This is a genomic window from Streptomyces sp. NPDC085927 (assembly GCF_044540975.1).
Classification (GTDB): domain Bacteria; phylum Actinomycetota; class Actinomycetes; order Streptomycetales; family Streptomycetaceae; genus Streptomyces; species Streptomyces hirsutus.
On sequence record NZ_JBITSN010000001.1, the window covers coordinates 508,733 to 695,188 of the forward strand.

The following is a 186,456-nucleotide window of genomic DNA, read 5'->3' on the forward strand; positions in this document are numbered from 1 at the left end:
GATCCGGGAGCTGTGCGGCGGACTGCCGCTGGCGCTGCGGATCGCCGGTTCCTCGCTGGGTACGCGCTCGCCGCGCGCGCTGGCCTCGGACCTGAGCGCCTACGGCCCGGTCGACCCGGTCGAGCGCGCCCTGTGGCTGCGCTACACCGACCAGCCTCAGACGCTGCGGCGGCTGCTGCGGCGGCTGGCGCTGGCGGGCCGGGTCTCGCTGGGCGCGGCCGCGGCGGCCGCGGTGCTCGGCACCGACGAGGCCGAGGCGCGGCGGCATCTGGAGGCGCTGTCCCGGGCCGGTCTGATCACCCCGGTGCGGCAGGGCCGCTACCGGCTGCACGACCTCGTCCGCGCCTTCGCGCTGGCCCGTCTCCTCGACGAGGAGGACCCGGCCGAGCGGGCGGCGGCGCAGGAACGGCTGATCGTGAACTACGCCGAGCTGGCCGACTCGGTGCTGCGGCTGGTCGACGGGAACATGTCGACCCGTTCGGACCGCTTCGGCCCGTACGGCTTCACGTCGCTGGACGAGGCACTGCGCTGGCTGGACGACGAGTCGAGCTTCATCACGGCGGCACTGCGGCACGCGGAGGGCGTCGACCGGAGGGCGGTGCTGAACCTCCTCGGCGCCCTGTGCGACTACTGCCTGCTGCGCGGCGACCTGTACCGGCTCGGGGAGATCAGCGAGCTGGCGCAGGCCGTGGACGAAGGGCTGCTGGTGCGTTCGGTGCAGTGGCGCACCGGTATCGCGGCCCGTCAGCTGGGCGAGCTGGACAAGGCCCGGACGACCCTGACCTCGGTGGTCGACCTGTACCGGGAGGCGCATCACGACGCGGGGGCCGCGCGGGCCCTGACCTCGCTGGGCATCACGCTGCACCACCAGGGCAATCTGACGGAGGCCTCGGCGCGGCTGCGGGAGGCGATGGACCTGCAGTCCGCACCCCAGCTGGCCACCGACCGGGCGTGGACGATGCACGCGCTGGCCGCGGTGGAACGCGACCGGGCCCGGCTGTCCGAGGCCCTGGACCTGCTCACCGAGTCGCTGGTGCTGCACCGCGCGGGCGAGTCCGTGCACGGCCAGGCGTGGGCGCACTTCCAGCTCGGACAGCTGAACCTGCGGATGGGCGACGTCCCCCGCGCGGAGACGGAGCTGCGCACCGCGCTCGAGCTGTACGGCCGTACCCGCGACGCCCGCGGCGAGGCGTGGGCGCTGACCCAGCTGGCCCGCGCCCGGCTGCTCGAGGGGGACGCCTCACCGGCCGTGGAGGACCTGCGGCGGGCCGCCGCCCGGCACCGGGACAACGAGGACGCGCGCGGGGAGGCGTGGACGCTGTACTACCTGGGCCAGGCACTGGAGGAGACCGGCGACCTGGACCGGGCGGTGCGCGAACTGGAGCGGTCCCGCACCATGTTCTCCCGGATGCGGGACGTGTACGGGCTGGCCTGCGCCCGGCACCACTCGGCCCGCGTCACCCGCGACCAGCGGGCCGCGCAGACCGGTTCGCTGCGCAACTCCGGCTTCGCCCGTCAGCTGCTGGTCGACGCCCGCGCGGACTTCCAGCGCATCGGGGTGGCCCACGGCGAGGCGTGGACCTGCCTGGAGCTGGCGGTCGTCGACGCGGGCAACGCCCGCACCCAGCAGGCGCTGGCCCTGTGCGACGAGGCGGCGGCACTGTTCGCGTCCTACGGGGACCGGCGCGGCGAGGACTGGGCCCGGTTCCTGCGCTGCACCCTGCTCCCGTACGCGGCCCCCGGCGGTACGGAGGTCGGTACGGCGGTGGCCCAGGAGGAGCTGGCCCAGCTCGGCCGGACCGCACACGCCGCCCGCGACGAGAAGCTGGGCGACTACGTGGACGCCTACCAGCTGCTGCTGGAACGGGGGGCGAGCCTGGAGGCGGGCTGGCAGGCCTGGCGCCTGGGCATGGTCCCCAGCCGCCACGCACGCGAGGTGATGGGGGTGCCCATGGGGTCGCAGACGCGGGGCGGCCCGGTGGGGTGACGCCGGCGTGCCCCAGGACCTCGTGGCCGGCACGCGCGACCGGACGGGCGCCGCTGTGACACGGGCCACCCTGTGACATGGGCCATCCTGCGGTGCACCACCCCGCAGTTGCTGCCGCGTGGTGTACCGCCCCGCAGTTGCTGCCGCGTGGTGTACCGCCCCGCCGTGTGCTGCCGCGTGGTGTACCGCCCCGCAGTTGCTGCCGCGTGGTGTACCGCCCCGCCGTGTGCTGCCGCGTGGTGTACCGCCCCGCCGTGTGCTGCCGCGTGGTGTGCTGCCGCGCAGCCTTCCGGGGCCGTCGAAAGGCTGCGCGGGTCAGCCCTGCTTCTTCTTCCCTGCCGCCTCCGCGGCCGGCTGCCCGGCGTTCTCGGATTCCGCCGCCCGGGCCCCGGGCTCGGCGAAGTCCACCCGGTTCATGTGCCGGTTCATCGACTTCATCAGGCCCCAGACCGCCAGGGCCATCACCGCGAACACGATGAAGCCGAGGACACCGGGGGTGACCTTGTCCTCGTCGAGCTCGGCGAGGGTGACCAGGTGGCTCATTGCCAGGTTTGCGCTTGCGCTCATATCAGGCATTGTCGCGGATGCCCGCGAAGAGGTCGTCCTCGGGGAGGGAGGTATCCACGAGGGACTTCGCCAGCTCGTACTCCTCGGTGGGCCAGACCTCCCTCTGGATCTCCATCGGGATCCGGAACCAGCCCCCGTCGGGGTCGATCTGCGTGGCGTGCGCGATCAGGGCCTTGTCACGGATCTCGAAGAAGTCCGCGCACGGAATGTGCGTGGTGAGCGTGCGCTCCTTGTGCCCGGACTCCGACCAGCGCTTGAGCCAGTCCCCGTACGGCGACTCCAGGCCCCGGTCCAGCAGCGCCTGGTGCAGCGTCTCGGTGCGGGGGCGGTTGAAACCCTGGTTGTAATAGAGCTTCAGCGGCTGGAAGGCCGGGCCGAACTCGTCCTCCGGGTACTTCCCGGCGTCCGTCGCGCCCTCGAACGCCACCATCGTGATCTTGTGGGTCATGATGTGGTCGGGGTGCGGGTAGCCGCCGTTCTCGTCGTAGGTGGTGATCACCTGGGGACGGAACGCGCGGATCTTCCGCACCAGTTCCCCGGCCGCCTTGTCCACGTCCTCCAGGGCGAAGCAGCCCTCGGGCAGCGGGGGCAGCGGGTCGCCCTCGGGCAGACCGGAGTCGACGAAGCCGAGCCATTCCTGCTTCACCCCGAGGATCTCCCGGGCCTCGTCCATCTCCTTCCTGCGCACCTCGTGGATGTTCTCCTCGACGTACGGATCACCCTGCAGTCTGGGGTTGAGGATGGAGCCGCGCTCCCCGCCCGTGCAGGTCACGACCAGCACGTCCACCCCCTCGGACACGTACTTCGCCATGGTGGCCGCGCCCTTGCTCGACTCGTCGTCGGGGTGGGCGTGCACGGCCATCAGTCGCAGCTGGTCAGTCAAGACTCATTCCTCAAGTCGGTAGGCGCCCCGCGCACCCGGCACGCGCTCCCGCCGGCGGCCGTCCCGTGGGACGTCGCGGTGGGGTGGCGGGCGGGCGGTGGACGGAAGGCTTCTATAGTGACCGAAGCCGGGGATGAATAATTCCGGGAGCCCCGTTCCGGGCCTCCCCGGGGGCACCCGTCCCGTTCCTGCCGAGGAGACGATCATGAGCACGGCGAGCACGCGACCGCCCGAGGGCCGTTACGGCCGCTCTTCGGACGAACGCGCGGACCGCACCCTCAAGATCGTCGGCGCGGTCCTGGCCGTGGTCATGCTCGCCCTGTTCGGCTGGTTCGGCTACCACTACGTCGTCAAGAACGAGATCAGCGGCGAGCTGATCGGTTTCGACACCTCGAAGACCGCGGTGAAGGTGCGCCTGGAGGTCCACAAGGACGCCGGGGTCGAGGGCTACTGCACGGTGCGGTCCCAGGCCGCGGACGGCGCCGAGGTGGGCCGCGCCGACTTCCGCTTCGGCGGCGAGGACACCCGCATCGACAAGGTCGTCACGCTCCGCACGACCTCTCCGGGCACCTCGGCCGAACTCCTCGGGTGCCACGCCGACTGAGTCCGACCCGACCGGTCCTGCGGGAATTGCATCCCCGACGACCTGCGGAAACATGATTCTGGTGGCTTATGTCCTCCCCCTTCCGTCGCTGAATTGTTAGGCTCGTGGTTTCGCCCATCCGTGGAGGAACATCCTTCAGGGAGGGCGATGCTTTGTATTCCCACGTACCTACGAGGAGCACCAGTGACCCAGACCAGCGAGAACGTCACCTGGCTGACCCAGGAGGCGTACAACAAGCTCAAGGACGAGCTTGAGTACCTTACTGGTCCCGCGCGTACGGAGATCTCCGCGAAGATCGCCGCCGCGCGCGAGGAGGGCGACCTGCGGGAGAACGGCGGGTACCACGCGGCCAAGGAGGAGCAGGGCAAGCAGGAGCTCCGCGTGCGGCAGCTCACCCAGCTCCTCGAGAACGCCAAGGTCGGTGAGGCGCTGGCGGCCGACGGTTCGGTGGCGCCCGGCATGGTCGTCACGATCGCCTTCGACGGCGACGAGGACGACACACTGACCTTCCTCCTCGCCTCGCGTGAATACGCGAGTTCGGACATCGAAACGTACTCACCGCAGTCCCCGCTGGGTGCCGGAGTGAACGGCCACCAGGTCGGCGAAGAAGCGGAATACGAGCTGCCGAACGGCAAGAAGGCCTCGGTGAAGATCCTCAAGGCCGAGCCGTACAAGGACTGACTCCGGCCGGCTCCTCCTGCGATTTCGCACCCGCGAATCCACCACGACCGGGCCCCCGGCGGCCCTCCCTCGGGGAGGCTGCCAGGGGCTTCGTCATGCCGTCGCCGAACGGTACTTGCGTACGGCGAGCGTCCTGAAGACGAGGATGATCAGGACCGACCAGATCAGCGAGGCCCACACCGGGTGCTGCATGGGCCAGGCGTCCGAGGTGGAGACTCCGGGGTTGCCGAAGAGCTCCCTGCAGGCCTGGACGGTGGCACTGAACGGGTTCCACTCCGCGATGTGCCGCAGCCAGGGGGTCATCTGGCCGGTGTCCACGAACGCGTTCGACACGAAGGTGACCGGGAAGAGCCACACCAGGCCGCCGGAGGTGGCCGCCTCCGGGGTGCGGACCGACAGGCCGATGACCGCGCCGATCCAGGTGAACGCGTATCCGGTGAGCAGCAGCAGCCCGAAGGCGGCGAGCACCTCGCCGGCGCTGGTGTGGGTGCGCCAGCCGACCAGCAGGGCGACCACGGCGAGCACCAGCAGGGTGAGCGCCGTCTGCACCAGGTCGGCGAGGGTGCGGCCGGTGAGCACCGCGCCGCGGGCCATGGGCAGGGAGCGGAAGCGGTCGATGAGCCCCTTGTGCATGTCCTCGGCGATGCCCGCACCGGCTCCGGCGGTGGCGAAGGTGACGGTCTGGGCGAAGATGCCGGCCATCAGGAACTCGCGGTAGACCTGCGGGCTCGTGGTGCCCCCGATGTTCATGGACCCGCCGAACACGTAGGAGAACAGCACCACGAACATGATCGGCTGGACGATCCCGAAGATGACCACTTCGGGGATCCGGGCCATCCGGATCAGGTTGCGCTTGGCGACGATCAGGGAGTCCCTGATCGACTGGCCGATGGGGTTGCCGGGTGCCGCGATCCGCACGGCGTCGGTGACGGCGCTCACTTGACGGTCTCCTTCCCGTGAGGGTCTTCCTGTCCGGTGCCACCCCGTCCGGCGCCGGGTCGTTCGCCGTCCTCCCCCTCGGCCTCCGCGACGTGGCCGGTGAGGGAGAGGAAGACGTCGTCGAGGGTCGGGCGGCGCAGACCGATGTCGTCGATCTCGATGCCGCGGACGTCGAGTTCACGGATGATCTCGGCCAGGAGCTTCGCGCCGCCGGAGACCGGCGTGGTGATCTTGCGCATGTGTTCCTCGACCTTGGTGCCGCCCTGGTCCGGGCCGCGCAGGCTGAACCTGTCCAGGAGGGCGGAGGCGGCCTGGATGTGCTCCCGCTCGTGCACCACGACCTCGACGCGCTCTCCGCCGGTGCGGGCCTTGAGCTGGTCGGAGGTGCCCTGGGCGATGACCCGGCCCTGGTCGACCACCGCGATGTCGTGCGCGAGGTGGTCGGCCTCCTCCAGGTACTGGGTGGTCAGCAGCAGCGTCGTACCGCCGGAGACGAGTTGTTTGATCACGTCCCACAACTGCTGGCGGTTGCGCGGGTCGAGGCCGGTGGTCGGCTCGTCCATGAACATCACGGGCGGTGAGACGACGAGGGCCGCCGCGAGGTCGAGCCGTCGGCGCATACCGCCGGAGTAGGTCTTCGCGGTGCGGTCGGCGGCGTCCGCGAGGTGGAACTGCTCCAGCAGTTCGTCCGCGCGCGCCTTCGCCGCCTTGGCCCTCATCTGGTAGAGCTGCCCGACCATCTGCAGGTTCTCGCGGCCGGTCAGATACTCGTCGACCGCCGCGAACTGGCCGGACAGGCCGATGGAGCGGCGCACGGCGTCAGGGTGCTTGAGCACGTCGATACCGGCGACCACCGCCTTTCCGCGGTCGGGCCGCAGCAGGGTGGTCAGGCAGCGGACGGAGGTGGTCTTGCCCGCGCCGTTCGGCCCGAGCAGGCCCAGGACGGTGCCCTCGGGAACATCGAGGTCGACGCCGTCCAGTGCCTTTACGTCGCCGAAGGTCTTCACCAGACCTTCGGCATGGATGGCGCCTGGCATATGAGTCTCCACGTCATCGGGGATTCTTCTGAGAAGCCTGGGAATGCGCGCTGTGCCTTGCCTTGTCGCGCCCGAGCACCCCGCCGCACCGGGGCGGGGTCCGCGACACACACCATAACGCGATGTATCGCGTCTCTCAACGCATTGACACGAACGAGTGACGAAGGGTGACCGTGGGGTCAGTCGATGATCGTGTAGCCCGCGTCGTGCAGGATCTGGTTGACCTCGGCGCGGTGCTCCGGGCCCTTCGTCTCGAGGTGCACTTCGACCTCCACCTCCGTGAGCCCGAGCCGGGGGTCGGTCCGTACGTGGCTCACGTCGAGGACATTAGCGTCGGCCACTGACAATGCCCCGAGAAGCGTCGCGAGGGCGCCCGGCCGGTCCGTCAGACGCAGCCGTACGGCCAGGTAGCGGCCCTGCGCCGCCATCCCGTGCCGCAGCACCCGCTCCATCAGCACCGGGTCGACGTTGCCGCCGGACAGCACCGCGACGACCGGCCCCTCGAAGGAGTCGGGACGGCTCAGCAGCGCCGCGACCGGGCTCGCCCCGGCCGGCTCCACGACCAGCTTGGCCCGCTCCAGGCACAGCAGCAGCGCGGCCGACAGCTCGCCCTCGGTGACGGTGCGGACCTCGTCCACCAGCTCGCCGACGATCCCGAACGGCACGTCGCCGGGCCGTCCCACCTTGATGCCGTCGGCCATCGTCGCCGGGTTGCGCACCGACACCGGATACCCGGCCGCCAGCGAGAGCGGATACGCGGCCGCCCCCTCCGCCTGCACCCCGATGATCCGTACGTCCGGCCGCAGCGCCTTCACCGCGACCGCGATCCCGGCGGCCAGCCCGCCGCCGCCGACACCGACGACGATCGTGCGCACCTCCGGGCACTGCTCCAGGATCTCCAGGCCCACGGTGCCCTGCCCCGCGATGATGTCGGGGTGGTCGAAGGGATGGATGAGCACGGCGCCCGTCCCGGCCGCGTACTCCTCCGCCGCGGCCAGTGCCTCGTCGACCACCTGGCCGTGCAGGCGCACCTCGGCGCCGTACTCCCGGGTGGCACTGATCTTCGGCAGCGGGGCGCCCTTCGGCATGAACACCGTCGAGCCCACCCCGAGGAGCGAGGACGCGAGCGCCACGCCCTGCGCGTGGTTCCCGGCGCTCGCGGCGACGACACCGGCGGCGCGCTGCTCCGGCAGCAGACCGGCGATCCGGACGTACGCGCCGCGCAGCTTGAACGAACCCGTGCGCTGGAGGTTCTCGCACTTCAGGCGCACCGGGGTGCCCACCGTGCGGGACAGGTGTCTGCTGCTCTCCATCGCGGTCACCCGCGCGACACCCTGGAGCATCTTCCGGGCACCGCGCACATCGTCGAGGGTGACGGTGCGCAAGGAGTCAGCCGTGCCGTGGCTCATGACTCCAGCATCGCAGTTCACGGCAGCGGGCGTGCGCCGTGACCAGCGGGCGGACCCGGCTTTGCGCAGCGCCGGTACGGCCCGCCCTCCAGCCGCGTACCCTGTCCCCCAATTAGCAGCCCTTCACGAAGTGAGCCTCCGGCCATGCCCACAACACCTGACATGTCGATGGACACGACGACCGTCGGTGACACCGGCCTCCTCGACACGCTGCAGCACGAGGTCGCACTGTTCGCCCGCCGCGCCGAACAGACCCGGCTCGGCGGCGTCGGCCAGGTGCGCAACTTCATGGACCGCGCCGCCTATCTGCTGCTCAACCGCCTCGACAACGAAGGCCCGATGGGGGTCAAGGCGCTCGCCGCGAGCATGGGCATCGACTCGTCGACAGTCACCCGTCAGGTGGCCCCGCTGGTCGACACCGGTCTGGTGAAACGCACCTCGCACCCCGAGGACGGCCGGGCGGTGGTGCTCCAGCTGTCTCCGCGCGGGCACTCACGCCTGGAGGAAGTCCGTTCCTCACGGCGCCAGTTGATGGCCGAGCTGACACAGGACTGGGAGCAGGAGGAGCGTGAGGCGTTCTGCGCGCTCCTCACGCGCTTCAACGGCGCCCTGTCCGCGCGGATGTCGGCACCGGACGCACCGGGGCAGGAGGAGCAGTCCGCCTCCTGAGCCAGGCCGGGTACGCCTGTACGCCACTTTCCCCCGCGCCCGGCCGGGTACGGCCCTCCGAGCCGTACCCGGCCGGGCGCGGGCGCGCGCCTTCGGGGCGGAGCCGCCGTCGGGCGCGGCTCCGCCCCGTGCGTACGGGTTCCGACGGCCCCGGGGGCCCGTCCTAACGGGCGAGCGCCTGCTGGAGGTCCTCGAGCAGGTCGTCGATGTTCTCGATGCCGACGGAGAGGCGGACCAGGTCGGCGGGGACCTCGAGGGCGGAGCCCACGACGGACGCGTGCGTCATGCGTCCGGGGTGCTCGATCAGCGACTCGACACCGCCCAGGGACTCGCCGAGCGTGAAGACCTTGGCCCGGTTGCAGACCTCGACGGCCGCTTCCTCGCCGCCCTCCACGCGGAAGGAGATCATGCCGCCGAAGGACCGCATCTGCTTGGCGGCGACCTCGTGGCCGGGGTGCTCGGGCAGCCCCGGGTAGAGGACGCTCGTCACGCGCGCGTGCCGGCTGAGCATGTCGGCGACCCTGGTGGCGTTCTCACTGTGCCGGTCCATGCGCACGGAGAGCGTCTTGGTACCGCGCAGCACCAGCCAGGAGTCGAACGGCCCGGCGACCGCGCCCATCGCGTTCTGGTGGTAGGCCAGCTCCTCGCCGAGCTCCGCGTCGTCGGTGACCAGGGCGCCGCCGACGACGTCCGAGTGGCCGCCCATGTACTTGGTCAGGGAGTGCACGACGACGTCCGCGCCGAGCGCGAGCGGCTGCTGGAGGTACGGGGTGGCGAAGGTGTTGTCGACGACGAGGCGGGCGCCGGCGTCCCGGGCGACCTGGGCGACGGCGGCGATGTCGGTGATGCCGAGCAGCGGGTTGGAGGGGGTCTCCACCCACACCGCCTTGGTCTTCGGGGTGATCGCGGCCCGGACGGCGGCCGGGTCGCTGGTGTCGGCCACCGACCACTCCACGCCCCAGCGGGCGACGACCTTGGCGAACAGGCGGAACGTGCCGCCGTACGCGTCGTTCGGGATCACCACGTGGTCGCCGGGGCTGAGCAGCGTACGCAGCAGGCAGTCCTCGGCCGCCAGCCCGGACGCGAACGCGAGGCCGCGGCGGCCGCCCTCCAGGGCGGCGAGGTTCTCCTCCAGCGCGGTCCTGGTCGGGTTGGCGCTGCGGCTGTACTCGTAGCCGCCGCGCAGACCGCCGACGCCGTCCTGCTTGTACGTGGACACCTGGTAGATCGGCGGCACGACCGCGCCGGTGAGGGGGTCGGCCGTGTTGCCCGCGTGAATCGCGAGCGTCTCGAAGTGCTGACTGATGTGCCTGTCGCTCATGTGCACCGAGGGTAGTCCGCCCACGCCCCCGATGACGGCAGCCGAGTCGCCCACCGGCCCGGCACCACGTTGGCCAAGTGCCGACGCGATCTGGTTCGCTTGAGACATGGAGATTCTCTTGGTCCTGCTCGCGGTGGTCATGATCGGCTTTGTGGTGCTGCCGTTCCTGAGGCGCGGGCGCGGCGGGATCACGCAGGTACCGGCCGGCCACCCCGACGCGGCGGACCCGGCCGGCTACGGCTTCGCCCTCGAGGAGGAGCTGGACGTCCGTATGCCCGGCCCCGACCAGGACCTGCTGGACGTCCTGGACCTGGTGCAGCGCACCCAGGACTACCGCGGGGCCCAGCAGCTGCTGGCCGGCACCGACGCGACGAGCGAGCTGCGCTGGCAGCGCGTACAGGCCTTCGCGGGCGCCGCCTCGCTGGAGCTCGCCACGCGGCCCGGCGCGGCCGGTGAGACGCCGGGCGGGCAGTGGCTGCGGGTGTGGCGGGCGGAGGTGCCCAAGGACGCGGGGGGCGCGGCGGTGCACGCCGAGTTCCTGGTGCAGCAGGCATGGCGTACGGCGACGCCCGGGACGGACGAGTTCCGGATCATCATGGAGGAGGCGAAGGCGGCGTGCGGCGAGGCGGCGCTGCTGGCTCCCGGTGACCCCGTCCCGTACATCGTGGAGCTCTCGGTGGCCCGCGGGCTGGCCTACGAGCGGAAGGACTTCGAGCAGGTCTGGCTGAAGATCCTGGACCGTGCGCCGGCCCACATGGGCGCGCACCTGGCCGCCCTGCACTACTGGTGCGAGAAGTGGCACGGCTCACGGGAGCTGGCGTACTCGTTCGCGGAAGCCGCGGCCGCGCGGGCCCCGCAGGGTTCGCTGCTGGCCGCGATGCCGCTGTTCGCGGTGTTCGAGCACCTGCCGGAGGTGAACCTGGTCAGCGGTTTCTACCGGAGCGAGGTGGTGACGAAGGCGGTCCACGGCGCGCTGCACGCGGTGCACGCGGCCCGTCCCGACGACCCGATGGCCGCGCACGTCCGGCATCTGCTGGTCTTCTTCCTGGTCCGCGGTGAGCGCTGGGCGGAGGCCATGACCCAGCTGACGCACATCGACGGCCATGTCGGCGCGCTCCCCTGGACCCTGTCCCCCGACCCCGCCGCGGAGTTCGCGGTCTACCGGGCCCTGGCGGTCGCGGGCTACGAGGCCAACGGCGGCAGTCCGGCGACCCTGCCCCACTGAGGGACGAGACGGGCGAGGGCCCGCCGGGAGCATGGCTCCCGGCGGGCCCTCGTGCGTACTCAGCAAGGGGCCGGCGGCCGGCTCACTTGCCGTAGTAGGCGTTGTGGATCGAGATCGTCGACGTGTTGCCCTTCTTGTCGGTGATCTTGGCGCGGAAGGAGATCGCCTTCTTCTTCGCGGGGTTCTTGACGGTGATCTTGCCCTTCGTGACCGTGGTCTTCTTCCAGGTCTTCCCGGCGTCGTAGGAGACCCACACCGTCAGCGACTTGAGGTTCTTGCCCTTGGCCGCGCCCTCGACGGTGACCGGGAAGGTGACCTTCTTGCCCGCCGTGACCTTGCTGTCCAGCCCGGTGACCGCCTGGAAGCGGGCCGTGGAGGCGGGCAGCTGCTTCACGCCGGAGACCTTCTTGGAGTTGAAGGTCCAGCTCGCGTCGATGCGGGTGGACGCGGCGGCGACCTTGGAACTGCGCTTGACCGAGGTCGTCAGCCGGTAGGCGGCGTCGGCGGAGGGCACCTTGAACGCCTCCTCACCGAACAGCGGGTCGTCGTGGGAGCCGACCTTGGTGCCGTTGCGGTACAGGCTGGTGGTGACCGAGGTGAACTTCGAGGAGCCGGGGTTGCCCTTGCCGTCGGCGAACAGCGGGAGGAACCCGTAGATGTCGTTGCCGTCGCGGAAGAGGCCGTAGTCCGAGGTGACACGCGGCCCGAAGACGGCCGTGTTCACGGTCTTGGAGTACGTCTTGCCGGCCTTGAAGGTGAAGGCGTCACCGAGGGTGTAGCCGGCCTCGCCGATCGGCCAGCCCTCGGCGTCGACGCCGCCCTGCTGCTCGAAGTCGAGACCCCACTCCACCCCGTCCTTGGTGGACAGGTACAGGGTGCGGGTGCCGGGCAGGGGCTGCGGGATGCCGACCGCGGAGGCGGAGTAGCTGTCCGGCAGCAGGCCCATGGCGCTGACCGCGCCCTTCTTGCCGCTCGCCGCGGCGCCCATGGCGACCTTCACCGTGGCCAGTTCGGCCGCCTTGTAGGCGCGGGTGTGGCCGGTGGCGAGCTGCTTGACCTTGCCGCCGGCGACGGTGCTGTACTGCGCCTTGCTGCCCTTGCGCCAGTGGGTGTCCCACTGCTGGATCAGCGAGCCGTCGGTGATCTGCGGGCCGAGGTGGGCGGTACGGAAGTTCTTGAACGACTCCAGCCACCAGCCGAAGCCGTAGGAGCTGTTCTTCGTCTCCACGGTGTAGTCGGCCGAGACGAGCTCCGGCTTGGCCGCCGTGTCCGGCACGGTGATCTTCACCGGCTTGGCCTTGCGGGCGTCCAGCGTGACCGTCGTCTTCTTGGTGACGCTCAGCTTCGGCTGGGAGAGCCAGTCGGCGCCGACGAACTTCTCGGGGTCGGTGCCGGCGTACACCGAGGAGTCCAGGACGTAGTTGCCCTTGGGGACCCGGATGGTGACGGTGCCGTCGGCGTCGTAGGGCTGGTACCACTCGTCGGCGGCCGCGCCGGAGGTGCCGGTCAGGTCCGCGAGGTAGTTGGCCGTGGCCTTGCCGTCGCGGCCGAGGACCTTGAGCGTCACGTCGTAGGACTCGGCCTCCCGCTCCACGCCCGCGGCCGTGCGGACGGTCTGGCCGCCCCCGGTCGCGACCACGTAGGCCGAGTAGGCGCCGTCGGTGGTGCCGCCGAGCCTGGTGTCGACGGTGAGGTCGACGGAGGCCGTGCCGCCCGCGGGGACCGTCACCGTGGTGGCGCCCAGGGTGAAGAAGCCGGCCGGGGCCGCCTTGCCCTTGGGGTCGGTGGCGGTGGACGTCAGCTTCAGGGTGACGTCCGTGGTGCCGAGGTTGCGGTAGGTCAGCGACTCGGTGACCGGCTTGTCGTCGGTGTGCGGCCACTGCTGGACGCCGAAGCTCACCGAGGCGGGCTCGGCGATCACCGTCTGCTTCACGGCCTTGTCGATCTGGATCCGCCCGGTGCCCTGCTCGAACGGCGTGTACGCGCCGCCCTTGGTGGAGCCGGTGAGGGCGCCCTTCAGCTCCGCGAAGGTCCAGTCGGGGTGCTGCTGCTTCAGGAGCGCGGCCGCGCCCGCGACGTGCGGGGTCGCCATCGACGTGCCCGAGATGGACATGTAACCGGCCGGCTTCTCGCCGACCTCCTTGGCGATGTCGTTCCCCTTCGCCGAGGCGGCCGTGATGTCGACGCCGGGCGCGGTGACGTCCGGCTTGACGGCGCCGTCGCCGAGGCGGGGTCCGGTGGAGGAGAAGTCGGCGAGCTTGTCCTTGTCGTCGACGGCGCCCACGGTGAGGGCGGCGTCGGCGCTGCCGGGCGAACCGATCGACCGGGGGCCCTCGTTTCCGGCCGCGATGGCGAACAGGACGCCCTTCTCGGCGGAGAGCTTGTTGACCGCCGCCTCCAGCGGGTCGATCTCGGCCGTGTCCCGGCCGCCCAGGCTCATGTTGACGACGTCGGCGCCCTGCGCGACGGCCCACTCCATGCCGGCCAGGATGCCGGAGTCGTCACCGAAGCCGAAGTCGTCGAGGACCTTGCCGTTGAGGATCCTGGCGCCCGGCGCGACACCCTTGTACGTGCTGCCGCCCTTGGCGCCGGTGCCGGCCGCGATCGAGGCGACGTGGGTGCCGTGGCCGACCTTGTCGCCGGTGTTGGGCGAACCGGTGAAGTTCTTGGACGCGGTCACCTGGCCCTTCAGGTCCGCGTGGGCCGTGTCGACACCGGTGTCCAGGACGGCGATCTTCACGCCCTTGCCGTCGTAGCCGGCGGCCCACGCCTTGGGGGTGCCGATCTGCGGAACGGACTTGTCGAGGGACGCCTCGCGGACGCCGTCGAGCCAGACGTGGGCGATGCCGGACGCGGTCCGGTCGCCGTCGGTGACCGCCTTCCACAGGCCGGGCGCGTCCTCGTGCGGAGTCTGCACGGCGTCGGCGTTCAGGGCGCCGAGGCTCCGGCGGAGCGTGGCCGCGTCGCGGACGTCGGACTTCGCGGCGGCGGCCGCGCGGCCCTGGTACCCGACGATGACCTTCGGACCGCGCTGCTGGGAGCGCCGCGTGGAGTCCTTGCCGAGTTCGGTGATGTCGAAGAGCCGCCGGTCGAGCCGGCCCCCGGCGATCAGCCGGGCGGCGTCCGCCGGCAGGACGTAGGTGTGGCCGCCGGACTTGCGGATCTGGACGGGTATGTGTTCCCGGCCCTTGGCCCGCTCCAGGCCGACGACGCGGCCCTTGGCGTCCACGGCGACCCGGTCGCCGGTGATGAGGGTGATGCGGTGCTTGGCCTTCGGCGAGGCCGACGGCTGCGCGGCGGTACCGGCCGCGGTTTCCGCGGCCGTGCGTTCCCCGTTCGCCGCCGCCGGGCCGGTCATGCCCGCCACGAGCGCCACGGCGGCTGCCGTGGCGACCGTTGCCGCGCCCGTCGCGCGCGCTCTCTTGACTTGTCTGCGCAAGGTTCCCCCTAGCGGATGTGCCGGGTTGATTCCCCATCACCCGGCCGGGGGTGGTCTCGTACGCATGTGCGTAGCCCCCTGGTTGCGCAGTATGCCGAAGGGTGATCAAGCGCCTCAAGGGGCTACGGGGGAGATCACGGAGTCGACGGGTAGTCGACGGGTATCTGTGACGCCACCGCCGCAACTCCGTTACCGGATCGACGGATAGGCGGAGCGCCGACGGGCGCGCGGGCGAGTGCGCGGACGAGTGCGCGAGGCCCGCGTCCGGGCCGTCACGCCCGGGGTTCCACCTCGTGCAACCTCGTTGTCAGTGGTCGGGGATAGCTTCGATCGTGTTGCGCCGCAGTGGCGTGGACGTCCCCTTTCACATGCCTGGGAGATGGTGCGTTGTCCGTCTGGGAGAAGTCGAGCACGGCACGGGTGGTGCCGCCCGCACGACCGCGGAAGCTGTCCAAGGTGCCGTTCGTCGAGCTGGCGGACGGCCGGCTGCAGGGGGTGGTCTCCAGCGGGTCGGACATCGGGCGCGTGTACGTGTCGTCCGTCGCCGCCGGGACCTGTGCGTTCGCGTGCAGCACCAACAACAACCGCCCCTGCGGCGGCGCGCGCGGCATGTTCTGCAACCACATCCGGGCACTGGTCGACGAGGCGGTGCTGCAGTACGGCGCCGAGCGCGTGGCCCGGTACCTGAAGGTCGAAGTGGCGGACGGCGAGCTCGACGCGGACTCCGTCACCACCGCCATGACGCGCACGCGGCCCGCGCAGGGGGACACCTCGGCCGCGGCGCCCGTGTTCAGCCGGTTCCTGCGGCACCTGGCGTACCTGGAACTCGCTCCGAGCACCGCGCCGCTGCCCGAGATGCAGTGGTTCCCGACGACGCGGGCGGTGGCCTGATGCGTGCCGACCTGCTGTTCGACCCCGTCGACGGTCTCGACGAGGCCCTCGCGGCCGTGGACGCCTTCGACGCGGCGCTCGTCGCCGGTCTGCTCCGGCCTCAGCCCGGCCAGGCCGCCGGTGTGGTGGAGCTGGCCGACGCCGTCGCCGGGACCCCGCTCGCCGCGCGCGTCGCCGAGGCGGCCGACAAGACGGTGGCCGGGGCCGCGGGCGAGGACCACTTCGTCGCGCTCGCCGCCGCCCGGGCCGCCCTGCTCGGCTCGGTGCACGACGCGCTGACCGCCCGTGTGACGGAGGCCGTCGGCCGGCCCGTCACCGAGGAGGCCGCCCCGGGCGGGGCCGGTGGCGCGGACCACGCCGCGAACCTCCTCGCCGCCGCCCGCAGTTGGCTGAGCGACCTCGCGCGCGCCGGCTGGCGGGGCATCGACCACGAGCTGGTCGGCGGCGCCGCGCCCGTCGTCTCCGCGATGCTGCCCGACCCGGCGCTGCGCCGGCAGGCCACGCTGCTGGACGGATTCGCCGCCGAACTCGCCGCGTCCTGCCCGGGGGCCACCCTGGAGCGGATTCCGGTGCGCCGGTGGGCCGATCTCTGGTGCCGGGCCCTGCTCCTGACGCTGCCGGGGGCGACCGGCGCCCCCGCGCCGGACACGGCCACCGGTCGTCTGCTGCCGCTCGGGATCGACGTGCAGGAACACGCGACCGCCGTACAGGCCCAGGTCCACGCGGTGTTCGAGCCCGCCGACGGCGGCGCGCCCCGGCTGGTGCGGGCCGCCGCGTCCGCCCCGAAGCCCGACACCGTCGTCGGGGCGGGCCTGTGGCAGCTGCTGCGCCCGCACCTGTCCCTGCTGACCGCGGTGAGCGAGGGCCGCGCGATGGACCTCGACGCAATGCCCGTCACCGCCGAGGACGACCTGGTCTGGGACGACGCGCACGCCCGCATGGGCGAGTCGGCCGACTCCCTCACCACCGCGCGCGTGGCCCTGCCCACCGCCACCGCGGCGGCGACCGCGCCGCTGGACCGGCATCCGGCCCGGATCGCCGTCCCCGTCCTGCTGGAGGGGTACGAGGCGGAGCAGGACGACGACGGGGTCGCGTTCCGGATCGCCGGGCACCGCCTGCCCGTCGACACCGACCGGATACCGGCCGCCGGACCGCTCACCGCCGAGGCCGTCGCCGCGTCCGGCGCGTGCGTCGCGCTGCTCCGGTGGGACGCCGGGGAGTTCCACGTCCAGCCGCTGGCCGTGGAGCGGACCGTGCGGAAGAAGGCCGTCGCCGTGCACGCCGGGGCGTGGGCCGGGGGCACCACCGACAAGGCCGGCGTCCGCGCGGAGAAGGCCGCCACCGGCGCCGTCGACGCGCTCCGCGAACGAGCCGGAAGGCTGTTGCGGAAATGACCGACCCCACCGCACCGGCCGTCGCACCGGCCACCGTGCCCGGCCCGGCCCGGCCCTCCGCACCCGCGGATTCCGCCGCGCCCGACCCGAACGACAACCGGCGCCAGGTGCTCTACTGGCGGCTGCTGGCCCGGCTGTTCGACCCCGAGGAGCAGGCCTCGCTGGAGTCGGCGAGCCTGGCCGTGGTCGAGGACATCGGGCTGCCGTCCGCGCTGCTCGACCCGGGCGCCTCCGTCGACTCCGTGGTGCAGCGGCACCCGGAGCTGGCCGCCGAGTTCGACGGGCTGATGACCCCCGGGCCGGAGGAGGACGACGCCCGCGACCGGGCCGCCGAGGTGCGGCGCGCGGCCCTCGTCTCCAAGGTCCTGCTGAACGTCTTCTCCACCGGCTCCGGCGCCGTCACCGCCGAGCAGCTGGTCCGCTGGCAGTCCGACGCGGGCTGGCTGGAGCGGGCGCTCGGCTGCCGGCCCGGCGACCTGCGGGGCGGACGCGCCGGCGCGGGCGGCGTCGGGGCGGTGGGGACCGGCGCGGGCGGCCAGGGTGTCAGCCCCACCGGTACCGGCGGTGGCGGGCGCACACCCGACCTCAGCCGGCTGATCCCCGCCATCGGCCCGGAACTCGGCTCCATCGAGGCCGGTCTGGTCAAGCGGATGCGGCTGCGCGAGGTGCTGGCCGACCCGCAGCTGGCCGCGCGGCTGACCCCGAGCATGTCCCTGATCGAGCAGTTGCTGCGGGACAAGGACAACCTCTCCGGCGTGGCCCTGGCGAACGCCAAGTCGCTGATCCGCCGTTACGTGGACGAGGTCTCCGCGGTCCTGCGCACCCAGGTGGAGAAAGCCACGGTCGGCGACATCGACCGGTCCGTCCCACCGAAGCGGGTCTTCCGCAACCTCGACATCGACCGCACCATCTGGAAGAACCTCACCAACTGGAGTCCGGAGGAGGAGCGGCTCTACGTCGACCGCCTCTACTACCGGCACACCAGCCGCAAGACGGCGCCGCAGCGGCTGATCGTCGTCGTGGACCAGTCGGGCTCCATGGTCGACTCGATGGTCAACTGCACCATCCTGGCCTCCATTTTCGCCGGGCTGCCGAAGGTGGACGTCCACCTGATCGCCTATGACACCCAGGCGCTGGACCTCACCCCCTGGGCGCACGACCCGTTCGAGACCCTGCTGCGCACCAAGCTCGGCGGCGGCACGGACGGCACCGTGGCCATGGCGCTCGCCCAGCCGAAGATCACCGAGCCGCGCAACACCGTCGTGGTGTGGATCTCCGACTTCTACGAATGGCGTACCGACGAGCTGTTCGAGAGCATGTCCGCCATCCACCGCTCGGGCGCGAAGTTCATCCCGGTCGGTTCGGTGACCAGCGCCGGGCGCGGCAGCGTCAACCCGTGGTTCCGGGAGCGCTTCAAGGACCTCGGCACGCCGGTGATCTCCGGTCACATCAAGAAGCTCGTGCACGAGCTCAAGACGTTTCTCACCTGATCCGTCCGTTCCCTCCCCTTCGGACTTCTCTCAACTCCTCCCTGTTTCTTCTTGTTTCTCCCGACTTCTCTTTTTCGAGCCCTGAACGGAAAGGCCCTCCCCTGATGTCCGACCTGCTGCGCGCACCCGCCGAGATCAAGTACGCCGAGGAGCTGGACTGGCTGGAGTCGGTCGACGACGGTCCCAAGCCGTTCTCCTGGCGGCTGTCGCCGAAGATGGTGCGACTGTTCATTCTCGGTTCCGAGCGCTCCGACGGCCTGGACCGGGAGATATCCCAGAAGTGGTTCGGCGACCGGAGCTTCGTCGAGCGTTCCATCGTCACCCTCGCCTCCGACCGCGGCCTGCTCCTGATCGGCGACCCCGGCACCGGCAAGAGCTGGCTGGCCGAGCTGCTGTCCGCCGCGATCAGCCGCAACTCCACCCTCGTGGTGCAGGGCACGGCCGGCACCAGCGAGGACCACATCAAGTACTCCTGGAACGTGTCCATGGTCATCGCCAAGGGCCAGTCCAGGGAGTCGATGATCCCCTCACCGATCATGACCGCGATGGAGGCCGGGTCGATCGGCCGTTTCGAGGAGCTGACGCGTTCCACCAGCGATGTCCAGGACGCCCTGATCTCCATCCTCTCCGAGAAGTACATCTCGGTGCCGGAGCTGGAGAGCGGCGGCAGCGACAACATCGTCTTCGCCAAGCCCGGCTTCTCGATCATCGCCACCGCCAACAGCCGCGACCGCGGGGTCAACGACCTCTCGTCCGCGCTGAAGCGCCGCTTCAACTTCGTCCGCATCCCGGTCATGACGAACAGGAAGAGCGAGGCCGAGATCGTCCGCTTCCGCACCGAGGAGCTGCTGCGCCGCCACTCGATAGAACTGGAGGTGCCGCCGACCCTGCTCGACGTGCTGCTCCAGAGCTTCGCCGACCTGCGCGCCTCCGCCGCCGCGGCCGGCAGCGACGACGAGAAGCTGGAGTCCGCGCTGTCGACGGCCGAGCAGATCGGTGTGCTGGAGGACGCGGTCCTGCACAGCAACTTCTTCGGTGAGCGCGCCCTGACCGCCCGGTCCCTCGCCTCCTCGCTCGTCGGCTCCCTCGCCCGCCGTGAGCCGGAGGACCTGGCCATCCTCAACAAGTACCTGCACGGCGTCGTCGAGCCGCGCAGCAAGGAGCAGGGCGGCTCGTGGCCCGAGTTCCTGGAGGGCGGCCGGGACGCGATCGCGACGCTGTCATGAGCGCCGCACCCGAGAGCGCGCCCGTCGCGCGGGAGAGCACGTTCGCGGGGCTCCGCGGACAGCTCCACGAGGCCGCGGCCACGTTCGCCGGCGGGCCGGACGCCCTGGAGGGCATCCTCCTCGGCATGGTCGACGACGTGGACCGCGCGGTGCGCGAGCCGCTGGAGATCTTCCCCGTCTGCCACCACTCGCCCGCCTCCGCCCTCGCGATGGCCCGCAGGCTGCGCGAGAAGCAGCCCAAGGTGGTGTACCTGGAGCTGTGCGAGGACATGGCGCCGCTCCTCACCGAGCTGCGCAACTGCCGTCTCCCGGTGGCCGTCCAGGCATTCGCGAGCGAGGTGGACGGCTTCCCGCCCGAGTGGGCGCCGCTGTCGGTGGTCGCACCGATCACCGAGGCGTCCGCCGAGTACCAGGCGATCGCGTACGCGCTGGACACGCCGGACGTGGAGCTGGTCCTCGTCGACCGGTCCTCCGACCACGTCTTCCAGTGGGACAGCCGGGGCCGGAACACTCCGGAGGCGGCCGGGGAGGGGCCGGACGGGGACGGGACGGCCGCGGACGAGGACGCGACGGAGAGCGCGCTGCACGGCGAGGCCGTCGGCGTGGAGATCGGCGACCTGCGGCCGCGCTTCGCCGAACTGGAGGAGCACCTGCTGCGGCACGGCAAGGTGCGGCACTGGTCGGAGTGGTGGCACCAGTACGTCGAGCTGCCGCTCGGCGACGGCGACCACGACACCTACCGCCAGGTCATGTTCCTCATCGGCAGCCTGTTCCGGCGGCTCGCCCCCGGCGACCCGTCGCGGGTGCGGGTCGACGAGGACCGCGAGCGGTACATGTGGACCCGGATGCGGGAGCACCTGGCCGCGACCGGCACCGATCCCGAGGACTGCCTGTACGTCTGCGGCGCGTTCCACGCGGCCAGCAGGGTGGAGGAGTTCGGCGTGGCCGGCTCCGGCGCGTACGAGATCTCGCCGCGCTCCGCCACCACCTGGCAGCACGGGCTCATCCCGTCCAGTCACGCGGCGATCGAGGCGCAGTTCGGTCTCGCCGCCGGCTCGGTGTCCATCGCGGCGACCGAGTGGGCGAAGAGCCTCGGGCGCACCCGGGTCCGGCCGTACCGGCTGACGGGCCAGGCCGGTACGAAGAAGTCCCGGGCGAAACAGACCGCCGTACCGGCCGTGGCGGCGGGGCCCGCCGCCACGGACAAGCTGTCCGGCTTCCTTCGCCGGCCGCCGGTCCTGGACTCCCTGGACGAGGCCGAACTGCTCGGCTGGTCCGTGGACGTCGTGAGCGCGGCCCGGCGCAACGGGTACCTCGCCTCCACCGCCGACGCGATCGCCGTCTTCGAGACGTCGATCCTGCTCGCCGGGATGCGGGACCGGGCCAAGCCCACGCCGTACGACTTCCAGGACGCGGCGGTCACCTGCATCGAGAAGGACGCGGTGCCGGGGCGGCGGGACGTGCGGCGGCTCGTCGAGATCATGATGGGCGGCGACCGGGTCGGCCAGGTCGGCTACGACTCGCTGCCGCCCCTCGCGCGCGACGTGCACGACCGGCTGGAGCCGCTGGGGCTGAAACTCCAGCAGCGGGGCGTACGGCGGGCCCTGCTGGACATGGCGTCCCGGCCGGAGCTGCGGGACTGCTCCGACGTGCTGTGGATGCTGCGCCGGCTGCTGCCGCAGGGCGCGGCCCGGACCGTCATGGGCGAGCGCGCGCTGGGCGAGCGGTCGATCCAGGAGTCGTGGGACCTGGCGCTCGGCACCCACCAGCGGGCCCTCATCGAGCTCGGCTACGAGGGCGTCAGCATCGAGCAGGTCCTGGAACAGCGCCTGCGCCGCGCCGCCTACGCGCCGCAGGCGACGGCGGCGACGGTCCTGGAGGCCGTCGAGGACGCGGCGCTGTACCTGGGCGGCGGCCGTCGTCTCGCCGACGAGCTGGGCACGCGCGCGCTGGCGGTCCTGACGTCCGAGCGCAGTGTCGACGGCGCGCCGGAGGTGCTGCGCCGGGTGCGCCGGCTCCTCGCGTACTACCGGACGAGCGAGCCGGTGCTGCCGCCGTGGATCGAGTCCTTCGTCAAGGCCGGTTACGCGCACTACTGCACCCTGCTGCCGACCGCGTTCACGGACGAGGACGCGACGGCGGGTCAGGTCGCGGCGATGCTGGGCTTCCTGTTCAGCATGGAGGGCCTGGCCCTGTCGCTGGGCTGCGACAGGGCGCAGCTGGAGCTGGCGGTCGCGCAGTCCCACCCCGAGGACCCGTCGAAGACGGCGCTGCTGTGGGCGGCTCAGGTGCAGCTCGGCACGCTCTCCCGCGAGCGGTTGCGGGCGCGGTGCGACGAGCTGCTGGCCAACCCGCTGGTGGTGCCCGCGTATCCGCGCTACCTGAGCGGCTTCGTGCACGCGCTGGAGCCGGTGCCGGGCCTGGCGGACGTGGTCGTGGAGGCGGTGTCGAACGCGTTCGGGCGGCTGCCCGACGCGGTGCTGCTGCCGTGGCTCCCGACGCTGATCGGCACGCTGCGGGCGGGCGCGGCGGACCTCGCCCCGCTGCTGATCCGCGAGGCCGGGCGGATCTTCCCGAGCCGGCTCGCGGCGCTGGACGCGTGGGTGCCGCCGTGGCGCGCACCGGCCCCGGTCCCCGTACGCCGCGCGGCGCGGGCGGCGGGGCAGGCGGCCGGCGTCCGCCGGGGCGTCGCGCTGGCACCGGCGCATCCCGCCGCGTTCGACGCGCTGGCGGACCTGCTGGGCTGCACGGAAGGGTGGGCGCCGGCCGCCGCCCCGGCGGGCGCGGCGGGCACGGCGCTGCTGACCGCGTACCCGGCGACCTGCGACGCGCTGGCGGACCTGCTGGGCTGCACGGAGGGCTGGGCCGCGGCCGGCTCTCCGACGGCTCCGGCGGGCGCGGTCCTGACCACCCGTCATCCGGACTCGGCGACCGCGCTGGAGTCCCTCCTCACCGGCGGCTGACCGACGACGACGAGGGCCGCCTTTCTGCGGCGGCGCAGTTCGCGCCTCAGGTAGGTGAAGAACATGGGGGCAAGCTGGGGACGCCCCCTGATGAAGTGTTGAGTCCGGGATAAGAGCCGCATGAGAAGAGAGCCGGGCCGGAACGAACCGATGCCGCCGCCCGCCCGGGAAGGGCGGACGGCGGCATCGGTCGGGTGGGTCGAGCAGTGGTGCCGGGCGGCCGGTGTCAGACCGCCGAGCCCGCCTTCCACTCGGCCCAGTCCATGTTCCAGCCGTTGAGGCCGTTGTCCGGGGCGATGGTCTTGTCACCGGTGTTCTTCACGACGACGACGTCACCGACGATCGAGTTGTCGTAGAACCAGGCGCCCGGCGTGTTCGGGTCGTTGGCGCCCTGGGTGTCGGCCAGGCCCACGCAGCCGTGGCTGGTGTTGGCGCTGCCGAAGATGGACTTGGCACCCCAGTAGTTGCCGTGGAGGAAGGTGCCGGAGGTGCTCAGGCGCATGGCGTGCGGCACGTCCTTGATGTCGTACTCGCCCTCGCCGTCGTCGTCGGTGAAGCCGACGGTCGCGCCGTTCATCCGGGTCTCCTTGAACTTCTCGGAGATCACCATCTCGCCTTCGTACGTCTTGTTCTCGGGCGACCCGGCGGAGATCGGGATCGTCCGGACGGTCTTGCCGTCCTGCGTGACCTTCATCTGCTTGGTCTCGGCGTCGACGACCGAGACCTGGTTGCGACCGATCTTGAAGTTGACCGTCTTCTGCTGGACGCCGTAGACGCCCTCGGCGCCCTCGACCCCGTCGAGCGCCAGCTTCAGGGTGACGGTGGAGTTCTCCTGCCAGTAGTCCTCGGGACGGCAGTCCATGCGGTTGGCGTTGAACCAGTGGCAGACGACCTCCTGGCCGCTGCTGCTGGAGACGCTGATGCCCTTCTGGACCTCGGCCTTGTTGGCGATCGCCTTGTCGAAGTTGATCGACACCGGCATGCCGACGCCGACGGTGGAGCCGTCGTCCGGGGTGAAGTTGCCTATGAAGCTGTTGGCCTGGGAGACCGTGGTGAACGACGCGTTCTCGTGGGCGGCGCGCCCCTCGGAGTCCTCGGCGGTGGCCGTCAGCTTGTAGGTGGTGGCGCGCTCCAGCTGGACACTGGGCTTCCAGCTCTTCTTGTCCGCGGCGATCTCGCCCTCGACGGCGGTGCCGTCGGTGGTCGTCATCGTGACCTCGGTGAGCGTGCCCTTGGTCACGGCGACCGCGGCGGAGTTGTTGATGGAGGCGTTGTTCGAGCCGTCCTTCGGCGTGATCCTGATCTGGGCCTCGGAGGTCTTCTTGGCCGCCGCCTCGTCGACCTGGGCCTGCGACGCGCCCTTGCCGCCGCCCCCATCGGAGCCGGCTTCCTCGCCGCCGCCGGAACACGCCGAGAGCACCATCACTCCACCGAGCAGAGCGGACGCAGCCATCAGACCCCTGCGCCGCTTACCGTCCGTCATCACACGCTTCTCCATCGTCGCCGCTTCCCCGAACCCCGCGGGCCCCCGCGCCCGAAGCTGAGAGTCCCGTCAAACACTTCAACGCTACGACCGGTAGGTCCCGTTCCATACGGGCCGCGAATGTGGGGCTCACCACGTCCGTCGCGGCCGGGCGGGGGGTCGTTCGGCCCGTGCGTCACCTGAGACGTCAGAGCCCGGGCGACGGTTGCCGCCCGGGGTCACGATTTCCCCAAACCGTGCCGGCCAGTCACATCCGCCCGGCGCAACCCGCCCTCCCCGCACCCCACTTGCAGGAGTTGCCCCATATTTCACACTTCGTCACTATTGAGTGATAAGCAAACAATGCCCGTATAATCCTATTTGCTGGTTTCACCCGAAACGTCGTCAGACTCGTCGTCCGACACGTCGTCGAATCCGTCGCCGTAGAGCTCGTCGCCCTCCTCGTCGAGGTCCCACTCGGGCGAGTCCGGGTCGTAGTCGATCCGCTCGCTGCTCCACGAGGCCTGCTGGAGTTCCACGCCCGGCACGTCGCCGACCAGACCGAACGGGTCGACGAGGTAAGCGAGCGCCTCGGCCGTGTCACCGGCCACCGCCTCCTGAGCGGGCGTCCGCTCCTCGGCGGACAGGTCGCCGTCGTCCGCGATCCTGGCCAGCGCGGCGCCGGTCACGGCGTCCACGTCGTCGACCTCGAGAACGAGGTCCACCCGAAGCCGTACAAATCGCGATGTCTCTGGAGTGCTCATGCCCGGAGCGTACGGCTCCGGCTCCCGTGACTTTCCCGTGACCCGCGATTTTCACTAACATCAGTCCACACGGCCAATTCGCCAGCGCCACAAGGGGATCGATATTCCGTGTCATCCGCTCTCCGCCCGTTGCTGACCGCCACCGCCGCAGGAACCCTCCTGTGCGCCCTGTGGTTCGTCCCGTCCGCCAACGCGACCTCGGACGCCCCGGCTCGAGGAACCACCCCCGCGAGCCCGTCTCCGCAGGTCACAGAGCAAGCGAGGGTCGTCTCCAGCACCTCGGCCAACGTCTCGACCGCGTCGTACGACGGCACCGCCGGCGAGGTCCGGCTCGCCGACACCGGCAGCTTCAACAGCACGCCGTACGTCGTCGGCGGCACCGCCTGCCTCACCCTCGGTGCGGGCTTCGTCGTCTACTCGGTACGCCGGGAACGCCTCGACTTTTAACTCGCTTGACGTTCCCTTGAGATGAACTTGACCGTGCTCCCCGGGCAGCCGCGGCACGTCACCGCAGGGGGCCTGTGACTTTCTCCACCGCCGCCAGCAGCCGTCCCTCCCGTACGAACGCCTCCGCCGCGGCGAGGTCGGGCGCGAGGTGACGGTCCGGGCCGGGACCCCCCACGCCGGCCTGCCGCGCGGCCTCGACGACGGCCCGGGTCGCGGGCGCCGGGGTGAGCCCCTCGCGCAGTTCCACCGCACGCGCGGCGGTGTACAGCTCGACGGCGATGACCCTGGTGAGGTTGTCGACCGAGGTACGCAGCTTGCGCGCGGCCGACCAGCCCATCGAGACGTGGTCCTCCTGCATCGCGGAGGACGGGATCGAGTCCGCCGACGCCGGTACGGCCAGCCGCTTCAGCTCGCTCACCAGCGCGGCCTGCGTGTACTGAGCGATCATCAGACCGGAGTCGACACCGGGGTCGTCGGCGAGGAACGGCGGCAGTCCGTGGCTGCGGTTCTTGTCCAGCAGCCGGTCGGTGCGGCGCTCGGCGATGGAGCCGAGATCGGCGACGGCGATGGCGAGGAAGTCCAGCACATAGGCCACCGGGGCGCCGTGGAAGTTGCCGTTGGACTCCACCCGCCCGCCCCCGGAGCCGAACGCCCCCGGACCGGTGCCGCCCGTACCCGTGTCGCCGGAGTCCGTCCCGTCGGGCAGCACCACCGGATTGTCGATGGCGGCGGCGAGTTCGCGCTCGGCGACCAGCCGGGCGTGCGCGATCGTGTCCCGTCCGGCGCCCGCCACCTGCGGGGCGCAGCGCACCGAGTAGGCGTCCTGGACGCGGGGGGCGTCGTCCTGGTGATGCCCCGTCATCCCCGAACCGGCGAGCACGGCCAGCATGTTGGCGGCGCTGGCGGCCTGGCCCGGATGGGGGCGGATGGCGTGCAGTTCGGGGGCGAGCACCTTGTCGGTGCCGAGCAGTGCCTCCAGGCTCATCGCGGCCGTGACGTCGGCGGACCGGTACAGGGTGTCGAGGTCGGCGAGGGCCATGATCAGCATGCCGAGCATGCCGTCGGTGCCGTTGAGGAGGGCGAGCCCTTCCTTCTCGCGCAGTTCGACGGGCCGGATCCCGTGCTCGGCGAGCAGGTCGCCGGCGGGCCGCAGGGTCCCGTCGGGCCCCTCGGCCTCTCCTTCACCCATCAGGGCGAGCGCACAGTGGGACAGCGGGGCCAGGTCGCCGGAACAGCCGAGGGAACCGTACTCGTGCACCACGGGGGTGATGCCGGCGTTCAGTACGTCGGCGATCGCCTGCGCGACCTTCGGGCGTACGCCGGTGTGCCCGGAGCAGAGGGTCTTCAGCCGCAGGAACATCAGGGCGCGGACGACCTCGCGCTCGACGCGCGGCCCCATGCCCGCGGCGTGCGAGCGGACGATGTTGCGCTGGAGCCGAGCACGCAGCTCGGGTCCGATGTGCCGGGTGGCCAGGGCGCCGAAGCCGGTGCTCACCCCGTACACGGGGTCCGGCTCGGCGGCCAGGGCGTCCACGATCTTGCGGGACGCGGCGAGGGCGGTCAGCGCCTCGCGGGAGAGCTCGATGCGGGCACCGCCGCGCGCCACGGCGAGCACGTCGGACGCGGTCACGCCGGACGCCCGCCCGTCGCCCACCACCACCCTTCCAAGGCCGCGCTTCGCGCCTTCCCCGTTCACCACAGTGTGCATATCCATATTCAGGAGCGTACGCAGTGAATTCGATGATGTCATCACCGGGACCCATGGTCACCCCTTACCGATATGCCCGTCCCCTCGCCACGCCACGGAGTCCGCCGGACCGGTACGTCCCGGGCGCCCGGCCCCCTCTCCCCAGCCCCCTACGGCGAGTGCCGCCCCCGGAACCGGCGCCGCTCCCCGTCCGGCTCCCGTACCGGCTCGTCCGCCAGACGCACGATCGGGTCACCCGGGCCCGCACGCCCGGCGACGACGGGACGGGACGCCCGCTCGGCCTTCGCGCGGTACTGCGCCGCGTCGGCCAGCCGGAAGAGCCGCCGGGCGGAGCGCACCGGCCCGATGTCGTCCCCGGTGGACGCCACCCCGCAGGCCACACCGTCCCCGACCTCCAACTCCACGGCGCGGCGGCACACTTCACCGGCGGCCTTGACGGCCTCGTCGGCGGACGGCCCCACCGCCAGCAGACAGAACTCGTCCCCGCCGAGCCGTGCCGCCAGGGCGCCGGGCAGCATGGCCCCGCACAGGGACAGCACGGTCCCGAACCGTTCGAGGAGCCGGTCGCCGACGGCGTGCCCCAGCGTGTCGTTGACCCGCTTGAGCCCGTTCAGATCGCACACGACGAGGCTGACGACGGCCCCGTCCCGGCGGTGCCGCTCGATCGCCTCGTCGAGCCGCACGTCCACGGCCCGGCGGTTGGCCAGCCCGGTGAGCGCGTCCGTGTACGCGAGCCGCCGCGCCTCCTCCAGCCGCTCGGTCTGCGCGATCCCGGCGGCGACGACGGCGGCCAGCACCGTCGCGAAGTCGGCGTCGCCCCGCACGAAGACGGGGGCACCGACCGGCCGGGCCACGTACAACTCGCCCCACGCCCGCCCGTGCAGCACGATCGGGGCGACCACGCAGCAGCCGCGCCCCCGCCTGCGCAGGGCCGCCACCCTCTGGTGGGTGTAGCCGGGCCGCCCCTCCGTCGGCCCCCGGGCGGTCTCCACCCAGGCGTCCGGCTCGCCGCCACCGGCCGCCCACCGCTCGTGCAGGAACTCGGTGATCTCGGCGAACTGGTGCACGGGGTAGGCCTCGGCGTCCGGGAACTCCTCCTCGCCCTCGGCCAGCTCGCCGACGTTGACCAGGACCCGCAGCCGTCCCAGCTCGCGCTCCCACACCGACAGTGCGGCGAAGCTCCCGCCGAGTGCCCGGCGGGCCCCATGGGCCGCGGCCCGCCAGACCTCCTGCGAACTGTGTGCGGCGGCCATGCCCTGCGCCAGCGTCACCACCGCCGCCAGCCGGCTGTCCTCACCCATCCCTCCAGGCTAAGGACGTTCGACGCGAACGGGTATATTTAAGGAGCAAACGGGATGCGTCACCATGCCCCGGACCCCCGCCGCTCCACCCCTCCGGCCCGGCGTCGCCCTATTCCCCCGGCCAGTTCGGCTTGCGCTTCTCGTTGAAGGCGGCGACGCCCTCCGCACGGTCGCCCGAGAACGCCACGGACCGCCAGGCGGCGTCCTCCACCTCGAGGCCGGCGGGCAGATCCAGTCCCTGCCCCAGCCTCAGCGCCCGCTTGGCCGCCCGCAGCCCCACCGGCGAGTTGGCGGCGATCCGGGCGGCCAGGGCCAGCGCCTCCTCCCGGTCCCGCCCCGTCTCCACCAGTTCGTCGACGAGCCCCAGCTCCCGGGCCTCGGCGGCCTCCACCCGGCGCGCCGTGAAGATCAGCTCGGCGGCCCGCGCCGCGCCCACCCGTCTGGGCAGCAGCTGGGTACCGCCGCCGCCCGGAATCACCCCGACGGAAACTTCGGGCAGCCCCACCACGGCCGTGCGGTCGGCGACGATCACATCGCAGGACAGGGCCAGTTCGAATCCGCCGCCCAGCGCGAACCCGTGCACCGCCGCCACCGTCGGCACCGGCAGCTCCAGCACGCCGGTGTAGGCCCCGCGCGCCACCGGCCGCTGGCGCACCAGGTCGGCGTCGCTGAAGGAATTGCGCTCCTTCAGATCGGCCCCGACGCAGAAGGCCCGCTCGTGCGACGAGGTCAGCACCACCGCCCGTACGGCCGGGTCCTTCCCCAGTGCCGCGCAGGCCCCGGCGAGGGAGCGGGCCATCTCGGTCGAGACGGCGTTCATGGCCTTGGGCCGGTCGAGGACGAGCTCCGCGACATGCCCCTGCTCATGCCGCCGCACCAGCACGAACTCCCCGAACCGTTCCTCACTCACGACAGCCTCCGGTTAACGCGGGCTAACATCCGTCGTCCCGATCATCGCAGTCGTCCACCGTCCGGCAAAGGGCGCGCGTCCAGTTCCCTCATCACCCCCCGTCCACCCGTTCGAGTGATATCCCGGCCGCTCCGGTCCGACCTTGCAAGGGAACGCCTAGCGTGCGAGGCACCGCGGCGCGTGGGGGGCGCGTCCGCAGGGGGAGGGATCATCATGCCGACGAACACGCCGACCAGACCGACCGAACCGCGGCCCACCGGGCCGGAGACGGCCGAGGACACACCGGCGCACACCGGATTCACCCTCTTCAGCGCGCGCATCCGGGGCCGTCACCGCAAACCCCGCCCCCGGAAACTCCTGCTGGCCGGCGGCGGGCTGGCGCTGACCGCGGGCGCCCTGAGCCTCATGCGTCTGGCCTCCGACCCGGGTCCCGCGGACCTCGGTACCGGGGCCGGCCCCCGCCCGGTCGTCCCGGACCCCTCGACCGCCACGAGCCCCGACCCGGCCGGCACGGGCGGCACGGGCGGTACCGCTGCTCCGGCCGCCCCGGCCCCGGGGGCCGGTCCCTCCTCGCCCACCGCCCTGGGCGGTCAGAGCACGCCGCTGCTCACACCGGCCGCCCCGGGCAGCACCGCCGTACCGACCACCGTGGCCTCGCCCGTCACCTCTCCGGACCCCTCGAGCGCCCCAGGCACCCCGGACACACCAGGGCTCCCGAAGCCGCCGGTCCCCACCGGCGCCCCACCAAAGGGCCCCACTCCCCCGTCGGCGCCTCCGGACCGCACACCGCCGCGGCCCCGGCCCCCGGACCGGCAGGCACCGCCCCCGCCCCCGGACCGGCCGGGCGAACCGGACGACGGCCCCGTCCTCTGTGTACCGGTCATCGGCCTGTGCGTGGGCGGCGGCCCCGGCCTCAAGGGCTGAACCGGTGGAGGCCGCCGGAGAGCTCCGCAAACCTCTAGGGGTTGTCCCGGCGGGTGAGCAGCCATGGCTCCACCACGCCCAGGCCGCGCACGGGCCGCTGCCACATCGGCTGCAGCCCGAAGCGGTACGTCGGCGGCTCCTCGCCCTCCTTCTCCGCCGCGGCCGCCGCCTCGGCGGCGGCGGCTTCGGAGGCGGGCGCGTCACCGGTGCGGATCAGTTCCTCGGCGAAGGCGGTGTCGATGAGTACGGCGTCCCGAGGAGCTATCGAGGTGAGCCGGGAGGCCAGGTTCACCGTCGTCCCGAAGACATCGCCCATGCGGGTGGTGACGGTGCCGAACGCCATGCCGACCCGGAGCTCCGGCATCGTCTCGTCGTTCGCCATGGTCTCGATCAGCCGCAGGGCGATCTCCGCGGCCGTCCCCGCGTCGTCGGCGGCGTAGAGCACCTCGTCACCGAGGGTCTTGATGAGCCGCCCGCCGCGCGCGGCCACTAGGTCGGCGGCGGTCGTCTCGAAGGCCTCGACGAGTTCGCCGAGCTCCTCCTCCTCCATCCGCCGGGTGAGCCGCGTGAACCCGACGAGGTCGGCGAACGCGACGGCGAGCCGCCGGTCCACCATCTCCTCGTCGTCGGCGGCCTGGAGCACCCGCCCGGCCGAGGCGGCGAGCTGCCGCCGCCAGACGTAGACGAGGAACTCCTCCAGCTCGGGCAGGAGCAGCTCGATGATGGGATACGTGACCTCGGTGCGGGTCATGCCCAGCTCGGGCGGCTCGGTCAGCCCTTCCAGGAAGGAGTCGATCTGCCACTCGGCCAGTCGCGCGGTGGTCTGCCCCGTGGACCGCGCCACCTGCACGGCCATGGCCTCGCTCAGCAGCCCCGCCTCCACCAGGCCTGACAGCCGGCGCAGCGCCAGGACGTCGGCCTCGGTCAACGCCTTGGCCTGTCCGACGTCGGCGAACCCCATGGCCCGCCAGAAGCGCGTGGCCGTTTCCACGGTGACGCTGGCACTGCGGGCCGCCTGAAAGGGGGTGTAACGGCGCTCGGCACCCAGAATGAGCTGTTCGAGACGCAGAGCGAGCGGGTCCTCGCCGTTGCCGGCGGGACGGGAGTCGTCCCCTCGCTCGCGCGAGGCCGAGGGTGGCGGAGGCTCCGCGCGGCCCTGCGCTTCCGTTCCGGAGTCCGAGTCGTCGACGGTCACGCGTTGCTGCCCTTCCGATCTGCCACGGCCATGTCTCGACCGGCCTCAACTCTACGGCAGGTGTGCGCCAGCTCACTCCGTCCGGTTGTGTCGACGGGTGGCACGACCGGCGCACCCGGCATCGGGGTACCCACCGTACGCATCCGCACCCGTGCCCGCGTGCGCCCCTCACCCGCCCCCGGGGCGGCGGCGGGGCACGGGACGACGGCGACCGGGCCTACGGGACGACGGGGCGCACGTGCACGATGTCGCCCGCTCCCACCGGTTCCTGCACCCCCTCCTCCGTCGCCAGCACCAGGCGCCCGTCCCCGTCGACGGCGACCGCCTCGCCCACCAGCACCCGGTCGCCCGGCAGCTCGGCCCGCACCGTCCGCCCGAGGGTCGCGCACCCCGCCGCGTACGTCTCCTGCAGGCCGCTCGCGGCCGGGTCGCCGCCCGCCGCCCGCCAGCGCCCGTACCAGTCCTCCAGCGACCGCAGCACGCCCCGCAGCAGCGGGTCCCGGTCCGTGGTCACCGCGCCCGCCAGCGCCAGGGACCCGGCGGTGGGCACCGGCAGCTCGTCGGCGCGCAGGCTGACGTTGATGCCGACGCCGATCACCACCCCGTCGTCCCCGGCCCGCTCCGCGAGGATTCCGGCGGCCTTGCGCTCCTCGCCGCCGACGGTGACGAGGAGGTCGTTGGGCCACTTCAGGGCCGTGTCGATGCCTGCCGTCCGGGACAGTCCGGTGGCCACCGCGACGCCGGTGAGCAGGGGCAGCCAGCCCCAGCGGGCCACCGGCACCTCGGCGGGCCTGAGCAGGACGGAGAAGAAGAGGCCGGAGCGGGCCGGGGCCGTCCACTGCCGGTCCAGGCGGCCCCGCGCGGCGGTCTGCTCCTCCGCGACGAGCACGGACCCCTCGCCGACCGTTCCCGCGTCGGCGCGGGCCACCAGGTCGGAGTTGGTGGAGCCGGTGCGCTGCACCACGTCGACCTGCCGCCACAGCCCGCCGTCGCGCACCAGGCCCCTGCGCAGGCCGGCGGCGTTCAGCGGCGGGCGGTCGAGGTCGGTCCAGCGTCCCGGCGTCGGCGGGAGGGCCGGCCCGGTCGTGCCATCGTCATCCGGTGACTTCGTCATGCGGCCAGCCTAGGTACGACGTCCTCCGCGGCGCAGCGGGGACGGGTCCGGAGACCGGATCACGAGACCGGGTCACCGGGGCGGTTCTCAGCCCGTTGCCCGGTCTGTGAAGGGGAAAACAGTGTGGGAAAGACCGCACTGCCGATCCCAGGGGCCGCCACTACGCTACGGATGAGTAACCGTCCCCCCTTTTGAGCAGGCAGGGAGCCGTATCCCGATGTCCGAGCCGGAAGTGCAGCAGCCCGACATTCGTACGACCGCGGGCAAGCTCGCGGACCTCCAGCGGCGCATTCACGAGGCGACGCACGCCGGTTCGGAACGGGCCGTGGAGAAGCAGCATGCCAAGGGCAAACTGACGGCCCGTGAGCGGATCGATCTGCTGCTCGACGAAGGGTCTTTCGTCGAGCTGGACGAGTTCGCCCGGCACCGTTCCACCAACTTCGGGCTGGCCGGCAACCGCCCGTACGGCGACGGCGTCGTCACCGGGTACGGCACGGTCGACGGCCGCCCGGTCGCCGTGTTCTCGCAGGACTTCACGGTCTTCGGCGGGGCGCTGGGCGAGGTGTACGGGCAGAAGATCGTCAAGGTCATGGACTTCGCCCTGAAGACCGGCTGCCCGGTCGTCGGGATCAACGACTCCGGCGGCGCCCGGATCCAGGAGGGCGTGGCCTCGCTGGGCGCCTACGGCGAGATCTTCCGCCGCAACACCCACGCCTCCGGCGTGATCCCGCAGATCAGCCTGGTCGTCGGCCCGTGCGCGGGCGGCGCGGTCTACTCCCCCGCGATCACCGACTTCACGGTCATGGTGGACCAGACCTCGCACATGTTCATCACCGGCCCGGACGTCATCAAGACGGTCACCGGCGAGGACGTCGGCTTCGAGGAGCTGGGCGGCGCCCGCACCCACAACTCCACCTCGGGCGTGGCCCACCACATGGCCGGGGACGAGAAGGACGCCATCGAGTACGTCAAGCAGCTGCTGTCGTACCTGCCGTCCAACAACCTCTCCGATCCCCCGGCGTACCCGGAGGAGGCGGACCTCACCGTCACCGACGAGGACCGCGAGCTGGACACGATCGTCCCGGACAGCGCGAACCAGCCGTACGACATGCACACGGTGATCGAGCACGTCCTGGACGACGGCGAGTTCTTCGAGACGCAGCCGCTGTTCGCGCCGAACATCGTCACCGGGTACGGCCGGGTGGAGGGCCGCCCGGTCGGCATCGTCGCCAACCAGCCGATGCAGTTCGCCGGGTGCCTGGACATCACCGCCTCCGAGAAGGCGGCCCGCTTCGTGCGCACCTGCGACGCCTTCAACGTGCCGGTGCTGACCTTCGTCGACGTGCCCGGCTTCCTGCCCGGTGTCGACCAGGAGCACGACGGCATCATCCGGCGCGGCGCCAAGCTGATCTTCGCGTACGCGGAGGCGACCGTCCCGCTGATCACCGTCATCACCCGCAAGGCGTTCGGCGGCGCGTACGACGTCATGGGATCCAAGCACCTGGGCGCCGACCTCAACCTGGCGTGGCCCACCGCGCAGATCGCGGTGATGGGCGCGCAGGGCGCCGTCAACATCCTGCACCGCCGCACCATCGCCGAATCGGGCGACGCCGAGGCCGCCCGCGCCCGGCTGATCCAGGAGTACGAGGACGCGCTGCTCAACCCCTACGTGGCGGCCGAGCGCGGCTACGTCGACGCGGTGATCATGCCGTCGGACACCCGCCGGCACATCGTCCGCGGGCTGCGTCAGCTGCGGACCAAGCGGGAATCCCTGCCTCCGAAGAAGCACGGCAACATCCCGCTCTGATCCCTGTGACCCCTGCCCGCCGGGCCCTGCGCACCGGGGCCCGGCCGAGCGATTGGAAGACACCATGACGATCAAGGTCGTACGGGGCAACCCCACCCCGGAGGAGCTGGCCGCCGCACTGGCGGTGGTCCGCGTGCGCGCCGCGGCGGCGTCCGCCGTGCCGTCCGGCGCGCCCGCTCCCCGCGACTCCTGGTCCGACCCGTCCCGCGTCGCCGGCCGGCTCCTGCCCCAGCCGGGGCCGACGGCCTGGTCGCGGACGTACTGGCCGGGGGCCTGAGCCCGTCGTCCGGCTCGTGCCGGGAAGTTGAGTACGCGTACTCAGGCGGTGCCGGGGCGGGCGGCCGGACGATGGAGAGCATGCTGTGGTCCGACCCCGAGAACGAGCCGCCGAAGGAACTGCGGGACACGCAGGAGATGCTGCGGCGGCTGGGCGTTCTCGTGGCGCTGGCCATGGTGCTGTCGATGATCGTGATCGGCGTGCGGTGAGATGCCCGGCCGTCGGGCCGTCCGGGCCCGGGCTTCCGTCGGGCCGGGCGGGCGGAGGCGTCCGGCCGCCACGCCGATGGGCGGATCCGCCGATACGCTGATCGCATGACAGATCAGCCCCGCCGTCGGCTCGTGCTCGCCTCCCAGTCCCCCGCCCGGCTCGGGCTGCTCCGCCAGGCCGGACTCACCCCCGAGGTGATCGTCAGCGGCGTCGACGAGGACGCCGTCACCGCGCCCACCCCGGCCGAACTGGCCCTCGCCCTCGCCGAGGCGAAGGCCTCCGTGGTGGCGGCGAAGCCGGAGGTGCGGGGCGCCCTGGTGATCGGCTGCGACTCGGTGCTCGAGCTGGACGGCCAGGCCCTCGGCAAGCCCGCGGACGCCGAGGAGGCCACCGCGCGCTGGAAGTCGATGCGGGGCCGCGCGGGCATCCTCCAGACCGGCCACTGCGTCTACGACACCACCGCGCACGGCAGCCGGTACGCCTCCGCCACCGCGTCCACCGTCGTCCGCTTCGGCGAGCCCTCCGACGAGGAGATCGCCGCCTACGTCGCGTCCGGCGAACCGCTCCACGTCGCGGGCGCGTTCACCCTGGACGGCCGCTCGGCCCCGTTCATCGAGGGCATCGACGGCGACCACGGGAACGTCATCGGCATCAGCCTGCCACTGGTGCGCCGTCTGCTGGCCCGGCTGGGCGTGGGCATCACGGAGCTGTGGGCGCCGCCGGAGAGGTGAACCCGTCGGCGCCGTTCCTGCCGTCCCCGCCCGCGGGCTCGGCGGGTCCGGTGGCGTCGGCGGGCGCTCCAGGGCGGCCGTCGGGGTCGTACGTCATCAGGAGCAGCACGATGAGGGCGAGCACCACCACCATGGAGAGGAACGCGGACGCGCCGACCAGTCCCCACGCGAGGGCACCCAGCAGCGCGTGCACCACGGCGGCACTGATCAGCAGGACCCGGCCCGCCCCGGAGGGCGCGCGGTCGCGCAGGGCGACCAGCAGCGCGACGAGGCCGCACAGGGCGAAACAGAGCCCGAAGACGATGCCGGCGGCCTTCGAGGACACCGATGTCATGTGCGGGTCGAGGCCGGCCAGTGACATGTGCTGCCGGTCGACGACGACCCCGAGCAACCAGTTCAGGGCGGCGACGCCGAGCCCCTCGGCGAAGAGCACGAGTGCCACGATCCACGCCACCGGTCTGCGGACCACCGGCCCCCACCCACTTTCGAGCACGACTGTGGTTACCCCGAGTACGCTCAAGGCAGCGCGAACGTTACTGACAAGTAAAGCCAGGGACAAGGGTCCTACGAACGGCAAAGAATCATTGGGCCATTCGTAGGGACTCGACAAAAAAACGGAGTGGGCCGCAGCACGCTCTCACAGAGACCTTGACCACACGGGACGGCTAGGGTTTCCCGGAGGAGTCTTGCGTACCAAGGTGCGACATGGGATTTCGCGGGTCGAGCGAGCCTCGAATCACGCTCCGTGTGGGCAAGCTCACCATTGGGGACGGGTCGTAGTGCCGTGTCGGCAGTCCCTAAACTCGGCTTGTTTCAAGGAGGGAGCCTCAATCGTGCGCAAGGTGCTCATCGCCAACCGTGGCGAAATCGCTGTCCGCGTGGCCCGGGCCTGTCGGGATGCCGGTATCTCGAGCGTGGCCGTCTACGCGGACCCGGACCGGGACGCTCTGCATGTCCGCGCCGCGGACGAGGCGTTCGCCCTGGGCGGTGACACTCCCGCGACCAGCTACCTCGACATCGGCAAGGTGCTGAAGGCAGCCCGCGAATCGGGGGCCGACGCCATCCACCCGGGCTACGGCTTCCTCTCCGAGAACGCCGACTTCGCCCAGGCCGTCCTCGACGCCGGACTGGTCTGGATCGGTCCGCCGCCGCAGGCCATCCGCGACCTCGGCGACAAGGTCGCCGCCCGCCACATCGCCCAGCGCGCCGGCGCGCCCCTGGTCGCGGGCACGCCCGACCCGGTGTCCGGCGCCGACGAGGTCGTCGCCTTCGCGAAGGAGCACGGCCTGCCCATCGCGATCAAGGCCGCGTTCGGTGGTGGCGGCCGCGGTCTGAAGGTCGCCCGCACCCTCGAAGAGGTCCCGGAACTGTACGACTCCGCGGTCCGCGAGGCGGTGGCCGCCTTCGGCCGCGGCGAGTGCTTCGTCGAGCGGTACCTGGACAAGCCGCGGCACGTGGAGACCCAGTGCCTGGCCGACACCCACGGCAACGTGGTCGTCGTCTCCACCCGCGACTGCTCGCTGCAGCGCCGGCACCAGAAGCTGGTCGAGGAGGCCCCGGCGCCGTTCCTGTCCGACGCGCAGGTCGCCGAGCTGTACTCGGCGTCGAAGGCCATCCTGAAGGAGGCCGGCTACGTCGGCGCCGGCACGGTGGAGTTCCTGGTCGGCACCGACGGCACGATCTCCTTCCTGGAGGTCAACACCCGCCTCCAGGTGGAGCACCCGGTCACCGAGGAGGTCGCCGGCGTCGACCTGGTGCGCGAGATGTTCCGCATCGCCGACGGCGAGGCGCTCGGTTACGACGACCCGCCGCTGCGCGGTCACTCCTTCGAGTTCCGCATCAACGGCGAGGACCCGGGGCGTGGCTTCCTCCCCGCCCCCGGCACGGTCACCGCGTTCGCCCCGCCGTCCGGCCCGGGCGTGCGCCTGGACGCGGGCGTCGAGTCGGGCTCGGTCATCGGCCCGGCCTGGGACTCGCTGCTGGCCAAGCTGATCGTCACCGGCCGCACCCGCCGGGAAGCGCTCCAGCGGGCGGCCCGCGCCCTGGACGAGTTCCAGGTCGAGGGGATGGCCACCGCCATCCCGTTCCACCGCGCCGTGGTCAGGGACCCCGCGTTCGCCCCCGAGCTCACCGGCTCCGCCGAGCCCTTCACGGTCCACACCCGTTGGATCGAGACCGAGTTCGTCAACGAGATCAAGCCCTTCACCGCCGGCACGGACGCCGAGGCGGACGAGGAGGCCGACCGGGAGACGGTCGTCGTCGAGGTCGGCGGCAAGCGCCTGGAGGTCTCCCTGCCCGCCTCGCTCGGCATGTCGCTGGCCCGCACGGGTCTCGCGGCCGGGGCCAGGCCCAAGCGCCGTGCGGCGAAGAAGTCCGGTCCCATGGCCTCGGGCGACACCCTCGCCTCCCCGATGCAGGGCACCATCGTCAAGATCGCGGTGGAGGAGGGCCAGGAGGTCAAGGAGGGCGATCTCGTCGTCGTCCTGGAGGCCATGAAGATGGAGCAGCCCCTCAACGCCCACCGCTCCGGCACCGTCAAGGGCCTCAGCGCGGAGGTCGGCGCGTCCGTCACGTCCGGGGCGGTCATCTGCGAGATCAAGGACTGACCCGTACGACGCCTCAAGGCGCCCGGCGGACCCACCTGGTCCGGCCGGGCGCCTTGTGTGTACGGGCCCCACCGCATGTCCGCGGGCCACCGCGTGTCCACGGGCCACCGCGCGTCCACGGGCCACCGCGCGTCCGCGGGCCACTGCGCGCTCACCGGCTCACCGCCTGCGCAGGTCCGCGACCCGTGCCCGCTCCGTGTTCTGGGCCTGTTCGGCCGCCCCCAGGCCCACCGCCGACCGCAGTCCCGGACCCTGTCGACGGGGCCCCGGCAGCGGCATGTCCCGGCGCTGCTGCTGACGTGCCGGGGCCCCCTCACCCCCCGGGCCCGCGGTACCTCCCGGCGCTCCGGCCACGGCGATCTGGACGCCCTGGTCGGCGAGTGCCTGCAACTCGGTGCCCGCGCGGTCGTCGTGGGCGGGCGGCTCGTCCGTCACCAGGCGGGTGATGAGGTCCGTGGGCACGGTCTGGAACATGGTGTCCATGCCGAGCTTGCCGTGGTCGGCGAGGACCACCACCTCCGCGGCGGCCTGCACCAGCGCCCGGTCGACGGAGGCCGACAGCATGTTGGACGTGGACAGCCCGCGCTCGGCGGTCAGCCCGCTGCCGGAGAGGAAGGCCCTGGACACCCGCAGTCCCTGGAGGGACTGTTCGGCGCCGCTGCCGACGAGGGCGTAGTTCGAACCGCGCAGCGTACCGCCGGTCATCACGACCTCGACCCGGTTGGCGTGCGCCAACGCCTGGGCCACGAGCAGGGAGTTGGTGACGACGGTCAGCCCGGGCACCCGGGCCAGCCGGCGCGCCAGCTCCTGCGTGGTGGTACCCGCACCGACCACGATGGCCTCGCCCTCCTCCACGAAACTCGCGGCGAGGTCGGCGATGGCGGTCTTCTCGGCGGTCGCGAGATGGGACTTCTGCGGGAAGCCGGACTCTCGCGTGAAACCACCCGGCAGTACCGCACCGCCGTGCCGGCGGTCGAGGAGTCCTTCTGCCTCCAGCGCGCGCACGTCCCGCCGTACGGTCACTTCGGAGGTCTGGACGACGCGGGCGAGTTCACGGAGCGACACGGCCCCGTTCGCTCGCACCATTTCGAGGATCAATTGGCGACGTTCTGCAGCGAACACGAAACTGACAGTAACTCCAGCGACCGTCTGCTTTCAGCACTTTGCGCTGAATAGCAGAAGTTGTTCGCACACCCGACCGTCAAGTGGTATAAGCGCCAAGTGATGGCCTGGTCGCGCCGCTCATGCCGCGCACCTGTCCCGCAACTCCCTGTGACGGGAAGGGAGTTGACGGTCGGTCTGGGAGCGCCGGTGAGGAGCCGTCGGGGAGCCGGGGCCGGTCCGCCCGGTCAGGCTTCCCCGCCCATCTTCCGCGTGTGCAACTGCCGTGCCACCTCGGCGATCGAACCCGACAGCGAGGGGTACACGGTGAACGCGTTCGCGATCTGCTCGACCGTCAGGTTGTTGTCGACCGCGAGCGAGATGGGGTGGATCAGCTCGGAGGCGCGCGGTGCGACCACGACGCCGCCCACCACGATCTCGGTGCCCGGCCGGCAGAAGATCTTGACGAACCCGTCGCGGATGCCCTGCATCTTCGCGCGGGGGTTGCGCAGCAGCGGCAGCTTCACGACGCGCGCGTCGATCTTGCCCGCGTCGACGTCGGCCTGGGTGTAGCCGACGGTGGCGATCTCGGGGTCGGTGAACACGTTCGACGAGACGGTCTTCAGGTTCAGCGGGGCGACCGCGTCGCCCAGGAAGTGGTACATGGCGATGCGCCCCTGCATCGCCGCCACCGACGCCAGCGCGAAGACCCCGGTGACGTCACCGGCCGCGTACACGCCGGGGGCGCTGGTGCGGGAGACCCGGTCGGTCCAGATGTGCCCCGAGTCGCGCAGCCTGACCCCGGCCTCCTCGAGCCCCATGCCCGCGGAGTTCGGGACGGCGCCCACCGCCATCAGGCAGTGCGACCCGGTGATGACCCGCCCGTCGGCGAGGGTCACCTCCACCCGGTCCCCGACCCGCTTGGCGGACTGGGCGCGCGAGCGCGCCATGACGTTCATGCCGCGCCGGCGGAAGACGTCCTCCAGCACCACGGCGGCGTCCGGGTCCTCGCCCGGCAGCACCCGGTCGCGCGACGAGACGAGCGTGACCTTCGAGCCCAGCGCCTGGTACGCGCCGGCGAACTCGGCACCGGTCACACCGGAACCGACCACGATGAGCTCCTCGGGGAGCTCATTCAGGTCGTACACCTGGGTCCAGTTCAGGATGCGCTCGCCGTCCGGCAGCGCGTCGGCCAGCTCGCGCGGCTTGCCGCCGGTGGCGATGAGCACCGCGTCGGCGGTCAGCGTCTCCTCGGTCCCGTCGGCGGCCCGGACGACGACCTTGCGCGACCCGTCGAGGGCCTGCATGCCCTCGAGCCGTCCGCGGCCGCGCAGCACCCGGGCGCCGGCCCGCGTCACGGACGCCGTGATGTCGTGCGACTGGGCCAGGGCCAGCCGCTTCACACGGCGGTTCACCTTTCCCAGGTCCACGCCCACGACCCGGGCGGCCTGGTCCACGTGCGGGGTGTCGTCGGCGACGATGATGCCCAGCTCCTCGTAGGAGGAGTCGAAGGTGGTCATCACCTCGGCCGTGGCGATCAGGGTCTTCGACGGCACGCAGTCGGTGAGGACCGACGCCCCGCCCAGGCCGTCGCTGTCGACGACGGTCACCTCCGCGCCGAGCTGCGCGGCGACCAGCGCCGCTTCATATCCGCCGGGTCCGCCACCGATGATCACGATCCGAGTCACGTACTCCATTGTCCCGTACCGTCCACCGTGCGACCGCCCCGGGGGCCCGGCCGTGGCCCCCCTGTTACCGGAGTGGCCCGCGGTGCGGCTGCCGTACGCTCTGCATCATGTCGCTCTACGCCGCGTACGCCGGCAACCTCGACGCGCGGCTGATGACCCGCCGCGCCCCGCATTCGCCGCTGCGCGCCACCGGCTGGCTGAACGGGTGGCGGCTGACCTTCGGGGGCGACAACTGGGGTCTGCCCTGGCCGGGCGGGCCGGACGGCGGCCCGCCGGCCGAAGGCAAAGCCGGCGCAGGAGCCGGGGACGGGACCGGGAGCGGGACCGGAAGCCCGAAGGAGAGCAGGACCGGGGCGCTCGCGACGATCGTCGAGGACCATTTCGCGCAGGTCTTCGTCGCGCTGTACGACATCGCCCCCATGGACGAGGAGTCCCTGGACCGCTGGGAGGGCACGGGCCTGGACATATACCGGCGCACCCGCGTCCGCGTGCACACCCTGGACGGCGAGGAATCCGCCTGGGCCTACGTCCTGAACGCCTACGAGGGCGGTCTGCCCTCGGCCCGCTACCTGGGCCAGGTCGCCGACGCGGCGGAATCCGCGGGCGCGCCCCACGACTACGTGATGGAACTGCGCAAGCGTCCCTGCTGAGCGCGGGCGCTCACGCGGAGCGGCTTCGCGCACCGGCCCGCAGGAACCCGCCCGGACGACGCCGCCCCTGCGGCGCCGCCCGTACGGCGGCGGGAGCCGGTCCGTTCCCCGCCTCCTCGTCGGAAACGACAGGACAACGATCGCGAGCCCGTGAGCTACGACATCTACGCGCGTAGGCGAACACCGGCTACTCTCATCCGCGTGAACGCTTCTCTTCTTCCGGACGACATCCAGGGCGACCCCCACGCCGCAGCCGACGCCGCAGCCGCGCGCCTGCGTGAGCTCACGGGCGCCGAGACCCACGACGTGGCCCTCGTGATGGGCTCCGGCTGGGCACCGGCCGTGGACGCCCTCGGCACCCCCGACGCCGAGTTCCCGGTCACCGAGCTGCCCGGTTTCCCGCCGCCCGCGGTCGAGGGTCACGGAGGCACCATCCGGTCCTACCGGATCGGCACCAAGCGCGCCCTGGTCTTCCTGGGCCGCACCCACTACTACGAGGGCCGCGGCGTGGCCTCCGTCGCGCACGGCGTCCGCACCGCCGTCGCCGCCGGCGCCAAGACGGTCGTCCTGACCAACGGCTGCGGCGGTCTGCGCGAGGGCATGCGCCCCGGCCAGCCGGTCCTGATCAGCGACCACATCAACCTCACGGCCACCTCCCCCATCGTCGGTGCCAACTTCGTCGACCTCACCGACCTGTACTCCCCGCGTCTGCGGGCCCTGTGCAAGGAGATCGACGCGAGCCTGGAGGAGGGCGTCTACGCCCAGTTCCCCGGCCCGCACTACGAGACCCCGGCGGAGATCCGCATGGCGCGGGTGATCGGGGCGGACCTGGTGGGCATGTCGACGGTGCTCGAGGCCATCGCGGCGCGGGAGGCGGGTGCGGAGGTGCTCGGCATCTCCCTGGTCACCAACCTCGCCGCCGGCATGACCGGTGAGCCCCTCAACCACGAGGAGGTCCTCCAGGCGGGCCGCGACTCGGCCACCCGGATGGGCACCCTCCTGACCCAGGTCCTGGGCCGCCTGTAGGGGAACCCCTCACGGGACCCCCTCCGGCAGGACCTCTTCCCGGGGCCCTCCGCGGGACCCGTGCCGGGCCCTCCGCCCGGGCCCCCTCCGCGGGGCGGGACGACGCAACGAACCATTCGAGAGGCTGACCGACACGTGCACGACGACCTGACCACTCGCGCCCGCACCTGGCTCGCCGAGGACCCCGACCCCGAGACCCGCGCGGAACTCGCGGCGCTCCTCGACGCCGACGACGTCACCGAACTCACCGCCCGTTTCAGCGGCACCCTCCAGTTCGGCACCGCGGGCCTCCGCGGCGAACTGGGTGCCGGCCCCCTGCGGATGAACCGCGCCGTCGTCATCCGCGCCGCCGCCGGCCTCGCCGCGTACCTCGAGCGGCACGGGCACACCGGCGGCCTCGTGGTGATCGGCTACGACGCCCGCCACAAGTCGGCGGACTTCGCCCGCGACACGGCCGCCGTCATGACGGGCGCCGGGCTCCGGGCCGCCGTCCTGCCCCGGCCCCTGCCCACGCCGGTGCTCGCCTTCGCCGTACGGCACCTCGGCGCGGTCGCCGGGGTCGAGGTTACCGCCAGTCACAACCCGCCCCGCGACAACGGCTACAAGGTGTACCTCGGCGACGGCTCCCAGATCGTCCCCCCGGCCGACGCGGAGATCGCCGCCGAGATCGCGGCCGTCGGGTCCCTGAACGACGTACCCCGTCCCGACGCCGGCTGGGAGACGCTCGACGACTCCGTCCTGGACGCCTACCTCGCCCGCACGGACGCGGTCCTGGCCAAGGACTCCCCCCGTACCGCCCGCACGGTCTACACGGCGATGCACGGCGTCGGCAAGGACGTCCTGCTCGCTGCCTTCGCGCGGGCCGGTTTCCCCGAGCCGGTCCTGGTCGCCGAGCAGGCCGAACCCGACCCGGACTTCCCCACCGTCGCGTTCCCCAACCCGGAGGAGCCCGGGGCGATGGACCTGGCCTTCGCGACGGCGCGCGAGGCGGAGCCGGACCTGGTCATCGCCAACGACCCGGACGCCGACCGCTGCGCCGCGGCCGTCAAGGACATCGACGGGGACTGGCGCATGCTGCGCGGCGACGAGGTGGGGGCACTGCTCGCCGCCCATCTGGTCCGCCGCGGGGTGACCGGCACGTTCGCCGAGTCGATCGTCTCGTCGGCCCTCCTCGCCCGCATCGCCGAGCAGGCGGGTCTGCCGCACGAGGAGACGCTGACCGGCTTCAAGTGGATCGCCAGGGTCGAGGGCCTGCGCTACGGCTACGAGGAGGCGCTGGGCTACTGCGTCGACCCGGACGGCGTACGCGACAAGGACGGCATCACGGCCGCCCTGCTCCTCGCCGAGCTGGCCTCCGGGCTGAAGGAGGAGGGCCGCACCCTCCTGGACCTCCTCGACGACCTCGCCGTGGCCCACGGCCTGCACGCCACCGACCAGCTGTCCGTGCGCGTCGAGGACCTGTCCCTCATCGCGGACGCGATGCGCCGGCTGCGCGAGAACCCCCCGGCCGAACTGGCCGGCCTGCCGGTCACCGAGGCCGAGGACCTGACCCGGGGCACGGCCGCCCTGCCGCCCACCGACGGCCTGCGCTACACCCTCCGGGGCGCCCGCGTCATCGTCCGCCCGAGCGGTACGGAGCCCAAGCTGAAGTGCTACCTGGAGGTCGTCGTCCCGGTCGCCGCGCGGGACGACCTGCCCTCGGCCCGCACCGAGGCGGCGGCCCTGCTGACCGCGGTCAAGCGGGACCTGAAGGCGGCGGCCGGCATCTGAGCGACCGGCGTGGGGACCCCACGCCGGAGCACCCGCGGGAAAGCACACGGGAAAGCATCGGGAGGGGCTGCCGGATCCGGCAGCCCCTCCCGTCGTACCGCCCTCAGTGGGCCGGGGTCCCTCAGCCGAGCCCCAGCAGGACCGCCAGCAGCACGGCGCCGGCCAGCGAGGGGGCGATGATCCCGTAGGACCACCGCACGCTCACCTCGCCCTGCGCGCTCGCCTCGGCCCCACGGCTCTCGTGCAGCTCACGCAGTTCGTCCATCGAGCGGTCGGTCCGCGCCCGCTCGACCGCGGCCGACCGGTCCGCGGCGGCCGAGTCGGAGCCCCCGCGCCGGGCCGCGCCCCCGCCCAGGGAGGCCTCGGCGCCCAGCGCCCGGTCGCCCACGGCCCGCAGGTCCCGCCGCGACGCACGCTTGCGGGCCCGCAGCGACACGGGCAGGGCCCACAGCTGGTACTTGCCGCCGTCGTCCGAGACGACCTCGTTGGTGTAGGCGGAGCGCAGCGAGACCACCCGGCCCCAGGGCAGCGTGATCGTACGGAAGGGGTTGCGGACGCGCAGCCGGTCCTCGTTGGCGTACACCGCGGGGACCAGGGTGTAGGCGGCCACCAGGGGGACGAGGAAGAGCAGCGCGGCGAGCGCCAGCCACGGGGCGTTGCCCTCGCCGACGACCACGGCGTCGACACCGAGCCAGCAGGCGAGGGCGAGGATCAGCGCGCCGCCGACGAACCCCGAGGTCGACCGGTAGACCCGGTCGGCGTACTCGGGTTCCGAGGCCGCCCGGCTCTCCGAGCCCGCCGGTCCCTCCGGTCCTTCCGACGCCCCTGAAGCCGCTGAAGCCGCCGCCGGAGGGTCCGCGGGCTCCGAAGCCGCCGGGGACTCCGACGCCGCCGAAGGCTCCGACGGTTCGGAGGAGGGGGCGGAGCCGGCGTGCTCGGCGGGCTCGGTGGACTGGGCAGGCTCGGCGGGCTCCCGGTCGGACGGCTGAGGCTCGGGGGTCGTCATGCCCCCGATTCTGCCCGACGCCCACACCCGCACGGTCAGGCGGTGGGCAGGGGCCGGGCAGAGACCGGGCGGAGACAGGGCGGGAGCCGAGCAGAGGCCGGGCGGGAACAGGAGGGAGACGAACGGGAACAGGGCGGAGACGAGGCGGGCCCCGCCTCCGTTCCTGAACGGGTGGGAGGGCTGTACAGCCGCTACGCGCGTAGATATGCTCGGCTGGTGACCATGTCCTCCACTGCACCCACCTCCCCCCAGCCCTCGCCGGCGCCCGAGCGAGGCGGTGCTCCCGCCGCGCTGAGTGACGTCACCGCGTCCGACAGCACGCTGCGCCGCTTCCTGCACGGACTGCCCGGCGTCGACGCGGTCGGTCTGGAGGCGCGTGCCGCCTCGCTCGGCACCCGCTCGATCAAGACGACCGCGAAGGCGTACGCCATCGACCTCGCCATCTCGATGGTCGACCTGACGACGCTGGAAGGCGCGGACACCCCGGGCAAGGTCCGGGCGCTCGGCGCGAAGGCGGTCCGCCCCGACCCGTCCGACCGTACGGCGCCCGCCACGGCCGCGGTCTGCGTCTACCCCGACATGGTGGCCACGGCCAAGGAGGCCGTCGCCGGCTCCACGGTCAAGGTCGCCTCCGTCGCGACCGCCTTCCCGGCCGGCCGGGCCCCGCTCACCGTCAAGCTGGCCGACGTCCGGGAGGCCGTCGCCGCCGGTGCCGACGAGATCGACATGGTCATCGACCGCGGCGCGTTCCTCGCGGGGAACTACCGGAAGGTGTTCGACGAGATCACCGCCGTGAAGGAGGCCTGCGGGGCGAGCGCCCGGCTGAAGGTCATCTTCGAGACGGGCGAGCTGTCGACGTACGACAACATCCGCCGGGCGAGCTGGCTCGGCATGCTGGCCGGCGCGGACTTCATCAAGACCTCGACCGGCAAGGTGGCGGTGAACGCCACGCCCGCGAACACGCTCCTGATGCTGGAGGCGGTCCGCGACTTCCGTGCGCAGACCGGGGTCCAGGTCGGTGTGAAGCCGGCCGGCGGCATCCGCACCACCAAGGACGCGATCAAGTTCCTCGTCCTGGTCAACGAGACCGTCGGCGAGGACTGGCTGGACAACCACTGGTTCCGCTTCGGCGCCTCCTCGCTTCTGAACGACCTGCTGATGCAGCGCCAGAAGCTGGCCACCGGCCGCTACTCCGGCCCCGACTACGTGACGGTGGACTGATCACCATGAGCAAGAAGAACAAGAAGACCAGGCAGGCAACGGTCGCGTCGGCCGCCGGGGCCGGCGGGACCGTCGCCGCCACCGCGGCCACCGCCGCCACCGCGCACGCCGCGCCGAAGAAGTCGTCCGCGTTCGCATACGCCCCGGCGCCCGAGTCCCGCGCGGTCGTCGACATCGCCCCGTCCTACGGCCTGTTCATCGACGGCGAGTTCACCGAGGCGGCCGACGGCCGGGTCTTCAAGACCGTCAGCCCCGCCACCGAGGAGGTCCTCTCCGAGGTCGCGCAGGCCGGTGAGGCGGACGTGGACCGCGCGGTGAAGGCGGCAGGGAAGGCCTTCGCCACCTGGTCGGCGCTGCCGGGCGCCGAGCGGGCCAAGTACCTGTTCCGCATCGCCCGGATCATCCAGGAGCGCAGCCGCGAGCTGGCCGTCCTGGAGACGCTGGACAACGGCAAGCCGATCAAGGAGACGCGCGACGCCGACCTGCCCCTGGTCGCCGCGCACTTCTTCTACTACGCGGGCTGGGCCGACAAGCTCGAGCACGCCGGCTACGGGGCGGCCCCGAAGCCGCTGGGCGTGGCCGGCCAGGTCATCCCCTGGAACTTCCCCCTGCTCATGCTCGCGTGGAAGATCGCCCCGGCGCTCGCGACCGGCAACACGGTCGTCCTCAAGCCGGCCGAGACCACTCCCCTCTCCGCCCTCTTCTTCGCGGACGTCTGCCGCCAGGCGGGCCTGCCCCGGGGCGTCGTCAACATCCTTCCCGGATACGGCGACGCGGGCGCCGCGCTGGTCGCCCACCCGGACGTGAACAAGGTCGCCTTCACCGGTTCCACCGCGGTCGGCAAGCAGATCGCGCGGACCGTCGCCGGGACCCGCAAGAAGGTCACGCTCGAACTCGGCGGCAAGGGCGCCAACATCGTCTTCGACGACGCCCCGATCGACCAGGCCGTCGAGGGCATCGTGAACGGCATCTTCTTCAACCAGGGCCAGGTCTGCTGCGCGGGCTCCCGCCTGCTGGTCCAGGAGTCGATCCACGACGAGCTGCTCGCCTCCCTCAAGCGCAGGCTCTCCACCCTGCGCCTGGGCGACCCGCTGGACAAGAACACCGACATCGGCGCGATCAACTCCGAGGAGCAGCTCGCGCGGATCACCTCGCTCGTCGAGCAGGGCGAGGCGGAGGGCGCCGAGCGCTGGTCGGCGCCCTGCGAACTCCCGGAGAGCGGCTACTGGTTCGCGCCGACGCTGTTCACCGGCGTCACCCAGGCCCACACCGTCGCCCGCGACGAGATCTTCGGCCCGGTGCTGTCGGTGCTCACCTTCCGGACGCCGGACGAGGCCGTCGCCAAGGCCAACAACACGCCGTACGGCCTGTCGGCGGGCATCTGGACCGAGAAGGGCTCCCGCATCCTGGCCGTGGCGAACAAGCTCCGCGCGGGTGTCGTCTGGTCCAACACGTTCAACAAGTTCGACCCCACCTCGCCGTTCGGCGGCTACAAGGAGTCGGGATTCGGCCGCGAGGGCGGTCGCCACGGCCTGGAGGCGTACCTCGATGTCTGAGAAGACCGGCAAGAACGTGAAGACCGGCACCGCGGGCCCGGCCGACGGCACCGAGCAGCGGCGGCTGAGCGTCTTCAAGACCTACAAGCTGTACGTCGGCGGGAAGTTCCCGCGTTCCGAGAGCGGCCGGGTGTACGAGGTGACCGATTCAGGGCGGAACTGGCTGGCGAACGCCCCGCTGTCGTCCCGCAAGGACGCCCGTGACACGGTGGTCGCCGCCCGCAAGGCGTTCGGCGGCTGGGCCGGGGCGACGGCGTACAACCGCGGTCAGGTCCTCTACCGCGTCGCGGAGATGCTGGAGGGCCGCCGGGAGCAGTTCGCCGCGGAGGTCGCCGACGCGGAGGGCCTGTCGCGGGCGCAGGCCGCGGCGCAGGTGGACGCGGCGGTCGACCGCTGGGTCTGGTACGCGGGCTGGACGGACAAGATCGCCCAGATCGTCGGCGGCGGGAACCCGGTCGCGGGCCCGTTCTTCAACCTGTCCTCCCCCGAGCCGACCGGCGTGGTCGCCGTCCTGGCGCCCCAGGAGTCGTCCTTCCTGGGCCTGGTCTCGGTTCTCGCCCCGGTGATCGCGACCGGCAACACCGCGGTCGTCATCGCCTCGGAGAAGGCCCCGCTCCCCGCGCTGTCGCTCGGCGAGGTACTGGCCACCTCCGACGTGCCCGGCGGTGTGGTCAACATCCTGTCCGGCCGTACGGCGGAGATCGCCGCACCGCTGGCCGCGCACCAGGACGTCAACGCGATCGACCTCGCGGGCGCCGGCGAGGCGCTCGCGAAGGAGCTGGAGATCGCCGCGGCCGACAACCTCAAGCGCGTCCTGCGTCCACAGCCTGTGGACGACTGGGCGGCGACGCCGGGCACCGACCGCATGACGGCCTTCCTGGAGACCAAGACGGTCTGGCACCCGACCGGCTCCCTGGGCGCCTCGGGTTCCGCCTACTGACGGAGGAACCGTCACAGCCCGGAGAGCCGCGCCCCGTCCGGGAGGGGCGCGGCTCTCCGTGTGTCCGGCGGATGCATCGAGGTCCCGCTGATCCGCGGGGCGTCCTGCGGATGCCCCGCGGATCAGCCGCCCAGCATCCCCGCCGCCTGCCCGGCCACCGGAATGCCGTCGACCGACTCCGCCTGGGCCACCGGGCGGGTCACCGCGCGGGAGTCCACCGGCTTGAAGTCGGCGACCTGGGTGCCGACGCCGTTGTCGAGCGGGTCGACGCCCGTACCGGCCAGCGGGTTGGGCTTCAGGCCGGAGACCGGGCCCGCGACATGGCCGACCGTGCCCGTCAAGGGCTGGACACCGGCCTGCGGGTCGACGGCGCCGAGCGACGCGGGACGCGTGGTGCGCGGGCCCCGGGGTGCCTCCGAGTCCGCCGCTGCCGCCGTCGTCGCGCTCGCCCCCAGCGCCACTCCCGCGGTCGCCAGGGCGACCAGGGCGCGCCGGGCGGCCGGCTTCCGGGGTGCTGCGTGTCGGGCCATCGCTGCTTCCACCTCTCGCCTTCACCGACTCACTCCCCGCGAGTAATCGGGTCGGTGCGCAGCGTAGTTGAGATGTGGTACGCGCCTCAAAACGGACCCGTACGGTCGTACACCACCCGTTCGATACCTCAGACTGGTGTCCCGTGAGTTCCCAGTCGCCCTTCTCCGCGCGTGTCGTGCTGCTCTGCGGCCCCTCCGGCTCCGGCAAGTCCCTTCTCTCGGCCCGCTCCGGCCTGCCCGTGCTGCGTCTCGACGATTTCTACAAGGAGGGCGACGACCCGTCCCTGCCCCTCGTGGCGGGCAGTTCCGACATCGACTGGGACCACCCCGGCTCCTGGGACGCGGACGCCGCCGTCGCCGCGATCGACCGACTGTGCCGTACGGGCCGCACGGATGTGCCCGTCTACGACATCGGCCTGAGTGCCCGTACGGGCGCGTCGCACGTGGACTTCGGCGCCGCCCCGCTGTTCATCGCGGAGGGCATCTTCGCCGCGGAGATCGTCACCCGCTGCGGCGAACTGGGCCTCCTGGCCGACGCGCTGTGTCTGAGCCGGGGCCCGGCGAAGACCTTCCGCCGCCGCTTCCTGCGGGACCTCAGGGAGGGCCGCAAGTCCGTGGCGTTCCTGCTGCGCCGCGGCTGGCGGCTGATGCGGCTGGAGCGGTCGATCGTCGCCCGCCAGACCGCGCTCGGCGCGCACGCCTGCGACCGCGACGAGGCACTGACCCGCCTGGCGGCCGCGCGGGGCGGCAGCGGCCCGGCCGGCGCCGGGACGTTCACGGCGCGTACGCCCGCCCAGTCGTAGCCGGCACCGCGCCGGCGCGCCCCACCGCACACGGAAACGGGACTGGAAGGACCCCCCGGTCCTCCAGTCCCGCTCCCTTGTGGCTCCCCCGCTCCACGGCGACGTCCCCCGACATCCCCGCGTCCCCCGTTACTTGTTCCCCCCTGGTCCCCCCCCTGAGATCCCCCGATCCCCTCGGTCCCCCGGTTCCCCCGTGCTCCCCCCCGTACCTTCAGGCGACCAGTTCGCCGAAGGCGTCCTCCTCGTCACGGCCGAAGCTGAGGACCTCGTCGTCGCGCAGCCGGCGGAGCGACCGCCAGATGCTCGACTTCACCGTGCCGACACTGATGCCGAGGATGTCCGCGATCTCCGGGTCCGTACGGCCCTCGTAGTAGCGCAGGACCAGCATGGTGCGCTGGAGCTCGGGCAGCCGGGCCAGCGCCTGCCACAGGACCGCGCGCAGCTCGGTGCCCCGCATCGCGTCCGTGTCACCCACCGTCTCCGGCAGTTCCTCGGTCGGGTATTCGTTCAGCTTGCGGCGGCGCCACGCGCTGATGTGCAGGTTGGTCATGGTGCGGCGGAGGTATCCGCCGACCGCGGCCTTGTCACTGATCCGGTCCCACGCCCGGTAGGTCGAGAACAGGGCGCTCTGCAGCAGGTCCTCGGCCTCGAAGCGGTCACCGGTCAGGTGATAGGCGGTCGCGTACAGGGAGGCGCGTCGCTCCTGGACGTAGGCGGTGAACTCCACCTCCGACAGCGAACGGCGCTCCCCCTGCTCCTCCCCGTACGCGCTTCCCCCGTGCGTTTCCCCCGTGTTCCCCGTGCCCCCCGTGGGCGCGTCGATCACCGTCATGAAGCCGGTGTGACGCCCGGTGCCGCGACCGCACCCCCGTTTGGTCGCGGCACCGGCCTTCTCGCCACCCCGGTGCACGTCGTGCAGACGCGTGACAACTGCGCTGTTGCTGGTGCCGTGCAGCGTGTTCATCTCGCGCCCCCCGTCGTGGACTTCCGGTGTGTTCGCCTTGCGGTACCGCTTGCCGTCCTGCTGATGACGAAAATCCTGCCGGGTCGACTTCATCGCCGTGTCCGCCGACTGTCACAGGCCTGTCACAGGAGCCGTCCGGGACGCGGAGCCGCCGTCGCACACACCTTCTCCACAGGCGTCGGTGCACGTAGCCGTTCTTATCCGGTCCCAACGGGCATCTGCCCCCACGGGTCGAACAGGGAGCCCTTCATGGGCCAGAATGAGGCTGTGCCTTCCCTGTTGCTGATCGAGGACGACGACGCCATCCGCACGGCCCTGGAGCTCTCACTGACGCGCCAGGGTCACCGCGTGGCGACCGCTGCCAGCGGTGAGGACGGTCTGAAGCTGCTGCGCGAGCAGCGGCCGGATCTGATCGTGCTGGACGTGATGCTGCCCGGCATCGACGGATTCGAGGTGTGCCGGCGCATCCGGCGCACCGACCAGTTGCCGATCATTCTGCTGACCGCGCGCAACGACGACATCGACGTCGTCGTCGGCCTGGAGTCCGGTGCCGACGACTACGTGGTCAAACCCGTGCAGGGCAGGGTGCTGGACGCCCGGATCCGGGCGGTGCTGCGCCGCGGGGAGCGGGAGTCCAGCGACTCGGCGAGCTTCGGCAGCCTGGTCATCGACCGGTCGGCGATGACCGTGACGAAGAACGGTGAGGACCTGCAGCTGACGCCGACCGAGCTGCGCCTGCTGCTCGAACTGAGCCGGCGTCCGGGCCAGGCGCTGTCCCGGCAGCAGTTGCTGCGGCTGGTGTGGGAGCACGACTACCTGGGCGACTCGCGGCTCGTGGACGCCTGCGTCCAGCGGCTGCGCGCGAAGGTCGAGGACGTGCCGTCGTCCCCGACGCTGATCCGTACGGTCCGGGGTGTGGGCTACCGGCTGGATCCGCCTCAGTGACACAGAAGCAACAAGAGCACCAGGAACACCACGGCGGGTCCCATGGCTGGTCCGCGGCGCGCAAGGGCATCTGGTCCCGGCTGCGCTTCACCAGCCTGCGGCTGCGGCTCGTCGTCGTCTTCGGGCTGGTCGCGCTCACCGCCGCGGTGTCCGCGTCGGGCATCGCGTACTGGCTCAACCGCGAGGCGGTGCTCACCCGCACCCAGGACGCGGTTCTGGGCGACTTCGAGCAGGAGATGCAGAACCGGGCGGGTGCGCTGCCCGAGCGGCCGGCGCAGGAGGAACTGCAGTACACCGCGGGCCAGATGGCCAACAGCAGCCAGCGGTTCTCGGTGCTGCTGATCGCCGAGGACCCCCACGGCCGTACCGTGTACGGCAGTTCGGGCGGGCTGAGCGGCTTCTCGCTGCAGGACGTGCCGGTCTCGCTGCGCGAGGCGGTGAACGAACGGCAGAAGATCACCTCGACCAACAAGTACGCGTACCACCTGTACTGGCAGCGGATCGTCGTCGGCGACACCCCCCATCTGGTGGCGGGCACCCGGACGATCGGCGGCGGGCCCACCGGTTTCATGCTCAAGTCGCTGGAGCCGGAGGCCAAGGACCTCAACTCGCTCGCCTGGTCGCTGGGGATCGCCACCGGGCTCGCCCTGATCGGCTCCGCGCTGCTGGCGCAGGCCCTGGCGACGACCGTGCTGAAGCCGGTGCAGCGGCTCGGGACGGCCGCCCGGCGGCTCGGCGAGGGCAAGCTGGACACCCGGCTGCGGGTATCGGGAACGGACGAACTGGCCGACCTGTCGCGGACGTTCAACAAGGCGGCCGAGGCGTTGGAGAAACGGGTGGCCGACATGGCCGCCCGGGACGAGGCGTCCCGCCGGTTCGTCGCGGACATGAGCCACGAGCTGCGCACTCCGCTGACCGCGATCACGGCCGTGACGGAAGTCCTCGAGGAGGAGCTGGAGTTCGAGGGCGGCGGCATCGCCCCGATGGTCGAGCCCGCCGTACGGCTCGTGGTCAGTGAGACGCGGCGGCTCAACGACCTGGTCGAGAACCTGATGGAGGTCACCCGTTTCGACGCGGGCACCGCCCGCCTCGTCCTGGACGACGTCGACATCGCCGACCAGATCACCGCCTGCATCGACGCCCGTGCCTGGCTGGACGCGGTCGAACTGGACGCGGAGCGCGGCATCCACGCCCGGATCGACCCGCGCCGGCTGGACGTGATCCTCGCCAACCTCATCGGCAACGCGCTCAAGCACGGCGGCTCGCCGGTGCGGGTCTCGGTGCGGGAGGAGAGCGGCGCCGAGGACGGGGACGGGAGCGGAGGCGACCGGTCGGGCGGCGCGGACGGCACGGAGGCAGGGGCAGGCGAAGTCGCGGGCGACGGGGCGGATGCCGGGACCGGCACCGAGGGCGGAGGCACGGTGATCATCGAGGTGCGGGACCAGGGGCCGGGCATCCCCGAGGACGTCCTGCCGCATGTCTTCGACCGCTTCTACAAGGCCAGTGCCTCCCGGCCGCGTTCCGAGGGCAGCGGGCTCGGCCTGTCCATCGCGATGGAGAACGCCCATGCCCACGGCGGCGAGATCACCGCGGCCAACGCCCCCGGGGGCGGCGCGGTGTTCACACTGCGGCTGCCGCGCGACGTCTCCGCGCTGATGGAGGACGCCGAGGAGGCGCGGGAGCGCGCGGGCGGCACCTCCGGTAAGGCCGGCGGCGGCAAGGGCGGCACCCGGAGTGAGAACGCCGGGGGGGACGCCCGATGAACGGACGACCGGTGCGCGCAGGCCGCTTCCCCGGGCTGCTCGGCGTCGCCGCGCTCGGTGTGCTGCTCGCGGGGTGCGGGATCCGGGCCACCGAGGTGCCGACCGACTTCGGTCCGGCGCCCTCCCGGGTGCGCTGCTCGCAGACCGAGGCGGACGGGGCCTCACCGCCCGCGCAGGGCCTGCCGGCCCAGGTGTTCCTGCGCTGCGGCTCGTCCCTGGTGGCCGTCGACCGGACGGTACGGATGCCGGAGGGGACGGCGGACTCCGGGCAGCGGCGCGCCCAGGTGGCGCAAGGACTGCTGGACCAGCTCTCGGAGTCGCCGACGTCCGCCGAGAAGGAGGCCGGGTACACCACGAACGTCCGGGGCGGGATGACCGTGAGCGGTCCGCGGCCCGGCGACCCCCAGGACGCGCTGCGTCTGAGCGTTTCGCCGGGAAGCCTGACGTCCTACGCGTTCGCGCAGATCGTCTGCACGTTCTCCGACTCGGCGGCGGCCGAGGGCGACGGCTCGGTGGTCCTGGGCGGTCAGGACGACGAGCGGGCACGCCGCTACCGGTGCACGGACGAGGTCCGGGCCCGTCCGGGCAGCACGGAACCCCCGTCCACGGCGGTCACCGGCGGGTGAGGCCCCCGGAGTGCCTCGGGCTCGCTCCGGGCGCGTACGCGGCCTGTACCCGGCCCGGGTGCGGCACTGTGGCGCATGCCTCACCCGACCCGCGGGGTCGCACGCGGAACCGATCCTGCCGGGGGCCGCGTCTAGGGGTTCGTGCAGCGTCAAGGCCCCGTCGGCGGCACCGCCGCGTTCCGTATCCGTGTGACAGGAGGTCTCCTCCTGGCCGCGTATCTCGTGTTCGTCGCCTGGTGCACGCTGCGCCCCCTGAACGTCCCCTGGGTGGTGCCCTCCAACCTGCGCCCCTTTCACGGCATCCGGGCGGACTTCGCGCTGGGCTGGGCGACGGGGGCCCGCCGGGTCGCCGAGGGACTGGCGCTGTTCGCGCCGCTCGGTGTGCTGCTGCCGATGACGGGGGGCAGGCTGACCGTCTCACCGGTGGGTTCGCTGATCCGCACCATGACCGCGGCGGCGCTGCTGTCGCTGGGCATCGAGATGCTGCAGACCGGGGTGCCGGGCCGGGTCGTGGACGTCGACGCGCTGATGCTGAACACCCTGGGCGCGGCCCTCGCTCATGCCGCCCTGGTGCCGGCGGGCCGTGCGTGGCTGCGTCGGCGGGCCCTGCACCGTGCGGGGGCGGAGATCCACCGGGAGGAGCCGGCTCAGGGTCGGACCCCGACGATTGCCGGGGTCGGGATCGCCCCCTGGAGTGATGCTTTGCCCCCTTCGTCTCCGTAACGTGGAGTCCACAGGAACAGCCGCACGGAAGCCCGCCGGAACAGATCTGGACCAGGGCCCGGACCAGGGTCCGGCGTCGGTCCCGGTGTCGTTCCCGGACCCCCGGGTACCCGTGGGCCGCTCGGCAGCACGACCACGAAGGAGTTCACGATGTCCCGCCTCGCCCGCCCCACCGACAACCGCGTGATCGGCGGCGTGTGCGCCGCGCTGGCCCGCCGCTTCGGCACCTCCCCGACCACGATGCGGGTCGTCTTCCTGGCCTCGTGCCTGCTGCCCGGTCCGCAGTTCCTGCTCTACATAGCGCTGTGGATCCTGCTCCCGTCGGAGCACAAGGTCCGGGCGAGCGCCTGGTGAGGCCCGCGCCCTCCCCGTGAACACGCCTGTGGGGCGCCCCCGGTCCGGGGGCGCCCCACAGGTCGCGGGCCCGCCGGGGACAGACCCGGGCGGGACACTCCTGTGGACGTCAGCCGATGGGGAAGCCGTTGACGGAGCCCTGCAGCGGCATACCGCCGAGCATGCCGGTAACCGGCTGCGTGGCCCCCACCGCCCGCTCCGTGTCCGGCAGCGCGCCGGAGAGCTTCTCCGCCGGAAGGTTCTGGGTGGCGGCGTCCAGCGCCGGAAGGGCGTCCGGGACGGCCGGGGCGGCGGTGGCGGCGCCCGCACCGGCGGCGGCGAAGGCGGCACCGAGCGCGGCGACACCGAGGGTCTTGGCAGCAGACTGCTTCATGAAGATGTTTCCTCGACATGGGATACGGGGATGTGAGCGGTCCGGCGACCGTAATCAGATGGAACCTCCGGCCGCAAACACCGGAATGCGGAGGAATGGTGAACGCCACCCGCATTCCCGAATGCCCGACGTTCTCCCGCTCACCCCTCCGAGGCGACAGAACCGCTGGTGGAAGCGGTCTGCCGGAACAGCCATTCGGATTTCAGCTCGGCATAACCGGGCTTGACGACGTCATTGATCATGGCGAGCCGTTCATCGAAAGGAATGAACGCCGATTTCATCGCATTGACGGAGAACCACTGCAGGTCGTCGAGCGTGTAGCCGAATGCCTCGACCAGGTGCTCGAATTCCTGGCTCATGCTCGTGTGCGACATGAGCCGGTTGTCGGTGTTCACCGTGGCCCGGAAGTGCAGCCGGCGCAGCAGGCCGATGGGGTGCTCGGCGTACGAGGCCGCCGCCCCGGTCTGGAGGTTGGAGCTGGGGCACAGCTCCAGCGGGATGCGCTTGTCCCGGACGTAGGAGGCGAGCCGGCCGAGCTCGACGGTGCCGTCGTCGCGCACCTGGATGTCGTCGATGATGCGCACCCCGTGCCCGAGCCGGTCGGCCCCGCACCACTGGAGGGCCTGCCAGATGGACGGCAGCCCGAAGGCCTCACCGGCGTGGATCGTGAAGTGGTTGTTCTCGCGCTTGAGGTACTCGAAAGCGTCGAGGTGCCGGGTGGGAGGGTAACCGGCCTCGGCGCCCGCGATGTCGAAGCCGACGACGCCCAGGTCACGGTAGCCGTTGGCGAGTTCGGCGATCTCCAGGGCGCGGGCCGCGTGCCGCATGGCGGTGAGCAGCGCGCCGACGCGGATGCGGTGGCCGTCCTCCCTGGCCCGCCGCTCCCCTTGGCGGAAGCCCTCGTTGACCGCCTCGACGACCTCTTCGAGGGTCAGCCCGCCCTCGAGGTGCTGCTCGGGCGCATAGCGCACCTCGGCGTAGACGACACCGTCCGCGGCCAGGTCCTCGGCGCACTCGGCGGCGACCCGCACCAGGGCGTCCCGGGTCTGCATGACACCGACGGTGTGCGAGAACGTCTCCAGATAGCGTTCCAGGGAACCGGAGTCGGCGGCCTCCCGGAACCAGAGGCCGAGCTTGTCCGGGTCGGTCTCGGGGAGTGCGGAGTATCCGGCCTCGCGGGCCAGGTCGACGACGGTGCCGGGACGCAGGCCGCCGTCGAGATGGTCGTGCAGCAGAACCTTGGGCGCCCGGCGGATCTGGTCCGTGGTCGGGGTGTTCGCGGTGCTCTGGCTCGTCATCTCCGCACTCTAACTCCTACGCGCGTAGATCACCCGGCGCGCACCGACGCCGATATCCAACGGTGACCGCACGGCAGGGTGGCGTACGCCGTTGCTTCTGACACTGTTCTGCCATGGCACAGCAAGCGACGCCGGTTCACGGGGCACGGCTGGGGAGGGCGCTCGGCCCGGAGTCGGGGGCGGTGGGCGGCGCGGTGCTGCTGCTGCCCGGCGGTGATCCGGTCTCCAGCCGCAGGCCGTCCCCCCTGATGGCGACCGCCTCCGTACGCGCGCTGGGACGCCGTCTCGGCCGCGCGGGCCGGGCCGAGGGAATCGCCGTCCATGTCGTCCACTACCGCTACCGGGGCTGGAACGGCGGCGAGGCGCATCTCGCGCGGGACGCCGCCTGGGCCGTCGACGAGACCGTGCGGCGCTACGGGGACGTCCCCGTGTGCCTGGCCGGCCTCGGCATGGGCGGCAGGGCGGCCCTGCGCACGGGCGGCCACGAGGCCGTCACCTCCGTGCTGGCGCTGTCCCCCTGGCTGCCCGGGGAGGACGGGCCCGTGCCACCCGAACCGGTGAAGCAGCTGACCGGACGGCAGGTGCTGATCGTGCACGGCACGCACGACACACGGACCGACCCCGAACTGTCCTTCCGGCTGGCGGCGCGGGCGAAGAAGGCGAACCGGGACGTCTGCCGCTTCGAAGTGCACGCCGACGGGCACGGGCTGCGCCAGTACCGGGACGAAGTCCTCGCCCTGTGCGAGGACTTCGTGATGGGAGCGCTCTTCGGGCGGGCGCTCTCACGTCCGCTGCGGGACGCCCTGGCGGCCCCTCCGCCCCTGGGACTGCGGATGCCGCTGGCCTCGGGGTTCGGTTCGTCGTTACGGCGATAGGCGGCCGGCGTACGCCGGCCGTCGCATGACGGCCGGCAACCGGTGTACGGCGTCGCGGCGGCGGGCGGCCGGGTGCCCCGGGGTGCCGGTCAGTCCGGGAGCAGGCGGCCGCGGCGCGACAGCAGGAACTTCTTGAAGGCCGTCACCGGCGGGGTGTCCGGCCGCTCGGCCAGCCAGGCGACACCGATCTCGCGGGCCGCCCGCGGGGAGGTGACGGTCAGTTCGACCACTTCGGGGCGGGGCACGGCCGGCGGCGGCAGCAGGGCGACGCCGAGCCCGGCCGCGACCAGGCCCCGCAGGGTCTCCGCCTCCTCGCCCTCGAAGGCGACCCGGGGCCGGAACCCGGCCTGGGCGCAGAGGGCGTCGGTGATGCGGCGCAGGCCGTAACCGGGTTCCAGGGTCACGAAGGTCTCGTCGGCGGCCTCGGCGAGACGGATCCGTCGGCGGCCGGCGAGCCGGTGGTCGGCGGGGACGACCAGGCGCAGCTTCTGCTCGTCCAGGCGACGGGCGACGAGGTCGGGGGCGTCCGGGACAGGGGAGGTCAGGCACAGGTCGAGCTCGCCCGCGCGCAGGCCTTCCAGCATGGCGTCACCGTGGTTCTGGACGAGGCTGAAGCGGATGCGCGGATGGTCGGCGCGGAAGGTGTGCAGCAGGCCGGGCACGGTCTCCGCGCCCATGGTGTGCAGGAACCCGAAGGCGACCTTGCCGGTGGCCGGGTCGGCGTCGGCACGCACCTCGTCGGCGGCCCGCTCGATCTCGGCGAGGGCCCGCTCGACGGAGACGAGGAAGGCGCGGCCGGCGGGGGTGAGGGAGAGCGTACGGCCGTGACGGGCAAACAGGTCGACGCCCAGGTCCTGTTCGAGGCGCACGACGGACCGGGAGAGCGTGGACTGCGGGACCTGCATCTCCTGGGCGGCACGGGTGACATGTTCCGTGCGGGCGACGCCGGCGAAGTGGACGAGACGCGGCGCGAGCAGCGCGGCGATGTCTTCTGTGTCACTGGACGGTGACAGCCGGCCCTGCGACCTCTGCTGATGCTGCATGGGAACGATTATGACGATTCCATGCATTGGACGGATGAGCGGAGCCGTCCGTAACGTCGCATGCATGTCTCCCGCCAGTACCAAGGCGTCCACCACCGTGGACGCCCGCACATCCGTCACGTCCCCGGTCTCCCCCTCCTCCCCTCCCCCGAGTGCGTCCAGCGCTCCGGACGCCCCGAGCGCCCCGGGCGCGCCGGGCGGCGCCGACTCCCGCATGTCCCCGGGCGGCCCCGGTTTCCGCCGGATGAGCTTCGCCCTGTTCCTGGCGGGTGTGGCGACCTTCGCGCTGCTGTATTCCACGCAGGCCCTGCTGCCGCTGATCTCCGGCGACCTCGGGGTGAGCGCGGGCGACGCGAGCTGGACGGTGGCGGCGGCCACCGGCGGTCTGGCGGTGTTCGTGCTGCCGATGAGCGCACTGTCGGAGCGGTACGGACGCCGTACGGTCATGACGGCCTCCCTGGCCGTCGCGGTGACCGTCGGACTGCTGGTCCCCTTCGCTCCGTCGCTGGGCGCACTGGTGGCACTGCGGGCGCTCCAGGGGGCGGCCCTGGCCGGGGTGCCCGCGTCGGCGACCGCGTATCTGGCGGAGGAGGTCCGGCCGAAGGCCCTGGTGACCGCGATCGGACTGTTCGTCGCGGGCAACAGCGTCGGCGGGATGAGCGGCCGGGTCATCACCGGCTGGGTGGCGCAGGAGTGGGGCTGGCGGGTCGCCGTCGGCGTGATCGGGGTGCTCGCGGTGGCGTGCGCGGTGGCGTTCCGGCTGCTGCTGCCGGCCCCGCAGCACTTCCGTCCGGGCTCGCTGCGTCCGCGGGTGCTGCTCGACGCGGTCCGCGGCCATCTCGCGAACCCGCTGCTGCGGCGCCTGTACGCCATCGGCGCCCTGTTCATGACGGTGTTCGGCGGGGTCTACACCGTGATCGGCTACCGGCTGGCCGAGGCGCCCTTCTCCCTCCCCCAGGGCATCGTCGGCTCGATCTTCCTGGTGTACCTGGTCGGCACGGTGGCGGCGTCGGCGGCGGGCCGGCTGGTGGGCCGGCTCGGCCGCCGGGGCGCGCTGTACGCGGCGGGCGGCACCACCGCGGCGGGTCTGCTGCTGTCCCTGGCCGGCTCCCTGCCCCTGATCCTGCTGGGCCTGGTGCTGATCACCGGCGGCTTCTTCGCGGGCCACGCGGTCGCGTCCTCGGCGGTCGGACGGACGGCCACCCAGGGCCGCGCCCAGGCGTCGGCGCTGTACCAGTCCGCCTACTACGTCGGCTCCAGCGTGGGCAGCACGGTCGGTGCGCTCGCCTTCCACTCGGGCGGCTGGGCCGGGACGGTGGGGGTCGGTCTGGTGGCGGTGGCCGGCGTCGTGTCCATCACGGTGCTGGGCACCCGGGCGGCCCGGGTGGAGCGGCGCGGGCTCGCCCCGGCGTGAGGCGGCCCGGCGGGTCCGGCGGCCGGGAAGCGGGCGGAAGCTTTCGTTCCGTCCGCTGAACGGGCTTTCCCGACCTGCGCGTTCGTCGACTCGGGGGGCCGTTGTCAGTGGGCTGCGGTAGCTTCCGAAGTGCTGGGTGCGAAGGCGCGCCGCAGACAAGCCACAGGGGTGGGTGGACGATGACGAACGGCACGGCGACGGCGACCGGTCTCGACGCCAGGCTCGAGGCGCACCGCGTCGAGCTGACCGGGTACTGCTACCGCATGCTCGGTTCCTCCTTCGAGGCGGAGGACGCGGTGCAGGACACGATGATCCGTGCCTGGCGCAGCTTCGACAAGTTCGAGGGCCGTTCCAGTCTGCGCTCCTGGCTGTACCGCATCGCGACCAACGTCTGCCTGGACATGCTGACGGCCGGCAACAAGCGGGCCCGCCCGATGGACCTGACGGAGTCGACCCCGCTGGCCCGCGCGGCCCTCTCGCCCCGGCCGGACCACACCTGGCTGGAGCCGATGCCGGATTCCCGGGTGCTGCCCGCGACCGCCGATCCCGCGGAGGCGGCGGTCGCCAAGGAGTCCGTGCGGCTCGCCTTCATGGCCGCGCTCCAGCAGCTGCCGCCCAAGCAGCGGGCGGTGCTGCTGCTGCGCGAGGTGCTGGCCTGGAGGGCGAGCGAGGTGGCCGAGCTGCTCGGCACCTCGGTCGCGTCGGTCAACAGCGCGTTGCAGCGGGCGCGGGCGACGCTCGCGGAGCGGCGGCAGCCGGGCGCCGAGGCGTCCGTCTCGGACCCGCTGGACGAGGAGCAGCAGAAGCTCCTGGAGCGCTATGTGGCGGCGTTCGAGGGGTACGACATGTCGGCGCTGACGGCGTTGCTGCACGAGGACGCCATCATGACGATGCCGCCGTTCGACCTGTGGCTGACCGGCACCGGCGACATCACGGGCTTCATGACGACGCTGGGCGCCGCCTGTGCGGGCTCGCGGCTCCTGCCGGTCCAGGTGAACGGCCTGCCCGGGTTCGCCCAGTACAAGCCGGACCCGGAGGCCGGCGGCTTCACGCCGTGGGCGGTCCAGGTGCTGGAGATCTCAGACGGCCGGATCACCGGGTTCCACTGCTTCCTCGACACTCGGCGCTGGTTCCCGCTGTGCCGGCTGCCCCTCCACCTCGAAGCCGAGACCGACGAGGTCGAGCAGGGAGCATAGGGCGGGGTCGGGGTCGCGCAGCCGTATCCGGCCCCCGGTCCGGCGGGCCAGGAGCTGGAGGCGTGCCAGCAGGTTCACGGCGGCGAGCCCCGGTGGCCCCAGCCCGCCCACGTCGCAGACGACCACCCCGCCGGCCCCGCCGCCGTCGAGGAGTGCCCGCAGCGCGTCGCTCGGCCCGCTCACCCCGTCCGGGGTGACGGGGCCGCGCAGTACGAGTACAGGGGGTGTCATGGCATCCACGACCGGTAGACCGGGCGCGGGCGCGTAACTCATCGCGGGCCCCCGCCGGCCCTCGCCGCCCCTCACGGACACGTGTCGCGGCGCGGGCGGGCGCCGCGGAGATCACATTGACCCGGACACGGCCCTCCCCCGAGGGTTGGCTGTATGCACCACAGATCATCTCCGCCCGCGTCCCCCGGTGCTCGCCACCCCGGCGAGGAGCCGTCATGCAGGGGGTGCTGAGCGGGTTCGCGGTGATCGCGGTCGTCATCGGCGTCGGCTATGTGATCGGCCGCCGGGGGTATCTCGGCGGGCAGGCCCGAGACGTGCTGACGAAGCTGGCGTTCCACATCGCCTCGCCGGCCCTGCTGTTCACCGTCCTCGCCGAGGCCGACCTGTCCCTGGTCTTCTCCGGCCGGCTGCTGGTCACGGCACTGAGCACGGCCGCGGTGGCCGGCGTCTTCGTGGCGGTGGGTGTGGCGCGCCGCTGGGGCGTGGGCCGCACCACCATCGGCGCCCTGTGCTCCAGCTACGTGAACTCCGGAAACCTCGGCATCCCGATCGCCGTGTACGTCCTCGGCGACGCCTCGCTGGTGGCGCCGGTGCTGCTGTTCCAGCTGGTCGGGGTCACCCCGGTCGCGCTGACGATCCTGGACCTGGCGACCGCCGGGGAGAAGCAGCCCTTGTGGCGCCGGCTGCTCACACCGCTGCGGAATCCGGTCGCGCTGGGCTCACTGGCGGGAGTGGCGGCGTCGGCGAGCGGCGTCGACATCCCCGGTCCGGTCATGGACCCGGTGACGCTCATCGGCAACATGGCTGTCCCCGCCGTCCTGCTCGCCTTCGGCATCTCGCTGCGCGGCAGCTCCCTGCCCCTGCGGGGCGGTGAGCGCGGGGCGGTGCTGCTGGCCGTGGCGCTGAAGTCGGTGGGCCAGCCGGCGGTCGCCTGGGGGCTGGCGGCGGGGGTGTTCGGGCTGCGCGGCGCCCAGTTGCTCGACGTGGTGGTGACCTCGGCCCTGCCGGCCGCGCAGAACCTCTTCACGTACGCGAGCAGCTACCGCGTCGGCGAGACCCTGGCGCGGGAGGCGATCCTGGTGTCGACCCTGCTGTCGGTACCGGTGCTCGTGGTGGTGGCGGCGGTGCTGGGGTGACTCAGGTGCCGGGGAGCTCAGGTGCCGGGAGTTCAGCGGTGTCGATGCCGGTGCGCCACCGCTCCCGGCATGCCGAACGGGGCCGGTGGTGGTCCACCGGCCCCGTTCATCCGGATGAGGCACGCCCCGCGTGCGCAGCTCAGGCGATGCGTTCCCGCACCACCGGCGCCGCCGTGAAGGGCGTGCCGGGGGCCGCGATGTCGTAGGAGCCGGCCACCGCGTCGAGGGCGTACGCGAAGCGGTCCGGGGTGTCCGTGTGCAGGGTCAGGAGGGGCTGGCCCTCGGTGACGGTGTCGCCGGGCTTGGCGTGCAGTTCGACGCCCGCGCCCGCCTGCACCGGGTCCTCCTTGCGGGCGCGGCCCGCGCCGAGGCGCCAGGCGGCGACGCCGATGTCGTAGGCGTCCAGGCGGGTCAGGACGCCGGAGGCGGACGCCGTCACCACGTGCTGTTCCCGCGCCGTGGGCAGGGGGGCGTCCGGGTCGCCGCCCTGGGCCGCGATCATGCGGCGCCAGACGTCCATCGCGGAGCCGTCGGCCAGGGCCTTCGCCGGGTCGGCGTCCTTCAGACCGGCGGCGTCGAGCATCTCGCGGGCCAGGGCGAGGGTGAGCTCGACGACGTCCGCCGGGCCGCCGCCCGCCAGGACCTCCACCGACTCGCGGACCTCGAGCGCGTTGCCGGCGGTGAGGCCGAGCGGTGTCGACATGTCGGTGAGCAGGGCGACGGTCCGCACGCCGTGGTCGGTGCCGAGGCCGACCATCGTGGAGGCCAGCTCGCGGGCGTCGGCCAGGGTCTTCATGAAAGCGCCGCTGCCGACCTTCACGTCCAGGACGAGCGAGCCGGTGCCCTCGGCGATCTTCTTCGACATGATCGAGGAGGCGATCAGCGGGATCGCCTCGACGGTGCCGGTCACGTCGCGCAGGGCGTAGAGCTTCTTGTCCGCGGGGGCGAGGCCGTCGCCGGCCGCGCAGACGACGGCGCCGACGCCGTCCAGGACGGACAGCATCTCCTCGTTGGACAGCAGCGCGCGCCAGCCGGGGATCGCCTCCAGCTTGTCGAGGGTGCCGCCGGTGTGGCCGAGGCCCCTGCCGGACAGCTGCGGGACGGCCGCGCCGCAGGCCGCGACCAGCGGGGCGAGCGGCAGGGTGATCTTGTCGCCGACGCCCCCGGTGGAGTGCTTGTCGGCGGTGGGGCGCGACAGCGAGGAGAAGTCCATGCGCTCGCCGGAGGCGATCATGGCGGCGGTCCAGCGGGCGATCTCGCTCCGGTTCATGCCGTTGAGGAGGATCGCCATCGCGAGGGCCGACATCTGCTCGTCGGCGACCTCCCCGCGGGTGTACGCGTCGATGACCCAGTCGATCTGCTCGTCGCTGAGTTCGCCGCGGTCCCGCTTGGTGCGGATGACGGAGATGACGTCCATGGCCATGGGTGGCATTCCTTCCGGAGTGCGAAGGGCGCGGCCCCTCGGGACGCGGCCCCTCCGGTCGGGAGTGAGCCGCGCGGAGGGGCCGCGGTGGAGCTACGACGGGTTGCGGGGTGCTGCGGGGTGCGAGGTGTGACGGGGTTACCCGGCGAGGTGCTCCGGGCCGAAGGCCTGGGGCAGCATCGCCGACAGCGGCAGGACGCCCGACGGGGTTTCGAGGAGCAGTCCGGGACCGCCGAACTCGTACAGCAGCTGCCGGCAGCGGCCGCACGGGACGAGGATCGCACCCGTGCCGTCCACGCAGGTGAAGTGCGTGAGCCGGCCGCCTCCGGTGCGCTGCAGCTCCGAGACCAGTCCGCACTCGGCGCACAGGCCGAGGCCGTAGCTGGCGTTCTCGACGTTGCAGCCGGAGACCGTGCGCCCGTCGTCGACCAGGGCGGCGACACCGACCGGGTATCCCGAGTAGGGGGCGTACGCGTGGGACATGGCCTCCCGCGCCACCGAGCGCAGCGCCTCCCAGTCGGTGTCCGCCGCGGCGGCCGGGGCAGGCGTCATCCGCCCTGTCCCTTCCGGTACGGGAGTCCGTCCGCCTTCGGCATGCGCAGCCGCTGCGCGGACAGGGCCAGGACCACCAGGGTGATGACGTACGGCGTGGCGGCGACGACCTGGTTGGGGACCTCGTTGGTGCCGGCGTACCAGGCGAAGACGAGCGCGCCGACGACCAGGGTGATGACCGCCTGCACGTACTTCTTGCGGATCGCCAGCCAGATCGCGCCGACGAGCAGCAGCAGCGCGCCGAGCAGCAGCAGGGCGTGCACGTTGGTGGAGCCGCCGCGCAGGTTGAGGCTGTCGGTGTAGCCGAAGAGTCCGGCGCCGATGGCGAGGCCGCCCGGCATCCAGTTGCCGAAGATCATCGCGGCGAGGCCGATGTAGCCGCGCCCGCTGACCTGGCCCTCCAGGTAGAAGGGGTTGGCGACGATGGAGAGGAAGGCGCCGCCGAGGCCGGCCAGACCGCCGGAGATGATCACGGCGAGGTACTTGTACTTGTAGACGTTGACGCCGAGGGACTCGGCGGCGACGGGGTTCTCGCCGCAGGAGCGCAGGCGCAGGCCGAAGGCGGTGCGCCAGAGGATCCACCAGGTCGCGGGGATGAGGGCGACGGCGATGAGGGTCAGCCAGGAGACGTTGGTGACCAGGCCGCCGAGCAGGCCCGCGATGTCGGAGACGAAGAACCAGCCCTTGGCGTTGAGGTCCCGCAGCGCGTCGGACAGCCCCGGCACGGTGAAGTGGCCGAGCGGTTCGACCGCCGGGGACTGCTTGGCGGAGCCGCCCTGGTGGCCTTCGAAGGCCAGCGGGGCGAGGTAGCGGGTGGCGCCGAGGGCGAGGATGTTGATGGCCACACCGGAGACGATGTGGTTGACGCGGAAGGTGACGGTGACGACGGCGTGCAGCAGGCCGCCGAGGCAGCCGCCGATGATGCCGACCAGGACGCCGGTCCACGGGCCCCACTGGAATCCGGCCCAGGCGCCGAACCAGGTGCCGAGGATCAGCATGCCCTCGAGGCCGATGTTGACGACGCCCGCGCGCTCGGCCCACAGGCCGCCGAGTCCGGCGAGGCCGATGGGGACGGCGAGCTGGAGGGCGGTGGACATCTGGCTGACGTTGGTGATGCCGTCCGCGCCGGTGATGAGGCGGACGATCGAGACCAGGGCCAGGGCGCCGGCGATGACCAGCAGCAGCACGGGCCACGACATGCGGCGGCCGGTGGGCGCCGCAGGCTGCAGCGAGGGCTGGTTGACGTCGGTCGCTGTGGTCGGGGCGGTCATCGGCCAGCCACCTCCTTCGTGGTGTTGTTGTCGGCGCCGAGGACGTGACCCGCGGCGAGTTCCGCGCCGACCCGGCGCTGCTGACGGCGCAGGCCCCACTCGCGGACGGCCTCGTAGGAGACGACGACCGAGAGGACGATCAGGCCCTGCATGATGACCGCGATCTCCTTGTCGTAGCCGTGGAAGTCCAGCTCGGGAGAGGCCTTGTCGAGCCAGGCCCACAGCAGGGCGGCGAAGGCGATGCCGACGGGGCTGTTGCGGCCGAGCAGGGCGATGCCGATGCCGAGGAAGCCGATACCGGTGGGGAAGTTCAGGTTGTACGTGTGGGAGTCACCGAGCAGGATCGGCAGGCCCGCGAGACCGGCGAGACCGCCGGAGATCAGCATGGCGGTGAGCACCATGCGCTTGGGGTTGACCCCGCTGGCCGCGGCGGCGGTCGTGGAGGCGCCGGAGGCGCGCAGGTCGAAGCCGAAGCGGGTGCGGTTCAGGACGACCCAGTAGCCGATGCCGAGCAGCACGGCGAGGACGAGCAGACCGTAGATCTCACCGGCCTCGCCCATGTCGATGCCGGGGACCCAGCCGGACTCGTACATCTCGCCGGTGGTGCTGTTGTTGCCGATCTTGACGCCGAAGACGTCCGGCTTCCACATGTAGACGATGAGGGACGTGGCGATCGCGTTGAGCATGATCGTCGCGACGACCTCGCTGACCCCGCGGGTGACCTTGAGGACTCCGGCGATGCCGGCCCAGAAGGCGCCGGTGAACACGGCGGTGAGGAGCAGCAGCGGGATCTGCAGCACGGCCGGCAGGTTCATGTGGGCGCCGACGACGGCGGCCATGATGGCGCCGAGCTGGTACTGGCCGTCGACCCCGATGTTGAAGAGGTTCATCCGGAAGCCGATGGCCACCGCGAGAGCCGCGATGTAGTACATCGAGGCCTGGTTGACGATCAGGACCTGGACGTCGGAGAACGTCGCCTGCTCGAACATCAGGGCGAACGGCTCGACGGGGTTCTTGCCCGAGGCGAGCAGCACGATCGCGCTCAGGGCGAAGGCCACGGCGAGCGCGATGACCGGTCCGGCCACTGCGAGGAGCACGCGCTCCTTGTCGAACTTCTTCATCAGCGGGCCTCGTCTTCCGGAGACTCGGGGGCGTCGGCCGTGGTGCCGGGGGCATCGGCCCCGGTCTTCCGGGGGCCGGCCGGGGTCTCGGGGGTCTCTTCGTGTTCGAGGTGGCCGGTGGCGGCACCGGTCATGGCGGTACCGAGCTCCTCCGGGGTGACGGTGGCGGGGTCGGCGTCCGCGACGAGCCTGCCGTCGTAGATCACCCGGAGGGTGTCGGACAGGCCGATCAGCTCGTCCAGGTCGGCGGAGATCAGCAGGACGGCGAGGCCCTCGCGGCGCGCCTGGCGGATGTGGTCCCAGATCGCGGCCTGCGCGCCGACGTCCACACCGCGGGTGGGGTGGGAGGCGATCAGGAAGCGGGGCCGGTGGCTCATCTCCCGGCCGACGATCAGCTTCTGCTGGTTGCCGCCGGACAGGGAAGCGGCGGTGACGTCGATGCCGGGGGTGCGCACGTCGTACTTCTGGACGATGCGCCGGGTGTCCTCCTGGGCCGCCTTCGGGTCCAGCCAGAAGCCCTTGGCGTTGGGCTTCTCGGTGACGTGGCCGAGGATGCGGTTCTCCCAGAGGGGTGCTTCCAGGAGCAGGCCGTGGCGGTGGCGGTCCTCGGGGATGTACCCGATGCCCTCCTCACGGCGCTTGCGGGTGGCCCAGCCGGTGATCTCCTCGTCGGCCAGCCGGACGGTGCCGGAGTCGGCGGCCCGCAGACCGATGAGCGCGTCGACCAGTTCGGTCTGGCCGTTGCCCTCGACGCCGGCGATGCCCAGGACCTCGCCCGCGTGGATGGTGAAGCTGATGTCGTCGAGCAGGGCCTTGCCGCCGGGGGCCGCCAAGCGCAGCTTGTCGACGGTGAGGACCGCGCGGTCGGTGACCGTGGACTCGGCGGTCTCCGGGGTGGGCAGTTCGCTGCCGACCATCATCTCGGCGAGCCGGCGCGGGGTGGTCTCGGCGGGAACGGCGGTGCCCACGGTGGTGCCCCGGCGGATGACGGTGATGTCGTCGGCGACCGAGAGGACCTCGCCCAGCTTGTGGGAGATGAAGATGACCGACAGGCCCTCCGCCTTGAGCTCGCGCAGGTTGTCGAAGAGCGCGTCGACCTCCTGCGGGACGAGGACGGCGGTGGGCTCGTCGAGGATCAGCGTGGTGGCGCCGCGGTAGAGGACCTTGAGGATCTCCACGCGCTGGCGGGCGGCGACACCGAGTTCCTCGACCAGCAGGTCGGGGCGTACGCCGAGGCCGTAGCGGTCGGAGAGTTCCTTGATCTTGCGGCGGGCCTTGGCGCCGATGCCGTACAGCTTCTCGCTGCCGAGCACCACGTTCTCGAGGACCGTGAGGTTGTCGGCGAGCATGAAGTGCTGGTGGACCATGCCGATGCCGCGGACGATGGCGTCGGCCGGCGAGGAGAAGGAGACCGTCTCGCCGTGGATCGCGATGGTGCCCTCGTCCGGCTTCTGCATGCCGTAGAGGATCTTCATCAGCGTCGACTTGCCGGCGCCGTTCTCACCGACGAGGGCGTGCACGGTGCCCTTGCGGACCGTGAGGTGGATGTCGTGGTTGGCCACGACGCCGGGGAAACGCTTCGTGATCCCGGCGAGCTCGACGGCGGTCACCGATTCGTTGACCGCCGCTCCGGCCGGAGGGCTGCTGGACGCGTTGATGGCGCACTCCTGGGGACGGGGGTCGTCTACGCGCGTAGCGCCCCTACGGCATCGAACGGGGTCGCACACCCGGCTCGACGGGGTGCGGGGGAGCCTACTCCCCCGCACCCCGTCGAGCGGCCGCAACCCCACGGGTTACACGCTGTTCAGGAGCAGGACCTTCCCCACGGATCGTGCCGGGCCCGCGGGCCCGCCCGATTCGAACGAAAGGTCCTGCCGGGCTCAGCTCGACTGGACCTTGATGTCGCCGCTGATGATCTTCTTCTTGGCCGTCTCGATGACGTCCTGGAGCTTCGCGTTGTCCGCGAACACGGGGTTGGAGTTCGAGAGGCCGACCTCGCCCGACGCCAGGTCGCCCCTGAGGACACCGGTGCGGGGGGACTTGTCCTCGACCGACTGTGCCAGCTTGTACACCGACTTGGCGACGTCCTTCGTCGCGGAGGTGAGGATCGAGGCCTTGTACTTCGCCAGGGCTTCCTGCGCGTACTGGTCGGAGTCCACACCGATCGCCCAGACCTTGTTGGCGGACGCGGCCTCGATGGCACCCTGACCGGACAGACCGGCCGCCGTGTAGATGACGTCGGCCTTCTTCTCGATCTGGCCCTCGGCGGCGGCCTTGCCCTTGTCGGGGCTGGAGAAGCCGCCCTCCTCCGCCGTCTGCGTCAGGAACTGCGAGACGACCTTGACGTCCGGGTCGGTGTCCTCGACGCCCTGCTCGAAGCCGGCCCGGAACTTGTGGATCAGCGGGATGTCCACACCGCCGATGAAGCCCACGACGTCGGTCTTGGTGGTCTCGGCGGCGGCGACGCCGGCCAGGTAGGAGGCCTCCTCCTCGGAGAAGACCAGGTCGGCCACGTTGTCCATCTCGACCGTGGAGTCGTCGACGATGCCGAAGGTGGTGTCCGGGTACTTCTCGGCGGCGCCCTTCACGGCGGCGGCGTAGGCGTAGCCGACACCGATGACCGGGTCGTAACCCTGCTTCGCCAGCGAGGCCAGGCGCTGCTCCTTGTCCGCGTCGGTCTCGCCGTCGGTGGGCTCGACGTCGGCGGTCTTGTAGCCGAACTCCTTCTCCGCCTGCTTCAGGCCCGCGTACGCGGCGTCGTTGAAGGACTGGTCGCCCCTGCCGCCGACGTCGTACGCGATGGCCAGACCCTTGTCCTCGGCGGACTCGGACGAGCTGGAGGAGGTCGAGGTGCCACCGCAGGCGGCGAGCGCGAGGGCCAGGGAGGCGGTCGCTGCGCCTGCGACCGTGATCCGGGAAATCCGGCGCATGTGTGGTGCTCCTTAGGACAAGCGCCGGAAGATCGGGGGACGGCGCTGGCTTCGCCGCAGATTAACGCGCGTAGACCACCCTGGAAACCCTTTCTGTCCACCTTGTTATGCGGCCGTGCCCTACCCGCTCCCTACCGCAGGTACACCGTTGCCTGTCGCAAACGGATCGTGGCACACGGTGACATTCGGGCGATGTGCGGCGTGAGGTGACAAGCACCGTGACATCCGGCACGGTGCTCGCCGGCCGACGCGCGCCGGGCATCGGCCCGGGTCGCCGGGTCCGCCGCAGCCAAAGGGGGCTCAGCGCAGCCGGCGCGCGCGCAGCACCAGGTCGTCGGTGTGGTGCGCGCCTGCGCCGCCGTCGGGTGCCACGCGGGGCCGCTGCTCGTCCACCTCCACCTCCCAGTCCTCGTCGAGCAGAGCGGCGACCATCGAGGGCCAGACGTAGTCGGCCGGGTCGAAGCCGCTCTCGTTCTCCTGCCGGGTGTGCATCCCCGCGTGGTGTACGAGCAGCAGCACTCCGCCGGGCACGACGGCCGCGAGCAGCGCTCGCTCGGCTGCGGCGTCGGGGGTGCGCAACAGGGCGGGGTACTGCGCGGAGACCAGGTCGAAGGAGGCCGGCGGGAGGGCCGCCTCCGTCAGTGAGGCGTGCACCCAGCGAACGGCGAGGCCGGCGTCCCGTGCGTGCCCGGCCGCCCGTTCCAGCGCCACGCCCGAGACCTCGAGCGCGGTCACGTCCCAGCCGCGGCGTGCGAGCCAGAGGGCGTCCGCGCCCTCGCCGCAACCGACGTCGAGCACCCGCCCGGGGGTGAGCCCGGCGGCCTCGGCCACCAGCGCGCCGTTGGGCCGGCCGCTCCACAGCTGCTGTCGGTCGGCATACCGGTTGTCCCACTCCGCCCTCACCGCGGGGTCTCCGGCGTATCCGCCGGCAGGGAAGGAGGTGTCGGACGCGGGCGGTCCTGCTGCGATGTCGTCGTTCATCGGCCCACCGTCGCCCGACGTGTCCCGGACACGCCACTCCTGTTGCCGGTCCGGCAAAACGGCGGCCCCGGGGCACACAAGCCGGGCGGGCACCCACTGAGGTGCCCGCCCGGCTTCGTCACTGCGGTACCGCGGTACCGCGGTACCGCGGTGCTTCTCTGTCGCGCTGTCGCGCTACTCCGTCTTGACGGTGATGGAGCCGTCGATGATGCCTTCCTTGGCCTTGGCCACGGCGTCCGTCAGGCCCTCGATCTCGGCCATCTTCGGGTTGCTGTCGGAGAGGCCGACGCCGTCCACCTTCAGGTCGAAGACCTGGGTGCCGGTCAGCGGCTTGTCGTCCTTGACGGACTTGGCCAGCGCGTACACCGAGCCGCCGACGTCCTTGAGGGCGGAGGTGAGGATGAAGTCCTTGTAGCCGGCGAGGGCTTCCTGCTGGTACTGGTCGGAGTCGACGCCGATCGCCCAGACCTTCGCCTTGGCGGCGGCCTCGATCACGCCCTGGCCCGAGAGACCGGCCGCCTGGTAGACGACGTCGGCCTTCTTCTCGATCTGGCCCTCGGCGGCGGCCTTGCCCTTGTCGGGGCTGGAGAAGCCGCCCTCCTCCGCCGTCTGCGTCAGGTACTGCGGGATGACCTTGACCTTCGGGTCGGTCGCCTTCACGCCCTGCTCGAAGCCGGCCTCGAACTTGTGGATCAGCGGGATGTCGACACCGCCGATGAAGCCGACCGTGTTCGTCTTGGTGGCCTTGGCGGCGGCGACGCCGGCGAGGTAGGACGCCTGCTCCTCGGCGAAGACGAGGGAGGCGACGTTCTTGCCCTCGACCACGGAGTCGACGATGCCGAAGGTGGTGTCCGGGTACTTCTCGGCCACGGCCGTCATCGCCGGGCCGTAGGCGAAGCCGACACCGATGACGGGGTTGTAGCCCTGCCTGGCGAGCGTCGAGAGGCGCTGCTCCTTGTCCGCGTCGGTCTCGCCCTCGGTGGGCTCGACGTCGGCGGTCTTGTAGCCGAACTCCTTCTCGGCCTTCTGGAGCCCCGCGTACGCGGCGTCGTTGAAGGACTGGTCGCCCTTGCCGCCGATGTCGTAGGCGATGGCGAGACCGAGGTCGCCCTTCGCGGAGCTCTTTCCGCCGCTCCCGCCCTCGCTGCTGGTACCGCCGCAGGCCGTGGCGGCGAGTGCGAGCGACGCGACCCCCACCGCGACGCGAGTCAGTCTGGATATCCGACGCATCTGACGCTCCCCATTCTCCAAAGCCCCGCAGCGGGCGCTCGGTTCGGCGACATTAACGCGCGTAGACACTCCTGGGAACGGGGTACAGCGGGGCCGTTATCCATTCGTGCCGATGGCCGGTTACACCCTGGTAAAGCAGAGGATCGAAGGGGTGGAAAGGGGCGACCGGAACGGTGTGCGGCTGGGCTCCACGCGCCCCACGCTCCCCCTCCCCCGCCCGGGACGCAAGTGGAGGGACGGGGCGGGGCAGAGGGGGTGGAGGGGCGGCGGGGCAAAGGGGTCCGGTGGTCGACGAGGCGACCGGCCGGCCCCGCCCGCTCAGCGCAGGGCGTCCAGGAGGGCGGCGGCGGTGAACAGTTCGACGCCCACGGTGATGGCGTGCTCGTCGACGTCGAAGTCGCCCTGGTGCAGGTCGCGGATGGTGCGCTCGCCCGGAGGGCGGACCCCGAGTCGGGCCATGGCGCCGGGGACGTGCTCCAGGTACCAGGAGAAGTCCTCGCCGCCGAGGCTCTGTTCGGTGTTCTCCACGGACTCCGCGCCGCGCCGGGCGATCATGGCGTCCCGCAGGAGTTCGGTGACGCCGGCCTCGTTGACGACCGGCGGGACCCCGCGCACGTAGTTGATCTCCGACTTGGCGCGGTGCAGGTTGGCCACCTCGTCGATGGCGGCGACCACGATGTCCGGGGCCAGCCGCCAGGTCTCCAGGTCCAGGCAGCGCACGGTGCCGGAGAGCTCGGCGTGCTGCGGGATGACGTTGGGCGCGTGACCGGACTCGACCCTGCCCCAGGTGACGGCGAGCCCGCTGCGGCTGTCGACCCGCCGGCCCACCAGAGCGGGCACGTCGGTGACGACCCGGGCGGCGGCGGTGACCAGGTCGGTGGTCAGATGCGGGCGGGCGGTGTGGCCGCCGGGCCCGTCGAGGGCGATCTCGAGACGGTCGCAGGCGGAGGTGATGGGGCCCTCGCCCAGTCCGATCCTCCCGGCGTCGACCCGGGGGTCGCAGTGCACGGCGACGATCCGCCCGACCCCGTCGAGCGCGCCGTCCAGGATGGCGTCGGCGGCGCCGCCGGGCAGCACCTCCTCGGCGGGCTGGAAGATCAGCCGCACCGGCCGGGGCAGCAGGCCCTGGCGGTGAAGTTCGGCGAGGACGAGCCCGGTGCCCAGCACGACGGTGGTGTGCACGTCGTGGCCGCAGGCGTGCGCGCGGTCGGGCACGGTGGAGCGGTACGGGCACTCGCTCTTCATGTCGGGGATGGGCAGCCCGTCGATGTCGGCCCGCAGGGCGAGCACGCCGGTGCCGGGGGCCGCTCCGGTGCCGGTGTCCGGGCCGGTGCCGGCCGGCGTGCCGTCCATCACCCCGATGTCACAGATGACGCCGGTCCCGCCGGAGAGTACGCGCGGGGCGAGGCCGGCCCGCTCCAGCCGCTCTTTGATCGCGGCGGTCGTACGGAACTCCTGGTTGCCCAGCTCGGGGTGCATGTGCAGGTCGCGTCGGAAGGCGACGAGCTCGGCGCGCAGGACCTCGGGGAGCGTACCCGGAAGCACCGCCCCTCCGACCAGATCGACCTCGGACTCCTTGGACTCCAGTGACATCAGTTGCTTCACCCTTTGAAGAGTAGGACGCCGGGGCCCCCGACCGACCCCTGATCAAGAAAAATCAGCCTGTCAGCGGAAGAAAACCCGGCAGTCCCACGCTTAGCCGTGCTCTGTGATGGGTAAACTCGCCGCCCTCGTATGCGGACGAGCCCACACAGACTGCCGGAAGGCGCACCGCTCGCAGCGGCCGCCTCCGGCACCGCACTCCACCTCTTCTCGGTGTACCACGCATCGCTCGAGCCACGCGGACCGGTTCGCCTGTCGGACACGGCGGCCCGCTCTGTCCACGGGTGCGCGGTCGCCGTCCACGCGCACGGGTGAAAGCACCTCCGGCACTCCGGGTTGCGCCGATGGGGTGCGGGGCCGTGTGCGCCGGCCCGCCGGAGCGGTGCGTGCCGGACCGGCGGCATGACCACTGGAGCAGTGCGCCCGACCGCACGCCGCGTGCGGTCGGGTGTCCCGGCTCCTCACACCGCCGGCGCCACCGACACCGCCGCCAGGCGGTGTGCGTCCCGTGCCGTGCCGGTCACGTCGGACAGGAAGCCCTGGGCGCGCGGGGAGGCGTTCTCGGTGAGCCAGGCCGGATCGATGTCGCAGACCGCGACGCGGACCTCCGTGCCGGACAGGGCCAGGGGGAGGGTGTGGACGACGGTCGACGGGAAGCTGAGGACCGTGCGGCCGATGGGGCCCCGGCGGGCGATCAGTTCCAGGGGGAGTTCGGGGCGGACGATCTCCAGGCCCGTCTCGACCGCGAGCCGGTGGAGTTTCTCGGTGCTCTCGCGGCGGTGGGCGAAGTAGCGGGTCGCGCCGTGGGCCTTGGTGAGGGAGCGGACGGCCTCGACGTAGGCGTCGGCGTCCACCACTCCGGTCTCCACCAGGGACGTGCCCACCATGTCGGCGGTCCTGGTGATGCGGGGCGGACCGAACCGCTGCCGGGTCCAGGCGAAGGAGTGGGCGTTGACGGTGACTCCGGCCGGGATGTCGCCGACCGGCATCGAGGAGAAGACCTCCACCCGGCGCCGGCCGCCCGGGGTGAGCCTGCGCCGGGCGACGCCGGAGACCGGGGCGAGGAGCAGGTCGCGGGGGCCGCGGCGGCCGCCCTTGCGGTGCCAGCGGACCAGGCGTTCGCCGCGCGCGAGCTGGCCGACGAACTCCATGGTCGCCGTGCCGTCGTCGACGACGACGAGGTCTCGGGCGCGGGTGATCGCCAGCATGAGCTGCACGTACCGCGAGAAGGGGTCGCCGAGGACGACCCGGGAGGCGCGGCGCAGCGGGCCGGCCAGGCCGGCGACGGTCTGGAAGGGTGCGCCGGCTCCGCCGCGCGCCTCCTCCCAGCGGACCTCGTGGCCCTCTTCGCGGGCGAGTTCGGACATGCGGCGCAACTGACCGCGTGTCATGGGGTCGACGGGGGACAGCACCACGAGGGTGAGCCCCACGCCGGGCGCATGCGCGTGCGCCCACTCCAGCACGTTCAGCAGTTGTACCGGGCTCTCGACGAAGGCGAGAGTGTGGGAGCCGGCGGTCCCGGCGCGGGGGCTCATCGACGTACGACCGTTCCCGTCGTCAGGGGAGGGTGGGCTGGAGGAGGGTCAGACGGTCAGCGGCTCGCCGGCGGCCGCGGCGATCTCCGCCTCGGCGACGGCACCGGGGACCCGGCGCAGCTTCTTCATCGGGCCCAGCTCGGACTCGTAGACCTTCTTGACGCCGTCACCGAGGGACTCCTCGATGGTGCGGATGTCGCGGACCAGGCGGGTGAGGCCCTGCGGCTCGACGGACGCGGCCTGGTCGGAGCCCCACATGGCGCGGTCGAGGGTGATGTGGCGCTCGACGAAGGCGGCGCCGAGGGCGACGGCGGCGAGCGTGGTCTGCAGGCCGGTCTCGTGGCCGGAGTAGCCGATCGGGACGTTCGGGTACTCCTGCTGGAGGGTGTTGATCACGCGGAGGTTCAGCTCCCCGGCCTTGGCCGGGTAGGTGGACGTCGCGTGGCAGAGCAGGATGTTGTCGCTGCCGAGCACCTCGACCGCGTGGCGGATCTGCTTCGGGGTGGACATGCCGGTGGAGAGGATGATCGTGCGGCCGGTGGCGCGCAGGGAGCGCAGCAGCTCGTCGTCCGTGAGGGAGGCGGAGGCCACCTTGTGGGCGGGGACGTCGAACTTCTCCAGGAAGGCGACGGCCTCGGTGTCCCACGGGGAGGCGAACCAGTCGATGCCCCTCTTCGTGCAGTAGGCGTCGATCTGGCGGTACTCCTCCTCGCCGAACTCCACGCGGTGGCGGTAGTCGATGTACGTCATCCGGCCCCAGGGGGTGTCGCGCTCGATGTCCCACTGGTCGCGCGGGGTGCAGATCTCGGGGGTGCGCTTCTGGAACTTGACGGCGTCGCAGCCGGCTTCGGCGGCGGCGTCGATCAGCTTGAACGCGTTCTCGATGTCGCCGTTGTGGTTGATGCCGATCTCGCCGGTGACGTACACCGGGCGGCCGGGGCCGGCTTCGCGGGAACCGAGAGTGCGGATGCGGGAGTTGGTGCTCATGACCGGTGCTTCCTTACTTGGGGAGGGAATCGAGAGAGGGGCCGAGGATCCAGCTGGCGATCTCCCGGATCGCGCCGTCGCCACCGGGGACGGTGGTGACCGCGCGTGCGGCGCCGCGTACGACGTCGTGGGCGCTCGCGACCGCCACGGGCCAGCCCACGAGGGCGAAGCACGGGAGGTCATTGACGTCGTTGCCGACGTAGAGCACGCGCTCGGGCGCGATGCCCTGTTCCTCGCACCACTGCTTCAGGGCGAGGTCCTTGCGGTCGATGCCGTGCAGCACGGGGATCTTGAGCTTGCGTGCGCGGGCGGCGACGACCGTGTTCTGTTCCGTGGACAGGACGAGCATCTTCAGTCCGCTCCTGCGCAGGGCGGCGATGCCGAGTCCGTCTCCGCGGTGCACGGAGACGAATTCCTGTCCGGCGGCGTCGATCAGCACCCTGTCGTCGGTCTGGGTGCCGTCGAAGTCGAGGACGACCGCGTCGATGTCGTCGGCGGTCGGGAGGGCGCCGGGCCTGGCCGCGTCGAAGAGCGGGGCGAGGGCGCGGGCGCGGGCGAGGTCGTGCGGGTCGTCGATCTCCAGCACGCGGGCGGGGTCGGTGCGCACGAGTTCGGTGCGGCCGAAGAAGCGGTGCCGGTGCTCGCGGAAGCCGGTCGCGTCCATGGCGTAGGCGGCGCCGGTCTCCAGGAGGTCCTGGGGGCGGTCCTGGCGGCGGGGGCGGAAGGACTTGTCGTGGTTGACGCCGAAGCCGCCGCTGCCGCCGTCTCCCTGAGGGACGGCCGGCTCCTCGCCGGTCGCGTCCCGCCAGACGAAGCCGTGGAACGGGGCGACGGTCACGGCCGTGTCGGCGCCCTGCTCGGCGACCGCGCCGGCCACGCCGTCGATGTCCTCGCGGATCAGGAAGGGGCTGGTGCACTGGACCAGCAGGACGACGTCCACCCGGTCGCCGTGCAGCGCCTCGTGGGCGTCCATGGCGTGCAGGACGGCCGCCTCCGAGGTGGCGAGGTCGCCCGCGATGGCGGCGGGGCGCATCACGATCTCCGCGCCGGCCTGCCGGGCGGCGGCCGCGATGGCCTGGTCGTCGGTGGAGACCACGACGTCCGTGACCTGGCGTGCGGCGCGGCACTCGCGGACGGCGCGGGTCACCAGGGGTGCGCCGCCGACCGGGGCGAGGTTCTTCGCGGGCACGCCCTTGGAGCCGCCGCGCGCGGGGATCACGGCGAGCACCCGGCGCACCGAGGTGCCCCGGCCCGCTTGCGGTGAGGACATGGGATCAGCTCCTTGAGCTGGACAGGAGGGGAGGCGGCCTCGGCCGGCCGGAAGAGGGGCGCTCACAGCTCGCCCATCCGGCGGATCACCGGGGCCACCCGCTGGACGCCGTGGCGGTAGGCGCCGCGCGCCGCGCGGCGCACGATCTGCCGGACCGGTCCGGGCTCCTTGCCGGCGGCGGGGGTGCCGGGCAGCGGGGTGCCGTCCGGGCCGAGGTGGTGGCGGGCGAGCAGGCCGGGCAGGTAGCCGGGCGCGGTGACGGGCGTGTAGTACGGGGCCGGCAGGGGCAGGCCGCCGGGGCGGTCGAGCAGCTTGGCGATGCGTTCCCGGGCGGCGTCGAAGGCCCTGTCGTACGACTCGCCCCCGGCGGCCACGCCCTGCCGGGACACCCATTCCTCGTCCGGCACGGGCCGGTGGCCGGCGTCGAGCTGGTCCCAGGAGGCGAGGCAGCCGGAGCCGACGAAGTGGTGGTTGCCGAGCGCCTCGCGTACGCCGAGGTCGGTGAGGACCGCGGTCGGGATGCGGCGGTGCAGGGACTCCAGGGCGGCCGTGGAACTCACCGTGACCAGCAGGTCGGTGCGGTCCAGGACCTCGCCCATGTGCCCGTACACCAGGCGGAAGTTGGCCGGCGGGTCGAGGCGCTGGACCAGTTTCTGGTACGGCAGTTCCTCGATGTGCGTGGTGTGCTCGCCCGGCTTGGAGCGCAGCTTGAGCAGTACCTCGCGCTCGGGGTGCCGGCGGGCGTGCTCGACCAGCCGGTTCAGCAGGTAGGTACGGTCCCGGCGGTTCTCCGGCACGGAGGGCTGGGCGGCGAAGACGACCGTGCGGGGGTCGTGCTCTCCGGTGTAGGCGGCTCCGCCGAGGAACGGCAGCGCGACCTCCGTCACCGAGCCGGCGTCGGCGCCCACGCCTTCGTACACGGCGCGGAAACGGTCCGCGTCCTGACGGGAGTTGGCGAGGACGAGGTCGGCCCCGTGGCGCAGCAGCAGGCCGTCGGCGAGCTTCTCGTAGACGACTCCGACGTATCCGGTGACGACGACGGGCCGCTTCGCCCGGCCGGCCGCGGCGTCCGCCCAGACGCGCCCGAGCCCGTGCAGCATCGCCTGCACCCCGCCGCCGACCAGGGCGAGGACCAGGATGTCGTACGACTCCTCGCGCATGGCGTGCAGGAACTGGACCGCGGTCACCTCGTGGAGGGCGTCCGCCTGGACGCCGACCTCGTCGAGCTGACGGGCGGTGGGAGTCGCACGGCCCCGCAGGAGATAACCGTCCAGACGGATGTCCGAATTCTCCGGGGCGATACGGTTCGCGGTGAGCGCGCCCCATTTCCACCGGGTGTCGGAATCCGCGAGAACGGCGACTCGCAGGGACTTCGTTGCACTTGCTGGCACAACGAAGACGTTAGGAAGCAATTTCCAGGAGCGGCCCAACCCGAATCCAACAAATGGTTAACAACAGATCGCCGAATGGGGAATCGGCCTGCCCGCCCTCCGGAAAAATATTCGCTTCACTGCTTCGCCACGCGTCGTTCACCCCGTATCAAGGTTCAGGTAAAGACGAATGACGGGCCGCCACCTAACGTCGAAGACGTGCTCAAGCTCTCCGTCATCGTGCCGTTCTACAACGTGCGCCCATACGTCCCCGATGCCCTGCGAAGTCTGCGCGCCAACGCGCGGGACGACTTCGAATTCATTCTCGTCGACGACTGCTCGACCGACGGGACCGCGGATCTCCTCGCGCGCGCCGAGCGCGAACTGCCGGGGGCGGTGCTGGTCGGCCACGAGAAGAACGGCGGCCTGGCGACCGCCCGCAACACCGGCATCGACCGGGCCCGCGGCGAGTACCTGACCTTCCTCGACGGTGACGACTGGCTGGCGCCCGGCTACTACGCCCGGCTGGTCTCCGCGATCGAGAAGCTGGACTGCGACTTCGTCCGCACCGACCACGTGCAGTGCACCGCGCGGGCCCGTGCCGTCCACCGCGTCCCGCACGGCCGGCGCAATGTCGCACTGAACCCGCGCGACGCGATCCTCCCCTCCCACCGGACCACCTCCGTCGACTACGCCTACGCCTGGGCGGGCATCTACCACCGCAGGCTCGTCGAGCGCGGCGTGCTGCACTTCACCGACGGGCTGCGCACCGCCGAGGACCGGCCCTGGATCTGGAAGCTGCACCGGGAGGCGGAGTCCTTCGCGGTGACCGGCCTCCTCGGCGTCTTCTACCGGCGCGGGGTCTCCTCCTCGCTCACCCAGATCGGGGACGTCCGGCAGCTCGACTTCATCCGCGCGTTCGACCAGGTGATCGAGGAGACCGCGCGGGACGCCGATGCGGCGGCCCTGCTGCCGAAGGCCGTGCGCACGTACTGCGCCATCATTTCCCACCACCTGGGAACCATCGAAAGGTTCGAACCCCCCGTGGCGCGACAGCTGAAGGCGATGAGCACCGCCGCACTGCGGCGCATGCCGCAGGACGTGCTCGACGACGCACTCGGCTCGATGGACGCCGAGCGCGCCGGCCGGCTGCGGAGGCTCCGCCGCCGCCCCGTGCCTGCCGCGGAGGTCGCCGCGTGACCACGCAGATCTTCATGGCGTCGACCCTGTACGGCACGGCCACACTCGCCGCCGCCCTGGACTCCGGCTGCTTCGCGCCCGCCGGCCGGCGGATCCTGCTGGTCTCCAACAACGCGACGACGCCCGAGACGACGCCCGCCGTCGACGGGATGCCCGGGTTCGAGCGGCTGCGGTCCCGGTTCGACGACGTGCTGTCGTGGAACGAGGCCGTCTTCCCGTTCCACCCCGGCGGCTGGGCGCCGCGCGTGGAGGACGTGCCCCTGTGGGAGCGCTATCTGCGGCTGCTCTGGAACCTGGGCGACGACGACGTGGCACTCGCCGTGGAGTCCCTCCAGGTCCACCCGGCCCTCGGGGTGACGCAGATCTTCACCGACGCGCCCGTCACCGTCTACGCGGACGGCCTGATGAGCTACGGCCCCACCCGCAACAAGCTCGACCCGCTGGTCGGCACCCGGGTGGAGCGGCTCCTCCACCTCGACCTGGTGCCGGGGCTCGAGCCGCTGCTGCTCACCGAGTTCGGGGTGGCGCCGGAGGTGGTGGCGACCCCGGCGTTCACCAAGGTGCTGGCCGAACTGGTCGACACCGGCGGCGAACTGCCGGACGTGACGGAGCCCGCGCTGCTGCTGGGCCAGTACCTGTCCGCGCTGAACATCCTCTCCGCCGAGGAGGAGGAGAACCTTCATGTGCGGATGCTGAAGGGCGCGGTGAAGCTGGGGCACAGCCGTGTGGTGTTCAAGCCGCACCCCACGGCCCCGGCGCGCTTCACCCGCACCCTGGAGGAGGAGGCCGAGCGGCTCGGCGTCGGTCTCACCGTGGTGGACACCCCGGTGCTGGCCGAGGTGCTGTACCAGCGGATGCGTCCGGCCCTGGTCGTCGGCTGCTTCTCTACCGCCCTGCTGACCGCGTCCGCCCTGTACGGGCTGCCGGTCGCCCGGGTCGGCACCGAGACCCTGCTGGACCGGCTGACGCCGTTCGAGAACAGCAACCGCGTCCCGGTCACCATCGTCGACGCGCTGCTGCCGGAGCCGACGGACGAGGCGGCGGTCGCCGAGGGGCGCGGGCGCATGGACACCGACGCGCTCGGCGACCTCGTACGGGCCGTCGGGTTCACGATGCAGCCGAAGATCCTGCCGGCCCTGCGGCCCGAGGCCGAGCGCTACCTGTCGACGCGGCTGGACGACGGCACCCGGCGCTACTTCAAGAAGAAGCGGCTGACGTCCCTCGGGCTGCCCGGCGGGGTGCCGTCCCAGCTGGGGTTCCTGCCGCGCAACGCCACGGTCCGGAAGGTCGCGCGCCGGGCGCGCAGGCTGCGCCGGGCGATGGCCCGCGGCTGAGCACGCGCCCGCACCCTGCCCGCCCGGCCGACGGACAGGGCGGGCGGCCGGGCGGCAGGCGGCAGGCGGGCACCGGACTTCCCGAGTGAACGGTGAGCGAAGGCCATGGAAAGCTCGAGCGACAACCAGTTGCCTCCATGGATTCCATGGTGAACCGGCGATCACACTCATAGGATCGCCACGCTTGCCGCCCTTCTCCGGCGCCACCCGACCCGTGAGGCATCCATGACGAACCTCGGCCGGCTCTACCCGCTCCTCGACGATGTCCGCCTGCCGGACACCATCCCCTACTCCCAGGTCAGCACCTGGGAACTGCGGTTCCTCTACCTGCTGGGACGCCATCACCTCACGGGCGAGGACCGGCTGGTCGAACTGGGATCCGGCGGCGGCGGTTCCACCTATGCCCTCGCGCTCGGACTGCGCGAGAGCCCCGTCTTCGACGAGCGCCGGGGGCGGCTGCACGCGTACGACTTCTTCCGCGTCGGCAAGGGCACCTTCGCGACGGAGAAGTTCTTCGCCTCCGGCAAACCGGCCGACGACGATTCCTTCCTGGACGACTTCCGCGGACGCCTCGAACCGTTCCTGCCGTTCCTGGAGATCCACGCGGGGGACCTCTGGAAGACCTCGGACCCCGAGGACACCAGCCCCATCGAGTTCCTGCACATCGACATCGCCAAGACCCCCCGGGTGTTCCGCTGCGTGACCGAGCGGTTCCTGACCCGGCTGCGGCCCGGCTCGGTGGTCCTGCACCAGGACTTCGCCGGCCCCCGGCTGCCGTGGCTGCACCACAGCACGGGCGCGCTGCTGCCGTACATCGAGATCGCCGGGCCGCCGATCCGCTTCACGCTCGCCTTCGAGGTGGTCCGGCCGATCCCCGGGGACGTGCTGAAGTCCATCGCGGAGGACACCCGCTCCGTCGACGAGAAGCTGACGCTCATCTCCGCCGTCCAGGAACGGATCGACCGCGACCACACCGGCGGCATCCCGTTCAAGTCGGTCCTGGAGTTCTCCAAGGCCTACGTCGCCCACTACGCCGGCGACCACCGGCGGGCCTGGTCGCTGGCCGAGCCGCTGGTCTTTGACGAGTACCTCGGCCGTACCCGTGCCGACCACTTCGAGCAGCTGCGCAAGGCGTACGACGAGGACCGGGCGAAGAACGGCGGCGGCGGTTCGCGGCTGTCCCGGCTGGTGAGGAAGACCCTGGGCCGCTGAGTCCGCGGGCACGGCGTGAAGCACCCGGCACGCGGCGTGCGTGAGCCCCCGCGGCCGGTCCCGAAGCCTCCTGGGCGTTCCGGGACCGGCCGCGGGGGCTCGCCCCGTTTCACTCCCCGAGGATCGCCCGCAGGTCGGCGGCGTTCGCCTCGGTGACCTTCCACAGCGACTGCTGACGCTCGTGGACGTCGGCGACGATCGCCGCGTGGCGGTCCAGGATGCCGGTCGCCCGCTCGGTGAGCACGGCGCCCAGGTTCCGTTCGTGCACGGAGACGCCCCACTCGGGGCGCTCGATGTCGGCCAGGAAGTACGCCATCTTCGGGTGCGAGATCAGGCTGATGATCGGCGTGCCCACACCGAAGGGAATCATCCCGGCGTGCCCGCGCATGCCGATGACGAGGCGGGTCCTCGCGTACAGGTCCCGGATCCCGTCGTTGTCGAAGTCGTACATCGGGATCACCGGCAGCGAGATGCCGTGCTCGCGGCGCAGGTCGAAGGCGATCCGCTCGTCGTCCAGCGAGTGCGCCACGCAGCGGACCTCGGTGTGCGCGCCGATGCCGCGCACGGCCTTGGCGATCTCCGCGAGGAAGTGCCCGTAGTCGTGTCCGAAGCGCAGACCCGCCCGGTCGTAGGCGGCGTTCAGCAGGACCGTGTCCTCGCGCTCGGCCGGGTCCGTCCAGCCGGGCACCAGTTGGCGGCTGACCGTGGTGGGGCAGGGCTGGAAGCGGACCTTGTCGTGCAGGTGCTCCGGGAGCATGGCCCGCACCTTGGCGATGGAGCCGTGGTTGCGCAGCCCGAAGAACGCGGACTTCTCCACCAGCAGGCGGAGGCTCTCGCGGAACCGCCCGGCCCGGTACGACTGGCCGTCGAAGGCGTTGAACCCGACCGCGTACACCATGATCGGCACGTCGACGGCGCGCAGGTGCTCGTCGGGAACGTTCCACTGCCAGGCGCTGTTGCCGTTGGGCATGGTGTCCGGGATGAACAGTCCGCCGCCGCCGATGACCAGGCCGCGCCGGGCGTTGACCCGCTCCAGGGCGGCCTGGTCGAACAGCCGGTGGGCGTGCACGGAGTGCCAGCGGCGGGAGGTGGTGTCCGGGCCGAAGCCCAGGCGGACGGTCTCCGGCAGCAGCTTGTCACCGGCGTTGCCCTGGCGGTCCATGTAGAAGGCGACGTGCGCCAGCTGGTCCTCGGCGCCGCCCAGCTCCTGCTGGGGCACGGAGGCGGCGCGCTGGACCCACAGCCGGCTCGAGCGGTGGGTGGGGTCGACGGAGATGCCGGCGGTGGCGTGCCGCAGCGACTCGGCGTCGTCGCCGTGCACCCAGGCCATCTGGGCGAGCCGGGCGTAGGCGGTCGCGGCCCGGTTGGGGGCGGCGGCGGCGAGCAGCAGCTGGGCCTTGGCCTCCTCGTAGCGCGAGACGCTCATCAGGGCGTGCCCGAGCACCTCGTGCGGCCAGGCCTCGTCGAGCGGGAGGTGCACGCTGCTCAAAATGTCGACGGCGTCCTGGTAGTCGCCGGCCGCGATGTGCGCGGCGGCCACCTTGCGGGCGCTCTCGACGTCACCGGTGCGTGCGACGTGCGGGGTGCCGAGGTGCACCAGCAGGTCGTGGTGGAGGGTGCCGGGCCGGGCCAGGTAGGCGGCCTGGAACTCGGCGTCGGACAGCTCGAACTCGCGCCAGCGCTCCTCCGCCCGGCCGTATCCGGCCTCGCCGCCCTGCCAGGGCTTGTGGCGGCCGGTGAAGTGCAGGATCGCGGTGTCGTCGGGGACCGGCAGGTCGCCGGACAGGCGCCGCTTGACGAAGTTGTAGCGGGCGTCGAGGCGGACGAAGCCGCCGTCCAGGACGGCGTTGAGGATGCCCTGGTCGTGCTTGTCCAGCTCGTAGTCGCCGCTGCGTCCGGTCGCGTCCAGCTCGGCGCAGAACGCGTCGCTGAGGTACTCGCGCTGGATGACCAGCAGCCCGGAGTTCAGCTTGTGCTGCCCGTAGAAGAACTGCGGGACGGCCGCCAGGCCCTCGCGCAGCCGCAGCAGTTCACCGAGGTCGCCGAGGACGACCATGTCGGTGTCGAGCGTGATGACGGTGTCGTACTCGCGCAGCCGGAAGACGTCGAGGATGAAGTACGCCTTGCGGACCAGGTAGTTGTCCTGGTCGCCCTTCTTGTACGTGTCGTAGTGCTCGGTGTTCACCCGGCGCAGCACGATCCGCGGGTGCAGGGCGCGGATCCTGGCGAGGGAGCCGGGGCGCAGGTCGTCGTGGAGCACGACGAAGTCCTCGCACACGCCCGGGTTGGACAGCGCGAGGCTGCGCAGCAGGGCGAGGAAGCCGGGCAGGTAGTTCTCGTCGACGTAGGCGGCGAAGGCGACGCGGCGCTTGCCGGTGAGCGCGTCCGACGAGAGTGCCGGCGTCGAGGGGGCCGTGGTCGCGGCCCCGGGGGTGATGGTCATCGCAGGGATATCCTCATGTCGGTCACTCGCTGGGCCCGCTGCATGACCCACTCCTTCTCGCTGGTGTACTCGTGCACGGAGGTGATCGGCATCTTCATGGCTTCCGGCACGCGGTAGGCGCCGCTCTCGTAGAAGTCGAAGCCGATCAGGTCGAGGGTGGGGCTGACGTCCAGGAAGTCCAGCAGGAACAGCATGTTGAAGCCGGTGGTCGGAATGCCCGACCAGGCGTCGGAGCCGAGCCTGCCGATGGTGCGCACGGGCCAGCGCAGCGACTCGTCGCCGAGGAACCGCTGGGCCCCGGGCACCAGGCGGTTGCGCAGGGAGTACTTCCAGTCGCCGGAGATGCCGCCGAACACGAGCCGGGTGGTGACCCGCTGGTCCCAGTTGAAGCCGTGCTTGTGGATGGTGGCGTGGATGTCCGTGCGGCCGCCGGTGTGCTTCTCGTCGATGCGGTACGAGTTGAAGCGGACCACCAGGTCGTAGGCGTCGATCTCGGTTCCCATCGCACTGGAGCCGACCCGGCCGGAGTTGGCGATGAGGCAGACGGACTTGCCGGCCACCTGGTTGCGGAACTCACCGAGGCTGATCCACTGCACGCCGCCGATGGTGGGATCGGCGACGGGACCGCGCATCCGGTTGCGGCGCTGCTCGGCGTAGAGGGCGAGGACCTCGGTGAGTGCGGTCAGGTCGGCGTCGCCGCGCGCGGCCCGCAGCTCCAGGTACTGGCCGAGCAGCTCCTGCCGGTCGGCGACCGGCGCCTGCTCGGCGGCCAGCGCGAGGAGCGCTCCCACCATGCGCGGCTCGGCCTCGGACCAGTCCCCCACGGCGTGTGTGGCCAGGCCCTCGGCCCATACGTCGGTGGCGGGGCCGGCGGCGAACCGCTCGGCGCGCGGGCACTGGCGCCGCAGCAGGGCCAGCAGCTCCTGGTCCTTCTCCCCGGCGACACGCAGTCCGGCGATCTTCGCGGAGACCCCGAACCCGTCGCTGTCGGTGAGGCCCAGGTACCGCTCGTAGGCGGGAACGGCCTCGGTCTCGTCGCCGAGGGCCTCCATCAGCCGGGCGCGCAGCCGCCAGCCGGCGCGGGAGTTCCTGCGCTGGGCGAGGACGGTGTCGCTGATGACCAGGGCGAGGTCCAGCTCGTCGTCGTAGCCGCACTCCAGGGCCTTGCCGGCGACGGCGAGCAGGGCGTCCAGCACCTCGTTGGGGATGCCCGCGGCGGGGGCCGAGGCACCCTTGACGACCCGCTTGAGGCGGGCTGCGGCACCGCTCGGTGCGGCCGGCGCGGCGGCGGGGGCGTCACCGGTCGTGACCACGACGAGCAACTTACGGAGCTGCTCGGCGAGTTCGATCCTGCGGCGGTCCACACTGCCGACGAGTTTTCCGCTGTGCACCGCGCAGGCACGCAAACAGTCGTCCAGCTCCCCTCCGCGCACACGTGCCCGTCTGTTCTGAACCGTCGTCATGGCACTCCTGTTTCGCCGAACCGGCTGCGCGCTCGCTTCGCGACAGCATGGGTTGCGTTTTCTTCCGCGCAAGGGGATGTCGGGAGAATTTAGAAAGCCAAAACGACGCCCAGGTGAACTCGTCTCTACCGGCCGGAGAATGGTTGGCCCGGCGTTCGGTTGTTCTCCGTCCGTCGCACTAGCGTGCTGGCGTACCCGCGGCCGAATCCGGCCGGAATCATGAAACCCAGGGGTTTTCCTTGACCAGCACGCTCGCCCTTCCGGTGCCCGGAGCGACCCGGCAGGCAAAGGCGGAAAAGCCGCGCGGACGTCCCCGGTTGCGCGCCCTGGACGGACTGCGGCTGCTCGCCGCACTGATGGTGGCGGCCTATCACTACGGCGGGCGCGGCGGCGAGGTCACCACCGCCTGGGGAAGTTCTCCGAAGGACCAGTTCCCCACCCTCCACGAGTACTTCGCCTACGGCTGCCTCGGCGTCCAGGTCTTCTTCGTGATCAGCGGATTCGTCATCTGCATGAGTGGCTGGGGCAGGCCGCTGAGGTCGTTCTTCGCCTCCCGCGCCTCCCGGCTGCTGCCCGCCTACTGGGCGGCGGTCCTCCTGGTGACGGCCGTGTTCGCCCTGCCGGTGGTCGTCCACGAGGCGGTCTCGCCGAGCGACGCGCTGGTGAACCTGACGATGCTCCAGCAGCCGCTCGGCGTGGACCGGGTGCTGGGGGTGTGCTGGACGCTGTGGGCGGAGGTCCGCTTCTACGCGCTGTTCGCCCTGTTCGTGGTGATGCCCGGGGCGAGCCGGCAGCGGGTGATCCTCTTCTGCGCACTGTGGATCCTGGCGGCGGCGATCGCCGAGGGCGCGGACGAGCCGCTGCTCGACCTCGTCCTGATGCCGGAGTACGCGCCGTTCTTCGTCGGCGGCATCGGCCTGTACCTCGTCCACCGCGACCGCAAGGACGCGTACGCCTGGGGCATCGTCGGGGTGAGCTGGCTGATCGGCCAGCACTACGCGGTCCAGGACCTGTGGCACGCGCCGAGCGCGGACGCCTTCTCCCACCGGACGTCGTTCGGCATCATCCTCGTCGTGACGCTCGGCTTCGCCGCGGTCGCCGCCATCGCACTGGGCCGGCTCGGCTGGGCGAACTGGCGCTGGCTGACCGTCGCGGGCGCCCTCACCTACCCGTTCTACCTGGTCCACGAGCACCTGGGCTGGGTGGTCATCCACGGGCTGCACCGCGGCCTCGGCATCGGCTCGGCGGAGACCTTCGCACTGACCGTCGCGGCGATGCTGCTGCTGGCCTGGCTGCTGAACCGGTACGTGGAGGAAATCCTGACACCGGTCCTGCGGTCCCGGCTGTCCAAGCCGCCGTCCGAGCGACTCTGACCCCCGGGGCCGCCCGCTGTGCGCCGGGCGGCCCCGCGTCCCTACGCGCCGGCCAGCGACAGCTTCGCCGCGAAGCCCAGGAACAGGGCGCCCGCCGCCGAGGTGGCACCCGCCGACAGGGCCCGGCGGCGGCGGAAGGCGGCGGCGAGCTTGGTGCCGCCGAAGATGAGCGCGCTCAGGTAGAGCACGCTGGCGATCTGCGCGAAGAAGCCGAGGACGACGAAGGACAGCGCCGGGTAGGCGTAGGCCGGGTCGACGAACTGCACGAAGAAGGAGATGAAGAACAGGATCGCCTTGGGGTTGAGCAGGCTGATGACCAGCGCCCTGCGGTACGGCCGCTCCATCGGGGCCGCGTGGGCCGTGACCGCCTCGGGGCCGCTCTGCTCGCGCCGGGTCCGCCACATGCCCCGGGCGGCGCGCAGCATGCCGATCGCGAGCCATGTCAGATAGCCGGCGCCCGCGTACTTCACGATGCCGAACAGCACGGCGTTCGCCTGGAGCAGCGAGGCGACGCCCGCCGCGGACAGCGTCATCAGCACGGCGTCCCCGCACCAGACCCCGGCCGCCGCCCTGTAGCCGACCCGCACCCCGCGCCGGGCGGCGACGGACAGGACGTACAGGGAGTTGGGGCCGGGCAGCAGCACGATGAGGATCAGGCCCGCGAGGTAGGTGGGGAGATCGATGACACCGAACATGAAAAGGAGTGTCGCACGGGGTACGGCACTCCGATCCGGCTGTCCGGAGTTCGGTCAGCCGTCGCCGTCCAGGAGGGTGTCGACGGACAGGTCGAGGGTGATCCCGACGGAGTCCGGGACGGGGACGGACCGGCCCCGCTCGAAGCGCCGGGGGTCGGGGTACTTTCCGTCCCTCGGGTCGGTGTAGAGCAGGACCTCGTCGTGGTGGCGGTCCGCGATGAGATAGGCCGGGATGCCCGCCTTGGCGTAGGTCCCGACCTTGATGGCCGTGTCGTTGGACCAGTTGATGGAGGTCACCTCCAGCACCAGGCGGAAGACGTGCGGCGCGTAGCAGTTCTTCTCCACGAGCGCGTCCCTGTAGTCGTCATCGACCACGGAGAAGTCGGGGACCGCGTAGTCGTCGGGTCCTGTCGGCAGCCACAATCCGATGCCACCGATGTATCCGAGTCCCGCCTGCCTGGCTCCGATCCGCGAGAACTCCTCGATGAGCCAGGTCAGCGACTCCTGGTGCGGACCATCCGGCGGCGGTGTCACGACGATGCTCCCGTTGAGGATCTCTACCCGGTGGCCGGGCAGCTCCTCCCAGAGATGGTCAGCAGCATCGGCAAGCGACGACTCGTGCAGCATCACAGCCACGGCACCCTCCTTACGGGAACACCCTCCACGAGCGTAACCGGGGATGTGCCGTTTTCATCCTCGATCACCCATTTGAGGTAATGGCCCAGCTCAGAAGGCGTCCGAAGGCACGTAAGCCCCCCACACCTCGCGCAGCGCGTTGCACACCTCGCCCACCGTCGCCCGCGCGCGCAGGGCGTCCTTCATCGGGTACAGGACGTTGTCCTCGCCCTCGGCGGCCTTCTTCAGGGCGGCCAGGGCGGTGTCCACCGCCTGCTGGTCGCGCTCCGCGCGCAGCTTCGCGAGGCGTTCGGCCTGCTGGGCCTCGATGGCCGGGTCGACGCGCAGCGGCTCGTAGGGCTCCTCGGCGTCGAGCTGGTAGCGGTTGACGCCGACCACGACCCGCTCGCCGGAGTCGGTCTCCTGGGCGATGCGGTAGGCGGAGCGCTCGATCTCGCTCTTCTGGAAGCCGTGCTCGATGGCGTTGACCGCGCCGCCGAGGTCCTCGACCCGCTCCATCAGCTCCAGCGCCGCGGCCTCCACCTCGTCGGTCATCCTCTCCACGACGTAGGAACCCGCGAACGGGTCGACGGTCGCCGTCACGTCCGTCTCGTAAGCGAGGACCTGCTGGGTGCGCAGGGCCAGGCGGGCGCTCTTGTCGGTGGGCAGCGCGATGGCCTCGTCGAAGGAGTTGGTGTGCAGCGACTGCGTGCCGCCGAGGACCGCGGCCAGGCCCTGCACGGCGACGCGGACCAGGTTGACCTCGGGCTGCTGGGCGGTCAGCTGGACACCGGCCGTCTGCGTGTGGAAGCGCAGCATCAGCGACTTGGGGTTCTTCGCCCCGAACTCCTCCTTCATGACCCGGGCCCAGATCCGGCGGGCCGCGCGGAACTTGGCGACCTCCTCCAGGATCGTGGTGCGGGCGACGAAGAAGAACGACAGGCGGGGTGCGAAGTCGTCGACGTCCATGCCGGCCGCGACCGCCGTACGGACGTACTCGATGCCGTCGGCCAGGGTGAACGCGATCTCCTGCGCCGGGGAGGCCCCCGCCTCGGCCATGTGGTAGCCGGAGATCGAGATCGTGTTCCACTTCGGGATCTCGGCCCGGCAGTACTTGAAGATGTCCGCGATCAGCCGCAGGGAGGGCTTGGGCGGGAAGATGTAGGTGCCCCGGGCGATGTACTCCTTGAGTACGTCGTTCTGGATGGTGCCCGTCAGCCTGTCGGCCGGGACGCCCTGCTCCTCGGCGACGAGTTGGTACAGGAGCAGCAGGAGGGAGGCGGGCGCGTTGATCGTCATCGACGTGGAGACCCGGTCCAGCGGGATCCCGCCGAACAGCACCCGCATGTCGTCGATCGAGTCGATGGCGACGCCCACCTTGCCGACCTCGCCCGAGGCGATCGGGGCGTCGGAGTCGTGGCCCATCTGGGTGGGCAGGTCGAAGGCGACCGACAGGCCCATCGTGCCGTTGGCGATCAGCTGCTTGTACCGGGCGTTGGACTCGGTCGCCGTGCCGAAACCGGCGTACTGGCGCATCGTCCAGGGGCGGCCGGTGTACATCGTCGGGTACACGCCCCGGGTGAACGGGTACGTCCCCGGCTCGCCCAGCTGCTCGGCCGGGTCCCAGCCCTCGAGGGACTCCGGTCCGTAGACCGGTTCGATGGGCAGTCCGCTCTCGGTGGACCGAGCACTTCCCGACTCGCGTGCCATGGTGTGTTGCCTCCCGTCGAGCGGCGCTGCTCGGCCCGCTCGCCCGTTTACCGTCAGTTGCTCACCGGTCGGACCGCCTGCCCGCCAGTACGGACCCGCTCTTCCGACGGACTGTAGTCGTGGGGTGCGCCCCGAGTGCAGGGACGCGCGTTGGGACCTTCCTCACAGGGCCGCCGGGACCCCGCTCACAGCGCTCGCCTCCGCCGCCGTCCGCCTGTCACTCACCACCATGCCCCCTGGTTCGGGAGCGGTCACGTCGGGGAGCATCTCCGGTGACGGCACGCAGGGACCGGTGAGGCGAGGGGGGCTCGCGTGCGTACTACGGGCGTGGGGACGAGGGCACGGACACCGGCACGGACCCGGTCGCGGTCGCGGTCGGGCATGGGCACGGGTACGGGCACGGCGACGAGGGCCGTTGCCGCGGGCGTGGCGCTGGCCGCGCTGGCCGGGGGTGCGGTGGGCTGCACCGTGCAGCCCGTCGACGCGGACGGCGACGGGCGGTCTCCGGTGCGCATCGAGCTGCCGAGCCGGACGCCGTCGGCGTATCAGCCGCCCTCCGATACGGGTTCCGGTTCCGGATCCGGGGGCGACGACGGCGGGAGGGACAAGGACTCCGACGCCGGTGGCCGCCCGGAGAGCGTGCCGGCGCGGGTGCTGTGGTCCCCCGGTGACTCGGGCCGTGACATCCGCGAGCTCCAGGCCCGGCTGCGGCAGATCGCCTGGTTGTTCGACGGCCCCACCGGGACGTACGACGGTCCCACGCGGGAGGCCGTCGAGGGGTTCCAGGGCAAGCGCGGGCTGCCGCGGACCGGGCGGACCGACACCGTCACCTGGCAGCGGCTGCTCGGCATGACACGCGAGCCGGGCCGGTGGGAGCTGTACCTGATGGGCGGCCAGCCGGCCGCCGCACCCGACGCACGCTGCCGGACGGGCCGGGTGCTGTGCATCAGCAAGTCCAGCCGCACCCTGCGCTGGATGGTCGACGGACGGACCCTGACGACGCTGCCCGTCCGCTTCGGCTCCGACCCCACACCGACGCGCGACGGCGTCTTCGAGGTCTACTGGAAGTCCCGCGACCACGTGTCCACGCTCTACGACTCGCCGATGCCCTACGCCATGTTCTTCAGCGGCGGCCAGGCCGTGCATTTCTCGGCCGACTTCGCCGCGCGGGGCTACGCCGGTTCCTCGCACGGCTGCGTCAATGTGCGGGACGAGGCGGCCATCGCCCGGCTGTACGAGCAGGTCCGCAACGGCGACAAGGTCGTCGTCCACTGGTGAGCGCCGCGCGGGCACCGGCGGCATCAGAGGGGTGAGAAGGGCGCGGGCGGGACCGGGGGAACGTGTCCCGCCCGCGCCGAATGCACGAGCCACAGGTACGGGGGGGAACCCGGCTCGGTGCAAAAAGCCGATGACCAGTCGGCTCACTCAGTACTGCGCCCCGGTGGCCGAAAATGTCACACCCGGCGGGGCGGAAACGCCAGGCACCCGTAAACCCGCAGGTCAGCCGGGCCTGTCGGCACCCTTGCCGTTGTTGCCGCCGTTGCCGTTGCCGTTGTTGCCGTTGTTGCCGCCGTTGCCGTTGCCCTTGTTGCCGTTGGCGTTCCCGTTCGCCGCGCCCTCGTTGCTGCCGTTCCCGTTCCCGTTCCCGTTGCCGTTGCCTTTGTTGTTCCGGCCGTTGCCGGTGTCGTTGCCGCCGTCCCTCTTCGCCGTGGAGTCGGAGCCGGGACCGGGGCCGGAGCCCGTGCCCGTGTCGGCCCCGGTGCCGTGGTGGGCCAGGACGTTCTCGCAGTACGGCCCGACGTGGCCGGAGCCGCCCGCCGCGCCCTCCAGCAGGCGCCTGCGGTTGCCCGGGAGCTTGCGGCCGTCGCGCAAGGCACGGCAGGCCGAGGCGATCTGCTTCCCACGACCGTTGCCGGCCGCGAGGTCGCCGGTCTTCACGTCGGTCTCCGCCGGGCCGTCGTCCTCGTCGGCGCCGGTGCCCGGTCCGCCCTGCCGCCCTGTGCCGCCGTCGGCTTCCCCGGACGGCTTGCCCTGCTCGTCCCCGGGCGTGGCACCGCCCGGCGTGTCCTTCTTCGACGGGTGCGGCGGCAGGGGGCGTTCGGGTGGGCCGGTGGCGGTGGCCGTGGCGGCGGGGCCGGAGACTCCGGAGGGTGTCGGCAGCACTCCGGTACCGGCCAGGACCGCGGCACCGCCGACCATGCCCACGGTCAGCGCGGCGGCCAGTCCGAAGCGCACGGAGCGCGCCCAGCGGGGTGCCCGCCCGGCTCCGGACCGGTCCGCGGACGGGGCGCCGATCCTGACCAGTCCGACGTCAGTGCCTCGGGCGGCCCCGGCCCGGTGCGCGGCGGGCACGGCGGACACGGCCTCGGCGGCCTGGCCCGTCCGTTCCTCGCGGACCTCGCGGACCTTGCGGAAAGCGGCCAGCGCGGCGGCCTCGCCGGGGAGTTCCCCGCCGGCCGAAGGGGGTGGGGCGGACAGCGCGCCGAGTGCGCTCGAGAGCCGTTCGGCCTGATCGCGGTCGGCCGGGTCGGCAGCTTCGGGTGACTCTCCGTTCAGCAGTCGCTCCGCCGTTTCGCGGTTCAGCCACCTGTACTGCTCGTCGGCCATCACATGTCCTTCTGCGTCCTCGCTCGCATATGCGTCACACTCGCGGACGTCACCGCAGGGCGGCGTGGTTCTCTCGGGGGCGGGAGGGCGTCGAGCACCCCTGCGGATTCCGGATGGGCTTCCGGAGCGCCGTCGAGTATCTCAGCCAGCCGTCTCAGGCCCCGGTGCGCGGCCGTGCGTACGGCACCCGGCCGCTTGCCCAGCGTCTCGGCGGCGGTCCTCGCGTCGAGGCCCACGACCACCCGCAGGACGACGGCCTCGGCCTGGTCCTGCGGCAGCCGCGAGATGAGGGCGAAGGCGCCGTCGGTGGCCATCGCCTCGATGGCCTGGTCGGCGGTGTCGGACTCGGCGGGCCGCCCGGTCAGTTCGGTCTCGTCGCCGCCGATCGCGGGGCGGCGCCCGCGCATGCGGATGTGGTCGAGGGCCCGGTTGCGGGCGATCCGGGCGGCCCAGCCGCGGAACCGGTCCGCGTCACCGCTGAACCGCTGCAGGTCCCGGGCTATCTGCAGCCACGCCTCGGACGTCACGTCCTCGGCGTCGGGTTCGCCCACCAGCGTGCGTACGTACCCCAGCAGCCGGGGGTGCACGGCCCGGTAGACCGTCCGGAACGCGCTCTCGTCCCCGTCCTGCGCCGCCCCCACCGCAGCCGTCAGCTCCGCGTCGTCCCCCAGCACCGCGCACCCTCTTTGCGCCTAAGCCGGCGCCGCTCTCGCGGACCGGGTTCTCGCCGTCGTGGTTCCTCAATTGATGGTTGCGGTCTCCGGCCGCGGGCGGGTCGTGGTCATGTTTCCGCCGCAGCCTGGCGCGAAAGGCACGTTACGACCTCAAACCTCTCCCCGTCCATGTCCGTCCACGATCCCGTGCATGATTCAACGAACCTGTGACCGCAGGGTGTGACAGAAAACGCACTCATGGCGCTGTAGGAATTACGGGCCGCCGCGCGGTCCGTGCCGCGCGACGGCCGGGGCCTCTCCTGTGGGGGGTGGCGGCCCCGGCCGTTGCCTTGGCAGACGTGGACTACGGCTTCTTTTCGCCACCCGGCCGGGCGGACGCACCCTGACGGCCGTTCACGCCGTTGTCCGGACCACCGGAGCCGTTGCCGGAGTTGCCCGCGTCGTCGGGCCGGTTCCCCGGCGCGCCGGTGCCGCCGGGCTCCGCCCCGCCCGTCGTCGGCCGCACCTGCCCGGCGCAGTGGGCCTCGACGTTCGCCGCGCCGCCCGCCGCCTCGACGAGCCGCTTCCAGGCGGTCGATCCGAGTGCCTTGCCGCGTCCCTCGACCTTCTCGTACGCGCGGCAGTGGGCCTCGGTGTCCTTGGCCCGGAAGGGGCGCTCCGGTGTGGTGGGGCCGGAGCGCGCGTCCGGGTCGGCGGCGGGGGACCGGCCGGCGGACGGCTCCTCGGCCAGGTACTCGGACGGGAGGGAGGTGACGGCCGGTGCCGATGGACGGGCCCCGCCCTCCCGGGAACCGTCCGTCGCCGTTCCGGTCGCGCCGATCCCCGCGACGGCGACCCCGCCCAGGCCGAGGCCGGCGACCAGAACGGAGAGGGCGGCCTTCACCGAGAAGCGGCCGAGGCGCCGTTCCCCGGGTCGCCAGTCGTCGCGGCGCCGGGTACGGGTGCGATGCGCGCCCGCGTCCCGTGCCTCTCGGAACGCGGCCACCGCCCGCTGTTCGGACGCGCCGTCGGCGGCGCCCTGGGCCAGAGCTTCGGCGAGCAGGGCCTCGAGGCCGACGGGGTAGGGGCCGACGGCGTCACGGGCAGGGTGCCGACCGGAGGAAGGGTCGGAGGCAGAACCGGGACCGGGGCCGTCCTGGCCGGCCGTGCGGTGGCCCCGCGACGTGTGATCAGGGTGCGCATCCCGACGGCCGGGTGTCCCGCCGTCGTTCCTCCGTTCACCCATGTCCGTTTCCGTCCCTGCTCGATCCGTTCAATCCGTTCGATCCATCCGGTCCATCCGGTCCACTCGCCCGGCCCGGCCGGGCGGTGACCGTCCGACCGACGCATACGTTCCGCAGGCCCGGCCTGTTCAGATCGCCGAACCGGCCTCGCGTCACAGGTGGCCCCGCCCGCCGTCACACCCCGTCGCGGTCACCGGTCACTTCGACTCACCCAGCGTCCGGGAGGCCTCATCCGTCACACTTTCGCCGCCCAACTGCCTGGCCAGGCGTTTCAGGCCCCGGTAGGCGGCCGTCCGTACCGTGCCCGGCCGCTTGCCGAGGACCCGGGCGGCGGCGGGGCCGTCGAGGCCGACGACCACCCGCAGCAGTACGGCCTCGGCCTGGTCCCGGGGCAGCCCGGCGACCAGTTCCAGGGCGCGCTCGGTGGAGATGGCCTCCAGTGCCTGGTCGGGCGTGCTCTGCGGGCCGGGGAGGTCCAGCACGTCCTGTTCCAGCGCCGAGGGCCGTGGCCGCGCCCGTTGCCGGCGCAGGTGGTCCAGCGCCCGGTGCCGGGCGATGGTCGCCGTCCAGCCCCGGAACCCCGCTCCGTCGCCCCTGAACCGGCCGAGGTCGCGGGCTATCTCCAGCCAGGCGTCCGAGGTCACGTCCTCGGCCTCGTCGCCGACCAGTCCGCGCACGTAGCCGAGAAGTCGGGGATGCACGAGCCGGTAGGCCACGGCGAAGGCGGCCTCGTCACCGTCCTGGGCCCGCGCGACGGCCGCGCCCAGTTCCCCGTCGTGCGCCTGTGCGCGGCGGGGTTGCCCTCCCTTGCCCAAGAACTGTCCTCGTCCGTACCGGTCCGTGCCGCAGCCGTCCGGCGCGCCACGTCGGGTCGTGCCCACGGTCTCAAGGTCATCAGCGTCCGGCGCCACGAAAGTGTCACAGCTCGTCAGATGCCCCGTGCCTCCCGCCGACCGGCCGGCGGAGCCGAGCCGGGCAGGGCATACCGGTCGCCGGACGGTGCCGGGGGCGCGGTGGGTGACGTTTGACCACGCCTGTGCGCTGACTGAATGCCGCCTGTGTGACAGGCGATGACATCGTGATTCCTTTCTAGGGGTGGGGCAGTTGAGTGCTCGTAGGAGCCGTGCGTACAGACCGCTCAGTCTGAAGCGGCGTGCGTGGCTGACCGTCGGAGCCGTCGTCCTGAGTGGCGCGGGCATCGCCACGTACGCGATGGCCGATCCGTCGGCCACGCCCGCGGACGCCAGGGAGAAGCCCCGCAGGCCGAGCGTGGACACAGTGAAGCTGGAGAACCGCGGTGCGGGCCGCCGCGGGCTGGACCGGCAGGACACGGACCGCTTCAGCGCGGTGCTCGTGACCTGGGACGACCCGGAGGACGAGGCCGTGGGCACGCCCCAGGTGCGGACCCGGGACCTGGAGACCGGGAAGTGGTCCGGCTGGCAGGAACTGGAGGACGAGCCGAACCAGGCCGAGGGCGCGGAGGGCGTTCGGGCGGCGACGCGCGGCGGTACGGCCTCGGTGTGGACCGGTGCCTCCGACGGGGTCGAGGTGCGGGTGGTGAAGGCCGACGGCGCCCAGGCGGGCGGCCAGCCGGCCGGCATGGACGTGAAGCTGCTCGACCCGGGCACGGACCCGAAGGGCGCCCCGGACGTGGCCGCCCTGGATCCGGTGGCGTTCACGGCGGAGACCACGGCCCCGGCGACGCCGGGACCGACGGAGACGACTCCGCCCCCCGTGGCCACGGAGACGGCGACGGAGACCGGGGCACCCACCGGCACCCCGTCGGAGACGGCGACCGGGACGAAGACCCCGACGGACTCCGCGTCACCGACGGATTCCACGTCCCCGCCGGAGTCCCCCTCCCCCACGCCCACCGTGCCCGAGTCCCGCCCGTCGACGGTCGTGAAGCCGCCGGTCATCACGCAGGCGGAGTGGGGCGCGTCCACGGACTACGACGGCACGCCGAGCTACGGCACCGAGATCAAGGCCGCCGTCATCCACCACACCGGTGTGAGCAGCGACAACCGCGTGTCCTGTGCCGAGTCGCGCGCCCGGATGCGCTCCATCCAGCAGGAGCACTTCGCACGCGGTTACTTCGACATCGGCTACAACTTCGTCGTCGACCGCTGCGGTCAGATCTTCGAGGGCCGCAGCGGTGGCATGGACCTGCCGGTGGTCGGCGCGCACGACGTCGGCTTCAACACCGACACGCTCGGCCTCTCGTACCTCGGCAACTTCGAGGACGTACAGCCGAGCCGCCCCGCGATGGACGCGATGGCGCGGATCATCGCCTGGAAGTTCGGCATGTACGGCATCGACCCGACCGGCCGGGTCACGCTGACCTCCGGTGTGGACGCGGGTGTGAGCGGCAACAAGATCGCCAAGGGCGAGTCGGTCACCCTGCCACGGGTCTTCGGCCACCGGGACACCAACAACACGGCCTGCCCGGGCAAGAACCTGTACCCGAAGCTGTCCCGCATCGCCACCCTCGCCAGGACCCCGGGCATCTCGCACTCCCTGCCCACCTCCGACTACAACCGTGACGGCCTCGCCGACCTGGTCGCCGGTGTGCCCAAGGCCAACGCCGTGCGGGTGATCCCCGGCGGCATGAACGGCCCGGTGACCCCGGAGAAACTGTCGCTCACCCAGAGCAGCCCCGGCGTGCCCGGCTCCTCCGAGTCCGGTGACGCCTTCGGTACGTCGACCGCGTGGGGCGACGTCAATGGCGACGGCTACGCCGACCTGGCGATCGGGGTCCCCGGCGAGGACGACACCAGCGGCCACGCCGACCGGGGCGCGGTCACCGTGATGTACGGACCGACGCTGACCAAGGGCTTCTCGTACACGACGACAGGCGTGACGGAGACCGGCGCGAAGCTCGGTACCACGGTCGCCGTCGGAGACTTCGACGCCGACGGCAAGGCGGACGTGTTCGCGGCCGGCACCGGCCGGGGCGGCAACTGGAGCGTTCGGAAGCAGACCGCCGTGACCAAGTACGGCACGCTGACCTCCGCCACGGGTTCGGTCTCCTACCTGGACGCCGCGAGTGGCGACTTCAACCGGGACGGCTACGCGGACATCGCCCTCAACTACCGCGACACCGGCGGCACCAGCCGCGTGATGCGTTTCGCGGGCTCCGCCTCCGGGCTGACCAAGGTGGGTGTCATCTCCGTCAAGGGCGGCCGCTCCATCGCCGCGGGCGACATCAACGGCAACGGCTACGACGACATCGTCATCGGCCAGCCGGTCGCCGCCGAGTCGGGCGGCACGACCTCGGGCGGGCGGATCACCATGGTCCTGGGCACGTCGGCCGGGTTCACCACCACCGGCATGAAGACGCTCCACCAGAACACGGCGTCCGTCCCCGGCGGCAACGAGTCCGGTGACGCACTCGGTACCTCGGTGTCCATCGGCGACTACAACGCCGACGGGTACGCGGACGTCCTGGCCGGCGCCCCCGGCGAGGATCTCACCCGCAGCGGCGCCAACCGCTCCAATGCGGGCAACGCGATCCTGCTCCGGGGCGCTTCGTCCGGGCTCACCGGTACCGGGTCGGTCGCTGTCTCCCAGGACACCTCCGGCGTTCCGGGCTCCACGGAGTCGGGCGACAGCTTCGGCTCCTCCGTGTCCCTCACCGACCTGTCGGGCTACGGCCGCGCGGACCTCACGTTCGGCGCCGACGGCGAGGACAGCGGCAACGGCGTCGTCACGTACGTGCCGAGCAACGGCTCGGGGCTCGGTTTCGGCGACTCGTACATGTTCGGCAAGGGGACCCTGGGCACCCCGACGGGCGCCCGTCTGGGCCAGGCCCTGACGCCGTAACCGCGCGGAGGCCGGCACGCACCACGGCCGGGGACCCGTGCAGGACACGGGTCCCCGGCCGGGACGTGCAGGCGGCGGCGCCCGTCACCTCAGCGGTCCCCGCTCGACGCGTCCCGGCACAGCAGGCGCAGGGACCCCTCGGCCGTGTAGCAGCGGCGGGCCTCCTCGACCGGGTCCCAGAGGCGGCCGTCGGGGGTACGGATCCAGTGCTCGCCGCCCGAGACCCACCACTCGCCGCCGGTCTGACGCACGATCACCTCGCCGGCGTAGGCACCGAACCCGCGCAGCACCGTCTCCACGGCGGCGTAGGGGGCCGCCTCCCGGCGTATGTCCTCGATGGCGCGGTCGACGCTCCACAGGCTGCGCGCCGAGTAGTCGAGGCGCAGCCGCGCCCCCTCGCGCATCGCCGTCACGGTGTCCGCCGCCCACCGCACGGGTTTGGTCGCGGCCGAGGGCCGGGTCTCCTGCTGTGTCGTCACAGTCGTCGCAGTCGTCACACCCGATAGAGCGCTCCGGCCCGCGGTTTTGTCACCCGGACGGGCGCGGTCGCGGGCAACCGGCGCAGAACCGCCCCGGCTCCGCCGCGGCACGGTCACATGAGCGGCCGTTCCGGCTGGCGGGCGGTCCGGCGGGCGGGCGGTCCGGCGGGCGGGCGGTCCGGCGGGCGGGCGGTCCGGCGGGCGGGCGGGCGGGCGGGCGGGGCGATCGACACCCGGGTGACGGATCGGGTCCCGGCCGCGCTCATATCTTCGATGAGTACGTACTTCCACTTCCGCGCCGTGCCTCCCTCGGCCCTGCGCAACAGCCCTGTCTGGCTGCTGCGGCTGTTCGAGGACGACTGGGACACCGTGCGCGAACGCATCGGCCGGCACCGCGAGGAGGTCCTCGACAAGGGCTACCTCGACCACGAGTTCCTCTACGCGGGCGCTCTCCCGCCGCACGCGCCGGACGGACCGCCCGCGCACGTCGTGCTCGGTGGCCGGCCGGTCTCCCCGCCCGGTCCCGACCGGCCGCCGTTCCTGTTACTCACCGCGGCGCAGGCCGGCCGGGTCGCCGGCTTCCTGAGGACCGCCGACTTCGACGCGCTGTGGCGGCGGGCCCGTGACCGGATCGTCCCGCGTCATGGCGACCCGGACATGGAGCGGCAGATACGCGGCGTCTTCGCGGCGGCCCACCGCGACCTGACCGCGTTCTACTCGCGCGCGGCGCAGCAGCGCGAGGCGGTGGTGAAGTGGTTGCTCCTATGAACCGGCGGCGGTCCTTCCGGCCCGGCCCCTCGTCCCTCCCGGCCCCTCGTCCCTCCCGGCCGCTCGTCCCGCCCCCGGTCAGCCGTCCCTGCGGCTCCGGCGGGAGAGGGCCGCGACCAGGACGCGCCGGCCCTCCGTCGAGACCTCCAGCGCGCGCCGCAGCCCGGCCGGGCCGTGACCGGCCAGCACCTCCAGGACGGTGATCTGACGGCGCAGTTCGGCGGTGCAGAGCGGTGACAGTGGCAGACCCTCCGTACGGCCCCCGCGGGCCCCCTCGACCGCGTCCGTCACGTCCTCGGCGGGGTCGCCGCCGTCCAGGAAGCGGTGGACCCGCAGTGCGGCGACCGAGCAGGCGTGGGCCCACTCGCGCAGTGCGGCGGTGGAACGCTCCGCCGGGGCGGTGGTGAGCATCCGGTGCGCGAGCGCCGCCGCCACCTCGGCGCCGCGCGTGCCGTCCGCGCCGTGCGCCGCGTCGAGCTTGCCGCGGATCTGCTCCAGCCGCTCGGCCCACTCCTCGGCGGCGGCGTCCTCGGCGAGGCTCTCCCACAGGGGGCGCAGCGTCTCGTCGTCACCGCCCAGCAACGGCACACAGCGATCCAAACAAGCCATCCCACTCGCGGCCAGCCCTCGCTCGTCGGCCTGCGCGATCAGTTCCACCAGGCTCATCCACGTCTCCTCAGCGGGTCTTCGCAGGCCTCCGAAAAGGCCCTTCACGGACCTCACCGACACGGAGGCCGCACTTTCCCTTACTGCGTGCGACGGGCCGGGAGTGTCACAGAGGGACGACGCCGAGCCGGTCGAGCAGTCTGAAGAATAGGTTTTCGGCCAATGGTTCGGGGTCGGCGGTCAGCACTTCGACCAGTTCCTCCACGGACACGGTGCGTCCGGCCTCGGCAGCCCACTCGACGGCCCGGTCGGCGGCGTCCCGGGGCTCCAGGAAGTAGTCCTCCAGCGTGAGGCCGTTCTGCACCACGCCCTCCGCGCCCTCGACACCGTCCGCCCCGCCGGTGCCGTCCGCCGTCGGAGCGCCGAGGTAGCCGGCCATCGCGGACCGCGCCAGGCAGGTCGTCCAGGCGCCGCTCTCCGGTGCCGCCGCCTCCACCACCACGCAGGCGCTGTCCATCACGTAGGCGAACAGCGCGGGTGCGCCGGTCTCCCGGGCGAGGTCGTTCATGTTCCCTATGCCGCCGTCGCCGCTCGGGTACTCCCAGACCTGCCATCCGCCCGGCGCCGACGTGCGCAGGGTCATCCCCCGGGCGCCGGCCAGCGCGTCCCGTTCGGTGAGCGGCCGCTCGTCGCGGCCCACGACGAAATACCCCCAGTAGCCCATGTGCTGGTATTCCCCCCGGTGTATCGGTTTCGGCTCGTCAGAAGACCACCACAGTCGTACGGGGGTTCGCAGGAATATGCCGTGATCCATCCCGCGGAACTCCTCCGGAACCCACCGAAGTCCGCCGAAACCGCCGTATCCGGTCCGGCTCAGTCCACCTCGTCCGCCAGGCTCCGGAACTCCGCCCAGGACAGCGCCGGGTCGGCCGGGTCCCAGAGCTTCTGCACGGTCGCCCGCAGCGGCATCCTGATCCCGGCCGCGACCTGCTCCTCGCTCTGCGAACCGGACAGGTCGCACCAGATGGCGAAGGACCCGCCGAGGATCTGGCCGTCGTACCGGGAGGGCACGGCGGTGGTGCCGCGCAGCACGCGCGGCGTCCACTGCTCGTAGATCCGCTCCCCCGTCGGGTAGACGAAGTCGTTCGGCTCGCCCAGCACGTAGTAGAGGTACTCGTCGTTGTAGTTGAGGACCTCGCGGCCCTCGCTCAGGTAGTCCGCCGGCTGCCGGGCGCCGATCTCCTTGCCGGTCCAGTAGGCGACCTGGATGTCCTTCGCGGCCCGCACCGAACCGCCCTCGAAGAAGCCGTCGTTCCAGGCGCGGAGCGTGCGCGCGTGGGCGCGGACGGTGTCGGCGCGGTCGTTGAGCCAGCTCGTGGCCAGGTCCTCGACCGTGGCACCGGGGCCGTGCTTCTTCCGCGCGGCGGCGGCGAGTCCCGGGAACGACGCCTCCGGGTCGGACACCACCAGCGCCTGGTACTCGTCGGCGCCGAGGTGCCACTGCGAGCCGGGGAACAGCTCCGCGTACTCGTTCAGCAGGTCGTCGACGATCTCTGCGGATTCGGGATCGGAGATGTCGATCGCCCCGCGCACGGCCCCGCCGCCCGCGTTGCGCAGCTGGAGGCCGGGGTGGGCGGCGAGGACGGCGCCGAGGTGTCCGGGCGAGTCGATCTCGGGCACGACGGTGATGTGCCGGCTCGTGGCGAGGTCGACGATCCGCTTGACCTGCGCCTTGGTCAGATGCTGGTCGGCCACGATCTCCGGGTGCGAGTCGGACTCGATGCGGAAGCTCTGGTCGTCGGAGAAGTGCAGACCCAGTTCGTTGAACTTCAGGTCACCGAGTTCACGGACCCGGTCCTCGATCCAGCCGGCGGTGAAGTGCTTGCGCGCGATGTCCAGCATCATCCCGCGCCGCTGCTTGGCGGGCTCGTCGCGCACGACCCCCTCGGGGGCGGTCCCGGCCCCGCGGATCTGCTGCTTGAGGGTGCGGGTGCCGTAGAAGACGCCCGCCTCGGCGGGGGCGCTGACGGTCACCCGCCCGCCCCGCACGGTCATCGTGTACGACTCGGGGTTCGCGCCCTTGCCCCTGTTCAGCTCCAGACGCAGGTCCCCGGCGCGCTCGTCGCCCTTCTGCCCCGCGTACGCCAGGCCCAGCTCGCCGGCTACGAGGCGGCCCTCGTCCGCCAGGGCCGGATCGCCGACGACCACCCGGTGACCGCGTTCGGGCCGCCAGCCGGGGCCGCGCTCGGCACTGTGGTCGCGGACGGCGGGGATGGTCCGGGGTGCCCGGGACAAGGGGTAGGAACGGGTGGGGCTCGGCTCGGACTCCCCGGACGGCGGCGAACCCGCCGTGTCCCCGGAGCGGGAGGCGGCGGAACCGGCCGGACCGCCGTCGTCCGACGTCACCCAGAGGCCGACGCCCACGCCGGAGGCCGCGACCACCGCGCCCGCCGTGAGGGCCACGACCAGCATCCGCCGCCGCCTCACCTGGTGCGCGGACGGCCGACGCCTGTGCTGCCTGTGCTGACTCACACGCCCAACCTACGGCCCATCCGGGTGACGGGCGTCGGTGAGCTGTTCCGAAACTCTCCCGTCCGAGTGAATCTCGACTATCGATCGGACACGTCATGGACTCACTCGATAACGTGTCGGCACAACTCTCACACCATCGGCCACTCAACCCCCATCCCTTCCCCCGCACCGACACACACGTGACGCCCCGAGGACCCACGCTGCCTGCGCACCGTCTCCCGCCCCTCCCCGACCGGGTCGCCATACCCGCACAGTCGCGCGGCACCCCCGGAGCATCCGGGGCGCCCGACACGCCCGGCGTCCCGTCCGGACTGGACCACTTCAACGCCGCGGCCACCGAGGACGCCGAGCGCGCCCTGCTGGCCTGCCTGCACAGCCCCCGCTGGGCCGTGCGCGTCGCGGCCCACCGCCCGTACCCGGATCTGGAAGCCCTCCTGGCGGCGGCGGACGAGGCGGCCTACGACCTGCCCCGCACGGACCGCGCCGACGCGCTGGCCACGGAAGCCCTCCCCGATCTCCCGGCGGACGCCTACTCCGCGGCCCATACGGCCCTGAACGCGGCCAATGTGGCCTATGAGGCCCGTTTTGGACATCCGTTCGTCATCTGCGTCGACGGTCTGAAGCCGGACGAGGTCCTGGACCACGTACTCGAAGGCATCCGGTCACGATTGGCCAACGATCCCGAGGAGGAGCGCCTGGTGGCAGCGGAGGAACTCCGGCGCCTGGCCCGGGGCCGCCTGGCCGCCCTCCTCGCGCACGACGGGCCGCCGACCGGCCTCTGACGGGCCGCTCACGGGCCGCCGCACCCGCCCGGAGCCGCCGCCAAGCCTGCACCAAGCCGCCCAAAAGCCCCCTCTGCGGCGCCTCGGAACCCTTCCCGGCGCCCGCCCCGGCACCTGTCCCGCAGCCCGCCTCTCTAGTCCGTAAGCGTGCCGGTTCGATCACAGCGGCAGGGCCCCTGTCCGCCCCGCGTCCATACGTGGCTACGATGCTGGGGGCCGGTGGACCGTACCCGGCCGGGCCCGACCGACATGGAGAAAGCCGGCGCGGCCCCAACCCCCGCTCCCGGAGGAAAATTCCGTGCCGGCTGGAACGCTGTACCGCGGCCGGGAAGGAATGTGGTCCTGGGTGGCTCATCGAGTCACCGGCGTCCTCATCTTCTTCTTCCTGTTCGTCCACGTGCTGGACACCGCCCTCGTGCGAGTGTCCCCGGAGGCCTACGACACCGTCGTGGCCACGTACAAGACGCCGATCGTCGCGCTGCTGGAGTACGGCCTCGTCGCCGCCATCCTCTTCCACGCGCTCAACGGCCTGCGTGTCATCGCCGTCGACTTCTGGCTCCAGGGCGCCCGGTACCAGAAGCAGATGCTCTGGACCGTCGTCGCCGTGTGGGTCGTGCTGATGATCGGGGCGCTCTACCCCGTGCTCGGCCACGCCGCTCGTGAACTGTTCGGGAGCTGACGCCAATGTCCACGACTGAATCCACCGCTTCGGGCATCGGCCCCGTCGAGGGCGCGTCGCCCTACTCGGTCGACAACCCGGCGCCGGTCATCGAGCCCCCGCGCAAGCGGACCAAGAAGACCCCGAAGACCACCCGGGGCAACTTCGAGATGGCCGCCTGGCTGTTCATGCGCCTGTCCGGCGTCGTCCTGGTCGTCCTGGTCATCGGTCACCTGCTGATCCAGCTCGTGCTGGACGGCGGCGTCTCCAAGATCGGCTTCGCCTTCGTGGCGGGCCGCTGGGCCTCGCCGTTCTGGCAGGTCTGGGACCTGCTGATGCTCTGGCTCGCGATGCTGCACGGCGCGAACGGCCTGCGCACGGTCATCAACGACTACGCGGAGCGCGCGAACACCCGGCTGTGGCTCAAGGGCCTGCTCTACACCGCCACGGTGTTCACCATTCTGCTGGGCACGCTGGTGATCTTCACCTTCGACCCGAACATCCGCTAGGCACGGGGCTGCGAGAATCATGAAGATCCACAAGTACGACACCGTCATCGTCGGCGCCGGTGGCGCGGGCATGCGCGCGGCCATCGAGTCCACGAAGCGCAGCCGCACCGCCGTGCTGACCAAGCTCTACCCCACCCGCTCCCACACGGGCGCCGCGCAGGGCGGCATGGCCGCCGCGCTGGCCAACGTGGAGGAGGACAACTGGGAGTGGCACACCTTCGACACGGTCAAGGGCGGTGACTACCTGGTCGACCAGGACGCCGCCGAGATCCTGGCGAAGGAGGCCATCGACTCCGTCCTCGACCTGGAGAAGATGGGCCTGCCGTTCAACCGCACCCCGGACGGCACCATCGACCAGCGCCGCTTCGGCGGACACAGCCGCAACCACGGCGAGGCCCCGGTCCGCCGCTCCTGCTACGCGGCCGACCGCACCGGTCACATGATCCTCCAGACGCTGTACCAGAACTGCGTCAAGGAGGGCGTGGAGTTCTTCAACGAGTTCTACGTCCTGGACCAGCTGATCACCGAGGTCGACGGCGTCAGGAAGTCGGCCGGTGTGGTGGCGTACGAGCTGGCCACCGGCGAGATCCACGTCTTCCAGGCGAAGTCCGTGATCTACGCCTCCGGCGGCACCGGCAAGTTCTTCCGGGTGACGTCCAACGCGCACACCCTGACCGGTGACGGCCAGGCGGCCGTGTACCGGCGCGGGCTTCCGCTGGAGGACATGGAGTTCTTCCAGTTCCACCCGACCGGCATCTGGCGCATGGGCATCCTGCTGACGGAGGGCGCCCGCGGTGAGGGCGGCATCCTGCGCAACAAGGACGGCGAGCGCTTCATGGAGAAGTACGCGCCGGTCATGAAGGACCTCGCCTCCCGCGACGTCGTGTCCCGGTCCATCTACACGGAGATCCGTGAGGGCCGCGGCTGCGGTCCCGAGGGCGACCACGTCTACCTGGACCTCACCCACCTCCCGCCGGAGCAGCTGGACGCCAAGCTGCCCGACATCACGGAGTTCGCGCGGACCTACCTGGGCATCGAGCCGTACACGGACCCGATCCCGATCCAGCCGACCGCGCACTACGCCATGGGCGGCATCCCGACGAACGTCCAGGGCGAGGTGCTGGCGGACAACACCACCGTCGTCCCCGGCCTGTACGCGGCGGGCGAGGTGGCCTGCGTGTCCGTGCACGGCGCCAACCGGCTGGGCACCAACTCGCTGCTGGACATCAACGTGTTCGGCAAGCGGGCCGGCATCGCGGCCGCCGAGTACGCGCACACCACCGACTTCGTCGAGCTGCCGGAGAACCCGGAGTCCTTCGTCGTCGGGCAGATCGAGCGGCTGCGGTCCTCCACCGGCACCGAGCGGGTGGCCGAGATCCGCCGCGAGCTGCAGGACACCATGGACGCCAACGTCATGGTGTTCCGCACCGAGCAGACGATCAAGACGGCGGTGGAGAAGATCGCGGAGCTGCGCGAGCGCTACCTGAACGTCTCCATCCAGGACAAGGGCAAGCGGTTCAACACCGACCTGCTGGAGGCGATCGAGCTGGGCAACCTGCTCGATCTGGCCGAGGTCATGGCCACGTCCGCGCTCGCCCGCAAGGAGTCCCGTGGCGGTCACTACCGCGAGGACTACCCGAACCGGGACGACGTCAACTTCATGCGCCACACCATGGCGTACCGCGAGGTGGGCGACGACGGCTCCGAGTCGATCCGGCTCGACTACAAGCCGGTCGTCCAGACCCGCTACCAGCCGATGGAGCGTAAGTACTGATGGCTACCCCTGTTATGGACAAGGCGGACGCGGCCGGATCGCCCGAGCCCGGCTTCGGCGACTCCCCGTACATCACCGCGACCTTCCGGATCCGCCGGTTCAACCCGGAGGTCTCGGACGAGGCGGTCTGGGAAGACTTCCAGCTGGAGATCGACCCCAAGGAGCGCGTCCTCGACGCGCTGCACAAGATCAAGTGGGATCAGGACGGCACCCTGACCTTCCGCCGTTCCTGCGCCCACGGCATCTGCGGCTCCGACGCCATGCGGATCAACGGCAAGAACCGCCTGGCGTGCAAGACGCTGATCAAGGACCTCAACCCCGAGAAGCCGATCACGGTCGAGGCCATAAAGGGCCTCACGGTCCTCAAGGACCTGATCGTGGACATGGAGCCGTTCTTCCAGGCGTACCGGGACGTGATGCCCTTCCTGATCACGAAGGAGACCAACGAGCCGACGCGTGAGCGGCTGCAGTCCGCCGAGGACCGCGAGCGCTTCGACGACACCACGAAGTGCATCCTGTGCGCCGCCTGCACGTCCTCGTGCCCGGTGTTCTGGAACGACGGCCAGTACTTCGGTCCGGCCGCCATCGTCAACGCGCACCGGTTCATCTTCGACTCGCGCGACGAGGCCGGCGAGCAGCGCCTGGAGATCCTCAACGACCGTGACGGCGTGTGGCGTTGCCGTACGACCTTCAACTGCACGGACGCGTGCCCGCGTGGCATCGAGGTCACCAAGGCGATCGCCGAGGTGAAGCGGGCGCTCATCACGCGTCGCTTCTGACGGCTTCGCCCGTACATGCCTGAGGCCCCGATCCGGCTGGATCGGGGCCTCAGGCATGTACGGCGACCGGAACGGCCGGCGTCGCGTCAGCCGCGCAGGACGCGGCCCTGCTTGTCGGTGCGGTCGTTGCTCACGAGGAACATGACGCCGTCGATCAGTGCCCAGAAGCCGAGGCCACCACAGGTGAGCAGCTGGGCGATGCCGATGCCGACGGAGCCGACGTAGAAGCGGCCGATGCCCAGGGTCCCCAGGAAGATCTGGAGGATACCGGCGACGATCTTCGACTTGTCGGAGTAGGGACGGCCCTGCGGGTCGTGGCCGTACGGGGCCTGGGGGCCGGCGGGGACGGTCATGGCGCTGCTCCTGGGGAGAAAGGTGTGACGCGCCGGGCAGGTTGCCCGGACGGCTCAGGAGGGACCACCGGAAATCCGCGTACGGATCCCGCGCAACTACTGCGCTGTAACTCACGGTTCGCAAACCGTCCCCCCTGCGCGAAAGGAGCGTAAGGGGACCGGCGATCGAACGGGAAAGCGGAAAGCCTAATGTTCCCGTTCCGTGATCAACTCAGCCCGGTTCCCGCCCATTTCAGACGATGTTGCGGGCCACTGTCCAGGCCACCGCCACCGCCAGGATCGACACCTGGGCCCAGGGCGCGATCCGGGGCGCCCAGGTGCGGCCGCGCAGCCCTTCCAGCGTCCAGCGCCCCCACAGTGCCAGTGCGAAGGGCGCGGCGAGCAGCAGGGCCCTGTTGTCCAGCCAGGCGGCGGCGAACTGGCCGTGCATCAGGTCGTACACCATGCGCGTGCCGCCGCAGGCGGGGCACAGCAGGCCGGTGACGGCCCGCAGCGGGCACTGGGGCAGGAGGTGACCCGGCTCGTGCGGGTCGGTGCCCCACAGGTAGGCGGCACCCGCCGCGCCCGCGGCCAGCACCGCGACGGGGGCCGCCGCGGGATGCCACCGCGGCCGCCCCCGGGACGGGGCGGGCGGGGCCGCGTCAGCCACGCAGGATCCGCCCGTGGGCGTCCGTGCGGTCGTTGCTGACCAGGTACATGATGCCGTCGATCAGCGCCCAGAAGCCGAGCCCGCCGCAGGTGAGCAGCTGGGCGATGCCGATGCCGACCGAGCCGGTGTAGAAGCGGCCGATGCCGAACGAGCCGAGGAAGAGCTGGAGGATACCGGCGACGATCTTCGACTTGTCGGAAAGGGGACGCCCGTAGGGGTCGTACCCGTAGGGCGCGCCGGGGTCGGGAGCACCGGGGGCGAACCCGGCGGGCGGGGGCTGCTGGAAGCCGGGCGGGGGCGGGTAGCCACCGGGCGGCGGGGGGTAACCGCCGGGCGGCGGGGGGTAACCGCCGGGGGGCGGGTAGCCGTAGGCGGGCTGCTGGGATCCGGACTGCGGGTAGCCGTAGGGGCCGGATGGGTCGGCTCCGCCGGAGTTCGGGGGGCCGAAGCCGGGCGGCGTGGACGGCTGCTGCGGCTGCTCGCTCACAGTGGGTCTCTCCTGAAAGATACGGATAACTGTCGGTCATCTTGCAGGACTCGGGCGGCAATGAGAAGTCGGAACCCGGGCGGGGACTTTCCGGCACGATCCGCCGGCCGGGTTCCGGCGCCGTCCGCCCGGACGAGTGACCCTCCGCCTCCCGGTCGCCGCTTCTGCCCGCTGTGCACCGGTACCACCTAATGTGACGTCATGTCAGACGATGAGTCCTACGAACTGCTCGGGTTCGACCATGTGCTGCTGCCCGTCGGGGACCTCGACGAGGCCGTCGGATTCTACGGACGGGCCGGGTTCCCGGTCGGCTTCCGGCTGGACGAGGCCGGGATCGTCCTGCTGAAGGTGGGCGGCGAGACGCCCGGGGTACTGCTGCGGCACGAGGAGGGTCTGGGCTGCCGGCCACCGGCCTGGCCCTCCGCCCGGATGTGGCTGGAGGTGCCGGACGCCCGTGTCGCCGCCGAGGCCCTGGAGAGCGCCGGGATCGGTCTGCTCGACGGGCCGTTCCCGGGCGCCACCGGCTGGACCGTCGAGTTCGCCGATCCCTGGGGGAACGTGGTGGGCCTGACCGACTACACCAAGCGCCCGCAACTGGGCCGACGGCCATAGGCCGTGTCCGCCCCCCTGCCCGGCGGGGGCACACCCCTCGTCGGTGCGGGCCGCGCGGCCGCGGGGGCCCGCGCGCCCGGCGGGTCCGAACGGCAGGCCCTAAGCTCTGTCCGTGTCCGTGAAGAACGACGGTCCCGGTGACGGTGCCGCACTCAGCAAGTCCGAGCAGACCCGCGCCCTGATCCTGGAGACGGCCATGCGGCTGTTCCAGGAACGCGGGTACGACAGGACGACCATGCGGGCCATCGCCACGGAGGCCGGGGTCTCCGTCGGTAACGCGTACTACTACTTCGAGGGCAAGGAACACCTGATCCAGGGGTTCTACGACCGGATCGCCGCCGAACACCAGCGGGTGGCCCGGGAGACCCTGGAGCGGGAGACCGACCTGGAGGCCCGGTTCGCGGGCGTGCTGAAGGCGTGGCTGGACATCGCCACCCCGTACCACGAGTTCGCGGTGCAGTTCTTCAAGAACGCCGCCGATCCCGACAGCCCGCTCAGCCCCTTCTCGCCCGAGTCGGAGCACGCGCGCGCGGAGGCGATCAGCGTCCACCAGGAGGTGCTGGCCGGTTCCGGGGCCAAGGTGCCCCCGGAGTTGCGGGAGGCACTGCCGGAGCTGATGTGGCTGGCGCAGATGGGCCTCGTCCTGTACTGGATCTTCGACCGCACCGAGAACCGTGAACGCAGCTACCGTCTCGCCGAGCGCGGCGCCCGCATCACCGCGCGGGGCGTCGCCCTGGCCCGGTTCCGGGTCCTGCGCCCGCTGGTCCGCGAGGTCCACGACATGTTCACGGAGTTCCTGCCGGGGATGACCGAGATGCTGCCGGACCCGGCGAAGGACCGGGAGGCGCCCGCCGGCCACGGCGAAGAGCCCCAGGGGGCGCCCGCCGGCGGCGACGGGCGCCCCGGTCCGGTCAGCTGACGGCGTCCACCTCACCGGGGGCGAGTTCCACGTCGTGCACCAGCGGGCCGCCGAGCACCGTCACCCGCCCCGCGCGGGAGCCGTATGGGGCCGCCGCCACGGGATGGTCTCCGGGGCCCGCCGGGAGGAACCCGGGCCCGGTTAGGGCCTGTCCTGTGCGGACGAACGGCCTGTATGTCCGGTGGTGGTCCGGGTACGGGTACGGGTTTTCCTGCTCCGGGAGACCGGGAGGCCGGGGCGAGGGGGCGGGGGCTCGGGGCCGCACCGCAGGCCCCGGGGTGGTCCCTGGGCCCGCGGTGTCGCCGTCAGGTCTGCTTCGACGCCAGTTCGATCACCGTGATGTCCGACGGCGCGCCGATCCGGGTCGGCGGGCCCCAGGCACCGGCGCCGCGGCTGACGTACAGCTGGGTGTCGCCGTAGCGGTCCAGGCCCGCGAGGGTCGGGTTGGCGGCTGCGGCGAGGTAGCTGGCGGGCCAGAGCTGGCCGCCGTGGGTGTGGCCGGAGAGCTGGAGGTCGACGCCGTGGTCGACGGCCTCGTGGACCATCACCGGCTGGTGGGCGAGGAGCACGCACGCGCGGGCCCGGTCCCGGTCGCCGAGCGCCCGCGCGTAGTCGGGTCCCTGGCCGTCACTCTCACCGGCCAGGTCGTTCACCCCGGCGAGGTCGAAGTGCGGGAGTTCCGTACGCGCGTTCTCCAGCGGATTCAGGCCGAGTCGGCGCACCTCGTCGACCCACTCCTCGGCACCGGAGAAGTACTCGTGGTTCCCCGTGACGAAGAAGGAGCCGTGACGTGCCCTCAGCTGCGCGAGCGGGGCCGCGGCCGGGCCGAGTTCCTTGACCGTGCCGTCCACCAGGTCGCCGACGACCGCGATCAGGTCGGGCTGGGTCGAGTTGATCGTGTCGACGACCTTCTGCGCGAAGCCCCGGCCGAGGACCGGCCCCAGGTGGATGTCGCTGACCACGGCGATCCGGTAACCGTGCGCCGCGCGCGGCAGCTTGGCGAGCGGCACGGTGACCCGCTTCACCTGCGGCCCGCGCACCACGCCGTACGTTCCGTACCCGACCGTCCCGACCGCCGCCGCGGCGGCGGCCCCGGCGACCACCCGGGAGACGAACAGCCGCCGGGAGGGGCCGGCGGGGGCCTCCGGGGTGGTGGGGTCACCGGGGGCGCCGGCGGGGGGCGTGGAGGGCGTGGTACCGGTCGGCGCGGGGGCGCCCGCGTCCGCCGGCTGTGACGTTCCGGGTGCGGCCGATGTGGCCGGGGCGCCCGGTGCGGTCGCGGCGGCCGTCGCGCCCGCCGGTATCGGTGTCGGCTCCTGGTGCGGCGGCGTTGCCGTGCGGCGTGCCCGGCGCTCCAGGACCCGGCGCAGCACCGGGCGGACGGCCTCGCCCACGAGCACCGCGAGGAGCAGGTAGAGGCACAGGGCCAGCCAGAGGTAGCCGGGCCAGGCGAGGACCTGCTTGAGCCAGAACGGGGCACCGCTGCGCGTGGCGAAGAACGCCGCGAAGGTCAGCGCCCAGCCTCCGGCGATCACCACCGCGCCGACGCGGCGCACGGTGCCCGGAGCCCTGGTCGTGTCGCGGAACAGACGGCGCCACAGGTACCAGCTGCCCGTCACCAGGACGGACAGGACCAGCAGTGCGACGAGTACGAAGACGATGACCACGGTGTGGTGTTCCCCAGATTTCCGTTACGACGTCCGTGACGTCCGGCTCAGTGCGCGCAGACCACGCAACCCGATGCCTCCGACGACCGTCCCCAATACGAAGGAGACGACGGCCAGCAGCAGATGGACCCAGAAATACGCCGTCGGCTCGCCGTCGTCGAAGGCGAGCCCGCTGCCGTCATTGACCAGGTTCTTGACGAAAGTGATCCAGATGATCCAGCTCCACACCCCGAAGGCGAGCAGGAACCAGGAGACGGGGCGGCTGAGTTTCACCAGATCTGACCTTTCATCGCAACGCCGGGCGCCCGGATCCGGCCGGGGCTCCGGGGGTGGTCCCCGGGGCGGGCACGGCATGGTTCCAGTATCACCGGCCGGTGTCCGGTTCCGTTCGCGGGGTGGGGAGGGAGGGGGGACTTCCTCGGGCACTGCATGTACGTTTCCGACCGTGCCCGCACCCAAAAACTCCATCCGGCGCTCATTGCTGGTCACTTCCCTCATAGTGCTGTCCACCGCACTGACCGCTCCCGTCGCCCTCGCAGCCCCGAGCCCGTCGGCCGGCCCTTCCTCCAGGCCCTCGGCCGGCTCCTCGGCCACGGCCACGGCCGACCCGTCGAAGAGCCCCTCGAAGAAGCCCTCGAAGAAGCCGAAGGGGTCGAACGGCTCCAAGGCCGCTCCTCCGGCGAAGATGTCGACGGTGGGCGGCGCCCGGCTCGGGCGGGCGGGGACCCAGGTCAACCTCGCGAGCGGCGTGCCGGTGCTGCCGAAGGGCCTGTCGGCCCGGTCCTGGATCGTCGCCGACGCCGAGTCGGGCGAGGTGCTCGCCGCGCACAACGCGCACTGGCAGCTGGCCCCGGCGAGCACCCTGAAGATGCTGTTCGCCGACACCCTGCTGCCGAAGTGGCCCAGCTCGACGGAGCACAAGGTCGAGTCCTCCGACCTGGCCGGCATCGGCTCCGGTTCCAGCATGGTCGGGATCAAGGAGGACGAGACGTACACCGTCCACGACCTGTGGCTCGGGGTCTTCCTCCGCTCGGGCAACGACGCCGTGCGGGTGCTGGCCGCCATGAACGGGGGTGTCGAGAACACCGTCGAGGAGATGAACGAGCACGCCGAGGAGCTCCAGGCCCTCGACACGGTCGTGGCGAGCCCGGACGGCTACGACGCCGAGGGACAGGTGTCGTCCGCGTACGACCTGACCCTGATCGCCCGTTCCGGGCTGCAGAAGAAGGACTTCCGGGAGTACGCCTCGACGGTCCGCGCGGACTTCCCCGGTGAGACGAAGAAGAACAAGAAGGGCAAGAAGGTCCGCGAGTCCTTCGAGATCCAGAACACCAACCGGCTGCTGTCCGGCGACTACGACGTACCCGTCTACGAGGGCATCGCGGGGGTGAAGAACGGCAACACCACCAACGCGGGCGCCACCTTCACCGGGGTCGCCGAGCAGGACGGCAGGGTCCTGCTCGTCACCGTGATGAACCCGGAGAAGAAGGAGAGCAACGAGGTCTACAAGGAGACCGCGAAGCTGCTCGACTGGGGGTTCAAGGCGGCCGGCAAGGTCGATCCGGTGGGTGAGCTGGTGCCGCCCAGGAGCGCCGCGCAGGACGGTGCCCGGCCGGGTGCCAGTGCCTCCCCCGGCGAGGCGGGCGGCACGGGCGAGGGCGCGCTCGGCGCCGCGGGCGGCAAGCCGGTGGCCAGTGCCGCGGCCGGGGGCGGGGCCGGTGGCGTCGGGACCGCGCTCGCCGTCACGGGCGGGGTGCTGGTGCTGCTCGCGGGCGGGGCGTTCCTGGTCAACCGCCGCTGGCCGCTGCCGGATCTGGTGCGCCGCCGTCCGCGTCCGTGACCCCCTCGGTCTCCTGGCTCTGCGTCGCCGTCCAGGCGGCGCAGAACACGACCAGTTTCATGGTGAAGTTGATCCACAGCAGCAGGGCGACCGGGACACCGAACGCGCCGTACATGCTCTTCGCGGCCACGCCCTGCATATAGCCGCTGAGCAGCAGTTTCAACAGTTCGAAGCCGACCGCGCCGATGAGCGCGGCCACGACCAGACGGCGGCGGGCGGGTTCGACGCCGGGCAGCGGCGACAGGACGTACAGCAGGAGCAGGAAGTCGGCGCCCGCGGCGACGGCGAAGGCCGCGATCCGCAGCACGATCCCGCCCCAGCCGCCCTTCTCCAGCCCGATGGCGTCACTGATCCAGCCGACCGCCGCCGAGGCGACCGTGGAGGCGGCCAGGGTGACCAGGACCGCGCCGCCGAGCCCGACCAGGGTGCCCGCGTCCTTGGCCTTGCGCAGGACGGGGTTCTCCTCCGGGTCGGACAGCTCCCAGACCGCGCGCAGGCACTCCCGCGTCGAGCCGGCCCAGCTGATGCCGGTGAACAGCAGGACGGCACCGGCGATGAGGCCGACGGTGCCGGCGTTCTCCACCAGGCCCGCGACGTCCAGCTGGTCGGAGATGCCGGGCACCTGCTCGGTGAGCTTCTCCTGGAGCGTGTCCTGCTGCTCCTGGCTGAGCATGGCGGCGCCGACCGCGGCGGCGACGGTGAGCAGCGGGAACAGCGCGACGAAGCTGGTGAACGTCATCGCGGCGGCCAGCCGGGTCCAGTGCACCCGCTCCATCCGCTCGTAGGACCGCCACGCGTGCGTGAGCATCAGCCGCGTGACCCACGGGCCGACGACCGGGAGTTTCTTCAGCCAGTCCATGAACCGCCTTTGCCCCTGTGGGTGAAATCCCATGTCCGGAGCGACATCCCATTAATCACCCGTTCCGGGGAGCGGCGCAAGGTTTCAGAACTAATCGCCCATATAGGGGCGATACGGTCACCGACATGCCTGATGACACCGTCTCCCCCACGGGATGGGGCCGCATCGCTCCCGCCGCGGCCCGTCTGCCCCGGTCCCTGCTCGTCCTCGGTGGCACGTCCGAGATCGCGCTGGCCACGGCGCGCCGGCTGATCGCCCGCCGTACCCGCACGGTGTGGCTGGCGGGCCGGCTCTCCCCCGCGCTGGACCGGGCCGCGGAGCAGTTGCGCGGCCTGGGCGCCCAGGTGCGCGTCATCGCCTTCGACGCCCTCGACCCCGCCTCCCACGAGAGCGTCCTCGGCAAGGTCTTCACGGACGGTGACATCGACATGGTGCTGCTCGCCTTCGGCACCCTCGGCGACCAGGCCCACGACGAGCGGTCGCCCCGGGCCGCCGTCCGGGTCGCGCAGACCAACTACACCGGCGCGGTCTCCTCGGGTCTCGTGTGCGCGGGAGCTCTCCAGAACCAGGGGCACGGCTGCCTGGTGGTGCTGTCGTCCGTCGCCGGCGAGCGGGCCCGCCGCGCGGACTTCATCTACGGCTCCAGCAAGGCCGGCCTGGACACCTTCGCCCAGGGCCTCGGCGACGCGCTGTACGGCACGGGCGCGCACGTCATGGTCGTACGCCCCGGCTTCGTCCGTGCCCGGACGGCCACCGCTCTGCCCCGGGCGCCGCTCGCCACCACCCCGGAGGCGGTCGCGACGGCGGTCGAACTGGGGCTGCGCCGCCGCGCGGAGACGGTGTGGGTGCCGGGCAGGCTGCGCGTGGTGATGTCGGTGCTGCGGCACCTGCCCCGGGCGGTGTTCCGGCGGCTGCCGGTCTGAGGCCCTCCGGCCCGGAGGTCAGTGGGCGGTGACGGAGCCGAGGTCGGCGCGGCCGGACTGCGGGGGCACCACCAGCGAGCCGAACGGGAACTCCCGCAGCTTGCGCCACACCCCGTCGGCACCCTGTTCGTAGAGCGCGAATCCGGTGCAGGGCCACCGCGCCTCGTAGTCGGCGAGTTCCTCGAAGGCGCGGTCCATCGCCGCCTCCTCGATGCCGTGCGCCACGGTGACGTGCGGGTGGTACGGGAACTGCAGCTCCCGCGCGACGGGGCCGGACGCGTCGCGGACCTGCTTCTGCAGCCAGGTGCAGGCCTCGGCGCCCTCCGCGATCCGGACGAACACGACCGGTGACAGGGGCCGGAAGGTACCGGTGCCGGAGAGCCGCATGGGGAACGGGCGGCCGGTCGCGGCGACCTCGCTCAGATGCGTCTCGATGGCCGGCAGGTCGCCCTCGCCGACCTCCGTCGGCGGCAACAGGGTGACATGCGTGGGGATACCGTGAGCAGCGGCGTCACCGAAGCCCGCGCGCAGCTGCTGAAGCCGGCTGCCGTGAGGCTCCGGGACCGCGATCGACACACCGATCGTTACGGTCCCCACGTCGTCTCCTTCGTTCCGTCGTTGCCGTCGTTTCCGTCGTTGTGGTGGTGCAGGTCCGGGCGGTGGTGCCGGTCCGGCACACAGCGGGTGGCCGCCGAAGCGGCCGCCCTCGTATCGACTGTACGACCACGGCCCGCTCCCGGGCAGGCGCAGCCGTAGTGATGTACGGCGCTCACCCGGTGGTACGAATCGGTGCCGGGTCCGCGTTCAATTCCGTGGCGACCGGAGCCGGGGCCGGGTCAGTGCTTGGCGGGCAGGAAGCCCACCCGCTCGTAGGCCAGGGCGAGGGTCTCCGCGGCGACGGCGCGGGCCTTCTCGGCGCCCTTGGCCAGGATCGAGTCGAGCGTCTCGGGGTCGTCCAGGTACTGCTGGGTGCGCTCCTTGAACGGGGTCGCGAACTCGACCATGATCTCGGCGAGGTCCGTCTTCAGCGCACCGTAGCCCTTGCCGGCGTAACGCTCCTCCAGCTCGGCGACGCTCGCTCCGGTGAGGGTCGAGTGGACCGTGAGGAGGTTGCTCACACCCGGCTTGTTCTCCACGTCGTAGCGGATGACGGTGTCGGTGTCGGTGACCGCGCTCTTCACCTTCTTGGCGGTGGCCTTCGGGTCGTCGAGGAGGTTGATGAGGCCCTTCGGCGTGGACGCCGACTTGCTCATCTTGACCGTCGGGTCCTGGAAGTCGTAGATCTTCGCCGTCTCCCTGAGGATGTACGGCTTCGGGACGGTGAAGGTCGGGCCGAACCGGCCGTTGAAGCGGTCGGCGAGGTCGCGGGTCAGCTCGATGTGCTGGCGCTGGTCCTCGCCCACCGGCACCTCGTGCGCCTGGTAGAGCAGGATGTCGGCGACCTGGAGGATCGGGTACGTGAACAGGCCGACGGAGGCACGGTCGGCGCCCTGCCTGGCCGACTTGTCCTTGAACTGGGTCATGCGGGAGGCCTCGCCGAAGCCGGTGAGGCAGTTCATGACCCAGCCGAGCTGGGCGTGCTCGGGGACGTGGCTCTGGACGAAGAGGGTGCAGCGGTCCGGGTCGAGTCCGGAGGCCAGCAGCTGGGCGGCGGCGAGCCGGGTGTTGGCCCGCAGCTCGGCCGGGTCCTGCGTGACCGTGATCGCGTGCAGGTCGGCGAGCATGTAGAACGCGTCGTGCGTCTCCTGCAGGGCCACCCACTGGCGGACGGCGCCGAGGTAGTTGCCGAGGTGGAACGAGCCTGCGGTGGGCTGGATTCCGGAGAGCACGCGAGGACTTTCAGAGGCCATGCCCCTCATTCTCTCAGGTTCCCGAGGGCGGTCCGGAACCGACCGGAAACAGGTGGGAACCGGATCGTCTCCGGCGGTGTAACAAAGGTGTGAGGACGCGGGAGGGGGGCCGCATCGTCGATGAGACCGCGGTGATCGCACGGGTGCGCGCCGGAGAGCCGGAGGCGTACGCGGAACTGGTGCGGGCCCATACGGGCATCGCGCTCAGGGCGGCCACCGCGCTCGGGGCGGGTGCGGACGCGGAGGACGTGGTGCAGCAGGCCTTCGTCAAGGCGTACTGCGCGCTGGGCAGGTTCCGGGACGGCATGGCGTTCCGGCCGTGGCTGCTGTCGATCGTGGCCAATGAGACGAGGAACACCGTGCGCGCGGCGGCCCGCCGGTACAGCCTCGCCGGCCGTGAGGCGGTGTTCGCGGAGGCGGAGCCGGTGATACCGGAATCGGCGGATCCGGCGGTGGTGACGCTGGAGACGGAGCGCCGCGCCGCACTGACGGCCGCTCTGGAGAAGCTGAGCGAGGAGCATCGTCTGGTCGTCACCTACCGCTATCTGCTGGAGATGGACGAGCAGGAGACCGCCCAGGCCCTGGGCTGGCCCCGGGGCACGGTGAAGTCCCGGCTGAACCGCGCCCTGCGGAAACTGGAGCGTCTGCTGCCGGACTTCCGGCCCCGGGAAGTGGGTGACAACCGAGCATGAGCGAGTCGCACGACGGTGACGGTGCCACCGAGGGCGGGCGTGCCGAGGCCGCCCGGCTGCGCGAGGAACTGCGGGCGCTCGGCCGGTCCCTGGACGGGCAGGGGGGTGCGGGCGGGCCCGAGTCGATGGTCGAGCGGGTGCTGGAGCGGATACTCGCCGAGGGCCTGCCCGTTCCGGTGGCCGGGCCGCCGGGTGCCGCGGAGCGGCTGCGGGTGGTGCGGAGCCGGGCGCGGGTGGCGCGGAGCCGGGTGCGGGCGCGATGGCGGTCGCTGGCCGCCACGCTGTGCGGGCTGCTGACGGTGCTCGCGTTGACGCCGCCGGTGCGGGCGGCGGTGTCCGACTGGTTCGGCTTCGGCGGGGTGGAGGTGCGGTACGACGCGTCGGCGGTGCCGTCCGAGGGCGCCGAGGTGCCGGGCTGCGGGCCGTCGGTGCCGCTCGGCCGGGCGGAGCGGCGGGCGGGGTTCGCGCCGCTGGTGCCGAAGGCGCTGGGCACTCCGGACGCGGTGACGGTGAGCGGTCTGCCGCGCGGCCGGTTCCTGGTGAGCCTGTGCTGGCGGGAGCGGGGGCGCACGATCCGGCTGGACCAGTTCCCGGCTCGGCTGGACGTCATGTTCACCAAGAGCGTGCGGGAGCAGCCCGAGTGGCTGTCTCTGGGCGGGGAGCGTGCCGGGGACGGCGGGGTGCCGGATCCGGCGCTGTGGTTCCCGCGGCCGCATCTCCTGAGTTTCTGGCTGGTGGACGCGGACGGTCACCGCTTCACCCGAAAGGAGCGCACGGCCGGTCCGACGCTGCTGTGGATGGACGGCGGCAGGGTCGGCGCGGGGGACGCGAGTGAGGTGACGTTGCGGCTGGAGGGGGAACCGTCCGAGGCGCGGGCGCTGGAGATCGCGGAGTCGGTGGGGCCGTGGAAGCCGTGAAGCCGCCGACCCCCTGGAGCCCGTGGGGTGGGGGCCACCGGTGGGTTCTCGAATGGGGGCCGCTGGTGGGGAACCTCACCGGGCCGGTCGGTGTACCAGAAGTGGCAGGCGGCTCATGGCCGGGCCGCACGGGGTATCGACCGGCCGAGTGGGGGTCCGGATGCACGGGTGGACGGAAAGGGTGCGGCACTTCGCGGCGAGCGTGGCGGCGGTGGCTGCGGCGCTGGCCCTGACGGTGTGGGGAGCGTCGCCCGCCTCGGCCGGAGGGCCGACGAGCGTGCTGCTGGTCTCGCCGGAGAGCGCGGAGACCGCGTCGCTGTATGCCGCCGACGACGAGTACGGGATGTTGGAGAAGCTGCTCGGTCCGGTCGGCACGGGCACGCGGGAGCGGCCCCCGGAGGCCGTTCCGGCCTCGCCCCGGCTGATCAACGTGACATGGCTGGTGCACGATGTGACGCCCTGGCGCGTGGACCGGGTCTTCCCTGCCGACGCGGGCGGCGAGGACAAGGACGTGTGGATCCACACGTCGGCCGACTTCTCCGAATCGCCGAACGGCCTCTGGCACCGCGCCGAGCACCCGGCCGAACTGCGCGGTCTGCTGAAGGAGCTGGGTGTGCTGGGCAGGGCGTCGGATGCGGGATCCGTGTCGTCGTCCGGCGTCTACCCGGCGCCCTGGGAGAGGGAAGAGGCCGGTTCCGGCGGGCCCGACGCCGGCGGATCAGGCACCGACGGATCCGGCACCGCTGACGCCGGGCCGGAGCAGGACGACGTGGGGGCGGTCCGGGCGGGCGGCGCCGGAGCGTCGGCGGCCGACGGCATCGGCCGGTGGTGGGCGATACCGGGGGCGGTGGCCGGTGCGACGCTGGCCCTGGTCCTGCGCCCGTATGTGACGCGGTGGTCCCTGAGGGGCCGGCGGCGGGAGCCGGGGCCGAGGCAGGAACTGCTCGACGGGTGAGACGCCCGGCGGCGGCCGGCGCGTGGCCGGCCGCCGCGGGCGGAACGACACGGGACGGGGTGACACAGGGCGGGATGGCACCGCTGGTGCCGGTCGGCCCCGGGCACGCAGAACCCGTTGGAAGCCCGGAGGCGTCAGCCGAGGTCGATCTCCGGGTAGAGCGGGAAGCCGGTGACGAGGTCGGTGGCGCGGCGGGAGATCTCGTCCGCGATCTTCGCGTCGAGGATGTGCTGGGCCTTGGAGGGGGCGCCCTTGCTGGTGGTGCCGGGCTCCGTGGTGGTCAGCACGCGGTCGATGAGGGCGGCGACCTCGTCCATCTCGGCGGTGCCCAGGCCGCGCGTGGTCAGCGCGGGGGTGCCGATGCGGATGCCGGAGGTGTACCAGGCGCCGTTCGGGTCGGCCGGGATGGCGTTGCGGTTGGTGACGATGCCCGACTCGAGCAGGGCGGCCTCGGCCTGTCGGCCGGTGAGGCCGTAGGAGGCGGCGACGTCGATCAGGTTGAGGTGGTTGTCGCTGCCGCCGGTGACCAGGGTGGCGCCGCGGCGCATCAGGCCCTCGGCGAGGGCGCGGGAGTTGTCCACGATGCGCTGGGCGTAGTCCTGGAAGGCGGGCTGCCGGGCCTCCGCCAGGGCGACCGCCTTGGCGGCCATGACGTGCGGGAGCGGACCGCCCAGGACCATCGGGCAGCCGCGGTCGACCTGGTCCTTGAGGGAGTCGTCGCACAGGACCATGCCGCCGCGCGGGCCGCGCAGCGACTTGTGGGTGGTGGTGGTGACGATCTGGGCGTGCGGGACCGGGTCGAAGTCGCCGGTGAGGACCTTGCCGGCGACGAGACCGGCGAAGTGCGCCATGTCGACCATGAGCGTGGCGCCGACCTCGTCGGCGATCTCGCGCATGATCCGGAAGTTCACCAGACGGGGGTACGCGGAGTACCCGGCGACGATGATCAGCGGCTTGAACTCGCGGGCGGAGGTGCGCAGGGCCTCGTAGTCGATGAGGCCGGTCGCCGGGTCGGTGCCGTAGGAACGCTGGTCGAACATCTTGCCGGAGATGTTCGGGCGGAAGCCGTGGGTGAGGTGGCCGCCGGCGTCCAGGGACATGCCGAGCATCCGCTGGTTGCCGAAGGCGCGGCGCAGCTCGGCCCAGTCGGCGTCGGAGAGGTCGTTGACCTGGCGGACGCCGGCCTTCTCCAGGGCGGGGACCTCGACGCGCTGGGCGAGCACCGACCAGAAGGCGACCAGGTTGGCGTCGATACCGGAGTGCGGCTGGACGTAGGCGTGGCGGGCGCCGAAGAGCTCCCTGGCGTGCTCGGCGGCCAGCGACTCGACGGTGTCGACGTTGCGGCAGCCCGCGTAGAAGCGGCGGCCGACGGTGCCCTCGGCGTACTTGTCGCTGAACCAGTTGCCCATCGCCAGGAGCGTGGCCGGGGAGGCGTAGTTCTCGGAGGCGATCAGCTTGAGCATCTCGCGCTGGTCGGCGATCTCCTGGCCGATGGCGTCGGCGACGCGCGGCTCGACGGCACGGATCACGTCGAGGGCGGAGCGGAAGGCGGTGGAAGCGGGAGAGAGGGGCTCGGCGGGCATGAGGGACCTCCGGACGTGGCGTTCGGCGTTCACGGCATGGCCCAGGCGCACGGCACTCGTACCGGGCCCGCGGTGCGGCCCGGGGGCCGCTCCCCGATGGTCGGTCCCATCCCAGCACGCCAGTCACGGCCCGTCGTCCAGCCTACCGGGCGGCACGGAGGGCGGGGCGGGGCGTCCATCATCCGGGCGGGGGAATCCGCCGGGGTACGGGCGTTCGTCCGAGGGCGTGGCCCGGTGCGAAGACGTGGCCCGGTGCGCGGGTCTGGTGCGGTACGCGGGCCTGGTGCGGTGCGCGGGCCTAGAGGATCACGTGCGGGAGGAAGCGGGCGTACTCGTCGGTGATCAGGCCCGACGACTCGCGGATGCCGAGGCCGGCGGACTCGTCCCCGACGGTCCAGGCGCCGAGGACGACGTGGTTGCCGTCGAAGTCCGGCAGCGGGGCGAGCTGCTGGTAGCAGCAGGGCTCGTCGCGGACCACGGGGGTGCTGCCCGGCGGGTGGATCGTCACCCCGGCGCCCTCGCGGCCGAGCAGCGGCTTGGCCACGTAGCCGGTGGACGACGCCAGGTCGCGGGGGCCGTCGAGGTGGGCCGGAAGGAGGTTGGGGTGGTCCGGGAAGAGCTCCCACAGGATCGCCAGCAGGGCCTTGTTGCTGAGCAGCATCTTCCAGGCGGGCTCGATCCACAGGGTGCTGCCGGTGCCGCCGCCGTTGTCGAGGGTGTCGAGGACGTGGCCGGCGAAGCGGTCGGTGGTGAGCCACTCCCAGGGGTACAGCTTGAAGATGCTGCGGATGAACCGGAGGCCGTTGTCGACGAAGCGGCCGGAGAGCCGGTCCCAGCCGATCTCCTCCACGGTGAGCCACTCGGTGTCGAGGCCCGCCTGTTCGGCGGTCTCCTTGAGGTAGGCGACGGTCATGAGGTCCTCGCCGAGGACGTCGGCCGAGGAGTGGGCGAAGTACAGCGGGCTGCCCGGCGGGAGGAGCGCGGCCTGCCCCCGCCAGGCGTCGACGAGGCGTTCGTGCAGGGAGTTCCACTGGTCGGCGCCGGGGAACCGTTCCTCCATCCAGAACCACTGGGGCGAGGCGGCCTCCACCAGGGAGGTGGGGGTGTCGGCGTTGTACTCCAGCAGCTTCGCGGGACCGGTGCCGTCGTAGCGGAGGTCGAAACGGCCGTAGACGGAGGGGAGTTCGGTTCGCCGGTGCCAGGCCTCGGCGACTGCCCGGGCGACCCGCGGATCGGTGATGCCGAGGTCGGCGAAGCGGTCGGCGGTGACGATGTGGTCGGCGGCCGCGAGGCACATGCGGTGCAGTTCCTCGACGACCTCCTCCAGCGCCTCCACCTCGTCGAGGCCGAAGACGTAGTACGCGCTCTCGTCCCAGTACGGGACCCAGGCGTCGTCGGGGACGGGGATGCCCGCCGCCCGGTCGGCCTCGAGCGACTTGGGCAGGGTGAGGGGGTAGATGAGCCCCTGCTCCTCGACGGTCTGCTGCCAGCCGGGGCGGGGCTCGATGGTGCGGCGTTCCACGGACGGATCCTTCGCTGCTTCGCTCGACGGGGTGGTCAGCCGCCGCTGCCGGAGGACGAGCCGAAGCCGCCCCGGTCGACGGCCTCGCTCCGGCTGAAGGTGCCGTCGTCGGCCCAGCCGCCGCTGACGTCGGAGTCGTAGTACCAGTCGGCGTCGGCTCCCTTGCCGAGGGAACCGGAGCTCGTCCTGCAGTTCTGGTCGGCGACGACCTTGTAGCCGTTGAGGTGGTCGTAGCTGTCCCGGTCCACGCAGCGGCGGTCCGGATCCGAACTGCACGCCGACAGGGCCGCCGCGAGGACACCCATACCGCCGAGCATCACCGTGCCGGACCGCAGCCGCCGCCGTGTCCGCGCCGCGGGTATCGCCTTCCGGGCCGTCTTCTGGGCCGCTGTCTCCTGGGCCGCTGCCTTCTGGGCCGTCGTCTTCTGGGCCGTCGTCTTCTGGGCCATGTTCTCCGCTCCCCCGTGTGTGCCGCCTCGCCGCCGCGGTGCGCCATGCTCCCCGGCTCGCGGCGGACAGCCTAGGCGCCGGTCGGCGGGAGGGGGCAGGGGACCCTTGAACACGGCCTCGACCGACCGCGGTTGTGGGGCTTTTGGGGTGGTGTGCACACGTGCCGCGGCGGTCTGTCGGGCAGGCGCCGCGGGACATCCCTCAGGGAAGCGCCCGGCACAAGGCGTCCAGGGTCGCCGCCCAGGCGTGGTCCGGCGGGGTCCCGTAGCCGACGACCAGGGCGTCGGGGGAAGCGACTTCGGCGGCGGGGTGCCGGAAGTACGCCAGGCCCATGACCGAGAGGCCCTGCCAGGCGGCCGCCCGGACGACCGACTGCTCGGTGCCCGGCGGCAGCCGGAGCACGGCGTGCAGCCCCGCCGCGATGCCCGTGACCCGTACGTCGGGTGCCCGTTCGGCGAGGGCCTCGACCAGGGCGTCGCGGCGGCGCCGGTAGCGCAGCCGGGCGGCACGCACATGCCGGTCGTGGGCTCCGGAGGTGAGGAACTCGGCGAAGGTGAGCTGTTCGAGGACGCTGACGGTCCGGGCGGCACCGTGCTCGACGGCTTCCGGCAGGAGGGACGGGGGAAGCACCATCCAGCCCAGACGGAGGCCGGGGGCGAGGGACTTGCTGACCGTGCCGAGGTGGACCACATGGTCGGGGTCCAGGTCCTGAAGCGCCCCGACGGGCTGCCGGTCGTACCTGAACTCGCTGTCGTAGTCGTCCTCCAGGATCAGGCCGCCGGTGCGGCGGGCCCAGTCGATGACGGCCGCCCGGCGTTCGGGGCGCAGTACACCGCCCAGGGGGAACTGGTGGGCGGGGTTGAGCAGCACCGCGGCGGCGTCGCCGGGGTCGGCGTCGTCGGAGGGGACCGGGGTGGTGCGCAGTCCGGTGCGTTCGATCAGGCTCCGGTGTTCGGGGAGGCCGTAGGGCTCCACGGCGAGCGTGCGGGCGCCGCGGGCGGTGCGCAGGATGTCGCACAGCAGGCGGAGGCCGTGGGCGAACCCGGAGCAGACGACGACGTGTTCGGGGTCGGCGCGCACGCCCCGTACCCGCGCCAGGTAGTCGGCGAGGGCGGTGCGCAGTTCGGGGCGGCCTCTCGCGTCGCCGTAGCCGAGGGCGTCGTGGGGGGCGGACTCCAGGGCCCGGCGGGAGGCCCTGAGCCATTCGGCGCGCGGGAAGGAGGAGAGGTCGGGGGTGCCGGGGACGAGGGTGTACCGGAGCCGCCCGGACGGGCGTCGGGGGGCGGGCCGCCGGGCGGGTGGCCGGGGCACCGCGTGGTCGGCGACCCGGGTCCCGGAGCCCTGCCGTGCGGTCAGCCGGCCCTCGGCGACCAGATCGGCGTAGGCCTCGGCGACCGTGTTGCGGGCGATGCCCAGGTCGGCGGCGAGGGCGCGGGAGGAGGGCAGCCGGGTGCCGGGGGCCAGCCGGCCGCTGCGGACCGCTTCGCGCAGGGCGTCGGTCAGGCCGCGGCGCAGGCCGGGACCGGCCGGTTCCAGGTGGAGGTCGATGCCGAAAGTGGCCCGGGGTTTCGCCATGCGAGTGGACCATACTCCTGGGCCGCCCCGCTCCTACGCTCGAGGACATGACGACGATCACGAACGACAGCACGACAGCGACCACGGCAGCAACCATGACGGCGTCCACGAACGGCAGCGGAGCGACGGCCGAGGGGTACGCGCCCGAGCCGGCCCCCCGGCTGGACTGGTCCGCGCTCGCCCCGGACGTCTTCAAGGCGATGGTGCGCCTCGACACGGCGGCCCGTAAGGGGATCGACCCGAAGCTGCTCGAGCTGGTGAAGATCCGGGCCTCGCAGCTCAACCACTGCGCCTTCTGCCTGGACATGCACAGCAAGGACGCGCTCGCCGCGGGCGAGAGCGTGGAGCGGATCGTGCAGCTCGCCGCCTGGGAGGAGTCGCGGCACTTCTACACCGGCAAGGAGCTCGCGGCGATCGAGCTGACCGAGGCGGTGACGGTCCTGACCGATGGATTCGTGCCGGACGAGGTGTACGGGCGGGCGGCCGAGCACTTCGAGGAGACCGAGCTGGCGCACCTGATCGCCTGCATCACGGTGATCAACTCCTGGAACCGGTTCGGTGTGACCTGCCGCCTCACCCCGGGCCACTACCGGCCGGGCTCGCACGCCTGACCGGCCTCCGGCCTCCGGCACCCGCCGCGTGACCGCGCGTAGCGCGTGACAAGCGGCCCCGGGTTCACCTCGCTCGGTGAACCCGGGGCCGCGTGTCATGCCCGGGCCGGACCGCCCGTCAGGCGGACCGGTTCGGCCCGGCCCGGCCCTCAGGACAGCCATGCCTTCCAGGTGGACTCGTTGCCGTCCACCCATTTCTTCGCCGCCTCCTGGGGCGCCATCCGCTGCTCGGCGATCATCAGGGAGACCTCGTTCTGGTCCTCGGTCGTCCACCGGAACTTCTTCAGGAAGTCCGCCGCGTCGCCGCCCTCCTTCGCGAAGTCCGCGTTGAGGTACTTCTGGAGCGGGGTGTGCGGGTAGGCGCAGGCGACCTTCGCCGGGTCGGCGTCGCAGCCCTCCTCGTACTCGGGCAGCTTCACCTCGGTCATCGGCACCTTCTCGGACAGCCACTGGGGTGTGTACCAGTAGCTGAGGAAGGGCTTCCTCTCCTTGGCGAACTGCTGGATCTGGGTGATCTGCGCGGCCTCCGACCCGGCGAACACCACCTTGAAGTCCAGCTTCAGGTTCTTCACCAGTGCCTTGTCGTTGGTGAGGTAGGCCGGTGACCCGTCCATCAGCTGGCCCTTGCCGCCGCTCTCCGCGGTGCGGAACTGATCGGCGTACTTGTTGAGGTTCTTCCAGTCGGTGATGTCGGGGTGCTTCTCCGCGAAGTACGTCGGCACGAACCAGCCGATGTGCCCGGTGACCCCGAGATCACCGCCGGGCGCGATCGTCTTCTTGTCCTCGACGTACCGCTGCTCCTGATCCGGGTGGCCCCAGTCCTCCAGGATGGCGTCGACCCGGCCCTGGCTGAGCGCGTCCCAGGCGGGTACCTCGTCGATCTGCACGGTGTCGACGCGGTAGCCGAGTTCCTGCTCCAGCAGGTACTGGGCGACGGCCGCGTTGGCCTGGGCGCCCACCCAGGACTGCACGGACAGGGTGACCGTCCGCGCGCCCTCGGCGTTGGCGAACGGCGAGGCCTGCTTGGTCATGTCGGCGGCACCGCAGCCGGTCAGCAGGACGAGCGCGGACACCCCGGCCATGGCCGACGTCGTACGAAGTCGCATGTCAGGCTCCCTTCTTCGCGCGGCGTTCGGTGGGCTGGGTCACCCGGTCGAGCATCAGGCCCAGGCAGACGATCGCGGCTCCCGCGACCAGGCCGGTCGCCAGGTCTCCCTGCGCGAGGCCGAAGACGACGTCGTAGCCGAGCGCGCCACCGCCGACCAGGCCGCCGATGATGACGACGGCGAGGACCAGGACCACGCCCTGGTTGACGGCGAGGAGCAGCGCCCGACGGGCCAGCGGGAGCTGGACCTGGCGCAGTTGCTGGCCGCCGGTCGCGCCGAGCGAGCGGGCCGACTCCATCGCCGCCGGGTCGACCTGGCGCAGTCCCTGGGTGGTGATGCGGACGACGGCCGGCAGCGCGTAGACGATGGCGGCGGCGACGGCCGGGGCACGGCCGACGCCGAACAGGGCGACGACCGGGATCAGGTACACGAACTGCGGCATCGTCTGGAAGACGTCCAGGACCGGTCGCAGCAGCCGCTCGACACGGTCGCTGCGGGAGGCGGCGAGACCGATCGAGAAGCCGACGACGAGGGTGACGGCGACGGCCGCGAGGACCTGGGAGAGCGTGTCGAGGGACGGGTTCCACACCCCGAGCACTCCGATGGCGGCCATGGCGAGGACGGCGGTGAGCGCGGTGCGCCAGGTGCCGATCAGCCAGGCCAGGGCGGCGACGACGAGCAGCACCGACCACCAGGGCAGCCACTGCAGTCCGTCCCGCACCGGGTCGAGCACCCAGGTGGTGAAGCGGGCGGCCCAGTCGGCGGTGCCGCCGATGACGGGGACACCCGAGTAGAGGTGGTCGGTCATCCAGTCGACAGCCCGGTTGACCGGTTCGGCGATCGCGACGACCCACCCGTCCGGCCACTCCAGCCGGTCCGCCAGCCGCCCGGCGACCGCGACGGCCGCGGCGCCGGCCAGGACGTACAGCCAGTGCGTACGGGGCCGGGGCGTCCCGTCGGTGTTCGCCCCGGCCGCGGCGGTGACGCGGTCGAGGACGACGGCGAGGAGCACGATCGGGATGCCGGCGGCGAGGGCCGCGCCGACGTCGACCGAGGCCAGCGCCTGGTAGACCCGATCGCCGAGGCCGCCCGCGCCGATCACCGAGGCGATGACGGCCATGGACAGCGCCATCATGATCGTCTGGTTGAGACCGAGGAGGAGTTCCTTGCGGGCCAGCGGGATGCGGGCGGTCAGCAGGCGCTGACGGGCCCCGGCGCCGAGCGACTCGACGGCCTCCAGCACCTCCTTGTCGGCGCCGCGCAGACCGAGCGAGGTCAGCCGGGCCATGGGGGGCGCGGCGTAGATCACGGTGGCCAGGACGGCGGCGGGGACACCGATACCGAACACCAGCACGACCGGCAGGAGGTAGGCGAAGGCGGGGAACACCTGCATGGTGTCCAGCACCGGGCGCAGGACGCGGTCCATGCGGTCGGAGAGTCCGGCGGCGAGTCCCAGCAGCGCGCCGAGGACGACGGACGCGGCGACCGCGACCACCATCAGGGCGAGCGTCTGCATGGTGGGCACCCACATGCCGAGCAGACCGCAGGCGAGGAACGCGACAGCGGTACCGAGCGCGAGCCGTACGCCCGCGACCCGCCAGGCGACCAGCCCGGCGACGGCGGTCACTCCCGCCCATCCGACGGCGAGGAGGGCGAGGTAGACGGCTCGTACGGCGATGACGACGACGTTGCTGACGTGGCCGAAGAAGTGGAGGAAGAGGGGGTGGGAGTCCCGGTTGTCGATGATCCAGTCGCTGGCGCCGGCCAGCGGTCCGGAGACGTCGACGGTCAGCGCCTCGGGCCAGCTGCCGCTCGCCCAGCGGGTCGCGGCGAACGGGACGAGGACCGCGGCGGCCACGGCAAGCAGCAGAAGCTTGCGCACGGCGGCACGTCCGAGCAGCCCCGGCCGCTCGCCGGCCCGGGGGGCGACTGCGGTGACGGCCGCCATCAGACGGCCCCCTCGGGGCGCTCCGTCCCCGCGGAGGGTTCGGGTGCGGGTGAGGGCTCGGGTACGGCGAACGGTTCCGTGCCGGCGGAGGGTCCCGTGACGGCGGAGGGCCTCGTGACGGTAAGCGTCCCCGTCCCCGCGACGACCGACAGGAGCGCGGCGGAGTCGATGATTCCCACGCAGCGGCCCTGGTCGAGCACCCGGGCCGGGGAACCCGCGCGGGCGACGGCCTCGATGGCCTCCGACACCGTGGCGTCGGGGCGGACGGCGGGTCCGCTGCCGGCCTCGTCCGCCGACGTGGCGGGGCGCATGGCCGTACGGACGGTGAGGACCTGTTCGCGCGGGACGTCCCGGACGAAGTCGCGGACGTAGTCGTCGGCGGGCGAGCCCACGATCTCCTCGGGGGTGCCCAGCTGGACCACCCGCCCGTCGCGCATCAGGGCGATGCGGTCGCCCAGCCTCAGTGCCTCGCTGAGGTCGTGGGTGATGAAGACCATCGTGCGGCCCTCCTCGTGGTGCAGCCGGATCACCTCCTCCTGCATGTCACGCCGGATGAGGGGGTCGAGCGCGCTGAACGGCTCGTCGAACAGCAGCACCTGGGGGTCGACGGCGAGCGCGCGGGCGAGCCCGACGCGCTGGCGCTGACCGCCGGAGAGCTGGGCGGGTCTGCGCTGCTCCATGCCTTCCAGGCCCACCTTGGCGACGACCTCGGCGGCCTTCGCGCGCCGCTGCGCCCGGCCCATGCCCTGGATCTCGAGGCCGTAGGCCACGTTGTCCAGGACCGTGCGGTGCGGCAGCAGGCCGAAGTGCTGGAAGACCATGGCGGCCCGGTGCCGGCGCAGTTCGCGCAGCCGTGCCTTGTCCATCGCGCGCACGTCCTCGCCGTCGATGGCGATGGCGCCCGCGGTCGGCTCGATCAGCCGGGTCAGACAGCGCACCAGCGTGGACTTGCCGGAGCCGGACAGACCCATGACGACGAAGACCTCGCCCTTGCGGACGTCGAAGCTCACGTCCCGGACGGCGACCGTGCAGCCGGTGCGGCTGCGCAGGTCGGCCGGGTCGAGCGCGGCGAGCCCGGGGTCGGCGGGGACGCGGCCGGCCTTCGGGCCGAAGACCTTCCACAGTCCGTCGACGGAGAAGACGGGCGGGCCGGCGGTGGTGTCGGAGGGCTGGGGAGTCGCGGAGGTCGCGGTACTCATCACACACCGCCTCCGATCAGGTCGACGGCCCGCTCGCCGACCATCAGCACGCCGATCATCGGGTTCACGGCGGTCATGGTCGGGAAGACGGAGGCGTCCGTGATCCGGATGCCCTGCAGTCCGCGGATCCGCAGCTCGGGGTCCACCACGGCCAGTTCGTCGGTGGCGGCGCCCATCCTGCAGGTGCCCGCCGGGTGGTAGACGGTGTGCGCGACCTTGCGGGCGTACTCGCTCAGCTCCTCGTCGCCCGTGACGTCGGGGCCGGGGGCCACCTCACGCTTGAGCCAGTGGGCCAGCGGTTCGGTCTGCGCGATCTCGCGGGCGATGCGGATGCCGTCGACGAGGGTGCGGCCGTCGTAGTCGTCCTCGTCGGTGAAGTAGCGGAAGTCCAGCGCGGGTTTGACCTCCGGGTCGGCGCTGGTCAGGTAGAGCCGGCCGCGGCTCTTCGGCTTGGGGATGTTCGGGGTCATCGAGACGCCGAACTCCGGCCGCTCGTAGCCGAGGCGCTCCGGATTGTCCGTGAACGGGATCTGGTAGAAGTGGAACATCAGGTCGGGGCCCGCGTGTTCGGGGTCCCTGCGCACGAACAGGCCGGCGTCGGAATCCATCGCGGAGTTGTCCGGGATGGGTCCGTCCGTCTCCCAGACGATCACCGATTCGGGGTGGTCGAGCAGGTTCTCGCCGACACCGGGAAGGTCGTGCGCCACGGGTATGCCGAGCGCCTCCAGGTCGGCCTTCGGACCGATGCCGGAGTGCAGCAGGAGCCGGGGCGAGTCGACCGCGCCGGCGCACAGCAGGACCTCGCCGCGGGCCCGGACGAGGATCTCCTCGCCGTCCTTGGTGCGGACGTGGACGCCCTCGGCGCGGGTGCCGTCCATCTCCAGCCGGTACGCCCACGTCTCCAGCAGGAGCGTCAGGTTGGGGCGTTCGTCCATCACCGGGTGCAGATACGCGACCGACGCCGAGGAACGCTTGTTGTTCTCCGGGTGGTAGGCGAGGTCGAAGAAGCCGACGCCCTCGTCGAACGGCTTCTTGTTGAAGCCCTCGACGCGCGGCACGCCGAGCGTGGCCTGCGCGGCGTCGACGAAGTCACGGGCGATGGCGTTCCGGTCCTTCTCGTCGACCGGGACGATGTTGTTCCTGAGCCGGGCGTAGTACGCCTCCATCTGCACCGCGCCCCACCCCTGGGCGCCGGCCTGCTCCCACTCGTCCCAGTCGGACGGGAGCGGCTTGAACGCGATGAGGGTGTTGTGCGAGGAGCATCCGCCGAGCACACGGGCCCGGCTGTGCCGGATGTGCGAGTTGCCGCGCGGTTGCTCGGTGGTGGGGTAGTCGTAGTCCAGTTCGCCGCCGAGCAGGCCCATCCAGCGGCGCAGGGTCAGCACGTCGTCACGGCCGACGTCGCTGGGGCCGCCCTCGATGACCGCGACGGTGACCTCGGGGTTCTCGGTCAGCCGGGAGGCGATGACGGAGCCTGCGGTGCCGCCACCGATGACGACGTAGTCGTACGTGTGTTCGTGGGTGTGATCCGGCATGGGGGTTACTCCTACGGGGACTCGGGAACAGGGGTTGTCGGCGGAACCACGGGGGAAGCCCTGGGCAGGGGACGCTCGAAGTGGTACGTCGTCATGCGGGGCGCGCGGGACGCACCGGACGCGCGGCGCGTGAAGAACTCCGGCCCGGCACGCCCGGGGGAGGGTGCTCCCGGTATGCCGCCCTGCGGCCGCGACCGCGTGCGGGCGGCGCGTGCGCCGCGCACGCCGAGCGCCTCCCGCGTGGCGCGGGCGCCGTGTTCACCACGGGTGCCGCTCGGCGGTGGCGGTTCAGCCCGCGAACCAACGCACCGGCTTCGGCGCGAGGTTCTGGTAGATGTGCTTGGTCTCGCGGTACTCGGCGAGGCCCGCCGGGCCGAGTTCGCGGCCCACTCCGCTCTTGCCGAATCCGCCCCACTCCGCCTGCGGGAGGTAGGGGTGGAAGTCGTTGATCCACACGGTGCCGTGGCGCAGCCGTCCGGCCACCCGCCGGGCGCGGCCCGCGTCGGCGGTCCAGACGGCGCCGGCCAGTCCGTACTCGGTGTCGTTGGCGAGGTCGACGGCCTCGTCCTCGGTGTGGAAGGTCTCGACGGTGAGGACCGGCCCGAACACCTCCTCGCGCACCACCCGCATCTCGCGGTGGCAGCGGTCGAGGACGGTCGGCTCGTAGAAGTAGCCGGCCTCGGGCCGCTCGGCGGACGGCTCGGGCCGCTTGCCGCCGGAGCGCAGCACCGCGCCCTCCTTCAGCGCGGAGGCGACGTACGCCTCGATCTTGTCGCGCTGCTGCGCGGAGACCAGCGGTCCGCACTCGACGCCGTCCTCGGTGCCCCGGCCGAGCCTGATCCTCTCGGCACGGCGGGCGAGTTCGGTGACGAAGCGGTCGCGGACGGACTCCTCGACGATGAGCCGCGCGCCCGCCGAGCAGACCTGGCCGCTGTGGATGAAGGCCGCGTTGAGCGCCTGGTCGACGGCGGTGTCGAAGCCCTCCTCGGTGGCGCAGGCGTCGGCGAAGACCACGTTGGGGTTCTTGCCGCCGAGTTCGAGGGCGACCTTCTTCACGCCCGGCGCGGCGGCCTGGGCGACCTTGGTGCCACTGGCCAGGCCGCCGGTGAAGGAGACCAGGTCGACGTCGGGGTGCTCGGCGAGCCGGGCACCGACGGTGTGGCCGGGGCCGGTGACGATGTTGGCGACACCGGCGGGCAGTCCCGCCTCGGCCAGCAGAGCGATGAGCGCGACGGTGGTCAGCGGGGTGATCTCGCTGGGCTTGACGACGAAGGTGTTGCCGGCCGCGAGCGCCGGGGCGATCTTCCAACTGGCCTGGAGCAGGGGGTAGTTCCAGGGCGTGATCATGGCGCAGACGCCGACGGGCTCGTGCACGACGACGCTGTGGACGTCGGTGGAGCCCGCGTCGACGACCCGGCCGGGGGCCTCCCCGGCGACCAGGTCGGCGAAGTAGCGGAAGGCGTCGGCGACACAGTCGATGTCGACGCGCCCCTCCTCGACGGTCTTGCCCGCGTCCCGGCTCTCCAGCAGACCGAGTTCCTCCCGGTCCCGGACGAGGAGAGCCGCGACGCGGCGCAGCAGCGCGGCCCGCTCGGCGACCGGGGTGTGCGGCCACGGGCCCTCGTCGAACGCGCGCCGGGCGGCGGCCACCGCGAGGTCGGCGTCCTTCTCGTCGCCCTCCGCGACGACGGCGAACGGCAGGGCGTCCGCGGGGTCGAGGATCTCGCGCGTGGCCCCCGAGACGGCCGCCCGCCACTCGCCTCCCGCGTGGATGGAGGTGCGCACCTGAAGCTCTGTACTGTCCGCCATGATCGCTTGCTGCCTTCCGTTCCTGTTCGGCGCCCATGAGTGACCCAGGTCGAATGACCAGGTCGAGTCACACGGGCGTCACCCACGGAACGGGAGGGCTCCTTCCCCCGAACCCCGAATGCATGCGCGATTCATCGCGGGAAGTGTGCTACACCACACAACATGTGATCAAAACAGGGAAAGCATCACAAAGAGCCGGTCAGGGTCGGTTCAGCCGGGGTCCATGGCGGTCCCGCAGGTGGTCTCCGGCGGGCAGAAGTGTTCGAGGGCGGTCCGGATCAGTTCCCGCTCGTCCTCGTGACCGTCGGCGTCGGCCCCGTAGGCGGCGAGCGCGTACAGCTTGCCGTCGGCGGCCTGGAAGCGCAGGTCGACGACGTGCCAGGTCCCGATGTCGGGCTCCCCCCTCATGGAGTCCGCCAGGTACTCCAGCCGGGAGCCGGTGAAGTCGCCGTCGTCCAGCGTTTCGAGGGAGAGCTGCTCGAATCCGGGGGCCTTCGGGGTGGCGTCGGAGAGGAACAGTTCGTACGACGCGTCGGGCGAGGGCTCCGCCACCTCGAACACCTGGAGCCGCATGCCGCGGTCGGGACTGCGGTAGGTGACCACGTCCATGCCGTACTGGGAGGACACGCTGCTACGGGTCCACCCCGTGGGCCGGGCGATGGTGAAGCCCTGGGAATCGGCGTACCGGTCGTAACCGGCGGGGACGGTGCTGTCCGGGCCGGGGGCGGGAGAGGTGGGCTCCTCGGCGGCGGACGTCGGCTGCCGCGGGGCCGGGGCCTCCTCCGTTCCGGGCGACCCGGAGCCGGCCGGCTGCGACACGCTCGCCGAGGCGGCCTTGTCGTCCCCCTGGCCGTCCGCCCCCATGTCGCCTCCCAGGGTCTGGGTCAGCACCAGTCCCACGACCATCCCGACCACGGTGGCCCCGCCCACCACGGACCACACCCGCCTCCGGTCGAGCCCGTGCCGAGCCGGTGCCGGGGGTGCGGGCGGTCCGGCGGGGCCGTGGGGCAGCTCGGGGGACGACCAGGGGGCCGGCGTGGGCGGCCCGGCCGCCGGCGGGACACCGCCGCCCGGCCATCGGATGCCCGTGAGGGTGGGAGTGGAGGACGAAGCGTCCGGGGGTGGCGGCGAAGCCGGGGGCGGCGGGGCAGCCGGAGGCGGCGTCACCGTCGGTGAGGCCGCAGGCGCACCCCCCGTCTCCCTCTGCTCCCCCGGACCTCTCTCCTCCCAGCGCTGGGTCTCCTCGTTCCAGTACCGTGGTGCCCCGCTCATCGCTTCCCCCCTCGTTCCCCTCGTCCCTTTCAGCCTTTTCGGCCTTTTCGGCCGCCGGCGTCACATCCCGAGCAGCCCTGCCACGGTTCCGGCCGAGGCGAGCAGCGCCGTGAGGGTCTCGGCGGCCGCGAGCAGATCGCGCAGCCGCCGGCGGCGGCTCTCCCCGGCCGTACCGGTCCGGTCGATCTCCTCCTCGGTGTCCGCCAGCGCCTCGTCCAGCTGCGCGGTCTGCTCACTCTGCCGCAGCCGGGCCAGATCGGCCCGCAGTTCCCGTACCGCGGTGAGCAGTTCCTCGTCGGCGGCGTCGCGCGGCGCCGGAACGCCGTGGTGGCTCTCCGCGTGCGCGTTGCTGCCGATGGCGAAGGTGCTGCCGTGGACGTCCCCGATGTGGACGCCGCCCTCCTCACGTGCCGTCATCGCCGGAGGCTCCTCTCTGCGGCCCGGGGCCGCCGTTGACGGCGCTGGAGTTCTCACCGATGGCGAAGGTGGAGCCCTCGACCCGGTTGATGCTGACCGCACCGTTGCTGATGTTCACGATCTTCTGGACGAACTCGCCGGTCTCGTAGCCGGCTTCGGCGAGCGCCAGCCGCACCCCGTGGCCGACGCGGTCCTGGATGCTGCGCAGGTAACGGTCCACGTCCATCTCCTGGAACGTGGACTTCGTGTCCGTCGCGGCCAGCTCGCGCACCGACAGGGCGGGGCCCTCGGGCAGCTCGCTCCGGTGTCCCCCGGTGAGCAGCCGCCAGGCGAGGGCCACGTCACGGAACACGGAGACCAGGGCACGGCCCAGGGAACCCGGCATCAGGGAGACGGCCGCGGCGACCCTGCTCAGCGCCGGGCCGGTGCGGACCCCGTGCGCGACGTGGTCGGCGCGCTTGAACCCCTGGCGCACCGGGGGCATGACGTGCGGGGCGATCTCCAGCATGAGCATGCGGCCCTGGGTGTGGACCCGCACGTACACCGTGACGACCAGCTCCTCCCCCCAGGCGCCGACCCGGATCCGCAGGAAGTGGCGCCGCTTCTCGCCGCCCTCCTCGACCGCCCGCAGCAGGTGCTGCTCGAACGCCTCCGGCGTGTAGGGGGCCTGGTCGCGTTCGGCCAGTCCTTCGACGGGGAGGAACACGCACTCGTCGATCTCCAGCTCCCGCAGCCGGTCGCGCACGGGCGTGCCCGCGTGCTCGGCCGGTTCGCGCAACTGCTCGATGAGGGGCCGGATCCGGTCCAGGATCACGCGGTTGCCGAGTGGCCGCCGGTCGTCCCGCTCCTCGTCCGGCCGGAGCTCGACGGCCAGTGCCCAGGTGTCGTGCGCGGCTCCCGCCCCGCAGAACGGACGCGCCTCGTCGTACATGATCAGCGGCGCGTGCTGCTCCTGCCGGATGCGCCCCGTCAGCCGGGCGAACCTCTCCCCCTCGCGTCTCTCCGCGGGGTCGTTCGCCACGTCCGGGAAGCGCTGCGGGGACAGTTCGGCGCCGAACGCGCGGGCCAGCCCGTCGCGTCGGGCCGCCCCGCACCACGCGATCAGCGCGACGACGCCGATGGCCAGCCAGGCCTGCCAGGGCTCGGCCGCTCCCATGAAGGGCAGGCCCAGCTCCTCGGCACCGCCCGTGCCGTAGGGATCACTGGACCCGTACCCGCCGGACGAGGACCCGGAGTCGTCGGAACCGGCACCGAAGGCCATGGCCACGACGTTCACCGCGTACAGCACGAAGAAAGCGACCCCCGTCCAGCGCAGCACGGATGCGGGGAGCATCCGGTGCGGGGGCGGCTCCTGGGCATCGCCCCTGACCCAGGGCGCGAGGCCGAGCAGCAGGCTGGACAGCAGCAGACCGGTCAGCAGACCGCCGGTCACCGGAACACCCACGGTCCAGAGCCCGAGGACGCCGGCGGACCAGAGCGACTCCTGCCGGCGGGCGCGCAGCGCGTGCGCCAGGACCCGGGCGGCGTCGAAGCCGAGCGACGGGGCCACGATCCGCTGTTCGTGGAGATACAGCTCGTCGATGACGCGGTCGCGGTAGTCGGGGTCCACGTAGACGCCCCCGCACAGCAGCCGGGTCGCCTCGCTGGCGTGCGGCGGGACGGACGTGACCTCCGGCGGGGCCGGGCCGTCCGGGTGGTGCGATTGCTGCGGCACGTGGACAGTGCTCATGGCGGTCCCCCCGATGCTGCGCGCGTCTTCGGCGACGGATGAGTTGACGAGCCATCAGCATAGGGGAGGCGTTACGCCAAAAGGAACCTGATTGTCAAGAGTGCGATCATGTGACACGCGTCAAGCTCTGGCCAGAACTTTGATCCCCGTACGCGGACGGGCCCCGCACCGGTCAGTACCGGTGCGGGGCCCGTGGGTCCGTGGTCGGACGAGGTGATCAGATGAGGCCGAGACCGCGGACCGCCTCGCGCTCCTCCTCGAGCTCCTTGACGGAGGCGTCGATGCGGGCGCGGGAGAAGTCGTTGATCTCCAGGCCCTGGACGATCTCGTACGCGCCGTCCTTCACGGTGACCGGGAAGGAGGAGATCAGGCCCTCCGGGACGCCGTAGGAGCCGTCCGACGGGATGCCCATGGAGACCCAGTCGCCGTCCGCGGTGCCGTTGACCCAGGTGTGGACGTGGTCGATGGCCGCGTTGGCGGCGGAGGCGGCCGACGAGGCGCCACGGGCCTCGATGATCGCGGCGCCGCGCTTGGCGACGGTCGGGATGAAGTCCTCGGCCAGCCACTTCTCGTCGTTCACGACCTCGGCGGCGTTCTTGCCGGCGACCGTGGCGTGGAAGATGTCCGGGTACTGGGTGGCGGAGTGGTTGCCCCAGATGGTCAGGCGCTTGATGTCGGAGACCGTCGAGCCCGTCTTCTTCGCCAGCTGGGTCAGCGCGCGGTTGTGGTCCAGGCGGGTCATCGCGGTGAAGCGCTCGGCCGGTACGTCCGGAGCGGCGGCCTGGGCGATGAGCGCGTTGGTGTTGGCCGGGTTGCCGACCACGAGCACCCGGATGTCGTCCGCGGCGTGGGCGTTGATGGCCTGGCCCTGCGGCTTGAAGATGCCGCCGTTGGCCTCCAGGAGGTCACCGCGCTCCATGCCCTTGGTGCGCGGGCGGGCGCCCACGAGAAGGGCGACGTTGGCCCCGTCGAAGGCCACGTTCGGGTCGTCCGAGATGTCGATGCCCTGGAGCAGCGGGAACGCGCAGTCGTCCAGCTCCATGGCCGTGCCCTCGGCCGCCTTGAGCGCGGGAGTGATCTCCAGCAGGCGCAGCTTGACCGGCACGTCCGCGCCGAGCAGCTGGCCGGAGGCGATGCGGAAGAGCAGGGCGTAACCGATCTGGCCGGCTGCGCCGGTGACGGTGACGTTCACGGGAGTGCGGGTCATGGCGTTCTCCGTATGACAGCTGGCGGTGGGGCGTCCCTGCCCCGGGGTACGGGATCCCGTCCGGCTCGTGACCGGTGCCCGCCGCGATGATCGATCACCGGTACGGAGGGATCGCCGCTGGATGATCGATCTCTTGGCGTCAAGAGAGATCCAGCGGTCAGGCTATCGCGCATCCACGATCGTGGACGGCCGGGCTCCATGTGGCCCGTCCCACAGAGTGACCGAGGGATACACGAGCGTACTCAGGGAAAGGCGGCCGCCCGTCCGGGAGAGGGGGACGGAGGCGGCCGCCGTTCGGGTGACCGATCCTTCCGGACTCCCGTGGGGGGTGACCTTCACGTGCCCGGTATCCGCCCTCCCATGCCGATCCCGCGCCACGAACTTCCCGGGGAGTCTCCCCGGGCCTGCGCCGGAGGCCGTACCGGCGACGTGCCGACGGGTGTACCGGAGGCCGTACCCGCGACGTGCGCCGCGCACCCCTCGGTGCCCGCCGCGCGCACCCCTCGGGTCGGCGGGCACACCGGGCGGCCCTACTCCGCGGCCCCCGCCTCCTCCGTGCACCCTTCCTCGCCGGAGGCCAGTACCACGCAGGCCCGGGCGTCCGTCGCCTTCGCGACCGCCGTCATCGGGGTGTACGTGACCGTGTCGCCGACCTCGGTGATGCCGGCGCTCTGCTTCGTCTTCCCGCCGGTGATCTCGACCTTGTCGCCCTGAGCGGCCTGGGTGATCCGGCCCCACGCGGCACCGCAGATCTTGCTGTAGCGGACCTCGACCAGGGTGGTGCCGACGGTCGCCGTCTGCGTCGTGGTCACGAGGTCGCCGCTGCACCCCATGCTCTCCGCGTCCTTGCCGTCGCAGCTGTCACCGCTGCACTCCACCCCGGCGGGCAGATTCGCGGGCACGGAGGCCGTGGGCGAGGGGGACTTCGCGGCCTCGCCCTCCTTGTCGCTGTCGAGTCCGGTGACGTAGAACGCGGAGGCGATCACCACCAGCACGCCGACGGCGCCCGCGACGAACGTCCCCGTCCGTCGCTTGCCCCCGGGACCGCCGGAACCGCCACGGCCCGCCGTTCCCCGGGGCGGTGTGCCCGGCGTACCCGGGGAACCCGGCGTGTGCCCGCCACCGGCGGGCTGCGCGGCCGGGTACGCCGGACCGCCCTGACGGCCCGACGGGGACGGTCCGGCGTACCCGGCCATGCCCCAGGAGTTCGTCCCCGACGCGTCACGGACGTCCGAGGCGGTGGGCTGCGGGGGCACGGACGGTGAGACCCCGGCCGGCCCGGCGACGCCCGGCCGGACCGCGGCGCCCCCGTCCTTGCGCCCTCTGCCGCCCGCGCCGGCCGACGACGGTCCGGCGAGCTCGCTCAGCGCGGAGCGCGCCTGCGAGATCCTGATCGCCTCCATCGTCATGTCGTGACGCATCTCCGAGCGGCTCCAGGCCCGCTCGGCCAGCTCCCACATCGTGGTCAGGTGCACCGGATTGGTCCCGGTGACCTCGGCCAGGGCCACGATCGCGCCCTTGGGCGCGAGCAGCCTGCCGTTCAGATAACGCTCCCAGGACGTCTTGCTGTAGCCCGTGCGGTCCGAGACCGACGCGACGCTCATGCCGCTGCGGTCCACCACCCGCCTGAGCTGGCTCGTGAACTCCCTGATCTGCGGATCGAGTTCATCCGGCAAGGCCTTCCAACGAGGCATTGCTTCCCTACCTTCCCCCCGGTCGTGCTGGTTTTTCCCTCGCGCGTGGTGCCTCTGCCGAGTCCCTGGTCTGGCTACCCACATGGATGCCGCCAGTCAGGATCTCAGTTCCCAGGGTGGGGGCGCACGGGAGCGTCAGGGCCGCGGGCATGCGGCGTTGCACGCTCACCCGCTCGTGTCCCCAGTCTCCCACCGGCACTCCCTTCGGCCGAACAGAACCAGCACAACGCGTGGGACATCACGATTGTCCGGGATCGTCATGATTATCACGCCGGTTGCCCTCCGGAGGTGCTTCGGGCGCACGTCGGGAAGTTCCCAGAGCCATCCGGGGGACGTAGCGGAATGGTCACTTCCGTGCCACAGCGCCCGGAGAGCCGTTGAACAGCCGGTTCGCGGTGCAGGAAGGTTGTTCCCGGCGGCGGCCCGTCCTTTCACGGGGGTGAGGACGGGCCGCCGTTGACCGGACGGCACGGGGCAGCAGCGGCGTCAGCTGTTGCTGACGGTGAAGTGCAGAGTGTCCTTCAGGAACGGGATCTCCAGCAATGGATGGGGCTGCACCATCAGCGCCAGCAGCACGATCGCGAGGCCCAGCCCGCCGTAGGTGACGATGTCCGTGAAGCGGGAGCGCACGGCGAGCATGCCGACGTCCGGCACCGCCCAGCGCAGCACCCCGCCCGCCAGCAGCGCCGCGCCGATCAGCAGCGTGCCGACCCGGAACAGGTCGAACGCCGTCAGCAGCAGGCCGAGTCCGGCCATGAGCAGCACCGCGAGGATCGGCCACTGCCGGGCGGGCGCGGGAGCGTCGCCGGGTGCGGCCCGGCCGCCGCCCTCCGGACGTGCGGTGTCCCTGGTGAACAGCGGGAAGCGGCGGGTGACGCGCCGTGGCCGCCCCTCGGCGTCGGGTGCGCTGACGGGGTCGGTGACGGTGAAGTCCTCGACGGCGACGTCCTCGAGGACGTCCTCGACCGGCTCCTGTTCCTGCTCCTGGGCCTGTCCCTGGGTCTGTCCCTGCTCCTGCTCCGGGGGCTCTTCCTCTCCCTGGGCCTGTTCCCGCTCCTGCGTCCCGCCGGGGTTCGTCCCGGTCCCGCGGGCCCTGGTCTCCGCCTCTCGGGCGCTGTGGTCAGCCGGCACTGCGCTCCGCCGCCTCGACCACGTTGACCAGCAGCTGGGCCCGGGTCATCGGGCCGACACCGCCGGGGTTCGGGGAGATCCAGCCGGCCACCTCGGCCACGCCCGGGTGCACGTCGCCCACGATCTTGCCCTCGGCGCTGCGGGAGACGCCGACGTCCAGGACGGCCGCGCCGGGCTTGACGTCCTCGGGGCGGACGAGATGGGCGGAGCCGGCGGCGGCGACGATGATGTCCGCGCGCTTGAGATGCGCCGACAGGTCGCGGGTGCCGGTGTGGCACTGGGTCACGGTGGCGTTCTCGCTGCGCCGGGTCAGCAGCAGCGGCATCGGGCGGCCGATGGTCACCCCGCGGCCGACGACCACGACCTCCGCGCCCTTGATCTCCACGCCGTAGCGGCGCAGCAGGGTGAGGACACCGTTGGGGGTGCAGGGCAGCGGGGCGGGCTCGTTCAGGACCAGGCGGCCGAGGTTCATCGGGTGGAGGCCGTCGGCGTCCTTGTCCGGGTCCATGAGTTCGAGGATGCGGTTCTCGTCGATGCCCTTGGGCAGCGGCAGCTGGACGATGTACCCGGTGCAGGACGGGTCCTCGTTCAGGTCGCGGACGACCGCCTCGATCTCCTCCTGCGTGGCCGTTTCGGGGAGCTCCCGCTGGATGGAGGCGATACCGACCTGGGCGCAGTCCCGGTGCTTGCCGGCGACGTACTTCTGGCTGCCGGGGTCGTTCCCGACGAGGATCGTGCCGAGGCCGGGCGTGACGCCCTTCTCCTTCAGCGCCGCCACGCGGGCGGTCAGATCGGACTTGATCGCTGCTGCGGTGGCCTTGCCATCGAGAATCTGGGCGGTCATGGTCCCATCCTCGCGGATGACCGGGCCCGGGTTCCAATCCGCTCGCATTCCGGGCGCCGCGCACCGGGGTCGCACCCGGTTCGTACCGGGGCCGCGCGCCGGGCGGCCGCGAGGTTCGCGATCCCACACGCCGGCCCCGGCCCACTACCGGACCGGCCGTGTTCCACCCGCATCCGGCCAAGATCAGCATTGTTGCACTTGCACAACACAATCCGCCTGTGGCTGGACAACCGGCAGATCCGTCGAGAACGATGAACGCACAGTGCCGCGGGCAGTACCGGGGGGACGGACCGCATCTGTAGAGCTTCCTCCGAACCGCGCTCCGCGTGTCCCCGCACCTGAAGCGACGACGGAGGAAGAACCGCCATGAGTTTCGGCGACCCGAACAACCCCTATGGGCAGCCGCCCCAGCAGCCCGGCCAGTCCGGCCCGCCCGGCTACGGCTACCCCCAGCAGCAGCCCCCCGGCCAGCCCGGTTACGGCTACCCCTCGCCCCCGGCGTTCCCGCAGTCCTACGGACAGCCGGGTCCCGTGGCGGTCATGCCGGGCAGTGTGACGGCCGCGCGTGTGATGTTGTTCATGCTGGGTGGCCTCCAGGCCCTCAGCGGTCTGCTGATGATCGTGGCCAGCGGCTGGTTCGCCGACTACTTCGAGGAGATCGTCGCCTCCGACCCGAGTCTCTCCTCGGACCCGAACATCTCGTCGGACGACGTGGGCGCCATCGGCGCGGGCATCATGATCGTGCTCGGAGTGATCGTCCTGGGGTTCGCGTTCTGGGCGATCCTCACCGCCGTGAAAATGGCCACGGGACGCGGCGGGGTGCGCGTCTCCGCGATCATCTACGCCTCGGTGGTCACCCTGTTCAGCGTGATCAGCCTGTTCACCGCCAACGTCTTCGCGCTGATCAGCCTGATGCTCGGTGTCCTGATCATCGTGTTCTGCGCCAACCGGAACGGAAGCCACTGGTTCAACCGGCCCCGGTACTGAACCCCTTCGGCCACCGAACCGGTTCCGTCGCTGTTCCGGTTCCGCCGGGTATCACTTCCGGCCAATCACGCACCAGGGCCGTGTCTCACCCGTATGGAGGGGAGACACGGCCACGGTGCGTCGCCCTAATCTGACGGAGTAGCCGTCAGGCACGGGGAGACGCACCTTGTACAGCATCATCGTCGTACCTCCGCCGACCCCGGGGGACGCAGGACACCGCAGCGCACGACTCCGGCTCGCCCCGGGCGAACGTCTCGCCCTCGGCCGGGCCGCGCAGGTCGACGACCTCCGTATCGACCACGCCGAGGTCTCCCGCCGGGCCGGTGCGATCACCGCCCCCGCGTTCTCGGTGGACCGTGCCACGCGTTGCTTCGCGGTGCCGGCCGCGGCGCCCTGCCGCCAGACGGCCCGGTGACCGAGCCCTACGCCGTCACGGTGCCCAAGGGCTACCGGGTCGGCGTGTGGGAGGTGCGCGAACCGATCGCCACGGGCGCCTTCGGCAGTGTCTACGCCGCGCGGCGCACCGGCGACGGCACCGGGGGCGAGGACGGGGACGGGAAGGCGCGGGGCGGTCCCGGAGCCGGAGACCCGGACGGTGAGGCCGGGAGGGCACCCGCCGGGCGGGCGGGCACGGGCACCCGGGACCGGAGCGGGCACGAGGACACACTGCCCAGGTCGGCCGCGCTGAAGTTCCTGCCCACCGGCACGGGTACGCCCCGCCAGCTGAACCATCTGCGCGAACTGGTGGAGCGCGAGGTCGAGTTATTGCGGCGGATCAGCAGACCCCGGCTGATCCGGATGTACGAGACGCTCACCGTCGACGACCCCGGCCGCCCCGCGCTGGACGGCGCCACCGTCCTCGTCCTGGAGAGGGCGGAGGGTTCCCTGTCCGCCCTGCTCGCCGCCTCGCCCCGGCCCGGGACCGGACCGGCGCTGCTCGCGCAGATCTGCGAGGGGCTGGTCCAGCTGCACCGGGCGGGCTGGGTGCACGGCGACCTGAAACCGGCCAACGTCCTGCTGATGGCCGACGGTTCGGTTCGGCTCGCCGACTTCAACATGGCCGCCGAGCTCGAAGGCACCCACGCCTACACCTCCGCCTTCGCCACCCCCGACTACACCCCTCCCGAGCTCCTCCGGTCCGAGATCGGTGAACGGGGCCGCCGGATCCGCCCGTCCGCCGATGTGTGGGCCTTCGGCGTCCTCGCCCACCTCGTGCTCACCGGCACGTTCCCGCTGCCCGGCGCCACCCCGACGGTCCGCCGGGACGCGGCCGCCGCCTACGCGCGCGGCACCGACGAGCTGCGGCTCTCCCCCGCACTGCCGGACGCCTGGCGGGACGTCGTCCACGCCTGCCTGGCCCGGACCCACGAGGACCGCATCACCGGGGAGACCTTGCTGCGCCGGGTGCGGACGGCGGCCGGCTCGGACCGTCCCCCGCGCCGCCGGTGGCCCCGGCCGCCCCTGCCGTCCCGGCGGCCACGGGGGAGCCGGCCGTCCCGGCGGCTCCGGTCGCTTCCCGGACTCCGCCGGTCGCGCCGCGGTGTGCTCGCCCCGGTCGTCGCGGCCGGCGCCGCCGTAGCGGCACTGGCCGTCCTGGCCGTCCTGGGCGCTCTCGGGTACGGCGTCGGCCCCTGGGCCGGCTCGTCCGACGGCGGCGCCAAGGGCACCGGCGGCACCGCGAACGTCGGCGCCTCCTCGTACGGCGCCGACGAACTCCGCACCGACCGGGGCATTCCGCCCGCGTACCGGCTGCTGATCGTGGAGACGGCGCACGACTGCGGGCGGAAGGACGTCACCCCGGTGCTGCTCGCCGCCATGCTGAAGGTCGAGAGCGACTTCGACCCGGACCTCTCCGATCCGGCCAAGGACGAGTACGGCATCGCCCGTTGGACGCCGTCGGTGCTGCGCTGGTGGATGAACGCGGACGGCACCCCGGGCGAGACCGTTCCCGAACCGCCGTTCCCGCCCGCCGAGTCCATTCCGGCGATGGGCCGCTACCTGTGCTGGATCGCGCCCCGGCTGGAACCCGGACTGCCCACCGATTCCCGGCTTCTGCTCGCCGCCGCCTATCGCACGTCGTACCGGAAAGTGAACGACGCGGGCGGAGTTCCCCCGAACTACCGCACGTACGCCGACCGCGTCGCCCACTACCTCAAGGAGTACACGCCCCCGGCCGGGAAGTGACCCCGGGACATCCGGGGTACCGCGCCGCGGGCGCCCCGGGCACGGTGCGAGCACACCGCTCCGGCGGTACGACACCGACGTTCATGGGGGGACAACAGGGAACGTCATCAAGCCCGCCGTACTGATCCTCGCCGCCACCGGCCCGGTCGCCGGCTCCACGGCCGCGGCCACCGCCGTGCCCCGGGCGGCCGGACGGCCGCCCGGGGCACGGGCATGTGGTGTCGTGTCATGTCGTGTCGTGTCGCAGGACGGCGCGGCGCTCAGTGGAAGAAGTGCCGCGTCCCCGTGAAGTACATCGTCACACCGGCCTTGTTCGCCGCCTCGACGACCTGCTCGTCACGGACCGAACCGCCCGGCTGGACCACGGCCCTGACGCCGGCCCCGGTGAGGATCTCCAGGCCGTCCGGGAAGGGGAAGAAGGCGTCGGACGCGGCGAAGGAACCGGCCGCGCGCTCGGCACCCGCCCGCTCCACCGCGAGCTTCGCCGAGTCGACCCGGTTGACCTGGCCCATGCCGACGCCGACCGAGGCGCCGTCCTTGGCGAGCAGGATGGCGTTGGACTTCACGGCCCGGCACGCCTTCCACGCGAAGGCCAGCTCGGCCAGCTCCGCCCCGGACAGCGCCTCGCCGCTCGCCAGGGTCCAGTTCGCCGGGTCGTCGCCGTCGGCCTGGAGGCGGTCGGTGACCTGGAGGAGGGCGCCGCCGTCGATCGGCTTGACCTCGACCGGGGCGGCGGGGGCCTCGGCGGCGCGCAGCACGCGGATGTTCTTCTTCTTGGTGAGGGCCTCGAGGGCGCCCTCCTCGTAGTCCGGCGCGACGACGACCTCGGTGAAGATCTCGGCGACCTGCTCGGCCATCTCCCTGGACACCGGGCGGTTGACCGCGATCACACCGCCGAACGCGGACAGCGGGTCGCAGGCGTGCGCCTTGCGGTGCGCCTCGGCGACGTCCGCGCCGACCGCGATGCCGCACGGGTTGGCGTGCTTGATGATCGCGACGCACGGCTCGCTGTGGTCGTACGCGGCGCGGCGGGCGGCGTCCGTGTCCGTGTAGTTGTTGTACGACATCTCCTTGCCGTGCAGCTGCTCGGCCTCGGCCAGGCCGCCGGTGCCCGAGGTGTAGAGGGCGGCGGGCTGGTGCGGGTTCTCGCCGTAGCGCAGGGTGTGGGCGCGGTCGTACGTGGTGCCCAGGAAGTCGGGGAACTGCGACTCGTCGACCGGGGCGTACTCGGAGGCGAACCAGGAGGCGACGGCCACGTCGTACGCGGCGGTGTGCCGGAAGGCCTCGGCGGCGAGCCGCTTGCGGGTGGCGAGGTCGAAGCCGCCGTCCTGCACCGCCGCCAGGACGTCGGCGTAGCGGGCGGGGCTGGTCACCACGGCGACCGAGGGGTGGTTCTTCGCCGCGGCGCGCACCATCGACGGTCCGCCGATGTCGATCTGCTCGACGCACTCGTCGGGCGTCGCGCCCGAGGCGACGGTCTCACGGAACGGATAGAGGTTCACCACGACCAGGTCGAACGGCTCCACGCCCAGCTCGCCGAGCTGCTGCCGGTGGCTGTCGAGGCGCAGGTCGGCGAGGATGCCGGCGTGGACCTTCGGGTGCAGGGTCTTGACGCGGCCGTCCAGGCACTCGGGGAAGCCGGTGAGTTCCTCGACCTTGGTGACGGGGACGCCGGCGGCGGAGATGCGGCCGGCGGTGGACCCGGTGGAGACGAGCTCCACGCCGGCCTCGTGCAGGCCGCGCGCGAGGTCCTCGAGGCCGGTCTTGTCGTAGACGCTGACGAGCGCCCGTCGGATGGCCCGCTTGTTGCTCTCGGCGGTCACTGGATAACTACCTTTCGTCCCTCAATGCGATAGCCGTTGCGGGCGAGCCGCCCCACGACCTCGACGAGCAGCCTTCGCTCGACTTCCTTGATGCGCTCGTGCAGCGCGCTCTCGTCGTCCTCGTCCCGGACCTCCACCACGCCCTGCGCGATGATCGGCCCGGTGTCGACGCCGTCGTCGACGAAGTGGACGGTGCAGCCGGTGACCCTGGCGCCGTACGCGAGCGCGTCCCGTACGCCGTGGGCTCCGGGGAAACTGGGCAGCAGGGCGGGGTGGGTGTTGACGAACCGCCCGCCGAAGCGCGCGAGGAACTCCTTGCCCACGATCTTCATGAACCCGGCGGAGACCACGAGGTCGGGCTCATGGGCGGCGACGGCCTCGGCGAGCGCCGCGTCCCACTCCTGGCGGGTGGCGAAGTCCCCGACCCGGCACACGAAAGTCGGCAGTCCGGCGCGCTCGGCGCGGGCGAGTCCTTCGATGTCCCCGCGGTCGGCGCCGACGGCCACGACCTCGGCTCCGTACGCCTCGGCACCGGCGGCGCCGATCTCGTCGAGGAGCGCCTGAAGGTTGGTGCCGGATCCGGAGACCAGCACGACGAGACGCCTGGCGCGCTCGGCCACGGGCTTGGCGGCCACGGTGGGGCCCTTTCTCGGGGAGCGCTGGTGCGGTCGGAGACCAGCACTTTGTACATTCGTACGAATGCTTCGCGCCCTCGGATACGGGGAAGCCTACGAAGCGGCCGACCGCCAGCAACGATACCGGCACGGTGAGCGGCCCCCACGGGACGGGGGCGTGGCCGGAAGGTAGCGTCTGGGAAGAGCCGGTTCGGGAACGTCCGGGAACGCCCGGTCGCCCGGGAACGCCACCTGTGCACCAAGCGTTCACAGGACTGGACGCCGAGACCGGGGACGGACGGGAATGCTCCGGCTCAGCCGTGCATGTCCAGCCCGTCGAGCAGTAGCCGTAGAAGTAGAAGCAGTGATCGAGCATTAGTCGTCACAGTCGTCATTCGATGGACTTGATTAAGGGGAAGACGCTCACTTGATGCCGGACCGCAGCCTGCGATTCCTCACGTTCCCCCAGCCGTCGGTGCAGGGAGGGGAGCGTGGCGCCGTGCTGCTGCGGGAGCGCCCCTCCTCGCCGCCCGAGACGCCCCAGGGCGAGGGTGGTGGCGGCGACAGGCGCCGTGGCTCCGAGGAGAACAATCCGTTCGCGCCGCCACCGGAAGGGACTCCCGACCAGCCCTGGCAGCCCCGGCACCCGTCCGGCGACGAGGGTGGTGGCGGCCGCGGAGACGGCGGCGGCCGCTCCCTCTGGGGCGGGCGGTGGAGCGACCGGCAGCCCGGCCGTTCCTCCGGAGGCTTCGGCGAGCACCCGCGCGGTCCGGAGGGACAGGGCGGCGGCGGGGCCGGCGGCCCTCAACGCCCCGGCCCGCGCTGGGATCCCACGGATCCGGCCCAGCGCCGGGCGCGTTACTCCCTGCTGTCCGGCATGTGGGCCTTCTTCTTCGCCCTGTTCGGCTGGCCGTACGTCGCGCTGCTGCTGGGCGCGCTCGCCGTGCACTGGTCCGTCAGCGCCCTGCGGGCCAAGCCCCGCGCGGCCTCCGACCCCGACTCCCCGGCGGCGCCGCCCGAGCAGACGGGCCGGCCGCAGACCACGGCGGCGGTGAGCGGGTTGGTCACGGCCTCCCTGGCCCTCGTCCTGGTCGCCGTCAGCTTCACGGCACAGATGGTCTACCAGGATTACTACACGTGCACGAGTGACGCCCTCACCCAGCAGTCCAAGGAATCCTGCAACGACCTCCTGCCGGACGAGCTCCGGAACCTGCTCGGGACGGCGGACTGACGGCCGACCGGCCGGTCGCCGCTCCCCGCCCTCGCTTCCCGAAGTCGCCCCCCGCCTTGCAGGGCGGGGGGCGACTTCGGCGTTTCGGGAACGGTGGGGTGGCCACTGCCAGGAAGGCCATGGCGGGGGAGGTCATGGCTGGGGGGATCACCGCTGGGGAGATCACGGCTGAGGAGGTCTCGACCCGACCGAGGCGGTCTCAGCCGAGGCGATCTCGGTCGAGGCGATCTCGGTCGAGGCGATCTCGGTCGAGGGGTTGACGACCGAGGGGATCTCGGTCGGGGACGGGGTCCGTCGGGAGCAAGTCGTAGGGGGCGGCGGCGCCCCCGAGCCGTCGACCGCCCGCCGTCGTGCCAGGGCCGCCCTTCGGTGGCTCACGGCGCGGGCTGCCGATCCGCGGGATCCGTGCCCGCGCGCCCGCCCACGCCCCTGCCCACATCTTCCCGCCCGCGCCCGCCGGTGTCCGCTCCGCCCGTCCGCTCCGGGGTGCGCGACGCCGCCGGGCCCGTACCACCAGGGCCGTCACCGTGGCCACCAGCCCGATCCACACCAGTGTCGCGCCCCCCGTCTGCCACCACACCGGCCCGAACCGGGAGAGCGCGGCAACCCCCATCGGCCCGCCCGCCAACGCGGCGAGCATCGCCAGCAGGGCCGCACACAGCGCCGCCGACAATCCGGCGACACCGGCCGTCCGGCCCGGAGACCAGACCGCGTCCGGCCCCTGCCCCGACCGCTCGCCTCCGGACCTCACCGGGCGCCCGGCCGTGGTGGCACCCTTCGCGACGTACCACCCCGCCACCACTCCGGCCGCCAACGGCACTGCCCCGGCCGCCCAGTTCACCGGCGTCCCCGCTCCCGCGTCCGGCACCGCCGCAAGGAGCGGGAACGCGGGCAGCAGCGGGGCCGGTGAGGCGGAGAGCGGTGTCACGGCATGGCCGACGCCGAGGAGGAACCCGGGACCCAGGGCGTACGACGCCGCCCACACCGCCGCGTTCGGCAGCAGGGTGACGCCGAGCAGCAGCACCGCGACCCGCCCCGACCACCCCTCCGTCAGCCCCAGGAAGGCCCCCTGGGTCTCGCCGCCGTGCCACAGCAGTGACACCGTCAGCAGCAGCGCCCCGCCGCCGACGAGCACCGCCGTCCCGGCCGCTGCCGCGCGCGCCGCGACGCCGAGGCGTCCGTCCGGGCCGAGGAGCAGATGGCGTACCCCCCTCGGCAGCAGCGCACCCACGGTCCGTTCCAGCGGCCCTCGCGGACAGCCGTACGCCCGCCACACCCCCACGCCCGTGGCCACCACCGCGACCAGCGGCACGCACACGCCCGCCGACGCCCACGCCGGCCGCAGCCCGCCACCCGCGGCGTAGAGCGCGGCGGGCACGCCGACGGCCAGGTAGCCGAGGACGACGCCCGCCCAGGCCGTCGGGCCGTCCACGAGCGGGGCGTCGTCCGACGCGTCCTGCTCGTCCGACGCGCCCCCGTCGGTGGCGTCGCGGGCCGCCCGGTGCAGCAGCCACACCGGGAGCGCGAGCAGCAGCAACGGCTGGACGCCGAGCGGGGCCGGCCCACCGGAGAGCGTGTCGGTGCGGACCAGTTCGGCACCGTGCGCCAGCAGCCACAGCGCCGCCGCCGTGCTCAGTGCGCCGTCGGGTCCGCTGTCCGGGTACGGCGAGCTGATCCACAGCAGGATCACGAGCATGGCGAACGCGGCGAGCCCGAGCCCCGCCGCGAGGGCGCCGCCGAGGAGGGCGGAGTCCAGCCCGGGCGAGCGGTCGCGCATCCGGGTGAGCAGGAGGGCCGGCCTGGTTCGGCGGGCGGTCGTCTGGATCACACCCGCCATGCTCCCAACGACACGCGCTTTCCCTGCGTAACAGGCGAAGCACCGCCGTGTCACCCAATATATGGTTATGTACTTTTCCGCACGAAGGGGCGTCCTGTGACACGGAGCCCTGCCACCCCCCTCCCCCCGCCCGAGGAACGCCGACGCCTGCGCGAGTCCCGCTCGCTGACCCAGGCTCAGCTCGCCCGGCGGGTCGGCGTCAGCCGCGAGACGGTGCGTGCGTGGGAGTCCGGCCGCGCCGCACCACGCGGCCGGAAGGGAGAGGCGTACACGAAGCTGCTGACTGCCGCCACCCCGACGGAACCCGAGCCCGCCGGGCGGCAGGGATCCCCGGCATTTTTCGAACCCGCCGAATTCTCCGCGCCCCCCGGGCCCCCCGCGCTCGTCAAGTCGTCCAATCCCTCGGCGCGTTCGGCCAAGCCTTCCCCCGTGCGTCCTGCCGGGCGGAGTGTCCTGCTGCCGCCCGTCCGGCCCGTCGGATCCGTCCGGCCCGTCCGGTCCGCCCAGGAGGAGGCCGTCGATCCCACCGCCCTGACGCCCGCTCAGGCGTTCGACGCCCTGTACGCCTTCTGCGCCCCGGCGCTCGTACGGCAGGCGTATCTCCTGTCCGGCCGTCGTGACCTGGCACGTGAATCGGTCGAGCGGGCCTTCCAACTGGCCTGGGACCGCTGGCCCGAGGTGGCCCGCGACCGCGACCCGGCCGGCTGGGTGCGCGCGGCGGCGTACGAGTGGGCGCTCTCCCCGTGGCACCGGTTCCGGCCCCGCCACCGGCGCCCGGAACCACCGCCCTCGCAGCCTTCCGACCGCGCGCTGCTGGACGTTCTGCTGCACCTGCCGCCGCCGTACCGCCGCACGGTCGTGCTCTACGACGGTGTCGGCCTCGACCTGCCGGAGACCGCGGCGGAGACGGAGGCGAGCACGCCCGCGACCGCGAGCCGTCTGCTGCACGCACACGAGGCCCTGGCCGCCCGGCTGCCGGAACTGTCGGATCCGCTCGTACTGCACCAACGGCTGGCCGAACTGGCCTCCGCCGCACACCTCCGGCCGGCCGAACCGCCGGAGGTACGCGAGGGCAGTGAGCGCAGGGCCCGCTTCTGGACCCGGGCCGCCATCGCCTTCACGCTCGCCCTGATCGGCGCCACCGCGCTCACTCTGCACACGGCTCCCACCCGCTACGACCCGCCGGTGCCGCCCGGCGAGACGGTCCAGGGGGTGCCGCCGCGCGTGGCACCGGGGCCCCTCTCGGACAAGGAGCGGAAGCTGCGCACCAAGCTCCGCGAGGAACTGCTGTACGGCCCGGAGCGGCTGGCACCGCAGCCATGGTGACGGACCCGGGTCCGGACGCGGATCCGGGTCCGGGTCCGGGTCCGGGTCCGGGTCCGGGTCCGGGTCCGGGTCCGGGTCCGGGTCCGGGTCCGGAACAACGGATGGGCCCGTTCCCCCGAGGGGAACGGGCCCATCCGTGTGCTGCGGCTGATCAGCTCGCGAGGATCTCGCGCGCCAGCTTGGCCGTCTCGGTCGGCGTCTTGCCGACCTTGACGCCCGCGGCCTCGAGGGCCTCCTTCTTCGCCTGGGCGGTACCGGACGAACCGGAGACGATGGCGCCGGCGTGGCCCATGGTCTTGCCCTCGGGCGCGGTGAAGCCCGCGACGTAGCCGACGACCGGCTTCTTCACGTTCTCCTTGATGTACGCCGCGGCCCGCTCCTCGGCGTCGCCGCCGATCTCGCCGATCATCACGATCAGGTCGGTGTCGGGGTCGGCCTCGAACGCGGCCAGCGCGTCGATGTGGGTCGTGCCGATGACCGGGTCGCCACCGATGCCGACGGCCGAGGAGAAGCCGATGTCACGCAGCTCGTACATCATCTGGTACGTCAGCGTGCCGGACTTCGAGACCAGGCCGATGCGGCCCGGCTTGGTGATGTCGCCCGGGATGATGCCGGCGTTCGACTGGCCCGGGCTGATCAGACCGGGGCAGTTCGGGCCGATGATCCGGGTCTTGTTGCCCTGCGACACGGCGTACGCGTAGAACGCGGCCGAGTCGTGGACCGCGATGCCCTCGGTGATGACGACCGCGAGCGGGATCTCGGCGTCGATGGCCTCGACGACGGCGGCCTTCGCGAACGCCGGCGGTACGAACAGGACGGATACGTTCGCACCGGTCTTCTCGATCGCCTCGGCGACCGTACCGAAGACCGGGATCTCGTTGCCGTCGATGTCGACGGAGGTGCCCGCCTTGCGCGGGTTCACACCGCCGACGATGTTCGTACCGTCGGCCAGCATGAGCTTGGTGTGCTTCATGCCGGTGGCACCGGTCATGCCCTGGACGATGACCTTGGAATCCTTGTTGAGGAAAATAGCCATGGCTGTTTAGTCCCTCGTCCCTTACTTCGCAGCCGCGAGCTCGGCGGCCTTGTCGGCCGCGCCGTCCATGGTGTCCACGCGCTGCACGAGCGGGTGGTTGGCGTCGGAGAGGATCCTGCGACCCAGTTCGGCGTTGTTGCCGTCCAGACGCACGACCAGCGGCTTGGTGACTTCCTCACCCTTGTCCGCGAGCAGCTGCAGCGCCTGCACGATGCCGTTGGCGACCTCGTCGCAGGCGGTGATGCCACCGAAGACGTTGACGAACACGGACTTGACGTCCGGGTCGCCGAGGATGATCTCCAGGCCGTTCGCCATGACGGCGGCGGAGGCGCCACCGCCGATGTCGAGGAAGTTGGCGGGCTTCACGCCGCCGTGCGCCTCACCGGCGTAGGCGACGACGTCCAGGGTGCTCATCACGAGCCCCGCGCCGTTGCCGATGATGCCGACCTCGCCGTCGAGCTTGACGTAGTTGAGGTTCTTCTCCTTGGCGGCGGCCTCGAGCGGGTTGGCCGCGGCCTTGTCCTGGAGGGCCTCGTGGTCGGGGTGACGGAACTCGGCGTTGTCGTCCAGGGTGACCTTGCCGTCGAGGGCGAGGACGTCACCGGAGGCGACCTTGGCCAGCGGGTTGACCTCGACGAGGAGCGCGTCCTCGGCGATGAAGGTCTTCCACAGGGTGACGAGGATGTCGGCGACCTTGCCGGCCACCTCGGCCGGGAACTTCGCGGCCTCGACGATCTCGCGCGCCTTCTCGGGGGTCACGCCCTCGTTGGCGTCGATCGGCGTCTTGGCGACGGCCTCCGGACGGGTGGCCGCCACCTCCTCGATGTCCATGCCGCCCTCGACGGACGCGATGGAGAGGAATGTGCGGTTGGCACGGTCGAGGAGGAAGGAGACGTAGTACTCCTCGACGATCTCCGGAGCGGTCTCGGCGATCATCACCTTGTGGACCGTGTGGCCCTTGATGTCCATGCCGAGAATGTCCGTCGCGCGGGCGACGGCCTCGTCCGGGGTTGCGGCCAGCTTCACGCCACCGGCCTTGCCGCGGCCACCGACCTTCACCTGCGCCTTGACGACGGACTTGCCGCCAAGACGCTCGGTGATCTCGCGCGCCGCCTCAGGCGTGTCGATGACTTCACCGGCCAGCACCGGTACATCGTGCTTGGCGAAGAGGTCCCTCGCCTGGTACTCGAACAGGTCCACGCGCTTCCGTCCCTATCAGTGATCTCGCGGTTCGTTGATGCGTGGGCGTGCCGCGAAGGGCAACGTGACGACGTCCGCTGTGTCACAAGGGAAGCGCACACGGTGACCGAGCGCGCGGCATGTCCACCTCGCAGGCTATCGCCGGTTGCGTGGCCTCTCTAAATCGCGGGGTCACACCTGAGCGGTGATACCTGTCACATGATGCCCGGATTGGTGACACAGAGTGCCACCGATGAGTGGCCTCACCGGGCTGGGGTTGACCCGGTGAGGCTCGCCGCACACCCGGAGAGGCAGGGGTGCCCCCGCTCTCCGAGGTGCCGGATGCCCGGCTCCCACCCCAATGGGGCCGGCTCACCCCGTCCACGGGTTTTACGGCCGGACAAGCCGAGAGCCTTCGGTCGCCCGTGGCGGGATCCCCTGGATTCTCCCTTACTCACGAGTCAGATTTCGTGCGCGCCGGGCGGAACATGCCGCCCGGCGCGCGGAGTGCGGCATGGGCGCGCGGGGCGACGCGGCGTTCATGGCATATATGACGTATGTGACACGTGCGGCGCGAAGCCGTGCAGAACGTACGGGCTGCGCGGGCGGCATCCGGCTCGGGAGGTCCAGGGCTCGGAATGTCCGCACGCGGAGGGCGCCGGGTAGACCCGGCAGGCGGGCCCACGCCACCGCGAAGGGTTCCGGACGGACATGGTCGGCCGAGGGAGCACGGCCCGCTCGTGGCGGGTCTGCCCAGGCCGGAGAGACGGGGACGAACAGGAAGCAGCGGGGGAGGGCGCACGGTGACGAACGGGAGCGTCCCCGTGACGCGGGACCGTGGCCGGCGGCGGTGCGGCTGCCCGTCGTACCGCCTCTCCTCCCTCCTCGTTCCTCACGTCTCCTCACACGGGGTCCGGTACCGGCAGCGGCCGTTTCTCGATCGCCGCGGCCATCACCTCCGGGAACAGGTCGGGCGTACAGGCGAACGCCGGCGCGCCCAGTGCGGCCAGTGCGGCCGCGTGTTCCCGGTCGTAGGCGGGCGCCCCCTCGTCGGACAGCGCCAGCAGCGTCACGAACTGCACCCCGGACGCCTTCATCGCCGCGACCCGCTTGAGCATCTCGTCGCGGATGCCCCCTTCGTAGAGGTCGCTGATGAGTACGACCACCGTCTCCGCCGGCCGGGTGATCTGCGACTGGCAGTACGCCAGTGCCCGGTTGATGTCCGTACCGCCGCCGAGCCGGGTCCCGAAGATCACGTCGACGGGGTCGTCGAGCTGGTCCGTGAGGTCGACGACCGCCGTGTCGAACACGACGAGCCGCGTGTCGATCGACCGCATGGACGCGAGGACCGCCCCGAAGACCGACGCGTACACGACGGAGGCCGCCATCGACCCGGACTGGTCGATGCAGAGGACGACCTCCTTCTTCACCGACCGTGCGGCACGCCCGTAGCCGATGAGCCGCTCGGGCACGACCGTCCGGTACTCGGGGAGGTAGTGCTTGAGGTTGGCCGCGATGGTGCGGTTCCAGTCGATGTCGTGGTGGCGGGGCCGGTCGACGCGGGCGCTCCGGTCGAGGGCACCGGTGAGGGTGGCCCGGGTGCGGGTGGCGAACCGCTTCTCCAGTTCGTCGACGACCTTGCGGACGACGGCCCGTGCGGTCTCCTTCGTCGTCTCCGGCATCGCCTTGTTGAGCGACATCAGGGTGCCCACGAGGTGGACGTCGGCCTCGACCGCCTCCAGCATCTCCGGTTCCAGGAGGAGGGTGGCGAGCCCGAGCCGGTCGATGGCGTCGCGCTGCATGATCTGGACGACGGAGGAAGGGAAGTAGGTCCGGATGTCCCCGAGCCAGCGCGCCACCGACGGCGCGGACGCCCCCAGCCCCGCCGAACGCTCCTGCCCTGCCTGCGGCTTGCTTCCCTTCTGCGGCCCGTCCTCCTTGCCGTAGAGCGCGGTGAGCGCTCCGTCCATGGCGGCGTCCTGCCCGGACAGGCTGCGTCCGGTACCGTCCGCCGCGCCCCCGCCCAGCACCAGCCGCCACCGCCGCAGCCGTTCCTGCTCCTGCTCCGCGTCCGTCACCACGGCAGGCATGTGTCCCCCCTTCGTGCCGTCGTCCTTCGTGCCGGGGTCTTCGTCCTGTGCTCGTGTGTCCTGTGCACGCGGGCCCTGCGGCTGTGCGTCTTGTGCCGTCCGCCGGTCATCGCGCTGTCCCGACCAGGCCGGCGCGCGCGTCCCCGTCGCCGCCTTCACCGCTCCGGGTGTCCTCGTCCAGGCCGAGCAGCAGCCGCACCACGGGCAGGACCGCGTCCGCGCGACCGGAGTCGAGGCCGGGCGCGAACCCCGGTGCCCCGAATCCGGTGGCCGCCGAGCCGTTCGGTGCCCCCGGTCCGCGCCGGACCAGCTCACCCAGCGTCCGCCGGACCCCGGACTCGTACGCCGAGAACGTCCGCCGCAGCAGGGGCAGTACGTCCGTGAACGCCTCCGTCGGCACGCTCGTCAGCCACGCGTCGACCAGTCCGAGGAGCCGCTCGTCGTGGACGAGGAGCAGGCCGCCGCCCGAGCCGCCGACGAAGCCCTCGATCCACGCCGCCGCATCCGCCGGTGCCGTACCCGGTGACGACAGCACCAGCCCCATCTGCCGGGCCGCCTCGTCCTGCGCCAGCTCCCCGTCGTCCAGCAGCAGGCGAACGGACCGCCCCCGTACCACCCCGGGCACGGTGTCCCGCGTCGCCAGCGTGCGCAGCACCGACGCCCAGCGGGCACGCAGGTCCCCGTGGCCCGGTGCGGGCGCGTCGCCGAGGAGGCCGACCGCCCCGTGCACCGCGTCGAGATGGCGCCGCATCTCCTCGGCCGCGTCCGCGTCCAGTCCGGCACACGCCGGAGGCAGGCCGACCAGGATCCGCTCCGCCAGCCCGGCGGCGACCTCCGCGAGCGCCGCGGTGCCGGTGCCGCGCACATCGCCGTAGCGCAGCGAGCGGACCAGGGCCGGCAGGGCCTGGGCAAGATGGCCGACGTCCGAGTCGAGGGCCGCGCGGTCGGCGAGTATCCGCATCACCGTCGGCAGAGCGTCGGGCAGTGCGGCCAGGAGGCAGCGCTCGGCGAGCCCGGTGACCTCGGCCAGGCCCTGCGCGGCGACGGCGTCCGCCTCGGCCTTGGCGGTCGCGGCGGCGCGTACGGTCGTCCCCCATATCCCGGCCTCGGCGACCCGCACGGACAGTTCCGGTTCCCAGTGCAGCCGCCAGGCCTCCCGGAAGGTCCCCGTGCTCCCGTACGAGGCCGTCGGCCGCCCCCAGTCCACGGCGAGCAGCCGCAGCCGGTGCAGCAGTCTGCTGCGCTCCCCGTCCGTCTCCTTGCGCAGGTCGAGTTCCAGTTCGCGCTCCGCGGCCTCGGGCTTCAGCCGCAGCCTGCGCTGGGTCCGTGTGAGGTCCCGCTGGAGGGGCACCGCGGGCGCCGCCGCCGGCACCTCCCCGAGCACGTCACCGACGATCAGCCGGTCGTGCACCAGCGCCAGCGGCACGTCGGAGCCCTCGCACATCACCGCCCGTACCGCGTCGGTCGTCTCGCCCAGTCCGGGCAGGGGCCGGCCGCGCATCGCGGCGAGCGTGTCCGCCAGCCGTACCGCCTCGATGACATGGGCGGAGGACACCATCCGGTCCTCGGCCCGCAGCAGCCCCGCCACCTTGGTCATCCACCGCTCGACGGGCCGGTCCACCGCGTCGAACAGATGGCCGTACCAGCCGGGCGAGTCGATGCCCGCGCCGTATCCGCTGAAGCGGGACAGCCTGCGGTTCGTCCACGGCACCCAGGTCATGTCCGCCTTGACCTTCGGCAGCCCCTTCAGCAGTGCCCGGTCGGCGGCGACGGTGGCCTTCCGCCGCAACGCGGGCACGTGCCAGGCACCGCAGACGACGGCCACGCCGCCCCCGGACTCGCGCTGCGCCTCCCGGATCCGGAGCCGCATGTACGCCTCGCGCACAAGGTCCCGTCCCGGCGCCACGGGAGAACCCTGGCCAGGATCCGGGGCCGGACCCTGTCCCCCGCTCCCGTGTTCCTCCCGCAGCGCCGTCATGGCCTCCTCCAGGGCGGTGAACGGTGCGAGCGCGTCGCCCCTCTCGCCCACGCCCCGGTGCTCGACGACGTCCTCCCACCACCGCTCGGCGTCGTCGTACCCGGCGGCCTCGGCCAGCACTCCGAGCGGATCGATCCGCACCTCGCCGTCCGACCCGGCGCCGGCCGCCCGCTCCCCGTCGTCGCCCTCGTCCGCCGTGCCCTCCTTGTTCACCCCGTCCGTCTCCTCGTCCCTGCCCCAGGCCAGGCTGTGGGCGGCCGGCAGGTCGATGAAGCGGGCCGGGACGCCGTGCTCGAGCGCCCAGCGGATCGCGACCCACTCGGGGGAGAAGTCGGCGAGCGGCCAGAACGCCGAGCGGCCGGGCTCGTCCACGGCATGGGCGAGCAGGGCGACCGGCGGACGCATGTCGTCGTCCGCGGCCAGCGGAATCAGATCGTTCGCCTCGGGCGGGCCCTCGATCAGGACGACCTCCGGCCTGGTCTCCTCCAGGGCGGCCCGCACCGCCCGCGCCGACCCCGGCCCGTGGTGCCGCACCCCGAGCAGCACCGGCCCCGCTCCCCGGCCGTTCACGCGCCGGCTTCCCGGCAGGCCCGGTAGAAGTCCGTCCAGCCGTCGCGCTCGCGGACGACGGTCTCCAGGTACTCCTGCCAGATGACGCGGTCCGCCGCCGGGTCGCGGACGACCGCGCCGTGAATGCCCGCCGCGACGTCCCCGGCCCGCAGCACGCCGTCGCCGAAGTGGGCCGCCAGCGCCAGCCCGTTGGTGACGACGGAGATCGCTTCTGCGGTGGACAGCGTGCCGCTGGGCGACTTCAGCTTCGTCCGGCCGTCGGCGGTGACGCCGTCGCGCAGCTCGCGGAAGACGGTGACGACCCGGCGGATCTCGTCGATGCCGTCGGGCGCGGCCGGCAGGTCGAGGGAGCGGCCGATCTGGTCCACGCGGCGCGAGACGATGTCGACCTCCGCCTCGGGGGTCTCCGGCAACGGCAGCACCACGGTGTTGAAACGGCGGCGCAGGGCGCTGGACAGGTCGTTGACCCCGCGGTCGCGGTCGTTGGCGGTGGCGATCAGGTTGAAGCCGCGGACCGCCTGCACCTCCTGGCCCAGTTCGGGAATCGGCAGTGTCTTCTCCGACAGGATCGTGATGAGCGTGTCCTGGACATCGGCGGGGATACGGGTCAGTTCCTCGACGCGGACCGTCATCCCGTCCGCCATCGCCCGCATGACGGGGCTGGGCACGAGGGCGTCGCGGCTGGGCCCGTGGGCGAGCAGCCGGGCGTAGTTCCAGCCGTAGCGGATGGCCTCCTCCGGGGTGCCGGCGGTGCCCTGGACCAGCAGGGTGGAGTCGCCGCTGACCGCGGCGGCGAGGTGCTCGGACACCCAGGTCTTCGCGGTGCCGGGCACTCCGAGCAGGAGCAGCGCGCGATCGGTGGCCAGGGTGGTGACGGCGACCTCGACGATGCGGCGCGGGCCCACGTACTTGGGTGTGATCACGGTGCCGTCCGCCAGCGTGCCGCCGAGCAGGTAGGTCGCGACGGCCCACGGGGACAGTTTCCACCGGGCGGGCCGCGGGCGGTCGTCCTGCGCGGCCAGTGCGGCGAGTTCGGCGGCGAAGGCGTCCTCGGCATGCGCCCGCAGGACCTCGGCCTCTGCCGCGGAGCCGTTCCGACGCGGGTCGACGGGTGTCGGTTCAACGGAGACAGTCATGGCGGAGTCCCCCCTCCAGCTCAGCCGGTTCGGATCTGGCGACCACCCTGCACCACGCCACTGACAATCGCTGTGACCTGGGCAAACGCAATCGCCGGGGTGATTGTCAGTGGCGGGATCTACCTTCGGTGGCATGACTTTGCAGGGGGTGCGCTGGACCGCGGACCAGGTGCTGGCCTTGGCGCCCGACACCGCGTCGCGCAAGGCGGGAAGCAGGCTCGGCGCGGCCGGTCCGTGGTCCGAGGCCGGCAGGTCGGGCGAGGGGGCGGTGTGGGGGCTGTGCAAGGGCAGCGGCAGCGAGCCGTACCGGACGGTGGTCGACCTCGCGGACGTCTCCGGGCCCGCGTACAAGTGCAGCTGCCCGAGTCGTAAGTTCCCGTGCAAGCACGCGCTCGGGCTGTTGCTGCTCTGGGCGGGTGACGAAGACGAAGGGGCGGTGCCGCAGGCCGAGGTGCCGGAGTGGGCCGGTCAGTGGGTCGAGGGCAGACGCGGGCGCGCGGAGCAGAAGAAGGCCACGGCCTCCCCCTCGGGCCCCTCGTCCGGGCCCGCCGATCCGGAGGCGGCCCGGCGCAGGGCGGAGCGGCGCGCCGAGCGCGTCACGGCGGGTGCGTCGGAGCTGGAGCAGCGGCTGGCGGACCTGCTCCGCGGCGGGCTGGCCACGGCGGAGCGGTCCGGGTACGGCCTGTGGGAGGAGACGGCGGCCCGGATGGTCGACGCCCAGGCGCAGGGACTGGCCGCCAGGGTGCGCGAGTTGGGGTCGGTCCCGGGCACGGGTCCGGGATGGCCCTCCAGGCTGTTGGAGGAGTGCGCGCTGCTCCACCTCCTCGATCAGGGCTGGCTGCGTCGCGAGCGGCTGCCGGAGGGCCTGGCCGCGACGGTCCGCTCCCGCGTCGGCCTGCCGGCCTCGGCGGACGGTCCGCCGGTGCGCGACCGCTGGCTGGTCCTCGCCCAGTACGACACGGCGGACGCGCGGCTGACGACCCGCCGGATCTGGCTGTACGGCACACAGTCGCGGCGCACCTCACTGCTGCTCTCCTACGGTGCCGCCGGGCGTGCCCCCGAACCGGCGCTGCCGGTGGGACTGGCCCTGGACGCGGAGCTGTCCGCCTACCCGGGAGCGGGGCAGGCGCGGGCGGCGCTGGGCGAGCAGTTCGCGCCGCCCGCCCCTACCGCCGAGCGGCCCCCGGGGACGACGACGACCCTGGCCACCGCCCGGTACGGCGACGCGCTGCGCGACGATCCCTGGCTGGATTCGGTGCCGGTGACCCTGGACCGGGTGATACCGGTCCCGGACGGCGACTCCTGGCAGCTCGCGGACGCGGACGAGGACACGGCCCTGCCGCTCACTCCGGCCGCGCGTTCCCGTCCCGGCCTGTGGCGTCTCGTCGCGCTTTCGGGCGGCGCACCCGTCAAGGTCTTCGGTGAGTGCGGGCACCGGGGATTCACCCCGCTGGCGGCCTGGCCGGAGGGGCCCGGAGAGGTGGTGCCGCTGTGCTGAGCCGCCTCGCCAGGCCCTTCCCCGGCCGCTCCTTGGGCATCGCCGCACACCCGGCGCGCAAGACCCCTCGGCCGCTCGCGGACACCCGCCGGAAAGGAATCTCATGAACAGGACCGTCACCGCCGCGGCACCGCCCGGCCCGCACGGCACCGCCCCCTCCGGCCCGGTCTCGCACACCGCGGGCTCGGCGGACACCTCGGGCGTATCGAACCCGTCGAACCCGTCGGCCTCGTCGGCCTTGTCAGACTCGTCGGCCTCGTCCCTCCCGGACGTCTGGGAGGACCTCGTGACCACCGCTCTGCTGGGGACGGATCGCCGCACTCCGGCGGGCTCCGCATCCGGTGCGAACGCCCCGGCGGCCCTGCTGGACGCAGCGGCCGTGGCGACCGTACGGCGGCGGGCCGGGCTGTGCCCCGCCGGGGCGGCCGAGCGTCCGCGGCCGGCGCCCGAGGACCCGCGTCCCGGGCTGCCGCCCGCCGCCGCCCGCCGGCTGACGATGCTGCTCACCGACCGCTCCGGCGCCTCCGGCGGTGGCCGCCGGGGCGCGGCCCCGGACCTGCTGGAGCTGCTGCCCCAGTGGCTCGCGGCAGCGAACGCCCACGGTTTCGCGGCGCCCCCGCCGGCGCTGCCCGCCCTGCTCGACGCCGCGCGGGGGCGTACGGATCTGCGGCCGGCGGCCCTGCGGTTCGCGGGACCGCGAGGCCTGTGGCTGGCCCGCCTCAACCCGGACTGGCGGTTCGCCCTGCGCTCGGCACCGGGCGGGGACACGTCGCTGCCGGGGCCCGGGGACACGGAGAGAGTCCTGCGGCTCTGGCAGGAGGGTCTCTTCGCGCAGCGGGTCGCCCTGCTCTCCTCGCTGCGCTCCCGTGAGCCCGCCGCCGCACGCGAACTGCTCGCGACGACCTGGGCGACGGAGCGGGCCGAGGACCGGCTGATGTTCCTCGACTCGCTGCGCGCCCGCCTGGGCCCGGACGACGAGCCGTTCCTGGAGCAGTCGCTCGGCGACCGCAGCCGCAATGTACGGGCGACGGCCGCCGAGTTGCTGTCGGCGTTGCCCGGCTCGGCCTTCGCGCAGCGTATGGCGGTCCGGGCGGGGGCCTGCGTGGCCGTGGACCACACGGGGGACGCGCCCATGCTCACGGTCGAGGCGCCGCACGAGTGCGACGCGGGCATGGAGCGGGACGGCGTGGTGGCCAAGGCTCCCGCCGGCCGGGGCGAACGGTCTTGGTGGCTGGGGCAGTTGGTGGAGTCAGCGCCTCTGGGTACGTGGTCGCGCCGGCTCGGCGGGCGTACGCCGCAGCAGATCGTGGCCCTGCCGGTCGGGGACGACTGGCGGAGCGAGCTGCACGCGGCCTGGTGCCGCGCGGCGGTGCGCCAGCGGGACGCCGAGTGGGCACAGGCGCTGCTCGGCGAGCCCTCCGCCGCGGAGGCGGGTGGCCCGGGGGCGGTGTCCCTGGCCGAGCGCGCCAAGCTCCTCGGCACGCTGGCTGCCGCCGACCGGGCGGAGTGGGTGGCCGGGTTCATCGGGACACACGGCCTGCCGGACGCGTTCCAACTGCTCGGTGTGTGTGCGGTGCCATGGGCGCCGCCGCTCGGGCGGGCCGTGGTGGACGCGCTCAACATCGCACGGGACGCGGGGAATTACCCCTGGAGCTTCAGCGGTGTCATGGGCCTGGCCGAGCGCTGCCTCGAGCCCTTGGAGGCGGGCCGCCTCGATGCGCTCCTGGCCGTACCCGACGAGGCGGAGGACGCCTCACCGGGTGCCGGCGGCTACTGGTCGGAGGCGTTCCAGCGGCTGGTCAGCACGCTGCGCCTGCGTGCCGCGATGCTGGCGGAACTGAACCCGGCCGCCCAGCCCTGACACGCTTTCCCGGCACAGCCCGCCGAACCCCGAACCCGGACCCGCGCACCCTCACGAGGCAGGGCCCCCGGGGGCCGGCAGCAGTGTGCCGAGGCGCGGTGCCGGGCCCCGCGAGCCCGGCCTGATCCGGACGACAGGCCCTACGCCTCCGCGGGCTGCCGTACGGTCGCGCGGACCCAGTCCACGATCGACGCGGTCGTCGCTCCCGGAGTGAAGATCGCCGCGACGCCCTTCTCCTTCAGCGGTGCGATGTCCGCCTCGGGGATGATCCCGCCGCCGAAGACCAGGATGTCCGCCGCGTCCCGCTCCTTGAGCAGGTCGATCACCGCCGCGAAGAGCGTGTTGTGCGCGCCGGACAGGATGGACAGGCCGATCGCGTCGGCGTCCTCCTGGATCGCGGTGTCGACGACCTGCTCGGGGGTCTGATGGAGCCCGGTGTAGATGACCTCCATACCGGCGTCGCGCAGGGCGCGCGCGATCACCTTGGCCCCGCGATCGTGGCCGTCGAGCCCCGGCTTGGCCACCACCACGCGGATCGGACCGGCTGCCACACCCATCACTGCCTCCATGAAGCGCCTCCATCCATCCGTACCGACACATACCGCACACATCAGCCGTCCGGTACCCCTCACGAGCACCGCACACTCCGCCGCCCACTGCGCCGACAGGGCCACCGCGGTACGGGCGCCCCCGCCCGAACCGGCCGGGGAAGTGAACGAACGTTATCGCCAGCATCCCGCAACCGGCGGTTTCGCGGTGCGGACCGAGGGGGAAATCACACAAAGGGACACGTTCACTGCGCACCGTTCCGGGACCTCGGGATCCGAACCTCGCGCCCATGCATCACACGGGCATCAGTGGGAACATGCGCATAAGGGATTTCGCGACGAGGTCGCCGTGCACCGCGGCCGCACCAAGCGCCTGCCGCGCGCGGCGTCGACCGCTTTCGTCGTGATGCCCCATGAGGGCACACGGGGGACAGAGCTGTCCCTCCGCGTGCCGACAGGAGGTCGGCCATGAAGGTCACGGAGGCAGCACTCCCCTTTCTGCCGCTCTGCCGGCGACTGGCGCCCAACCGGCCGGCGGTTCTCTCCACCGCCCTGCTGAAAGCCACCGCCCTGGAGCTCGCGATCCTCGCGGGCCACGCCCTCCTCTATCCCGTCGGCATGGCGCAGGAGCGGCGGGACACGCTCCCCGAACCCCCCGCGCCGGAGGGCACCGCGAAGCTGCCGACGGAGGCCCGGCCCCCGGTCGTGCTGCTGCACGGATTCATCGACAACCGCTCGGTTTTCGTGCTGCTGCGCCGCAGCCTCGCCCAGCACGGCAGGCAGCGGATCGAGTCGCTCAACTACTCTCCGCTGACGTGCGACATACGCGTCGCGGCCGAACTGCTGGGACGGCACATCGAGGAAGTGTGCGAGCGCACCGGCAGCAGCCGGGTCGATGTCGTCGGGCACAGCCTCGGAGGGCTGATCGGGCGGTACTACGTGCAGCGCCTGGGCGGTGACAGCCGCGTACGGACCCTGGTGACGCTGGGCACCCCGCATTCCGGCACCCGCGTCGCGCCGCTGGCCAACGCGCACCCGATCGTGCGCCAGATGCGCCCCGGTTCACCCGTGATCGAGGAACTCGCCCGCCCCGCGCCCGGCTGCCGCACGCACTTCGTCGCCTTCTGGAGCGACCTCGACCACATCATGGACCCGCTGGAAGCGGCCCGCATCGAGCACCAGGACCTCATCGCGCAGAACGTGCAGGTGAGCGGCGTCGGCCACCTCGCCCTGCCCGTGCACCCCGCGGTGGCCTCCGGCATACGGCAGGCACTGGACACGGCGCATCCCGGGGAACCGACCACCGGTCGCGCGCGGACGGCCTGACGCAGCCCGCCCTCACCTCTCGCCCCGGCCCGACACGCCCGACTCGTCCGCCCTCGACCACCACGGCGACATCGCGTGCTCACCCGAACAACGACAGTCCCGCCCGCCCGACTTGAGGGCGTGAACCCCAACAAATCTCGAACAGGTTTCGAACACAAAACCAAGACCGTGCCTAACCGCCGCCAAAACACAACCGAATGCCCGTTTCCTGCGCGCGTGAAACCTGCAGAAGATTGTCGCGCCCGCATACCGCCGGGTACAGTCGCCGCACTGCTCTGGCAGCCCCTGTTGTCGAGGCGAAAGAGAAGTTGGTGAACGACCGTCACCCGTCGGGGACCATGGCCCCGGCCCCGGCTTCCGACGCCCCGTCGGCGCACTACGCGTCGTACGGCACCCCGGAAGCCCAGTACGGCGACTTCACCATGTACGGCGGCTACGACGCCAACGGTTTCGCCCTCACGGGCCCGGAAACCGGTGGCCACGCCGCCACGGCCTTCTCCGCCGACCCCCTCTTCGCCGACCTTCCCGGCAACGGCCACGACCAGGGGGCGTACGCCACCGGAACCACCACCGGAACCTGGTCCGCCGCAGGCCGCGACACCGCGCACTACGACGCGTACGCGGCCCAGCAGCAGGGCGGCTACGACACCGGCGGCTACGACGCAACCGCCTGGACCACCGGGCAGCAGCAGGCACCGGAGGTGCCGCACCAGGCCGCGGCACCCGACGCGAGCGGCCAGTGGGACTCCGGCGCGTGGCTCCAACCCGACCAGGCCCAGAGTGCCGCCGATCCGACCCAGCAGTGGTACTGGGGCACCCAGACCTTCGACACCGGCGCCTACGACGCCGCGCAGTGGAACTCCGACGGCAGCGCGGTCGCACCAGTCCCGGACGCCTACGCGGACCCCTACGAACACCAGGCCGTGCCCTTCGACCAGCAGGCCACGGCCACGTTCGAACAGCATCCCGCTCCACAGGCGGACACCGTCTCCCCCGCCTCGGGCCTCGATTCGCAGGCCCCTGGCTCCCCCACCTTCGATTCCCAGGCCTCCGCGCAGGAGTCCGGTGACTCCGACCGCGACTCCTACGGTCAGGAGGCCTACGGGCGGGAGCCGCACGAGCCGGACCCCTACGAGAACGTCCACGACGATCCGTACAGGCCCCCTCAGGACGCCTCGGACGACACCGGTGAGCTGCCCGCGGTGGCCCCTCTGCTCGACGAGCAGGAGGAGTCGGTCCCGGTCCCCGCGCCACGCGCGGCGTCGCGTGGCGGGTCCCGTTCCCGCCGCCGTACGCCCGCCAAGCGCTCCGCGCTGCTGACGGTGGCCGTGCCCTCGGCGTGCGTCATGGGTGTCGCCGGCATCGCGGCGGCCTCGGTCGGTGATCTCGCGGAAGAAGGCGGCGGTCAGGAGACCACGAAGGCCGCCGCGGACACGCAGCCGGTACAGCCCGCCGTGGCCAACAACCAGCTCGACACCCAGCTCGAGAGCCTTTCTGCCGGGGCGGGCGATTTCGCCGACCGGGCCAGCCGTACCCAGGAACGTATCGACCTGAAGGCTCAGCAGGTGGCCGACCGCAAGGCGGCGGCCGAGGAGGCCGCCCGCCAGGAGCGGCTGCGTCCGAAGTTCGCGCTCCCCGTCGCGCAGCACGGCCTCAGCGCCTACTACGGCCAGTCCGGCATCAACTGGATGTCCGTGCACACCGGTGTCGACTTCCCCGTCTCGTACGGTGCGACGGTGATGGCCGCGACCGATGGTACGGTCCGCACCCAGTACAACAGCGCCTACGGCAACATGATGATCGTGACGGCGATGGACGGCACGGAGACCTGGTACTGCCACCTCTCCAGCTACCAGGTCCCCTCCGGCACGACGGTGAAGGCCGGCCAGCCGATCGCGTTCTCGGGCAACTCGGGCAACTCGACCGGCCCGCACCTCCACTTCGAGGTCCGCCCGGCCGGCGGATCGGCGATCGACCCCCTGGCGTGGTTCCGCAGCCACGGCCTCGAGCCGTCGTAGAACCGTCCGGCCGTCGGCCCGTCCCGGGGCAGACGCTCCTCCCCCGTCTCACCTTGTGCATCGCCCGGAGCCCTCGCCGCTCCGTGGCGGCGAGGGCTCCGGGCGTGCCGGGCTCCCGGTTACAGCTTCTCGACCGGCGCGTACCGCAGCAGCAGCCGCTTCGGTTTGGTGTCCCCGAAGTCGATCATCGCCTCGGCGTTGCCGCCCGTGCCCTTCATCGCGACGACGGTGCCGAGCCCGAACTGGTCGTGCGTGACCCGGTCCCCGACCGCCAGCGACACCACCGGCTTCTCGGCGGCCCGGCGCGTGGCGAAGCCGGACGCGCCCGACGCCGACGAGCGGGACCGGGACGACGACAGCGAGGCCGCCACCCCGGACACCGGTCCGGAGGACACGGGCGCGGTCGCACCCGTCCGCTTCCACTCCAGGTGGGTGGCCGGGATCTCCTCCAGGAAACGTGAAGGCGGGTTGTACGACGGCTGTCCCCAGGCGCTGCGCAGCGTGGACCGGGTGAGATACAGCCGCTCACGCGCGCGCGTGATGCCGACGTACGCCAGGCGCCGCTCCTCCTCCAGTTCCTTGGTCTCCCCCAGGGCACGCATGTGCGGGAAGACGCCGTCCTCCATGCCGGTCAGGAAGACGACCGGGAACTCCAGGCCCTTGGCGGTGTGCAGGGTCATCAGGGTGATGACGCCGGAACCGTCCTCGTCCTCGTCGGGGATCTGGTCGGAGTCGGCGACCAGTGCGACCTGCTCCAGGAAGTCGGCCAGCGTGCCCCCCGGGGCGGTAACCCCTGATGTCACTGCGCCCTCGCCGCGCTCCTGCTCGAACTCCAGGGCGACGGCGGCGAGTTCCTGGAGGTTCTCGATCCGGGTCTCGTCCTGCGGGTCGGTGGACGCCTGCAACTCGGCGAGGTAGCCCGTACGTTCCAGGACCGCCTCCAGGACGGTCGCCGGTCCCGCGCCGGACTCGACGATCGTACGGAGGTCCTCCATCAGCGTGTTGAACCGCTTGACCGCGTTCGTGGAGCGCGCGGCCATGCCGTACGCCTCGTCGACGCGCTTCAGGGCCTGGGGGAAACTGATCTTCTCCCGCTGGGAGAGGGCGTCGATCATGGCCTCCGCGCGGTCGCCGATGCCCCGCTTGGGGACATTGAGGATGCGGCGCAGCGGCACCGAGTCCTCGGGGTTGGCGAGCACCCGCAGGTAGGCCAGGACGTCCCGGACCTCCTTGCGCTCGTAGAAGCGGACACCGCCGACGACCTTGTAGGGCAGGCCGACCCGGATGAAGACCTCTTCGAAGACACGGGACTGGGCGTTGGTGCGGTAGAAGACGGCGACGTCTCCGGCCTTGGCCTTGCCCGCGTCCGTGAGGCGGTCTATCTCGTCGGAGACGAACTGGGCCTCGTCGTGCTCGGTGTCGGCGACGTATCCGGTGATCTGCGCGCCGGTGCCCGCGTTGGTCCACAGGTTCTTGGGACGGCGGGACTCGTTGCGCTCGATGACGGCGTTGGCGGCGCTGAGGATCGTCTGCGTGGAGCGGTAGTTCTGCTCCAGCAGGATCGTCGTCGCGTTCGGGTAGTCCTCCTCGAACTGGAGGATGTTGCGGATGGTCGCGCCGCGGAAGGCGTAGATCGACTGGTCTGCGTCGCCCACCACGCACAGCTCGGCGGGCGGCAGGGCGTCCGCGCCCGGCGGTGCCTCGCCGGTGCCGACGAGTTCGCGCACAAGGGCATACTGGGCGTGGTTGGTGTCCTGGTACTCGTCCACGAGGACGTGCCGGAAACGGCGGCGGTAGTGCTCGGCGACGTCCGGGAAGGCCCGGAGCAGGTTCACCGTGGTCATGATCAGGTCGTCGAAGTCGAGCGCGTTGGCCTCGCGCAGCCGCGACTGGTAGAGCGCGTAGGCCTGGGCGAGGGTCTTCTCGAAACCGTCGCCCGCCTGTGCGGCGAAGTCCTCCTCGTCGATCAGCTCGTTCTTCAGGTTGCTGATCTTGGCGCTGAAGGACTTGGGCGGGAAGCGCTTCGGGTCGAGGTCCAGGTCGCGGCAGACCAGGGCCATCAGGCGCTTGGAGTCGGCGGCGTCGTAGATGGAGAACGACGACGTGAAGCCGAGCTTCTTGCTCTCGCGGCGCAGGATGCGCACACAGGCACTGTGGAACGTCATCACCCACATCGCGCCCGCGCGCGGGCCGACGAGCTGCTCGACGCGCTCCTTCATCTCGCCGGCGGCCTTGTTGGTGAAGGTGATCGCGAGGATCTGGCCCGGATGGACGCTCCGCGCGGCGAGCAGGTACGCGATGCGGTGCGTGAGCACGCGGGTCTTTCCGGAGCCGGCGCCGGCCACGATGAGCAGGGGAGAGCCGGAGTGCGCGACGGCGGCGCGCTGGTTCTCGTTCAGCCCTTCCAGGAGGGCCGCGGGGTCCAGCACCGGGCGCGGGGCGCCGTCGCGGTAGTGGGTGTCCCGGTCCGGTGGCACGTCGAACTTCCCGCCGAACAGATCGTCCGGAACCTGTTCCGGTACATGATCGTCCTCGGGTGGCGGCGGAGGTTCGTCCGCGGGGCCGCGCCGGGCCTGGAGGTCCGCCAGGAAGCTGTCGTCAAAGAGGCTGCTCATCGCCCTCCGAGTCTAGGGCGCCCCGCTGACAACCCGCGGCCACCCCGGGAACATCCCCGTATTCCGGCGACCGCCGCCGCCCCGCGTCCGGTGTCCGGACGCGCATCCACCCTCGAGGACCGCCCCCTCACCCTGGGTGACGTGACGAAGAAGGTCACGAAAATGTATCGGGCATATCACCCATCAACCTTCACACGAGGCACATGAGTTGGCTACGGTTCGGGCGGGCCGTGCGACCCCCACCGGCGAACCTCGCCGGGCGAGCGGCCTCCGCCGAATCCGTCACTGCCGCCGCGGCAGCCGGAACCGGGGACCCACCGGGAACCCGGGGTGAATCGGCCCGCTCCCTCCCCGGAGCAGCCGTAGGGCAGCCCTTCCGGCCCATCCACCCGCACCCCTCCCGAATCTCCCTGGGGCCAGGATGGCCGGGGAGCCCCTGCCGCTCCCCGCGGCGGAACGTTGGAAGGAGTCGTCCCCCCTTGGCGTCGCACCGCAAGTCGCGCACCCCGGGTACGCGCGTGGCCGGCATACGGACCCCCGCTCTCGCCACGGCGGCCCTCACCTCCGTCGCCCTCCTCTCCCAGACGGCCGACGCCGCACCCTCGGACGACGACCGGCCGAGCCTGGAGGAAGTGGAGAAGAAGGTCGACGACCTGTACCGCCAGGCGGAGTCGGCGACCGAGAAGTACAACGCGGCCAAGGAGAAGACCTCGAAGCAGCGCAAGCGCGTCGACACCCTCCTCGACGACGTGGCCAAGCGCACCCAGACGCTCAACGAGGCGCGGGAGGAACTGGGTTCCTTCGCCGCCGCCCAGTACCGGACCGGTGCCGGCGTCCCCGACACGGCGACCTTCCTCCTCGCGGACTCCCCGCAGGACTTCTTCGACCGGAACCAGCTGATGGACCGGATGACCGGCCGCCAGAAGGCGGCGGTCGACGACTACGTCACCCAGCAGTCCGAGACGATGGAGAAGCGCAAGGAGGCCACCGAGAGCCTCGCGACGCTCACCGACTCGCAGGACGACCTGAAGACCGCCAAGGCCACGGTCCAGAAGAAGCTCGGCACCGCGCGTGAGCTGATGTCGAAACTGACCGCCGAGGAGAAGGCGCGGCTCGCGGCGGCCGAGGAGAAGAAGCAGGAAGAGGCCGCCCGCAAGGCCGCCGAGCTCGCCCGGCAGCAGGCGGAACAGCAGGAGGCCGAGGAGGAGGCGGGGCAACAGCGGCAGGCGGAGAGCGGCTCCTCCGGCACTTCCGACTCCTCCGGCTCCTCGGGCTCCACGTCGACCACGCCGTCGGCCCCGACGGACTCCTCGTACACGGCCAAGGCCGAGAAGGCCCTCGCCTTCGCCCGCGCGCAGATCGGCAAGCCCTACGTCTGGGGTGCCACCGGTCCCGGCTCCTACGACTGCTCGGGCCTGACCCAGGGCGCGTGGAAGGCCGCCGGCGTCTCCCTCCCCCGCACCACCTACGACCAGGTCGAGGCCGGCACCACGATCGCGGTGTCCCAGGCCCAGCCCGGTGACCTCGTCTTCTTCTACGACGACATCACTCATGTGGGCATCTACGTCGGCAACGGCATGATGATCCACGCGCCGAAGCCCGGCACCTACGTCCGCGAGGAGTCGATCTTCTACGACGGCGAGTCGTCGATCCACAGCGTGGTCCGCCCGGCCTGACGGACGCCGGGCACGGCCGGGACACGTCCTGGTGCGGTGTGCATACGGTGCGGTGCGGATGCGGTGGGATGCGACCCGGTGCGGTCCCGTACTCCATGGGATGACGCCACTCGTACGGTGACCGGCCGGTCACCGCGCGGTGAACCCTTCCGGCGCGGCGGGCTCTTCTAATATCGGCCCATGCCCGCCCCTCCCGCCCTCCCCTCCTCCCCCTTCCGCGCCTGGTGGGCACAGCGTTCCCCGGCGGCCGGCGCCGCCGTGATGGCGACCGGCATCGTGTCGGTGGCCCTGCATCTGGCGGGGTGGGAGATCCTCTCGCTGATCTTCCTCGTGCTCGCCTGCGCCGCCTGGCTGGGCCTGGCGGCGGAGTTCACCCTGCGGCTGCTGCGGGAACGGGAGCGATGGGTGTCGGAGGCGGAGACTCCGGGGGCGCTCACCGCGGTCGCCGCGACGGCCGTGCTCGGCACACGGGTGTCCGCGCTGGGCCACGACGCGCTCGCCGGGGCACTGCTCGCGCTGGCCACGGTGCTCTGGCCGGCGCTGCTCGTCCTGGCCGTACGACGCCGGCGCCCGCGCATGCCCGGATCGGTGTTCCTGTGCTGCGTGGCCACGCAGGGGCTCGCCGTCCTGGCCGCGACGCTCGCCGCGGCCGAGTCGGCGGCCTGGCTCGCGCGGGTGGCGCTGGTGCTGTTCTGGTTCGGGCTGGTGCTCTACGTCCTCGCCCTGTCCCGCTTCGACCTGCGGCAGGTGACCGGGGGGGCCGGGGACCACTGGGTCGCGGGCGGTGCGATCGCCATCTCGGCGCTCGCCGGGGCGGAGCTGCTCGCCGCCGACAGCGCCCGGCTGTATCTGTGGAACGACGACGACCACGGTGTCCTTCGCGTGATGACCGTCGGCCTGCTGGTGCTCGACCTGGCCTGGTACGGCGTGCTGCTGGTCGGCGAGGCCGTCCGGCCGCGGCCGCGGTACGACGCGCGGCGCTGGGCGACCGTGTTCCCTCTGGGCATGACGGCGGCGGCGACGCTGTCCGCGTCCGCCGCCGTCGGCGTCCCGTGGCTCGAGGGCCCGGGGCGTGTGCTGCTGTGGGTCGCGGTGGCCGTCTGGCTGGTGGTCGCCGTCGGTGCGGTGACCTCGGCGCGGGCCGCGATCACGTCCGGGCCCGTGCGGGAACCCGTCAGGTCCACAGCACGGCGATGAAGATGTTCGCCGTGGTCAGCAGGCCGACGAGGCCGAACAGGCTCTTGTCCACCTTCTCGTCGTCCCGCTTCACGTAGACCAGGCCGAGGATCACGATCAGCAGGGCCAGCTTGACGCCGATCTTGATGTTGTCGACGGAATAGTCCTGTGCCTGGTTCAGCCCGACCAGGACCACACCGGTGACCAGCATCGTCAGCGCACCGTGCAGCATGGCGGGAACGAAGCGCGCGGTGCCCTGGCCCATCGCCTTCATCTGGGTGAGGAAGCCACCGAGGAGCGACGCGATGCCGATGATGTGCAGGCCGACGAAGAGGTGGATGAGTACGTCCATGAGGCCGGAGCCTAACGAGGCCCCCGCCCGCCACCCGACACCGCCCCGGCCCGCGGTCTCCTGACCCGGCGCGCCGCATAGCACTCGGGCCCACCGCCCCGCCTCTCATTCGGCGCTTTGATCATCGCGCTGACGGAAGGCGACGGCCGCGGCCCGCACCTTCGATCTCCCGCGCTCACCCAACGATCCGCTCCCGTCATTTCCGATCAACCCGTCACCAGGCCGTCCGGGCCCGGAATAGCGTCCTCCACCAGGTGACCGGCTCCCCACCGCCGCCCGGACCAGGGGCGGCAGCCGGACACCACCGCCCGAAGGCGCGGCGGCCGAGCCATCCGGCCGGCCGTGCGCACGGACCGGGCGGTCGTCGGGAAAGGACGTGGAGTCCACGTGGCAGCACACCGCAAGCCCAGACAGCTCCTGATGGGCGGCGGCAGGACCCGCAGGGCCGTCACTCTCGCCCTCGCCGGCGCGGCCACCGCGACCGGATTCGACGGGACGGGGCACGCCGAGCCTCAGCTGACACCGGGACAGGTCAAGGCCGAGGCCGACAAGCTGTTCCAGGAGGCGGAGGCCGCCACCGAGAAGTACAACGGTGCGAAGGAGAAGGCGGAGTCGGCCGGGCAGCGGCTGCACGACCTGCAGGACGAGGCCGCACGCGAGGAGGACCGGCTCAACTCCGCACGAGCGGCGCTGGGGTCGGTCGCGGCGGCGCAGTACCGCAGTGGCGGCCTCGACCCCGCGCTGCAACTCGTCCTCTCGGACGACCCCGACGGCTATCTGGACGGCGCCGCGTTCGCCGAGCGGGCGGGCAGCCGACAGAACGCGGCCGTGGGACGCGTACGCGAGCAGCTCCGCGAGATCGAGCAACTGCGCGGTGCCGCCCGCCTCGAACTCACCTCACTGACGTCCCGTCAGTCGGAGCTGAAGCGGCACAAGAAGACGGTCACCGGCAAGCTGGACGCCGCACGCCGTCTGCTGTCCCGGCTGACACCCGAGCAGCGCACGGAACTCACCGACGGCGGCACGGACCGCACCGGCCCGGCCGCCCCCGGCTCCTCCCCGGGCTCGGTCACTTCCCAGGCGCCCGGCCCCCGAGCCGCCGACGCCGTCTCCTACGCCCACCAGAAGCTCGGCAGCCCCTACGTCTGGGGCGCCACCGGCCCGAACACCTTCGACTGCTCGGGCCTCGTCCAGGCCGCGTACCGCTCGGCGGGCGTGTCCCTGCCCCGCACGACCTACGCCCAGATCAACGCCGGCCGCCGCGTCGCACGCTCCGAACTCCGCCCCGGCGACCTGGTCTTCTTCTACTCCGGCATCACCCACGTCGGCCTCTACATCGGCAACGGGCAGATGATCCACGCCCCGAACTCCGGTTCCTCGGTCCGCGTCGCCCCGCTCACCGAGATGCCCTTCGCGGGAGCCACCCGGGTGGCCTGACGGCCGGGCTCACCGGCTCACGGACATGAAGCCGTACGAGCCGGTCACACCAGACGGCGCGCCGTGGCCCAGCGGGTCAGTTCGTGGCGGTTGGAGAGCTGGAGTTTCCTGAGGACGGCCGAGACATGGGACTCGACCGTCTTCACCGAGATGAAGAGCTGCTTGGCGATCTCCTTGTACGCGTATCCCCGGGCGATCAGCCGCAGCACCTCGCGCTCGCGCTGGGTGAGGCGGTCGAGGTCCTCGTCCACCGGCGGGGCGTCGGTCGAGGCGAAGGCGTCGAGGACGAAGCCGGCCAGGCGGGGGGAGAAGACGGCGTCGCCCTCCTGGACCCGGAACACCGAGTCGACCAGGTCGGCCCCGGTGATCGTCTTGGTCACGTATCCGCGGGCGCCGCCCCTGATCACGCCGATCACGTCCTCCGCCGCGTCCGAGACGGACAGCGCGAGGAAACGGACCGGCTGCTCGGTGTTGCCCATCAGCGGGGCGCAGCGCCGGAGCACTTCCACACCGCCGCCACCGGGCAGGTGCACGTCGAGGAGGACGACTTCGGGCCGGGTCGCGGTGATGACCGTGACCGCCTGGTCGACGTCCGCGGCCTCGCCGACCACCTCGACGCCGGTCTGTTCGGTCTGTCCGATCTCGGCCTGGACGCCCGTGCGGAACATGCGGTGGTCGTCGACGAGGACGACACGCACATGGCGTCCGGCGCCGCCGGTGGGCTGCGCGGACCCGGCGGCCTGGGCAGCCGGTCCCGCCGTTCCGTTCGGCTCGGTCGGCTCGTTCGGCTCGCTCATGACGTGTTCTCCGCCCTCTCCATCTCCAGTTCGACCTCCGTGCCGCCGTCCGGCACCGCGCGCAGCCGCGCCGTGCCGCCGTGGCGCTCCATGCGGCCGATGATCGATTCTCTGACACCCATGCGGTCGGCGGGTATCGAGTCGAGGTCGAAGCCGGGGCCGCGGTCCCGGACGGACACGAAGACCGTCCTTCCCTCGACTTCGGCGTAGACCTGTACGGCACCCCCCTCGCCACCGTACTTGGCCGCGTTCACCATCGCTTCGCGCGCGGCCTGCATCTGCGGGCCGGTCTTCTCGTCGAGCGGGCAGTCGCCGACGACGACGACCTCGATGGGGACGCCGTGCTTGTCCTCCACCTCCGCGGCATTGCGCCGTACGGCGTCGGCGAGGGTGGTGGGCTCGTCCGCCTCGTCCTTGCCGGTGCCCTCGGGTTTGTAGAGCCAGGTGCGCAGGTCGCGCTCCTGGGCGCGGGCGAGCCGGCGCACCTCGCCCGGACTGTCGGCGTTGCGCTGGATCAGGGTGAGGGTGTGCAGCACCGAGTCGTGGACGTGGGCGGCGACCTCGGCGCGCTCCTGGGCGCGGATGCGCATCAGCCGTTCCTCGGAGAGGTCCTGGGTCATACGCACGAGGTAGGGACCGGCGAGGAGCGTGATCCCGACGAGGACCGCGAGGGCCGCCTGCAGCACCGACGCGAGGTGGGCGCCGGAGCCCCGGAGGACGAAGATGCCCGACACACCGGCCGTCACCAGCAGTACGCCGGCGCCGGCCCGCAGCAGGGTGACCGTGCGGCGGCGGCTGCCGACCTCGACCCAGCGGGCCCGGCGCGCGTTGTCAGCCTGCCGCCAGACCAGGGCGACGCCCGCGCCGACGAGCACGGTCGGCCAGAGGTAGGCCCTGGCGCCGTTGGACAGGTTCACATTGCCGACGAAGACCATGGCCACGACGACCATGAGGAGCAGGGCGACGATCTGGCCCTTGTCCGGTCTGCGGGTGACGAGTCTGCGCCGGCCGTCCGGCGAGCTCTCGGTCGCGACCGGCGTGGGCGGCTTCTGCGCGTCCACGCCGCCGACCCCGAGGGGTACGAAGAACCAGAAGGCGGCGTACAGCAGTGCGCCCAGGCCGTCGGCCATGAACAGGCCTACGAAGACGAGCCGTACCCAGATCACGGGCAGCCCGAGGTGTCCGGCGAGCCCCCGCGCCACACCACCGAGCCAGCGTCCGTCACTGCTGCGGTAGAGCTTGCGCGGCGGCCGCGGCTCTGCGAGTGGCGCTGCTGCGGCTTCCGACATGCCAATGATGGTCACACGGCCCCTGGTTCCGCGGCATCAGGGTCGGTCCCGGAGACTCCCCTGATCTCCCGGGGTCCGGCTCCTCGAACGCTCCCCGGCCACCCCTCAGGGCCGATATCAGGGTCCGGCCAGGGTCGTCCCGACTGCCGTCGCGGCGGCTCGCCCGTCACCATGGACTCATGACAGATCACCAGCACGCCGCGACGGGTCCGGGACCCGGCTCCGGCCCGCGCCCTTCCCAGGGCGCCGGGCCTCGGGATGCCGCGTCCGCCTCGGGCGCGGCAGGCGGTACGGCGGCCGGGGAGACCGCCTCCGCCGGAGCTCCGCACCCTCCCGGCGAGGCACCCGTGCCCGAGCCGCCGCACCGTTTCCGGCGCGACCGCCGGCACCAGATGCTCGGCGGAGTGTGCTCCGGGCTCGGCCGGCAGTGCGACATGGACCCGGTGATCTTCCGCATCACGCTGGCGGTGCTCTCCGCCACCGGTGGCGTCGGCCTCATCTTCTACGGCTTCGCCTGGCTCCTCGTCCCGTACGAGGGCGAGGAGGAGAACGAGATCCGCAGGCTGCTGACCGGCCGGGTCGACGGCCACACGCTGGCGGCCATACTCTTCGCGCTGGTCGGCTGCGGTGTCTTCCTCACCATGCTGAACAACGGCGGGGTGCTGAGCTTCGCCGTGATGCTCTCCCTGCTGCTCGCCGGGGCCGGGTACTGGTCGCGGCAGCGCGGTACCCCCAGCCCCGACCCCCTCGCCGCCCAGGCCGTCGCCGACGCCCCGCCGGAGCCCCAGGCCCCGCCTGTTCCCGCCGCCTTCTCCTCCTGGTGGCGCGACCCCATCGTCAAGGACGGTACGCACATCGGCGGCACGGGCTATCTGTGGGGACCCCGGGACTCCCGGGATCCGGACATCGCCTCCAGGATCGACGTCAGACTCGATCCCCACTCCTCCGCCCGCGGCGACTCGCCCACCCGGCACCGGGCGGCGAAGCCGCGCGGTCCCCGCTGGATCGGCGGCTGGATCTTCCTGCTCGCTCTGCTCGCGGCCGGCCTGGGCACAGGCCTGACCTGGCAGGAGCAGCCGCTCGGCACCAGCCTGCAGACCGGTCTCGCGGGTGCGCTCGCCGTCTTCGGCCTCGGCCTGGCGGTCAGTGCTTTCCTGGGCCGTACCGGAGCGGGGTCGATCCTCCTGGCGGTCATCACCGCGGGGCTGCTCGCCGCCTCCTCGGCCGTGCCCAAGGACATCGGCACCGAGTGGATGCGCACCGCCTGGGAGCCGGCCTCGGTCGCGCAGATACGGCCGGCCTACGACTTGGGCACCGGCACCGGCACCCTGGATCTGTCCGGGGTGCGGATACCCGAGGGGGAGACCGTGTCGACCCGGGCGAACGTCGGCGTGGGCCGCATCCACGTGATCGTGCCCGAGGGCGTGACCGTGAAGCTCAGCGTCGACGTGGGAGTGGGCGACATCCAGCTTCCCGGCGACAAGCAGAAGGACGTGGACGTGGCACCGGGCAAGCACGAGGAGGTGACCCTGCGGCCTGCCGCGGGCGCCGAGAAGACGGGGACGCTCGAGCTGGACATCCACGTCGGCGCGGGACAGGCGGAGGTGAGTCGTGCTACGTCATGAGTTCCAGCCCGGCAGGCTGCTCTCCGGGCTCTTCCTGACCCTCGCCGCCGTGCTCTACGCGGGCGACGCGAACGGCGCCTGGGAGACACCGTGGTTCGTCGTGATCCCCGTCGTCGCGGGCGGTCTGTGCCTGGCCGGATCGGTGTCCGCGGTGACGGGACTGATACGGCGGCACAAACGCTCCGACGCTCGGGAGACCCGGGCCAAGTCGCCCGCCTGAGAACCCGGCCTGGCGGGGTGACCTGATGGGGGGTGACTTGGCGGGGCCGGCCGACGAGGCGGCCTGGCCGATGGGGTGGGCGGGAAGGCGGGCCGGGCCCGATGCGGGCGGCCCGCCCCGCCGGGACGGACGGGCGGACCCGCCGGGCCCGCCCGTTCGAGGAGCGGGGTCCTACCGGTGGTCCCCCACCCGCCGGCGCCGTCGCGACCGTAGGGCGGCGTCCACGGAGAGGAGGGGGGCGCCTGCGAGCAGCAGCGGAGTCCAGGCCATGAGGTAAGGGAGGTCGTTGCCGTAGTAGTAGGGCTCGGCGGCCCAGCTCACGGTCAGCCACAGGCTGAGGGAGATCAGCGCACCGCCGAGGGCGGCCACCCGGGTGAGCAGACCGATCAGGGTTCCGATCCCGACGGCCAACTCGCCGAGGGCAATGGCGTAACCGAAGGCGACGGGATTCTCCAGGGACATGTCGACCAGTGCGGGAATGGCCGAGGAATCGCGGACGGCCCGCATCATGTCGCCGATCGACCCGGCCCCGGCGTCCTTCATGAACGCGCTGTCGGTGAGTTTGTCGATCCCCGCGTAGATGAAGGTGACGCCCAGAAAGATTCGCAGAGGAAGGAGGGCGTACCGAGTGGCGGTGTCCCGCCAGTCTCTGTCGCCTTCGAGGTGAGGGCTGTACGTATCCGCTCGCATACCGTGAGTCATCGCCGTCTGTCGCCTCTCGCCGCCGTACCGAGCCCCCCTCAACAGACCATACGTACGACAATCAACAGCGGATCAATCCAAGACCGCTCGGATTTTTTCGGACGTTCGCCGGACAGCGGCGGAAGGATGCCTCTAGTCCGTCACGTCGATCGCGTACCGGTTCGTCTCCACCCCGGCTGCCGTGACGACCTGAACCTCGACCCGTCCCGGTTCCACGTCCGCCGGGACCGGAACCGTCAGCAGGGCGTCCGTCGGGTTGTCGAAGCCCCCGGCCACCGGCACCAGCGGCACGTGGACGTGCACGGCCCCCACCCGGACGACCATCCGGGCCAGCCGATCGGCTCCCTGGGCGCCCAGCGGGACGAAGCCGGCCCCGCGGATCTCGATGTCGTCGCCGGTCCGGATCGGCGCGTCCAGGTCGCCGGCCTCCCGTGCCCGCACCACCGAAAGGATCACCGGCCGGCCACCCTCCGCGTACTTCCCGGCGAGATAGGTCGCCGCCGACACCAGCACCACCACGGCCAGTCCCCAGGGCAGGTCCGGCAGTTGGTCCGGCCGCCGTGCCAGCCGCACCGCCGCGAACGCCAGCGCGACGCCGCTGATCACGACGTACTGGATGTCGGCGAAGCCGCCGCGGCCCGCGTCGTCGGTCAGCAGATCGGCCGCCCGGGGCCGGTCCGCACGCACCTTCTGCAGCCGTTGCCCCTGCACCCGAAGTCCGACCACCCGCCGTACCACCACGGCGATCCCGCACACCACGGCGAGGACGGTCACCACCCCCGCACCGCGGGCGAGTTCCAGTCCCGCGATCAGCGCGTCACGCTCCCGGTGCCCGGAGGCGACGGCCAGTTGTCCGACCAGGACCAGGACCGCGTAGGCCAGGAAGAGGACCCAGGCGGCCGCCACCGCGCGGGAGGTGGAGAGGCGGTTGTCCTCCCCGATCACCGGGGCCAGGATCCCGCCGCGCGCTCGGTGGAACCACGAGGCCGCGGTCAGCGCACCGGCGACCACCAGCGCGGCCAGCAGTCCGGCCGTGCGGGCGGCGCTCCACCCCGGACCGATCGCCGTGAGCGCCTGGCCCAGGAGCAGCAGGACGACCGCCGACCACACCACCACCGCCGTCCGGCGCCACAGGCGTGCCAGCCAGGCCGTGCCCTCGGCCCGGCCGCGCCGGGCGACGAGTTCGGCGGCCTGCGCCAGTTCCTCCGAGACCCACTGGCGGGAGGCGGAGGCCGAGTGGGCCACCGCCGCGGGCAGCCCGTGTCCGGCCGCGAACTCCTCGCGTTTCAGCAGGAACGCGGCGACCGCGCGCCGATGCCCCTCACGCACTCCGTGCGGACAGTCCCCGCAGGCGCAGCCGCCCTCGTGGGCGCCCGCGTCCGCGCCGCCCTGTCTCGCCTCCTGCACCGCCACGCCCGAAGCCCGCCTTCCCCGCATCCACATGCACGTTCACGATCCCGGTCACGTTCCCGGCCACCTGCACCGGTGCACGCAACTCCCCTGCAATGACAGCGAATTGTGCCCTACGTCCACCCCTCTCCGCCCGGCAGGTCCGGTCAGGGGGAGTGACGCCCGAGGCATCGTGTTGACCCGGCAGCAAGAATTACCTTATGGCCGATATCGTCCGGCAGGGCGGGTTTCCCCCAACCCCTGGTCGCTCCGGTCAGCTCAGCAGGTCGGGCTCACTTCGGCTGATGTCCTGCCACATCGGCTGGTAGTTGATCCAGGCCACCAGGTCCCCACCCAGTTGCTCCCGTGTCGCCACCGCCTGCCGGTGGTCGATCAGGACGGGCCGGCCCGCCGCCTTCGCGCTGAGCTGCACCTGGCAGGAGCGTTCCATGGACACGAACCACCAGGCCGCCGCGTCCACCGAGTCGCCCACGGTGAGCAGCCCGTGATTGCGCAGCACCAACGCCTTGTGGGAGCCGAGCGCGGCCGCGATGCGCCTGCCCTCGTCCGCGTCGACGGTGACACCGCTGTAGGTGTTGTAGAGGGCGTGGTCCTCGTAGAACGCGCAGCTCTCCTGGGTGATCGGGTCGAGCAGGTCGCCGAGGGCGGCGAGCGCACGGCCGTGGACCGAGTGGCAGTGGGCGACCGCGACGACGTCGGGCCGCGCCGTGTGCACCTGCGCGTGCACGGTGAACGCCGCCTGGTTGACGTGGTGGCCGCCCTGGACGACCCGGCCCTCCCGGTTGACCAGTACCAGGTCGCTCACGGTGACGTGCCGGAAGGGCATTCCGAACGGATTGACCCAGAAACAGTCCGAGAACTCGGGATCGCGTGCGGTGATGTGTCCGGAGACCCCGTCCTCGAAGCCGAGCCGCCCGAACAGCCGCAGCGCGCCCGCGAGCCGCTCCTTGCGGTGCCGGCGCTCGTCCTCGACCGACTCGTGCATGGGCGGCATGGCGAACCGCAGCCGGTCGGTGGGCAACGGCAGAAGCGGGGGCGGGGTCTGCCCGTGCATAAGTCCTCCTGCAAGGGGGGTCGCATGGTGCGGAAGTTACCGTCGTGCAGCCATGGGCGACAGATCGATTCCGTAAAGATCCGGTGTGACGTGACAAAGCCGACACCCTCGCTCCGTACGGTGCCCGCCGTGCCGGCCGAAGGCATCCTCGGTCGAAGGCCTCCTTCCCGAGACCTTCAGGGCCACTTCCCGAAAGCCGCCCTCCGGAAGCCGCCATCCGGAGGACCCCCGTCCGGTGGAGTCGGCGGATACCCGACACAAGACGTCCGGTATTCACGCCACACTCGGCCCATGAACACGAACTGGGGGGCCTTCACCACCGCCGAACCCGAACTCGCGAAGACCGTGGAGGAACGCTTCGTCGCGTACACCCACCACGTCCTCGCCACCCTGCGCAAGGACGGGGCGCCGCGCACCACCGGTCTGGAGGTGCGTTTCCTGGGCGGCGAGCTGTGGCTCGGCATGATGCCGGACTCGTTCAAGGCGTTCGACCTGCGCCGCGACCCGCGCTTCGCGCTCCAGGCGAACCCCGGCCCGGGCACGGGCATGGGCGGCGGGGACGTCCGGATCAGCGGACGGGCGTTCGAGGTCGAGGACGAGGACACCCGGCACAGGTACACCGAAGAGGTGGAACCGCCGGAGCCGTTCCACCTCTTCCGCACCGAGTTGACGGAGGTCGTACGAACCTACGTGGAGGACGAGACGTATCTCGTGCTCCAGGTCTGGAAGCCCGGTGAGCCGGTGCGCACGCTCAAGCGGGCCTGACAAGGACGGGCAGGGCCGATGGGACGGGCAGGACCTGGCGGGAAGCACTCCCCGCCGGCCGCTGCTCCCCGCCGGGCACTACTCCCACTCGATGGTCCCCGGCGGCTTGGACGTCACGTCGAGGACGACACGGTTGACGTCCCGCACCTCGTTGGTGATGCGGGTCGAGATCTTCGCGAGGACGTCGTACGGCAGCCGCGACCAGTCCGCGGTCATGGCGTCCTCGGAGGAGACGGGCCGCAGGACGACCGGGTGGCCGTAGGTCCGGCCGTCGCCCTGGACGCCGACGGACCGCACGTCCGCGAGCAGGACCACCGGGCACTGCCAGATGTCCCGGTCGAGACCGGCCGCGGTCAGCTCCTCGCGGGCGATGGCGTCGGCCTCGCGCAGCAGGTCGAGCCGCTCCTTGGTCACCTCGCCGACGATACGGATGCCGAGCCCGGGGCCGGGGAACGGCTGGCGCTGGACGATCTCGTCGGGCAGGCCGAGCTCCTGGCCGACCCTCCGGACCTCGTCCTTGAACAGCTGGCGCAGCGGCTCGATCAGCTGGAACTCGAGGTCCTCGGGGAGTCCGCCGACGTTGTGGTGCGACTTGATGTTGGCGGTGCCGCTGCCGCCGCCGGACTCGACGACGTCCGGGTAGAGGGTGCCCTGGACCAGGAACTCCACGGCCGGGCCCGCGTCCGCGATGATCTCGGCCTGGGCCTGCTCGAAGACCCGGATGAACTCGCGGCCGATGATCTTCCGCTTCTCCTCGGGGTCCGAGACGCCCTTGAGCGCGGCCAGGAACCGCTCCGACGCGTCGACGACCTTCAGCTGGACGCCGGTCGCGGCCACGAAGTCCTTCTCGACCTGCTCGGTCTCGCCCTTGCGCATCAGACCGTGGTCGACGTACACGCAGGTCAGCTGGGAACCGATGGCCTTCTGGACGAGGGCCGCGGCGACGGCGGAGTCCACTCCGCCGGAGAGGCCGCAGATGGCGCGCCGGTCACCGACCTGCTCGCGGATGGCGGCGACCTGCTCCTCGATGACGTTGCCCGTGGTCCAGTCCGGGCTCAGGCCGGCGCCCCGGTACAGGAAGTGCTCCAGCACCTGCTGCCCGTACGTGGAGTGCATGACCTCGGGGTGGTACTGGACGCCGTAGAGCTTCTTGACGTCGTCCTCGAAGGCGGCGACCGGGACGACGTCCGTGGACGCCGTGACGGCGAAGCCCTCGGGAGCGGCGGAGCAGGCGTCGCCGTGCGACATCCACACCTCCTGCTCCTCCGGGGTGCCCTCGAAGAGGGTGGAGGCCGACTTGGAGACGTGCAGTCCGGTACGGCCGTACTCACGGGAGCCGGTGTTGTCCACCTGGCCGCCGAGGCTCTGAGCCATGAGCTGGAAGCCGTAGCACATGCCGAAGACCGGGACGCCGGCCTCGAAAAGTGCGCGGTCGACGGTGGGAGCGCCCTCGGTGTACACGGACGAGGGGCCGCCGGAGAGGATGATCGCCGCCGGGTTCTTGGCGAGGATCTCCGCGACCGGCATGGTGCTCGGCACGATCTCGCTGTAGACCCGGGCCTCACGGACACGGCGGGCGATGAGCTGGGCGTACTGCGCGCCGAAATCGACGACCAGGACGGTGTCGGGCGCGTGGGCAGCGGAAGTCGCTGATGACACGAGGTGCCTTCCGGCGGTGGGGCGGAGTCTGGTGCCTCCCAATTCTACCGGGAGGCACGCGCCTGCCCTCCCCCTCACTCCCGGAGCTCGCGCGACAGCACCGCGCAACCGCACCGCGCGACAGGTCCGTCTCAGCATGCGATCCGTGTTGGACGGCCGGGAACCGCGCGGCATACTGGAACCATGCTCACGCACCCGACCTTCCTCTTTACCTATGGCAACCGGCCCACCGGCTGCCATGGTCGTGCTGCTTGAGCCACTGACAAGCAACTTCCCAGGCGCCCCGGGCCGACAAGGTCCGGGGCGCCTGGCGTTTTCGGACCATGGCACCCCGGGGTACTCCGCACCGTCCGACGAGGAGCCCCCGACATGAGCACCACCACCGAAGCCACGAGGACCGAGAAGACCGGCGCCCGCACCGCCGAGGCCGCCGGCGTGATCACCGGTGCACGCGAGCGGATCGACGCGCTCGACGATCGGATCATCGGCCTGGTCCAGGAACGGATGGCCGTGTCGGCCGTCATCCAGCAGGAACGGATCGCCTCGGGCGGCCGACGCGTGAATCTCTCCCGCGAGATGGAGATCCTCGGCCACTACAGGGACGCCCTGGGCAAGCCGGGCACCGCGCTCGCGATGACCCTGCTGGAGCTCTGCCGCGGCCGGATCTGAATCCGGGCCGACGGACCGCCCGGTCCGCCCATCGGCCCGCCCGACGGCCGGTCCGCCCGTCGGCCCTCCGGCCCGTCGCCCCGGCCACCGGTACTGGACCCCCGTTACAGGTACAGACGTACGCATCCTTTCTCACCCGTACGACGCGTGACCGGAACCGGGATCGCGCCGTTGGTACCGGTGTCCGTGTCAGCCAGGGGCGGGCCCGACAGAACCACGCGTGGCTCGCCGGAGCGATGCGATGTGCGGATCGTGCCGTGCGTCGTGGGACCTCGCTCCGGACGAGTGACCGGACGGCAGGGGACAGCAGCCCGGTCACCCAAGAGAACGGCCGGCTCCGGGGACGCCCGGAGCCGGGGGGGGGGGGGGGGGGGCCCCCCCGGGGCCCCCCCCCCCCCCCCGCCCCCCCCCCGGGGGGGGCCGGGGGGGGCCCCCCGGCCCGCCCCCCCCCCGCGGGGGGCCCGCGCCGC

159 protein-coding genes and 1 pseudogene (1 of these 160 running past the window's edge) are annotated in these 186,456 nt (G+C 72.1%); 69 read left to right on the forward strand and 91 right to left on the reverse strand.

Annotated elements, in window-relative coordinates; translation table 11 throughout:
* Positions 1-1,987: the 3' portion of a tetratricopeptide repeat protein gene (locus ACIF80_RS02355; protein WP_399798325.1), read on the forward strand. 1,232 nt of this gene lie to the left of the window's left edge; the window shows 1,987 of its 3,219 coding nt (coding positions 1,233-3,219); its start codon lies beyond the left edge, outside the window; the stop codon is at positions 1,985-1,987.
* Positions 1,988-2,302: 315 nt separating this feature from the next.
* Here ACIF80_RS02355 and ACIF80_RS02360 read toward each other — a convergent pair whose 3' ends face one another.
* The gene (locus ACIF80_RS02360) at positions 2,303-2,563 is read right to left on the reverse strand and encodes a hypothetical protein (RefSeq protein ID WP_399798328.1); all 261 of its coding nucleotides are present in this window, start codon (positions 2,561-2,563) and stop codon (positions 2,303-2,305) included.
* Complete coding sequence (gene mca / locus ACIF80_RS02365) at positions 2,556-3,437, reverse strand: mycothiol conjugate amidase Mca (RefSeq protein ID WP_399798330.1); 882 nt, start codon at positions 3,435-3,437, stop codon at positions 2,556-2,558. Before mca ends, ACIF80_RS02360 begins: the two co-directional genes overlap by 8 nt.
* Positions 3,438-3,642: 205 nt before the next feature.
* On the opposite strand from mca, the gene ACIF80_RS02370 reads away from it, so the two are divergent.
* The gene (locus ACIF80_RS02370; RefSeq protein ID WP_399798333.1) at positions 3,643-4,041 is read left to right on the forward strand and encodes a DUF4307 domain-containing protein; all 399 of its coding nucleotides are present in this window, start codon (positions 3,643-3,645) and stop codon (positions 4,039-4,041) included.
* A 183-nt stretch (positions 4,042-4,224) separates the two neighbouring features.
* Positions 4,225-4,722, forward strand: coding sequence for a transcription elongation factor GreA (gene greA / locus ACIF80_RS02375; RefSeq protein WP_399798335.1), 498 nt, complete (start codon positions 4,225-4,227; stop codon positions 4,720-4,722).
* A gap of 93 nt (positions 4,723-4,815) precedes the next feature.
* Here greA and ACIF80_RS02380 read toward each other — a convergent pair whose 3' ends face one another.
* From ACIF80_RS02380 to ilvA, 3 genes are all read right to left on the reverse strand, one after another.
* Positions 4,816-5,661, reverse strand: coding sequence for an ABC transporter permease (locus ACIF80_RS02380; protein WP_399798337.1), 846 nt, complete (start codon positions 5,659-5,661; stop codon positions 4,816-4,818).
* Positions 5,658-6,698: an ATP-binding cassette domain-containing protein gene (locus tag ACIF80_RS02385; RefSeq protein ID WP_399798340.1), complete on the reverse strand. Its 1,041-nt coding sequence runs from the start codon at positions 6,696-6,698 to the stop codon at positions 5,658-5,660. Before ACIF80_RS02385 ends, ACIF80_RS02380 begins: the two co-directional genes overlap by 4 nt.
* A 179-nt stretch (positions 6,699-6,877) precedes the next feature.
* Positions 6,878-8,107, reverse strand: a complete 1,230-nt coding sequence (gene ilvA / locus ACIF80_RS02390) for a threonine ammonia-lyase (RefSeq protein ID WP_399798342.1) — start codon at positions 8,105-8,107, stop codon at positions 6,878-6,880.
* 162 nt (positions 8,108-8,269) lie between these two features.
* Between ilvA and ACIF80_RS02395 the strand changes: the two genes are divergently transcribed.
* A complete protein-coding gene (locus tag ACIF80_RS02395; protein WP_399799389.1) occupies positions 8,270-8,776 on the forward strand; it encodes a MarR family winged helix-turn-helix transcriptional regulator in 507 nt (168 codons plus the stop codon).
* A 163-nt stretch (positions 8,777-8,939) separates the two neighbouring features.
* On the opposite strand, the gene ACIF80_RS02400 is transcribed toward ACIF80_RS02395, so the two are convergent.
* The gene (locus ACIF80_RS02400) at positions 8,940-10,097 is read right to left on the reverse strand and encodes a cystathionine gamma-synthase (RefSeq protein ID WP_399798343.1); all 1,158 of its coding nucleotides are present in this window, start codon (positions 10,095-10,097) and stop codon (positions 8,940-8,942) included.
* A 106-nt stretch (positions 10,098-10,203) separates the two neighbouring features.
* Here ACIF80_RS02400 and ACIF80_RS02405 point away from each other — a divergent pair, with 106 nt between their 5' ends.
* Positions 10,204-11,322 carry a hypothetical protein gene (locus ACIF80_RS02405; protein WP_399798345.1) on the forward strand — a complete coding sequence of 373 codons (1,119 nt, stop codon included), beginning with the start codon at positions 10,204-10,206 and terminating at the stop codon, positions 11,320-11,322.
* 82 nt (positions 11,323-11,404) lie between these two features.
* Here ACIF80_RS02405 and ACIF80_RS02410 read toward each other — a convergent pair whose 3' ends face one another.
* Positions 11,405-14,761, reverse strand: a complete 3,357-nt coding sequence (locus ACIF80_RS02410; RefSeq protein WP_399798346.1) for a S8 family peptidase — start codon at positions 14,759-14,761, stop codon at positions 11,405-11,407.
* Between the two features lie 387 nt (positions 14,762-15,148).
* Between ACIF80_RS02410 and ACIF80_RS02415 the strand changes: the two genes are divergently transcribed.
* The 5 genes from ACIF80_RS02415 (at position 15,149) to ACIF80_RS02435 (ending at position 22,725) form a co-directional block, all read left to right on the forward strand.
* Positions 15,149-15,652: a hypothetical protein gene (locus ACIF80_RS02415; protein WP_399798348.1), complete on the forward strand. Its 504-nt coding sequence runs from the start codon at positions 15,149-15,151 to the stop codon at positions 15,650-15,652.
* Positions 15,622-17,046, forward strand: coding sequence for a hypothetical protein (locus tag ACIF80_RS02420; RefSeq protein ID WP_399798350.1), 1,425 nt, complete (start codon positions 15,622-15,624; stop codon positions 17,044-17,046). Before ACIF80_RS02415 ends, ACIF80_RS02420 begins: the two co-directional genes overlap by 31 nt.
* Complete coding sequence (locus ACIF80_RS02425) at positions 17,043-18,536, forward strand: VWA domain-containing protein (protein ID WP_399798353.1); 1,494 nt, start codon at positions 17,043-17,045, stop codon at positions 18,534-18,536. Before ACIF80_RS02420 ends, ACIF80_RS02425 begins: the two co-directional genes overlap by 4 nt.
* A 104-nt stretch (positions 18,537-18,640) precedes the next feature.
* A complete protein-coding gene (locus ACIF80_RS02430) occupies positions 18,641-19,762 on the forward strand; it encodes an AAA family ATPase (protein WP_399798356.1) in 1,122 nt (373 codons plus the stop codon).
* Complete coding sequence (locus ACIF80_RS02435) at positions 19,759-22,725, forward strand: hypothetical protein (protein WP_399798358.1); 2,967 nt, start codon at positions 19,759-19,761, stop codon at positions 22,723-22,725. The genes ACIF80_RS02430 and ACIF80_RS02435 overlap by 4 nt, the downstream gene beginning before the upstream one ends.
* Positions 22,726-22,951: 226 nt before the next feature.
* On the opposite strand, the gene ACIF80_RS02440 is transcribed toward ACIF80_RS02435, so the two are convergent.
* Entirely contained in the window at positions 22,952-24,208 is a 1,257-nt protein-coding gene (locus tag ACIF80_RS02440) for an Ig-like domain-containing protein (protein ID WP_399798360.1), read from the reverse strand.
* A 356-nt stretch (positions 24,209-24,564) separates the two neighbouring features.
* Positions 24,565-24,951 carry a hypothetical protein gene (locus tag ACIF80_RS02445; protein WP_399798363.1) on the reverse strand — a complete coding sequence of 129 codons (387 nt, stop codon included), beginning with the start codon at positions 24,949-24,951 and terminating at the stop codon, positions 24,565-24,567.
* A 108-nt stretch (positions 24,952-25,059) separates the two neighbouring features.
* Here ACIF80_RS02445 and ACIF80_RS02450 point away from each other — a divergent pair, with 108 nt between their 5' ends.
* The gene (locus tag ACIF80_RS02450) at positions 25,060-25,398 is read left to right on the forward strand and encodes an LPXTG cell wall anchor domain-containing protein (RefSeq protein WP_399798365.1); all 339 of its coding nucleotides are present in this window, start codon (positions 25,060-25,062) and stop codon (positions 25,396-25,398) included.
* Between the two features lie 58 nt (positions 25,399-25,456).
* On the opposite strand, the gene hutH is transcribed toward ACIF80_RS02450, so the two are convergent.
* The 3 genes from hutH to ACIF80_RS02465 all read right to left on the reverse strand — a co-directional run bounded on the left by hutH (position 25,457) and on the right by ACIF80_RS02465 (position 29,317).
* Positions 25,457-27,112: a histidine ammonia-lyase gene (hutH, locus tag ACIF80_RS02455; protein ID WP_399798368.1), complete on the reverse strand. Its 1,656-nt coding sequence runs from the start codon at positions 27,110-27,112 to the stop codon at positions 25,457-25,459.
* A gap of 143 nt (positions 27,113-27,255) precedes the next feature.
* Positions 27,256-28,407 (reverse strand): diguanylate cyclase domain-containing protein, encoded by a 1,152-nt coding sequence (locus tag ACIF80_RS02460; RefSeq protein ID WP_399798371.1) that lies wholly within the window; start codon positions 28,405-28,407, stop codon positions 27,256-27,258.
* Positions 28,408-28,516: 109 nt separating this feature from the next.
* Positions 28,517-29,317: an enoyl-CoA hydratase/isomerase family protein gene (locus ACIF80_RS02465; protein WP_399798374.1), complete on the reverse strand. Its 801-nt coding sequence runs from the start codon at positions 29,315-29,317 to the stop codon at positions 28,517-28,519.
* Between the two features lie 213 nt (positions 29,318-29,530).
* On the opposite strand from ACIF80_RS02465, the gene ACIF80_RS02470 reads away from it, so the two are divergent.
* Positions 29,531-30,241 (forward strand): hypothetical protein, encoded by a 711-nt coding sequence (locus tag ACIF80_RS02470; RefSeq protein WP_399798377.1) that lies wholly within the window; start codon positions 29,531-29,533, stop codon positions 30,239-30,241.
* A 34-nt stretch (positions 30,242-30,275) separates the two neighbouring features.
* On the opposite strand, the gene ACIF80_RS02475 is transcribed toward ACIF80_RS02470, so the two are convergent.
* Both ACIF80_RS02475 and ACIF80_RS02480 read right to left on the reverse strand, forming a co-directional pair.
* A complete protein-coding gene (locus tag ACIF80_RS02475) occupies positions 30,276-31,436 on the reverse strand; it encodes an adenylate/guanylate cyclase domain-containing protein (protein WP_399798379.1) in 1,161 nt (386 codons plus the stop codon).
* Positions 31,437-31,653: 217 nt separating this feature from the next.
* Complete coding sequence (locus tag ACIF80_RS02480; protein WP_399798381.1) at positions 31,654-32,550, reverse strand: biotin--[acetyl-CoA-carboxylase] ligase; 897 nt, start codon at positions 32,548-32,550, stop codon at positions 31,654-31,656.
* Between the two features lie 217 nt (positions 32,551-32,767).
* Here ACIF80_RS02480 and ACIF80_RS02485 point away from each other — a divergent pair, with 217 nt between their 5' ends.
* From ACIF80_RS02485 to ACIF80_RS02500, 4 genes are all read left to right on the forward strand, one after another.
* Positions 32,768-34,357 (forward strand): acyl-CoA carboxylase subunit beta, encoded by a 1,590-nt coding sequence (locus ACIF80_RS02485; RefSeq protein ID WP_399798383.1) that lies wholly within the window; start codon positions 32,768-32,770, stop codon positions 34,355-34,357.
* 64 nt (positions 34,358-34,421) lie between these two features.
* Positions 34,422-34,634, forward strand: a complete 213-nt coding sequence (locus ACIF80_RS02490; protein WP_399798384.1) for an acyl-CoA carboxylase epsilon subunit — start codon at positions 34,422-34,424, stop codon at positions 34,632-34,634.
* An 80-nt stretch (positions 34,635-34,714) separates the two neighbouring features.
* Entirely contained in the window at positions 34,715-34,843 is a 129-nt protein-coding gene (mmpB, locus tag ACIF80_RS02495) for a morphogenic membrane protein MmpB (RefSeq protein WP_399798386.1), read from the forward strand.
* Positions 34,844-34,948: 105 nt separating this feature from the next.
* Positions 34,949-35,575 carry a Maf family protein gene (locus ACIF80_RS02500; protein ID WP_399798388.1) on the forward strand — a complete coding sequence of 209 codons (627 nt, stop codon included), beginning with the start codon at positions 34,949-34,951 and terminating at the stop codon, positions 35,573-35,575.
* On the opposite strand, the gene ACIF80_RS02505 is transcribed toward ACIF80_RS02500, so the two are convergent.
* A complete protein-coding gene (locus ACIF80_RS02505) occupies positions 35,544-36,044 on the reverse strand; it encodes a hypothetical protein (RefSeq protein ID WP_399798390.1) in 501 nt (166 codons plus the stop codon). The two genes, ACIF80_RS02500 and ACIF80_RS02505, sit on opposite strands and share 32 nt — an antisense overlap.
* A gap of 364 nt (positions 36,045-36,408) precedes the next feature.
* On the opposite strand from ACIF80_RS02505, the gene ACIF80_RS02510 reads away from it, so the two are divergent.
* Complete coding sequence (locus tag ACIF80_RS02510; protein ID WP_399798392.1) at positions 36,409-38,181, forward strand: acetyl/propionyl/methylcrotonyl-CoA carboxylase subunit alpha; 1,773 nt, start codon at positions 36,409-36,411, stop codon at positions 38,179-38,181.
* A 159-nt stretch (positions 38,182-38,340) separates the two neighbouring features.
* Here the strand turns inward: ACIF80_RS02510 and ACIF80_RS02515 are convergent, their stop codons facing one another.
* On the reverse strand, positions 38,341-39,303 hold the full coding sequence (locus ACIF80_RS02515; protein WP_399798393.1) for a DeoR/GlpR family DNA-binding transcription regulator: 963 nt from the start codon (positions 39,301-39,303) through the stop codon (positions 38,341-38,343).
* Between the two features lie 227 nt (positions 39,304-39,530).
* On the reverse strand, positions 39,531-40,979 hold the full coding sequence (locus tag ACIF80_RS02520; protein ID WP_399798395.1) for an NAD(P)H-quinone dehydrogenase: 1,449 nt from the start codon (positions 40,977-40,979) through the stop codon (positions 39,531-39,533).
* Between the two features lie 98 nt (positions 40,980-41,077).
* On the opposite strand from ACIF80_RS02520, the gene ACIF80_RS02525 reads away from it, so the two are divergent.
* The 3 genes from ACIF80_RS02525 to ACIF80_RS02535 all read left to right on the forward strand — a co-directional run bounded on the left by ACIF80_RS02525 (position 41,078) and on the right by ACIF80_RS02535 (position 44,416).
* Positions 41,078-41,620, forward strand: a complete 543-nt coding sequence (locus ACIF80_RS02525) for a gamma-glutamylcyclotransferase (RefSeq protein WP_399798397.1) — start codon at positions 41,078-41,080, stop codon at positions 41,618-41,620.
* Between the two features lie 201 nt (positions 41,621-41,821).
* A complete protein-coding gene (locus ACIF80_RS02530) occupies positions 41,822-42,646 on the forward strand; it encodes a purine-nucleoside phosphorylase (protein WP_332430266.1) in 825 nt (274 codons plus the stop codon).
* Between the two features lie 135 nt (positions 42,647-42,781).
* Positions 42,782-44,416, forward strand: a complete 1,635-nt coding sequence (locus ACIF80_RS02535) for a phospho-sugar mutase (protein WP_399798399.1) — start codon at positions 42,782-42,784, stop codon at positions 44,414-44,416.
* A gap of 121 nt (positions 44,417-44,537) precedes the next feature.
* On the opposite strand, the gene ACIF80_RS02540 is transcribed toward ACIF80_RS02535, so the two are convergent.
* Complete coding sequence (locus ACIF80_RS02540; protein WP_399798402.1) at positions 44,538-45,422, reverse strand: PH domain-containing protein; 885 nt, start codon at positions 45,420-45,422, stop codon at positions 44,538-44,540.
* 222 nt (positions 45,423-45,644) lie between these two features.
* Here ACIF80_RS02540 and deoC point away from each other — a divergent pair, with 222 nt between their 5' ends.
* From deoC to ACIF80_RS02555, 3 genes are read left to right on the forward strand one after another with little or no spacing between them, the layout of a single operon-like run.
* Positions 45,645-46,643, forward strand: a complete 999-nt coding sequence (gene deoC, locus ACIF80_RS02545; RefSeq protein ID WP_388437819.1) for a deoxyribose-phosphate aldolase — start codon at positions 45,645-45,647, stop codon at positions 46,641-46,643.
* A 5-nt stretch (positions 46,644-46,648) separates the two neighbouring features.
* Positions 46,649-48,199: an aldehyde dehydrogenase family protein gene (locus ACIF80_RS02550; RefSeq protein ID WP_399798405.1), complete on the forward strand. Its 1,551-nt coding sequence runs from the start codon at positions 46,649-46,651 to the stop codon at positions 48,197-48,199.
* Entirely contained in the window at positions 48,192-49,139 is a 948-nt protein-coding gene (locus ACIF80_RS02555; protein ID WP_399798408.1) for an aldehyde dehydrogenase family protein, read from the forward strand. Before ACIF80_RS02550 ends, ACIF80_RS02555 begins: the two co-directional genes overlap by 8 nt.
* Positions 49,140-49,261: 122 nt before the next feature.
* Here ACIF80_RS02555 and ACIF80_RS02560 read toward each other — a convergent pair whose 3' ends face one another.
* Positions 49,262-49,669 carry a hypothetical protein gene (locus tag ACIF80_RS02560; protein WP_399798410.1) on the reverse strand — a complete coding sequence of 136 codons (408 nt, stop codon included), beginning with the start codon at positions 49,667-49,669 and terminating at the stop codon, positions 49,262-49,264.
* A gap of 143 nt (positions 49,670-49,812) precedes the next feature.
* On the opposite strand from ACIF80_RS02560, the gene ACIF80_RS02565 reads away from it, so the two are divergent.
* Complete coding sequence (locus ACIF80_RS02565) at positions 49,813-50,472, forward strand: uridine kinase (RefSeq protein ID WP_399798412.1); 660 nt, start codon at positions 49,813-49,815, stop codon at positions 50,470-50,472.
* Positions 50,473-50,683: 211 nt separating this feature from the next.
* On the opposite strand, the gene ACIF80_RS02570 is transcribed toward ACIF80_RS02565, so the two are convergent.
* Entirely contained in the window at positions 50,684-51,436 is a 753-nt protein-coding gene (locus ACIF80_RS02570) for a SigE family RNA polymerase sigma factor (protein WP_399799392.1), read from the reverse strand.
* Positions 51,437-51,703: 267 nt separating this feature from the next.
* Between ACIF80_RS02570 and afsQ1 the strand changes: the two genes are divergently transcribed.
* The 5 genes from afsQ1 to ACIF80_RS02595 all read left to right on the forward strand — a co-directional run bounded on the left by afsQ1 (position 51,704) and on the right by ACIF80_RS02595 (position 55,847).
* Positions 51,704-52,381 carry a two-component system response regulator AfsQ1 gene (afsQ1, locus tag ACIF80_RS02575; protein WP_029394402.1) on the forward strand — a complete coding sequence of 226 codons (678 nt, stop codon included), beginning with the start codon at positions 51,704-51,706 and terminating at the stop codon, positions 52,379-52,381.
* Positions 52,378-54,144: an ATP-binding protein gene (locus tag ACIF80_RS02580; protein ID WP_399798416.1), complete on the forward strand. Its 1,767-nt coding sequence runs from the start codon at positions 52,378-52,380 to the stop codon at positions 54,142-54,144. The genes afsQ1 and ACIF80_RS02580 overlap by 4 nt, the downstream gene beginning before the upstream one ends.
* Positions 54,141-54,770, forward strand: a complete 630-nt coding sequence (locus tag ACIF80_RS02585; RefSeq protein WP_399798418.1) for a hypothetical protein — start codon at positions 54,141-54,143, stop codon at positions 54,768-54,770. Before ACIF80_RS02580 ends, ACIF80_RS02585 begins: the two co-directional genes overlap by 4 nt.
* 141 nt (positions 54,771-54,911) lie before the next feature.
* Positions 54,912-55,493 carry a VanZ family protein gene (locus ACIF80_RS02590; protein WP_399798421.1) on the forward strand — a complete coding sequence of 194 codons (582 nt, stop codon included), beginning with the start codon at positions 54,912-54,914 and terminating at the stop codon, positions 55,491-55,493.
* Positions 55,494-55,643: 150 nt separating this feature from the next.
* On the forward strand, positions 55,644-55,847 hold the full coding sequence (locus ACIF80_RS02595) for a PspC domain-containing protein (RefSeq protein WP_399798423.1): 204 nt from the start codon (positions 55,644-55,646) through the stop codon (positions 55,845-55,847).
* Between the two features lie 109 nt (positions 55,848-55,956).
* Here the strand turns inward: ACIF80_RS02595 and ACIF80_RS02600 are convergent, their stop codons facing one another.
* Positions 55,957-56,220 (reverse strand): ATP-binding protein, encoded by a 264-nt coding sequence (locus ACIF80_RS02600; RefSeq protein ID WP_399798424.1) that lies wholly within the window; start codon positions 56,218-56,220, stop codon positions 55,957-55,959.
* 140 nt (positions 56,221-56,360) lie between these two features.
* The gene (locus ACIF80_RS02605) at positions 56,361-57,518 is read right to left on the reverse strand and encodes an adenosine deaminase (RefSeq protein WP_399798426.1); all 1,158 of its coding nucleotides are present in this window, start codon (positions 57,516-57,518) and stop codon (positions 56,361-56,363) included.
* A 113-nt stretch (positions 57,519-57,631) separates the two neighbouring features.
* Here ACIF80_RS02605 and ACIF80_RS02610 point away from each other — a divergent pair, with 113 nt between their 5' ends.
* Positions 57,632-58,393, forward strand: coding sequence for an alpha/beta hydrolase (locus ACIF80_RS02610; protein WP_399798428.1), 762 nt, complete (start codon positions 57,632-57,634; stop codon positions 58,391-58,393).
* Between the two features lie 89 nt (positions 58,394-58,482).
* Here the strand turns inward: ACIF80_RS02610 and ACIF80_RS02615 are convergent, their stop codons facing one another.
* Positions 58,483-59,436 (reverse strand): LysR substrate-binding domain-containing protein, encoded by a 954-nt coding sequence (locus ACIF80_RS02615; protein ID WP_399798430.1) that lies wholly within the window; start codon positions 59,434-59,436, stop codon positions 58,483-58,485.
* Positions 59,437-59,500: 64 nt separating this feature from the next.
* Between ACIF80_RS02615 and ACIF80_RS02620 the strand changes: the two genes are divergently transcribed.
* The gene (locus ACIF80_RS02620; protein ID WP_399798433.1) at positions 59,501-60,850 is read left to right on the forward strand and encodes an MFS transporter; all 1,350 of its coding nucleotides are present in this window, start codon (positions 59,501-59,503) and stop codon (positions 60,848-60,850) included.
* Between the two features lie 179 nt (positions 60,851-61,029).
* Entirely contained in the window at positions 61,030-62,046 is a 1,017-nt protein-coding gene (locus ACIF80_RS02625; RefSeq protein ID WP_399798436.1) for a sigma-70 family RNA polymerase sigma factor, read from the forward strand.
* On the opposite strand, the gene ACIF80_RS02630 is transcribed toward ACIF80_RS02625, so the two are convergent.
* A complete protein-coding gene (locus ACIF80_RS02630; RefSeq protein WP_399798438.1) occupies positions 61,930-62,319 on the reverse strand; it encodes an STAS domain-containing protein in 390 nt (129 codons plus the stop codon). The two genes, ACIF80_RS02625 and ACIF80_RS02630, sit on opposite strands and share 117 nt — an antisense overlap.
* 173 nt (positions 62,320-62,492) lie before the next feature.
* On the opposite strand from ACIF80_RS02630, the gene ACIF80_RS02635 reads away from it, so the two are divergent.
* Positions 62,493-63,413, forward strand: coding sequence for an AEC family transporter (locus ACIF80_RS02635; protein ID WP_399798440.1), 921 nt, complete (start codon positions 62,493-62,495; stop codon positions 63,411-63,413).
* A gap of 139 nt (positions 63,414-63,552) precedes the next feature.
* Here ACIF80_RS02635 and ACIF80_RS02640 read toward each other — a convergent pair whose 3' ends face one another.
* The 13 genes from ACIF80_RS02640 to ACIF80_RS02700 all read right to left on the reverse strand — a co-directional run bounded on the left by ACIF80_RS02640 (position 63,553) and on the right by ACIF80_RS02700 (position 79,706).
* Positions 63,553-64,830, reverse strand: a complete 1,278-nt coding sequence (locus ACIF80_RS02640) for a thymidine phosphorylase (protein WP_399799394.1) — start codon at positions 64,828-64,830, stop codon at positions 63,553-63,555.
* Positions 64,831-64,974: 144 nt separating this feature from the next.
* Positions 64,975-65,388 carry a cytidine deaminase gene (locus ACIF80_RS02645; RefSeq protein WP_399798442.1) on the reverse strand — a complete coding sequence of 138 codons (414 nt, stop codon included), beginning with the start codon at positions 65,386-65,388 and terminating at the stop codon, positions 64,975-64,977.
* On the reverse strand, positions 65,385-66,659 hold the full coding sequence (locus ACIF80_RS02650) for an ABC transporter permease (RefSeq protein ID WP_399798444.1): 1,275 nt from the start codon (positions 66,657-66,659) through the stop codon (positions 65,385-65,387). The genes ACIF80_RS02645 and ACIF80_RS02650 overlap by 4 nt, the downstream gene beginning before the upstream one ends.
* Complete coding sequence (locus tag ACIF80_RS02655) at positions 66,656-67,780, reverse strand: ABC transporter permease (protein WP_399798446.1); 1,125 nt, start codon at positions 67,778-67,780, stop codon at positions 66,656-66,658. The genes ACIF80_RS02650 and ACIF80_RS02655 overlap by 4 nt, the downstream gene beginning before the upstream one ends.
* Entirely contained in the window at positions 67,780-69,390 is a 1,611-nt protein-coding gene (locus ACIF80_RS02660; protein WP_399798449.1) for an ABC transporter ATP-binding protein, read from the reverse strand. Before ACIF80_RS02660 ends, ACIF80_RS02655 begins: the two co-directional genes overlap by 1 nt.
* 270 nt (positions 69,391-69,660) lie before the next feature.
* Positions 69,661-70,710: a BMP family protein gene (locus ACIF80_RS02665; protein ID WP_399798451.1), complete on the reverse strand. Its 1,050-nt coding sequence runs from the start codon at positions 70,708-70,710 to the stop codon at positions 69,661-69,663.
* A gap of 300 nt (positions 70,711-71,010) precedes the next feature.
* The gene (locus tag ACIF80_RS02670) at positions 71,011-71,691 is read right to left on the reverse strand and encodes a class I SAM-dependent methyltransferase (protein ID WP_399798453.1); all 681 of its coding nucleotides are present in this window, start codon (positions 71,689-71,691) and stop codon (positions 71,011-71,013) included.
* Between the two features lie 174 nt (positions 71,692-71,865).
* Positions 71,866-72,921 carry a BMP family protein gene (locus ACIF80_RS02675; protein ID WP_399798455.1) on the reverse strand — a complete coding sequence of 352 codons (1,056 nt, stop codon included), beginning with the start codon at positions 72,919-72,921 and terminating at the stop codon, positions 71,866-71,868.
* Between the two features lie 318 nt (positions 72,922-73,239).
* A complete protein-coding gene (locus ACIF80_RS02680) occupies positions 73,240-74,514 on the reverse strand; it encodes an amidohydrolase (protein ID WP_399799397.1) in 1,275 nt (424 codons plus the stop codon).
* A gap of 470 nt (positions 74,515-74,984) precedes the next feature.
* Positions 74,985-76,058, reverse strand: a complete 1,074-nt coding sequence (locus ACIF80_RS02685; protein WP_399798457.1) for a hypothetical protein — start codon at positions 76,056-76,058, stop codon at positions 74,985-74,987.
* A gap of 48 nt (positions 76,059-76,106) precedes the next feature.
* Positions 76,107-77,045 (reverse strand): N-acetylneuraminate synthase family protein, encoded by a 939-nt coding sequence (locus ACIF80_RS02690; protein ID WP_399798460.1) that lies wholly within the window; start codon positions 77,043-77,045, stop codon positions 76,107-76,109.
* Between the two features lie 13 nt (positions 77,046-77,058).
* Entirely contained in the window at positions 77,059-78,315 is a 1,257-nt protein-coding gene (locus ACIF80_RS02695; RefSeq protein WP_399798462.1) for a cytidylyltransferase domain-containing protein, read from the reverse strand.
* A gap of 62 nt (positions 78,316-78,377) precedes the next feature.
* The gene (locus ACIF80_RS02700) at positions 78,378-79,706 is read right to left on the reverse strand and encodes a DUF6716 putative glycosyltransferase (RefSeq protein WP_399798464.1); all 1,329 of its coding nucleotides are present in this window, start codon (positions 79,704-79,706) and stop codon (positions 78,378-78,380) included.
* Positions 79,707-79,904: 198 nt separating this feature from the next.
* Between ACIF80_RS02700 and ACIF80_RS02705 the strand changes: the two genes are divergently transcribed.
* The 3 genes from ACIF80_RS02705 to ACIF80_RS02715 all read left to right on the forward strand — a co-directional run bounded on the left by ACIF80_RS02705 (position 79,905) and on the right by ACIF80_RS02715 (position 83,431).
* A complete protein-coding gene (locus ACIF80_RS02705) occupies positions 79,905-80,885 on the forward strand; it encodes a glycosyltransferase family 2 protein (RefSeq protein WP_399798466.1) in 981 nt (326 codons plus the stop codon).
* Positions 80,882-82,219 (forward strand): polysialyltransferase family glycosyltransferase, encoded by a 1,338-nt coding sequence (locus ACIF80_RS02710; protein WP_399798468.1) that lies wholly within the window; start codon positions 80,882-80,884, stop codon positions 82,217-82,219. Before ACIF80_RS02705 ends, ACIF80_RS02710 begins: the two co-directional genes overlap by 4 nt.
* 225 nt (positions 82,220-82,444) lie before the next feature.
* Positions 82,445-83,431 (forward strand): hypothetical protein, encoded by a 987-nt coding sequence (locus ACIF80_RS02715; RefSeq protein WP_399798470.1) that lies wholly within the window; start codon positions 82,445-82,447, stop codon positions 83,429-83,431.
* Positions 83,432-83,540: 109 nt separating this feature from the next.
* Here ACIF80_RS02715 and ACIF80_RS02720 read toward each other — a convergent pair whose 3' ends face one another.
* Both ACIF80_RS02720 and ACIF80_RS02725 read right to left on the reverse strand, forming a co-directional pair.
* Positions 83,541-85,874: a glycosyltransferase gene (locus tag ACIF80_RS02720; protein ID WP_399798473.1), complete on the reverse strand. Its 2,334-nt coding sequence runs from the start codon at positions 85,872-85,874 to the stop codon at positions 83,541-83,543.
* The gene (locus ACIF80_RS02725) at positions 85,871-87,337 is read right to left on the reverse strand and encodes a glycosyltransferase family 29 protein (RefSeq protein ID WP_399798476.1); all 1,467 of its coding nucleotides are present in this window, start codon (positions 87,335-87,337) and stop codon (positions 85,871-85,873) included. The genes ACIF80_RS02720 and ACIF80_RS02725 overlap by 4 nt, the downstream gene beginning before the upstream one ends.
* 263 nt (positions 87,338-87,600) lie before the next feature.
* On the opposite strand from ACIF80_RS02725, the gene ACIF80_RS02730 reads away from it, so the two are divergent.
* The gene (locus tag ACIF80_RS02730) at positions 87,601-88,710 is read left to right on the forward strand and encodes an acyltransferase family protein (protein WP_399799399.1); all 1,110 of its coding nucleotides are present in this window, start codon (positions 87,601-87,603) and stop codon (positions 88,708-88,710) included.
* Between the two features lie 41 nt (positions 88,711-88,751).
* Here the strand turns inward: ACIF80_RS02730 and leuE are convergent, their stop codons facing one another.
* The 3 genes from leuE to ACIF80_RS02745 all read right to left on the reverse strand — a co-directional run bounded on the left by leuE (position 88,752) and on the right by ACIF80_RS02745 (position 91,730).
* Positions 88,752-89,405 (reverse strand): leucine efflux protein LeuE, encoded by a 654-nt coding sequence (gene leuE, locus ACIF80_RS02735; RefSeq protein ID WP_399798479.1) that lies wholly within the window; start codon positions 89,403-89,405, stop codon positions 88,752-88,754.
* Positions 89,406-89,459: 54 nt separating this feature from the next.
* Positions 89,460-90,032 (reverse strand): Uma2 family endonuclease, encoded by a 573-nt coding sequence (locus tag ACIF80_RS02740; RefSeq protein ID WP_399799402.1) that lies wholly within the window; start codon positions 90,030-90,032, stop codon positions 89,460-89,462.
* 99 nt (positions 90,033-90,131) lie between these two features.
* Positions 90,132-91,730 (reverse strand): methylmalonyl-CoA mutase, encoded by a 1,599-nt coding sequence (locus ACIF80_RS02745; RefSeq protein WP_399798481.1) that lies wholly within the window; start codon positions 91,728-91,730, stop codon positions 90,132-90,134.
* A 381-nt stretch (positions 91,731-92,111) separates the two neighbouring features.
* On the opposite strand from ACIF80_RS02745, the gene ACIF80_RS02750 reads away from it, so the two are divergent.
* Positions 92,112-93,008 (forward strand): L,D-transpeptidase family protein, encoded by an 897-nt coding sequence (locus tag ACIF80_RS02750; protein WP_399798484.1) that lies wholly within the window; start codon positions 92,112-92,114, stop codon positions 93,006-93,008.
* Positions 93,009-93,230: 222 nt separating this feature from the next.
* Here the strand turns inward: ACIF80_RS02750 and ACIF80_RS02755 are convergent, their stop codons facing one another.
* The 4 genes from ACIF80_RS02755 to ACIF80_RS02770 all read right to left on the reverse strand — a co-directional run bounded on the left by ACIF80_RS02755 (position 93,231) and on the right by ACIF80_RS02770 (position 97,049).
* A complete protein-coding gene (locus ACIF80_RS02755; protein ID WP_399798486.1) occupies positions 93,231-94,337 on the reverse strand; it encodes a hypothetical protein in 1,107 nt (368 codons plus the stop codon).
* A complete protein-coding gene (locus ACIF80_RS02760) occupies positions 94,337-95,011 on the reverse strand; it encodes an RNA polymerase sigma factor (protein WP_399798488.1) in 675 nt (224 codons plus the stop codon). Before ACIF80_RS02760 ends, ACIF80_RS02755 begins: the two co-directional genes overlap by 1 nt.
* 343 nt (positions 95,012-95,354) lie before the next feature.
* Positions 95,355-96,236 carry a hypothetical protein gene (locus tag ACIF80_RS02765; protein ID WP_399798490.1) on the reverse strand — a complete coding sequence of 294 codons (882 nt, stop codon included), beginning with the start codon at positions 96,234-96,236 and terminating at the stop codon, positions 95,355-95,357.
* Positions 96,237-96,431: 195 nt separating this feature from the next.
* Entirely contained in the window at positions 96,432-97,049 is a 618-nt protein-coding gene (locus ACIF80_RS02770; RefSeq protein ID WP_399799404.1) for an RNA polymerase sigma factor, read from the reverse strand.
* A 397-nt stretch (positions 97,050-97,446) separates the two neighbouring features.
* On the opposite strand from ACIF80_RS02770, the gene ACIF80_RS02775 reads away from it, so the two are divergent.
* Positions 97,447-100,056 carry an FG-GAP-like repeat-containing protein gene (locus tag ACIF80_RS02775; RefSeq protein WP_399799406.1) on the forward strand — a complete coding sequence of 870 codons (2,610 nt, stop codon included), beginning with the start codon at positions 97,447-97,449 and terminating at the stop codon, positions 100,054-100,056.
* Positions 100,057-100,145: 89 nt separating this feature from the next.
* Here the strand turns inward: ACIF80_RS02775 and ACIF80_RS02780 are convergent, their stop codons facing one another.
* Positions 100,146-100,535, reverse strand: a complete 390-nt coding sequence (locus ACIF80_RS02780) for a hypothetical protein (protein ID WP_399798492.1) — start codon at positions 100,533-100,535, stop codon at positions 100,146-100,148.
* Between the two features lie 273 nt (positions 100,536-100,808).
* Between ACIF80_RS02780 and ACIF80_RS02785 the strand changes: the two genes are divergently transcribed.
* Positions 100,809-101,303: a DUF1877 family protein gene (locus ACIF80_RS02785; protein ID WP_399798495.1), complete on the forward strand. Its 495-nt coding sequence runs from the start codon at positions 100,809-100,811 to the stop codon at positions 101,301-101,303.
* 78 nt (positions 101,304-101,381) lie between these two features.
* On the opposite strand, the gene ACIF80_RS02790 is transcribed toward ACIF80_RS02785, so the two are convergent.
* The 3 genes from ACIF80_RS02790 to ACIF80_RS02800 all read right to left on the reverse strand — a co-directional run bounded on the left by ACIF80_RS02790 (position 101,382) and on the right by ACIF80_RS02800 (position 104,381).
* Positions 101,382-101,969: a hypothetical protein gene (locus ACIF80_RS02790; RefSeq protein WP_399798497.1), complete on the reverse strand. Its 588-nt coding sequence runs from the start codon at positions 101,967-101,969 to the stop codon at positions 101,382-101,384.
* A 106-nt stretch (positions 101,970-102,075) separates the two neighbouring features.
* Entirely contained in the window at positions 102,076-102,633 is a 558-nt protein-coding gene (locus tag ACIF80_RS02795; protein ID WP_399798498.1) for a hypothetical protein, read from the reverse strand.
* 149 nt (positions 102,634-102,782) lie between these two features.
* A complete protein-coding gene (locus ACIF80_RS02800; protein ID WP_399799408.1) occupies positions 102,783-104,381 on the reverse strand; it encodes a glycoside hydrolase family 20 protein in 1,599 nt (532 codons plus the stop codon).
* A 155-nt stretch (positions 104,382-104,536) separates the two neighbouring features.
* Here ACIF80_RS02800 and ACIF80_RS02805 point away from each other — a divergent pair, with 155 nt between their 5' ends.
* The 5 genes from ACIF80_RS02805 to ACIF80_RS02825 all read left to right on the forward strand — a co-directional run bounded on the left by ACIF80_RS02805 (position 104,537) and on the right by ACIF80_RS02825 (position 108,943).
* Positions 104,537-105,223, forward strand: a complete 687-nt coding sequence (locus ACIF80_RS02805; protein WP_399798500.1) for a 2-oxo-4-hydroxy-4-carboxy-5-ureidoimidazoline decarboxylase — start codon at positions 104,537-104,539, stop codon at positions 105,221-105,223.
* Between the two features lie 298 nt (positions 105,224-105,521).
* Positions 105,522-105,902, forward strand: a complete 381-nt coding sequence (gene sdhC / locus ACIF80_RS02810) for a succinate dehydrogenase, cytochrome b556 subunit (protein ID WP_074994201.1) — start codon at positions 105,522-105,524, stop codon at positions 105,900-105,902.
* Between the two features lie 5 nt (positions 105,903-105,907).
* Positions 105,908-106,390, forward strand: a complete 483-nt coding sequence (locus ACIF80_RS02815; RefSeq protein WP_399798504.1) for a succinate dehydrogenase hydrophobic membrane anchor subunit — start codon at positions 105,908-105,910, stop codon at positions 106,388-106,390.
* Positions 106,391-106,409: 19 nt separating this feature from the next.
* The gene (sdhA, locus tag ACIF80_RS02820; RefSeq protein ID WP_399798506.1) at positions 106,410-108,164 is read left to right on the forward strand and encodes a succinate dehydrogenase flavoprotein subunit; all 1,755 of its coding nucleotides are present in this window, start codon (positions 106,410-106,412) and stop codon (positions 108,162-108,164) included.
* Positions 108,164-108,943, forward strand: a complete 780-nt coding sequence (locus tag ACIF80_RS02825) for a succinate dehydrogenase iron-sulfur subunit (protein WP_399798508.1) — start codon at positions 108,164-108,166, stop codon at positions 108,941-108,943. Before sdhA ends, ACIF80_RS02825 begins: the two co-directional genes overlap by 1 nt.
* Before the next feature lie 86 nt (positions 108,944-109,029).
* Here the strand turns inward: ACIF80_RS02825 and ACIF80_RS02830 are convergent, their stop codons facing one another.
* The 3 genes from ACIF80_RS02830 to ACIF80_RS02840 all read right to left on the reverse strand — a co-directional run bounded on the left by ACIF80_RS02830 (position 109,030) and on the right by ACIF80_RS02840 (position 110,432).
* Positions 109,030-109,296, reverse strand: a complete 267-nt coding sequence (locus ACIF80_RS02830) for a TM2 domain-containing protein (protein WP_055606928.1) — start codon at positions 109,294-109,296, stop codon at positions 109,030-109,032.
* A gap of 232 nt (positions 109,297-109,528) precedes the next feature.
* Positions 109,529-109,945, reverse strand: a complete 417-nt coding sequence (locus ACIF80_RS02835) for a DUF2752 domain-containing protein (RefSeq protein WP_399798512.1) — start codon at positions 109,943-109,945, stop codon at positions 109,529-109,531.
* Positions 109,938-110,432 carry a TM2 domain-containing protein gene (locus tag ACIF80_RS02840; protein ID WP_399798515.1) on the reverse strand — a complete coding sequence of 165 codons (495 nt, stop codon included), beginning with the start codon at positions 110,430-110,432 and terminating at the stop codon, positions 109,938-109,940. Before ACIF80_RS02840 ends, ACIF80_RS02835 begins: the two co-directional genes overlap by 8 nt.
* Before the next feature lie 201 nt (positions 110,433-110,633).
* On the opposite strand from ACIF80_RS02840, the gene ACIF80_RS02845 reads away from it, so the two are divergent.
* Together ACIF80_RS02845 and ACIF80_RS02850 are read left to right on the forward strand one after the other, a co-directional pair.
* Complete coding sequence (locus ACIF80_RS02845) at positions 110,634-111,044, forward strand: VOC family protein (protein WP_399798517.1); 411 nt, start codon at positions 110,634-110,636, stop codon at positions 111,042-111,044.
* Between the two features lie 112 nt (positions 111,045-111,156).
* A complete protein-coding gene (locus tag ACIF80_RS02850) occupies positions 111,157-111,963 on the forward strand; it encodes a TetR family transcriptional regulator (RefSeq protein ID WP_399798519.1) in 807 nt (268 codons plus the stop codon).
* Between the two features lie 305 nt (positions 111,964-112,268).
* On the opposite strand, the gene ACIF80_RS02855 is transcribed toward ACIF80_RS02850, so the two are convergent.
* Together ACIF80_RS02855 and ACIF80_RS02860 are read right to left on the reverse strand one after the other, a co-directional pair.
* Positions 112,269-113,630, reverse strand: a complete 1,362-nt coding sequence (locus tag ACIF80_RS02855) for a metallophosphoesterase (RefSeq protein ID WP_399798522.1) — start codon at positions 113,628-113,630, stop codon at positions 112,269-112,271.
* A gap of 24 nt (positions 113,631-113,654) precedes the next feature.
* Positions 113,655-113,903 (reverse strand): SCO4848 family membrane protein, encoded by a 249-nt coding sequence (locus tag ACIF80_RS02860; RefSeq protein WP_399798523.1) that lies wholly within the window; start codon positions 113,901-113,903, stop codon positions 113,655-113,657.
* Between the two features lie 172 nt (positions 113,904-114,075).
* Here ACIF80_RS02860 and ACIF80_RS02865 point away from each other — a divergent pair, with 172 nt between their 5' ends.
* The gene (locus ACIF80_RS02865) at positions 114,076-115,470 is read left to right on the forward strand and encodes a D-alanyl-D-alanine carboxypeptidase family protein (protein ID WP_399798527.1); all 1,395 of its coding nucleotides are present in this window, start codon (positions 114,076-114,078) and stop codon (positions 115,468-115,470) included.
* Here ACIF80_RS02865 and ACIF80_RS02870 read toward each other — a convergent pair.
* Positions 115,418-116,329: a YihY/virulence factor BrkB family protein gene (locus ACIF80_RS02870; protein WP_399798530.1), complete on the reverse strand. Its 912-nt coding sequence runs from the start codon at positions 116,327-116,329 to the stop codon at positions 115,418-115,420. The genes ACIF80_RS02865 and ACIF80_RS02870 overlap by 53 nt on opposite strands.
* 125 nt (positions 116,330-116,454) lie before the next feature.
* On the opposite strand from ACIF80_RS02870, the gene ACIF80_RS02875 reads away from it, so the two are divergent.
* A complete protein-coding gene (locus ACIF80_RS02875; RefSeq protein WP_399798532.1) occupies positions 116,455-117,252 on the forward strand; it encodes a decaprenylphospho-beta-D-erythro-pentofuranosid-2-ulose 2-reductase in 798 nt (265 codons plus the stop codon).
* Between the two features lie 18 nt (positions 117,253-117,270).
* Here the strand turns inward: ACIF80_RS02875 and ACIF80_RS02880 are convergent, their stop codons facing one another.
* Positions 117,271-117,849 (reverse strand): 2'-5' RNA ligase family protein, encoded by a 579-nt coding sequence (locus tag ACIF80_RS02880; protein ID WP_399798534.1) that lies wholly within the window; start codon positions 117,847-117,849, stop codon positions 117,271-117,273.
* 239 nt (positions 117,850-118,088) lie between these two features.
* Complete coding sequence (trpS, locus tag ACIF80_RS02885) at positions 118,089-119,102, reverse strand: tryptophan--tRNA ligase (RefSeq protein WP_399798537.1); 1,014 nt, start codon at positions 119,100-119,102, stop codon at positions 118,089-118,091.
* Positions 119,103-119,233: 131 nt separating this feature from the next.
* On the opposite strand from trpS, the gene ACIF80_RS02890 reads away from it, so the two are divergent.
* From ACIF80_RS02890 to ACIF80_RS02900, 3 genes are all read left to right on the forward strand, one after another.
* Positions 119,234-119,794, forward strand: a complete 561-nt coding sequence (locus ACIF80_RS02890; RefSeq protein ID WP_399798539.1) for an RNA polymerase sigma factor — start codon at positions 119,234-119,236, stop codon at positions 119,792-119,794.
* Positions 119,791-120,711, forward strand: coding sequence for a hypothetical protein (locus tag ACIF80_RS02895; protein WP_399798541.1), 921 nt, complete (start codon positions 119,791-119,793; stop codon positions 120,709-120,711). Before ACIF80_RS02890 ends, ACIF80_RS02895 begins: the two co-directional genes overlap by 4 nt.
* Positions 120,712-120,871: 160 nt before the next feature.
* Positions 120,872-121,666, forward strand: a complete 795-nt coding sequence (locus ACIF80_RS02900) for a hypothetical protein (protein ID WP_399798543.1) — start codon at positions 120,872-120,874, stop codon at positions 121,664-121,666.
* 134 nt (positions 121,667-121,800) lie between these two features.
* Here ACIF80_RS02900 and ACIF80_RS02905 read toward each other — a convergent pair whose 3' ends face one another.
* The 4 genes from ACIF80_RS02905 to ACIF80_RS02920 form a co-directional block, all read right to left on the reverse strand.
* Complete coding sequence (locus tag ACIF80_RS02905) at positions 121,801-123,249, reverse strand: glycine hydroxymethyltransferase (RefSeq protein WP_399798546.1); 1,449 nt, start codon at positions 123,247-123,249, stop codon at positions 121,801-121,803.
* Positions 123,250-123,547: 298 nt separating this feature from the next.
* Positions 123,548-124,771 carry a glutathionylspermidine synthase family protein gene (locus ACIF80_RS02910; RefSeq protein WP_399798549.1) on the reverse strand — a complete coding sequence of 408 codons (1,224 nt, stop codon included), beginning with the start codon at positions 124,769-124,771 and terminating at the stop codon, positions 123,548-123,550.
* Positions 124,772-124,806: 35 nt separating this feature from the next.
* The gene (locus ACIF80_RS02915; RefSeq protein ID WP_399799410.1) at positions 124,807-125,088 is read right to left on the reverse strand and encodes a hypothetical protein; all 282 of its coding nucleotides are present in this window, start codon (positions 125,086-125,088) and stop codon (positions 124,807-124,809) included.
* 334 nt (positions 125,089-125,422) lie between these two features.
* Complete coding sequence (locus ACIF80_RS02920; protein WP_399798551.1) at positions 125,423-126,796, reverse strand: PLP-dependent aminotransferase family protein; 1,374 nt, start codon at positions 126,794-126,796, stop codon at positions 125,423-125,425.
* A 95-nt stretch (positions 126,797-126,891) separates the two neighbouring features.
* Between ACIF80_RS02920 and ACIF80_RS02925 the strand changes: the two genes are divergently transcribed.
* Complete coding sequence (locus ACIF80_RS02925; protein ID WP_399799411.1) at positions 126,892-127,407, forward strand: carboxymuconolactone decarboxylase family protein; 516 nt, start codon at positions 126,892-126,894, stop codon at positions 127,405-127,407.
* A gap of 149 nt (positions 127,408-127,556) precedes the next feature.
* Here the strand turns inward: ACIF80_RS02925 and ACIF80_RS02930 are convergent, their stop codons facing one another.
* The 12 genes from ACIF80_RS02930 to ACIF80_RS02985 all read right to left on the reverse strand — a co-directional run bounded on the left by ACIF80_RS02930 (position 127,557) and on the right by ACIF80_RS02985 (position 143,298).
* Positions 127,557-128,513: an ABC transporter substrate-binding protein gene (locus ACIF80_RS02930; RefSeq protein WP_399798554.1), complete on the reverse strand. Its 957-nt coding sequence runs from the start codon at positions 128,511-128,513 to the stop codon at positions 127,557-127,559.
* A 1-nt stretch (position 128,514) separates the two neighbouring features.
* Positions 128,515-130,461: an ABC transporter permease gene (locus ACIF80_RS02935; protein WP_399798556.1), complete on the reverse strand. Its 1,947-nt coding sequence runs from the start codon at positions 130,459-130,461 to the stop codon at positions 128,515-128,517.
* Positions 130,461-131,660 carry a glycine betaine/L-proline ABC transporter ATP-binding protein gene (locus tag ACIF80_RS02940; RefSeq protein ID WP_399798558.1) on the reverse strand — a complete coding sequence of 400 codons (1,200 nt, stop codon included), beginning with the start codon at positions 131,658-131,660 and terminating at the stop codon, positions 130,461-130,463. The genes ACIF80_RS02935 and ACIF80_RS02940 overlap by 1 nt, the downstream gene beginning before the upstream one ends.
* On the reverse strand, positions 131,660-133,195 hold the full coding sequence (locus ACIF80_RS02945; RefSeq protein ID WP_399798560.1) for a GMC family oxidoreductase: 1,536 nt from the start codon (positions 133,193-133,195) through the stop codon (positions 131,660-131,662). The genes ACIF80_RS02940 and ACIF80_RS02945 overlap by 1 nt, the downstream gene beginning before the upstream one ends.
* 288 nt (positions 133,196-133,483) lie before the next feature.
* Positions 133,484-135,004, reverse strand: a complete 1,521-nt coding sequence (locus ACIF80_RS02950) for an aldehyde dehydrogenase family protein (protein ID WP_399798562.1) — start codon at positions 135,002-135,004, stop codon at positions 133,484-133,486.
* 210 nt (positions 135,005-135,214) lie between these two features.
* Positions 135,215-135,910, reverse strand: a complete 696-nt coding sequence (locus tag ACIF80_RS02955) for a hypothetical protein (protein ID WP_399798565.1) — start codon at positions 135,908-135,910, stop codon at positions 135,215-135,217.
* Positions 135,911-136,336: 426 nt separating this feature from the next.
* Positions 136,337-136,693: a hypothetical protein gene (locus ACIF80_RS02960; protein ID WP_399798567.1), complete on the reverse strand. Its 357-nt coding sequence runs from the start codon at positions 136,691-136,693 to the stop codon at positions 136,337-136,339.
* On the reverse strand, positions 136,680-138,422 hold the full coding sequence (locus ACIF80_RS02965) for a hypothetical protein (RefSeq protein ID WP_399798570.1): 1,743 nt from the start codon (positions 138,420-138,422) through the stop codon (positions 136,680-136,682). Before ACIF80_RS02965 ends, ACIF80_RS02960 begins: the two co-directional genes overlap by 14 nt.
* 217 nt (positions 138,423-138,639) lie before the next feature.
* Positions 138,640-139,629 carry a malate dehydrogenase gene (locus tag ACIF80_RS02970; protein ID WP_399798573.1) on the reverse strand — a complete coding sequence of 330 codons (990 nt, stop codon included), beginning with the start codon at positions 139,627-139,629 and terminating at the stop codon, positions 138,640-138,642.
* Between the two features lie 530 nt (positions 139,630-140,159).
* Entirely contained in the window at positions 140,160-141,323 is a 1,164-nt protein-coding gene (locus ACIF80_RS02975; protein ID WP_399798576.1) for a DUF2690 domain-containing protein, read from the reverse strand.
* A gap of 486 nt (positions 141,324-141,809) precedes the next feature.
* On the reverse strand, positions 141,810-142,454 hold the full coding sequence (locus ACIF80_RS02980) for a DUF3017 domain-containing protein (protein ID WP_399798579.1): 645 nt from the start codon (positions 142,452-142,454) through the stop codon (positions 141,810-141,812).
* Positions 142,444-143,298, reverse strand: a complete 855-nt coding sequence (locus ACIF80_RS02985) for a bifunctional methylenetetrahydrofolate dehydrogenase/methenyltetrahydrofolate cyclohydrolase (protein WP_399798582.1) — start codon at positions 143,296-143,298, stop codon at positions 142,444-142,446. Before ACIF80_RS02985 ends, ACIF80_RS02980 begins: the two co-directional genes overlap by 11 nt.
* Before the next feature lie 366 nt (positions 143,299-143,664).
* On the opposite strand from ACIF80_RS02985, the gene ACIF80_RS02990 reads away from it, so the two are divergent.
* From ACIF80_RS02990 to ACIF80_RS03000, 3 genes and pseudogenes are all read left to right on the forward strand, one after another.
* Positions 143,665-144,285: a hypothetical protein gene (locus ACIF80_RS02990; protein ID WP_399798584.1), complete on the forward strand. Its 621-nt coding sequence runs from the start codon at positions 143,665-143,667 to the stop codon at positions 144,283-144,285.
* Positions 144,286-144,451: 166 nt separating this feature from the next.
* Positions 144,452-144,622 (forward strand): annotated as a pseudogene (locus ACIF80_RS02995) (FHA domain-containing protein); the annotation flags it as partial.
* 74 nt (positions 144,623-144,696) lie between these two features.
* Positions 144,697-146,469: a protein kinase gene (locus ACIF80_RS03000; protein ID WP_399798587.1), complete on the forward strand. Its 1,773-nt coding sequence runs from the start codon at positions 144,697-144,699 to the stop codon at positions 146,467-146,469.
* 260 nt (positions 146,470-146,729) lie between these two features.
* On the opposite strand, the gene purH is transcribed toward ACIF80_RS03000, so the two are convergent.
* Both purH and purN read right to left on the reverse strand, forming a co-directional pair.
* On the reverse strand, positions 146,730-148,292 hold the full coding sequence (purH, locus tag ACIF80_RS03005) for a bifunctional phosphoribosylaminoimidazolecarboxamide formyltransferase/IMP cyclohydrolase (protein WP_399798591.1): 1,563 nt from the start codon (positions 148,290-148,292) through the stop codon (positions 146,730-146,732).
* Positions 148,289-148,927, reverse strand: coding sequence for a phosphoribosylglycinamide formyltransferase (gene purN, locus ACIF80_RS03010; RefSeq protein ID WP_399798594.1), 639 nt, complete (start codon positions 148,925-148,927; stop codon positions 148,289-148,291). Before purN ends, purH begins: the two co-directional genes overlap by 4 nt.
* Before the next feature lie 409 nt (positions 148,928-149,336).
* Here purN and ACIF80_RS03015 point away from each other — a divergent pair, with 409 nt between their 5' ends.
* The gene (locus ACIF80_RS03015) at positions 149,337-150,137 is read left to right on the forward strand and encodes a hypothetical protein (RefSeq protein WP_399798597.1); all 801 of its coding nucleotides are present in this window, start codon (positions 149,337-149,339) and stop codon (positions 150,135-150,137) included.
* Between the two features lie 199 nt (positions 150,138-150,336).
* Here ACIF80_RS03015 and ACIF80_RS03020 read toward each other — a convergent pair whose 3' ends face one another.
* Entirely contained in the window at positions 150,337-151,974 is a 1,638-nt protein-coding gene (locus ACIF80_RS03020; protein ID WP_399798600.1) for a DUF6350 family protein, read from the reverse strand.
* A 96-nt stretch (positions 151,975-152,070) separates the two neighbouring features.
* On the opposite strand from ACIF80_RS03020, the gene ACIF80_RS03025 reads away from it, so the two are divergent.
* Entirely contained in the window at positions 152,071-153,300 is a 1,230-nt protein-coding gene (locus ACIF80_RS03025; protein WP_399798603.1) for a helix-turn-helix domain-containing protein, read from the forward strand.
* A gap of 151 nt (positions 153,301-153,451) precedes the next feature.
* Here ACIF80_RS03025 and sucD read toward each other — a convergent pair whose 3' ends face one another.
* The 5 genes from sucD to ACIF80_RS03050 form a co-directional block, all read right to left on the reverse strand.
* Positions 153,452-154,336: a succinate--CoA ligase subunit alpha gene (gene sucD, locus ACIF80_RS03030; RefSeq protein ID WP_399798606.1), complete on the reverse strand. Its 885-nt coding sequence runs from the start codon at positions 154,334-154,336 to the stop codon at positions 153,452-153,454.
* Between the two features lie 21 nt (positions 154,337-154,357).
* On the reverse strand, positions 154,358-155,536 hold the full coding sequence (gene sucC / locus ACIF80_RS03035; RefSeq protein WP_399798608.1) for an ADP-forming succinate--CoA ligase subunit beta: 1,179 nt from the start codon (positions 155,534-155,536) through the stop codon (positions 154,358-154,360).
* An 881-nt stretch (positions 155,537-156,417) separates the two neighbouring features.
* Positions 156,418-157,605: a VWA domain-containing protein gene (locus tag ACIF80_RS03040; protein WP_399798611.1), complete on the reverse strand. Its 1,188-nt coding sequence runs from the start codon at positions 157,603-157,605 to the stop codon at positions 156,418-156,420.
* Between the two features lie 106 nt (positions 157,606-157,711).
* Complete coding sequence (locus tag ACIF80_RS03045; protein ID WP_399798614.1) at positions 157,712-160,153, reverse strand: DUF5682 family protein; 2,442 nt, start codon at positions 160,151-160,153, stop codon at positions 157,712-157,714.
* Positions 160,150-161,289, reverse strand: a complete 1,140-nt coding sequence (locus tag ACIF80_RS03050) for an AAA family ATPase (protein ID WP_399798616.1) — start codon at positions 161,287-161,289, stop codon at positions 160,150-160,152. Before ACIF80_RS03050 ends, ACIF80_RS03045 begins: the two co-directional genes overlap by 4 nt.
* Before the next feature lie 133 nt (positions 161,290-161,422).
* Between ACIF80_RS03050 and ACIF80_RS03055 the strand changes: the two genes are divergently transcribed.
* Together ACIF80_RS03055 and ACIF80_RS03060 are read left to right on the forward strand one after the other, a co-directional pair.
* Positions 161,423-162,787, forward strand: a complete 1,365-nt coding sequence (locus ACIF80_RS03055; RefSeq protein ID WP_399798619.1) for an SWIM zinc finger family protein — start codon at positions 161,423-161,425, stop codon at positions 162,785-162,787.
* A gap of 103 nt (positions 162,788-162,890) precedes the next feature.
* On the forward strand, positions 162,891-164,648 hold the full coding sequence (locus tag ACIF80_RS03060; RefSeq protein WP_399798622.1) for a DUF5691 domain-containing protein: 1,758 nt from the start codon (positions 162,891-162,893) through the stop codon (positions 164,646-164,648).
* Positions 164,649-164,788: 140 nt separating this feature from the next.
* On the opposite strand, the gene ACIF80_RS03065 is transcribed toward ACIF80_RS03060, so the two are convergent.
* Positions 164,789-165,205 (reverse strand): cobalamin B12-binding domain-containing protein, encoded by a 417-nt coding sequence (locus ACIF80_RS03065; RefSeq protein ID WP_042165276.1) that lies wholly within the window; start codon positions 165,203-165,205, stop codon positions 164,789-164,791.
* Between the two features lie 459 nt (positions 165,206-165,664).
* Between ACIF80_RS03065 and ACIF80_RS03070 the strand changes: the two genes are divergently transcribed.
* Positions 165,665-166,522, forward strand: coding sequence for an esterase/lipase family protein (locus ACIF80_RS03070; RefSeq protein WP_399798625.1), 858 nt, complete (start codon positions 165,665-165,667; stop codon positions 166,520-166,522).
* A 197-nt stretch (positions 166,523-166,719) separates the two neighbouring features.
* Positions 166,720-168,540: a peptidoglycan DD-metalloendopeptidase family protein gene (locus ACIF80_RS03075; RefSeq protein ID WP_399798628.1), complete on the forward strand. Its 1,821-nt coding sequence runs from the start codon at positions 166,720-166,722 to the stop codon at positions 168,538-168,540.
* Between the two features lie 119 nt (positions 168,541-168,659).
* Here ACIF80_RS03075 and pcrA read toward each other — a convergent pair whose 3' ends face one another.
* Positions 168,660-171,155, reverse strand: a complete 2,496-nt coding sequence (pcrA, locus tag ACIF80_RS03080) for a DNA helicase PcrA (RefSeq protein ID WP_399798630.1) — start codon at positions 171,153-171,155, stop codon at positions 168,660-168,662.
* Between the two features lie 479 nt (positions 171,156-171,634).
* Here pcrA and ACIF80_RS03085 point away from each other — a divergent pair, with 479 nt between their 5' ends.
* Positions 171,635-172,831 carry an NlpC/P60 family protein gene (locus ACIF80_RS03085; protein ID WP_399798633.1) on the forward strand — a complete coding sequence of 399 codons (1,197 nt, stop codon included), beginning with the start codon at positions 171,635-171,637 and terminating at the stop codon, positions 172,829-172,831.
* Positions 172,832-173,011: 180 nt separating this feature from the next.
* Positions 173,012-174,028, forward strand: a complete 1,017-nt coding sequence (locus ACIF80_RS03090) for a tellurite resistance/C4-dicarboxylate transporter family protein (RefSeq protein ID WP_399798634.1) — start codon at positions 173,012-173,014, stop codon at positions 174,026-174,028.
* Here ACIF80_RS03090 and ACIF80_RS03095 read toward each other — a convergent pair.
* A complete protein-coding gene (locus ACIF80_RS03095) occupies positions 174,006-174,359 on the reverse strand; it encodes a hypothetical protein (RefSeq protein WP_055609795.1) in 354 nt (117 codons plus the stop codon). The genes ACIF80_RS03090 and ACIF80_RS03095 overlap by 23 nt on opposite strands.
* A 387-nt stretch (positions 174,360-174,746) precedes the next feature.
* Between ACIF80_RS03095 and ACIF80_RS03100 the strand changes: the two genes are divergently transcribed.
* Positions 174,747-175,796 (forward strand): NlpC/P60 family protein, encoded by a 1,050-nt coding sequence (locus ACIF80_RS03100; protein WP_399798638.1) that lies wholly within the window; start codon positions 174,747-174,749, stop codon positions 175,794-175,796.
* 44 nt (positions 175,797-175,840) lie between these two features.
* Here the strand turns inward: ACIF80_RS03100 and ACIF80_RS03105 are convergent, their stop codons facing one another.
* On the reverse strand, positions 175,841-176,593 hold the full coding sequence (locus ACIF80_RS03105; RefSeq protein WP_399798640.1) for a LuxR C-terminal-related transcriptional regulator: 753 nt from the start codon (positions 176,591-176,593) through the stop codon (positions 175,841-175,843).
* Complete coding sequence (locus ACIF80_RS03110; RefSeq protein ID WP_399798643.1) at positions 176,590-177,882, reverse strand: PspC domain-containing protein; 1,293 nt, start codon at positions 177,880-177,882, stop codon at positions 176,590-176,592. The genes ACIF80_RS03105 and ACIF80_RS03110 overlap by 4 nt, the downstream gene beginning before the upstream one ends.
* 179 nt (positions 177,883-178,061) lie before the next feature.
* On the opposite strand from ACIF80_RS03110, the gene ACIF80_RS03115 reads away from it, so the two are divergent.
* Positions 178,062-179,507 carry a PspC domain-containing protein gene (locus ACIF80_RS03115; protein ID WP_399798646.1) on the forward strand — a complete coding sequence of 482 codons (1,446 nt, stop codon included), beginning with the start codon at positions 178,062-178,064 and terminating at the stop codon, positions 179,505-179,507.
* On the forward strand, positions 179,494-179,727 hold the full coding sequence (locus tag ACIF80_RS03120) for a hypothetical protein (protein ID WP_399798648.1): 234 nt from the start codon (positions 179,494-179,496) through the stop codon (positions 179,725-179,727). Before ACIF80_RS03115 ends, ACIF80_RS03120 begins: the two co-directional genes overlap by 14 nt.
* A gap of 171 nt (positions 179,728-179,898) precedes the next feature.
* On the opposite strand, the gene ACIF80_RS03125 is transcribed toward ACIF80_RS03120, so the two are convergent.
* From ACIF80_RS03125 to ACIF80_RS03135, 3 genes are all read right to left on the reverse strand, one after another.
* Positions 179,899-180,429 carry a DoxX family protein gene (locus ACIF80_RS03125; RefSeq protein WP_399798651.1) on the reverse strand — a complete coding sequence of 177 codons (531 nt, stop codon included), beginning with the start codon at positions 180,427-180,429 and terminating at the stop codon, positions 179,899-179,901.
* A 132-nt stretch (positions 180,430-180,561) separates the two neighbouring features.
* Complete coding sequence (locus ACIF80_RS03130) at positions 180,562-181,842, reverse strand: hypothetical protein (protein ID WP_399798653.1); 1,281 nt, start codon at positions 181,840-181,842, stop codon at positions 180,562-180,564.
* A 250-nt stretch (positions 181,843-182,092) separates the two neighbouring features.
* Entirely contained in the window at positions 182,093-182,893 is an 801-nt protein-coding gene (locus tag ACIF80_RS03135; protein WP_399798656.1) for a class II aldolase/adducin family protein, read from the reverse strand.
* Between the two features lie 291 nt (positions 182,894-183,184).
* On the opposite strand from ACIF80_RS03135, the gene ACIF80_RS03140 reads away from it, so the two are divergent.
* On the forward strand, positions 183,185-183,658 hold the full coding sequence (locus ACIF80_RS03140) for a pyridoxamine 5'-phosphate oxidase family protein (RefSeq protein WP_399798659.1): 474 nt from the start codon (positions 183,185-183,187) through the stop codon (positions 183,656-183,658).
* A 78-nt stretch (positions 183,659-183,736) separates the two neighbouring features.
* On the opposite strand, the gene guaA is transcribed toward ACIF80_RS03140, so the two are convergent.
* Positions 183,737-185,317 (reverse strand): glutamine-hydrolyzing GMP synthase, encoded by a 1,581-nt coding sequence (gene guaA, locus ACIF80_RS03145; protein ID WP_399798662.1) that lies wholly within the window; start codon positions 185,315-185,317, stop codon positions 183,737-183,739.
* 369 nt (positions 185,318-185,686) lie between these two features.
* Between guaA and ACIF80_RS03150 the strand changes: the two genes are divergently transcribed.
* Positions 185,687-185,986 (forward strand): chorismate mutase, encoded by a 300-nt coding sequence (locus tag ACIF80_RS03150; RefSeq protein ID WP_399798665.1) that lies wholly within the window; start codon positions 185,687-185,689, stop codon positions 185,984-185,986.
* The last annotated feature ends 470 nt before the right edge of the window (positions 185,987-186,456 follow it).

Coding starts and splice junctions, on each gene's coding strand:
- ACIF80_RS02500 (WP_399798388.1), top strand. CDS start 34,949: ATGACAGATCAGCCCCGCCGTCGGCTCGTGCTCGCCTCCCAGTCCCCC.
- ACIF80_RS03075 (WP_399798628.1), top strand. CDS start 166,720: ATGCCCGTTTCCTGCGCGCGTGAAACCTGCAGAAGATTGTCGCGCCCG.
- ACIF80_RS02585 (WP_399798418.1), top strand. CDS start 54,141: ATGAACGGACGACCGGTGCGCGCAGGCCGCTTCCCCGGGCTGCTCGGC.
- ACIF80_RS02695 (WP_399798462.1), bottom strand. CDS start 78,315: ATGTCCTCACCGCAAGCGGGCCGGGGCACCTCGGTGCGCCGGGTGCTC.
- ACIF80_RS03020 (WP_399798600.1), bottom strand. CDS start 151,974: ATGGCGGGTGTGATCCAGACGACCGCCCGCCGAACCAGGCCGGCCCTC.
- ACIF80_RS02765 (WP_399798490.1), bottom strand. CDS start 96,236: ATGGGTGAACGGAGGAACGACGGCGGGACACCCGGCCGTCGGGATGCG.
- ACIF80_RS02555 (WP_399798408.1), top strand. CDS start 48,192: ATGTCTGAGAAGACCGGCAAGAACGTGAAGACCGGCACCGCGGGCCCG.
- ACIF80_RS02960 (WP_399798567.1), bottom strand. CDS start 136,693: ATGACGGCACGTGAGGAGGGCGGCGTCCACATCGGGGACGTCCACGGC.
- ACIF80_RS02915 (WP_399799410.1), bottom strand. CDS start 125,088: ATGCTCGGCGGTATGGGTGTCCTCGCGGCGGCCCTGTCGGCGTGCAGT.
- pcrA (WP_399798630.1), bottom strand. CDS start 171,155: ATGAGCAGCCTCTTTGACGACAGCTTCCTGGCGGACCTCCAGGCCCGG.
- ACIF80_RS03015 (WP_399798597.1), top strand. CDS start 149,337: ATGCCGGACCGCAGCCTGCGATTCCTCACGTTCCCCCAGCCGTCGGTG.
- ACIF80_RS02435 (WP_399798358.1), top strand. CDS start 19,759: ATGAGCGCCGCACCCGAGAGCGCGCCCGTCGCGCGGGAGAGCACGTTC.
- ACIF80_RS02975 (WP_399798576.1), bottom strand. CDS start 141,323: ATGCCTCGTTGGAAGGCCTTGCCGGATGAACTCGATCCGCAGATCAGG.
- ACIF80_RS02395 (WP_399799389.1), top strand. CDS start 8,270: ATGTCGATGGACACGACGACCGTCGGTGACACCGGCCTCCTCGACACG.
- ACIF80_RS02665 (WP_399798451.1), bottom strand. CDS start 70,710: ATGCGCCGGATTTCCCGGATCACGGTCGCAGGCGCAGCGACCGCCTCC.
- ACIF80_RS02385 (WP_399798340.1), bottom strand. CDS start 6,698: ATGCCAGGCGCCATCCATGCCGAAGGTCTGGTGAAGACCTTCGGCGAC.
- ACIF80_RS03095 (WP_055609795.1), bottom strand. CDS start 174,359: ATGGACGTACTCATCCACCTCTTCGTCGGCCTGCACATCATCGGCATC.
- ACIF80_RS02920 (WP_399798551.1), bottom strand. CDS start 126,796: ATGGCGAAACCCCGGGCCACTTTCGGCATCGACCTCCACCTGGAACCG.
- ACIF80_RS02655 (WP_399798446.1), bottom strand. CDS start 67,780: ATGAAGAAGTTCGACAAGGAGCGCGTGCTCCTCGCAGTGGCCGGACCG.
- ACIF80_RS02645 (WP_399798442.1), bottom strand. CDS start 65,388: ATGACGCCTGCCCCGGCCGCCGCGGCGGACACCGACTGGGAGGCGCTG.
- ACIF80_RS02935 (WP_399798556.1), bottom strand. CDS start 130,461: ATGGCGGCCGTCACCGCAGTCGCCCCCCGGGCCGGCGAGCGGCCGGGG.
- ACIF80_RS02445 (WP_399798363.1), bottom strand. CDS start 24,951: ATGAGCACTCCAGAGACATCGCGATTTGTACGGCTTCGGGTGGACCTC.
- ACIF80_RS02685 (WP_399798457.1), bottom strand. CDS start 76,058: ATGAGCCCCCGCGCCGGGACCGCCGGCTCCCACACTCTCGCCTTCGTC.
- ACIF80_RS02785 (WP_399798495.1), top strand. CDS start 100,809: ATGAGTACGTACTTCCACTTCCGCGCCGTGCCTCCCTCGGCCCTGCGC.
- ACIF80_RS02605 (WP_399798426.1), bottom strand. CDS start 57,518: ATGACGAGCCAGAGCACCGCGAACACCCCGACCACGGACCAGATCCGC.
- ACIF80_RS02720 (WP_399798473.1), bottom strand. CDS start 85,874: ATGACCATCACCCCCGGGGCCGCGACCACGGCCCCCTCGACGCCGGCA.
- ACIF80_RS02370 (WP_399798333.1), top strand. CDS start 3,643: ATGAGCACGGCGAGCACGCGACCGCCCGAGGGCCGTTACGGCCGCTCT.
- ACIF80_RS02930 (WP_399798554.1), bottom strand. CDS start 128,513: ATGCGACTTCGTACGACGTCGGCCATGGCCGGGGTGTCCGCGCTCGTC.
- ACIF80_RS02595 (WP_399798423.1), top strand. CDS start 55,644: ATGTCCCGCCTCGCCCGCCCCACCGACAACCGCGTGATCGGCGGCGTG.
- ACIF80_RS03040 (WP_399798611.1), bottom strand. CDS start 157,605: ATGCCTGCCGTGGTGACGGACGCGGAGCAGGAGCAGGAACGGCTGCGG.
- ilvA (WP_399798342.1), bottom strand. CDS start 8,107: ATGAGCCACGGCACGGCTGACTCCTTGCGCACCGTCACCCTCGACGAT.
- ACIF80_RS02945 (WP_399798560.1), bottom strand. CDS start 133,195: ATGCCGGATCACACCCACGAACACACGTACGACTACGTCGTCATCGGT.
- ACIF80_RS02870 (WP_399798530.1), bottom strand. CDS start 116,329: ATGGACTGGCTGAAGAAACTCCCGGTCGTCGGCCCGTGGGTCACGCGG.
- sdhA (WP_399798506.1), top strand. CDS start 106,410: ATGAAGATCCACAAGTACGACACCGTCATCGTCGGCGCCGGTGGCGCG.
- ACIF80_RS02790 (WP_399798497.1), bottom strand. CDS start 101,969: ATGAGCCTGGTGGAACTGATCGCGCAGGCCGACGAGCGAGGGCTGGCC.
- ACIF80_RS02740 (WP_399799402.1), bottom strand. CDS start 90,032: ATGCTGCACGAGTCGTCGCTTGCCGATGCTGCTGACCATCTCTGGGAG.
- ACIF80_RS02570 (WP_399799392.1), bottom strand. CDS start 51,436: ATGAACACGCTGCACGGCACCAGCAACAGCGCAGTTGTCACGCGTCTG.
- ACIF80_RS03135 (WP_399798656.1), bottom strand. CDS start 182,893: ATGCACGGGCAGACCCCGCCCCCGCTTCTGCCGTTGCCCACCGACCGG.
- ACIF80_RS02525 (WP_399798397.1), top strand. CDS start 41,078: ATGTCGCTCTACGCCGCGTACGCCGGCAACCTCGACGCGCGGCTGATG.
- ACIF80_RS03070 (WP_399798625.1), top strand. CDS start 165,665: ATGAAGGTCACGGAGGCAGCACTCCCCTTTCTGCCGCTCTGCCGGCGA.
- ACIF80_RS02635 (WP_399798440.1), top strand. CDS start 62,493: ATGCAGGGGGTGCTGAGCGGGTTCGCGGTGATCGCGGTCGTCATCGGC.
- ACIF80_RS02480 (WP_399798381.1), bottom strand. CDS start 32,550: ATGACGAAGTCACCGGATGACGATGGCACGACCGGGCCGGCCCTCCCG.
- ACIF80_RS02400 (WP_399798343.1), bottom strand. CDS start 10,097: ATGAGCGACAGGCACATCAGTCAGCACTTCGAGACGCTCGCGATTCAC.
- ACIF80_RS02680 (WP_399799397.1), bottom strand. CDS start 74,514: ATGTCACTGGAGTCCAAGGAGTCCGAGGTCGATCTGGTCGGAGGGGCG.
- ACIF80_RS02600 (WP_399798424.1), bottom strand. CDS start 56,220: ATGAAGCAGTCTGCTGCCAAGACCCTCGGTGTCGCCGCGCTCGGTGCC.
- ACIF80_RS02795 (WP_399798498.1), bottom strand. CDS start 102,633: ATGGGCTACTGGGGGTATTTCGTCGTGGGCCGCGACGAGCGGCCGCTC.
- ACIF80_RS02560 (WP_399798410.1), bottom strand. CDS start 49,669: ATGGCCCGACACGCAGCACCCCGGAAGCCGGCCGCCCGGCGCGCCCTG.
- ACIF80_RS02965 (WP_399798570.1), bottom strand. CDS start 138,422: ATGAGCACTGTCCACGTGCCGCAGCAATCGCACCACCCGGACGGCCCG.
- ACIF80_RS02755 (WP_399798486.1), bottom strand. CDS start 94,337: ATGGCCGACGAGCAGTACAGGTGGCTGAACCGCGAAACGGCGGAGCGA.
- ACIF80_RS03065 (WP_042165276.1), bottom strand. CDS start 165,205: ATGGGTGTGGCAGCCGGTCCGATCCGCGTGGTGGTGGCCAAGCCGGGG.
- ACIF80_RS02620 (WP_399798433.1), top strand. CDS start 59,501: ATGTCTCCCGCCAGTACCAAGGCGTCCACCACCGTGGACGCCCGCACA.
- ACIF80_RS02895 (WP_399798541.1), top strand. CDS start 119,791: ATGAGCGAGTCGCACGACGGTGACGGTGCCACCGAGGGCGGGCGTGCC.
- ACIF80_RS02745 (WP_399798481.1), bottom strand. CDS start 91,730: ATGGCACGCGAGTCGGGAAGTGCTCGGTCCACCGAGAGCGGACTGCCC.
- ACIF80_RS02900 (WP_399798543.1), top strand. CDS start 120,872: ATGCACGGGTGGACGGAAAGGGTGCGGCACTTCGCGGCGAGCGTGGCG.
- ACIF80_RS02800 (WP_399799408.1), bottom strand. CDS start 104,381: ATGCTGGTCGTGGCCCTCACGGCGGGCGCGGTGGTCGCGGCCTCCGGC.
- ACIF80_RS02650 (WP_399798444.1), bottom strand. CDS start 66,659: ATGACCGCCCCGACCACAGCGACCGACGTCAACCAGCCCTCGCTGCAG.
- ACIF80_RS03110 (WP_399798643.1), bottom strand. CDS start 177,882: ATGTCGGAAGCCGCAGCAGCGCCACTCGCAGAGCCGCGGCCGCCGCGC.
- ACIF80_RS02905 (WP_399798546.1), bottom strand. CDS start 123,249: ATGCCCGCCGAGCCCCTCTCTCCCGCTTCCACCGCCTTCCGCTCCGCC.
- ACIF80_RS02630 (WP_399798438.1), bottom strand. CDS start 62,319: ATGAGTTACGCGCCCGCGCCCGGTCTACCGGTCGTGGATGCCATGACA.
- ACIF80_RS03150 (WP_399798665.1), top strand. CDS start 185,687: ATGAGCACCACCACCGAAGCCACGAGGACCGAGAAGACCGGCGCCCGC.
- ACIF80_RS02540 (WP_399798402.1), bottom strand. CDS start 45,422: ATGACGACCCCCGAGCCTCAGCCGTCCGACCGGGAGCCCGCCGAGCCT.
- ACIF80_RS02625 (WP_399798436.1), top strand. CDS start 61,030: ATGACGAACGGCACGGCGACGGCGACCGGTCTCGACGCCAGGCTCGAG.
- ACIF80_RS02690 (WP_399798460.1), bottom strand. CDS start 77,045: ATGAGCACCAACTCCCGCATCCGCACTCTCGGTTCCCGCGAAGCCGGC.
- ACIF80_RS02550 (WP_399798405.1), top strand. CDS start 46,649: ATGAGCAAGAAGAACAAGAAGACCAGGCAGGCAACGGTCGCGTCGGCC.
- ACIF80_RS02775 (WP_399799406.1), top strand. CDS start 97,447: ATGGCCGATCCGTCGGCCACGCCCGCGGACGCCAGGGAGAAGCCCCGC.
- leuE (WP_399798479.1), bottom strand. CDS start 89,405: ATGTTCGGTGTCATCGATCTCCCCACCTACCTCGCGGGCCTGATCCTC.
- ACIF80_RS02875 (WP_399798532.1), top strand. CDS start 116,455: ATGCCTGATGACACCGTCTCCCCCACGGGATGGGGCCGCATCGCTCCC.
- ACIF80_RS02845 (WP_399798517.1), top strand. CDS start 110,634: ATGTCAGACGATGAGTCCTACGAACTGCTCGGGTTCGACCATGTGCTG.
- ACIF80_RS02815 (WP_399798504.1), top strand. CDS start 105,908: ATGTCCACGACTGAATCCACCGCTTCGGGCATCGGCCCCGTCGAGGGC.
- ACIF80_RS03115 (WP_399798646.1), top strand. CDS start 178,062: ATGACAGATCACCAGCACGCCGCGACGGGTCCGGGACCCGGCTCCGGC.
- ACIF80_RS03125 (WP_399798651.1), bottom strand. CDS start 180,429: ATGACTCACGGTATGCGAGCGGATACGTACAGCCCTCACCTCGAAGGC.
- ACIF80_RS03060 (WP_399798622.1), top strand. CDS start 162,891: ATGAACAGGACCGTCACCGCCGCGGCACCGCCCGGCCCGCACGGCACC.
- ACIF80_RS02805 (WP_399798500.1), top strand. CDS start 104,537: ATGGACTCACTCGATAACGTGTCGGCACAACTCTCACACCATCGGCCA.
- ACIF80_RS02460 (WP_399798371.1), bottom strand. CDS start 28,407: ATGGGTGAGGACAGCCGGCTGGCGGCGGTGGTGACGCTGGCGCAGGGC.
- mmpB (WP_399798386.1), top strand. CDS start 34,715: ATGCTGTGGTCCGACCCCGAGAACGAGCCGCCGAAGGAACTGCGGGAC.
- ACIF80_RS02490 (WP_399798384.1), top strand. CDS start 34,422: ATGACGATCAAGGTCGTACGGGGCAACCCCACCCCGGAGGAGCTGGCC.
- ACIF80_RS02520 (WP_399798395.1), bottom strand. CDS start 40,979: ATGGAGTACGTGACTCGGATCGTGATCATCGGTGGCGGACCCGGCGGA.
- ACIF80_RS03090 (WP_399798634.1), top strand. CDS start 173,012: ATGCCCGCCCCTCCCGCCCTCCCCTCCTCCCCCTTCCGCGCCTGGTGG.
- ACIF80_RS03050 (WP_399798616.1), bottom strand. CDS start 161,289: ATGACTGTCTCCGTTGAACCGACACCCGTCGACCCGCGTCGGAACGGC.
- ACIF80_RS03055 (WP_399798619.1), top strand. CDS start 161,423: ATGACTTTGCAGGGGGTGCGCTGGACCGCGGACCAGGTGCTGGCCTTG.
- ACIF80_RS02360 (WP_399798328.1), bottom strand. CDS start 2,563: ATGCCTGATATGAGCGCAAGCGCAAACCTGGCAATGAGCCACCTGGTC.
- ACIF80_RS03140 (WP_399798659.1), top strand. CDS start 183,185: ATGAACACGAACTGGGGGGCCTTCACCACCGCCGAACCCGAACTCGCG.
- ACIF80_RS02430 (WP_399798356.1), top strand. CDS start 18,641: ATGTCCGACCTGCTGCGCGCACCCGCCGAGATCAAGTACGCCGAGGAG.
- ACIF80_RS02675 (WP_399798455.1), bottom strand. CDS start 72,921: ATGCGTCGGATATCCAGACTGACTCGCGTCGCGGTGGGGGTCGCGTCG.
- ACIF80_RS02615 (WP_399798430.1), bottom strand. CDS start 59,436: ATGCAGCATCAGCAGAGGTCGCAGGGCCGGCTGTCACCGTCCAGTGAC.
- ACIF80_RS02955 (WP_399798565.1), bottom strand. CDS start 135,910: ATGGTCGTGGGACTGGTGCTGACCCAGACCCTGGGAGGCGACATGGGG.
- hutH (WP_399798368.1), bottom strand. CDS start 27,112: ATGGATATGCACACTGTGGTGAACGGGGAAGGCGCGAAGCGCGGCCTT.
- ACIF80_RS02970 (WP_399798573.1), bottom strand. CDS start 139,629: ATGACCCGCACTCCCGTGAACGTCACCGTCACCGGCGCAGCCGGCCAG.
- ACIF80_RS02925 (WP_399799411.1), top strand. CDS start 126,892: ATGACGGCGTCCACGAACGGCAGCGGAGCGACGGCCGAGGGGTACGCG.
- ACIF80_RS02715 (WP_399798470.1), top strand. CDS start 82,445: ATGACGAACCTCGGCCGGCTCTACCCGCTCCTCGACGATGTCCGCCTG.
- ACIF80_RS02985 (WP_399798582.1), bottom strand. CDS start 143,298: ATGACCGCCCAGATTCTCGATGGCAAGGCCACCGCAGCAGCGATCAAG.
- ACIF80_RS02830 (WP_055606928.1), bottom strand. CDS start 109,296: ATGACCGTCCCCGCCGGCCCCCAGGCCCCGTACGGCCACGACCCGCAG.
- ACIF80_RS03105 (WP_399798640.1), bottom strand. CDS start 176,593: ATGAGCGAGCCGAACGAGCCGACCGAGCCGAACGGAACGGCGGGACCG.
- ACIF80_RS02750 (WP_399798484.1), top strand. CDS start 92,112: ATGGGCACGGGTACGGGCACGGCGACGAGGGCCGTTGCCGCGGGCGTG.
- trpS (WP_399798537.1), bottom strand. CDS start 119,102: ATGGCCTCTGAAAGTCCTCGCGTGCTCTCCGGAATCCAGCCCACCGCA.
- ACIF80_RS02610 (WP_399798428.1), top strand. CDS start 57,632: ATGGCACAGCAAGCGACGCCGGTTCACGGGGCACGGCTGGGGAGGGCG.
- ACIF80_RS02670 (WP_399798453.1), bottom strand. CDS start 71,691: ATGAACGACGACATCGCAGCAGGACCGCCCGCGTCCGACACCTCCTTC.
- ACIF80_RS02425 (WP_399798353.1), top strand. CDS start 17,043: ATGACCGACCCCACCGCACCGGCCGTCGCACCGGCCACCGTGCCCGGC.
- ACIF80_RS02440 (WP_399798360.1), bottom strand. CDS start 24,208: ATGACGGACGGTAAGCGGCGCAGGGGTCTGATGGCTGCGTCCGCTCTG.
- ACIF80_RS02470 (WP_399798377.1), top strand. CDS start 29,531: ATGCCGACGAACACGCCGACCAGACCGACCGAACCGCGGCCCACCGGG.
- ACIF80_RS02825 (WP_399798508.1), top strand. CDS start 108,164: ATGGCTACCCCTGTTATGGACAAGGCGGACGCGGCCGGATCGCCCGAG.
- ACIF80_RS02405 (WP_399798345.1), top strand. CDS start 10,204: ATGGAGATTCTCTTGGTCCTGCTCGCGGTGGTCATGATCGGCTTTGTG.
- ACIF80_RS02940 (WP_399798558.1), bottom strand. CDS start 131,660: ATGAGTACCGCGACCTCCGCGACTCCCCAGCCCTCCGACACCACCGCC.
- ACIF80_RS02950 (WP_399798562.1), bottom strand. CDS start 135,004: ATGGCGGACAGTACAGAGCTTCAGGTGCGCACCTCCATCCACGCGGGA.
- ACIF80_RS02990 (WP_399798584.1), top strand. CDS start 143,665: ATGAGTTTCGGCGACCCGAACAACCCCTATGGGCAGCCGCCCCAGCAG.
- ACIF80_RS02640 (WP_399799394.1), bottom strand. CDS start 64,830: ATGGACGTCATCTCCGTCATCCGCACCAAGCGGGACCGCGGCGAACTC.
- ACIF80_RS02485 (WP_399798383.1), top strand. CDS start 32,768: ATGTCCGAGCCGGAAGTGCAGCAGCCCGACATTCGTACGACCGCGGGC.
- ACIF80_RS02725 (WP_399798476.1), bottom strand. CDS start 87,337: ATGACGACGGTTCAGAACAGACGGGCACGTGTGCGCGGAGGGGAGCTG.
- sucD (WP_399798606.1), bottom strand. CDS start 154,336: ATGGCTATTTTCCTCAACAAGGATTCCAAGGTCATCGTCCAGGGCATG.
- deoC (WP_388437819.1), top strand. CDS start 45,645: ATGTCCTCCACTGCACCCACCTCCCCCCAGCCCTCGCCGGCGCCCGAG.